Genomic DNA, 230,686 nt, shown 5'->3' with positions numbered 1-230,686 from the left:
ATTCCCATATGAACTGCCTGGCAGTGATTTTATTCAAAAGACAGTTTATCTTCCAGCAGAGCCTATTACGTATAATAGTGTGTCTGATACATCAACCGCTCTTAATTATAATGACTTTTTGAGCTTGCTTTTCAGTGACTCGGATTACGTGAGACAATATCATCAAGATAATCAGGAAGCCTCGTTTACTGATGGGAACCGAATGATGAGTCTGGAGGATAACGGTGATTATCTCACTTACGTCAACCCGGTCTATAGTGAAAACTCCAGTGATAATCAGCAGCATGTCGTCACTACCACTTTTGATTTTGTTAATTCACGTGGTGGCGGCTGGACGGATGACTATCGCCTCTATGATTGGGAACATAGAAGAAGCGGGGAACATGCAACATACCGTATGGTTGTAGCCGGATTGCCGGTATTTGAGTCCCGCGGCCGCGATCTGGCTTCCATAAATGTCAGCCGCTCGGGTGGACAAGTCTCGGAGTTTTCGCGACCTTTATTTAATCTAGATGAGAGTCCAATTGACACACAAGGAGCAGAAGAACTCGCTTCAGGGTCAGAGGTTCTCGCCTACGTGGAAAGACAGTTTGAAACCGATCGTATTGAGAATATCCAAGTAGGATATCAAATGGAAAAAACAGATAATCTCGTGATTCGTTTTGAGCCAAGTTGGTATGTGAAGTACGATGGTTCCTGGTATTCTGTAGAACCGAACAAGGAGGAGGAATAAGATGGATTGGAGTCGAACAAAGACCATTTTTATTGTCACCTTCCTCCTGCTCAACACTTTTCTCATCTACCAGTTGATTGAAAAAAGAAACGAAGGGGACATTAATGTTCGTGCTCAAGCTACGGTGAAAGAAAGATTAGCTGATATGAATATTACAGTCACAGAGGAACTTCCAGAGGATAAAAGTGAAATCAGTCATATTGTAGGCCAAACGATGGATATTTCAGAGGAAGTTATAAACAAAGCCGGAGAGGAACAAGTCACCGTCTTAAATAATCGTTTTATCGAAGTAACGTTAGAGGATCCTTATAAGATTACTGATCCTGAAAGAGACGTGGAGAACTTTTTAAGAGATCATGTTGTCCATGCGGAGGAGTACTCCTATACAAGCTGGAATCAGGATGAGGGACAGATGTTTTTCAATCAAACCTTTCAAGAACACATCGTTGTTACCTACGCTGAGAATCAGCTTGTACTGTTTTTTAATGAAGATCAGGAAATAGTAAGCTATATTCAAAGTTATTTAGAATTCAATGAAGAAGGAAAAGAGAAAGATATGCTTGCCCCTTACAAAGCGATTGAAGTGTTGTTAAATGAAGCCATTATATCATTTAATGATGAAATCTCTCAGATCGAACTAGGATATTATAGTTTGTTTAGCCCAGAAGGGGATGTACAAGTATTTGCACCGATGTACCAAATTCAAGTGAATGAGGAATCAAGTTATTTAGTTCACGCGATTGATGGTTCGATTCAGGAATCCATCGGGGATACGGATAATATTGAAGGAATACAGGAAGAGAACACAGCTGAAGAAATGACAGAAGAAACATCCAGTGAAGGATAGTATGGAGAGTGAAATCGGTTATGGCATTATCATTCAGTGTACTTGCGAGCGGAAGTACGGGGAATGCTTTTTACGTGGAGACAGATAAAAAAAGATTGTTAGTAGATGCAGGTCTCAGTGGAAAGAAAGTGGAATCTTTATTAAAGCAAATCTCCCGAAGTCCAAATGAATTGGATGGGATACTTGTCACCCACGAGCATAGCGATCATATAAAAGGTGTGGGGGTGCTTGCAAGAAAATACGGACTCCCCATTTTTGCAAATGAAAAAACATGGGCAGCCATGGAACCGAATCTCGGAACGATCGATAACGGTCAAAAGTTTATTTTTGAGCGTGGCACCGTCCAGTCCATGGCAGACCTTGATATTGAATCCTTTCGCGTCTCACATGATGCCGCAGATCCCATGTTTTTCGTTTTCCACCATGAAGGCAAGAAATTGTCTTTGGCTACAGATATGGGATATGTGAGCGAAGAAATTAAAGGAACGATCCGTAATTCAGATATGCTTATTTTTGAATCGAATCATGATATGAACATGCTGAGAATGGGACGCTATCCATGGAATGTAAAAAGAAGGATTTTAGGAGATTCTGGTCATGTGTCTAATGAAGATGCTGCTTACGCTCTTACTGAAATTGTAGGAGATCAAACTTCTCGTATTTATTTAGCTCACTTGAGCAAAGATAATAATATGAAAGACCTGGCCCGCATGACCGTCACGCAGATATTGGAACAAGAAGAATCAGGTGTCGGCTATCAATTCTCTTTACACGACACGGATCCTGAAGAAGCTACCACTCTCGTTACGCTTTAGAGTAGACAATTCGCTTATTTTGTTATATTTTCATCATACGAGGGATAGTGTAACAACTGTCCTTGGGGGTATATTACTTTAGGACTAAAGCTTCTTTCTGGTCGGTCTAAGAAGGTATTTCATACAGGTCTAACCATACTTATAAAATACCTACAGAAGAACAGGAAGGTGTCGGTGAATGGGCTATTATGATGACCATATGCAGGATGAAAAGACACGGGAAAGGAAAAATCGCCGCAGAGCGGGGCTGGCTGGTTTAATCGGAGCATTGATTGGAGCCATCCTTGTTGTACTAGCGATTCCTTTCTTAAATCAAGCTGGAATTTTTTCAAACGCCGCAGGGGAAGAAACTTCGCCAACAACGGAAGAGGAGACAACGGCGAATCAAGATTCCTCCATCATAGAGAATCAGCAGCAGACTGTGAATGTCTCGGTGAACTCGGACGTAACGGAAGCAGTGGACAAGGTTTCTAATGCGGTAGTGGGGGTCTTTAACTTACAACAGACTGAATTCTGGCAAGAAGAGGGACAAGCAGTTAATAGAGGAACAGGTTCTGGTGTTATTTATAAAGTCGAAGGAGACAGTGCTTTCGTCGTCACGAATCACCATGTGATTGAAGGCGCGAACCAAGTAGAAATAAGTCTCGCGAATGAGAAGAGAATTGAAGCAGAAATAGTAGGATCGGACGTGTTGACAGACTTGGCTGTCCTGCGTGTAAATGCGGAGCATGTGGAAACCGTGGCGGAATTTGGAAACTCAGACAAACTGAGAGTAGGAGAACCGGCAATCGCTATTGGCAACCCATTAGGGACCCATCTTTCCCATACGGTGACGCAAGGGATTATCAGTGCCACGGAACGCAGTATCCCTGTGGATTTAACCGGTGACGGCAACCCGGACTGGAATGCAGAAGTTATTCAAACAGACGCTGCCATTAACCCAGGTAATAGCGGGGGAGCTTTAATTAATATTAAAGGACAGCTCATCGGAATCAACTCCATGAAAATCGCTCAATCCGCGGTAGAAGGGATTGGGTTTGCGATACCGACGTCTGTAGCGCTGCCGGTTATTGAAGATTTAGAAGAACATGGACAGGTAGAACGCCCTCAAATGGGTGTAGGAATCCGTTCGCTAAGTGAAATTCCAAGCTATCATTGGCAGGAAACATTAAAGCTTCCACCAGAGGTAGAAAGTGGCGTATTCATTACAAATGTTGTCCAAGGAAGTCCCGCAGAACAGGCCGGATTGCAGCAATATGATGTGATTGTTGCGATGGACGGTGAAGAGATGACAGACGGCCACGATATAAGAAAGTATTTGTATACCAAAGCCGAAGTGGGAGATACAGTTGAAATTACCTTTTATCGTAACGGCGAACAACAAACGACAGAACTGAAATTAACGGCACAACAAGACTTTTAATAGAACGACCTCCGGGGACATTCTCCGGAGGTTTTTGTTGTTTATAGAATTTCTATTTGCCTATGGATAACTTTGTAAAAGGGGTTAGCTAGGTCTAGCACCAGGCGTCTTATTTCTTTATGGGGATAATTCGTTTGTTATGGTGCGGTGGAGCTTAAGTGTTAATAAAAAAGTTCAAATCAGAGGGATAACAAATATACTTATCCACAATATATTCACAGTTGTGTGTAAAAGTTCAAGGAAACCCTTAACAACAGGTGTGGATATGTGGAATAATTTTGTGTATAACTTATGAGGAGAGATAGGAATGAATATAACCATCATCGCTGTGGGTAAGTTAAAGGAGAAGTATTTAAAACAAGGGATAGATGAATATGCCAAAAGAATGAAGCCGCATGCAAAACTAACGATGATAGAAGTATCAGATGAGAAGATACCGGAAAATGCAGCTGAAAAAGAAAAACAGCAGGTGAAACAAAAAGAGGGAGAAAAAATCCTCGATAAAATACAAGATAATATGTACGTATTTGCATTAGACCCACACGGCCGCATGTTATCCTCAGAAAAAGCAGCGGAGACGATAGATAAATTAGCATTACACGGAAAAAGTAAAATAGCCTTTGTCATAGGAGGTTCTTTAGGGTTGGCCCCAGACGTGTTACGGAGAGCCGATTTCACATGGTCTTTTTCTGAGTTAACGTTTCCTCACCAACTGATTCGTCTGATGCTGATGGAACAAATATATCGCATGTTTCAAATTAATCAAGGCTCCGCTTATCATAAATAAGGGTTCTAAAACAAATGTTGGGGTGAATAGGATTAGATTCTTCCATTTCTTAAAAAAGGTTGATGGCGAACAGGTGAGACGCCTGCGGGAAAAGCAACAGCTGAAAATCCCGCAGGCAGCGATTTGCTGCCGAGGAAGTTGAAGCGTTGCCCGCGGCAAGCGAGCCTAAAGAGTCATCCAAGCCGTAGAAAAATGATTAATAACCCCAACAAATTTTACAGAACCTAAATAAGAATACTCTAGATCCGCCGGGGCTGGTCAAAAGCAAAGTTGACGCAGCTCCGTCTTATGAAGCGGAGAATGATTTTCTTGTATCGCATTTATTGTTGAAATTTATCAAGAGTTACAAAAAAGTCTCTGAGAAATTCATAAAACAATTTTTCAGTCGGCAGTAAATCGCGTTCCTTTGGAATGATCACTCCCACGGTACGTGTCACTTCTGGTTCAATAATTGGTACTTTTACTGTAGAACGAGGAACATTATCCACTAAAGTAATTTCCGGAATTAATGTAACTCCCAGACCTGCTGAGACTAGTCCTTTGATGGCGTCGATATCTTCTCCTTCGAATGAGACATTTGGCTCAAAACCGAGTTTTTGGCAGGATTCCACAATAATTTCTCTAAGTATAAAACCAGTTGGGAACAAAATAAATGAATCTTTTCGCAGCTGATTCAGACTGATCGCACGGTTTTCAGCCAACGGATGGTCAACAGGAAGAAGGGCGACGATATTTTCTGAAAAAAGAATGCTGCCCTCTACTTTGTTTTCTTCATGAGGAACTGGGCCTAATAAAGCCATATCAATCTCCCCTTTGACTACATCCGTAATAAGATTATGATACGAGCTTTGTTTGAGCTGAAATTTCACGTGAGGATTTTTTTCACGAAAAGCTGATACTACAGTAGGGAGCATAAACGCAGCAAGACTGCTCGGAAAACCGATATGTATCGTCCCTTGGTTAGGATCCGCATATTCCTTTACTTCACGAAGTGCGTTATCGATGACTCGCATCGCTTGCTCCATATGCTCTAAAAACGTTTTTCCAATCGGTGTTAATTTTACACTGCGTCCTTCGCGAATAAATAAGTCCACCCCTAACTCTGCTTCTAAATTAAAGATTTGTCTACTGACAGCTGATTGAGCAACATGCAAAGCCAGTGCAGCTTCCGTGACATGTTCTCGCTTTGCCACTTCAATAAAATACTGTATTTGTCTAAATTCCACTTTCCCTCACCTCATCTTGGTCCATCATAGGCATTTTTTCTGCAAAGTTTTTAAAAAAAATAAAAAGATAATGGGTATATTTTCTCGAATGATAGCGCTACCAATCACATATTGTCGACAAAATCAATTGTTTTTTCGCCCTTATCTCATTTTAGCATTAATCTTATCTATTTTTCATATTGTTTAGATCATTCCATTCATTATAAAATAAAATTACCGAAAACAGCGACGATATCAGGCACTTGCCTAATTTATTTATAAAAAGGGAGTATGATAATTAATATGGTAGCTTTAGCGAAGGAAAAACAAAAAGAGCTTGTAGAAGCTGAGAAATATGTCTCTGAAGTTTATGAAGCAATAAAAGAACGGAACCCGCATGAGGTAGAATTTATCCAAGCGGTAAAAGAGATCTTTGATTCCTTAGTCCCTGTCCTTGCCAAACATCCGAAATACATCGAACATAATATTTTAGAACGAATTGTAGATCCCGAGCGTTTTATCTCATTTCGAGTATCTTGGGTAGATGACCAAGGAAAAGTACAAGTGAACCGAGGGTATCGTGTCCAATTTAATAGTGCGATCGGACCTTATAAAGGCGGTTTACGTTTTCATCCATCGGTGACCCCAAGCATCATTAAATTTTTGGGTTTTGAGCAGATATTTAAAAATTCTTTAACCGGTCAATCGATTGGCGGAGCAAAAGGCGGGTCAGATTTTGATCCAAAAGGGAAATCAGACGGGGAAATTATGCGCTTTTCCCAAAGTTTCATGGCTGAACTTGGAAAATACATTGGACCGGACGTGGATGTCCCTGCAGGGGATATTGGAGTAGGAGCACGCGAGATTGGCTATATGTTTGGTCAATACAAAAAAATGAAAGGTGCTTATGAAGCCGGTGTATTGACTGGTAAAGGTGTAAGCTTTGGAGGCAGCTTAGCGCGTACAGAAGCTACCGGTTACGGTCTCGTCTATTTCGTTGATGAAATGTTAAAGCATAAAGGTTTGAGTTTTAAAGATCAAACGGTTGTTGTATCAGGATCTGGCAATGTCTCTATTTATGCTATTGAAAAAGCGCATGAATTAGGTGCGACTGTCGTGGCGTGCAGTGACTCAAATGGTTACATCTACGACAAAGAAGGTATTGATTTAGACACCGTAAAAAGATTAAAGGAAGAAAACAGCTTGCGAATTTCTGAATATGTGGAGGAGCATCCGCACGCTGAATACAAGGAAGGCTGTTCAGAAATTTGGTCTATTCCATGTGATATTGCGCTTCCTTGCGCGACACAAAATGAAATCGGTGAACCTTCCGCAAAACTGTTAGTAGCGAACGGTGTAAAAGCAGTAGGGGAAGGGGCCAACATGCCATCTACGTTGGAAGCTATTGACACGTTTCTTGAAAATGATGTCCTATTCGGACCGGCCAAAGCAGCAAACGCGGGAGGAGTAGCTGTGTCCTCTTTCGAAATGGCGCAGAATAGTTCCAGAGTGTCTTGGACCTTTGAAGAAGTAGACGCTAAGTTAAAAGAGACGATGGCTTCTATATTTACTAATAGTATTAAAGAAGCGGAGGAGCATGGCGTTCCGGGTAACTTAGTTATTGGTGCCAATATAGCCGGCTTCAAGAAAGTTGCAGACGCTATGATCGATCAAGGCGTTATTTAATTGGTAACAGTTTGATTACCTTATATAGTGAGGGCTGTCTAAGCGGTTCATCCCGTTTGAGGCAGCCCTTTTTCACGTGTATTTTGAATGAAAGTGTGAAATTGGATATGATGAGAGAAAGCGGGCATCAAAGAAAGGGTGAGTGACATGAAAGAATGGCAGGAAATGCTTGCGTTGGCGAAAGAGTGGGCACAAGAAGCAGGAGACTATTTGTTAGAAAGAGCAGAAGGTCCGATGGATATGGAAAGCAAGACATCTGCTATTGATTTAGTAACTGAGATGGATGTGTGGTCCGAAACATTTTTAAAAGACAAAATCAAATCTTTTTACCCTGACCATCATATCCGCACAGAAGAAAGTGAAGATGAAAAAGGACAATCCCCTTACGAATGGGTAATCGATCCTATTGATGGGACTGTTAATTATGCTCGCGGGTTGCCTTTTTACTGTATTTCCATCGGTATTCGTTATGAAGGAAATACAGTCATTGGGCTGGTCCATGCTCCTAAACTAAATGAAACCTATGAGGCCATTAAAGGGGAGGGTGCTTTCTTAAATGGAAAAGAAATCACTGTCTCTCAAACCGGTCAGTTACATAGCGCTGTAATAGGCACTGGTTTTCCTTATGATAAAGACAGGGATAAGGATAATAACTTAGAATATATAAATAAAATGATTCCTCAAGTTGGCGGTATTCGTAGAATGGGGAGCGCAGCATTGGACTTGTGCCAAGTAGCAGCTGGACGCATGGATGGTTACTGGGAATTAAAATTAAATGACTGGGATGTGGAAGCGGGCTTGTTAATCGTAAAGGAGGCTGGTGGTCAAGCGGTGGTACAACCAGAGAAAAAAGGTTTATTCATCCTCTCAGCTAACTCGCTGTTGTTTTCCACGCTTCAGAAAATTATTGATCGGTGATAAGTTAAATCAAAAGGTAATGTTCCACGTGAAACATTTTTATTTCCCCGTTCTATGTGTGTTTCATGTAGAAACAAGAGGGAATAAAAGGTAAAGATAGGGAAAAGGAGGAGGAAAAGTGGGAAATATATTAAAGAATGATTGGGAGCCGCGGTTAGAGAAAGAGTTTGAGAAAGAGTACTATTTACGTCTTCGTTCTTTTCTTAAAAAAGAATATAGTGAGTTTACTGTCTATCCAGAAATGCACGATATTTATAACGCCTTGCATTACACTACATATGAAAAGACGAAAGTTGTTATTATTGGACAGGATCCATATCATGGGCCAAACCAAGCACATGGTTTAAGTTTTTCTGTCAAACCACAAGTGAAAATTCCTCCTTCTTTGCAAAATATTTATAAGGAACTTAGGGATGATCTCGGTATCCCTATCCCTTCTCATGGCTGCTTGACGAGCTGGGCAGAACAAGGTGTGTTATTATTAAACGCTGTGTTGACAGTGAGAGCAGGCCAAGCAAACTCCCATAAAGGGAAAGGATGGGAACATTTCACTAATGAAGTCATTCGTCAAGTGAATGAAAAAGAAGAACCGGTCGTTTTCCTCCTCTGGGGGAGAAATGCGCAAGCTAAAGAAGAATTGGTCACGGCTTCTCACCACTTTATTATAAAGTCACCTCATCCAAGTCCATTTTCAGCGAACAAAGGTTTTTTCGGAAGTAAACCATTTTCACGTACCAATCAATTTTTACGAGAAGCAGGGCGGCCCGAAATCGATTGGACCATTCCAGAGAATGTTTAGAAAGGAGCAATTACATGGAAACCATATCATCCTCTGTGGTTACACTTACAAATGGAATAGAGATGCCTTGGATAGGCCTGGGAGTGTATCAAGCAGAAGAGGGAAAAGAAGTAGAAACTGCTGTAAAAACAGCTATCGATGCAGGGTACCGAAGCATTGATACCGCTACTTTGTATGGAAACGAAGAAGGGGTAGGAAAAGCGATCAAAGACAGCGGTGTATCAGAACGCGAGTTATTCATTACAACGAAAGTATGGAATGACGATCACGGGTTTGACAATACGTTAGCGGCTTTTGAAAAATCGCGCCGGAAACTAGGAGTCGAACAAATAGACCTTTATTTAATCCACTGGCCAGTACCAGGTTTGTATAAAGAAACATGGCGGGCACTAGAGGAGTTATATAAAGAAGGCAAAGTGAGAGCAATTGGTGTCAGTAATTTCATGCAGCATCATTTGGAGGATTTAATAAAAGATGCGGAAATAAACCCAATGGTCAATCAGGTGGAATTTCATCCTCGTCTCTATCAAAAGGACTTGCAGCAATACTGTCAGAATCACCATATCCAGTTGGAGGCTTGGCGCCCATTAGGGAAAGGAGATTTACTGAATCATGAAGTGGTAACTCGTATCGCCGATAAGCATGGAAAGACACCAGCTCAAGTGTTGATTCGTTGGTGCTATGAAAACAAAGTAGTTACCATTCCAAAATCGGTCACTCCAGAACGTATTCGTTCCAATGCGCGTATATTTGATTTTTCCTTGGATTCCGAGGATATGGAAGCGATCAGTAGTATAAATGAAAACAAGCGTTACGGCTATCACCCTGATGAGTTTCCATACTAGCGTATATGATTTTACAGTTTTGTGACATTTAATGGCAATTCGTTTAAAGGACATCTCCTCCGGGAATTTTTCAAACAGGTGGAGGTGTTAATATGGCATATATCATTATTGATGATATGCAAATCCCAGCTGCAAAATTTGATCATGAAGAGACAGCGAAAGAGGAAGCCTCGGAAAAAGAGTTAGTCGTTAAAGATAATGAAGGTCACTTCTGGGTAATAGATGAAGAAAGCTATCCAAAAGTGGAGGCATTTGGTTATTCGATTGTTAAAAAACCATAAGAATAGAAGGCAAGCTGGACCGGCACATCAAAGCTGGTCCAGTTTTTTTAAAGTTTATACGTTACGTGTTTATACGCGTGTGAGCTCGAGGTCATTTTACCAGCATTGCAACGGTAAGCAATGAGGCGAAAAGTGCTTAAAATAGAAGTGCACTCTTGCGGTTAGGCAACACGGTAAGCGGAAAGAAAGTCACTTCTCCGTCATAGTGGCAGCAGGATAAGCTGTGGTATAATGCAGAATAGGATCATGGAAGAGAGAGCAGGTGATGGTGATAAATATTCCAGCTCAGAAAATTATCGAGAAAATGGAAGAAGAGCTTCTTCATCTTTCCGAGTTGTCGGAAGGGGACCAAACGGAAGCTGTTCAAGCACATGCAAGAGTTCTCCGTGCTTACTGTGATTTGCTGTTAGATGAGGAAACTAGTAAGCCAACTAAAAACAAGACAGCTAAGCAGCCAAGAGTGGGCAGTGACATCCACCGACTTTCTAACAAAGAGATATCTTCTCCATCGATACCTCAACAAGACAAGGATATTCCTTCGACGGATGGAAATTTACTCGAATTTTAATAGACGGCAGGTGTAAAGAGATGTGGAAGCTATTTGTGATATTAGGCGCTGTGAATGCCGCAATGGTAGTTGGATTTGGCGCTTTCGGGGCACATGGACTAGAAGGAAAACTATCTGAGCGACTCATGGGTGTGTATGAAACGGCCGTCCAGTATCAAACGATGCACGCTTTAGGGTTATTAGCAGTTGGTTTGATAGCTGCCTATGCCGGGAGTTCTTCAACATTATCGTGGGCAGGGTGGTTGTTGTTCATCGGTATTCTTATTTTTTCGGGAAGTTTGTATACGATGGCTTTTACGGGAATTTCATGGCTTGGTGCCATTACGCCGATAGGAGGAGTTGCTTTTATTGTCGGTTGGATCATGTTGATTATTTCCGTAGCAAAAGCATAAGAAAAAAGCTGCTGGCACGTAGAATGTCCCAGCAGCTTTTTTGTTGTTTACGAAGTTATAAGAGCTATTCGCTTGTGGGTAACTTTTGTATAAGGGTTGGCTATGTCGAGCTCCAGGCGCCATCGGCTCGAGGTTTCTTCGGTCCGTCAATGGAAAGGGAAGAGCACCTTTCCATATGCCGGTCCTCTAGGACTTGTCTCATTAGTGGTTCTTCTGCTAGTTTAACGAACGTCCTCAGTTGACCTTCTGCTAAAAGAGCAAACGTCAGGTGGGGAACTTTTGCTAAGTACACGAACGTCAGCAGTTGATCTTCTGCTAAGAGCGCAAACGTCCTGTTTGCAACGCAGAAGTCAGTACGTCGTGTACTAGCTAACGCAAAAGTCAACGCAGAAGTCAGCACATCCTGTACAAATCAAGGCGCTTGCGCTTTTGATCCGTTATGTCCTCTCTAATCGACCGAGAGTAACGGCAAGAAGAAACCCAATTACAAGAGTGATAATGCTTAGGAGTAGGAGAGTGATGTTGGCTCCTATTCCCGGAAATATTACAAACAAAGATCCGATTAACAAACCAGTCATTACAGCATAAGTGCCTGTAGGATGTTTTCTTAGAAGATGATGCAATAGTTTACTCATCACAACAATTCCAATCACTACCCCGGCACCGACTGTAAGTAAGACAGAAAACTGTAAGGAGGAAATGGCATGGATCACGGTTTCATATACTCCGAGAAGAAGCAGAATGAAAGAGCCACTGACCCCTGGTAAAATCATTGCCGAGCTGGCAAGCCAAGCAGCAAAAAAGAGATAAATGTAGTCGGCGGCAGAGAGAGAGGTAATAATCGTACCTGCGTCCTCTTCGCGGAAAAGTCCAGAGAGAATAATGAGTACAGCTGCCACAATAAGAATGAGATAATGTAACGGCCGAAACGAGTGTTTGTAATCTGCTTCTCTTAAAAGAAAAGGAATCGTACCCAATATTAGACCGATAAAGAAAAAGAAAGTAGGTTGCGGGTAATCCATCAATAGCCATTCCAAAAGATTACTTAAGCTAAAAATAGCAATACCGATGCCGAGCCCAAGAGGGATAAAAAAACCAAGCTGTTCTTTCCATCTCTTACTAAAAAAATGATTGATGGCTGCAAGCAGACGATGATAAATTCCTAAAACTAAAGCAATGGTTCCGCCGCTGACCCCTGGAATAAGATCACTGGCTCCCATCGCCATACCACGAAAAATATTTTTCCATTCAAACATAACGATTCTCCTTCGACTGAAGTTACATGCGTTGTTCTGTTTCCATTTCTATATTATAGCGTATTAACGGTCCTCTTTTTTAGAAGAGGAAGAGGAAAATTTAAAACTTCAGCGAAAAAGGGACTTTTTTCCAATGTGCTCGTATTTTGGTCATAGAAGAAATAGAGAAAACCTACAGCAGACAATGTTTGCCATAGGTTCTCTCTCTTTTTTTTGTTTAGGAGATTAATCTGCTGTTAATCAACATCAGCTACTTTTACGAGTTGTTTGCCGATATTTTCACCGGAAAACAGGCCGTTAAATGCATCAGGAATGGAGGAAAATCCTTCCTTTATCGTCTCTTCAAACTTCAATTCTCCTGAGGAGACTTTCTCTGCGAGGATAGGGTAGGCTTCGCTAAATTTGTCTGCGAAGTCGCCAACGAGAAACCCTTGCATTTTTGCGCGTGATTTAATAAGAAACCATTGTACTCGCAAACCGATATCCTGTTCGTCTTCTTTTAAATTGTACGAGGAGATGGCACCACAAACAGGGATGCGCGCGAAAGTGTTTAACAGCGGCCAGACAGCGTCTCCAATATCCCCTCCGACATTTTCAAAATAGACATCGATACCATTGGGACAAGCCTGTTTTAGCTGTTGATCCAGCTGTCCTTTCTTATAATTTACCGCGGCATCATAACCGAGTTCTTCCGTAATATATGTCGCTTTTTCATCAGAGCCTACAATACCAATGACGCGAGCTCCGGCTTGTTTGGCTAGTTGTCCGGCAATTTGGCCGACCGCACCGGCTGCTCCTGAAACAACGACGGTTTCGTTTTCTTTTGGTTCACCAATATGCATCATTCCAAAGTAGGCTGTTAACCCTGGCATCCCTAATGCTCCTAAGGCAACGCTTGGACTCAGTCCATTCGTATCGACCTTGTGTACTGTGTTTGCTTTTACAACATGGTATTCTTGAAAGGGCAAGTTTCCTCGGACAATATCTCCTTTGGACAGTTGGTCACTTTTTGATTCGATAACTTGGGAGACAATGCCACCACTTAGCGGTTCACCAACTTGGAATGGTGCAACGTATGATTCAGCTGCAGACATTCTCCCGCGCATATAGGGATCAACCGAAACATATAAAGTCTTTAACAGAACTTCCTCTTCTGAAGGTTCTTCTATCTCTACTTCTCGAAATGCAAACGTGTCCTTATCCGGTATACCGTTAGGTCTTTCTTTTAAAATAAGTTGCTTTTGCGTCATTTGCCAAATCCCTCTCTTTCTATTGATCTCTCATGAGATTATACCCTTTGTCATCAAAAAATAAAAAAAAGCTGTTCCTGGTGAGCGGAAATCCCGCTCGTGGAACAGCTTTGTTGTTATTTAGAAGCGTCCTGTGCAAGTTCGGACACCCTATACTTTTCTTAAAGATCTAAGCTTTGACGACAGAAATGTCGTTGTTTTGAACGATAACCTTAATATCTTCAATGTTATCTTCTTCGAGCATTAAGTCGGCAATGCCGTCTTCAACTTTTTCTTCAATCACGCGACGGAGAGGACGGGCACCAAATGCTGGATCATATCCTAGTTCAGCGAGCATTTCTTTTGCTTCATCGGTGACTGTCACATTCATGTCTTGTTCTTTCGCTGCCTCTATAATATCGGCCAACATAATATCAACGATTTGAACAAGATCTTCTTTAGACAGTTCGTTGAATTGAACAATGCTGTCAAAACGGTTAAGGAATTCGGGACGGAAATAATCCGAAAGAGATTCTGTAATTTTTGGCTGTACGGCTTCGTCCTCTTTTCCAAAACCGACTGTGACTTTTTTGATGCTCGATCCTGCGTTTGACGTCATGATAATGACAGTATCCTTAAAGCTGACTGTTCTTCCTTGACTGTCTGTTAAGCGGCCGTCCTCCATAATTTGAAGGAACATGTGCTGAACGTCAGGGTGAGCCTTTTCAATCTCATCCAGCAAAATGATGCTGTACGGCTTGCGGCGGACTTTTTCTGTCAGCTGGCCTGCTTCTTCGTGACCGACATATCCAGGAGGGGAACCAATAAGCTTAGACACGGAGTGTTTTTCCATATATTCACTCATGTCGAGACGAATCATGGCTTCGCTATCTCCAAACATTTCTTGTGCTAGTGATTTGGATAGTTCTGTTTTCCCGACACCGGTCGGACCAACAAATAGGAATGATCCGATAGGGCGGTTGCCGCGACGCAGACCGGCCCGGTTTCTACGAATGGCTTTTGTGACTTGTTCGACCGCTTTCTCTTGTCCAATAACTCTTGCTTGGAGACGATCAGGCAAATCTTTCATTTTTTGTTGTTCATCTTTTTGAAGACGACGAACCGGAATCCCTGTTTTATTCTCAACGATCTGTTGAATGATCTCGATGTCAACGACTGGCTGCTGGGACGCACCCTCTTTTTCAGAATCCTCGAGCTGATCTTGCAGCCTAGCTTCTTCGTCCCGCAATGCTGCAGCTTGCTCGTAGTTTTCTTGTTGGGTGGCTTTTTCTTTCTCTAACGCGATTTGTTCAAGACGTTGTTGTATTTCATTTTCGTCACCATCGCTATAGGCTAAGTTGATTTTAGAGCCTGATTCATCCATGAGATCAATGGCTTTGTCCGGAAGATAACGATCTTGAATATAACGGTTGGACAATCGCACGCAAGCTTCTATTGCTTCGTCAGAGTAAGATACTTGGTGATATTTCTCATAATTGTCCTTTAGACCTTTCAAGATTGCCACTGTATCTTCCAGGCTTGGTTCATCAACCATTACGGGTTGGAAGCGACGCTCTAATGCTGCGTCTTTTTCTATTTTGCGGTATTCTGCGATAGTCGTAGCACCGATCACTTGAATTTCACCACGAGCTAGCGCCGGTTTCATAATATTGCCGGCGTCAGAAGAGCCTTCTGCTGAACCAGCACCTACAATCTGGTGAATCTCATCAATGAAGACAATGGTGTTTTTCCGCTCTTGCAGTTCTTGTAACAGCTGTTTCATCCGTTCTTCGAATTGCCCGCGTATGCCAGTGTTAGCTACGAGGGAAGACACATCTAACAAGTATATTTCTTTGTTTTTCAGTTTGTTCGGAACGTTTCCTTCAGAGATACGCAAAGCCAATCCTTCAGCAATGGCTGTTTTACCAACGCCTGGTTCACCAATTAGTACAGGATTATTTTTGTTACGACGGTTCAATGTCTCTATGACGCGTTCCACTTCTTTGTCACGTCCGATGACAGGGTCGATCAATCCCGCACGAGCGGCATCGGAAAGGTTTTTCCCTAGGTTATCAAGCAAACCGCCGCCTCTGCCGCCACTTTGCTGGGGTTGTCCTCCTTGCTGTTGCTCCATTCCGTTCATTTGCGGATTCATCATGTCTTTAAACATTTGATCAAACGAAGAAAAATCATGATTTCCTCCGAAACCGGAAGGCTGCTTCATTTCATTTCGAACTTGTTGGTAACATACGTGACACAAATTCATTTTTTGGCGATGGCCGTTAATGTTCATATTCAATTCAATGCGAGCCTGACGAATTTGACAGTTATCACATTTTCTCATCTCAAAGAGCCTCCTTTGTATACGTATTCGTAATGACAGGAAAGGTAGTTACACCTTTTCCTTGATATAAAGTGTTTATTAGCATCTGCGCTAGATTGTTAGTTTGACTTTGACTATATTTGACTTTGTGATTTTATTATACATTGACCTTTTTTGACTTTCAAGTATTTAGTAATAAAAAAATGAAAAATAGTGATAGAAAAAGCAGCGCTCTCATGGAACGCTGCCTTTGCAGAGGAAACTATAACCGTTATGAAGGGGAAATAAACGTAGGATTAACGAGGAGAGTATTGAGATAACGCGCCAGATCCGTCATCAAATGGGTAATCATACTGAATCGATTCGTCAAATTCAACGAAATCTAAGTAAACCATTAATAAGAGATACCAGCGGCCTTGTTCTTCATCGCGAAGAACGATGTGATCACGTCCTGCTTCATCGATAATTCCCGTGAATATCCGTGACTGCCAGTCAGGATTGTTCTCAAACGTCATATAGACACGTGCTCGCTTACCCCGATTCAGTCTTAAAATATTTTCTATATACGATTGTTCAATTGGAAGCATTCCATCACCGTTTTGTTGCTGTTGTTGTTGCTGTCTAGACATGTCGGCGGGATAATATCCACCAGTGTGTTGGACAGGATATCCGTACCATGGATAATAGTTATACATTGTTTTCCTCCTTTTATCTGGTCAGTGTGTGACTGCCAGTATGATAAAAGTAGCTTCTAATACACTTCCGGACAATCAGCGTAGGTAGGGGAGAAGAAACAGTGTGCTTTAAACCTTCCAACGTTTGTCTGGCCAAACCATTCTGCGGGACACGGACCTTCGGGACGATAAAACCAGAGGGAATTCTGGGCAGGATGAAAACGTTCTCCCTGTATTAATCGCCGTGCCAACCTGATTTCCTTGTCACGCGCACGCTGATAAAAATAACTTTTTTGGACCGCTTCGAATCCCCCTGGTGATTGAAAAACCATTTGAGGAATCGTTCGAATATCCACAAAATCAATACACGCCGCTCGGACTCGGTTAACCATGACATTACCTGCTAACAACATCCCTTGTGCTCCTTCACCTTCCGCTTCTGCTCTTAACAGCCGTGCAAGCATTTTAGTGTCTTTCTCCGTTGCAGGCACCACGGCCATGAATATCACCCTGTTTCTATAAGATCAATCATCACATTATGGAATATATGAGGGGAGAGAAAGGGTTATGATGAAAATGTAAGGAGAGAAAGTTGGTTCTTTGTCAAATGTGATGGTGTGATTTAACGTTTAACGCACTTTAAAGGATTTCATAACCGTAGGAGGACGCAAAGAAAAATACTCGCTTTCCGCGGACGAACGCCCGGGCCCCCTCGCAAAGACCGTTGCGGGGTCGCGGTCGCCCGTTTTTCCGCAGGAGTCTCGCATTTTTCTTTGCTTCATATAGTCTATCTATCATTACATTAGAGCTTTTCTCGTTATCATATTTTGTTTCAATCAACCATCTAGAGTTTAAAAAGCAATAAAAAAACAGCCAAGCAGCAGAGTATATGACTCCGATACTTGACTGTAGAGGATACGAGTTCTTTAAACGTGCATAAAGGATTCGATTTTCTCTGGTTTTAAAATGTTTCCGACATAGAATGCTCCGAACTCTCCGTAACGCGCAGACACTTCATCAAAGCGCATTTCGTAAACTAATTTCTTAAATTGAAGCGCTTCATGGGCAAAGAGAGTAACACCCCATTCCCAGTCATCGAGACCGGTAGAACCAGTAATGATTTGTTTGATTTTACCAGCGTATTTACGACCGGTCATGCCGTGAGCTCGCATTAACTCACGACGATCTTTCATCGGGAGGGAGTACCAGTTGTCGTCCCCTTCACGTTTTTTATCCATTGGATAAAAACAGATGTGATTCCACTTAGGCAAGATAGGATAAATTCTTGCTCTTATTTCAGGATTTTCTGTCGGGTCACTTCCGTCTTTTGGAGGTATATAGTTTCCAAGTTCGACGACAGATACATAAGAATAGGCCGGAATCGTGTAATCAGCAATTCTTAATTTATTAAAGGCATTTTCGATTTCATTCAAATCGTTTAATGTCGGACGTAATATCATCATTAAAAGATCCGCTTTTTGACCAACGACCGTATACAGGGCATGGCTGCCTTTTTCTTCATCTTCGACTTCTTGCCAAGCTTCCAACATATCCATGAATTCATGGATCATACTTTGTCTTTCTTCACTTGGCACTTGTTTCCAAGAAGTCCAATCTATGGTACGTAAATCATGCAGGCAAAACCAACCATCCAATGTTTGAGATGCTTCACTCACTATGTATCACTCCTCAAATGGCTTTGCGTTCACTATACCACATCTTCTAACAGAGAAGAAAGCAAGAGCCAAGGGTAGGAATATAGGATATCATTCTCACAAGAAACTTAAGATAGCGAGATGTCAAGGGCTTTGTTGTTGCGTTCCATCACGCGCTGATAATTGTAATCAAACCTTTTCCATTCTTCTTCCGTGAGAGAAGAAGTTTGCAAGATGGCTCCTTGGTCTTGACACGTAGTAAGAAGACGGTAAAGTACGTCTTGAATACGGATGTTTCTTCCGTAGATTTCTGAAAGGGAAGCCATTACATCAGGTTGAATACGAGGCCATTCATACTTCGCCTTTTCGCCACGGGAAGCGCGCTCATAAAACTCTCGTAACACAGCGGCACGTTCAGAGCCGCTTCCTGTGACAGCTAAATAGATCTGGACAGCTGCGCCCCCGCGGATACGCCGTTGGGAAATCCCGGCGAATTTTTTTCCATTTATACTCAGATCGTAACTGCCCGGACAGTAGGAGCCCTCTATTTCATAGGCTTCTATCAGCCCTGGTGAATCTGCAAATACAAGTCGGATCAATTCCCACATCAAATCATAGCCTTGATGAATCGAAAACGTCTTGTCTTCTTTAAAAATCAGTGATAAATTGAAAACGCCTTCATCTAGAATAACAGCAAGGCCGCCTGAGTTTCTCACGAGTACTTGATAACCCTCTTGTTCCAAGAAGGGAATGGCATCCTTGATATAAGGCAGTCGGCTGTCTTGAATGCCAAGCATGACTGTAGGCGCATGCACCCATGCCCGCATGACTGGTACGGACGAGAGGTTCCCCGTCGAGGTGCAGAAGGTGTCATCTAAAGCGAAGGATTGAAGCGGGTGAAATTGCAGGCCTGAACTGGAATGATCGACCCAGCGCCATTTCTTATTGTGAAACATTTGTGTGACGTTCATTTTCATTACTCCGTTCTCTCTCAATCTGTTCAAATTATAGCATGAAATTATAGAGTCTAAAATAAGGAGGTCGGTTCATGGGTTAGTTGCTATCTAAAAAGGGAAAGAAATGACTAAGCGATGTAGAAAGGAGCCTGGCAATGAAATGGAGAACTTAACGAAAAAAATACTGATTGCATTAGTACTCGGTGTTATCGTAGGTCTTATTTTAAATTTTGTTCCGAGTTCGTTGTTTCGTGTGTTAGATACTTATCTCCTTGGACCCGTTGGCCAAATATTTTTAAATCTAATTCAAATGCTCGTTGTTCCAATCGTTTTTATTTCCATTGCACTGGGAACAGCAAACTTAAAAGACCCGGCTCAGATGGGACGTATCGGTGGAAAGACGATTGTATTTTATATTGTCACTACGATGATAGCGCTAGTGATCGGACTTAGTCTCGCTTACTTCATACAGCCAGGACAAGAAGGGATATTCAATACAGAAGAAGCAGAATACCAGCCAGAAGAAGCTCCGCCGATTATGGATACGTTGTTGAATATTATTCCTGACAATCCAGTGAATGCACTGGCGGAAGCAGAAATGCTCCAAATAATTGCTGTGGCTTTGTTTTTTGGTATTGCTCTTGCCAAGCTCCATGAGAAGACAGAAGGCTTACAAAAGTTATTAGAGCAAGGCAACGAAGTCATGATGTTCCTTGTAAATGTTGTCATGTATACGGCTCCTTATGGTGCATTTGCATTGATTGCTTCCGCGGTGGGAGACGCCGGAATACAAGGGTTAGGGCAAATGTTGATGTATATGCTGACCATCATTAGTGGGCTGTTGCTGCATGCCGCTCTTACTTATAGTTTTGCCATCAAATTTATCGGGAAGGCCAGTCCTTATCATTTCTTCAAAAATTTCTTCCCAGCGATGACGGTAGGGTTTAGTACGTCAAGTTCGAGCGGTACCTTGCCTATCTCCATGAAAACCGCTCAAGAACGGCTCGGAATCAGTAAGCCGGTCAGCAGTTTTGTCCAGCCGCTTGGGGCTACGATCAATATGGACGGGACAGCGATTATGCAAGCGGTGGCTACCATGTTTATCGCGCAAGTTTACGGGGTAGATCTAGCTTTTTCCCAGCTGGTTATGGTCGTTCTTACGGCGACGCTCGCAAGTATCGGAACCGCCGGTGTTCCAGGTGTCGGCCTTATTATGCTTACCATGGTATTGCAGCAAGTGGGCTTACCAGTAGAAGGAATTGCTTTAATTTTGGGAGTCGACCGTATTTTGGATATGCTCCGTACGTCTCTCAATATTACAGGAGATGCCACGTGTGCTTTCATTATTGATCGTTCAGAAAGAAAAAAACAAAGAGAACAACAAGCGTAGGGAAAAGGGCTGTGTCAAAAAGTCATGCACCATGACTGTTGAACAGCCCTTTTTTGCTGAACCTACCCTAAGAAAACCTAATGGGACAATCGGAATTGCTCGCTACAATGTTTCAAATGATTGGCTGTTTCCTCTAAGGACGTTGCAATCGTTTGGTTGTTTTGGATGAGCGTCAATTGTTTCGAAGACAAGGCAGTCATTTGAGAAGTGCTCGCTAATGTTTCCTGCGACACGCTGAGAGACGAGGCTGCTGTTTCTTCTATTTTTGGAGTGAGCGCTTCTAAATGGGATAGAGATGTTTTCATTTTCTCTAACCTTATCATCGTCGCGTCCACATTATCGATCAAATGGTTGAAAGCACTCTTAGATGAATCGGCCGCATGAATGTGTTGTCCCAACGATTGAACAATATGATTAAATTCTGCAGATACATTCTCATTAATCGATTTCATTTTTTGAATAGGTGTTTGAATGCGATCAGTAGCTTTCGTCGTTTCCTCCGCTAACTTTTTTACCTCCTGTGCTACTACCGCAAAGCCGCTTCCGGCTTGGCCGGCGCGTGCGGCTTCGATGGACGCGTTGAGGGCCAGAAGTTTCGTTTGTTCGGAAATATTTTGGATCATTTCCACTACCCCTGTAATCTGCTCGGACTGATCTTTGGCATGTTGAATCGGAGTAGTTAATGAAGAAATAGAGGCGCTCAGCGCTTTCATTGAATTCATTAGTTTCTTTATTTCTTTTTCTCCGACTTGGGCTTGTTGATTCATATCCGTCGCGCCCTGATCTAGCTGAGTGACATGCTCCATCGTGTTCGAAATTTGGACTTTCATCTCGTGAAAAGATGACGAATTGTTCTCGGAACGAATCGCTGTTTGCTCGGCACCTTCGTTTACGACTTGGATGGCGTGAGAGAGTTCGTCCGTGTTCTCGTGAATCGTCGCAGAGGAAGTGGATAAATGGTTTGCAGAGCCAGCCAATTGATCCACGGTTTGCTGTACCTCCAGAAGTAAATTCCTCATGGAATGCATCATATGATTAAAGCTTTTCGTCAAGGAAACAATTTCTGGCGCTGTCGATTGATAAGACGCTTCCTCGCTCACGTTTCCTTCCTGTACTTGACCCATGATGTCTTTTAACTGGGCTAGCGGACGTATCAGGGATTGAATCGTAAGAATAATAATAATGGCTGCGATGATAATGCTCCCCGTCACGAATGTGAACAGGATGGACCGAAGCTCGTAGATCCCTCCCATGTAGCCCTCAGTAGGTACGGCTAGTATAATGGTTTCTCGCAAATCTTGAACGTAGTCAAAGACAAGATGGAGTTCTTTTCCGTCAACGACTTTGTAAACAGAACCACTCTCTTTGTCTAAGATGTCCTCTATTTCTTCTTTATGTAAAGGCAGTTCGGCAGATTGACTAACAGCAAAAGGGCGAATGGCTGCATCCTCATCAACACGGAAAAAATTGGCGTGAAGGCCATCGCTCGTTAGTTCTGCCGCTTGCGCACGCATGCCGTAATTTATTTGCTTTTCAAATTGTTCGAGGTCATTTACATAAGAAAGCTTTAAATATTCGGCTCTTTCTTTGCTAATTTGCACTTCTCTTTTTAAACGGTCCTCATTCGCTTGCAAGAGCATGTCTTCGGCGATGGAATAACTGAAGTAACCGATCGTTCCTGTGGATAGCACTACAACCGATAAAATAGAAAGCAGAAAACGAGCCCGCAAAGACAATCGATGCAACGGGTGTTTTTCTATTTTTTCCAATGATTTTGGCTTGTTCTTTCTTTTTTTAAGAATGGGGAACAGTCGAGAATACACTGTTTTTATCCAATTCATCACAAAACCCTCCAAATGTCATAGATCTTTTAGACTGTTTTATTATCTCGTTTGGATATTAAGAAGGTATAGGAACGATGTAAAAGTTTGGTTAATTTTGTTTCCACAAGGACTAATTGGTATTACAGGCTGCTGTCGGCGGGAACAAAAAAAACAGAACCACTTCCCTGTTTTGCATCGGGAGTGACATTGGTATAATGATACACAGTATGAAAGAGGGAGCGGATGGCTGCATGGTTACAGGGAATCGCAAGCTGGAGGAAGAAAAAGTCTTTAAAGATCCGGTTCATCGATATATTCACGTAAGAGATGAGTTAATTTGGGATTTAATTGGGACAAAAGAATTTCAGCGGTTGCGCCGGATACGCCAGCTTGGTACGACGTTCTTAACCTTTCATGGAGCCGAGCATACTCGTTTTAACCATTCTCTCGGTGTATACGAGATTATGAGACGTATTATCGACGTGTTTGAAGGGCGGCCTCATTGGTCAGATGATGAACGTTTACTCTGTCTGAGTGCAGCTTTGCTTCATGATATTGGACACGGGCCTTTTTCTCATTCGTTTGAAAAAGTCTTTGATACCGATCATGAGTGGTGGACGCGCAAAATTATTGTCAGTGACACAGAAGTGAATCACGTTCTTCGCCGGATGGGGGAGGACTTTCCTCAGAAAGTAGCGGATGTGATCGAGAAAACGTACCCTAATAAATTAGTAGTCAGTCTGATTTCGAGTCAAATTGACGCGGACCGGATGGATTACTTGCAGCGGGACGCATTTTACACAGGAGTCAGCTACGGCCACTTTGATATGGAGCGTATTTTACGTGTCATGCGTCCCACCGAAGAACAAGCAGTGATCAAATACACGGGTATGCACGCCGTGGAAGACTACATTATGAGTCGCTATCAAATGTATTGGCAAGTGTACTTTCATCCGGTGACTCGGAGTGCGGAAGTAATTTTAAGTAAAATATTACAGCGGGTGAAAATGCTTCGTCTCGAAGGGTATTCGTTCAAACAGTTTCCACATCATTTTGAAGGTTTTTTTGAGGATAACTTGCCCTTGTCTGAATACTTAAAGCTTGATGAGTCCGTAGTGATGTTTTATTTCCATTGCTGGACCGAAGAGGAAGATCCGATTTTACGGGACTTATGTACCCGCTTTATGAACCGTCGTTTATTTAAATATGTAGAGTTCGACCAAGACTTTGTTATGAATGATTGGATGAAACTTCAGGAGTTATTTTTGGAGGTAGGGATTCATCCAGACTATTATCTTGTGATTGACTCATCGTCCGATTTGCCGTATGACTTTTATCGGCCTGGAGAAGAAGAGGAGCGGATTCCGATTCACTTGCTCATGCCGGACCGGAAACTTAGAGAGTTATCGAGGGAATCCGATATTGTAGAAGCGATCTCAGGAAAAAAGCGAACCGATCACAAATTGTATTATCCAGCGGAATGGCTCGATACACCAGGACACGAAAGAGAAAAACAGCAAATTAAAGACATACTTCAAGCTCATCCAGGGAAAAGAGAACCAGGCCTTTAAACAGAAAAGTAAAGTAAAAGAACTCACTACATAGATCAGGTGAAAATGGGGAAGCCGGGTTGAAGGAGGCTACAATGGTGCTGCCGGAACATGCTAAAATTATTGCGTTGTTGAAAGATGCCGGAGAAATTGTTGGCAGGAAGAAACTGCAAAAAATTGTATACATCGGGAAAAAAATGAAGTTACCGTTACAGGAAAAATATACTTTCCACGTGTATGGTCCTTATTCTGAAGAATTGACGTTGCGTGTAGAAGAGCTGTGCAGCTTAGGCTTTGTGACTGAAACGAAGGAAAAGAAAGCGGGGTATTCTCAATACCGTTATAAAATCACAAAAAATGGGGAATCCTTTATAGAAAAATTTCCCTTGACCTGGCCTCGTGAACAAGCGAGCACCATCGTTCATCAGCTGAATGGACACAGCTCTAAATTTCTTGAACTTGTATCAACGATGCTTTACTTTGATGAACTGCCAAAACCAGAGGTAAAAGAGAAAGTGTTTACCCTTAAGAAAAGCCAGAATTACACGGAGCAAGATATCCAAGAGGCATGGGAGTTTATCGAATCTTTGAATCATCTCTCTTAAGGAAGTATGATAGAAAGAGAATCTTCAATCAAAGGGGCGAGATAGATGGATAAGGATGCAGCGAAAAAAAATGAAGAAATCAAGCGCAGTCGATTTAATATATTAAGTGGTGATTCCACCGACGGTCATGGTGGTTATGGTGTCGGCGCTTTAAGCTTAGATAACGTAACTCCCGTTATTGTAGATCCGGAAGGGGACGATGCTTTCATAGATATGGGAGCCTTGCATGCCCGCTCCGCCATTGAAAAACGGGTTCGTATATTAGAGAGTCGCGACGAACTGCCGGACAGCAGGAAGTACTGGATTGTATGGGTTACTGTTCAACAAAAAGAAGGGAAGCCTCATTACGGTGGGGTGGGAGCTTGTGAATTTCTCGTAGAAAGAGAAGACAAACGTATTAAAAATGGGTACAAGAGCATGCCAGAGCACGTGAACAATATGGATAAGTCTTTAAAAGGGCGGGTCGTCGTCGATCATATGGATGATCACTCGAAGAAAATACTCGCAGCTTTTCTAAAAGGGTTTAATGAAGACATGTGGAATCATTCAACGGAAGAATTGCACCAAGCACTGACTGTGAAATAACAAACGTTGTGTGAACGATTTTTGAACATTACTTCCACATATTGTTCTTTTCATAAAATATCAATAAACTATAATTACACACACATGCACTACACATAACTAGGACACCAAAACGTGCAAGAGAGCCGATCCAGCCTCTTGCGCGTTTTGGTTTTTTCGATAGGAAGGAAAGTATCAATGGTTAGCGGTCTGTGTTTAGCTGCGGCGTCCAGCTACTCGAGGTCGCTTCAACCCTCTCTGCGGCGGCACGGCCTCCTCAGGCCCACAGGTGAATGTTCTTTTGCTAAAAGCGCAAACGGTACTGTTTGCAACGCAAAAGTCAGCACATCCTGTGCAAGCCAGTTCGACGTTGTCACAGGAACTTCCGCAGGAGGCGGTGGCTTCTACGTTGCCCACATGATGTGGGCGATTTTAGTAGAAGTTCCTTTTTCATTAGTCGAACAACCTTCTCCAGCGCTAGTCGCCGATAAGCAGGCGCTTTCGCTTTTCTTTATTGTCTAGCTTCAGCGCCCAGCCACTCGGGAGGCCCACACGATGTGGGTCAGATCGGCGTTGTCTCAGGACGAGACGGCTTTAGCCGATCTTCCATCTGGTCCATTCAAAGAAAGCAAAAATCGGCTTTCTTTGCTGCCCCTCCAGAACCTGTCGCGGGCCCACAGGACGTGGGTCAGTTCGACGTTGTCACAGGAACTTCCGCAGGAGGCGGTGGCTTCTACGTTGCCCACACGATGTGGGCGATTTTAGTAGAAGTTCCTTTTTCTTTAGTCGAACATCCTTACTCGCCTTCGCTTTTCTTATTGTCTAGCTTCAGCGCCCAGACGCTCTGGGTTTCTTCGGTGCAGACAATGAAAGCAAAAATCGGCTTTCTTTGCTGGCCCTCCAGAACCTGTCGCGTCTGAGCAGGGCGCTTTCGCTTTTCTATATTGTCTAGCTGCGGCGTCCAGCCACTCGGGGTTTCTTCGGTCCATTCAAAGAAAGCAAAAATCGGCTTTCTTTGCTGGCCCTCCAGAACCTGTCGTGGCTGATCGGGACGCCTCCGCTTTTCTTTATTCCAGCCATTTTTTTAAACGGTCAAAAAATCTTTCTTCTTTTTTCTCTAGTTCTTCTTCTTTGTTATTTTCTTCCGCTTTTTCTTCATTCATTTTTCCCGAACAGGAGCGGCGAGGTTCTGTTCCTTTCTCAAAGGCGACGGTGCGGGCGGGGCCGCATTCTTCAGAAGCTAAGAATCCTGTCTCCGGATCTATCTCTACCTTTACAACCCCTTCAGGCGGAGGAAAAGCAAGTTTTAACTCTTCTGACAGACCTTCTCTCATAAAGTTAGCCCAGATTCGTTTTGAAATTTGTCCTTCCTGGGCATGGTTGAGTTCCCGGTTATCGTCGTATCCCACCCAAACCCCGGTGACAAGCTGCGGGGCAAATCCAGCCATCCAGCTGTCATATGTCGTTGATCCGCTTTTCCCAGCGAGAGGACGGTTGACTAAATGAGCGATCGAGTGACCAGTAGCGGAAGTATAACTATTCAGAGAGGTGTCAAACACGCGTTGCATCATGTTCGTCAGGACATATGTTTTTTTGGCATCAAATACTTGCTTTTTCTCTTGTTCCGTTTCTACTAAAACGTTTCCTTCCGCATCTGTTATTTTTTGAATAAATCGGGGCTCGACTTGATAGCCGCCGTTCGCGATTGCGCTGTAACCGGCAGTTAAATCAAGAATACGGACATTTTGCGTACCCAGTGCCAGGGAAGGGATCGGAGAAAAGTCAGAGGTGATACCTGCTCGCTCTGTTGTCTCCACCAATGCTTCTGGCCCAAGATATAAATGGGTTTTTACAGCAAAAATGTTATCAGACACTGCTAATGCTTCTTCCATGTTAATAAAGTCGTTGGCATACAATTCTGCGTAATTGCCAGGCGAGTAGATTTCTCCATTTTCCCCAGTTTCGAATTCGCTCGGCTCACTGCGAAAGGACGTAAGAGGGGTAAATCCATCCTCCAGCGCTGCATAATATAAAAAAGGTTTTAAAGCGGAACCAGGCGGGCGAGCTGCTTCGGTCGCACGGTTGAAGGTGCTCTCCTCGTAGTTTTTACCACCAACAAGGGCTCTTACTTCTCCGCTGTTAGGATCCATAGCGACTAGCGCTCCTTGCAATTCCGACTCCTTCGGTATTTCCTGCTTTACCCATCTCTCTGCTTTTTCTTGAAGCTCCGGGTCGAGTGTTGTGTAAATATGCAGACCGCCTTGTTCGATCACTGCGGGATCCAAGCCATATTTTTCATCAAGCTGGCGTTCGATAACGTCTTGAAAATAAGGACCGATCCGATCATCGGCCAGTTGACCAGGACGTTCTAGGAGAAGGGGAGCATTTTCCGCTTCCACCTTTTCATTTTCGGTGATCACTCCCGTTGTTTCCATCGCCTGTAAGATGAGACTCTGTCTTTCTTGCGCACGTTCCGGATAAGAAAAAGGAGAATAATAGGATGGCCCTTTTGGTACGCCCGCTAATAGAGACGCTTCTGATAAAGACAGGTCACTAGCAGGTTTATCAAAATACAGGCGCGATGCCGCCTCAATGCCGTATGCCCCGTGTCCAAAATAAATGGTGTTCAAATAGCCTTCTAGAATGTCTTCTTTATCGTAATGAGCTTCGAGACGAAGAGCGTAGAGCGCTTCTTCTACCTTTCTCGCCCACGTTTTCTCATGGGATAAGAATAAATTCCTGGCATACTGCTGAGTAATGGTACTAGCTCCTTGAGACTTTGTCCCTGTCCGAATGTTGGCTGCAAGTGCAGAAGCTATACGTGGGAAGTCAAAGCCTGTATGCTCAAAGAATTCACGATCTTCAATTGCTATCATGGCATTTATTAAATGAGGAGAGATTTCATCGAGCTCGCTCCAGTATCGTTTTTTTCCGTTCTGGTGTTCTCCAATAATAGAATGATCTGCCCCATAAAACACAGTCGTTTGGTTTACTTCAATAGGGGGTGCCGGTAGTACCTTCGCGCCTCCCATGACGAGAAGAGCACCGCTTGCGAGAAAAATGCCTAGCGTTAAAACCGCTCTGAAGAAAAGGCGCCATGTTCCAATTCGTTTCGGGTAAGGTTTCTTTTTTCGCAATGCCGTATTCATTTCCTTCCCCTCCTTTCCAACCGGGCAACGATGGCCGCCCGCAAGAACAAAACAATTTTTTATCCAGTTTTGGTATATTTCTAGCCTTTTAAACCAAAGGAATAAAAAAAAGCTGGCTTCAGCCAGCGGGAGGGGAAGATTTGATTTACTTTCTGCTCTCTACAAAAGGTTTAATTGCTTGAAAGTGGTCATGAGGATCAATGCTGTTCCCGGTAATAAGGACCACAGCCGGGCCGCGTGGCTTTACGAGTCTATCGATTAAGGCACTTACACCAACTGCGGCAGCGCCTTCCACGATCAGTCGATGTCGTTCATACAAAAAAGCCATCCCACGAGCGATCGACTCTTCGGATAAGCGAATTCTTTCGTCGACGTAACGAGTGGAGAGTGTCAATGTATACTGATTATCGAGACCAATGCCCCCTAAGAGACTGTCTGCATAGGTGGGGTGTTCAGGGACGTGAACCGGCTTTCCGGCTAAAATGCTCTCATCCATGGCAGCTCCTTTTTCTACGCATAACCCCGTAATGTGGATCGAGGGATCTGTTTCTTTCAAAGAAAGGCCTACTCCTGACAACAATCCTCCACCTGATAAACCCCCGAGTACGTATTCTACGTCTGGTAATTCCTCTACTATTTCCAGCCCCATCGTTCCTTGTCCGGCAATGATCAGAGGGTGATCAAATGGAGGGATGAGCGTTAATCCTTCTTCTCGTTGGAGCCGGGCGCATATTTCTGCCGCTTCATCCTGGGAATTGCCTTCAATATGCAGCTCGGCTCCACTTTCTTTCAATGCTTGAATTTTTGCCGCCGGGACTCGTTCTGACACACAAATGACCGCGCGAATACCCAAGTTGGCAGCGGCATACGCGACCGCAAACCCATGGTTCCCTGTGGAAAATGTCACGACACCGCGGTCTTGTTCTTCATTGCTGAGAGAATGAATCATATTGGTCGCTCCTCGTAGTTTGAAGGAGCCCGTCGCTTGCAGCTGTTCAAGCTTCAAATAAACAGGGACGCCAGCGAGGTCCGTGAGTGGCGCAGAGTAAAGAAGAGGAGTGGGCGGCAGAAAAGCCTGCACTCGTTTTTTAGCTTTCCAAACATCTTTCAATGTCATAGGAGCCTTCATGAAAATTTCCCCCTTTTCTTCTTAGAAAATAATATAAGTTCGTCTTGGAAGCTGAGGAGAGGCGTGGTGTGTCAGTGAGACCAAAGCACACATTCTTAGCGAACGTCCATGCGGGTGCCTTGCGCTTTTCTTTAAAAAGGTGTGGCAGATCACTACCTTCAGAATAAATTGAATAATAAACCACTGTCTACTTTCTAGATATGATTTTTTCTTCATAACATGTAAAAAAAGATGAATGCGACGGAGATTTTTTAAGAAGAAGAGATGAAAGCCTGTCCTGTTGTGTTGGTATGTTCGAGATCCAGTGGTCGAGGTCGCTTTCTCTTTCTCTCGGCGGCAAGCTTCCTCGGTGGGTCTCTAAAATCATATAAGTGTTGTTTTACTAAAAGCGCAATTATCTGATATGGAACTTTGCACTTTCTTAGAAAAGGCCGCCAGATGGCAAAGGGGGGAGCGTTCATGCGGTCCTTGAAAAAGTTTTCGAAAGCAGAATACGGGGAGCGGCTGCAAAAAGTAAAAAAGAAAATGGAGAAAAAAGGGCTCGATGCACTATTCATTAGTGACCCCGCTAATATGAATTATCTTACGGGGTATGATGGCTGGTCGTTTTATGTACCGCAAATGGTTCTCGTTTTTTTGGAGGACGAGGAACCATACTGGTTTGGCCGTGCTCAAGACGCAAACGGAGCTCGTGCCACCGCGTGGTTGTCGCCATCTCAGCTATTGTCCTATAGTGATGAATATGTCCATGCAAAGTCGAAACATCCAATGGAAGTGCTTGCTGCGTGGGTAAAAGAAAAGAAAAAAAATATCAAACGTGTTGGCGTCGAGATGGATGCCTACTATTTCTCGCCACGAGCGTTCGAGTGTTTACAAACAGGGTGCTTTTGGATAAACTTTGCCGATGCGCAGCACGTAGTGAATGAAATACGCATGATTAAATCCGATCAGGAAATCCTATATATGAAAAAGGCGGGGACCATCGCGGAAAGGGCAATGAAAGCAGGAGTCGATGTGGCAAAGGAAGGAGCTCGCGTTTGTGATATTGCCGCAGCTATTGCGCAAGCCCAAATTAGCGGTACTCCTGATGCCGGCGGGGATTATCCTTCCATTGTTCCTCTTATACCGGCAGGCTCTTTGACATTCGCTCCTCATGTCACGTGGACGGATGAGCGGCTCAAACAAGGAGATCCATTAATTATTGAATTGGCTGGTTGTTTTCATCGTTATCATGCCCCGCTTGCACGCACAGTAACCGTTGGGAAAATGGGAGACCGCTTTCTTTCTTTGGTACGTGCTGTAATGGAAGGAATAGAAGCGGTATTGGAACAAATCAAGCCTGGGATCACATGTGAAGAAGTAGAAGACACTTGGCAGCGAGTGATAAAAAAGCACGGGTTTACAAAAGATTCTCGGATTGGATACTCGATTGGATTGAATTACCCTCCGGATTGGGGAGAACACACCGCCTCATTGCGACCTGGCGATCAAACGATCCTCCAGCCTAATATGGCTTTTCATTTAATGCCCGGTGTGTGGCTGGATGATATTGGAGTAGAAATTAGTGAAAGTTTTGTTGTGACAGAGAATGGATGTGAAACCCTCAGTCAGTTTCCACGGCTTCTTTCCTCATAAGGCGGGGGAACAGGCTTTTCACTGGCTTAGATGGGAAGCGGAAAGAGATGATGGAAAAAGTCGGAAGTTGCCCAAAAGAGAAACATCTTTTTGAACAGTACTAGTTACATTCACACCGGGAAAAACCCGTCAGTAGTGAGTGATATCATTTTTCGTTTATCTCCGGCCTCTGTCTTATCATTCCAGGTGCCAAACCCCATTCCTTCTTGATGATGGGTGTGTTTGGTTTCCTTCCCAAAAAGTGAAAGGCAATTCACCTCCTCTTTTGCAGATACTATGCCTGTGAGAGGAGGATGCAAGGTGAAGACGAATGCATTTTTTGCAGAAGCAAAAGCAGCATTAGAAGAACGATTACGAGATATTCAACAATATACGGATGACAGGCTCGGTATGTCGGCGGAGTTTGCCCAGGAATCCATGAGCGAACTATCCAACTACGATAATCATCCTGCTGATAATGGCACGGAGCTTTATGAAAGAGAAAAAGACCTCGCATTAGAGCAGCATGCGGATCGGGAACAGGCACGTATAAAAAAAGCCCTGCAGGCTATTGCTGACGGGACATACGGGACATGTGAAAAATGCGGGAAGGATATTCCGCTTGAACGCTTGCGATCGGAGCCTGCTGCTCTTCAGTGTGTTCATCACGCGTACCAGGACAATGACCCAGATGATCGTCCTTCAGAGGAAGACCGTCTTATTCCCGGAAAAGGTGGGTTTACGGACGTTCCAGAAGATGATATTGAAAATGAGCGTTTTGATGCAGAAGAATCCTGGGAGTTAGCCGCAGCGTACGGCACCTCAGATACTCCGTCCGATACGTTTAATCCGTCAGAAGTGTATGAAGGGATGTTTGGCGATGGGGAAAGCGGCAGCGGAAAAGAAGAAGTATTTGAAGGATATACGATGCTTGACGATGAAGGCCGTCCCATTCATTTTGACCGAGATATTGATTACTCTGAGTATTTTTTACGAAGATAACAGGAAGGAAGATGCGGCGCCCGCTTTTAGGGCGCTTGTATTTTTTGGGATCTCTCCTAAAATGAAACCACCTCAATATCGGCGAGGTCCGCAAATTGTAAGTATACAACCCCTTGATCCGTGATAAGATGAAATTGTCTCTGCTCGTGATTAATGTAGTGACACGTTCCTGTGAAAGAAGAAAAAAATCCATCTTTCCAATACGTAAAGGAAAGTGTTGCGTTGTCACGCATAGCTTCTCCCAAGAGCCACTCCAATTCCTCCCAGCGTTGAGGATCAAGCTCCGGTTTTTTCTCTTTTGTTTGTTGTTCCTGGTAGTGGAGCCATTGTTCCCGGTGTTCGGGAAGGATCATACGAGATGACTCCCAACGGACATTCGAACCAGGTGTCAGTTTATTTCCTCTCATCACTATCCCCTCCTCTTCTCATTATACACGAACATAAGTTCTTATAAACCCTTCAATTTTTGCCAGTGTGGTTGAATGTACCAGAAAGCAGGAAAAGGATAGGTAGATGTTAAACTAAGAAATAAGGGAAAGGATGGTGACACAATGCGATGCCGATTATTTGTGTAGAGGGACCACCGGCTGTCGGGAAAACGACGGTTTCTCTAGAACTCGAAGATACATATAGTTGTTATACAATACCAGCGGTGAATCTAAAAACCCTACAGCTTCATGACATGGGTTTGATGGGGTGGCAGGAATTATGTGAGGAACAGATGGAACGCTGGGAACTCGCTGTGAGAAAATCGGCAGAGCATGCCGTCGTTGTACTCGACGGAGATATTTTCTGGCCATTGTTCCTATGCGGGTTTATAAACAGTCCCTACAAAACACAGATAAATGATATGTTTCAGCAAGCGTTTATGGAGAAAAAGCTTGGAATACCAGATCGCTATTTTTATTTGTATGCGAGCGAACAAACATTGCGAAGAAGAGCAGTAACGACTTTGTCTCCGAGCATTACATATACAACAGCACTCGAAGATTTATTTTATGAACATAGGGGGTTTTATCGTCGTTTTTCAAGGGCCTTTCCGGGGTCCGTTTATGAGATCCAAGCTGCTCACGAAAGAAAAGCAGCTCAACAAATAATGAAAAACATACCATCCTTCCCTTGGGACAGAGGAAATATAGAGAAATTTCAATGCATAAAACAACATAGCTTGAGAAACATTAGAGAGTCACTTGACTAGCGTCAAATTTTTAGTAAAATTACATTTAGTAATGATATTCATTATCAATTAAATACATAAAGACGGAGGGTAACAAATGAAAAAGCGTTCATGGTTGTTGCTAATTCTACTTGGAATCGTTGCAATAATTGGACTCTCTGCTTGCGGGAGTGCAAACGAAGGAGAAGAGAGTTCTGATGCTGGCCAAGAAGACACAGCGACAGAAGAAACAGAAGGTACGGAAGAATCTGAATCTGGTGAAGAAGCAGCTGGTAACAATCAAGAAGTAAACCTTTACACGAGCCGCCACTATGATACAGATGAAGCATTGTATGAGAAATTTACAGAAGAAACAGGTATCGAAGTGAATATCATCTCGGGAAGTGCGGATGAACTGATTGAACGCTTAGAGCGTGAAGGGGAAAATACAGAAGGGGATGTATTTATTACAGCGGATGCAGGACGCTTACACCGAGCGAAGGAAGCAGGAATTTTGCAGCAGGTTGAATCGGATGTCTTAAGTGAGAACATTCCGGAGAAGTATCGCGATAAGGATAACCAATGGTTTGGGTTAACGAAACGGGCTCGTATCCTTGTCTATGATCCGGAACGAGTGGACGAAGAAGAGCTTTCCACCTATGAAGACTTGGCGGCTGACAAATGGGAAGGACGTGTATTAGTACGCTCGTCTGATAATATTTATAACCAATCCCTTGTAGCATCCCTTATTTCTATTAATGGCACAGAAGAAACGAAGGCATGGGCTGATGGTCTCGTTGAAAACATGGGCCGTGATCCTCAAGGGGGGGACCGTGACCAAGCGAAAGGCATTGCAGCTGGTGAAGGGGACGTTGCTATCATGAACTCGTATTATCTCGGTCAAATGTTGAATTCTTCAGAAGAAGAGGAAGTAAAAGTAGCGGAGAGTCTCGAAGTATTCTTTCCGAATCAGGAAACGACGGGGACCCATGTGAACGTTAGTGGTGCAGGCGTAGTGAAAAATAGCACGAATCAAGAAGCGGCCGTCCAGTTTATTGAGTTCTTATCTAGCGAAGACGTACAAGCCGAATTTTCAGAAGCTAATTACGAATATCCCGTGAACCCGAACGTCGAGCCTTCTGAATTACTCCAGTCATGGGGAGATTTCGAAGAACAAGATATAAACTTAACTCGTTTAGGAGAAAACAACACCGAAGCCCTCATGCTCATGAACGAAGCCGGCTGGAAATAAGAAAAGCATAAGGCGCCCGCCTATCGGCGACAAGCGCTGGAGACCCGCTGAGGAGGCTTTGCCACCGCAGAGCGGGTTGAAGCGACCTCGAGCCGATGGCGCCTGAAGCTAAACAGAACTTGCACAGGATGTGCTGGCTTCTGCGTTGCAAACAGGACGTTTGCGGTGTTAGCAGAAGGACCATCAAAAAGCCCGCTAAGCCACGACAGGTTCTGGACCTTTCGCGCAGGGTCGCAATCGACCCGGAGTCGAAAGGGGAGAAACCCCCGAGCGACTAGGCGCTGAGCTAGACAGAACTTGCACAGGACGTTCGTGCACTTAGCAAAAGTTTCACCAAAAGAAAACAAAGTTTCAGAATTAGAAAAATGTAAGCTTGCTGTGATTGTCACGGTGAGCTTTTTTACGTTGGGTGGTTCCTCGAGGTTCTAGTGACAAAATCACATTTTTCTGTCATACTACATGTAGATGATAAACATTCTCACTTAACTAAAATGATTATAAATAAAGGACCTGGCATCATGAAAATGAAACGGAAATTGCCGACAACTGTATCAGGATGGGGAGCTTTAGCACTGTTCTTTGTAACGATTCTCTCATTACCAACTTTATTTCTCATCTTTCGTGTTTTCCAACCCCCCAGCGAGAATTGGGAACATATTCGGGAGTACATGTTGCAAAGCTATATTACGGATACACTGCTCTTAGCTTTATGGACGGGAGTATTTGCCGTTGCCATTGGCACGACATTGGCCTGGCTCGTTTCGGCTTATGACTTTCCATTGCGTGGCACGCTGAAATGGGCGCTCTTAATGCCGCTTGCAATTCCTCCTTATATCGGTGCCTACACTTATCACGGGATGTTAAATTACACAGGTGTTATCCAGGTAACCTTACGGGAACATTTTGATACAGCTGTATCTCAACGATATTTCGATATCATGAATATGCCAGGGGCTGTGTTTATTTTTACATTGTTCCTTTATCCATATGTGTACGCCATTACAAGAGCCTTTTTTGCAAGTCAGGCAACATCATTGGTCGAAAATGCAAGAGTACTCGGCAGCGGGCCAGTGCGTATTTTTTTACGCGTTGTTATCCCGATTGCCAGAGGGGCGATTGTGGCTGGTGCCACTCTCGTTGTTTTGGAAGTGTTAAATGACTATGGTGTTGTGAGTTACTTCGGTATCCAAACGTTTAGTACCGCTATCTTTCAAACATGGTTCGCTTTTGGGGATTTAGATGCGGCGATTAAACTAGCTGGTATATTAATGGGAATTGTGTTCATTTTGTTATTCCTTGAAAAGCTTCTCCGAGGCAGGAGGCAATTCAGTTACAGCAATACAAAGGTGTCTCCATTAAAACCGGTGCCATTAAAAGGCTGGCATAAATGGATGGCTGTTTTCTACACAGGGATCATTTTCACTCTCGGCTTTTTCCTGCCAGTCGCTCAGCTATTATACTGGTCCTTCTTAACGTATGAAGATATTTTTTCAAATACCTTCTTGGCGCTCATCCGTAATTCAGCTCTAGCAGCCGGCATATCCGCCGCGGGAGTTGTTATTATAGCGATTGTCATAGCAAATTTCGCCCGTATGTCAAAAGGATGGCTCCCCGCTTTAACTTCTCGTCTGACTGTGCTTGGCTACTCGATACCGGGAGCTGTTATTGCAGTCGGGGTTATCAGCTTTTTTATCTCTATGGATGAATGGCTGGGTGCCTTCTACAGTTCGGTGGGGGCATCCACGAATTTAGTATTAAGTACAAGTATCGTAATGTTACTGTTTGCTTACATTATCCGCTTTATGGCTGTAGGCTATAATTCGATTGAAGCTGGTTTTGATAAAATCGGCATGAAGTTTAACGAAGCTTCCCGAACACTTGGAATGGGGTGGACGGAAACGTTTCTGCGAGTTGATTTAAAAATGATCCGTCCTGCTATTTTCAGTGGCTTTATCCTCGTGTTTGTCGATATATTAAAAGAATTACCACTAACACTCATATTAAGACCGTTCAATTTTGAAACATTAGCTTCTATGGCTTATCGCTATGCAAGTGATGAACGTATTCAAGAAGCTGCCCCTGCTTCTATCTTCATTGTATTGGTTAGCGGAGTGGCGATGTTTATTTTCCATATTATAATAGAAAAGGAGCCAAACTAATGCACGTACAAATTTCCGATCTACAGTTTCATTATCCGTCGTCATCATCACCTACCATACGTGATTTTTCCTTGTACATGCAGGAAGGAGAAATTGTATCAATCCTTGGAGAAAGCGGAAGCGGGAAAAGTACGATCTTGCGCTTGATCGCTGGGTTGGAACGGCCAGAAAAAGGAAGCATAAGGGTTGGAAACCAAGTATATTGTGAGGATAATAGATCCTTTCTACCGGTGGAAAAACGTGGCATTGGTATGGTGTTCCAAGACTACGCGCTATTCCCGCATATGACGGTAGAACAGAATGTTATGTTTGGATTAAAACGCTGGAAAAGGACAGAACGTCTGCAACGGGTAGATGAGATGCTTGAGCTCATTCATATGGAAGAGTACCGCAAACGGTATCCTTATGAATTGAGCGGAGGCCAGCAACAGCGTGTTGCTTTAACTCGAGCTTTAGCCCCTAAGCCATCTCTTCTCCTCTTGGACGAACCATTTAGTAACCTTGATGCTCATTTACAGCAACGCATTCGAGACGAACTAAGAGATACGATTAAACATACGGGAACGACAACCATTTTTGTGACACATGATGAGGAAGATGCTCGCGTCCTGGCTGACCGGGTTGTGTTGGTTGAGAAGGGCGGCGTGAAACAAGTGGGGCGCCCGTGCGATTTGTTAAGAAAGTCTCTTCAAGATCGATATCAACAAACACCTATACAAGTGTAACATGGAAAAACATGACCGCAGAAAGGAGAGCCTACAAGCTCTTTTTCCCCTCTGCGGTCATTTTCGTCTCTCGTTGTTTTGTAAACGCCCCTTGTAACAAATAATAGAACCCGATTGCTGTTAGAATGACAAGCGCGGCACTAAAGGTATACATGAGGGAATACCCAACCGTAGAAACAACGACCCCTAACACGTATGAACCAGCTGCAATGCCCGTATCATACAACATGAAGTAAGTAGCGGTCGACTGGCCGTTTCGCTCTCTGGAAGACGATTGAACAGCGATTGATAACGTGCATGGCAAAATAGCCCCATATCCTACGCCAATCAAGCCTGCTGCCACTAAAAATAATAAAGGAGCATGGGCAACGCTTAATAGGGCCAAGCCTGACGCAAAGATGACAAGAGAAGGGATAATCACTATTTTCGGACCTCGCGTGTCGAACAATCTTCCCATAAACGGTCTCGATAAAAGCATTGTTACGGCAAAAATAAGAAAGAAATAACTCGACATGCTCTCCATATTAAGATTGGTGGCATAGGTCGAAATAAAGGAGAGAATGCCGGCATACGCAAATGCCACAAGACCACTCATCAAGGCAACCGGTGCTGCCTTCCATTCAATGTATTCTTCCACGGAAAATGATTGTTTTTTCTTTTTCGGGGTACGCACATTATCTTCTTTTACAGTAACTCCAAATAAACAAAGAATTCCTGCTGTCATCGCTATGCTTAAAATAATAAATAATGTTTCAAAGGATACAAATTGGATGAGAGATAAACCGAGAAACGGACCGGCGACGACGGCAACGTTCATGGCCATCGTAAAGTAACCAAGCCCTTCCCCTTGTTTTTTCTCAGGGATGACATGAGCCGCAATTACAGGAGTAGCGGTGGTCAAAACTCCGAAAAACAGACCATGAATAAAACGCAATATAATAAGAGAGGTAAAGCCGTCCGCCCAAATATATCCTGCCGTGGTGGCCGTGAATAATAGAACCGTAACGGTTAGCACATTTTTCTTGCCAAACTGCTCTACAAATTTGCCTGCCAGTGGTCGCACGATGATAGCGGACAGCAACATGGCTGTGCCGGCGAGACCGCCTTGGACTTCGGTTTTGCCTAAATCTTGCACCACGTATAAAGGCAAGGCAGTAAGTAATGTATAAAAAATAGTAAAGACGATAAATTGAATCAAAGAAATACCTATAAAATCTTTCGTCCATATTTTATTGCTCATCGTACTCATATTAAATGAATCACTCCTTTGATGTTCCTAATTTTTCCAATAGATGATAGAGCTTTTGCTGCTCTTCTTCGGACAAAGAAGTGACGAATTGCTGCTCGGTGTCATCAATAGTCTCTTTAATCCGTGGAAGCTTAGCGAGCGCTTCCTCTGTCAAAGCCACAAGGCGTTCCCGTTTGTCGCGGCCAGGTGTTCTCACAATCCACCCTTTTTCTTCCATGCGTGTTAAGGTACGTGTGATGGTTGGGGCTTCGACCTGCAAGTATTTCCAGAGTTCCGTTTGTGTAATGGAACCTTTTCGACTTAATGTATAAAGAATCGTCCACTGCGCATAGTACAAGTCATGCACCTGCAGTTTGTCATCTAATTCCTTTTTTAGCTGCCGAACTTTTTGGTTTAAGGCGTGAAACAGGTAACTTCTATCCATCGGGGTAGAACCTCCAAATTATTTACCTAGGTAAATAAATACAATGATCCTATCATACCAGGCATTTCGGCGACTGTAAACTTTCTGAAAGTTGAAAGGGCATACAAACAAGAAAAGCGGAAGGCGCCCGCCTATCGGCGACAAGCGCTGGAAACCCGTCGAGGAGGCTATGCCGCCGCAGAGCGGGTTGAAGCGACCACGAGCCGATGGCGCCTGTAGCTAGACAAAAAGAAAAGCACAAGTTTTGAAGGATGTTCGACTAAAGAAAAAGGAACTTCTACTAAGACCGCCCACATTAATAGTTGATCTTCTGCCAAGAGCGCAAACGCCTGATATAGACCTTTTGCTAAGTTCGCAAACGTACTGTTTGCAACACAAAAGTCAACGCCTCTTGCGTAAGCCAACGCAGAAGTCGGTACGTCGTGTACAAGTTAAGACAGAAGTCAGCACGTCCTGCGCAAGTCAAGGCTCCTTATACTTTTCTGAGTATTAGTGACATTCTAAGCAAAGTCAGAGAGAGCAATGTCATTAATAGATGGACTTAGTGACGTAGAGTAGAAAATTACAAGTTTTAAAGGAACTAATGGGTATGTTTAATGACGTTAGGTTGAGAAAATAATGAATCAACGTTACTAATCGACGTGATGGAAAGGGGATAGTGCCTTTGAGAAAGAAAAAAGTATTAGTTTGGTAAGTAATGAGGTTGGTTAGTGACATTTAACGGGAAATTACAAGTTTCAGGGGAACAAATAGCAATGGATAATGACATTGAACTGAGAAAACAATGAATTAACGTCACTAATTGACTAGACAGTTAGGAAATATAACGTTCATGGAGTGTTGTCTAGCATCAGGCGCCACCAGCTCGAGGTCGCTTCAACCGCACTGCGGCGGCAAAGCCTTCTCGGTGGCTTTCCAGCGCTTGTCGACGATAGGCGACGCTTTATGCTTTTCTTTATTACAAGCTTGATAATTCTTTAGGGGAGTGATGTAATGGAAGAAGAAAAAGAAAAGGAAGTAAGCTGGAGAAACTGGAGGGGACGGGTTCATCGATGCTCTAAGTCACAGTTTTGATGATAGCACTTCAATATTTCTTGGAAAGGGACGATACAACTGTGAGTAAGCCGGATTTAGAAGCCCGCTCGCCATGGGCGGCATTGACTGATATTACGGAAGTAGAAATAAAACCTGTAGAACATAAATCAATACATACATCGATAACCATTCCCGGGAGTAAGAGTGTCACGAATCGCGCGCTGATCATAGCAGGGCTTGCCGAAGGAACATCTGAATTATCAGGAATTTTAAGGAGCGATGATTCATACTGGTGCATTGATGCTCTTCGTCATCTTGGCATTGCAGTAGAAGTAGAGGGAGACACTGTCCGTATTGAAGGATGTGGAGGGGAGTGGCCGAAAAAAGAAACTGACCTGTATATAGGAGCTGCTGGTACGATTGCTCGCTTTCTACCTGGTGCTTTGGCGATTTCCCAACATGGAAACTTTCATATCAAAGCAAGTAAACGAATGAGCGAACGTCCTGTGCGACCGTTAATGGAGGCGCTTGAGACACTAGGTGCGAACATTGAGTATCTTCAAAAAGAAGGCTTTTATCCTTTGCGCGTCCATGCGAACGGATTAACAGGTGGAGAAGTGAGCATTTCAGGGAAGCTTTCCAGTCAGTTTATTAGTGGATTGCTGTTAGCCGGTACCTATGCGGAAAACGATCTGACCGTAACGATTCCAGATTATATTGTCCAGCATGCTTACGTAAAAATTACGCTTGACATGATGAAGGCGTTTGGGGTAGACGTCTCTTACAACGAGGACTTAACGGAAATGAAAGTCCCTGTCAAAGGCTACACCGGTCAAACGATGCCTCTTGAAGCTGATGCCTCGACGGCCAGTTACTTCATGGCACTCGCCGCAGTAACAGGGGGAACGGTTCGTATTAACAATCTACACATGGATACAAATCAGCCTGATATTTATATGACCGAGGTGTATGAGAAGATGGGCTGCCGTGTTACGAAAGGGGACGGATGGGTCGAAGTAGAAGGACCGGATCAACTGGTTGGTGGATTTGAAATCAGTATGAAAGAGATGTCGGATCAGACACTTACTCTTGCTGCGATTGCTCCGTTTGCTGATGCGCCCATTACGATGAACGAGGTAGAACATATCCGTCATCATGAGTCAGACCGTATTTCCGCTGTCTGTACAGAACTTCAGAAGCTGGGAATTGAAGTGGAAGAGTATCAGGACGGTTTGAAAGTTTACCCGGGCACACCGAAAGGAACGACGCTTCATTCGTATGATGATCATCGGGTAGCGATGGCCTTGTCTTTGATCGGAACGAAAGTAGCTGGTGTTGTTATTGAAGATCCGGGATGTGTTTCGAAAACATGTCCTACTTATTTTGAGTTATTGGAGAAAACAGGGGTAGATGTAACGTTTTCAACTTAGAAAGATAGGGGAGGTGGAGCACGATGAAGAAAGAGTGGGAAGAATATACGGCAGACAAGTGGATGGCGCCGGTGGAAAAAGCAGAACATGCAGCCGTAACGGCTCCACCCGTCCAACCCGATACCGTCGTTATAGGAATAACGGAGGCACAAGTACCTTGTCATGTAGTAAACGAACAAAAGCAAATAGTTGGTTTGTTAATGAAAGATAGTTTGCTTCAAGCGTATCGGGAATGGACAAAATCATTAGAGCATCATAGAGAAATTACGGATGTTATTTTAAATAGCGCGTACGAAGGAGTCGCTGTCGTCGACCGAGAAGGTATCATCGTTCAAATGAATAAAGCCTATCGTAACTTTCTAGGAATTCCAAGGGAAGAGCAAGTACTGGGGCGGCGAGTAGAAGATATCATCGAAAATACAAAGCTCCATCGGACGATTCAGACAGGGGTTCCTGAAAAGGGAGAAATACAAGTCATCCAAGGTCAAAAAATGGTTGTCCATCGTATTCCTATTTGGAAAGAGGGAGAAGTGACCGGTGCGATCGGCATGCTCATATTTGAAGGAGTAAGCGAGCTGTATCGCATTCTCGGAAAAGCAGGCAACATGGAAACCCCTCCTCCTTTTGAAGAAGAGAAAAAGGAAACCCGCACTTCTTTTTATTCCTTTGAGCAAATTCTAGGGTCCAGTGAAGCCTTGTTAGAGAGCAAAAGCAAAGCACGAAAAGCTGCCAGATCAAAAGCTACTATTTTGCTAACCGGGGAAAGCGGGACCGGTAAAGAATTATTTGCGCAAGCCATACATAAAATGAGCGGCCGTAAAGGAGAGTTTGTCCCCATCAATTGCTCTGCCATCCCGGAACATTTGCTGGAGTCGGAGCTATTTGGTTATGAAGAAGGTGCATTTACGGGGGCTAAACGGGGTGGCCACAAAGGAAAATTTGAAGCGGCCAATTATGGCACCATATTTTTAGATGAAATTAGTACGATGCCTTATTCGATGCAGGCAAAACTCTTGCGTATTTTAGAAGAACGGGCTGTTGTGAAAGTTGGGGGTCATGTGCCATTTCCTTTGAATGTACGGGTCATTGCTGCGACGAATGACAATCTGGAGGAATTAGTGGAGGAAGGAACGTTTCGGCAAGATCTCTACTACCGTCTGCATGTCATTCACGTACCAATTCCTCCGCTTCGAGACAGGCGCGAAGATATTCCCCGTCTCATTGGCTATTATCTGAAAAAGTTTTCAGAAGAAAACTACGTTTCTGTGAAGTCTATCGATCATCACGTGCTGGAATGCCTACAAGCATACGACTGGCCCGGGAATATCCGTGAATTAACAAATGTAGTGGAACAACTTGTTATATTATCTGAGGGCGATGAAATTACGCTGTCTGATGTGCCAACTCATGTGAAAAGCGGGTACCAAACAAACGGACAGCGGGAAGAAAAGCCTTTAAAGAGAAGTCAACACGAGCAGGAAAAGGAAATAATTGAAGAAGAACTGCGGAGACAGAAAGGTAACAAGAAAAAGACAGCAGAATCATTAGGAATCCACCGTACCACGCTATATAAAAAGATCAAAGAATACAACATTCCTTCCTGATTGTATATTTGAAACTACATGTACATGAAAATGTTTATAAAAAAATACATAAATTGTTCGAGCCCTGCTTTGAAATGCCTTTCTGACTGGACATTCTTTTTTGGCATACTGTTTGCATTATGAAAGAGAGAAACAAAGGAGGAGGGGTTATTGGATGGGTTCATCTTCTACAATGCTATTTCCCCGTGATGTGATATACGGGAAGGACAGTTTTCAAGAGACAGGGAAAAATGCTCGAAAATTCGGGACAAAGGCTCTTATTATTAGTGATCCAATCATGCAAAAGCTTGGATACTTGGAGTCCTGCGAGCGGTTATTAGAGGAAGAAGGAATCTCGTATGAAAAGTATATAGATATCGTTTCTGAGCCAACGGATACCTATGTGAAGGAAGCGTTGGAGTTGGCTGATGAGTTAGGTGCGGAACTAATCATTGCTCTTGGGGGAGGAAGCTGCATTGATACGGCTAAAGCCGTCGCAGTAATGGCACGCAACCGCGGAGAGATCAGTGATTACATGAATAACAAAACGGTAGCTGACCAAGATCCGCTTCCACTTATTGCGATCCCGACCACTGCCGGCACGGGCTCAGAAGCAACAGATGTTACGGTGATCACCAATACGAAAAATGATGTAAAAATGATGATTAAGCAGCCGGCTTTTATGCCTCAGACTGCGATTGTTGATCCCGTTCTCACGATGTCATCCCCAAAAGGGACCACTGCTGCAACAGGAGTGGATGCTTTGACTCATGCTGTAGAAGCGTATATCTCTAAAAAAGCACATCCTTTTTCTGACCAGCTCGCTTTATCCGCAGCAAAGCTTATCATGGAGAACTTAGAGAAAGCATACAAAAATGGAGACGACGAAGAAGCGAGAGAGAAGATGGCATTGGGTGCAATGCAGGCGGGAATGGCTTTTTCTAATGCATCGGTCTGTCTTGTACACGGCATGTCCCGTCCGGTTGGAGCACTTTTCCATGTACCGCATGGGATTTCGAATGCGATGCTGCTTCCGACGGTCCTAGAGTACAGTTATGAATCTTGTAAAAGTCGATTAGCTGATATGGCCCGTTTCATTTTTCCCGAGAAAAACGAGCTATCCACTGACGAGGCTTCTGCCTTTTTCGTCAACCAGGTAATCGAGTTGTGCAGAAATCTCGACATTCCGAACATGAAAGAGTGGGGCGTAGAGGAGTCTGCCTTTTATTCATCGCTTGAAAAAATGGCAGAAGACGCTTTAGACAGCGGTAGTCCCAATAATAACCCAATCGTTCCAAAAATAGAGGAAATGATCAAATTATATCGAAGAGCTTATGTGTATGAGTATCCTCAGGTAAAAGAAATTCACGATTAGAGAGGGGTAGTAGAATGGCGGAAGCAAGAAAATTAAAAAACTTTATTAACGGTCAATGGGTAGAATCTACGACATCAAATTATGAAGAGGTCCCGAATCCTGCAACAGGCGAAACCCTTGCTCACGTGCCGATTTCGACAAAAGAAGATGTAGATAAAGCCGCTCAAACGGCAAGAGAAGCGTTTAAAACATGGAGTAAAACGCCGGTACCAAAGCGTGCGAGAATCATGTTTAAATATCAACAGTTAATCATGGAGAATTACGAGGAACTGGCAGAAATCATTACCCGTGAAAACGGGAAGACCTATGACGATGCATATGGTGAAGTCTTGCGCGGTATGGAATGTGTCGAATTTGCGGCAGGAGCTCCAACGTTAATGATGGGAGACTCCCTGTCTACGATTGCGACAAACATTGAATCAAGCATGTACCGTTATCCGGTTGGTGTTGTCGGTGGTATTACACCGTTTAACTTCCCAATGATGGTACCATGCTGGATGTTCCCGCTCGCTATCGCATGCGGTAACACATTTGTCCTAAAGCCGTCAGAGCGTACACCTCTATTAGCGGAAAGGCTCGCAGAATTGATAACGGAAGCAGGCTTGCCTGATGGTGTGTTAAACGTTGTGAATGGCGCGCATGATGTCGTAAATGGTCTGTTAGAACACGAAGAAGTCAACGCGATTTCCTTCGTTGGTTCCCAGCCGGTCGCTGAGTATGTGTACAAGACAGCAGCGAATCATGGCAAGAGAGTACAGGCACTGGCGGGTGCGAAAAACCACTCAATTGTTCTTGGAGACTGTGATTTAGATAAAACGATTACTGGTATTATCGGTGGTGCTTTCGGTAGTGCCGGACAGCGTTGTATGGCAACGTCTGTTGTAGTTGTAACCGAAGATATTGCGGATGAAGTCATTCAACGCTTGAAAGAAGCAGCAGATAACTTAAAAATGGGTGATGGATTGGACAAAAGTGTTCACCTCGGACCAGTGATCCGCCAATCTCACTTAGAAAAAGTCCACAAAGCGATTGAAGAAGGCGAGAAATCAGGTGCAAAACTAGTAAGAGACGGTCGAAAAGACGCAGAAGAAATTAATCAGGGATATTTCCTTGGAGCTACTATCTTTGACGGAGTTACTCCTGAAATGAACTTATGGTGTGATGAAATTTTCGCACCTGTCCTTTCTATCGTTCGTGTGAAAGACTTAACAGAAGCGATCGAGCTGACAAACAAGTCCCAGTTTGGGAACGGTTCCGTTCTTTACACGTCCAGCGGCCATGCTGTTCGTGAGTTCCGAGAAAACATTGAAGTCGGTATGCTTGGTGTCAACGTTAACGTACCAGCACCGATGGCATTTTTCCCATTCTCTGGTTGGAAGGATTCCTTCTACGGAGATTTACATGCCAACGGAAAAGACGGTGTCGAATTCTATACGCGCCGTAAGATGATTACATCTCGTTGGTAAAAAGAATAATGAACGGTTTATTGAGCGGGGGAGAGGATCCCTCGCTTTTTTTGTAAGAGGATGGAAGTTACACCGGTATAAGAGAAAACCAAAGGGAAGGCAGCGTCCCGAAAGTTGCCCAGACGCAAGAGAAAGCCGATGGGCAGGGAACGCAAAGGGCTGGGAGTTGCCGAGCGAGGAAAAAGAAGAACAAAGCTGCCTTCCCCAAAAATAGGGATAGGCAGCAATGAGGTAAGATGTGTAAGCATATGCGACGTTTAATTAACATGTAAATGCTGAACGTCTACTTCAATTAATTTTTCAATGGAAGCAGAACCAAATTCATCTTCGACGTCTCCAGTGAATTCTAACTGAATCCAGCGGGCGTTTGGAGAAAGTTGAACCGTATAGTACCCGTGAGCGGTTTCTGCTTCACCCGGTCCTAACGTAGTTGTCATCATATCAGAGGAAGGGTCATTTATGTTTTCAAGCTGCACGGCTCCTTCTACCGTATCTCGCGAGTCGTCTAACACGACGATTTCAATAAAATCTTGATCAAGGGTCAGCGTAAGGTCGGAGGCGTCGTTCGGGTTTTGTACATAAGGCTGGAGATACATCACTTGCTTTTCAGGGTTTGTGTACTTGACACCGATTTCTACACGTTCTGTTAACTGCTGATAGCTGTGACTGAAGATGGGGGTAGACGTGAGAAAGATGGTTAAGCCGAGTCCAATGGCACAAAAAGCACCTAGCAACAGCCACTTCCACCATTTGATTATCAATATGGCCCACACTCACTTCCCTGTAAATTAATGTTAGACAACGATGTTGTATTTTATAGTATAAGGAAGTTTACCCGATAACTTAATAAGAAAAACCAAACCGTTAAAGAGATGTAATGCCATTGTTACATACGAAACGGAAAATTATTTTAATCGGGCAGTTTGTTATATTCCGGAGAAGTGGAGGGGGCTTTGGATTTCGTTGCGATAAGAAAGAGAGATGACAATACGAGCATCACACCGAGCAGCTGCCATCGGCTCAGATGGTCATTGAATACAAGAACTCCTGTTATAATCGCAACAACGGGTTCAATGGTTGTTAAAATAGAAGCTCGGCTCGATTCCATGTATTTCAGTCCGTTGGTATATAAAACATAGGCGAGGGCCGTCGGGATCAAAGCTAACCCGATAGCTGTCACCAAAGTATCTCCTCTCCATAACAAATCTGTCTTGTCCATTAACCCTCCCACCGGTACCATTAAGACACCTGCACAAATAAAAGAGTAAACGGTGATGGTAAGGGAGGAGTAGGCGGTGCTGATGTATTTCCCAAATATGCTGTAAAGGGCATAGAAAAAACCCGAGCCGATCCCGACCACGATGATCCCGAGCGATAGGTTCGTGTCGAAAGCAGGAAGCAGGCCAACGGTAAAAGCGCAGCCAATGATAGTGAATACAACAGCAAGTACTTTCCGTTTTGTCAGATATTCCTTGAACAACAAGCGCGAAAGAAGTGTGACGAATAATGGACCGGTGTACAACAAGGTAACGGCCAGCGATAAGGATGCTTCCTCCATGACTGTGAAATAACACCAATTAAACAACACGATGCTCACAATGCCTGTCCCTATAAAAAAAGGAAGATCTTTTATCTTGATCTTCAAATAGGAAGGCTGGAAGATACATAAAAAACAAACAAGCAAAAGGGCCGAAAAGATAACCCGTATTGCTACCGTTTCCCAAGGAGTAAATCCAATCGTATATAGATGATTCACAAATAACCCGATCAATCCCCATAGTGCTGCCCCGGTTATCGCACATAACAAAGCTTGCTGGCGGTTCATTATGTATCCCTCCCTTCCTACTCGAATAAAAAGATCAACGTTGACGAACAAGGAGCAAATTGGCACTTAGTGCTGCTATGTTTGTCATCATAATAATAACTCCCATCGGTACAGCAGTGGACTCACCGGCTATGCCTACTAGAGGAGCAGTGATGGAGCCGAGGACAAAAGGCAGTAATCCGAGTAACGCTGCAGCACTCCCGGCCCTATGCCCTTGTGTCGCCATCGCCAGTGAAAAGCTTGTCGTGTTGACGAACCCGACCGACGTGACAATGAGGAACAGAGGAACAATTAAGAAGATAACCGGTGCTTCGATGACAGTCATGACCATCAAAAATGTGCTGGCGGAGGAAGTCATGATGAGACCAAATAATAACAGTTTTCTCTCTGCCACAATACCGGCAAGCCTTCCCGTTGTCTGACTGCCTATAATGATCCCTAATCCATTAAAAGCAAGCAAAAATCCAAAAGCTTGTTCCGACAACCCATATATCCCTTGAAACACAAAGGGTGAACCTGATATGTAGGCAAAGACTCCTCCCATGATCAGTCCTTGGGCCAGTGAATAGCCTAAAAAGGGTTTATCCTTTATTAAATCACCGAACGTGAGAATGGTTTTCTTTATACCGGTTTGGGAACGATTTTCTTCGGTTAGTGTCTCTGGCAAGGCGACCAGTACAGTGATAAACATGATGATTCCAACGACGCTTAATAAGACAAAGATTCCTTCCCAGGTCGTATAGTTCAAGACAATACCTCCGGAAGCGGGAGCGAGTATAGGAGCAAGCCCATTCACAAGCATCAACAAAGCGAAAAATTTCGTCAATTCTTTCCCAGAGTATAAATCTCGAACGACGGCTCTTGAAATAACGATGCCTGCAGAGGCGGCAAACCCTTGTATGAAACGACCGAGAATTAATATCCAGATGGATGGTGCGAGAACACAAAGGAGAGAAGCTGCAAAATAAGTGAGAAGAGCGGCGAGCAGCGGTTTACGTCTTCCTTTCATATCACTGATCGGACCGATAACTAACTGGCCACTTGCTAATCCTAACAAACAAGCGGTTAAACTAAGCTGGACGAGAGAAGCATTTGTCTGTAAATCTTGAGCAATGGATGGGAAGCCAGGTAAGTACATATCTACTGTTAATGGACCGAACGCAGCAAGTGATCCAAGCAGGATAGCCATCCACAAACGTCGTCCCGTGCTTAATGTCTGATTCTGTTGTTCTTGTTCCATATATGCATCAAGCGACCTTTCTTAGTGTTTTCTCTAAATAAATATACCATCATTGGTGTGGCTCTATGATTCCCCTTTTTGTTATTACAGAGCCATCTGTACAGAAATATCATACCATGCCAATCTTTGTCTTACTACGCAAAAAGGTGATTCCTCTTCCTCCCCAAGAGAGGAGACACGAACAAGAAAAAAGAACCAGTGGCGTTGTGTTTCACTGGTTCTTGGAGTCAAAGTCAGCACGTCCTGTGCAAACCGGGGCGCTTCCGCTTTTCTTAAAATAAATCAGGATCTACCGTGACAGGTTTTAAGTTTTCAGAACCATCCATCCGAGAGAGAAATGCTGTTAACAGGTCGATCAATTGTTCAATGTCTGATAAGCTCGCTGTTTCAACGGGAGCATGCATGTACCGTAATGGAAGGGATACGAGAGACACGGGTACGCCTTTGCCTGTTTTTCGTAGTTGATCGGCATCGGTACCTGTACTTCTTGGTGTTAATTCATATTGGAGTGGAATATTTTTCGACTTGGCCGCTTCCTCGAGAAGGTCATTGGCTTTTCGGTTGATCGGTGCTCCTTTTGCTAGTACAGGCCCTCCGCCTAAGGTGATACTTGGATTTCCATCAGGATTAGCTCCTGGATAATCGGTGGCAAACGTAACGTCGATGGCAATAGCAAGGTCTGGCTTCAATCCCGCGCCTGCAAAATAGGCACCACCTAGATTTGTTTCTTCATTAACCGTGCTAACGGCGGATACACCTATATTCGTATTTGCTCTTCGCAATCGTTTCAGTGTTTCCGCCACAATGAACGCGCCTGTGCGGTTATCGAGGCCTCGACCGCTGATTCGCCCATTCAACAACGTTTCCGGATCACGTTTATACACCGCCGTATCACCGACAGCAATATATTTTTCGATTTCTTCTTTTTTCTTGGCACCGCAGTCAATAAACAAATCAGAGAAACTAAATTCGTCGTTCGCTCCGCCGTGGTGCTCGGCTTTCACTCCAATTACTCCTGTAATCGTTTCGTGTTTACCGAGGATTTCGACTTTCATCCCAAGGGCAGGCTTATGGCTGATCCCTCCGAGTTTCTCCACGTACACGTAACCGTTATCGTCAATCGACTTAACTAAAAAACCGATTTCATCACAATGGCCTGCTAAGACAACGTGAAAAGGAGCATTGGGACGGAGAGTGGCTATGGCATTCCCCGCGTAGTCTGTCTTTAATGTATCCGCAAAAGGCTGAACATAGCGAAGCCACTTTTTCTGTATGGCCGCTTCCATACCAGATGGTGACGGGGTACGTAATAAATCAAATAAAAATGCTTCCGATGATGGATTCATAGATATCGCCCTTTCGTTGAATAATGACTTCAATGAAAAAAACCTCTGTGTTGTGTAAACAAGAAGGTTCCTTCTAGATTTCTTTCCACATTTCCCTTGTTATTTCCTGTGTGAGACACAAACTCATTCGATTCCCTTCGACGTTTTTTCCACTTCTGAAAACCTTCTCTCGAAGTACATATAAAGGGGAGGAGGGTTCTACTTTCCATTATAGAATAAATGCTCGTTTGACTGCCAGAAGACGGGAAGAGAGATGTTTTGTATGTTTTGTTAGCGTTTCCGAGTTCTGATCGGATAGCTCGGAAGGTCTTTAACACTTGTCGCCGATGGGCGGGCGCCTTGAGATTTTCTTGTTGTCTAGCTTCAGCGCCTAGCTGCTCGGGGTTTCATCGTCTTCCCCTCCGGCCATCAGGATGGCCTATGGCGAAGACAGATGAACCTGTCGCAGCTAAGCAAGGCGCTTCCGCTTTTCGTTATGTCTAGCTGCGGCGTCCAGCCACTCGGGGTTTCTTCGGTGCAGTCAATGAAGAAGAACACCTTTCTTTGCTGCCCCTCCAGAACCTGTCGTGGGCCCACAGGACGTGGGTCAGTTCGACGTTGTCACAGGACGTGACGATCTTAGTCGAACATCCTTACACGCCTCCGCTTTTCTTGTTGTCTAGCTTCAGCGCCTAGCTGCTCGGGGTTTCATCGTCTTCCCCTCCGACCATCAGGATGGCCTATGGCGAAGACAGATGAACCTGTCGCAGCTAAGCAAGGCGCCTCCGCTTTTCTTAAAAAAATGAAAGGTTTTTTATCGGGGGCGGAGAAGGAATGAGGAAGATACAGTATGTTGTGCATCTAAGAGTTTTAGAAAACGCTTTTCACATTCCGGTAACGCAAGGTGAATGACAGCCATTGTAATTTCTTAGGAGAAAGGAGTGCATGCTCATGTTCATTTTTTCAGAGAAAGACATTCGGCAAGTGACCGATGTAAACGAGAAGGCATTAGAATTAATTGAAGACGGGTTTAAAAAATTAGCAAGAGAAGAAGTAACCATGCCGCCGATTTTACGTGTCGATATTCCTGAAAACAATGGGGAAGTAGATGTGAAGACAGCCTATGTAAAAGGAATGGATAAGTTCGCGCTTAAAATATCATCGGGGTTTTTTAATAATCCGGATAAAGGCTTGCCAAGCTTAAGTGGGATGATGCTTTTATTCAGCACAGAAACCGGTTTTACCGAAGCAGTATTACAAGATAACGGATATTTGACGGATGTACGCACAGCGGTAGCCGGAGCATTGGCAGCGAAATATTTAGCGAAGCCGAAGATGAAAACCGCGGGAATTATTGGGACGGGAACACAAGCCAGATACCAGCTTCGAGCCCTTCACCTGGTGCGAAGCTTTGAAGAGGTGCTCGTATACGGAAGGAAAGAAGAGAGAGTGCATCAATATATTAAAGATATGGAAGACACACTGGGAGTTAAGGTGCGGGCAGCTGAAAGTCCAGAAGAAGTAGTCCGTCACAGCGACACTGTGGTCACAACCACACCAGCTAAAGAACCTCTGATTCAAAAAGAATGGCTCCATCCCGGACTCCATATTACAGCCATGGGCTCTGACGCGGAGGATAAAAATGAAATTCACCCGTCCGTATTAGAAGAAGTGGATGTCCTCGCTTGCGACTCTGTATCCCAAGTTTTCCGATTAGGGGAACACCATCACGCTGCAGAAGCAGGGGTCCTGAAGGAATCAAGCAACACATTGGAATTGGGACACCTCGCGTTAGGAAATGAGAAAGGCAGAGAAAACGATGAGCAAGTCACGTTCTGTGATTTAACCGGGACGGGAGTGCAAGACACAGCCATTGCCGTGTATGCGTATGATAAATTAAGAGAAGCGGAGAAGGGAATACGCTTCCCTGAGTAGGAATGAGAAGGAAAGTAGTACCCCATCGGTTTGAACACGTCTTCCCTTTTCTATTGGTGATAAGCCTTACTAAAGCTTGTCACCGATAGTGGGGGCTTTGCGCTTTTTGTGCCCCATGAATGTCATTGGGGATGGAGCCCCTGCTTGTCAAGGGAGGGAACTCTGTATATACTCGCTAGGAGAACTTTTTTCTGAGGAATAGAGAGAGATGGGCGTACATAGAGTGTGATATCAGAGCCCTGTATTCATATAAGTCAGTACGTCGTCTACTAGCTAACGCAGAAGTAAGCACGCCCTGTAGAAGTCAGGCGTTTTGCGCGTTTCTTTCTTGCAAGCATCTCTCGGAATCGCTACACTTTTATTATTCAAGGAAAGATGGACGGCACCCGATACAGGTGAAAATGGCAGGAAAGCTATTTCCCCAATAAAGGAGAGTGACCGGCATTGACAGCTACACAGAAAACTCCGGTCGACGTGAAAATGACGACCGACATTCGCCAGCAAGGTGAGAAAGACCAAGTCCAACTGCAAGCGAGAGGCGAACTGTATAAGAAAAATAATACCACCTATGTAAAATTCACCGAGGATTTGGAGGATATAGGGAAAGTGTCTACGTTGTTGAAAGTCGGAGAACAGGAAATTACGGTGATCCGATCAGGAGCTGTAGAAATGCGACAGCTGTACCAATATGGTGAAAAAACAGAAGGCAGCTATGAGACGCCTTATGGTAAATTAAAGACAGAGGCAGACACCGATCAAGTGGCTGTTATGTGGTCAGACAGTGGACGGACGGGCCGCATTCAGTTTGGTTATGATTTAACATTGCAGGGAACGGTTGCAGGACGGTATGATGTAACTATTTCAATAGAGGAGGATCATGACGTTGAACATCGTTGAAGATAGAAAAGAAAAAATAAAGACGGAAATAGCCCGGGCGGTGGAAGCTGCCGGGCTTGCGGCCAAGGAAGACATTCCTGCGGTGATCTTGGAGACGCCAAAGGAGAAAGATCACGGGGATTTTGCCACAAACATTGCGATGCAGTTAGCGAGAGTAGCAAAAAAAGCCCCTCGTCTGATCGCAGATGATATTGTACAACATATGAAAACATCAGAAATATCCATTGAGAAAGTAGAAGTGGCTGGCCCTGGATTTATTAACTTATTTTTAGACAATGCCTACTTGCGTGAGTTGATACCTTCCGTGTTAGACGCAGGAGAAGCATATGGTCAAACGGATACAGGGCGGGGGAAGAAAGTTCAAGTCGAATTTGTCTCTGCCAATCCAACGGGGAATTTGCACCTCGGACATGCCCGTGGTGCAGCGGTTGGTGATTCTCTTTGTAACATCCTCGATAAGGCAGGGTATAACGTAACGAGAGAATATTATATTAACGATGCCGGAAATCAAATAAATAACCTAGCATACTCTGTAGAAGCACGTTACTTAGAAGCGCTTGGCAAAGAAGCAGAGATGCCGGAAGACGGCTACCACGGGGAAGACATCCGTCAATTTGGACAAGACTTGGCTTCTGAGTTCGGTGATCAGTTCGTGGAGATGCCGGATGATGAGCGCTTCGCTTTTTTCCGTGAATACGGATTGAAAAAAGAATTAGAGAAGTTAAAGCAGGACTTGGAGGATTTCCGAGTTGCTTTTGACGTGTGGTTTTCGGAAACATCGTTATATGAAGAAGGCAAAGTAGAAGATACGCTTCAACTTTTACAAGAAAAAGGGGTAGTATATGAAAAAGACGGTGCTATTTGGTTTACGTCGACCAATTATGGTGATGACAAAGATCGCGTCCTCGTGAAAAGCGACCGTTCTTACACATACTTAATGCCAGATATTGCTTATCATAAAAATAAATTTGAACGCGGCTTTGAAAAAGTGATTAACATTTGGGGAGCAGACCATCATGGGTACATACCACGGATGAGAGCTGCAGTCCAAGCCTTAGGTTATGAAAAAGAACAGTTGGAAACGCAGATCATCCAAATGGTGAATTTGTACGAGAATGGCGAACGTGTAAAAATGAGCAAACGGACAGGAAAGGCTGTCACATTACGTGACCTCATGGAAGAAGTAGGTATCGATGCTACTCGCTATTTCTTCGCGATGAGAAGTGCCGACACCCATCTTGATTTTGACTTAAGCTTGGCGAAATCACAGTCTAATGAAAACCCTGTGTATTACGTGCAGTACGCGCATGCCCGCTTGTGCAGTATTTTCCGTCAGGCAGAGGAAAAAGGATTTTCATTTGACCCGGATGCCGATCTGAGCTATGTCCAGACAGAAAAAGAATACGATCTCTTGAAAAAGATGGGAGAATTTCCCGAAGTATTGGAGTTAGCAGCAGAGAAATACGCCCCGCACCGCATTACGAATTATCTTCATGAGCTGGCGTCTACTTTCCATAGCTTTTATAACGCCGAACGTGTAGTGGACGAAGAAAGTGAAGCAAAAACGAAAGCACGGCTTGCCCTTGTAAAAGCAACACAAACGACATTGCAAAATGGGATGAAGCTTATCGGTGTATCCGCCCCTGAGAAAATGTAACAAAACAAGATATGGCATGACTAAGCTGGATGTTGAAGACACTGTTCTTCAAGTCCAGCTTTTTTGATGTTGTTTGTGACAGGGGCAGGTCAAAGCGTTCATCAATTATAAGTAGATTTTAAACTTAAGAAGCTTTTTCTATTTGATGCTTATTAAATTGTAAATTTCCTGTTAAATAAAGCCCAGTAAAGACAAAAAGAGTCGCAAGCACTTCAAATATCGTAATCACTTCCCCTAGTAACGTGAAAGATAAAGCATATCCTGCAATCGGTGTTAAAAACAACCAAATATTCGCTTTTACTGTGTCTTGTTTCAGCAAATAAAACCACAGAACCATAGCTAATATAGACACAACTAAGACAGACCACACAATATAAATAACAAGATTCAGATCAACGATTAGAGGTTTATCCCATTCTAAAACAATCGCTGGAATAATTAATATAATCCCTCCAAATAACACTTGCCACCCATTGATAACTATACTAGGTAATTGTAATTTAGCTTTTTGAAAATATACACTTCCAATAGCCATAGATACCATTCCAATCATTAGCAAGAAAATCCCGCTTACTGTAGAATGACTGTTTTCAAGCTGAGGGATTGTAGCAATGAGTAAACCAATTGCTGAAATAAGCATGCCGATCCACACTTTTTTTTGGACTATTTTCTTGGTGTAGAGTGAAGAAAGAAGCGCAACAAGTAGTGGATTAACAGCAACTGCTAGATTAAAAAAACCTGATGAAACAGTTTGTAATGCCAAAAAGCCGCAGCCAAGATACAAGGAAGTGTTAAATAACCCTAATAAAACCAAGGGCTTCCATTCGCCCTTTCGTGGGAGACGATATTCATCTTTTTTAAATAAATGAATGTATAGCAAGATTAATATTCCAGCAAAAAGAAATCGAATGATCCCCATTGTTAATGGAGCAGCAGACAATAGTCCGAATTTAACAGACACAGCTCCTGATGCAAATAAAATTGTAAATAGAATACCGATTAACATGTAATCATCCTCCCATGCAGGACAAAAAACATCATCGTAATTTGTCTTTTCATTGCAAGGGTAATGATATATTATATATAATTTAAATAAAAGTACGTACATTTTTGTATTATAGGAACATATTTTATATGTAGTATCATAAATGATTCCTAAAAAAGTTGTTCAAACAGGTTGTTTTTGGACTATTTTAAAAATGGAGGTCGACAATAAATGAAGGACTTTAAAAAAGAGTATTGCTCTGATACGACTGCATGTCCAGTCTCAATTACAACGAATGTCATAGGTGGTAAATGGAAAGGAATTATATTGTATAATTTAATGTCTGGACCAAAACGATATAATGAATTAGGGAGATTGCTGCCTCACACAACAAAGCGTATGTTGACTTTGCAACTTCGCGAGTTAGAACGAGATGGGATTGTACATAGGGAAGTTTATAGAGAAGTCCCTCCAAAAGTGGAGTATTCTCTGACAGCATTAGGAGAAACATTAAAGCCAATACTAAACTTCATGCGGGATTGGGGAGATAAATATGAAGATGTGATCTTCCAGAATAGAGAGGAATTGATAGAAACAGACGAGAAAACTGAACATCCACACGAATAAATTCGGTGGGTTCTAAGGTACTTGAGAAGCACTTCCCTTGAAGATGTGTTATCTTCTTACAGGACTAATGCTGTTCCCTTAGACTTTCATCAACGACGCATAGTCCGATAAGTGTCAGGTTCGTTTCTGTTTTTATTTCACTATCACTCATTCATTCCTCAAATAATAACTTCTTATCTCTTACATCGAGCCGCCTTTGACTGTCGATCTCGCACAGGTCATTCTTCACATTCATGATAAGAAACGCACTGTACAGATCACGTTGTATTTTCACGCCATCGAAGTCATCCCACCGTTTGCTCACTGTTTTCTTCACGTATTCCCCGCTAAACATCTCAACCAATTCTCCCAACCGTTGTCATATAACTCCCTCTGTCCACCTAATTACAGCACCATTCATTAGTTCTAATAAATAATTTAAAATCAAAAAGACTTGACGTCATTCATCCTCGTCAATGAGTGAAGAGGTTTTCTTGTGTCATCTTTCGTAAATAGAGAAGTAAGATCTTCATTGCATAAAGAAGACACAAGACAAGCATATTAATGACAAGGATGTGACATGGATGCAAGAAACGCTTTTATCCTTAGTTACAGGGGTTATCGTCGGTCTGTTATTTGCAGTTGTTCGTCTGCCGATACCGGCCCCGCCTGCTTTACCGGGGATTATGGGGATCATTGGAATATTTCTTGGTTATAAAATTTACGAGTGGATTCTTCCCTTTTTTCAAGGAGGGGGAAGCTGACGAACGTAAGAGGTGAGAGAGTGTGCCATTTATGACATCACAAGGTGCTACCATTCATTACCAGACATGGGGGTCGGGGTTTCCCATTATTTTTATCCATCCTCCTTCCATGGGAGCCGCTACATTTATGGAACAGAAGGAATTATCGGATGAATTCCAAGTGATCTGCATGGATGCGAGAGGCCATCGATTAAGCAGTAATGGAAAAGGGACGTTGACGATTCAAGAATGGGCCGTAGATATTTATCATTTAGTAGAAGAATTGAATCAGGAAAAGGTGATATTAGCCGGATATTCCAGTGGCGGCTCGGTCGCATTAGAATTTGCTTTACGCTGGCCGGAACGCACCGCTGGAATAATACTTACGGGAGGATTTCCCGAAGTTTGCAGTACATTGTTAAAAAAGGAGTTTGAGATTGGGATCTGGTTTGCAGAAAATAATCATACGACGTGGTTGGCGCATATTTTATCTTTTTCTAACTCCCGCCGACGAGAACATCGGAAAGCCATTGCACAGACGGTGAGTACCATCCGTCCCCGCCTGCTGCAATCGCTCTATGAGTCCGGGATGACATATAGCTGTACGAATCGGTTATCCGAGTTAAAAGTGCCATTGCTGCTTATCTATGGAACGAGAGATTGGTACGTTCATTATTATCAGTATCTTTTTTACAAATATGCCGTTCATGCCCCGAAAGAAGTGATATACGTGGATAGCGTCGGTCACCAAGTGCCAACATTAGAAGCGCACACTTATAATGCAGTGGTGAGACGATTCGCAAGAGACACCCTTTCCCACGTTAAAAATATGTAGAAACGTCCCTATTAACAGGGAAAGACGAAAGACGATGACGATCCCATCGTCTTTTTTGTCTTTTTAAATGCTGAGAGGGGCTCTTATGCTTTTCTTAAAAAGAGGAAAGCTGCCGCCCTCTCTGGCGACAGCTCCATAAACAAGACAGAACATAGGAATGAAAGTATTGTGTCGTTACATATATTTTACCATGAGGCTTTCTGAGAGGAAAGATCTTCATTTACAACACGGAACGGAGAGAAAGCGCACATACTTCTTTCAATTTTTCCACAGGGGACGGGTCTTTGATCTTGTCATAGGAGAGCAAAGTGGACTGTTTCATATCGATTTCCAGAGAATTTTTGATGCTGTGCACCAAGTCTTTATCGGTGAAGAGGACATTCATTTCCCGGTTCAAGTAAAAGCTCCTGCGGTCAAAGTTCACCGTGCCGGCCATGCCAAAGGAGTCATCGGAGACAAAGGCCTTCGTATGATAAAAACCGAGTTGAAAATGGTACACACGAGCGCCTGCTTTCACGAGCGGACGGATATAGTAAAAGGACGCTTCTTTCACAAAAGGGTGGTCTCTTTTCTCAGGCAAAATAATACAAATGTTCACACCGCGTGCTAAAGCAGACAAAAGTGCTTCGTATAAAGGAGGGGTAGGAATGAAGTAAGGACTGGCAATATAAATATAGTCTTTTGCGTTCTCAATCTTCTCTTTATAAAAGGCAGCCAATCCAAACCCGTCGGAGGAAACAAACTGAATCTCTTGGGACCCGTCACGGAGAGCAGGATAATACGTTTGTGAGGAGGAGATCGTTTTTTTTGTACGTTTCCAGTCTATGAGAAATTGTGTTTGTAGGTCCTGTACTCCCGCTCCATGAAAACGGCAATGATAATCCCGCCAATACCCCATCTGTGGATCTCTGCCTAGATACTCATCACCAATATTGAAGCCGCCCAAGTAGCCGGTTTTGCCGTCTATGACCGCAATTTTTCTATGATTACGCCGGTTTAAAGAATAAAAGAAAAAAGGGAACGAAGGGGATTGTGTGTACGCTACGCTCACCCCACTTGCTTGCAGCTGCTGTTTTCCTTTTTTATCCATGCCGGCACCGAAACGATCCACCATGACCTTTACTTCTACACCTTGTTCCGCTTTTTGACAAAGAATATGAATGAATTGCTCACCGATGTGGTCCGCACGAAAAATAAAAAACAAAACGTGTATATGGTGAGAAGCTTGTTTGACGTCTTGAAAAAAGGCATCAAAAAAATCTTTCCCGTCTTCTAAAAACGTGACGTTATCTTTACGAACGGGATAGAATACGGTGTTGTTCTCTTTTCGATGGGCTTTCTTCCCGTAGTAAAAGTCCAGACACACCCAAACGCCTGCCAATGCTGCCAAGATGACGAGGCAGATTAGGATCATCACACCAACCTCCATTTTCTCTATACCTATAGAGTGCCCAAACGTTTTCATTTTAGCGATAGTTGTTCTTGTTGACATCAAAAAGAGTGTGACTATACAAATGTTCGAGGGTCCATCGGGGGATTAATCTTTTGCTACTTGCGTGCAAGTGAGTGCTTTGCGCTTTTGTGTTGTCGAGCTACAGGCACCATCGGCTCGAGGTCGCTTCAACCCGCACTGCGGCGGCGGGTTTCCAGCGCTTGTCGCCGATGAACGGTGCTTTCGCTTTTCTATTGTCTAGCTTCAGCGCCTACTCGCTCGAGGTCACTTCAGGCCTTTGCAGAAGCCGAAAAGCGACTTCTGTCAAAGTCCTTCCAGTGCTTGTCGCTCGTGAGCAAGGCGCTTGCGCTTTTCTTATGAAAGGGGTGGTGACATTGAGTACTTTTCTTTGGGTGAACCGAATCGTTTTTCTTCTTGTAACGGTATATGCAGTATGGCTCTTCAGCAAAGCGGTGTATACACGGTACGTGTTTATTAAGTTAGGAAAAAAAGCAGAATGGAACCGGTCCGTAAAGGAACGTTGGGAGGCGGTACTCACCAATGTTCTGGGACAGAAAAAATTACTGAAGGATAAAAAAAGCGGCATCATTCATATATTGTTTTTTTATGGATTTCTTCTCGTACAATTCAGTGCCATTGACATGATTTGGAAAGGATTGCAGCCTGGTTCTCATTTACCGCTTGGATCGGTGTATCCTTACTTTACGCTTTTTCAAGAAATTGTCGTCTTGCTCATATTGCTAGCTGTTGCCGCAGCGTTTCACCGCCGGTATATCGAAAAACTGGGCCGTTTGAAAAGAGGATGGAAGGCCGGGCTTGTCCTTCTATTTATTGGCGGTTTAATGATTTCTAAGCTGGTGGCCAAAGGGATGGAAATGATATGGCTCGGAAAAGATCTTTCCTGGTTTGAACCGATAGCTTCTGGAATTGCAATAGTGGCAGCTCCTATAGAAGGATCTGCGGCTGCTGTGTTATTTTTCGTATTTTGGTGGCTGCATTTGCTCTTTTTACTCACGTTTTTAGTATATGTTCCTCAGTCTAAGCATGCCCATTTACTAGCAGGTCCGGCTAACGTGTGGCTTGGACGCACTCATCCTGTTGGAGAGCTAGCTTCCCTTGATTTTGAAGATGAAATGCAAGAAGAATTTGGGGTCGGAAAGGTAGAGAATTTCAATCAAAAGCAACTGTTGGATTTGTATGCCTGTGTCGAGTGTGGCAGATGCACCAGTATGTGTCCCGCCACTGGAACAGGAAAAATGCTCTCTCCGATGGATCTTTTAGTAAAAATGCGGGATCATTTAACCGAAAAAGGGGCCGCTCTCACCTCACGTTCTCCTTGGCTGCCAGCTTATGCCTTTTCACGCACTGCTGGAAATCAATACGCCTCTCAGTCTGTAGGGAAGGACCCGGAAGAGGGGTATCACACCCAGCTCATCGGAGACGTCATTACAGAAGAGGAAATTTGGGCTTGTACGACATGTCGGAACTGTGAGGACCAATGCCCGGTGATGAATGAACACGTCGACAAAATTATCGACTTGCGACGCTACCTCGTATTGACCGAAGGAAAAATGAACCCGGAAGTACAGCGAGTCATGACAAACATCGAGAGGCAAGGGAATCCATGGGGCATCCATCGGAACGAAAGAGAAAAATGGCGGGAAAGTCGAGAAGATATTCATGTTCCTACCTTGGCAGAGTGGGACAGGGAAGAACCGCCAGAGTATTTATTTTTCGTTGGTTCCATGGGCTCTTATGATAAAAGAAGTCAAAAAATAGCCCAATCCTTTGCAAGGCTGTTACAGGAAGCCGGAGTTTCCTTTGCAATTCTCGGGAATAAAGAAAAGAACTCAGGAGATACACCGAGGCGGATAGGAAACGAATTTTTATTCCAGGAACTTGCAGTCTCGAATATTACAGAATTCCAGAAGCACCCCATCCGAAAGATCGTCACCATCGATCCCCATGCCTACAACGCGATAAAAAAAGAATATCCAACATTCGGTCTTGAAGACGTGGATGTGTATCATCACACGGAAGTGTTAGCAGATCTGGTTCGTGAAGGATATTTGGTCCCCCATCGAGAAATAAAAGAAACAATCACCTATCACGATTCTTGTTACCTCGGTCGTTACAATGACATATATGATCCACCGCGCGAAATTTTACGACACATCCCTGGTCTCCGTGTGGTAGAAATGGAGCGAAACCGGGAAAACAGCATGTGTTGCGGAGCCGGCGGCGGATTGATGTGGATGGAAGAAGAAGTGGGTCAACGGGTGAATGTGGAGCGTACAGAACAGGCACTCGCTGTTCGTCCTTCGATGATTGGAAGTGGTTGTCCTTACTGTTTGACTATGTTAACGGATGGTACAAAATCTAAAGAGATGGAAGAAGAGATTGCAACAATGGACATTGCTGAGATACTCGAACGATCTGTTATTGGATAGTTATCAAACAAGGAGAGGTAGGATGTCCATGGGTAGAACCGTGATTCTCGATGGAGCTCGAACCCCTTTTGGAAAGTTTGGAGGCTCTCTGCGGTCATTATCTGCTGGAATGCTCGGTGGGGAAGCAATAAAAGGAGCGTTAAGAAAAACTGAGGTGGACGTGGATACTGTTGAAGAAGTCATCATGGGAAATGTTCTTCAGGGAGGACAGGGGCAGCTACCTTCGCGTCAAGCTGCCCGCCATGCGGATATCCCCTGGGAAGCAGAGACAGAGACGATAAATAAAGTATGTGCCTCCGGGATGAGGAGTTTGACCATGGCGGATCAAATCATCCGGTCTGGAGATAAGCGTGTCATTGTGGCAGGCGGTATGGAATCGATGAGCAATGCTCCTTATATTGTTCCAAAAGCCCGGTGGGGAGCGAAGATGGGACATACAGACCTGTCTGACATGATGATCGTGGACGGGTTAACGTGTTCTTTCCGAGGCGTTCATATGGGCATTTACGGCGGGAATGCTGCGAAAGAAATGAATATTTCCCGGGAAATGCAAGACGAGTGGGCTGTTAGGAGTCAGAAACGCGCAGGAAAAGCGAAGGAGGAAGGATACTGGGCGGAAGAAATTACACCAGTGCAAGTAACCCTTCCTAAAGGCGATACGCAAGTCGTTACCAATGATGAAACCATTCGTGAAAATACAACGATAGAGGCTCTGCAAACATTAAAGCCGGCTTTTTCCAAGGACGGAACGATTACAGCAGGAAATGCACCTGGCGTAAATGACGGAGCGTGTGCCATGGTGCTCATGGATGAAAAACAAGCAGGGAAACGTCCGTTAGCTGTCATTATTGGGCACACCGCGCTTGCGATGGAAGCAGAGGATTTTCCGAAAACACCTGGACTGGTCATTAATAAGCTCTTAAAAAAGACGGGGAAAACCGCAGCAGAGATTGACTTGTTTGAAATAAATGAAGCCTTTTCCGCTGTGGCATTAGCAAGTTCTCAACTGACCGGCATTGACATAGAAAAAATAAATGTTAACGGTGGAGCGGTAGCTTTGGGCCATCCGATCGGGGCAAGTGGGGCGAGAATCATTTTAACGCTTGCCTATGAATTAAGAAGGCGCGGAGGAGGTACGGGCATTGCCGCGATCTGCAGCGGCGGCGGCCAAGGGGACGCGGTAATGATTGAAGTATAACGATGGAAGGCGGGTGAGGGTCGGTGAATATACAAACTGTGGCCGTAATAGGAGCGGGCCAAATGGGAACAGGCATTACCCAAACGTTTGCTCAGTTTCATTATAATGTCTTGCTGTACGATAGTAAGAAGGAACAGCTTTCTAAAGGCGTGGAAGGAATACGAAAGCAAACCGAGAAGCTTGTCCAAAAAGGAAAGATGACGCAATTAGAACAAGAAAGCCTCATACAGCGCATCGTCCCTGTATCGACGATAAAAGAATGCCGGAACGCCAATCTGGTTGTAGAAGCAGCAGTAGAAAACATGGATATCAAAAAGGAAATTTTTCAAGAACTCGACCAATGCGTCTCTTCCCAAACGATTCTCGCGACGAACACTTCTTCCTTATCCATCACAGAGCTAGCAGCAGAGACAACACGTCCGGATCACGTGATCGGCATGCACTTTATGAATCCTGTCCCAGTGATGAAGCTGGTAGAAGTTATCCGAGGACTGGCTACATCAGAGGAGACATATCAAATTGTTAAAGAAACAGCGGAATCTCTCAGGAAAACAGCGGTTGAAGTGAAAGATTATCCTGGCTTTGTGTCCAATCGTGTCTTAATGCCATTGATTAATGAAGCAATATTCTCGGTATACGAAGGAGTAGCGGCACCGGAGGATGTAGATCATATTATGACGTTAGGAATGAATCACCCAATGGGTCCTCTGAAGCTGGCTGATTTCATCGGACTCGATACATGTCTATCGATTATGGAAACGTTACATGAAGGGTTCGGAGAGGATAAATACAGGCCGTGTCCTCTGTTGCGAAAATATGTCAATGCTGGATGGCTTGGCAAAAAATCAGGGCGCGGCTTCTATAGATATTCATCCTGAGTTGCAAGTCTTCTTAAAAGCTGTGCTGGGGAGGGAATTAAGATGGATTTCATGTTTTCAGAAGAGCAGAAAATGATAAGAAAAGCCGTGCGAGAGTTCGCCAAGGAGAAAGTGGCTCCCGAAGTGAAACGAATGGAAGAAGAGGATCGCTTTCCGAAAGAGCTTGTAAACGAACTGGCGCGGTTAGGATATATGGGTATTCCGATTCCAGCGGAGTATGGAGGAGCCGGAATGGATTTCCCTTCCCTGGTCATTGCAATTCATGAAATCTCGAAAGTGAGTCCAGCTCTCGGAGTCATTTTATCCGTGCATACATCGGTAGGAACGGCTCCTATTGTCTCGTTTGGGACCGAAGCGCAGAAGAAAAAATATGTTCCTAAGCTTGCATCGGGAGAATATGTAGGTGCTTTCGCTCTCACCGAAGCCGGGGCTGGAAGTGACGCGTCCGCGATGAGAACGACGGCGAAAAAAGCGGGTGACCGTTATCTTCTCAACGGTTCAAAAGTATTTATCACAAACGGGGGAGAAGCAGATACGTATATTCTATTTGCAAAAACAGAAAATGAACAAAAAGAGAAGAACATGACCGCTTTTATCGTAGAGAAAGAATTTCAGGGATTTTCGATTGGGAAAAAAGAAAAGAAATTAGGATTGAATGGCTCGAATACAACAGAACTCATATTAGAAGACTGTGAAGTACCGGATGAGAATCGTCTAGGAGAAGAAGGAGAAGGGTTTCATATCGCCATGTCTCATTTGAGAGCAGGACGGATTGGCATTGCCGCTCAGTCGGTAGGGATTGCCGAGGGAGCGTTAGCTGAAGCGGCAGCTTATTCGAAACAAAGGAAACAATTTGGAAAACCTATTTGTGAGCACCAAGGGATTTCTTTTAAATTGGCAGATATGGCCGTTAAGGTAGAAGCAGCCACATTATTAACCTATCAAGCCGCTTTGTTGCATCAGAATCACGTACCTTGTACGAAAGAAGCTTCGATGGCTAAACTATATGCATCTCGGACGGCTGTAGAAGTCGCTTCCGATGCAGTGCAAATATTCGGAGGGTACGGGTATATGAAAGATTATCCGGTAGAGCGTTATTTTCGAGATGCGAAAGTGTGTGAAATCTATGAGGGAACGAGTGAAATACAACGGATGGTTGTTGCAAAAAGGCTGCTAAAAGAGTATAAATAGAGACGGAAAAAACAGTTACACAGACGATCCGAAATTGCTGGCATAAATAACCTAAATATGTTTATAATGAAAAGTATAATTTTGGACTGCTTCGGCCCTTTACGAAGGGATGTGGATACAGTCACATCAAAAAAGCGATGTGCCTTGTATCCTTCGAACACATTGCAGGAAGGAAGTGGGAGCTGTGAGCATCACCGATTTTGATCAAGAACAGATTGAAGAAATGTCTGCGGTGGAGCTAGCATACGTTCTCTTAGAAGAAGAGAGCGAGCCTTATGACTATCAAAAGCTATTCGCACGGATTGCCGAATTGAAAGATATGACGCCGGAAGAAAAGAAAAACCGTATGACAAGGTTGTTCACTTCTTTGAATTTGGACGGACGTTTCGTTCACCTGGGAGAAAACCATTGGGGCTTGCGAGAAAGATTTCCGTTAGACCAATCCGATGAAGATTTGAGTATGACGGTACAAGCACCAAAACGACCAAAAGAAATGGACGACGATGAATTTGAAGAAGATGCGGTAGACGGCTTGGAAGATATAGAAGACGAGTTAGATGAATTATCGCATGAAGAAGATGCCGATGATCTGGAAAAGGGAGATAACTTAGAAGGCTTTGGAACGCCTGGCACCCCATTTGAACCAGAGGATGATTACTAATATCTGCTAATGTCGTTTGTACTTGACTTTTAAAATCAGGCTCGGTAAAATCATTTTTGGGCTTGAACCATAAATTTTTTCACATAGCAACGGTTCTCAATAGCAAGAATAATAAACAAAAGTGCGCCCCGCCCATGGGTGAGGTGTCACTTTTGTTTTTTTAATGAAAAAGTGGCTTGCAGCGAAGGCGGAAATGGTCACTTACATGCTTCCGCTTTTCGCCATGTCTAGCTGCAGCGCCAAGCCGCTCGAGATTTCTTCGCCTCCCCCTGCGGCCATGAGGATGGCCTGCGGAGGAGGCAGAAGAACTTGTCGCGGCTGCCCAAGGCGCTTTCGCTTTTCGCAATGTCTAGCTCTAGTGCCTAGCCACTCGGAGGCCCACACGATGTGGGTTAGGTCGGCGTTGTCTCAGGACGAGACGGTTTTAGCCGATCTTCCACTGGTCCTCCAGAACCTGTCGTGGCTGAGCAGGCACTATCGCTTTTCTATATAAAAAGGAGTAGATGAATGAATGGCTAGTAAATATATTTTCGTCACCGGTGGCGTTGTATCTTCATTAGGCAAAGGAATTACGGCTGCTTCTCTCGGACGTCTTTTGAAAAATCGTGGAATCAGTGTCACGATACAAAAGTTTGATCCGTACATTAACGTAGACCCAGGAACGATGAGTCCGTACCAGCACGGGGAAGTATTTGTGACGGATGACGGGGCAGAGACAGACCTTGACCTTGGACATTACGAGCGGTTTATTGATATTAATCTAAGCCGGAACAGTAACATTACGACGGGAAAAGTTTATTCATCTGTGATTCGGAAAGAACGCCGTGGTGATTATCTGGGAGGCACTGTCCAAGTCATCCCTCATGTTACGAATGAAATTAAAGAACGAGTGTATCAAGCTGGCAGAGAAACAGGGGCCGATGTTGTCATTACTGAAATCGGAGGAACCGTAGGGGATATTGAAAGTCTTCCTTTTCTCGAAGCCATTCGCCAGATAAAAAGTGATGTGGGCGTAGAAAATGTTATGTACATTCACTGCACACTCATTCCTTATTTAGCGGCGGCAGGAGAAATGAAATCCAAGCCGACTCAACATAGTGTCAAAGAACTGCGCAGTCTTGGCATTCAGCCGAATGTTATTGTGGTACGGACGGAACGCCCGGTGCCGCAAGACATGAAAGAGAAAATCGCTCTGTTCTGCGATATTAACAAAGATGCGGTCATTGAAGCTCGTGACGAGGAAACATTGTACCAAGTGCCTCTCTCCCTACAAGAACAAAAACTGGATCAGTATGTGTGTGACTATTTAAGTCTGAACGGTCATGAGGCAGATATGAAAGAATGGACCGCACTTGTTGATCGGGTGAAAAACCTTTCCGGCAAAGTTACCATTGCATTGGTCGGAAAATACGTGGCTTTGCCAGACGCTTATTTATCCGTCGCAGAATCATTGAAGCACGCAGGATATGCCTTTGATTCAGACGTTGCTATTCGTTGGGTGAACTCAGAAGAAGTAACTGAAGAAAATGTAAATGAGTTGCTAGCCGGAGCGGACGGTATCTTAGTTCCTGGCGGGTTCGGGGACCGCGGGGTGGAAGGCAAAATTAGCGCCATTAAGTATGCGCGTGAAAAGAAAGTACCTTACCTTGGTATCTGTCTTGGCATGCAGCTTGCTTCTGTTGAATTTGCACGGAACGTTGTTGGTTTGAGGGGAGCAGGATCAGCAGAACTTCATCCTGATGCGGAGGATGCTATTATTGACTTGCTGCCTGAACAAAAGGAAGTAGAAGACTTAGGGGGAACGCTTCGACTTGGGCTTTACCCTTGTAAACTTCAAGACGGTACGAAAGCACAAGCGGCTTATGATGATGAAGTGGTATATGAACGTCATCGTCATCGTTACGAATTCAACAACGAATACCGCAGCCGCTTAGAAGAAGCAGGTATGATCTTCAGTGGGACAAGTCCGGATGGACGTCTCGTAGAAATTATTGAAATTGAAGATCATCCTTATTTCGTCGCTTCTCAATTCCATCCTGAGTTTGTATCGCGGCCGACACGTCCACAGCCACTATTTCGGGAATTTATCAACGCTACGTTGCAACAATCCAATAAAAAGTAAGCGGCCTCGAGCCGATGGAGTCTGAGCTGGATCAATAGAAAAGCGCAAGACTCCTGCTTATCGGCGACAAGCGCTGGAGAAGGAAGTTCGACTAAGAACGTCACGTCCTGTGACAACGTCGAACTGACCCACATCGTGTGGGCCTGAGGAGGCTACGCCGCCGCAGAGCGGGTTGAAGCGATCTCGAGCCGATGGAGTCTGAGCTGGATCCACAAAAACGACAAAACTATAAAAAAGAAAAGCTGCCGTCTATGGAATACCCATAAACGGCAGCTTTTTTTCATGGTACGATGAGTAAGGAGAACTCCAGTATTCGCGCCCGGCCACTCGGAGGCTCATAGGTAGTTGCTCTTTACTAAACACGTCCTGAAAGCCAGAGTGCTCTTATAGTCCACCTTTAATCAAACTCCTCCATCATTTCTTTGATATACAGATAGAGTAGTTGACCTGTAAATAAACTACACAACGCGGTCGGTTCACCCATGCGACTACCATCCTCAGCAGGGATGATCCCATCACGTCCTGGTGTTTGGATCCATATATCTGTAAAATCCAGATCTGTTTCGATGTCTTCCTGCGAGAAGGGAGCCACAATGACAAGAGGGACTTCCTGCTTTTTCAGAAACTCGATCTGTTGCGACAGTTCTGCTGCTTCCTTCTTCCCGGCGAACAGGAGAACGCGGTCCGTGGAATCCGGGGAGGAAGAAGGTTGCCAGTACATCGTGTCTTTCGGGGCTTCTTGATGAGCAGCGAGAGACATGGCAATCCCCGTTAATTCCGGAGTAGCGCTTACATATAACTTTCCCGCTCCTGCTGGGGCTTGAGCTAACAGTCTCGCTCCATCTTCCAAAGGTTCTTCTAGAGCAACAATTTTTTGAAACATTCCTTGAAGCTGGGTTGCAAACATTTTCATGGCTGACACCTCGACTTTGTTCTGTAAATGGGATTGTTTCTACATTATAAGCGAAGTTGCCTTTGCAATAAAATGGCCCTAGAGGCTAACATCCTATCTCACTCATACAGGAAGGAGAATTTGGAAGGAATATGGAATAAATGTAATTGAAAAGAATATTAAATTTGTTATAGAGAGAGCGGGAGGAAGGGGGAATCTATGCACAAGATATTAATTGTTGATGACCAATATGGTATTAGAGCGTTGTTAAAAGAAGTGCTCGGAAAAGAAGGTTATGAAATATTCGAGGCCTCCACGGGAATGGAAGCTTTAGATATGCTGGAAAACATAGCGCCTGATATTATGCTCTTGGATATTAAAATACCCGGTATGGATGGCATTGAAATTTTAAAAGAATGGAAAAAACGAAAAATTGCTTGCCAGACAAGAGTAATTTTAATGACCGCTTATGGAGAATTAGATACGATCAAGGAAGCAAAACAATATGTACCTTCTTCCTACTTAACGAAACCATTTGATATTGATCTGGTAAGAGAAAAAGTGGAAAAAGAATTATCATTGAAATAAAAGAAAAGACATGTAACTTTTCTACAAGGGAAACAATGAAAAGTAAGCATATTATGCTATAATTATTGCAGGTAATTTTAGAAGAGATACTCTTATTTCTTCTCTACATAAAGGTTAGAATAGTCATAAGCCTGAAAGGTCCCTCTGATTTTATTCCAACAGTCGAGAGGCATTTCATGCTGTTTTGCCGCCACAACCCGTTTCCATTGTCTTGGGATGGACGTGTTTCTATATTATACATTCGGGAGGACGTTATGAAGTTTTTTATCGATACTGCGAATCTGGAACAGATACAGGAAGCTAATGATCTTGGCATACTTTCTGGAGTTACGACGAACCCTAGCTTAGTTGCGAAAGAAGGGGTCGATTTTAAAGATAGACTCCGTGAGATTACTAGCATTGTAAGAGAAGGTTCTGTCAGTGCGGAGGTTATTTCCACGGAAGCGGAAGGGATGATTACCGAAGGGCGTGATCTAGCAGCGATAGCTCCTAATATTACGGTGAAAGTTCCAATGACCCTTGAAGGCTTGAAAGCTGTAAAAACTTTTTCAGAGGAAAATATTAGAACAAATGTCACGCTTGTGTTTTCTTCTGTTCAAGCGCTTCTAGCGGCGCGTGCAGGAGCTACCTATGTGTCCCCATTTTTAGGACGTCTGGATGACATCGGGCATAACGGGCTGGATTTGATTAGCGAAATCTCAGAAATCTTTTTTGAACATGCGATTGAAACAGAAATCATTGCTGCCTCTGTGCGCCACCCGCTGCATGTAGCCGAAGCAGCCAAGCGTGGTGCTCACATTGCGACGATTCCAATGAAAGTGATTTCTCAGTTAGTCAAACATCCACTCACGGATCAAGGGATTGAAAAATTCTTGAGTGACTGGGAAAATCGATAAAAGGAAACGTGGCAGGGGTACGATCATCATTCAAGCGCCCGGTTGTCAAAGGGCGCTTGCGCTTTTCTATTGTCTAGCTACAGGTTCTTTTTAAAAAAATAAAACTCAGCCTCTTTTTAAATAATGCGAGGATGTCCATAATGGGAAGAAATGGGACAATCCCACAACGAGATAATGGAGGAAGTGAATCGCTCATGGATAAGTTGATGGTAGAAGGCGGACATCCGTTACAGGGAAAAATACATATCAGCGGAGCGAAAAACAGTGCGGTAGCTTTAATTCCTGCGGCCATTTTAGCAGATTCAGAAGTTTCGATTGACAACCTTCCGAAAATATCGGATGTCGAAACGCTAGCACACCTTCTGGAAGATATTGGTGCTTCCGTCGTTCATGAAGGTACGCATATGTCGATTAATCCTCGAAATATTATGCCGATGCCGCTGCCCAATGGGCGGGTGAAAAAATTACGGGCTTCTTACTATATGATGGGGGCGATGCTCGGGAAATTTAAAAAAGCCGCAATCGGTTTACCAGGTGGCTGCAACTTAGGACCGCGTCCGATTGATCAGCATATAAAAGGATTCGAAGCACTTGGCGCAAAGGTGACAAATGAGCAAGGTTCTATCTTTTTAAGAGCAGACAAGCTAACGGGAGCACGCATTTATCTGGACGTTGTCAGTGTGGGAGCGACCATTAATATCATGCTTGCTGCTGTTAAAGCAGAAGGCCGCACGATTATTGAAAATGCGGCAAAAGAACCGGAAATTATTGACGTTGCTACCATCTTAACGAGCATGGGTGCTAAAATTAAAGGTGTCGGTACAAATGTCATTCGTATTGACGGAGTGTCTGAGCTCAAAGGATGTACCCATTCTATTATTCCTGACCGCATCGAAGCCGGCACTTATATTATCGCGGCGGCTGCGATGGGACAGGAAGTCATTATTGATAATATTATTCCCGATCATTTAGAATCATTGACAGCCAAACTAAAAGAAATGGGTGTTCATATTGAGGCGGGGGATGATCAAATGTATATTCATTCCTCTCCCGGCCTCAAAAGCGCGGATATTAAAACATTAGTGTATCCAGGGTTTGCAACCGATCTTCAACAGCCGATTACCGTTTTACTCACCCAGGCGAAAGGAACAAGCATGGTTACGGATACGATCTACACCTCTCGTTTCAAACATATCGATGAGCTGTCTCGTATGGGAGCAGACGTAAAGGTGGAAGGTCGATCGGCGATTATTCACGGACCTACGCCGCTTGAAGGCGCGAGTGTAAAGGCCAGCGACCTCCGTGCCGGTGCCGCTCTCGTGATTGCCGGGTTAATGGCAAAAGGAGTGACCGAAATTACAGGCGTGGAGCATATCGACAGAGGGTACGAAGACTTAGAAGAAAAGCTAGTAGCGCTTGGGGCAAAGATTTGGCGCGAGCGACTTACCACGGATGAAGTCGAACAAGTAAAAAGTTCATAATCAGCAACACCCACGAGGAGGAGACAGGAAAATGGAAAGAAGTTTAACAATGGAATTGGTACGTGTCACAGAAGCGGCAGCGTTGTCTTCCGCACGCTGGATGGGACGGGGCAAAAAAGAAGAAGCGGATGATGCCGCGACTACAGCGATGCGTGACGTGTTTGATACGATCCCGATGGAAGGAACAGTCGTGATTGGTGAAGGAGAACGTGATGAAGCCCCGATGCTCTATATAGGGGAGAAATTAGGCAGCGGCAATGGACCACGTGTAGACGTTGCGGTGGACCCGTTAGAAGGAACAAACATTGTAGCAAATGGGATGAGTAATGCGTTAGCGGTTATCGCCATTGCGGATAAAGGCAACCTCCTTCATGCGCCGGATATGTATATGCAAAAGATTGCGGTAGGTCCGCAAGCGGCAGGGAAAATTGATATCAATGCTCCTGTGACAGACAACTTGAAAGCTGTTGCTCAAGCGAAAGGAAAAGATGTAGAAGACGTGGTCGTCACTCTTTTAAGAAGAGATCGTCACGCAGATCTTATTCGTGATATCCGTGCAGCCGGCGCTAGAATTAAGTTCATCCAAGACGGGGACGTTGCGGGTGTGATTAACACGGCTTTTGATGAAACAGGCGTAGATATGTATATTGGCATCGGCGGGGCGCCAGAAGGAGTTATTTCTGCGGTAGCCATGAAGTGTCTCGGCGGAGAACAGCAGGCAAAGCTTGCTCCTGAAAATGATGAGGAGTTACAGCGCTGCAAAAAAATGGGTGTAGAAGACGTATCCCAAGTTCTTTATATGGATGATCTTGTTTCTGGTGATGACGCTATTTTCGCAGCTTCCGGTGTAACCGACGGAGAATTGTTAAAAGGAGTTCATTACAAAGGCGAATCTGCCCATACCCAGTCCCTTGTTATGCGAGCAAAATCAGGTACGGTACGATTTGTGGACGGAAAGCATAACGTGAAGAAGAAGCCTAACTTTGTCATGGGATCTTAACAACGATAAGGAAAAAGCTGTGCTTTGGCGGCAGCTTTTTCCGATTTTAAGAACATCCCTTCTTTTATCATTTTCAAGACCCGGCGATTCTCTATGATTCGATCTTATTTGCTATTGCGATTATAAACAAACCGTGGTTAAATAAAGTATGGTTCTCTCTTATAACTTCTAAACGTTTCTTCGAAGCGGTGAATGTGTGCAGCCGTTTTAGAACGATACCATTCCTCTCCTTTTCCATATACAAGCAAATTCCCAATTAAAGTTAAAATTTATTAACGTGAGAGCGTTTCATATAGAAATCGGAAAAACAAGAAAAGTGGTGACCATATTGAGTGTTAATATTTCAGAATTAGAAAACAAAACGCTAAAGGAGCTATACAGCCTCGCGAAGGAATACAATGTCTCCTATTACAGCAAGTTAAACAAACGTGAATTAATTTTCGCTATCTTAAAAGGACAAGCGGAAAAAGATGGACTCATGTTTATGGAAGGCGTCTTGGAAATTATTCAAACTGAAGGATATGGTTTTTTACGACCCATCAATTATTTGCCAAGTTCAGAAGACATTTACATTTCTGCCTCCCAAATACGCCGGTTTGGCTTAAGAAACGGCGATAAAGTGTCCGGGAAAGTTCGCCCGCCAAAAGAGACAGAACGCTATCATGGTCTCTTAATGGTAGAAGCAGTTAACGGGGAAGATCCAGATACCTCGAAAGAAAGACCTCATTTTCCTGCGCTCACCCCACTTTACCCCGATCGTCGGATGCACCTAGAAAACAAACCAGGTCGAATCAGCTCCCGATTAATTGATTTGATTACACCTGTCGGGTTTGGACAGCGTGGTTTAATTGTGGCACCTCCAAAAGCAGGGAAGACATCGTTGTTAAAAGAAGTCGCAAACAGTATCACGGAAAATCATCCGGAAACAGAATTGATCGTACTTCTCGTGGATGAGCGACCGGAAGAAGTGACAGATATTGAACGTTCTGTCGACGGCGATATCGTGAGCTCCACATTTGACGAACTCCCTGAAAACCATGTAAAAGTAACAGAGCTTGTTTTAGAGCGGGCCATGCGTTTGGTGGAGCATAAAAAAGACGTAGTTATTTTAATGGATAGCATTACTCGTTTGGCACGTGCGTACAACCTTGTCATTCCACCAAGTGGACGGACGTTATCCGGGGGGATTGACCCTGCGGCCTTCCACCGTCCTAAACGTTTCTTCGGAGCGGCACGAAATATTGAAGAAGGCGGGAGTTTAACCATCCTTGCGACGGCCTTGGTAGATACGGGTTCCCGGATGGATGATGTCATTTATGAAGAATTTAAAGGAACAGGAAACATGGAGCTCCACCTTGACCGCCGTCTTGCCGAGCGCCGCGTCTTCCCTGCGATCGATATTCGTCGGTCCAGCACACGGAAAGAAGAACTGCTCGTTCCAAAAGAGCATCTGGATAATTTGTGGGCTATCCGTAAATCCATGAATGACACTCCTGAATTTGTGGATCACTTCATCCGTCGGATTAAACAAACGAAAACAAACGACGAATTTTTTGATGAAATGGCAAAAGACCGCGCCAAGCGTGCAGCAGCTCGTAAGTAAGAACAAGCAGGCGAGGACAGGACAAGCATTTTCTGTCATAGATGCTGATAGGAAGCCCCAAGACAGACGGGATAAAAAGGATGCAGATGCATATTGAAAAATCCTTCTGCCCTTGATATAATTTCAACATGTGTGAAAAGCAGAAGCCACTCGTACGACGAGTTGGATAATGTAAAAGACTCTGATCGCAAGTGCCCTTGGTACTTAAGGAATCAAGTCGGAAGGAGTGAAAACGATGAAACAAGAAATCCATCCGGATTATCGTAAAGTTGTATTTATGGATACAAGCACAGGTTTTAAATTCCTTAGTGGTTCTACACGTGCTTCTGAGGAAACTACGGAATGGGAAGACGGTAACACATACCCGCTTATCAAAGTTGAAATCAGCTCTGATTCTCATCCATTCTACACTGGTAAGCAGAAGCTTGCTGATGCTGGTGGCCGTGTTGACCGTTTCAAAAAGAAATACAACCTCAAGTAATGTGCTATATCGGCGACCGGGTCGTGGAGAGTTTTTCTCTGCGCCCGGTCGTTTTTTGTTGGGAGGGCGAGGAGGGAGAGCAGCTTCATGTGTAGGGTAACGCAAGAGTCAGGAAGTTGCCCGGACCCGGAGCAGGCTTATGTGAAAGGTCACGCGGGGAAGCGAAAGTTGCCCAGGGCGAGCGCAATCTCTTGTATGAGGAAACGCAAGAGTTCGAAAGTTGCCGAGGATAAGAGCAGTCAATCGGGAAAGGTAACGCAAAAGCTAGAAAGATGCCCAGAGCAAGGGCGGTCAATCACGGGAAGGCAGGCAACGGGATTCAAGTTGCCCGGAAGCAGGGCAGTATCCCGTTCCATGTCATACAAGGCGTAGGAAGTAACCCGGATCGAGAGCGGGCTCTTGTATAAGGTCACGCAAAGATTAGAAAGTTGCCCAGAGCAAGGTTCATCCCCCATGTGAGGGCAGGCAAGGAGGCGAAAGGTACCCGGTCGTGGGTTGTTTTTCCTCGTGGGGGAAGGCAAAAGGAAGAAAGGTACCCAGACGCAGAAGGTTTTTCTGATGAGGTCAGGCAAGGAAGCGAAAGATGCCCAGGAGCAGAGCAACCATACATTCCAAGTCACGCAAGTGTGGGGAAGTTGCCCCAAGCAAGAGCAGCCTATCGTGCCAGGTTACGCAAGAACTAGAAAGATGCCCGGAAGTAGAGTAGTTTCTGGATAGAGGTCATGCAAAGATCATAATGATGTCTAAGATTGGCGAGGTTTCGCGTTATCTGTTAGAAAAGCAAAACTCCATGTAGATTTCATCTCTGAAAGCATCATTTTTCATTCCTCGCGACATAGTGAACGCCTCTACCTTGGGAGAGCATGAAAAAATGTTTCTTTAGGCAGGTCCTGATCACTTTTTTAGAAACGGTGCCGCCCACCCAGTCGTGAATGTGAGGGGTGGTGATCTTTTTCTCTGGGAAAAGCCATTGAAATTCTTTTACGCTCTCAATGACACCTGTGCTTGCCTGAATACGATAGGAACAGGTAGGACAAACAAGGCGTTGGTGGTGCAATTGGAAGAAAGCAAAGCAGGAGGGACAGAGAATTCCTTTTTTTAACCGATTATAAGAGTATGCAGGAAGTTTATGGTAGGGAGATTCGTCCATATGGAGAGTCAGGAGCCGTTCTGCGAGTTGGTGATGCTTTTGGGTTAGTGGCTTGGCTTCTTTTTTCAATCGTTGAAAAAATCGAGGTAGTTGGCCGGGAAAGATAATGGAAACGTCTCGAGGAGCTTGCAGAAGTACAAATTCGGGATGAACAAAGACGAGATAAGCGGTAACAGAAAAAGAAAAGCGCTCTTTCTGAAGTAATGTTGCGAGGAGAGATTCACTTCGTTTCAATTGATGAAGAGGGTTACGGATTTCTAATCCACTTGTAGAAAACCAACATTCGTCTTCCACGTAAAAGTCCCCTTCATAATTTTTTACCTCAAAAAGCATCACTTCCTTCCCAGTTATTACGAGAGAATCGCATTGAATGATTTGCTGGTTTACCTCGAGGATCAGATCATTCAGTATAAGTGTGTCCGAGGGCAGCCGATACAGCCACTCGTCAAAATGTTTTTCTCCTTCAAATCCTTTCACCATACTCATAAAGTACTGTCGATCTTCTCGGGACAAGTCCATGCGAGCATGTAAGCTTGTCCAAGCACCGATCTCAGGTGATACATTCCGGTGTTTTGTAAACATAGGCCACTCCTATTATTAAAAATATTTAGACAACAATCATATTATATAAGGAATAGGTCAAATGATCAAGAAAAATGGTTAATTTTGAAAATCTAACACATAAAAAGACTGAATAGAAGGAGAAATGAGTCGATATAAATAATGAGAGTGCATATGCGGGGGCTATGCATTCAGTGAATACATAAGGGGGCTGCAGCTTAGAGAAGGAGAGAGTACATTATGAAGTGGAATAGTATCCGTACAAAAATTGTCAGTATTTCTATTGTCAGTATTTTGCTAATTAGCGCAATTAGTGGTTTTTTCCTTTATCAATCTGTGAAGAATACGACCGAACTAGCAATCTCGAATCATAGTGTCAGCACGGCGGAAAATGTCGCGTCTCAAATTGATCCTGATTTATATCGCACATTCTTACAACATCAAGAGGAAACACCGGTGTATTGGGAACTCCGTAATCAATTAAATGACATTCGTGAAAAAACGGGAGCACTTTACATCTACACGATGGGAGTGGAGCAGGTCGGTGAAGGTCTTCCTATTCTGGTTGACGGACAGCCCGAAGGTTCCGATGTGGTATCGGAAATAGGGGAGATTAGTAATACGGCATCTGAGGAAACCATTCAACCGGTTTTAAACCAAGAAGCGATGAGCACAGAAGTAATGGAGGATCCGGATTACGGTAATTATTTATCGGCTTTTGCACCTATTCAAGATACAAATGGGGAAGTCATTGGTGTGTTGGGAGTCGATATTGACGCAGGACAGATCGATGGAACTACTGAAGCGGTGACTTCTGAAGTGATGCCTATTTTCTTGATAAGTATGGGGGTTCTGTTAATCCTCATGGTCGTGCTGCTTTCTTTCTATATTATTCGGTCGCTCAAGCCGTTAGAGCATATTCGGGAGACTGCAGAGAAGCTTTCAGATGGAGATCTAGCGGCGGCGAATGAAAACATATCAAAACTGCCTGTGACGAGAAATGATGAAGTCGGTAAATTAAGCGCTTCCTTCTACGGCATGGTACAGCAATTGAAAGAAATGATCGAAAAAGTAGCTTCCACGTCAGAACACGTAGCAGCATCATCAGAGGAATTATTTGCCAGCGCCGAACAATCCTCTGCGACAAACCGGCAGATTGAAACAGCCATTCAAGAAGTAGCATCAGGCTCACGGCATCAGATGAAAGGTTCTGAGGAAAGCGTGGATGCGATGGAGGAGATGTCTACGGGAGTGCAGCACATTGCAGAATCGGCAACCGCTGTGTCAGAAATCGCAGTCAGTACGCTCGAAGAAGCACAGCATGGAGAAGAGGCTATCCGAAATGTTCACTCCCAAATGGAGTCCATCCATCGTACGACCGATGAATACACGCAAGTGGTTGGCCGTTTAGATGAACATTCTCAAGCGATTGTCAAAATTTTGGATGTGATTACCGATATTTCGGATCAAACGAATTTATTGGCATTAAATGCTGCAATTGAGGCTGCAAGAGCAGGGGAACATGGCAGAAGCTTTGCTGTCGTTTCCGATGAAATTCGTCAACTCGCAGATGAATCCAGGAAGTCGGTGGAACAGATCACGGGAATTGTCGCTAACATTCAAGAGGATATGAAAGAAGCTGTCCACTCGATGAAGAGCGGTCAGGAAGAAGTTCAGTCTGGAACAGTGGTGGTTCAAGACGCAGGAAGAGCGTTCCAGCAAATCCTGCAAGGTATCGAACGGGTCACAGAACGAATTCAAGAAGTGTCCGCGTTGTCGGAAGAAATGTCTGCTGGCTCCGAACAAGTAAAAACAACGATAGGAGAAATGACCAACATCGCGAAAGATGCCGCCACTCATTCCGAGAATGTAGTCGTGATCACAAAAGAACAGATCGCGGCTATGAAAGACATTACAGAGTCATCGGAAGGGTTAAGTACAGTCGCTCAAGAATTACAGGATATGATCCATCGATTTAAAATTTGAACTAGGGGCTGAATCAAAAGGTGTTAATCAGTTGAAAAACACCACGGGCACAAGTGCGACATCAGTTCAAGCTGTCCTGTGCGTCGAAGCAACAGAGGAACTTCTACTAAAATCGCACACGTCCTGTGGCAGTAAGATCCCGCAGTGAGCGGGTTATAATTGGTACTAAAAACGCTCAGAAATTTTTAATCTCTGAGCGTTTTTTTATCGCCTTATTAAACTAACACGCTATATACTATTAAAATAAGCTATTGAGTTAAAATAAATTCTTCTGATTTACCTTCTTCCCAATCAATTATTACTTCCAATTCATCATTTTCATTTGTAACTGCACACCCATTACAACCACTATTGGAGTGTTCTAAAAAAACCTTCTTCGTTGAAAGTTGCCCCTTTTACCTCTGTGCTGTGTATTTTATAATCTATGTTCTTTGGATAACTTAGTATCCAACATAACTGAAGGAGCCACTTTATTCGTGAATGACTTTTTTGTACCCCTGAAGTGATTCAAAAAGGGCTCCTTTTTTATACTCGTCTTTCAGGAGAAGAGAGATACGACCAGAGAAGGGAAGCTCCAATTCCTATACAAAACCCCATTTTTAACCCGAGCGTCAGGCAAGATAGTGTCGTGATCAAAACAATCGGGTGAGTCCCGATCGAACGCCAATGGATTAACCGATACGCTGCAAATATAATAATGACCGCGAGTGCCGGCAACGGTAAGTATGTCAATGGCATGGTGAAGTACACACTTAACAGTAAGACAAACAGAGCTGTTAACAAGGAGGCCATTCTCGTTCGGGCACGGGCATCGCGATTCACGGCCGACCTGGAAAACGCGCCGGCCACAGGGAATGCTTGCACAAGGCTCCCTGTCACGTTAGCCAGTCCCAACGCAAACAATTCTTGATTCGGGTCAAGCTTGGAAGGTTGATCCGATTGCAACTGTACGGCCATCGTGTAAGACTCTAAAAAACTAATCAACGCAATGAAAAAGGCAAGAGGTAGGATGTCCGGTACGTACGCAACAAGCAGATCAGGAATATCCCAAGCCGGCCAGCCCGACTGAATGGCACCGACTTTTTCAATACCTGCGTGTTCCAAATGAAAATAGAACACAACGAGCGAGCTGATGACGACAAGAAGAAGAGAGGGAGACGGAACCCTACTTCGCCTCAAAAAGACATACAAAACAATCAACAAGCAGCTAAACAAAAAGACAGGCTGTTGTAACGTGACCAGTTTCCTGCCGAAGTCGGCCAAAGCTTGCAGAAACGGTAACTCACTTTGGAAGGAAATCCCCGTTAACGTACTGACTTGATGCAGGATGATCGTAAGGGCCAGGGCGTTGATAAATCCCCTCATCACAGAGTGAGGAACGTACCGAAATAATGTCCCGAGCCGAACGACTGCGAAAAACACTTGCAACAAGCCTACGGACAACGTCAAGAAAGCGACGAGCGCAAGATAAAGAGGAGAACCTGGAAATGCCAAGGGGGTGAGCCCCGTATACACCATGACGGACACAACAGCCACCGGTCCAACTGATAATAATGGGGAACTTCCGACAAGGCTGTAGACCAACAAAGGAAAAATGGAGGCATACAACCCGTATACGGCAGGAACCCCCGCTATCATGGCATAAGCAATCGCTTGCGGGATAAGCAGCAAGGCGACCAAACATGCGGCGTAGGCATCGTTTTTCCATAATTGTAAAGTTGTCATGGTTCATATGTACGTTATTGAAACAGAGTTATGCCAAGTCATGGTGGTTCCTTACCTTACAGTTTTAACCCCGTCCGGCTCTTGAAGCGACGAAGTAAAATGTGACTCTCCACTCGCGTAATCCCATCTAATGCATACAGTTCTTCATTAATAAACTTCTCGAGTCTTGGAAAATCTTCTACTAGTACGTGCATGTGAAGGGTACTTGGCCCTGTCATTTGATAGCAGCTGGCAACGTGGGGATTTTGGCTGAGAGTTTCTGCGACTTCGACGAGGTGACTCGGTTCACAGTCCACTTCAAAAAAAGCAGAAACTCCTTTTCCTGCTAATTCGGAATTGATGACCACGCTAAATCGCTCAATGACGCCTTCTTTTACCATGGTCTGTACCCGGTCTCTTACCGCCACACGGGACATGTCTAATTCTTTTCCGATGTCGACGTAAGACATGCGCCCGTCTGTTGTCAACAAATCGAGAATGCGTCTGTCCGTTTGATCTATTTTCATAAATTTCACCTTCCTATGTTAAATGAAATAGTAAATATTTAAACGAAAAGAAATTAATTATGAAATAATATTATCACAAAGTTTCAGTTTTATGCTATATTATAACCAAAATGAAAGATAGGAGATTGGTGAAGAATGCAGTTAAAAATTTTTCTCGCGTTTTTCCGGGTAGGTCTTCTCGGCTATGGGGGCGGCCCGGCTTCGATTCCTCTCGTTCATAAAGAAGTGGTCGACCATTATCAATGGGTATCGGAAGAGGAGTTCGGGGATATTCTTGCACTGGGGAACACGCTGCCGGGGCCGATTGTGACGAAAATGGCTGGGTATATTGGTTACGCGAAAGGCGGCATTATCGGTGCTCTGAACGGAGTGCTTGCAGTCATGATGCCTACGATCATTCTAATGATTAGTTTATTTGCAGTGTTGTCAGCCTTTCAGGAAGAAGCCTGGGTCAACGGAATTACAAATGGTGTCCTGCCTGTCGTGACCGTGATGATGGGTGTGCTCACATGGGGGTTTATTAAGAAGTCAAAGCAGGATTTTGGCTGGAAGATAGTAGGGGTGGCGTTAGCAGCCGGTCTTCTACTCATCGAACTGTTTCATATTCATCCCGCTATCATTATCGCGGTGTTGCTGCTGATCGCCATATTTCAGAAAAGCGACACAGAGAAAAAAGAGAAGCTTCGAAAAGAAGGTGAAGCCAAGTGACGTACGTGCATTTATTCATTGCTTTTTTTCTTCCCGGAATATTAGGGTATGGCGGAGGTCCCGCGGCGATCCCGCTAGTTCAATATGAAGTCGTCGAACGGTACGGCTGGATGACGATGGGAGAGTTCAGTGAAGTGCTTGCGATTGGAAATGCCCTCCCTGGACCAATTGCGACAAAAATGGCCGGTTACATAGGGTATGAGGTAGGGGGTGTGTTAGGTGCCGGTGTTGCTGTCTTTGCAACGGTAGCTCCTTCTCTGATCTTGATGATTGTATTGGTTGGTATTTTATTCAAGTATCGTGACTCTCCAAAAATGAAACGAATGACAAAGTATGTGCGTCCCGTGATTGCGATTTTACTCGGTGTTATTGCGTTTCAATTTCTAAACAGTTCCCTTGAGGCATCCGGATGGGTCCAGACTGTCATCCTCATGATTGTCAGCTTTTTTATGTTAGAAAAATGGAGCATCCATCCAGCTCTTGTGATTGGCCTCTCCATCGTATATGGAGCCGTATTTCTCGGGTGATAGGAGTCAGTCTCTCCCTCTACTATTTTCCATATTCTTCTCATAAATATAGAGATGGGGCCTAACTATCATGATATGGAACGGAAAAACATGCTATAATGCTCTCGAGCCTCAGGATTTGAGGAGCTTCCATTATAGGAAAACGGGGGATATGGAATGGCAGATCATACATTAATTGAACGTACGAGGTTCGGGGATGACACTGCGTTTCAGGAATTGATCCACAAATACAATCGAGACATCCAACTTTTTTTATTACAAGCAGGCGTACCTGTCGAAACAACAGCCGCCGTGTTAAAAGAAACATTTTATCAGGCGAACCGTTCGGTTGCTTCTTTTGAAGGAACATCGGTGAGTGCCTGGTTATACCGACTGGCAAGAGATACAGCATTTGCATGGAAAGCAGGCAGCCCGAGTGATAAGGGAGAAACCGAAACAGACCCGGTAGTGAAGGAAAAAGCTACGAAAGCTTATGAACAGCTAAACATCTTACCTGAAAAATATCGCATTCCGTTTATATTGTCTCATTTTCACAAAAAAACGTATGAAGAAATCACGGAAATTCTAAGTACAGATGAAGAGACAGCAAAGAATGCAGTGGAGGAAGCATGGAGACAGCTGACATTGAGAATATCTGAGAGTCCTGATATTGATGTATCCGTAGAAGAATTTCTAAAAAGGACAGAAGAGAATTATCGGAAGCTCCCTTCCTTAATTTCGGGAGATACAATATGGTCTTATTTGAAGAAAAAGAAAAAACAGCGTAAAACAAAAATAAGCTGGCTGATCGGTATTGGCGGGACGCTCTCCGTCTTGTCTCTAGGAATATTTCTTCTTCTCAGTCAATCAGTACTTTTACCAGAGGAATCGGATCCGCAAGGCACAGCAACGTCTCCTGATCCAGAAGAAGACATGGATCAAGATCAAAGAAAAGAAGATTTCGCCCAAGACAAAGCCATTGCTGCCGAGCGTGACGAGCAAAAAGACATTTCTTTTCTTATCGAAGGAATGGAAGAAACTCAAACCTTTCAGCTGCTCACGGCCCCTCCTTTGTCTTTCTCCACCTATATTCCTGAGCATTTTACCGTAGAGTCCGGGGAGGAAGGAAAAACAGAGGTGTTCGCTGCTTTTACACCAGAGCAGGAACCGACATCAGAAGCGGTTTGGACGTTTCAAGAGTATGAAGGTACAACAGTAAGAGACGAGATTATAGAGGACATGAAGCAAAAGTACGGCGATCAAGGATATGAGTTATACGAGGAACGAAACGAGGAGAACTTGGAGTACGGCGCTTATGGGCTCTTTTTCCGCAGTGAGGATGGGGCCGGTTCATCTGTCGTTTTTATGGAGAATGAGGAAAACATGGTAACGTGGGAAACGAATCACCCTCCTGAAATGGCCGATGGATTAGCAGCGCGACAACAAGTGGCAGCCGATGAATGGGAATGGATAGAACAGTAAATAAACTTGGATGCAGGAAGGCAGAGGACGTCTGAAAAAGACCCGATGCCTTCTTTTTAATTGTTCAGCAAAGGAAGGAGGGACCCAGCACTTGTCGCTGATGGAGGAGCCTCGCTTTTTCAGGGGGCGCTGAAGTTGTCCTGTGTGGAATGGTGAAGTCAGCGGAGGAGTCGTCGAAAGATGCCTAAAAGAGAGGAAGGTAATCGAGGAGGTCATGCAAGGAGAAGAAAGTGAACCAAAAGGATGGAAAGACCAATAGAGAGGTCATGCAAGGATGGGAAAGATGCCCAAAAGGGAGATGGAGCAGCGGAAGAGGTAAGGGAGAGGATGGGAAGTTGCCCTAGAAAGGAGAGAGAAAATCGAGGAGGTCACGCAAGGATGGGAAAGATGCCCAAAAGGGAGATGGAGCAGTAGATGAGGTAAGGGAGAGGGTGGGAAGTCGCCCCAGAAAGGAGAGAGAGAATCGAGGAGGTCACGCAAGGAGAGGAAAGATGCCCAAAAAGGAAATGAAGCAGCGGATGAGGTAAAGAAGAAGATCAAAAGATGCCCAAAACGAAGAAGAGAAATAGAGCACACTGCCCTAACCATTGGCTTCTGTGTTAGGGCAGGGGACTGCGCATTATTTAGGGGCCCGGCGGATGGTTTGCTGCAGCGGGTCCCAGACACCATTGAACGGGGGAGCATAGGCTAAATCCAAATCTTCAAATTCACTCACCGTCATACGATGGAAGAGAGCCGTGGCAAGCACGTCAATCCGTTTGTCTGCTCCTTCCTCTCCGATGACCTGTCCGCCTATGACGATATCTGTGTCGGTTCGGTACGTAATCTTCATGGAAAGCTTTTTCTTTCCTTCAAAGTAACCGGCAATATGGGAGGTGCTGTGTGAGATCGTTTCTATTGGAAAATTCATAGCTTTTGCTTCGACTTCAGATAATCCTGTTTTGGCGAGAGTCAAACGGAAAAAGCGCAAAATGGAGGTGCCGACGATTCCTTGGAAGGCCTTAGGATTACCGACCATATTCAGACCGGCGGCTCTCCCTTGCTTATTGGCATGTGTACCAAGGGGGATATAATCGTCTTTTTCTTTAATACGGTGGTATTGGGTTGCACAATCTCCCGCTGCGTAAATGTTCTCTATGTTCGTTTCCATGTAGCGGTTCACTGTGATGGCGCCGTTTTTCTCACGGATGACCCCTGTCCCTTTTAAAAAATCAGTGTTGGGACGGATGCCGGTAGCGACGATGACCATGTCGGTCTCATAGCGGTTCTTATCGGTGACGACAGCCTGCACGTGGTCTTTTCCTTCAAGGGCTTCCACCGATTCTTCTAAACAAACTTCTACATCATGCGCAGCGGCTTCATCGTGAATGGCCTCCGTCATGTCTTCATCAAACATTTTGGCGAGACGGTTGTTTCGTTCAATCATGCGAACGTGACGACCGGCTTCGACAAAGTTTTCCGCAAGCTCCAGTCCGATATAGCCGCCACCGATAATCGTGATGTCTTTCACGTCACTCATATCATCCATAATCGCTTCAATGTCAGGGATTGTTTTTAACGTATGAACGCCCGGTAAATCCCGGCCTGGCCAATTAGGGACCATCGGCGAGCCGCCTGTAGCAACGAGCAGTTTGTCATATGGCAGTTCAAACGTCTCCTGGTTCTCTAGGTTAATCCCGATTACTTTTTTGGCCTCAGGGTCCACCGACGTGACTTCATGAGAAACGCGAGCGTCGATTCCATACTTGTTGCGGAAAGTATCGATGTCTCTTGCGATAAGGCTTTCAGTGTTTTCAACGGCGCCGCTAATGAGGTAAGGAAGGCCACACTGCGCATAGGAATAATACGTCCCTTTTTCCAATGTCGTGATATTTGCTTCTTGTCCACTTCTCACAATTTGCATAGCGGCACTCATTCCGGCCGCATCGCCACCTATAATGACATAGTTCATTTCCATTTCCCCTTTCGTAAACGTACACAGGACGTTCAAGTGCTTAGCAACAAGCGGTCTAGTAAAGGATCCACTTTCACACATTCAATCAACTGTGAACCTCCGAGCAGCTAGGCGATAAAGCGCACTCTGAAAGTTGCTCTTCTACACATACCTTTCCCATCTAAGTAAAATAATAACATGTGGTACTTTCGTGATACTCTCCCTTTTGACTCGGTTCCTGCAATGTACTATAATTGTATTGTTATGCAAAAATAAAGAGGTGAACGCTTGTGTTAGATCGATTACAAGCTGTGGAAGATCGTTACGAAGAGTTGAACGATTTGTTGAGTGACCCGGACGTGATTGGGGACTCTAAAAAACTGCGAGAATATTCGAAAGAACAATCCGATATAGCTGAAACCGTGCAAGCTTATCGTTCGTATAAAGAAACAACGAAGCAGTTGGATGATGCGAAATCCATGCTTGGTGATGAGCTAGATGAAGAAATGACGGACATGGTAAAAATGGAAATTGACGAACTCTCTGAGAAAAAAGAAGAGCTCGAGGAACGTCTTAGAATCCTCCTTCTCCCGAAAGATCCGAACGATGATAAAAATGTAATCGTTGAGATTCGAGGAGCGGCCGGCGGGGATGAAGCTGCTTTATTTGCCGGTGATTTGTTTAAGATGTATTCCCGTTTCGCAGAGAAAAACGGGTGGAAACCGGAAATCATTGAAGCGAGCCCAACTGAGCTTGGCGGATACAAAGAAATCATTTTTATGATTAATGGAGACGGCGCTTTTTCGAAAATGAAATACGAAAATGGAGCTCACCGTGTCCAGCGTGTACCTAGTACGGAGTCAGGAGGACGTATTCATACGTCCACGGCGACCGTAGCCGTTCTTCCTGAGGCCGAAGAAGTCGAGATCGACATTAATGAGAAAGATATCCGTGTGGATACGTTTGCATCGAGCGGACCAGGCGGGCAAAGCGTAAATACGACGATGTCAGCGGTACGTTTGACGCACGAACCAACGGGAATCGTCGTGTCGTGTCAGGACGAAAAATCACAGATCAAAAACAAAGAAAAAGCGATGAAAGTATTGCGTGCTCGTATTTATGATAAATTTCAACAGGAAGCACAAGCCGAGTACGCCGAGAATCGTAAGTCAGCGGTCGGCACAGGAGATCGGTCGGAACGTATTCGTACGTATAACTTCCCGCAAAGCCGCGTGACCGATCATCGCATTGGTCTGACGATCCAAAAGCTCGATCAAATTTTGCAAGGAGAGCTTGATGAAATTATTGATACTCTCATTGTAGAAGAGCAAGCACAAATGATGGAGAAGGCGGGCGAATAAATGAAGAAGCCGCAACGAGTGTATGAAGCCTTAGAGTGGGCTTCTTCTTTTTTGGAAAAAAACGGACGGGAGCCTAGGGCTGCAGACCTGTTGTTAAAACATCATCTTGGCCTGAGCTGGACCGATTTTTATATCGAACGACGCGAACCGTTGCCGGACAGGGTGTGGGAGCACTTTTACCGCCATGTTCTTCGTCACGCAGAAGGGGTACCGATCCAGCATTTATTAGGGTATGAAGAATTTTATGGCAGACGTTTTTCAGTGAGTGATAAAGTACTGATCCCGCGGCCCGAAACAGAGGAGCTGGTAGCAGGTGTACTCAATTGGCTGAAAGGCCGGGAGCATGCCACCGTGGCTGATATTGGCACGGGGAGTGGGATTATCGCCATTACACTCGCGCTGGAGCACCCTTCCTTACAAGTGACGGCGACAGATATTAGCAATGAGGCTCTGCAGATTGCCGAGAAAAATGCCGGTCAATTAGGAGCTTCGGTCTCGTTCTACCAAGGAGATTTACTAGAACCTTTGCGTCATCAAGCAAAGAAATGGGATGTCATTGTGTCGAATCCACCTTATATTCCTAAAACAGAGTGGCTCGCATTGGATCCGTTAGTCAAAGAACATGAGCCTGAACGCGCTTTGATAGGAGAGGATGAAGATGGACTTCTCTCGTATCGAGCGATGGCCCGTGATTTACCAACACTCTTAAAAGAGGACGGTTTGGCTGCCTTCGAAATCGGGGAAAAACAAGGGAACGATGTAAAAGAACTATTTCAATCAGCCCTCCCCGAAGCAAACATTTCCATTCGACGGGACTTGAACGGAAAAGAGCGAATGGTGTTTTGCGAAAATAAAAAGCAAGTCTAGTATGTTAGAAAAAAGCAGCACGTCCTGTAGAAGCCAGGGCGCCTTGTGCTTTTCTTATTGTCTAGCTCCGGCGCCATCGGCTCGAGGTCGCTTCAACCCGCGCTGCGGCGGCAAAGCCTCCTCGGCGGGTCTTCAGCGCTAGTCGCCGATAAGCGGGCGCGCTTCCGCTTTTCTTTTTTTGTCGAACGGTTTACCCGTTTAAATGGGAGCGGCATCGTCCACACTGATTGCTGAAAGGGCGGTGCCATTCCAAATGAAAAATGTAAAAGCACTTTTTTATATTTTATTTTTTATGACTCTCGTAATCTTGCATATCGAACAGCAGCAAGAAGCATCGGCATCGATTTCTCATCAGGATATGATCCCGGAGGACGCGATCAGGCTCCGGATTCTCGCACATGATGATTCTCCCGGGGAACAACTGTTAAAACGGGAGGTTCGGGACGCGGTTACCGAAGAAATCCGCGTGTTGGTGCAAGATCTTCAGTCGCGTGAAGAAGCGAGAGAGCGGATGAGAAAAAACATGGATCATATAGAAGAGGTTATACAGAATGTTCTGGAGGAAAACCTTTCGGACCATACATTTACTCTGCAGTTAAAAGAGGATGTAACATTTCCTACGAGAATGTACGGGCCTATCGTTTATCCAGCGGGCACGTATGAAGCGCTCGTCGTATCCATCGGAGAAGGGGAAGGGGAAAATTGGTGGTGTGTATTATTCCCACCTTTATGTTTCATACCAGCGGAAGAAGAGGAAACAGAGCCAGAGAAAACAGAAAACCAACAACATGTGGATAACTCGAAGGAAAATGTGGATGAAGAGGAAGTGTATTCCTTCTTCGTTGTGGAAAAGTGGAAAGATTGGTTTGGATCCAATAGTTAAATGAGCGAAATAAGCCTGATATAAGTAGAAATGAAGAAGATATCCACAGGTATGAAAAATGTTGTGGGTATCTTTTTTCACTGTTAAGAGAACGAATCGTTTGCTAAAGTAATAGAGGAGAGAACAAACGCTCTACCCTTGTCATGAAGCGAAAAGCCAGTTTATAAAGCGATTTGAGAATACGCAGAATGTTCTTATCTTAGAAAGGAAATTATGGGGAAATGGCAGGTGTAACGAATGGGTTATCAACAGACGAAGTTGTGGAGTGTGGATAATGTTGGTGGAGTATCCGCTTCAACCCCTGAGCTGAAAGAAGCGGGGCTGTGGATAAAAAACGGAGAAGTGATTGCGTTTCCGACAGAAACGGTCTACGGGCTAGGAGCTGATGCAACAAATGAACAAGCGGTTGAAAATATTTTCCTAGCAAAAGGGCGGCCAAGTGATAATCCGCTGATCGTTCATATTGGAGAAATGGAGCAATGGGAGCCGTTGACCGCTTCCATTCCTGAGATGGCGAAACAATTGGCAGAGGTGTTTTGGCCGGGACCGCTCACCCTCATTGTACCAAAATCAAATGCTGTGTCTGAGAAAGTGACAGCAGGGCTTTCCACGGTAGCCGTTCGCATGCCGGCTCACACTGTAGCTCGTGCTCTCATTCAAGCGGCGGGTATTCCAGTGGCCGCCCCTAGTGCGAATCGTTCAGGCAGGCCGAGTCCAACAAAAGCAGAACACGTGATAGAGGATCTTGAGCACCGCATCGCAGGAGTTGTGGATGGCGGGCCCTCTGGTTATGGATTGGAATCGACAGTGGTCGACTGTACGGGGGAGACATGTTGGATCCTTCGTCCAGGAGGAGTGACAAAAGAAGAAATAGCTCATGTCTTGGGAGAGAATAACGTAGAAATAGCCGCATCCGCTCATTCTTCGACGGACCAAACACCGAGATCGCCAGGAATGAAATACCGGCATTATGCCCCTGACGTCCCTCTCTATTTAGTTCCTGGCACCGTCGATGAAATGTTAAAAAAGATTCAGGAAGAACAAGCGCAGAAACGGGTTGTAGCGGTCTTGGCTGTAGAGGAACACCGCGAACCGCTCGGAGGATTGGCTGACATGTTTTTTTCACTTGGATCGCGAATGAATCTTTCTGAGGTAAGCGCCTCCTTATATGATCATCTGCGACAAGCAGATCTTTCAGGTGCCGATGTAATTTTATCAGAAACATTTCCGAAAGAAGGATTAGGACTTGCAATCATGAATCGTTTAGAAAAAGCTGCCACTCAATCTTGAATGATCCGTTCCGGACATGCATAGCATGTAAGAGCATGTCCGGAAGGGGTGGGGGAATGAGTGGTTGGCTTCTTTTGTTTTCCATGGCTGTCGCATTAAGTATGGATGCTTTTTCTATGTCTTTGGCGATTGCCATGCAAGACAATCGCAAGGTGAATAAATGGGTCACAGCGGGGACGGTCGGTATATTCCACATGCTGATGCCTTGCCTCGGTTTATACGGAGGCCGCTGGATTGCGTCTGAATTTGAACATATTGCCGTGATCACCGCAGGAGCATTACTCGGTATCATCGGCCTGCAAATGATACGGGCCGGGTTAAGGAATGAAGATAAGATGGAACAAGTAATTGTTCCTCGAGGAATAGGAATTTTTATATTTGCGCTTCTTGTCAGCTTGGATAGTTTTTCAATCGGGATATCGCTTGGTATTTTACAAGCTCCTCTGTATTCGGTGTTGCTCGCTTTTGGCGCCTTCAGTGCTTTTTTTACATGGAGTGGCCTATCCTTAGGGAAACAGCTGAGGCAATCATTGGGCCACTACGGGGAAATTATCGGCGGACTCATTCTTCTCGGGTTTGGTTTGAAGCTCATCCTATAGAGATGCACCTATGATAAAATAGAAGGAGAACGTATGGATAGGAATGTTAATGAGAAGAAAGGATGTGGCGGCTATCAAACATATATTATTTGTATGTACAGGAAATACGTGTCGAAGTCCACTTGCTGAAGCGCTGCTTCGATCAAAGGCCACAGACGGCGTAGAAGTAAAGTCAGCAGGAGTATACGCGATGCCGGATATGCCCGCATCCGATGGGACCATGGATGTCTTGAAGGAAAAAGGGATTGAATTGGATCACAAATCACAGCCAGTCACCAAAGAGTTAGTGGATTGGGCGGATCTCGTTTTAACGATGACAAAAAGTCACCATGAAACCACTGTTCAACTTTATCCCGAAGCTGCCGATAAAATATTTACAATCAAAGAATTCGCCGCTGACATAACAGGTCCGGAAGGGGATATTACCGACCCGATAGGCGGTTCAGCGGAGATGTACCGCAAAACAGCAGAAGAACTTGAGCCTCTCATTGACGCGGTACTAGAAAAAATAAAACATGTATGAGAGCGGGCAGGTGTATGTATGCGGAAACGACGGAAATATCGGTTTAGCATTCGGAAAAAATTAGTGGTAGGAATTAGTGCAGTAACGGTTGTGACATATGGAACGAGCGCTTTCTTCATTTTTGTTGTGGCGGATTGGCTTCCCGAGACATGGGGGATCTCACGAGATATGTTTCTCCTCCTTACTCTCTTATTAGGATGGCTATGGAGCGGGATTCTCGCATATGTGTCGGCGCCGCTGATTACGAAGCCATTAAAACGACTAGAAGCCTCCGCGCAGAAAGCAGCCGAAGGAGATATCCAAGAAGGGGTAGAAGTATCCTCTTCGGATGATGAAATAAGGGAACTGGGACTAGCTTACAATAAAATGCTCGAAAACCTCAGAACGATGGTCGATGACATTGATCATAACTTTAGAGAGACGAGTCAGAAAGTAGCAGAAATTACGGAGTCTACCGAGGAAGCTTCGAACCATGCCGACCATGTATCTTCGACAGTAACAGAGATTGCTTCCGGCGCTGAACAGTCCGCAGTCGCCATTCAAAGCACGGCGGAGGCGATCGAAGACGTTACCCGGATTGCATCAGAAGTCCAGATGAAAGCAAACCACTCCACTTCCTCCGTAACAGATATGGTCCATACACTCGATAAAAGCAAACACATTATCCAGTCTTTAGTGGATGGGATTCAAGAGATGGAGAAAAATAATCAAGAATCAGTCGCGGCTATTGAATCGCTAGACAAACAAGCTGAGCAAATCGGGGAGATTATCGCTCTAGTCGGGGACATTGCCGAACAAACGAATTTACTTGCGTTAAATGCTTCCATTGAAGCGGCTCGTGCAGGAAAACACGGAAAAGGATTTGAAGTCGTGGCAGAGGAAGTCAGGAAATTAGCGGATGAGAGTTCGAAAGCGGTAGGAGAAGTCCGTCACTTCATTCAACACATTCAATCCGGGGTTCGAAACGCTGTCGAAAAAATTGAAAGCCAAGCCGGCGCGGCCAGCAGAGAATCGAAAAAAGGAACAGAAACGACTGTCGCTTTAACAGACATGGAACAATCTGTCGAAACCGTAGCGAAGGCCGTTCATGATATATCGCTCCTCATTGACGAGCAAAGGGAAGCCGTTGAAAAAACATCTCAAGACTCGCAAGAAGTAGCCGCCATCGCGGAAGAAACCTCAGCTGGAGCGTTAGAAGTAACGTCAGCTACGAATAACCAATCCGACATTCTACGAGAATGCGCAGCCACTGCTCAAGCATTAACAAAGCAAGCGGAACGACTCAAAGTCACGATAGAGAAATTCACCTTATAAGGGCACTGGGTACTTGAGGATGATAGTGTACATAGAGTATTTTCCCTAATATGTCATGTCCTGCTCTTGTCTTAGAGGGAAGAGTATGGTTTATTAGGTAAATAATAAAGGAAACGTCTTGAAGAAAAGTTAAGAAAGGAGGATACCCTTATGAAATTGGCAATAGGCTCTGACCACGCAGGGTATCGTTTAAAAAAAGAAGTATTAACAGTATTAGAAGACATGGACATTGAAATAGAGGATGTCGGCTGTGACTGTGAAGATTCCGTAGACTATCCTGATTTTGCGCTTCCCGTATCAGAAAAAGTAGCCTCCGGGGAAGCAGACAAAGGAATTTTAATTTGTGGAACCGGCATCGGGATGTCTATCTCTGCCAACAAAGTGAAAGGAATTCGCTGTGCGCTTGTTCACGATGTCTTCAGTGCGAAAGCCACACGTGCTCATAATGACAGCAACATCCTCGCTATGGGGGAAAGAATTGTTGGACCTGGACTTGCTGCTGAGATCGTAAAAGCTTGGCTGGGTACGGAATACGAAGGCGGTCGTCATGCACGCCGCGTAGAGAAAATGATGAACATCGAACAGTAATGTTTCACGTGAAACATGAAACAAAAAACACAGGCCGGCTATGGCAAAGTTGTCGTAGCTGGCTTTTTTCATGAGCCTCATTGTCTAGTCTCCCGTACCCTTCTCCGTAAACGTATCATCGTCCCAATGAAACAACCAATGAAAGATAAGGCCGCCATCATTAAAGCTATATTTGCAAAGACTCTCCTCCGATACGGCATGGATAGCGCCTTCTCTACGTGTACGTTCCCGTGACGCCATTTTAATTCGGCGGGAGAAAAAACGGGTTACTACATAAAAAAGAGGGACGACAACGAGGGATAAAAGCTGATTTCCACTGCATGAAAAAAAGCATCCCTACAAAAACGAGAAGCTGAAACAAGTAGGAAATGGCAGAGGTGGCACCGGAAACGACTAAATGTTCGATCGAAGCAATAGCAGTAGAGAGTCTTGAGAGAATGTCTCCCAGTTTTCGCTTCTTGAAAAAATGCAGCGATAATCCTTGCAAATATTCAAACAGACTATGTCGTAAGGAAAGGACAAAGTTTTCCCCGACCCAGTTTGAAAGATACGTATCGCTAAAATAGAGAGCACCGCGGAGAAGGATCAGCCCAAAATAGGTAAGAATAATCCAGGTAAGCGGATTGGCATCTCTGGCTACGAGAACCTCACCGATAAACACTTGCAGACTGAACCATAGGCTGATGCTGTAACGAATTCGGGAGGGATTGTACGCAAATGATCGCATAAGAAAAGAGAAAAGGGATCTCTGAATCGTTCAATGAGAAAGAGAAAGATTCTTCGTAGGTGAAAGAAAAAGTTGTGAAGGAAAGCAGTTGTATGTATATGAATCTTTCTTCATCATTCTTTTTCTATCTTGTGTCAGATATGGTACATTAAGAAAGAGGTGATGAGGATGAAAGAACAAGTACGGGAATGGCGTTCTGCCTTACAATCTTGTTTGGAAACGATAACTTCCCAGGTTCACCTGGATGAAAATAAAATGTTTATAGCGGGAGTCAGCACAAGTGAAATAGTAGGAAAGCGAATCGGATCCGCAGGCTCAGAAGAAGCGGCGGAAGCACTGTATCAGATATTTGCCAAACTTCGTGATGAAACAGGGGTGCATCTTGCTTTTCAATGTTGTGAACATTTAAATCGGGCGCTTGTGTTGGAACGGAAAACCGCTCAAGCTTTTTGGTTAGATGAAGTGACTGCGATCCCGCATCGAAAAGCGGGTGGGGCGATGGCTTCTCATGCGTACCAGCAGTTCAACGATCCTGTCCTCGTAGAGCATGTGAAAGCAGATGCAGGAATTGATATAGGAGATACGATGATCGGAATGCATCTCAAGCACGTAGCCGTTCCGTTACGAGGCGATGTGAAAGAAATTGGAGAGGCTCATGTGACGATGGCAAAAACTCGTCCCAAATTAGTGGGGGGCATTCGGGCGCATTACCCGGAGAGTAAATAGGAGATCATGATAAGGGACCAGATCATAAACGGTTTCTTCATTTGGAGTCATTGATGAGATTATTCATTTTTTCTTAATGATTTTCTTATTTTTTTCATTAAAATACGGATTTTGCTTAAAAAATCATGTTACAATAGTCGTCGTAGGATAAATTTGCGGTAAACCACGAATAAAAAATATAAGCGATGGGAAGAAAGGGGCAAGCATTTCTTATGGATTCACTAAAAAAACAAGACCCTAGTGTCTTTGGAGCAATTCAAGATGAACTTCAACGCCAACGAGACAAAATCGAATTAATCGCCTCAGAAAACTTTGTCAGCCAGGCTGTCATGGAGGCACAAGGATCTGTCTTAACAAATAAATACGCGGAAGGTTATCCAGGACGCCGGTACTACGGAGGTTGTGAATACGTAGACGTCGTGGAAGATCTTGCTCGTGACCGGGCGAAAGAAATCTTCGGTGCCGATCATGTAAACGTGCAGCCTCACTCTGGAGCGCAGGCAAACATGGCGGTTTATTTTACAGCCTTGGAGCACGGTGACACGGTTCTCGGGATGAATCTTTCTCATGGTGGTCATTTGACGCACGGAAGCCCCGTTAACTTCAGCGGCGTTCAATATAATTTTGTGGAGTACGGGGTGACGAAAGAAGACCAAACGATTGATTATGATATCGTTCGGGAAGCGGCGAAAGAACACCAGCCGAAGATGATTGTAGCCGGCGCCAGCGCGTATCCACGCGAAATCAACTTTGAGAAATTCCGTGAAATCGCAGATGAAGTAGGAGCTTATTTAATGGTAGACATGGCTCATATCGCTGGTCTCGTAGCAACTGGAATTCATCCAAATCCAGTACCTCACGCTCATTTCGTGACTACAACCACCCACAAGACGCTTCGTGGTCCTCGTGGTGGTATGGTGCTATGTAAAGAAGAATTTGCGAAGAAAATCGATAAGTCTGTATTCCCTGGGCTGCAAGGCGGGCCGCTCATGCATGTGATTGCTGCAAAAGCGGTTGCTTTCGGAGAAGCACTTCAAGACGATTTCAAAACGTATACGCAAAACATCGTGAAGAACGCGAAAAAACTTGGTGAAACGTTGAAAAGGGAAGGAATCGATTTAGTTTCTGGTGGAACCGATAACCACTTGCTTCTACTTGACCTGCAGAGCTTGAACGTAACAGGGAAGGTAGCTGAAAAAGCATTGGACGAAGCGGGACTTACAACGAATAAAAATGCGATTCCTTTTGATCCGGAAAGCCCATTTGTCACGAGCGGAATCCGCATCGGAACCGCAGCCGTAACAAGCCGTGGTTTCGGAGAACAAGAAATGGAAGAAGTCGGATCTATTATGGCGCTTGTTCTGAAAAACCATGACAACGAAGAAAAGCTAAAAGAAGCAGCAGAACGTGTCGACGCTCTTACTGCGAAATTCCCGATGTATCCGGAATTGTAATGTCTCATAGAAGAACTGTTGAAGAAGAAAACTTCAGCAGTTCTTTTTATATGTGTGAGGTACTTTTGCTCTGCGGCATTAAACTGTCTCGACAGGTGTTTTTCGTCAGGATTCCAGTCTTAGAGCGAAGAAAAACACAATAATAAAATAATCTGAATCGTGGATCTTTTGCCCCCTGCTTGATGGATGACCTATTTTTCGATAGAATTCAAAAAGACAATCTTAACCCGTTTGCCAAGTCACCCTTGCGACATCTGGATAGCGGGGCAAAGGAGCCGATTTATTATATGGGGAATGTACACGTACTTGATCATCCATTAATTCAGCATAAACTTACCTTTATTCGGGATGTCAGCACAGGCACGAAAGAGTTCCGTGAGCTGGTTAATGAAGTGGCAACCTTGATGGCATTCGAGATTACTCGTCATCTGCCATTGCAGGAAGTAACCGTAGAAACACCAGTAGGACCGGCACAATCGCATACGTTAGCAGGAAAGAAACTTGGAATTGTTCCGATTTTACGTGCAGGCCTTGGCATGTCGGACGGTGTATTGAATCTAATTCCGGCTGCAAAAGTGGGTCACATTGGACTGTACAGGGACCCGGAAACCTTGCAACCAGTAGAGTATTATGCAAAGCTCCCGAGCGATATTGAAGAAAGAGAATTTATTGTTGTCGATCCGATGCTTGCGACAGGTGGTTCGGCAGTGGAAGCGATCCAAAGCTTGAAAAAGCGTGGGGCGAACCAAATTAAGTTAATGTGCCTCATTGCTGCACCAGAAGGAGTAGAGGCTGTACAAGAAGCCCATCCGGATATTGATATTTACCTCGCAGCGTTAGACGAAAAGCTAAACGAAAAAGGATACATTATTCCAGGTCTCGGGGACGCAGGAGACCGGTTATTTGGAACAAAATAAGAAGAAAAGCGCAAGGCGCCCGCCTATCGGCGACAAGCGCTGGAGACCCGCCGAGGAGGCTTGCCGCCACAGTGCGGGTTGAAGCGACCTCGAGCCGATGGCGCCTGAAGCTAGACAGTAAGAAAAGCGCAAGCGCCCTGGTTTGCACAGGATGTTTGTGATTTTAGCAAAAGATCATTCAACTGTGGGCCTCCGAGCGACTAGGAGCTGTAGCTAGACATCACTCCATGAATGTTATATTTTCTTATCTTTGAAGCAAAAGGCGGGATGACAGCATCTCGTCTTTTTTTGTCTGCCAGCTATTCTCAGTCATATTTTTTTCCTTTTGCTGCAAGCTAATGAAAATAGAACGAGAAGCATGTGGCAGGAGGAGAAAACATGGAGAAATGGAAAGGTGACAAGCATAAGCGTTTTTGGCTCATTCTCCTTTCGTTTATGATAAGCATACAGCTAGGGTGTACCGGTTTTGTGCAAGCCGCTGAAGAACCTTCCAGGGAAACAGCGATCATTACGCTGGACCCGGAAGCGGATGTACAAATGGTGCGAGAACGTCTTCAAGATAAATTTCCGGATATGGATATTGTGCGAACGTATGAGCATATCTTTCATGGTTTGGCTGTTCGAGTAAACGATCATTCACTTGGTGCTCTTTCCACTATAGAAGGAGTACAACGCGCAGATCGCTCGGTATCCTATCAATCGACGTTGAAAGACAGTGTACCATTCATCGGAGCAGAGTCGATTCGTCATAAGTTGGATGAAAATGGCGCCCATTTAACGGGAAAAGGAATAAAAATCGGAATTATTGATACAGGGATTGATTACAATCATCCTGATTTAGCGCGAAATTATAAAGGCGGCTATGATTTTGTAGACCGCGATGACGATCCGTTAGAAGGAACAATCATTCGCGGGGGACAAGGGACCTTTCATGGAACCCACGTTGCCGGTATTATTGCCGCCAACGGATCTGCTCGCGGAGTAGCCCCGGACGCGGATATATATATGTATCGGGCGCTAGGTCCGGCGGGGCAAGGATCAACGGAGCAAATTTTAGCATCCATTGAACGTGCCATTGAAGATGAAGTGGACGTGTTAAATTTATCGCTTGGGAGTCCTATAAATGGTCCAGACTGGCCGACGAGCAAAGCTCTCGATAAAGCAGTAGACGCTGGTATTGTCGCGGTTACGTCGAATGGTAACAGTGGTCCTTCGATGTGGAGCGTCGGATCCCCCGGAACGGCAGAGAAAGCGATATCAGTGGGGGCTTCTATTCCTCCGTTACGCATGCCGGTGTTAACACTGTTTGGCCAGCCGGAACTATCGGTAGGCATGAAACCGATACAAGGAACGGTTCCGTGGCAGTTCCAGAGAGATCTTCCTTTAGTAAATGGCGGACTTGGATTAGAAGAAGATCTAGAGATGGCAAATGGAAAAGCAGTGTTAATCGAACGCGGCGGCATTCCGTTAGTACGGAAAATTGTGAACGCCAGAAGAGCGGGAGCGGCAGCTGTATTAATTTATAACAATGTCGCTGGTGAATTTTCAGCCAGAGTGGAGGAGCCGCAGCCTATTCCTGCCGTAACCATTAATCGGGAACACGGGGAAACACTTCAACAAGCGATTGAGGAAAAGAAAGATCCGAGCACCTACGCCATTTTACGTACTATTTTAAAAGAAGAAACCGATCATATGGCGTTCTTCAGCTCGAGAGGACCGGTCACTCGTTCGTGGGAGATTAAGCCGGATATTGTAGCACCGGGAGTTGATATTGACAGTACAGTGCCCCATGGGTATTTAGCGTTAAACGGGACAAGTATGGCGGCTCCTCACATTGCCGGAGCGGCAGCACTTGTCAAGCAAGCCCGCCCGGAATGGGGACCGGAACAAATAAAAGCAGCTTTAATGAACACTGCGGTATCATTAACAGATAAAGATAACCACACGTACCCGCCATTTGTTCAAGGAGCTGGAAGGGTAGACTTGGAAAAAGCCCTTCGTACCGATACGTTGGTGTATCCGGGCGCCTTGTCCTTTGGTGTATGGCAGCTTCATCGCAAAGAAAAAGCACATCAGAAAGAAATCGTCATTGAAAATCATTCAGACGAAACAAAGACGTACCGAATTGAAAATGACAATGTCGATATGCTTGGCTTACAATGGAACATCCCTTCAAAAATACGAGTCGGACCGGGAGAGAAAAAAAAGGTAACGGTCGAGATGGAAGTAGAACCTGGAGCGGTCGATTATGACTCGTTATATGGTTCGCTGATAGTAAGCGGGGGAAACGAGGACATTCATCTTCCTTATTTGTTATTTATCAATGAGCCCGATTATCCGCGAATCGGAGCGTTTGATTTACAGCCGATGCTTCATGAAGAGTCGTCCGGGTATCAATATGAAATTTATATGCCTGGTGGAGCGGAAGAAGTGGAGATTGCTTTGTACGACCCGGATACGTATGCGTACCTTGGGGTATTAGATAAATCAACAAATGTAAAACCAGGGCTGTATGAAAAGAAAATCAGCAAAAAACATTTGCCTGTGCCGGAAGGACGGTACCGTGTCGTCGTCTATGCCCGGGCAGGGGATAAAGAAGACACCTTCGAAACCATCATTTCATTCGAGGATACTCGGTTAAATGAAAACGAACAATAAGGAGAGAGTGGACCAGCGGGGAACAAATACCTCGCTGGTTTTTTGGTGAAGCGTGTCTCGAAAGCAAATGCTTAAGGGGAGAAGCAGGGAAGGAGGGGAAAGGTGCCCAAGAAGAAGCGTGATTCAGGAGTGGGGTAAGGCAAAGAAGAGAAAGATGCCCAAAGAGGAGTGAGACTGAGGAGGGAGGTCAGGGAAGGGAGAGAAAGATGCCCAAAGAGGAGTGAGACTGAGGAGGGAGGTCAGGGAAGGGAGAGAAAGATGCCCAAAGAGGAGTGAGACTGAGGAGGGAGGTCAGGGAAGGGAGAGAAAGATGCCCAAAGAGGAGTGAGACTGAGGAGGGAGGTCAGGGAAGGGAGAGAAAGGTGCCCAAAGAGAAGTGGGGACGAGCATCGAGGTCAGGGAAGGGAGAGAAAGGTGCCCAAAAAGAAGCGGGGCAGAGCAGGGAGGTCAGGGAAGGGGAGTAAAGATGCCCAAAAAGAAGCTGGGCCGAGCAGAGAGGTCAGGGAAGGAGAGTAAAGATGCCCAAAGAGAAGCGAGGCTGAGCAGAGAGGTCAGGGAAGGGAGAGAAAGGTGCCCAAGAAGAGGCGTGAATCAGCAACAGGGTAAGGCAAAGAGGAGAAAGATGCCCAAAAAGAGGCGGGGCCGAGCAGAGAGGTCAGGGAAGGAGGAGAAAGGTGCCCAAAAAGGAGCGGAGACAAGGAGCGAGGTCAGGGAAGGGAGAGAAAGATGCCCAAAATGAAGAGGATCCATCTGCGAGGTCAGGCAACATCAACATCAATTTCTTCAAGCTGCATAGGGCTGACAGCCTGCTATGCATGACGTTTGTGCCTCGTCGCTCCTCCTTTTCAACGATAGCCGACCATCTGGTTAAAATCACAATACCAATCATCCAAGAAAGAATACATCTTATAGAATATAAAAATCCTATGAATAGGAACACCCAATCCAAAAGAAAATAAGACCGCTTTCATCATCTGTTGTCGTTCTGTGTCATAACAAATCATGATAAAAAAGAATTGTCACGTAATAGTCAAAATTTGAATCGTCTCAAACCCTTGCTACATCAGTGAATTTTTCTCTCTCGGCGGATTGACATAAGGGGACGTCTATTGTACGATTACAAAGGGTATGTGAGGGATTGTACATACTCATCACACCGATCAGTGTAAAACGGTGCCGAAGCATGTCAGCGGAAGGCTTACTAGAAGACATCAATAGATATTGTGTCCTCTGCGTGCTTCATCTAAAAATTGCGGATGGGGGCAAGCCGGCATGGCAAAGAAGCCGTTTCAGACGATGGCTTTAACCTCTGCCATTTTATCTTATCTGGTAGGCCCGCTTTTAATAGGCCTCTTCGGCGGAAAGTGGCTGGACGGCAAGGCAGGAACCGAACCTTTATTTTTGATTGTAGGTCTCTTAGCTGGACTTGGGGCCGGAGTGTACGGACTAGTCCGTCTGTTAAGAGAAGTAGGAGACGATCAGGAATGAAGACGTTCGGGGAAAACATCAAAGAGTACGTTCAGTTCACGTTGTTTGTTATGGCCTTATATGTGCTAGGCTTTGGATTCACCCCTTACGAGGATTGGTTTTTAAGCCTCGGGGTCGGATCGGTCATCGGTCTTTTTAACTTATGGAGTATGTACCGGGATGTGAAAAAGACTGGTGAAGCAGCAGAGCAGCAGAAGGCGGCTTTTACTTTTGGAATGGTGTCGCGGCTCGCGGCAGGAGCAGTGGCAGCGCTTCTATTTATCCGCTTTCCGGAAGTGTTTCGTATTGCGGGACTTGCAGGTGGAGTCATGACTCCTTACGTGATCATTTTATTCCACTCTTTAATGCAAATTAAACGTGGATAAAGAGAAAAGGCGAGTCCGGCAATAACAACTCTAACTAAGCAAAGGGGTGAATTTGTTATGGACCATCATTTGCCGATTGTTTATGACGTGTTTGGGATTCCCGGACTGCATGTGAACCTGTCCAATATTCTAATGCTGACGATTTCTGCAATCATTGTCTTTTGTATCGGTTTTTTCAGCGCCAGAAATCTGAAAATGAAACCCAGCGGCATGCAGAATGTGTTTGAATGGTTGATTGACTTTATCAAAAACACAATTACAAGCACGATGGATTGGAAGACAGGGGAACGATTTTTTGGCCTTGGGATCACGATCTTTCTATTAATTTTAATCTCTAACCTGATTGGTCTTCCGTTTATGATTGTTACGGCGGAAACCCACACGGTATGGTGGAAATCACCGACTGCCGATCCCGTTATTACGATGACGTTTGCGGTTATGGTCGTTGTTTTAACTCATTTTTATGGGATAAAGATGAAAGGGTTAAAAGAATATGGGAAAGACTATATCCGTCCGATGCCGTTTTTACTTCCTTTAAATATTATTGAGGAGTTTGCCAACACCTTAACGCTTGGAATGCGTTTGTTTGGTAACTTGTATGCGAAGGAAATCTTGCTGACACTTCTCGCTAGTGCCGGGGGTGCGAGCGTGCTCGGTTTCTTAGCGGCAGGTGTACCAATGATCGCGTGGCAGGCATTTGGTATGTTTATCGGGGTCATCCAGGCATTTATTTTCTTGATGCTCACTATGGTTTATATGTCTCATAAAGTCATGGACGAGCACTGATGAATTGAGGGAACACACGGACTGTGACCGAAAAGGGAACAGCCCCGTCCATAAATAAAAAACATTTTTTAAATTCATGAAGGAGGATTTTCATTATGGGAGCTTTAGCAGCTGCAATTGCAGTAGGACTCGCGGCACTTGGTGCAGGTATTGGTAACGCATTGATTGTAAAAGGTACGGTTGAAGGGGTATCTCGTCAGCCTGAATTGAGAAGTACTCTTCAAACTATCATGTTCATTGGTGTCGCTCTTGTTGAGGCACTTCCAATCATCGCGGTCGTTATTGCATTTATCGTAATGGGTCAATAGTAAGTTAGTAAGGTGTTCAAATGAGACAGGTGGGGCTGTCAGGCCAATTCGCCGTCTGTTTGAGCAGGTGATGAAGTGGCGGAGTCTGAAAAACCAAGCTTCGCCATTCCTTTTGTATGACTTCCGAAAGGAGTGAAGGACGTGCCAGAGACAATTACTTGGGGTGACACGATATTCTCGCTTGTGATGTTCCTTATCTTGCTACTCTTATTGCGTAAATTCGCATGGGGTCCAATGATGAACATGATGAAAGAGCGTGAAGAACACGTAGCCTCTGAAATTGAAACAGCTGAAAATAGCCGCAAAGAAGCGGAGAAATATTTAGAAGAACAGAAGAAAGAAGTAGAAAAAGCTCGTCAAGAAGCGCAATCTATCATTGAAACGGCGAAAAAGACAAGTGAAGTACAAGGGGAAGAAATCATTGCACAATCCCGTCGCGAAGCAGAGCGTGTGAAAGAAAGCGCCCTTGCGGAGATTTCTCGTGAGAAAGAACAAGCGGTTGCGGAATTGCGCGAACAAGTTGGTTCTCTTTCCGTGATGATTGCAACGAAGATCATCGAAAAAGAATTAGACGAAAAGCAGCAAGAACAACTGATCGAAGAGTATGTTAAAGAGGCAGGAGAGCGGCTATGAGCAGTATCGCAGCAGCTAACCGTTACGCCGTTGCACTCTTTGATTTAGCCAAAGAGCAAAATATTCTTGATGACATCAGTGCGGAGCTGAAAGTAGTAAAACAAGTGTTTCAAGAGAATGATACACTTCAAAAGCTTCTTCAGCATCCGAAAGTTTCTTCCGATCAAAAGCAACAGCTGATTGAAGAAAGCTTTACGGGTTTAAGTGTTCCGATGGGGAACTTGCTTAAGCTCCTTTTGAAAAAACAGCGCATGGATGCGATCACTTATATCGTTGATAAGTTCCAGGAGCTGTTGGAAGAAGAGCGCAAAGTCGCTAACGCGGTGGTCTACACAGTAAAGCCGCTTACTTCCGAAGAAGAAACCATGATTTCCACTACATTCTCTAAGAAATTAGGGAAAGATACATTGCATATTACCAATGAAATCGACCCGAGCATTATTGGCGGGATGAAGATACAAATTGGAGATACTATTTTCGATGGCAGTGTAAAAGGGCAGCTTAACCGTCTAGAACGCGAGCTTGTCCCCGGGAAACGATAGAAGATAGGGGTGAACGAAATGAGCAGCATCAAACCTGATGAGATTAGCTCTCTCATAAAACAGCAGATCGAAAATTTCCAGGCTGATGTCACAGCTAATGAAGTTGGTACTGTTATCCAAAACGGTGACGGTATCGCACGTGCTCATGGCCTCGAGAATGTCATGGCAGGGGAACTGCTTGAGTTCTCGAACGGGGTTATGGGAATGGCTCAAAACCTGGAAGAAAATAACGTAGGTATTGTTATTCTTGGTCCATACGACGACATCCGTGAAGGTGACGAAGTAAAACGTACAGGCCGCATCATGGAAGTTCCAGTAGGTGAAGAACTTCTTGGCCGCGTTGTGAACCCGCTTGGTCAGACAATCGATGGAAAAGGGCCGCTTGAAACAACAAAAACTCGTCCAATCGAAAGTCCAGCACCAGGTGTAATGGATCGTAAATCAGTACATGAACCACTTCAGACTGGTATTAAAGCGATTGACTCCATGATTCCAATCGGACGCGGACAGCGTGAGTTGATCATCGGTGACCGTCAGATCGGTAAGACATCAATCGCGATTGATACTATTTTGAACCAAAAAGACGAAGACATCATTTGTATTTACGTGGCGATCGGTCAGAAAGAATCTACCGTAGCCGGACTTGTGGAAACACTCCGTCAAGAAGGAGCACTCGATTATACAATCGTAGTAAACGCAGGTGCATCTGACCCTGCTCCACTACTTTATCTTGCTCCATACGCAGGTGTTTCGATGGGTGAAGAATTCATGTACAACGGCAAGCACGTGCTTGTAGTCTATGACGACTTAACAAAGCAAGCTGCCGCTTATCGTGAACTTTCCCTCTTGCTCCGCCGTCCGCCAGGCCGTGAAGCATTCCCGGGTGACGTGTTCTACTTGCACTCCCGCCTCTTGGAACGCTCTGCGAAACTGAGTGACGAATTAGGAGCAGGTTCCCTGACAGCTCTTCCTTTTATCGAAACACAAGCAGGGGACGTAGGGGCCTACATTCCGACGAACGTTATCTCGATTACAGACGGACAAATCTTCTTGCAGGCGGATCTTTTCCACTCCGGGGTAAGGCCAGCGGTAAACCCTGGTATCTCCGTATCCCGTGTTGGTGGTTCCGCACAGATCAAAGCGATGAAGAAAGTTTCCGGTACGTTGCGTCTTGACCTTGCATCGTTCCGTGAACTCGAAGCATTTGCCCAGTTTGGATCGGATCTTGATAAATCAACCCAGGCAAAATTAAGCCGTGGTGAACGTACTGTTGAAGTACTCAAGCAAGGACTTCACCAGCCGCTCGCTGTTGAAAAGCAAGTAGCAATCATCTATGCGTTGACGAAAGGATTCCTTGACGATATCCCTGTGGAAGATATACAGCGTTTTGAGTCAGAGCTCTTTGCTTACCTCGACTCCAACCATAAGGATCTCTTAAACGGTATCCGTGAAACTGGTCAGCTGCCAGAAGCAGAAGACTTTAACAGCGCAATCGAAAGCTTCAAGAAAACATTCAACCCTTCTAAATAATACGTGTTAAATAAGGAGCTGTCCCAAGAAAGTCATATAATCTAAAGTATGAAGAATTATAGGCCTAGAGGAGTTGAAAAGCACGTAGACTCCTGCGGGAAAAGCAACAGCTGAAGATCCCGCAGTGAGCGGGCTTTGCTCACGAGGAAGCTGAAGCGTTGCCCGCGGAAAGCGAAGTGCATTTCAACCACACTTGCTGTATTTAGAAGGTGCTATTATGATTTATGGGACAGCCCTAACCTTCGCACCGAACGGAAAAGGTGGTGAAACAGATGGCTTCATTACGTGAGATTAAAACACGGATTACCTCGACAAAAAAGACGAAGCAGATTACGAAAGCGATGGAAATGGTGTCGGCTTCTAAATTGAACCGAGCCCAAAGCAATGCGCAATCGTATGAACCTTACACAGAGAAAATCCGTGACGTCGTTGCAAGTATTGCTTCTAGTAATACAGATGCATCGCACCCAATGCTTGAAGAACGTCCCGTGAAAAAAACAGCATATGTCATGATTTTTTCCGACAGTGGTCTGGCCGGCGGGTATAATGCCAACTTGCTGCGTGACTTTATGAATCAAGTAGAAGAGCGCCATAATTCCACCGATGAATACGGAGTACTCGTTTTAGGACGAATCGGACGTGATCTCCTCAAAAAGCGAAATATCCCGATCTTAGGCGAAATTACAGGCTTACCGGATCAGCCGTCTTTTACTGACATAAAAGAAGTAACACGCCAGGCCGTTGATTTGTTCGCAGAGGAAGAAGTGGACCGGCTGTATATTTGGTATAACCACTTTGTCAGCCCGATCCAACAGGACGTTACGGAAACACAACTTCTTCCGCTTACCGAACTAGCGGAGGAGAACAATGTAAAACAGTCCTATGAATACGAGCCGTCTGCGGAAGCAATTTTAGAACAGTTGCTTCCTCAATATGCAGAGAGCTTGATTTATGGTGCGTTGTTAGATGCGAAAGCTAGTGAATTTGCTGCACGTATGACAGCAATGAGTGCCGCAACGGACAATGCCGATGGACTGATCGATGATTTGACACTTTCATACAACCGTGCAAGACAAGCTGCTATCACCCAAGAAATCAGTGAGATTGTTGGTGGCGCAGCAGCGTTAGAATAAATGAGTTTTTGTGATGATTGAATGAGGAGGGAAAAGCATGAGCAATGGACGCATTACACAGGTTATGGGTCCTGTCGTGGACGTCGCATTCCCAGATGGACAGCTGCCAGAACTGAACAACGCGCTTACCGTTTCTCAAAAAGCGAAAAAGGAAGGGGAAGCCGATGTTGAGGTAACCCTTGAAGTAGCACTCCACTTAGGAAACGATACAGTTCGTACGGTTGCCATGGGTTCTACAGACGGACTTGTCCGCGGAACGGAAGCGGTAGACGCGGGAAAGGCGATTTCTGTACCTGTAGGTGAAGCGACACTAGGAAGAGTATTTAACGTACTCGGAGAAACCATTGACTTAGATGAAAAGATTGGACCGGAAGTGCAGCGTGACCCGATTCACCGGGAGCCGCCTGCCTTTGAAGAACTTTCTACACAAACAGAAATTTTGGAAACCGGTATTAAAGTAGTTGACTTGCTTGCTCCATACGTAAAAGGTGGTAAGATCGGCCTGTTTGGAGGTGCGGGTGTTGGTAAGACGGTATTGATTCAGGAGCTTATCAACAACATCGCTCAAGAGCACGGTGGTATTTCTGTATTCGCCGGTGTTGGAGAGCGTACCCGTGAAGGGAACGACCTTTATTTTGAAATGACTGATTCCGGAGTTATTAACAAAACAGCGATGGTATTCGGTCAGATGAACGAGCCGCCTGGTGCCCGTATGCGTGTTGCCTTGACTGGCTTGACCATTGCGGAACACTTCCGTGATGTAGGTGGACAGGACGTGCTTCTCTTTATCGATAACATTTATCGTTTTACCCAAGCAGGTTCTGAGGTATCCGCATTGCTCGGACGTATGCCGTCTGCGGTTGGTTACCAGCCAACATTGGCAACAGAAATGGGTCAGCTTCAAGAGCGTATCACTTCTACAAAAACAGGTTCCGTTACATCGATCCAAGCGATTTATGTACCTGCCGACGACTATACCGACCCGGCACCGGCTACAACATTCGCCCACTTAGATGCAACAACGAACTTGGAGCGTAAACTATCCGAGATGGGTATTTACCCAGCGGTGGATCCTCTCGCGTCCACGTCACGAGCTCTTTCTCCAGAAATTGTAGGAGAAGAACACTACAACGTAGCACGCCGCGTTCAGGAAACATTGCAGAAGTACAATGAGCTTCAGGATATCATTGCGATCCTCGGTATGGACGAGCTTTCAGAAGATGACAAGCTTGTTGTACACCGTGCACGCCGTATCCAGTTCTTCCTGTCTCAGAACTTCCACGTGGCAGAACAGTTTACGGGACAAAAAGGTTCCTATGTTGCGATCAAAGACACCATCCGTGGATTCCAAGAGATCTTGGAAGGTAAACATGACGATATACCAGAGGATGCATTCCGCCTGGTAGGTCCGATTGAAGACGTGCTAGAAAATGCAAAACAAATGTCCTAAGACGGAATGCTGTTAAGGAGGATGTATCATGCCGACAATGAATGTCAATGTAGTCACTCCTGATGGCACCGTGTTTGATGGGGACGTCGACATGGTCAGTGTCCGTGCTCAGAGCGGGGAGCTTGGGATTCTCCCAGGTCACATTCCGCTCGTGGCACCACTTTCGGTAGAATCGGTTCGCTTGAAGAAAGGATCTGCTACAGATATTCTTGCTGTTAGCGGAGGTTTCGTAGAGGTTCGTCCTGACCGAGTAACCATTCTTGCCGAAGCGGCGGAAAAACCGGAAGATATCGACGTAGAACGCGCGCAGGAAGCAAAACGGCGTGCCGAAGAAAGACTCCAGCGTGCCAAACAGGATGATATAGATTTTAAACGGGCCCAGCTTGCCTTACGACGAGCGAATACGCGATTGAAGGTCGCTAAGAATTAAGCGGGTTTGCGATAAATAAGAGCTATTCTGAGGAGAGAGTCCTTAGGATAGCTCTTTTTTGGTGAGAAGCGCAGCGAAGAAGTCATGGGACGCTAATAGGGTGGAGCGGTGAGATGGCCTCGGCTTACAGTCCCCCAGTACCGCTGGCGAATGTACCAAGGGACACGACAGGAGAAGGCAAGGATTGGGATGGTGTCCGTAGCAGGAGAGAATAGCAGTTGAGGGTAACGCAAAGATTGGGAAGTTGTCCGAATGGAAGCAGAAAGCTCAAGAGAGGTAACGCAAGAGCGAGAAAGGAGCCCTGAGGGAAAGACTTGACTGTTGAGAGGGAAGGCAAAGGATCGGGATGGTGCCCGTAGCATTCGAGAAAGGCATTCGAGGGTAACGCAACGAACCGGAAGTTGCCCTAATAGAAGCAGAAAGCTCAAGAGAGGTAACGCAAGAGCGAGAAAGGTGCCCTGAGGGAAAGACCTGACTGTTAAGAGGGAAGGCAAGGATCGGGATGGTGCCCGTAGCATTCGAGAAAGGCATTCGAGGGTAACGCAATCATTGGAAACATGCCCTCCTTTACTCACGAGAAGCAAGGAAGTCACGCAAAGATGGACAGCATGACCAAAATCTCATCGGACTTAACTAAGATAGCATATGGAGCAATATAAGAGATCGAGCCAGCATATCTCTCAAACCCGCTCAACACCCAGTAATTTCCACTTCACTTACGACACACCCATTCAATAAAAATACGTTAAGTTTTTCACAATTTCACACCCAAAACATGAAAATTTTAGTATAAAATAAGAAGAAGGGTGTTTTCGCACAACGAAGGAAGCAAATATTTGTTACAATAATATCAATAGACCGTAAGATAGGCCTATTGTCTCTTTTAGACAAAGACAAAATACCCTAAGATATGTTCGTAATGTGCAGAATGTGGGGTAATCTAAGGAGATTGAAAGATGCACCCTGATGGACAGGAAGCTTTAATACATATCATCGTGAATCTCTTTTTTTTGGTTATTGTATGGTGGTGCCTTCAAGCATTTCGGTTTGATGTGTTTTTACGAAGGCCAGATGGTCCCAAAGCGAAACTTTTTATTATCCTCGTGACGATTGCCATCACTCACCTCGTCAGCTCTTTTTTTATGGATTATTTAAAAGTATCGCTGATGCTTCGCTATTTATTTTCATAGCCGCAACACTCTCGGAAAAATCCCCTTTTCTTCCATGTATGACTTTACGTTCTCCGGTGAAAATGAATAATAAGAAGAAACCGGGATCAAGGGCTATAGGTTTAACATGGGGACGAGGCGGGAACATATTTCTAGCAACCTCCGAGAGACGGCAGAGACGTAGCGTTTGGTTTCTTTTGACGAGGAACACGCACACAAAGGGAATACGTGCCGTTGGAAAAAAGAGCACCATGATTGCCGAACACCATCGAACGAAGACGATAAGACACAGATTGGGCGCCCTTTCCCTACTAGACCGGGAACGCCTATTTATACGAATGAATATGTATATAGTAATTGACACGACCCTGTCTGCCGGAAACACTGCCGGCGAGTCAGGAAGATGATCTTTTGCATGTAGCTTAATTGGAAATATAGGATCACTATTGGACGCGGAGGGGAATACGTTGGATAAAATATTAGTAAAAGGAGGGAAGCGGTTGAAGGGCAGTGTAAAAGTAGAAGGTGCAAAAAATGCTGTCCTTCCTGTCATAGCCGCTTCTCTTCTTGCTGAAGAAGGTACGAGTAAGATATATGATGTTCCATCTTTAGCTGATGTCTTTACAATGAAAAATGTGTTGACTCATATGAATGCAGATGTAAGTTATGAAGACGGGGTATTTACTGCCGATTCTCGGGGATCGTTACGAACAGAGGCTCCGTTTGAGTATGTTCGAAAAATGAGAGCTTCCTTTCTTGTTATGGGTCCGTTGCTTGCTAGAAAAGGGCGCGCCCATATTGCGCTCCCAGGCGGATGTGCGATCGGCTCTCGACCGATCGACCAACACTTAAAAGGGTTTGAAGCCATGGGCGCGCAAGTGGAGATTGGAAATGGCTATATTGAGGCAAGAGTGAAAGAGCGTCTGCAAGGAGCTCGCATCTATCTTGATTTTCCAAGTGTTGGAGCGACCGAGAATATTATGATGGCGGCTACGTTAGCGGAAGGCACCACAGTTCTCGAGAACGTAGCTGAAGAGCCGGAAATCGTAGACCTTGCCAACTATTTAAATGCCATGGGTGCGAAAGTACGCGGTGCAGGTACAGGAACGATTCGCATTGAAGGAGTAGAGAAAATGCACGGAGCGGTCCATAGTATTATACCGGACCGTATTGAGGCAGGCTCTTTCATGGTAGCCGCGGCGATGACGGGTGGAGACGTATTTGTAGAAGGTGCCTTGCATGAGCACCTGCGCCCCCTTGTAGCAAAAATGAGAGAAATGGGCGTTGTAATTGAAGAGCAGGATAACGGCATGAAAGTAATCGGGCCTGATATCTTGCGTCCGGTCGATATTAAAACGATGCCTCATCCTGGTTTCCCGACAGATATGCAAGCACAGTTCATGGCCCTTCTCACGCAGGCGAAAGGAACTTCTATTATTACCGAGACCGTCTTTGAAAATCGTTTCATGCACGTGGAAGAATTTAGACGGATGAATGCTGATGTTAAAATTGAAGGCCGAACTGCTATCGTGACTGGTCCGGTTCGCCTCCAAGGGACGGAGGTCTCAGCTTCCGACTTGCGTGCAGGAGCCGCCCTTATTATTGCGGGTCTTGTGGCAGAAGGAGAAACGACAGTGACCGAACTTCGCCATCTCGATCGCGGGTATGTTGATTTCCATAAGAAACTTCAATCCCTTGGCGCTCGGGTAGAGCGTATCAGTGTACCCGACACTGAACAAAACGAACAGTCTTCCGCAGATGTAGCGGTACTTCGGACTGCAAATAATTAAGAATTATAAGCCAGACAGCGCATGCCGTTGTCTGGTTTTTTCGTAACATAGAAAAGGACTACTTCCTCGTTTTCCGTAAAGTGAAGTCATACCTGCCTTTTTTCTCTCATATCTTAGAAGGTACATGTGATAGAGAGGGGGGAGGCAGCAGTCATATGAAAAAGCGTTATCTCTTTCTAATGATTATCGGCATCGCTTTATTTTTTTTCATACCGATCGGGTTAGTATTGCTGCCAGCTGGAGAGGAAACGGACAAGGCATCGGAAGAGACTCAGACAGACAGCGGAAACATCGTGGAAGAGACAGACACGTCACCTGCGGAAGAGGAGGAGCGTGTGAGTGTTCCGGTGTTTCGCAGCAAACATGAAGCGGTAGAAGAAGTCAGCTTAGAAGATTACGTGGCGGGCGTCGTAGCCTCGGAAATGCCGGCAGAATTCGAGATGGAGGCATTAAAAGCACAGGCGCTGACCGCGAGAACTTATATAGCCAAGCAATTGCATGCAGCTACAGATATAAATTTGCCAGATGGAGCGGTCGTCACCGATACGGCCATGCACCAAGTGTATCAAAGTGAAGAGGAACTGAAGGAAAAGTGGGGAAGCGACTACGAGCGGAAAATGGATAAAATAAGAAAAGCCGTGCGGGAAACAAAAGGCCAAGTGTTAACGTACCAAGATGAACCGATCACTGCCGCCTTTTTTTCAACGAGCAATGGCTATACAGAGAATGCTGAAGACTATTGGCAGAACCCTGTCCCTTACTTACAGAGCGTAGAAAGTCCTTGGGATAAACAATCGCCCCGTTACGAAAACGTGCAACGCGTTCCGGTCACAGAAGTTGAAAGGATTCTTGGTGTGTCTCTTCCGTCTCAGGAAGCAGGCACCATTACCGAGCGGACAGAAGGCGGACGGGTGGCTGCTTTTCAAATCGGCGGGAAAACGTTTCATGGACGAGAAATTCGTGAAAAACTCCAGCTTGATTCGAGTGATTTTCAAGTAGAGCGCCAAGGGGAAGAGCTTCACTTTCGTACGAAAGGATGGGGGCACGGTGTGGGCATGAGTCAGTACGGAGCGGAAGGAATGGCGAAAGAAGGAAAAAGCTATGAAGACATTTTAAGTCATTATTATAAAGGGGTAACCATCTCTTCTTTCCCGCGCCTGTAGAGCAACATGCCCCTCTCACAAAATTTTTGGAAGAAAAGGTATAAAATTCCTCACATCTGATCACAATGGGTGCTGAGGTGATAACAATGAAAGATGAAGAAAAACAGCACAGTGCCAAACGGAGCATTACAAAGAAGAGCTGGTTTTGGCCTGCGGCTTATTTAAGTGCAGCAGCCGTCATTTTGGGGACTTATTTTATGATTCAAAGTCCTGCGGGGACGGACCAGGCAGAAGAAGGAACGCCATCCCAAGACGAAGAGTGGAACAGTTCCTCCGATGACTGGGAAGCAAATGAAGACGCTATGCCAACTGCGTCCGGTGACGAAACCGTGGAAATGCCTGTCGTAGATGAAGAGAGCGTAGATATCATTGGATATTATTACGATCATGACGCAGCAGCCGAGGAACAACAAGATGCTCTCGTTTATTACAATAATATGTATTACCAAAACAAAGGAATCGACATTGCAGGCAAAGACGGCGAAACGTTTGAAGTGGCAGCGGCTGTCACAGGAGAAGTGATTCGGGCTGAGAAAGACTCCATCCTTGGTTATGTCGTAGAAGTAAAGCATGAGGACAATATCGTAACTTCTTACAGCAGCTTGGAAGATCTGCGCGTAGAAGAGGGAGACACGATCACGCAAGGTTCGATCCTTGGCATGGCAGGAAGAAACCAGTACAACAGCGACGCTGGCATCCATGCTCACTTTGAAATCCGCAAAGATGGCGAGCCGATGGATCCGACAGATGCCTTTCATCAAAAGCTAAAAGAGCTAGAGAAGAAGGAAGAGGACGAGAAACAGGAAGAAGAGAAGCAAGCGAATGAAGAAGAAGACTCCAACCAGGACAACGCTGATGAAGAAGACCAAGAAGAAGAGCAACCACTAGAAGATCCACTTGCAGATAATGAAGAGGATGAAGAAACAAGCGAAGACGACGATACAGAAACAGAAGAATAAAAACGATCATGGATGTCCCCACTGATCGCACATTCTATCCATCTCGCTGAGTATATACCGCTACCCCCACCGCTATTTTGTTTTAGACGAGATGATGAAATAAATCAATGTTCCCCACTGTTCAGGATCATCCTGGACAGTTTTTTTCTGTTGCGGCGCGGACGGGAGCCCGAACGGAGACAGGTAACACATAATGGTGCCTCCATGCGGAAGGGGGGAAGTGAATCAGAAGCCTTTTGGATCGATCAAGGAGGTCATCCAAGCAATCGGAATCTGGGTGGAGCAGAGAAGTCAGGCCAACGAGGGAAAGATGCCCATGTTGGAGTCGAAAATCAGGTTGAGGTCATGCAACCGCGAGGAAGATACCCTAACGAAGAGGCAATCTCTCCGGAAGGTCACGCAAGCAACGGGAAGGTGCCCAAAAGCACTGTCAATATCTTGTGAGGTCATGCAACCGCGAGGAAGATGCCCTAACGAAGAGGCAATCTTCCAGGAAGGTCACGCAAACGTCGGGAAGATGCCCTAACACAAAGACGATCCCCCAGGAAGGGCACGCAAGCAAGGGGAAGGTGCCCAAAATCAATGACAAAATCACGTGAGGTCATGCAACCGCGAGGAAGATACCCTAACGAAGAGGCAATCCCTCCGGAAGGTAACGCAAGCAAGGGGAAGGTGCCCAAAAGCACTGACAATATCTTGTGAGGTCATGCAACCGCCGGGAAGATACCCTAACGAAGAGGCAATCCCTCCGGAAGGTAACGCAAGCAAGGGGAAGGTGCCCAAAAGCACTGTCAATATCTTGTGAGGTCATGCAACCGTCGAGAAGATGCCCTAACGAAGAGGCAATCCCTCAGGAAGGGCACGCAAGTAACTAGAAGTATTTCAAAAAGAGCCAGGCAGCGGCGAGCGAGTTAGGCAAACGAGGGAAAGGCCTCGAAAGGTCCTCGAATGAGAAGAGTTCTTCCACCACTCCAAGATCGTTGTATTTGTATATGATTTTCAGAATGCGTATCTATTGACCTCCAGTTAAATATTTGAAATAATGTGTGATATAACAAATATTGAAATATTGTAACAATTGAATAACAGAATGGCACACAAGAGTGGCTGTTATACATACGAGGAGGATAAAAAAATGGTACTGTTAATCATCTTTTGGGTGGTTGTGTTAGCGTGTATCGTAGCTGCTGTGAAAAAGAAAAGGGCGTTATTCCTGACTCTTCCAATCGCTCTCATGGGCGTCTATGTATTTGTCGAAATTGCAAGGCTACCGATGCCGATTTGGGACGCAATACAGCTCATTTTGAATTTGAGATAGTCCGCTTAAAAGGAAAGGAGGGAACCACGTGAACCGTTGCAAACAATGTCATCATACGAACCTTCTCATGGTGTCTTCTCTTCGCTATGTTTTTTTTATGTCTGTTTTTCCTGTCGTGATAGCGATGGCCATCGGATTGTTAGCGGAAAAGATATTTTTTCTCTTTATCCCTGCCATTATACTGACAAATATAGTTCTTGCGAAGAAAAAAGCGCCGATCATTCTATGTAAAGATTGTCGCCATGTGGAAACACCACAAACGAGGCCAGCAAAAGAAACCGTTTAACGAGAATTGAAAGCGATTTCAATTCTTGAAAGGGGGTGATAAGACAGAAAGAGGAAAGGTCGCGTCCGTCTTGTCTTGTTCTGAAATACCTCGGGAGGTGAATGTCATGAAAAAAGTAGAAAAGGCAAAAGCAGATGCTTATTTTCGTGCCAGAACACGAATGATTGTTATCTTTTTAATCATAGGCTTTCTCGTGTCGTTCGGAGTCGTTGCATTCGCAGAGTTTTTCTCGCAATTTAAGTTTCTCGGCGTGGAGCTTCATTATTATATGGGATCCCAAGGGGCTGTTCTCATATTTATTTTATGTTTAATTCTCAATGCCGTTCTCAGTGACCGAATTGATCGTAAATTTGGAATTGATGACAAAATTAGTGTGAACATTAGTAACAGTAAAAATATCGAGCAGTAACGATCGCACAGCGGTAGATAGGAGGAGTACGAATCATGGATGCACAAATGTTTATGTCACTCGGTCTCATTGTCGCAACATTCGCTTTGTATATTGGTATTTCTATATTCAACCGTGCAAAAGCTACCTCAGATTTTTACGTTGCTGCCCGCGGTGTCCCGCCGTTTTGGAACGGAATGGCCATCGGCGGGGACTGGATGAGTGCCGCTTCTTATATCGGAATGGCGGGGACCGTTATGGTCATGGGTTACGACGGGCTTGCTTACATTATGGGCTGGACAGGGGGTTATTTGTTACTCACCTTCTTGCTGGCACCTCAGCTTCGGAAATACGGCCGTTATACGGTACCAGAATTTATCGGGGACCGTTATGTGAATAACACAGCTCGTCTGATCGCAGCAATAGCGACTCTTATCATCAGTTTTACTTATATTATCGGACAATTGTCTGGTTCGGGAGTTGTTATTGGAAGAATTTTAAACATACCTGCCATGTATGGCACGATGATAGGGGTCGTTGTTATTGCTATTTATGCGACACTTGGTGGCATGAAAAGTGTAACGTGGACCCAGGTCGCTCAGTATATTATTTTAATTATCGCTTATATTATCCCGATCGTCTTTATGTCTTTGCAAGTGACCGGAAACCCGATTCCGTGGGTCACGTATGGATCTGTAGTAGATGAAATTGGAGCCATTGACCGCGAACTTGGATTGACAGAATATTTTGCCCCATTTCAAGAAAGTGATAAAAGTCAGTTTATTGCACTTATGTTTACATTAATGGTAGGAGCGGCGTCCTTGCCTCACGTTATCGTACGCTTTTTCACGGTGTCTACGATGAAAGCTGCGCGCTGGAGCGGGGCCTGGGCTTTGTTGTTTATTGGTCTCCTTTATTTCTCCGCTCCTGCTTATGCTGCTTTTTCTCGCTTTATTCTCATGACAAGAGTAGCAGGGCAGCCGATTGATCAATTACCGGCTTGGACAGAAAACTGGCTTAATATTGGTTTACTGGAAATCGCCGATCAAGATGGCGATGGCGTGTTAGACTGGACAGAAATTAATGCGAATCCCGATATGGTGGTAATGGCAACACCAGAAATTGCAGACTTAGGTATTTTTGTTATCGGCTTAATGGCTGCCGGAGCAATGGCTGCTGCTCTTTCTACAGCCGGGGGACTTCTCGTAACGATTTCGTCCTCATTCGCACACGACATTTACTACCGTTTAATTAACCCGGAAGCTTCTGACCAGAAACGCCTGAAAGCCGGACGAATCGTCATGATTTTAGCGACAATCGTTGCTGGTGTCGTGGCATTGGATCCACCGGGAGTCATTACTCAAATTGTAGCTTGGGCGTTTGCATTAGCCGGAGGAACATTCTTCCCGGTCCTCGTATTGGGAGTATGGTGGAGACGGATGAACTCAGCCGGTGCCATTGCTGGTATGCTGGTCGGACTCGGCAGTACACTCGGCTATATTTTCCTCTCATTAAGCGGAGTGACCGTATTTGGCATAGTCGATACCGGAGCTGGTTTATTCGGTGTGCCACTTAACTTTCTCGCATGTATTGTCGTCTCTCTTATGACAGCACCACCTGCACAGCATATTCAAGACGAAGTAACAGATTTACGCTATCCGGAGCAGATGACTTACAAAGATGGAGAGGTATGGATCAACGATGGAAGCGGAAATTAAAAAATATGAACAGGCGATTCAAAATCATCCCATTTTCAGCGGCGTCTCAGCCGCTGAATTTGGTGCTTTAATGGAACAATGCCGCTTAAAGAATTACAAACAATCACAGAACGTATGGTATGCAGGCAGTCCGCGAAATGGATTGCTTTTAATGTTAGAAGGAGTGACCGAAGTATATGTCGCAATTAATGGCCAATCTAGCAGCCACGAAGTATTAGAAGTTCTCGAGGCGGGGGATGTTGTTGGCTTTTCGAGCTTAGCCGATTTTCTCGGAGAGCCGGCACCTTTTGACCATCCTTACACCGTGGAAGTCCAAGCTGTGGAAGAATCGGTGTGTCTGCATATTCCTTACTCCGTCATGGAAGCGCGCTGGCATCAAGAAGAAGTGAGAGATTACATGCTTCGCCAAGTGTCTGTGCGGCTTCGTGACATCTATGCTTCTCTCGCTGAACAAGTTCATCTCGCCCACCAATGGGGAGAAAGTGATCCATTTATTCAACGGGTGCAGGATGTGATGAATACTCCTGTTGTCACGGTATCCGAAAATACGCCGGTTCGTGAAGTCGCGGCGAAAATGGTCGACCATCATGCCAGCTCGGTCGTCGTAGAAGATACGGACCAAAACATCGTGGGTATCATAACCGAAAAAGATCTCGTTCAGCGCGTCTTGTCATCAGGAACGGGAAGCGATGTTACTGCTTCGGCAGTGATGACGTCCCATCCTTATCTCATTCAGACGCAAAGCTATTATTACGAAGCGATGTCTCGATTCTTATTAAACGGAGTGAAACACCTCCCCGTCGTCACACCGGAAAATGAAAACCGCGTTGTCGGGATGGTGACGTTATCTGATTTGCTTCGAAAAAGGAACCGTGGCCGCTTTGAAATTCTCCAACAGATAGAAACAACCACCGGCGACACACTTCCAGAAATGAAACATGCCATTTATGACGTATTAGCCCACTTGATTTCAGACCGCATCCCAACTCTCCATTTACTGGAAATTATAACGAAGCTCTATGATCGTCTCGTTCGTCGCTGTGTGGAAATGGCAGAAACAGAAGTCGTAACAAAACATGGACCTCCGCCCGTACGCTACGCTTTCTTCTTAATGGGAAGCGGAGGACGCGCCGAACAATTCATGCTCACAGATCAAGACCATTTTCTCGTGTTTGAAGATCCAGAAAGCGACGAAGATAGAGAGAAAGCAGAGTCGTACTTCCGGGCACTCGGTCATGAAATTGTGTATTGGCTCGAACGCGCCGGTTATAAACGATGCGATGGCAATATGATGGCGAGCGAAGGCGCATGGCGCGGATCGACGAGTCAATGGGGAGATCGCCTGCGGACGTGGGGACTAAGAGCCACCAATCAAAACATTTTACTCGGCCACAATTTTCTCGCATTCCGTTTTCTCTATGGCGATCAGTCGGTACGAGACACTTTCGTAGAAACGGTGCATACCCAATTGGAGAGCTCCACCATTTTCTTGTACCGAGCGGCAGAGCAAGAAAAAAACGCACCCATTCCTATGTTAGATCACCCCGTACGGGCGATTTTTCGGTTAAAAAAAGAAGGCATCGATATAAAAAAACACGCCTTGTTTCCGTTCCATCACTCGCTTCAAATCTTAGCGGCAAAGCACGGAATCTTTGGAGGAACTCCGTTAGAAAAAATTGATTCTTTGCAAGAGATATCCGTTATCGACGAAGCATTTGCCGATGACTTACGGTTCGCCTATGAAGTGGCCTTGAAAATTCGGGTCGAACAGTCTTGGAGCCGGTACGAAAGAGGAGAAGGGAGCACCAGTGAAATCAAATTCTCTCAAATCAAGTCCCGCGATAAAGAAGAACTCATGCAAGCGATGAAAATCTTTCGTACTTTGCAATCGCAAGCAGTCAGTGCCTTTGGACTTCGAACGTGATGTTTTTTGTCTGGAGACGCGGTCAGGGAGCGATGGAAAAGATGCCCGGAAAGGAAAGGAGACTCGGATGAAGTCACGCAAACGTCGGGAAGGTGCCCTGAGTCCGGAAGAGCGAGAGGTATGGTAAGGCAACGGATTGTAACCAGCCCTTAGAGAGAAGAAGCAGCCACAGGAGGTAACGCAGGCGCGTGAAAGATGCCGAAGAAGAGGAACGTATCGCTCAGGAGGTCACGGACCAGGTGAGAAGTTGACCAAAGAGGCTGCGAAGAATCGTAGGAAGTCACGCAAACGTCGGGAAGGTGCCCTGAGTCCGGAAGAGCGAGAGGTATGGTAAGGCAACGGATTGTAACCTGCCCTTAGAGAGAAGAAGCAGCCACAGGAGGTAACCAGGCGCGTGAAAGATGCCGAAGAAGAGGAACGTATCGCTCAGGAGGTCACGGACCGGTTGAGAAGTTGACCAAAGAGGATGCGAGGAATCATAGGAGGTAACGCAAGAGTCGGGAAGTAACCCTGAGTCTGAAAGAGAGAGAAAAATGGTAAGGCAACGGAGTGTAGCTTGCCCTCAGATAGAAGAAATGGATCAGTAGGTAATGCAGCCGCGTGAAAGGTGACGAAAGAGAGGAATGTATCGCTCAGGAGGACACGGAACGAGAGAGAAGGTTCCCAAACAGGATCCGAGGAATCGTAGGAGGTAACGCAGCCATCCAAAACCTTCCCATAATGAGACTGGATCGCCAGTAAAGTCACGCAAGCAAAAAGGGAGGGCACCCCACCTAAAGCGACAATGCTTCCAAACTGAGAGAACCGCCATTACTTTTATTGTGAATCTGATGAAAAGGGAGTGCATCAGGTGACGGGGATGTATTCGCTTTTCTCAAGAAAAGGAGTTAACAATCCATGATGTTTTGGAAAAAAAGAGTACTCCCATACCAGTTGAATATTCATCCACCACTGAACACCCCTTTACGGGAAATAAGTTTCACGGTGTTTGACACAGAAACGACGGGATTTGCAGTTGGTCGAAAGGATCGGTTAATCGAAATTGGCGCCGTACAGGTAGAAGAGTTAACATTGACGGATAAAACATTTCGAACATACGTGAATCCGGAGAGAAATATTCCCCGGGAAATAACAGAGCTTACGGGAATTCATGCGGAAGATGTCGAACGCGCTCCGACTGCCCTCGAAGCGATTAAAGATTTCTTTCGATTTGTCGAAAAGCAAAAGAGTACAGTGTGGGCCGGGCATTATGTCGCATTTGATTTGCTCGTGTTGAAAAAAGAGCTCCAGCGGTACAAGTATGCATTCGATGTCCCAAGCCAAATCGATACGTTAGATATGATTGGTTATTTGAACCCTACGTGGGATATGAAGGATTTGAGTTATTATGCGCGTGAATTTGGAGCAAATATGTTCGAACGCCACAGTGCTTTAGGGGATGCTCGCACGACAGCTTCTCTTCTCATCGAACTGATTCACATTCTAGAGCACCGTGGGAAACGCACCCTCGGCGACCTTCTCGATATTCTTCGAAAAGAAAATGGAATGAAAACGATGATGTAGCCTTCTTTTCGAGAAGGTTATTCCATTTGCTCTACCAGCGGGTTTTCTCTGTTCTGTAGAAAAGCTACTTGTCACGTTTCGTGATACAGAATACAAGCTCATCCCTTGTCCTACTTGACTTTTTGGTATATATTCCGCTCCCTCTTAATAAACTGTACCAATCACCTAGAATAGAGTAGGGGGCGAGTGGTGTGCACGACTACATCAAAGAACGAACCATCAAGATGGGGAGGTATATAGTGGAAACTCGCAAAACCGTCCGAACGATTGCCAGGGAATTCGGTGTTTCAAAAAGCACCGTTCATAAAGACCTCACCGAGCGGCTGCCGGATATTAATCCGAAGCTGGCTCGTGAAGTAAAAGAAATTTTAGAGTACCATAAATCAATTCGCCACCTTCGAGGGGGAGAAGCGACGAAGACAAAGTATCAGCGTGAGAAACCAAGTGTGGAAACCGAACCAACGATGTAAGAAATATATTTCGAATATTCGAATTAGGAAAACAAGATCACATACACAGAAGGCTGTTTCAGAAGAGCAGAAGAGGTTCTTTTGAGACAGCCTTCTGTGGGGAGAAAGCCGCGTTCCTGTGTAAAAGCCTTGTCATTTATTCCTGCCGTTCATAACATTTGCTATTTCGTGACAAGATAAGAAAGTCGTGCAAGTTTCGCCAAAATACGCCTAAGAGTGATTCCGCTTTTTCTTGAAATATGATAAAATGACTAATTAGGAGAATAGCGGAAATTTCTGTATAGAGCGATTTTCTTAGGAAATAGTATAAAAGTTATTAATGACGCAGCCGAAATTGATGAGAGAGAAGTTACATACACGTTCACCATATATCGGAAGCAGGAATGAATATTTTGAGGGGGAGTGCCGGCATGTTTGGCAGAGATATTGGCATTGATCTAGGTACAGCGAACGTGCTCATACATATTAAGGGACAAGGAATTGTATTAGATGAACCTTCCGTCGTCGCTATTGATAAAATGAGCAAACAAGTATTAGCAGTAGGAGAAGAAGCATTTCAAATGGTAGGACGAACGCCGGGAAACATTGTGGCGATCCGCCCGATGAAAGATGGAGTCATTGCTGATTTTGACCATACGGAAGCGATGCTTAGCCATTTTTTAGCAAAAGTGAACGCAAAGAGCATGATGTCAAAGCCGCGCATCCTCATTTGCTGTCCGACGAATATTACTTCCGTAGAACAGAAAGCAATCATTGAAGCGGCCGAGAAAAGCGGAAGTAAGAATGTATTCATCGAAGAAGAGCCGAAAGTCGCAGCTATTGGAGCCGGCATGGACATCTTTCAGCCTAGCGGAAACATGGTCGTCGACATTGGTGGAGGAACAACGGACGTTGCTGTGTTATCGATGGGATCGATCGTGACGGCGAGCTCCATTAAGACAGCCGGTGACCAATTTGACCTCGACATTTTAAATTATATCAAGAAAAAATATAAGCTTCTTGTCGGTGTTCGGACGTCAGAAACGGTGAAAGTGGAAGTGGCGACGGTCGCACCGAACGATGAAGCAAGAGAACTCGAGATCCGGGGACGGGACATGGTTAGCGGACTACCGCGGACGATTACGATTACGTCCACGGAAATATATGATGCCTTGATCGAGTCGGTCAATCACATTGTCCAAGCTGCGAAAAATGTGCTCGAACGCACACCACCTGAATTGTCAGCTGACATTATCGACCGCGGTGTCATTTTAACCGGAGGAGGCGCGCTCCTTCGCGGGATGGATCAGCTTCTTGCAGAAGAACTAAAAGTTCCTGTCATGATTGCCGAAGATCCGATGCATTGTGTGGCGAACGGGACAGGAATCTTGTTAGAAAACTTGGATAAAATGGCCAATCGTAAAATCAAAGTGTAACCAGTAATAAGAAAAGCACATGCGCCTTGACAGAAGTAGTTTTTCGGCTTCTGTAAAGACCTGAAGTGATCTCGAGCGAGTAGGCGCTGCAGCTAGACAGATAGGAAAGCGCAAGGCGCCTGGAGCTGGACAGATCGCCTTTGTTATCCATAGGCGAATCGTTTTTATCATTTCCTACACAACGAGAAAACCCCGGAGGACGGGGAGGGGAGAGTACCATATGTTACGAGGTTTTTATGGCGCGGCATCCGGAATGATTACGCAGCAGCGCCGTACTGAAATGTTAACCGATAATATCTCCAATTTACGGACACCGGGCTATAAAGAAGATCATGGGTCGATCCGGACCTTTCCTGAAATGCTTCTTCAAGCGAGAGGCGGTTCGTCTTTTGGGGGAAGTACACCGATTGGGTCCCTTGCCACAGGGGTTTATATGCAAGAGCGGACACCGAACGTTTCACAAGGCGACCTTATGGAGACCGGGAATGCAACCGACGCCGCTCTTCTTCAAGGAGCACTGCCTGAGAATGCGGCGTTATTTTTCACAGTGACCAATGAAGAAGGAGAGGTCCGGTATACCCGGAACGGGAACTGGGCCGTAGATGGTGCTGGTTTCTTAACGACAGGGGAAGGCTATTATGTCCTTGGTGCGGACGGAGAGCCACTCGATGTTGAGAATGAAAACTTCCGTCTCTTAGAAGATGGGACGGTTATGCACGAAAATGGGGAAGTTATCGGACAGGTCGGCATTGCTTATGCGGAAAACGCGAATGATATGGTCAAAGAAGGAAACAGTCTTCTTCGCTCTGAAGCCGGGGAGCTTCCTGCTGCTGATGCTGATTTCCAGCTGCAGCAAGGGTTTCTGGAACGTTCCAATGTGGATGCGAACCGTACGATGACCGAATTGATGAGTGCGTACCGGTTATTCGAGTCCAATCAGCGTATCATGCAAGCCTATGATCAAAATATGCAGCGTGCTGTGAATGACGTAGGTCGACTGGGATAAGAGAAAATTTAAGAATGAAGGAGGGGATGTTTCATGCATTCCTCCATGTTGTCTGCTGCCAACACGATGGGACAGCTGCAACAACAAATAGATGGGATTTCCAATAATCTATCGAACAGTCAAACGACCGGCTACAAACGGAGAGAGTCGACGTTTTCAAGCTTGCTTCACCAAGAAGTGAACAATCAGCCGATTCCGGAAAATAATGTCGGCCGTCTTACACCACCGGGACTCCGTGTAGGAACAGGAGCCGGTATTTCCCAGACGGCACTTCGGCTCGAACAAGGATCTCTTCAAGAGACAGGACGCGAACTGGACTTTGCGCTGCTGGGAAAGAATCTCTTTTTCCAGATAGAAAACAGTGCGGAGAATGAAGTACATTATTCACGAAACGGTTCTTTTTATTTGAGTGAAAACCCGGAACAGCCCGGCACGTGGACACTTGTTAATCAGGACGGGCATTATTTGCTTGATGCGAACGGGGAGCGAATGGACGTGCCGGCCGGGGCCCGGAATTTCAACCTTCAAGACGACGGAACGATAATTGCTAGTTTAAATGGGGCAGAAGTGGAAATAGGTACAATAGAACTAGCTCATGTGTCGAAGCCTCAATTGTTAGAGGCGGCTGGCAATCATTTTCGCTTGCCGGACGTCGAGGCGTTAGGATTCGATGAGGCGGATGTATTGGAATTGGTGATGGGAGAGGAACATACGATAAAGCAACATGCATTAGAACAATCCAACGTAGACATGGGTAAGGAACTCACGGAGCTGCTCAACACACAGCGTCATTATTCCTTTAATGCTCGCGCTCTCTCTCAGGGAGACCAGATGTTGGGGCTTGTGAATAGCATCCGGAGTTAATTTCAGCTAAACGGGGATAAGATTATGACATATAAGGAAGACACGGCGAATAGGCCCGCCAGTCAAAACGAAGAAAACCAAATAGAAGAAACTCGAACCCAACGAAGGAAACAAAAGGCCGAAGAGAAGAAAGAAGCCTCTGCCGGGAAGAGTGGAAAAAAGTGGGCTCGTCTCTGGGCTCGCATTCGGGCTATGTTTTCTCGTTCCAAAACAAGTGTCCGCATGGTGCCGATTTGGGCTCGTCTTCTTATTGTACTGGCCCTTTTGATTATCAGTATTACCGCCGGCCTGCTCGTCGGGTACAGCCTCGTAGGAGAAGGAGATTCGCTAGGCGTCCTGAGCCTCGAGAGGTGGAGAGAGCTGTATCATTTTATTCAAGGAGAATAATCTCGGGATAGCTGGATAGAAAGGAGATTATGATGTTATCAATCGACGAAATAAAAGACATTATTCCGCATCGGTACCCGTTCCTTCTTATTGACCGTATCACGGAACTAGAAGAAGGAAAGCGGGCCGTTGCTTTAAAAAACGTATCAGCCAACGAAGAATTTTTTAATGGACATTTTCCTGATTACCCTGTCATGCCCGGAGTTCTTATCGTAGAGGCATTAGCGCAGACAGGGGCGGCTGCTATCCTGAAACAAGAAGAAAATCACGGAAAGATTGCGTTGTTTGCAGGAATTGAGAAATGCCGCTTTAAATCACAAGTGAAACCTGGAGATCAGCTGACCTTAGAAGTAGAAATTCTTAAGCTGAGAGGAAGCATCGGTAAAGGAAAAGGGACCGCGAAAGTAGGCGAAACGGTCGTTGCTGAAACGGAACTCCTTTTCGCGTTACAGGACCCGGAATAAAGCGATACCTATCCAAGGAGGACACTTGACATGAAAACAATCTATCTCGCGATTGCGGCATTGATCGCCATCACGCTTGTTGGCTCCATGCTCGGCTCCTCCCACAGCGGCGCCGTTCATATTATTGCTCCCGTCGTAGGAAGCATCATTACAAGTTTTTTGTTCGTGTTATTTCTGAAATGGGAAGACCGCATGACGGAAGCCGATTAAATAGAAAGCCCCTGTTTTCACCATTCATTGGTGGGAAGCAGGGGTTTTTGCATGGTCAGCGGTTCCGGAAAGTTGGAGGCAGAGGTGGAATGGCATCCCAGGGAGCGCGGATTGGCAGGGGAATGTCGTTACTCCTAGTCGATCGTGCCGTTGCGAAAGAAAAAGTTAGGATCAAGGTCCATAATGGATAAGATTAATGCCCTAGGATGGTTGATAAAATGAAGAGGGTTATGAACCGGGGATCAGCAGTTGTCTTAACCATCTTATTACCTACATGTCCCATAGGAATAAATCACCTGTTTATGTAAATTTTGGAAAATTATAGTTTCAATTCGAAAATTCAAAGGTATGGGATATTGTAACACGGTTCTATAGGTAGAAAAGAAGGTTAGAACAGGGGAGGGATTCAATGAAAATGGAAAAATATCTATTTGCTATTTTTATTTTCTTTTTCATACCGGTTCCTGGTGTCTTAGCACATTCTCCCTCTTTTTCTGACGTGACGGGAGACTTTTGGGCAAAAGAGGAAATAAAGTTGTTAGCAGAAGAGGGCATTATTTCGGGTTACGAGGATGGTACATTCCGACCCAATCACCCGGTAAAGCGCAGCCAGGCAGCATCCATGATTGTGGAAGCATTGGACTTGGAGACGGCTAATAAGGAAGCAGACTTTTCAGACATTGATGAAAGTTTCCATGCCTATGATGTAGCCGCAACCGTCCAGCAAGAGGGCATTATCACAGGACGGAATGGAAGATTTATGCCAAATCATACGCTCACAAGGGGGCAAATGGCTGCCGTGCTAAATCGCTCGTTTGAGTTTTCGAAGGCGCATGCAGACTTTGCCGATGTGGATGAAGATTATGTTTTCTATCAAGACATTTCTAACATAGCAGAAGCAGGAGTAACAACGGGATATTCGGAAGATCATACGTTTCGACCGAATAATGACACCACGCGTGCTCAATTTTCTGTTTTTCTCGCCCGTGCGATGGACGATTCTGGGGAATTCCTTAGCACTTCCAACAATTCATCTGCAGCTCAATTAGCCCAAGAAAGCGTTGGGGAAAACACAGAAGATTTCATTACCTCGGAATTCGTGCAATTCGCATATAGAGAAGCAGAGAATATATCATTACCGAGATCTGCGAGCGATCAATGGTTACTCGGAAAAAGCATTGAACAAAAGAATGTACAGCCTGGAGATGTTGTTTTTTTTCAAGGCACGTACTTAATGTCAGGTATATATATCGATAATGGGGAATTTGTCATTGTTACTAGTGATGGAATTTCTAAAAGAAATATGGAGACAAGTGACTATTGGTCCAACGCGTATGTTGGCGCTAAGAGGTACACAGAAGAAAACCTTCATCCCGGTTCATCGGAAAATGACCTTGTTGAACAGGCAAGAGCTCTTATTGGGAGCCCTTATAATGAAGACGGTGAGGATCCGGAGAGCGGGTTCAGTACGGGGAGCCTTGTTCATTATGTGTATGAAGAAGTCACGGGAAGCTGGCTTTCCAAAAGACCCGCCGGCCTCTATGATGCAGGAGAAAAAATAAGCCAGGAGGAACTGCGCCCCGGGGATCTCGTATTTTTTGAAGGCAGCAGCGGGTTGATTTCCGGAATGTATACAGGGGATCGCCAGTTTGTGATCGCTTCCTCTTCCGGAGTAAAGGAGAGGCATCTAGATTATCACACCTATTATGCAGATCGCTATGCAGGTGCTGTACGTTATACAGATGAAATACTAGAGAAATCTAATCCAGACACTTATGCGGACCATGAAAATCCAATCATACGGGAAGCCATAAAGTATATGGGAACCCCGTATTTAATGACGGGCAGCACACGGGATGCGTTTGATTGTTCCTTTTTAATTCAATCTGCATTCAGAGATGCGGCTGATGTCTATCTCCCACGGATCAGTTATAAACAATGGGAAGTAGGAGAAACCATTCTCGATGCCGGAACAGACATCAACTCCATTGAGCTCGATGATCATATCAGACCCGGCGATGTTCTCTATTTTTCGGGAACCTGGCAGGAAGGAATTTCGCATACAGCTATATACCTTGGAGAGGATCACGTGATTCATGCGACAGGAGAAGAGGGAGAAACAACCATTTCATATATGAATGAATATTGGAAAGAGCATTTCACCGGAGTAAAACGCTTTGATGACCTCTCTGTTTCATTCGAAAATGAAGCAGTATTTGAGGCTTATCAGCTCCTGGGAACAGAGTATCAGTTGGGTGGTGACTCACCAGAAGAAGGCTTTGACACGGGGGGACTCGTTCAGTATGTGTACAAAGAAGGTTTGAATATCGATTTACCGCGTTATGGTAGACAACAATGGGAGGAAGGCAATGAAATACCAAGGGATGAAATAGAAGCGGGGGATCTAATGTTCTTTGAAGGGTCAAGTATCATTCCTGCCGTTTATATTGGTAACAACCAAATCATTGTTGCTACCCAGGCTTCGGGTGTTGCTGTGGTTGATCTTACTACAAGCTCCTACTGGCCGCCAAGGTATATAGGAAGCAGGACGTACGATAGGCCGTCTGAGGAAAGGAGAAGTCGGGAAGCACACTTGGCAGAGGATAGAGAAGGAGAGACATTTAAAGGAACGTCCAGTGAATTTATTCAGCAGCTTTATGAAGAAGGATCTCAGATATCACTGCCGTCTACCATGGAAGAACTTCGTCAAAGCGGCGAGGATATTCATATTGAAGAACTGGAGAGAGGAGACCTGATGATATTTGGTGAAGCAACAGATGATAACACACCACATCTGGCGGCTATTTATCTGGGAGAAGGAAGATTCGCTACGGTGTTGGATCGTAAAATTGTCATTACGGACATGAATACAGATCAATACTGGATTCAGCGTTTATTAGAGGGACGACAAATAACAAAATAACCGTTCTAAAGGGGCTTCTGTCATGATCGGCAGAAGCCCCTTTTTTCATGATAGGAAGAAAACATACCCTGTTGGCATTTTCGAGAGTCACTTTCAGATTCCAACAGCTCAAGGTTCCTGCATTCCCGTTTTTGCCCTTATTCCTGAAAGGGAGAGTCTTACTTTGTTGAGAGGAGAAGAAAGACAAATGTAAACAAGTCATTAATTTTTGCTCTTTCCGTCATCGCTGTCTAAAACATTTTGGTAGTTTATGGGAAGAAAAGGAGGACCATTTAGACCTAAAAAATCTAAAAAAGTATGTCAAATATTAAAAACATATTAAAAATATTTAATTGATCAACTTTACTATGGATACTCTGTGTTTTTAGCTTATTGATACGTCTCCAAGAGCAAATAGGCGAGAGCAATGGAAGGATAAGAGGAGATGGAACCGTTTCATAGATGTAACTAATATGTAATACCTGGTAGGAAAAAGAAGCCAATTTTGTCATATTTTATGACAAACTTATTTTGGAAGAAAGTCTGATTACAGTTTTTTCATTAATTGGTTACGATTCATTTGGGCGGTGCTCTTGAAATAAAACACGGAGTAGGAGGAGAGTGTAGTGCTGATGAGCAAAGTGGATGGGATTGTTATGATTCAAGCAATTGGGGTGACAGCCGTATGATTATCATGATTTCATTGTGTCTCCTCGTGGTATTGGCGCTTGGAGCGGTTGAGAAAAAAAGGCATTTGGAAAATGTCCATTCGATTCCAATTCGCGTAAATATTAATGGCATCCGAGGAAAGTCAACCGTCACTCGTCTTACAACTGGGGTATTAAAAGAAGCCAATAAAAAAACGGTAGGTAAAACAACAGGTACCTCTGCCAGAATGATGTATTGGTTTCAAGACGAGGAAAAGCCCATTAAACGCCGGCCAGAGGGACCCAATATTCGCGAACAAAAAGAGGTGGTAAAAGAAGCGGCCGACCTTGGTGCGGAAGCACTGGTCAGTGAGTGTATGGCTGTAAACCCTGATTATCAAGTAATTTTTCAAAAAGAGATGCTGCAAGCCAATATAGGTGTGATAGTCAATGTTCTTGAGGATCATATGGATGTCATGGGCCCTACCCTTGACGAAGTAGCAGAAGCTTTCACGGCTACCATACCTTATAACGGTCATGTAATTGTATCGGAGAGTCCTTATGTGGATTACTACAGGGAGGTCGCTGATAAACGAAACACACAAGTCATAGTTGCAGACGAATCAAAAATCTCAGAGGAATTTTTAAGGAAGTTTGAATATATGGTATTTCCGCAAAACGCGGCCTTGACCCTGGCAGTCGCAGAAGCACTTGGGATCGATGAAGAGACAGCAAAACAAGGCATGTTACATGCACCTCCAGATCCAGGGGCTATGAGAATCAGTCATTTCGGTGATCCTGACCAACCATCCTACTTTGTAAATGGATTCGCAGCAAATGATGCTTCCTCAACCTTGAATATTTGGGAACGTATCAAAAAGCTCGATTATCCGACTGGGAATGCAGTTGTCATTATGAATTGTCGAGAAGACCGTGTCGATCGAACAGAACAATTTGCTGTCGATGTCTTGCCGTTCATTGAAATGAAAGCTCTCGTGTTAATAGGTGAAACAACGAGTCCCATCGTAGATGAATATGAGAAAGGCAGCATCCAGGCAGAAAAACTGTTGAATCTAGAAGGTTATGAAACAGAGGAAATTTTTAATAGCTTGCGACCATACTTGGTAAATACGGTAGTATACGGAGTTGGCAACATTCACGGAGCTGGTGAGCCACTCATCGAACGGTTTGAGGAAGAGAAAGAGAAATATCTTGAACATGTCAGCTAGGTAGGGGGAGTCACGTTTGTTTGGAGCAGACTTGTATATTTCACTTGTCATTGGGGTTGTTTTAAGTTTAATTTACGCAGAGAAAACAGGCGTTTTACCTGCGGGTCTCATCGTGCCAGGCTACCTGGCATTGGTATTTGATCAATTTGTATTATTAGGGATCGTCTTTCTAATCAGCTTCATTACTTATTTTCTTGTTGTTCATGTCATAGGGAAAGTAACGATCTTATATGGGCGAAGAAAATTTGCGGCAATGTTAACAACGGGTATGGTTTTGAAGATTGTATTTGATTATTTTTATCCTATTCTTCCTTTTGAAATACATGAATTACGGGGGATAGGAGTGATTGTTCCTGGATTGATTGCAAACACCATTCAGAAGCAGGGAGTGGTCCCTACGGTAGGAAGCACGCTGCTTCTCAGTGGAATTTCCTTTGTAATTATGTCGATCTATACTTTGTTTTAGGGTGAAGCGAATGGCAAAAAAACTAACGTTTCAAGAAAGAGTATTAAAGTTTATTAAAAAACATAAAAAAGTCACTACCAAACATACCATTCTTGCCACTGTGTTGATACTTACATTCGTGTTGGCGGTCCCTATCTTTGATTCACAAGAAAGTGTGTCAGCTGATGAAGAGGAGGACTCTATCTTCACGGCTGCGATGGTTGGGGATATGATGTTTGGAAGGTTTGTCAAAGAAGCAACAGATCGTCACGGGTATGATTATCTCTTTCGACATGTGGAGCCCTTATTGGAGCAATCGGATTATGTTTCTGGAAATTTTGCCAACCCGGTTGTCCTAGAGGAAGGTTATCAACCTGCGGAGAAAGATGTGGTTTTTAAAACGGAAGAAGAAGCAGTGAAGGCATTGGAAAGAAATCACTTTACCCACGTGAACCTGGCGAATAATCACGTGGTGGACTATGGGCAAGAAGGGGTCGCGGATACGGTAGCTACGCTTGAGTCACATAACGTTGGTTTTTCTGGTGCCGGAATGTCTCTCGAAGAGGCAAAAGACATTCACTATGAAGAGGTCAACGGTCTAACAGTCGCAACGTTGGGATTTACGGATGTTTTTACAGAAGGGGATGAAGCAGCAGAGGGAAAAGGAGGCGTCCTGCCTGCGGATCCTAGTATATATATCCCTTTGGTGAAAGAAGCCGATGAACATGCAGATCTCGTTATGGTTCGCATCCATTGGGGACAAGCCTATGACAGCAACATTCATCCGCGCCAAGAAGAAATGGCAAAAGCTATGGCTGACGCGGGGGCTGATGTGATCGCAGGTCATAGTCCGCATGTTTTGTTATCGACCGATGTGTATAAGGATACGCTCATCATGTACAGCTTGGGGAACTTTATCTTTGACCAAGGATGGTCACAAACAAGAGACACGGCAGTTGCTGAATATAGACTTTCTGAAGATGGACAAGCACAGCTCGTCTTTCATCCCTTTCGAATTTATGAAGGACAACCAAGGACGCTTGATGGCCCATTATCTATTCTCCGAGAAAAACAGATATTTAAACGACTGACAAAAAACACATCACCACACACTCAATGGTATGAAGAAGATGGAAAATTGAAATTCCAAGTGGATCACTCCCATGTAGTAAAAGGAGATACACCGAATGATCAAGCATCTTACGAGGACTAACATGCTAACGGTTATTTTAATCATCGCAGCATTGATTGTTATATTTATTGTTTTCCATATGTTCACAAAAGACAAAAGTGTAAGTGATGATTACGGGGTTAGCGCGGCTCATCCATTAGCTGTAGAAGTGGGAATGAACGTGTTGGAAGAGGGAGGAAATGCCGTTGATGCGGCGGTAGCCGTTTCATATGCTCTGTCTGTTGTTGAGCCAGCTGGATCAGGTTTGGGAGGGGGAGGTGCGATGGTGATTGCATCTCCCCATAAAGAGCCTGTCGCTTACGATTATCGAGAAGTGATGCCGTCTACAGGTGAACTACCAGAAGATAACATTGGAGTCCCTGGCTTTGTTAAGGGGATGGAAGAAGTACATAGCGACTTTGGCCAAATGGATAGAGAAGCCTTGATCCAACCTGCGATTGAATTGGCGAAAAACGGAATTTCAGCGGATCAAGTGTTAACCGAGCGTCTGGAATCAGAGGAAAGCAAATTAGCGGTAGAAGAGCTGTCCCCCTTTTTTCCTAAGGGAGAGGTCATCCAGCCCGGAGAAAAGGTGATTCAAAAAGAACTAGTCGACACGTTAAAAATCATTCAAGAAGAAGGAGCTTCTGCCTTTTATGAAGGTGAATTAGGAAAAAGCATTGTAGATGCCGTCGAAGGGTTGAGCATGGAAGATTTTAATAACTATTCTGTCCAAAAGCATGATGCTGTCCACGGGGAGTTGGGTGGTTATAATGTGTACTCCGCGCCACCGCCATTAGGAGGATTGACCCTTATAGAAATGCTGCAAACAGCAGAAGCCATGGATATAGAAAAAGCTAGAGAAACTCCGGCTGACTTTATCCATGTATTAAGTGAAATCGCTACGGTCAGCTATCAGGATCGACTGCGCTATATTGCCGATATGAACTTCACCAATGTTCCGATCCAGCAGCTGAGTAGTAAAGAATACGCGCAAGAGAAAGGTTCAGCTATATTATTTAATCAGTTATCGAAAGTCAATATGAAAAACGATGACTCTGAAGCGGGGGAAGACGATCACAGCGATACGACTCATTTTGTTATTTACGACTCTGATGGAATGATGGTGTCTGTAACAAACTCTTTAAGCCATTTTTTTGGGTCAGGTCAATATGTGAGAGGAATGTTTTTGAACAACCAATTAAAAAACTTCAGCAAGAATCCATCATCTCCAAATGTAGCAGAAGCGGGGAAGCGACCTCGCAGTTTTATGGCACCCACTATTTTAACAAAAGACGAGAAACCCGCACTAGGCATCGGCTCCCCGGGAGGAAAACGTATCCCTATGGTAATGGCGCAAGTGATCCTGCGCCACCTTGTCTTTGGAGAAAGCATGCAAACAGCTATTAATCAACCAAGATTCTACATCGAAGAGGGGGAAATCGATATAGAAGAAGATTTTTCGGATGACATCAAAGAGGAACTAACGAGCCGAGGATATGATTGGAACAGTCGTGAGGCAGGATCATTTTTTGGAGGAATTCAGAGTTTGTACGTCGATCATAAGAATAATCGATTAACAGGTGGAGCAGATTTACGCCGAAATGGAACGTGGAATGCAAAAAGTAGAAGAGAAAGGGAGTGACGTGGCATGAAAATAGTAAAAGGTCTTTTGCCATTTGTTTATTTAGGGGGGATCATTCTCTTAATGGATGTTCTGAAGCATGAAGAAACGTTAAGTGTAGTGGAGCGAGCAATGATTGAGGAACAGCTGCAGCAGCAAGAGGAAGAAGTCTCAGCGGATGAATCGGTCCTAACCACGGCTAAATAAAAGACGATTGGACGGATACATACACACAAGGAATGGAGGTGAGAAGCTATTTGGTAAGAAAAATAGCAGTGATAGGTATCATATTGAATAGTGTTATCCTCTCCGGGATAGCGTACCCACAACTTGTATTAAGTGAAGAAGACAGCACTTCGGAATCCGTTGATACATATGACAATTACGGAGTGAGTGCTTCTCATCCTGCTGCCGTGGAAGTTGGTATGGAAGTGCTTGAAGAAGGAGGCAATGCGGTAGACGCCGCCATTGCTGTTTCTTATGCTTTGGGTGTCGTGGAGCCATATGGATCAGGGATTGGCGGCGGCGGGGAAATGTTGCTGTTACCGCCTGGTGAAAACGAGCCGATCGTCTATGATTATCGAGCAGCCGCTCCTTTCGATGAAAATGGAGAGGACAAGGTTTCAGGTATCCCGAGTCTCGTCAAAGGATTGGATGTCATCCATCAAGATTATGGGCTAACCCCATTCGAGGATCTGATATCCCCCGCGATTTCCCTAGCAGAAGAGGGATTCAACGTTGATTACTTGTTATGGGAGCGCCTGACTGCCGCTTCGGATCGCCTGCCTGTAAAAGAGCTTCCCCACCTCTTTCCGGAAGGCGAGGCGATTGAACCGGGGGAAACATTAAAGCAGACCGAACTTGCAGAAACACTGACAAACATCCAAGAAAACGGTCCCGACGAAATGTACGAAGGGGAAATAAGCAAGAAGGTGACAGAAGCCGTCCCATACATGGATCAAGAGGAGTTTGAACGGTATGAAGTCAAGCAGACAGAGCCTGTGGAAGGAAAGCTCAAACAAGGAACCATGTATTCTGCAAATCCTCCTCTTTCGGGAATATCAGTGATTCAGTCCTTACTGCTTGCGGAGAAATTGGATATCGCGAAAACAAAAGAAGACGAAGATCAGTTTATTCATGTCATGACAGAGATCTCAAAAGTTACAAAAGAGGAACGATTAACAAAAATCGGTGATCCTTCCTATACGGATGTGGATGCGGAAAAACTAACAGATGAGGAGTACGTGGAAGAATTAGCGGAACAAATATCCACCACTTCCCCTTCAGAGGAATCGGTTAACGACGAGGAACATGTAGATGATCAACAGACAGACACCACTCATTTTGTCATCGTCGATCCAGATGGAATGGTAGTTTCTGCCACGAATACGCTAAGTAATTTTTTTGGTTCAGGGGAGTACACAGCTGGTTTTTTTATAAATAATTCTATAGAATATTTCAGTCGTTACGCTGACTCACCAAATAAGTATGAACCAGGTAAAAGGTCAAGAAGTTTAACTGCTCCGAGTATTTTTATCAATGAAGATAGAGTGTTAGGGATAGGGACACCCGGAGGAAACCGAATACCGCCTGTCATGGCTCAAGTATTGGCGAGACATTTCTATTTTGGTGACCCACTTGATGAGGCGGTGGATGCCAAACGTTTCTATGGACAAGGCGATACGTTGTATGTGGAGGATGGTTTCGAGGAAGAGCTGTTGGCAGATGTCATCAGGAAAGGATATCAATTTGAAATAAGGAAGGTACCTGTCTATTTCGGAGGCATTCAAGCCCTTGAGTTAGATAGAGAGGAAGGTGCGATCAACGGATTTGCCGATGTCCGGCGAAGCGGGAGTTGGGACGCGAAAGATAAAGACAAATGGAAGGATTATGCAAATGTGGCGGTTGGTGTTTTCTTTCTATTAGGTGTTGTGTTTCCGTTGCTTCATCTCATTCATTCATCCCCATGGTTTCAAAACAAAACGGGACATGCCCGTCAAAGAAGACTGGAAGATGAAAAAGGCATTAGTATTTTAGTTCCTTGCTACAATGAACAAGGAATTATAGGAACTTCATTGGAAAATATGACCTCCTTGCCGTATTCCAAGTTTGAGGTGATTTACATTAACGATGGTTCGACAGATAAAACGTTTTCCCTTTTGAATCAAACATTAGATTTAAAGCGAAGTTCGACGAAAGCACCACTGAAGAAAATATCTCATCGAAGAGTGAAAAACGTCTATCAATCGAATATTTTTCCTCATATATATGTCGTTGATAAAGTAAACGGAGGCAAAGCTGACGCCTTAAACGCAGGGATAGAATATGCGAAAGAGAACATAGTGATAACGTTAGACGCAGACACTGTTTTAACGGAAAATGCATTGCCCCAAGTCAATGAAACATTTGAAGATGACAATGTGGTGGCTGCTGGTGGCATGGTCCATATACTGCAAACAAAAACCTCGAACCCCTTGAAGCGATTGTCTTTATTTCATACGAACATGTTAGTGCGTCTCCAAATGCTTGATTTCATGAAAGCCTTCTATATTACAAAGGCATCTCTCGCACGTTTTGATGCTTTAGCGATTATATCAGGAGCGTTTGGTATTTTTAGAAAGCAGGCTCTTCTAGAAGTAGGAGGTTACCGGTCGACGATCGGGGAAGACATCGATATAACATTGCGGATGCATCAGTATATAGCAAGCCAGACGAAAAAGAAAGTTGTCCATTTAAAGGAAGCTATTTCTTATACCGAGCTGCCAGAGAACACAAGAGATTTTTTTAAGCAGCGAATACGTTGGCAAAAAGCCTATATGGATTGCGTGCTCCATTTTCGCTCCTTTTTTGCAAAAACGTTGTTTACCAAAGCAGTCTCTTTTTTCTATATTGTAGAATCATTTCTTATTGGGATCGTTTCCGCTTTTGTGATGTCTCTATTTTTCATAGGGAACGCGTTGCTTTATCCACCTGATTCTTATATAACGTATACCTTGTTTTATTTGTCTTACCTGTTTTTGTTCGGAGTATTTTATGACTTAGCTGCTCTTGGAATGAACCGATATTACGGATTTAAGTTCCAGAGGAAAGACCTGCCTGCTTTATTGGTAACCATTTTGATTGATGTGTTTGTCTATCGATTTGTCTTGATTTACGTAGTGATACATGGCACAATCGCATACTTCTTTAACAAAGACTGGAATAAGGTGTCCCGAACAGGACGCGATTATCAATCCGACTCGAAGCCTGCCGCTTAAGAATGGCGTGTTACAGGTGAGGTTTAGGGTGTCCCGAGCGGAGACGAGCAACGAAACATAAGTGCCAGGAGGTGACAGAGGAGTGGGAACGGAAAGGAAAAAGAAGATAGTCCTTGCCATTATAACAACAATGGGAGTGCTGGTAATAGGGGCAGGAGGCTATATATGGCAATTAGCAACATCAACCATAGCCAATATTCAAGAAAATATTGACCGAAAGAATTCGGAAATGCGTCTCGAAACGATTAGCTTTGAGGAGAAGGATCCTATTTCCGTGTTACTCATGGGCGTAGATGATCCTATCAGTCGACAAGATTTCGGTAGAAGTGACACCTTGCTGTTACTTACGATTAACCCCCATGATGAATCTGTAAACATGGTTAGTATACCTCGTGATACACATACATCATTAAGAGGGGAGAGGACGAAAGGTAAGATCAGTCATGCTCACGCGTTAGGAGGCAGCCAAACGGCGATACGTACGGTAGAACATTTCCTTGATGTTCCTGTTGATTATTATGTAAAGGCGAATATGGATAGTTTTGTCGATATGGTCGATGTCTTGGGTGGAATAGAAGTAGAGAATGAGTTTGAGTTTACGTTTCATGGTATGAACTATCCAGAAGGTAAGCTTTCTTTAAATGGGGAAGAAGCATTGGGTTACGCTCGGATGAGACATGAGGATCCCCGTGGCGACTTTGGCCGTCAGCTGCGACAGCGGGAAGTGATCGAAGCTGTTATTCAAAAGGGTTCCAACATTTCTACGATAACTAAATTTAACGGTATAGCTGATGTGATAGAAGGGAACCTCAAAACGAATCTATCAATCGAAGAGATGTGGAACATTCAATCCAAATACAAAAACGCTATTCATCATATAAAATCGCATGAAATCAAAGGAGAAGGAAAGAAAGTAGACGGGAAGTACCTGTATGACCCGGACGACGAACAATTGGAGAAATTGTCTCAAACACTTAAAGACCACCTCGAGTTAGAGGAGTAAATAGTTGGGCATGGAGAGGATCGGACGTTACCTGTATGTTGATCATTCTACTCACATACTGACGACTCTCAGGTTTGATTATATGGACGAGCGAGTGGGAGAGCGCATCGGCTGAAACCAAAGAACCGACCAAGCGTCTCCCGCGAAGATAAGGCGAATTTCCCTTGGTGGAAATTTGGCTTTATAAGTTTATGAAAGAATGTCCGAGGAGCAGAAAGACAGGTGTGACCTCTCCTGTTTATTACCATTACAGTGTTAGGAATCGAAGAGAAAGGAGAAGAAAAAATGAAAAGCGAGAAACCGAGAAATTGGGAAGAAACGGTTTGTTATTTCGAACGTACGAAGCCGGAAGAATACCTCCTGAGTTTATCAGACGGCACTCCCCCTCTCCCTTCCAAGGAGCTACTAGCAATTGAGCGTGCGCGCAAAGAGTATCGTCTTCCCGATAGTGTCATAACGGTATTGCTAGACTTTCTCCTAAAAACCAATGACTTTCACTTTAATACTCATTTGTTTTATGAAGTCGCGCTACTGTGGAGCAGGAAAAATATCGACAATGTTCGTTCAGCTATGTCAGAAGCACGGGATGAGTTTAAAGCGAGGAGACAATGGGATTTTGGGGAAAAGAAAAGACATTACAGCCAGCTGGAAGAGGAAATACAAGATTTCAAAACCTACCTTTGTTTTAAAGAAAATGCCTCTCGTGATGAAAAGCAAGAATTTGAGCAATTTAAAAAGTACATGCGGTCGTCAGTAAATGAAAAGCTAGATTACAGGCGCCAAGATCTATGAAGGCATGGCCCAGACTTTGATCGTGGCCCCCCTTACGGAAAAGCTATCATTTAAGTGTATGTGCGAATCAATGATAGGATCTTACACATGGATGGGAGGGGGATGGGTAATCATCACCTCTCCCATCTTTATGAGGAAGACTCTCATTAACGGGAGCAAGCCGGAAGAACATCTAAACAAAACAACCCTCCATCGGTCAATGAGGTGAGATGCGTCTGTGACTAATTTTCAAATATGTATATGAAATACTTCTTTTAGAAAGAGAAATGATTTATCATAGAAGTATAGACATAAAGTCATAGGTTCACTTTAAAGACAGCGGTGCTTTGCGGCGGATCACGCCATGGAGAGGTTCACCTCCAGCACCCATTCTAGTGGCCCACATCTTCAAGCAGGACGACATAGGTACGATTATCACCACAAGGACGGAGGAGAGAAATATGGAAACACAAGAGAATGAAAGGGCAATGCGATTGCAATCCATGCTTCAAGACGCATTACAACCAATGGTAGAAAAAATAGACACCTTGGAAAAAGAAGTGATGGCTTTGCGAGAAGGTCAACAACAATTGAAGGACATAGCCGAAAAGAAAGCTAATGACTAATCGTTGAAAAAACCGAACGATGTAGAATTCCCCAACTAATCCAAGGCGGGGAATTTTTTATATTTTTATACCTTGCATGTTCCCCGCGACGGCGGTCTTCGCAACCGTCCGTTCTTCCTTTCCCACATCTCCTACACAATCTCTTCACCTTTTTTACATTCTCTTAGTGATTCTTAACTTCCTTATTATGGTAGGTTAATAGTTTTTCTTTATGATGAAAGATGAACAGATAAAGAAAACTAGCGAACTGGAGTGGTGGAAATGGACCAGAACCGTCGAAAGTTTTTAACGTATGTGGGTACCGGGGTTACAGCGATGACTGTAGCTTCAACAGGGCTTGGCATGTTGTCTCCTCAAAAAGTGGGAGCTGAGGGCAGCGTACAAGCTAACAGTCATTTGTTCGGCAGAGAGAAAAAAGTAGCGAGCCTTCAATTTACTCCTATTCAACCGACGATGAAAGATGACGTCGTGTTACCGAACGGATTTACGTATGACGTGATTGCGGCCTACGGAGACGTGATTAATAAAAAAGGAGAAACGTTTGGTTTCAACAATGACTTCACGATGTATTTGCCGATTAACGGGTCGAACCGTCACGGACTGTTATGGGTGAATCATGAATATAGCAGTGATGTGTTTGTCACGGGCCCAAAGCAGAACGGTAAGTATACGAAAAAGCAAATCGAAAAACTGTTAGAAGTCCAAGGCGGCTCTGTTATTGAAATCGAGAGAGACAACAATGGCGTATGGAAAATGAACACGGACTCCGACTATGCGCGCCGCATTACCGGGTTGACCCCGTTTGAATTAAGAGGTCCAGCGGCAGGAACAGAGGCGGTGAACGGAGCGAAAACTGCCCAAGGGACGTTTGCGAATTGTTCCGGCGGGATGACGATGTGGGATACAGTTCTATCGTGTGAAGAAAACTATGAAAGCACAGCAGCAGACGCGGGCTTGGATGATACGCATTACGGCTGGGTCGTCGAAATCGATCCGTTTGATCCATCCTTTACGCTGCGGAAACATACAGCATTAGGACGCTTCAATCATGAAAACGCGGCAGTAGGCACAACCAAAGATGGTCGTCTCGTCGTGTACATGGGAGACGACAAAAAAGACGCAGGAGTCTATAAATACATAAGTAAAAACAAATATGTCGAGTCTCGCGGCAAAGGGAACTCGCAGCTGTTGGAAGACGGAACACTTTATGTGGCCGATATGTCAAAAGGACGTTGGCTCGCACTCACGATCGACGCGGTCCGGGAAGCGGCAGATGGAAACGAAGAGCTTCTCGAAAAGTTTCAAACCCAGGCGGATGTGCTCGTCAACACTCATGAAGCGGCAATGCTCATTGGCGGAACACCGACCGATCGTCCCGAAGACGTAGAGATCAGTCCGTTTGACCGCTCCATCTTCATTGCACACACAAACAATGATCTGCATGGCAACATTCACGGTCACATTACCCGCTTTATTGAGAAAAATGATGACTTAGGATCTATGGAATTTGATTTTGAAATCTTTGCGGCGGGCGGCTCGCAAAGTGGATTCAGCGCGCCGGACAATCTTTCATTTGACAGTGACAGCAACCTGTGGACCGTGACAGACATCTCGTCCGGCTCCCAAAACAAGCATGTCTTCGAACCATTTGGAAATAACGGCATGTTCGTCATTCCAACGATGGGAGACCACGCGGGAGAAGCTTATCAATTTGCCTCCGCTCCGGTTGCATCAGAAATGACAGGACCATGGTTTACACCGGACGAAACGACTCTTTTCTTAGCGGTGCAGCATCCGGGTGAAACGACCGAAGACGCGAATAATCCGACAAGCATGTGGCCGCACCGTTCTGGTGATAACATGCCACGCCCGGCAGTCATCGGAATTCGCGGGTTTAAATACTAGGAGGTGAGCGACCAATGCCAATGAATATAGGAATCCCAGGGTTAATACTCATCCTTGTGATCGCATTAATTATATTTGGACCATCCAAGCTCCCAGAAATCGGACGGGCATTCGGAACGACATTGAAAGAATTCAAGAATTCCACGAGAGAGCTTACGAATGATGACCCTGTAAAAGAAGAGGAAGAGAAGAAGGAAACGAAAAACCCAAGCGAGGCTGGTTAATCAAATAGGAAGAGAGAAGGTGTAAGTCCAACGCTTACATCTTCTCTTATTGAAAGGGGAGTCAAGCGTGGAGGAAAGTACGTTTAATATGGTGGAAGAATTGAGTGAGCTGCGAAAGCGAATCCTCATCACGGTCGGTATATTTCTATTATTTTTTATCGGAGCGTTTGTATTTGTTCGCGACATTTACGAGTGGCTCGTCAAAGACTTGCCGGTTCCATTAGCAGTTCTTGGCCCCAGCGAGATCCTCTGGGTGTATGTCATGTTAGCGAGTGTGGCAGCGATTACAGCGGTGATTCCGGTCGCAGCTTATCAAGTCTGGCGTTTTGTCAGTCCGGCGTTGACCGAAAAAGAGCGAAAAGTATCGATTACGTATATTCCCGCATTGTTTCTCTTATTTATCGGCGGCATTTCCTTTGGGTATTTCGTTCTCTTTCCGATCGTGCTCCAATTTCTCATGTCGTTATCCGATGATCTTTTTACTACTTTTTTTACGACTGAAAAATATTTCAGGTTTTTGATGCAGATGACCTTGCCATTCGGTTTCTTATTTGAACTGCCTCTCGTGATAATGTTTCTGACGAGTCTCGGTATTTTAAATCCGGAACGACTTCGGAAATCGAGAAAATATGCGTACTTCGGGTTGGTGGTTGTTTCTGTATTGATCACCCCGCCGGATTTCTTATCCGATGTGTTAGTTATCATTCCATTATTTTTCTTATTTGAATGCAGCTTATTATTATCCAACGTCATCTATAAAAGGAAACAAGCAGCCGAAGCGAAACGAAGCGGTCCAGAGGGGATGAGTGCCTAACCCAGTGTGAATCGTAAGTCATAGGTGGTTCTGGCCTATGGCTTTTTTTCTATTCGGTATATTCAAAACACTGTGTAAAAAAATTACTCAAAAGTTGTGGTATAATAGACCTAGGGATTCCATGGATCGACAAAGCGTAGGTGTTTCGATTCATTTTTTAGAAAAGTAGCACAGTTGCCGCAAGCTTTGTGATCCAGAAAGAAAGGGGGAGGGAGAAGGGAATTATCCTCCACAAGGGAGGAATACTACGATGAGAATCCCTACAGACGGTCGGTTGAAACATCTGCTTGGATACACGCGCTCTCACAGACACCAGAGAGATATCCCGTGTGGACAGGCACCATGAATAACTCCCTTTTATAACCATGCGAGGGAGGAGGAGGGAAAGAACATGGGTGAGACATATGGATTGTTATCCTTGCTACCAATTGCCGTTGTTGTGATTACTGCGATTATTACAAAGAAGGTCATTGAACCTTTAATTCTAGGGACGGTAGTAGGCGCGATATTACTGTATGGGTTTTCATTTTTTCCAAATTGGGTAGGGGATTTGCTTGCGACGATGAGTGACCCCGATGTCGTTTGGACGATGGTTATTCCTGCGTTGTTTGGTATCTTGATTGCGATGTTCGGACAATCAAACGCCGGTACCGCCTTCCGGGAACTCGCCATTAAATATGTAAAAAATAAGCAAAATAGCTTATTAGCGACCTATATTTTCGGAATTATTATTTTCATGGATGAATATATGAATGCGTTGCTCATTGGTGGGACGATGAGAAACTTGACTGATAAATTTAAAGTTCCAAGAGAAGTGTTAGCTTACGTGACCAACTCGACAGGAACTCCTGTCTCTGTACTGCTGCCGTTTTCCAGCTGGGCTGTCTTCTTAATGGGGCTCTACGGATCCAGTGAACTTCTAGATGGAGATGGGTTTACGACGTACCTTTCAACAATACCTTTTATGGTTTATCCGATGATCACATTAATCATCGTGTTATTGTTTATATTTAGAAAAGTTCCAATGACAAAATATGTGAAAGAAGCGGTGGCTCGCGCAGAAAAAGGAAATTTATTCCCAGAAGGCAGTGGGCCAGACACGGAAGGTTTTGAAGACGAACTGGAAGAGAATAGTGGGAATACGAAAAAACCGCGCTTGATCAACTTCGTGTTGCCGATCATTGTTTTAGTCGCAGGGACGATTATGTTTGATATGGATTTAATCATTGGCGTGATCCTTGCGATTGTCACTTGTTTTATTTTGTATCGTTTGAACGGAACGATGACGTATTCCGAGTTATTTGATACGAGTGTAAAAGGGATTCAGGATATGGTGGAATTAATCGTGTTAATCATCGCGATCTTCCTGTTAGTAAGAGTCAACGAAAACCTAGGGACGATTGAGTATGTGATTACCTCTGTCGAACCGCTGATTACCCCATTGCTGCTACCTGGGATTACGCTCCTTGTCGTCGCCTTTTTAGGATTCACGACCGGGAACTACTGGGGAACGATGGGAATCGTATTACCGATTATCCTTCCGCTGACGCAAATGAGTGATGTTAACACGTCTCTCGTGCTAGGAGCAATGGTATCGGGAGGAGTATTCGGCAGTCACGTCTGCTTCTTCGGGGATGCGGTGACGTTAACGAGCGCTTCCACGCAAGTCAGCAATATGTCGCAGATTAGAGTATCGTTCCCATACGCATTGGCTGGGCTAATTCTATCTTTCTTTATCTTTCTCGGCCTTGGCCTGATCGTGTAAAGGGAACAGTCGGATCAACCGAACGTTTGCGGTCTACGCGAACGTTCTTTCTCTACGATGATCTGGGTTACGACGAAAACGGATGAAAATAGAAAGAAAGTCGGGAGGAATCACAGATGGACGAGCATCATACATGGAGTCTCTTACAGCTTTCTGACATGATTCGTAACAAAAAAGTCTCCCCCGTTGAAGTGACAAGAAACCTTCTTCAGAAAATAGAAAGAGAAAACGAGACGACGAATACGTTTATTACGGTTATGAAAGACAAGGCATTGCAGCAAGCAGAAGAAGCGGAAAAAGAAATCGAACGTGGTACGTACAAAGGGCCGCTGCACGGGATTCCCCTTGCTGTGAAAGATAATATTGCGGTCCAAGGCGTGCGGTGTACGAATGGCTCCGCGGTGGACGAGCAACATATCAGCCAACAGAACGCAGCGATCATCGATCATCTGGAGGAAGAAGGCGCTATTCTCATTGGGAAAACGAACTTGGATGAATACGCCAATCATGTAACAGGAAAAAACAAACAGTATGGTACCATTCAACATCCGCTGAATCCAGCACATAGTGTAGGCGGCTCGAGCGGAGGAAGTGCGGCAGCCGTGGCTTCCCATATGGCTTACGGAGCGATTGGCACGGATACGTCAGGCTCCGTACGTATACCGGCAGCGTGCTGCGGCATTGTCGGACTAAAACCGACCTATGATTTGCTGCCAGTGTCGGGTGTGACACCACTCTCATGGTCCTTGGATCATGTCGGAATTCTCTCGAAAGACTGCCAAGACCTATCCGTATTGTTTCATACCATCGTGCCAGGAGCCCATCAAACTACCGCTCGTTTGCCAAAACCGGTGGATATGAAGCAAGTTACAATTGGGATTCCAGACAACTATTTCTTTGAAAAAATGGAGGATACCGTAAAAGGGAAAGTGAAAGAAGTCATTGATCTGTGTGTGCAGCATGGCGCAACATACAAAGAAGTGACGATTCCCCACGTGGAAGAAATGATGGATGTGCAAGAAACAGTAATAGGTGCAGAAGCCGCTTATTTTCATAAAAAGACGGTCGCCGAACACAAAGACCGGTATGAAAAAGAAAATTATATGTATTTTACCTATGGCCAGACCATTACCCCGGAGGAATACAAAGCCGCTTTAACATGGCGAGAGAGAATAAAGAGAGCGAGTCGCGACGTGTTCGAGGAAGTTGATATTCTCCTGACGCCCACGCTTCCTATCACAGCTCCCAAGCTTACAGCCAACGCAGTGAGATGGGGAGAAGAGGTAGAGGATATGTTACTCACCTTGTCTCGGTTTACCGGGCCGTTTAATGTAAGCGGCCTGCCTGCGTTGAGTGTCCCGATCGGGCATAACGAGGAGCAATTGCCCATCGGTCTCCAATTGGTAGGAGACCTCTACCAGGAAGAGAAGCTGATAGACGTGGGGCATTGGATCATGGAACAGGTATGGTGAGAAAAGGAAGTGTTTAAGAGAGGGTCATGGAGCAAGAATTCCGTGAATGTACCAAAATTTCTGCTCTATGAACGGTTCATAAGACAAGGAACCGCTGGATGTCAAAGATAATGTGTTCCATGAAGGGTGGAACAGGATATCATGAAGCTGGAAAAGATAGAAATCCGAAGAAAAAATGTCTCATGAGAGGGTCATGGAACAAGAATTCTGTGGATGTACCAAAATTTCTGCTCTATGAGAGGTTCAAAAGACAAGGAACTGCTAGTTTTCGAGAAAGATGTGTCTCATGGATGGCGAAATAGGGCATCATGAAGCAGGGAAAGACAGAAATCCGAAGAAAAAGTGTCTCATGAGAAGGTCATGGAACAAGTATTCCGCGGATGTACCAAAATTTCTGCTCTATGAACGGTTCATGAGACAAAGAAAGGAAGGATTTCACAAATAACTTGTCTCATGGAGGACGGAACAGGGTGTCATGAAGCAATTTTTTCATAGGAACAAAGAAAACGTGTCGCATGAAATCGCCATGGAGCCCCTATTTCACGTATCCCTCATGATTCTTGTTCCATGAAAGAGCTTCCGTCCGGTTGACCGTGGCGGCCATCAACCACCGGCGAGACAGAAAACAAGAAAAGGGTGTCCCATGGCCGGTATAGGCCCTTGGGAACACCCTTTCTTCTGTAAAAGTTACGCTACGTCGTCTTCGTCTACTTCTACTTCTTCAAAGTCTTCAAGATTCTCAAGTTGTTGTTCTTGCCATTCGAGAACCTCTTCAAATGGAATGATGTCTTCTTCATTTTCTGGTACGCCGTATTCGAGTTGGATATCTTCATTGAAGTTACCTAATTCCATATCATACTCGATACCGAAAGAGAAGCTGCCTGTTTCGTCTGCGTAGCTGATTGCGATGTTACCTGTATCAAATACGATCAAGTTATCGCTATTGATCGCTTGATAGATTTCGAAGTCATCGAGGCTCAAGTTGCTGAGAAACTCGTCAAAGTCAGCGTCTGCCGCTTCGTTTAATGTTTCTGCTTGCTCCGCGGAGATGCCAAATTGAGAGAATAGTTGTGGATTCTCTAAGATAGACTCGAGTTCTGGCCATACGTCTTCTTCAAATGAATCAGCGAAGTCGACCAATGCTTCTTCAGTCAATTCGAATTTCACGATCTGCTCATACTCGGTTCCTTCAGGAATAGCGTTATGCTCATCGAGAAGAGTGAACGCATCTGTTCCGAACGTGTCAATGAATAGTTCATAGATCTCTTGTGTCATCTCGTATTGCTTGTCGATATTGAACATAAACTGACTGAACTCTTCACCAAGAAGTTCCTCATAGTCCATTTCAATGTACTTGCCATCCCATTCAGCAGGATAACCGAGGAACGCAGCGTCCGATACATATTCATAGCTTTTGCCATCTGCCATAACGGCCGCAGATGTGATTGTTTCATCAAAACCTGGGATGGTTTGGTCAATGACCGTCTCCGTCACAAGGGGATCCATTTGGAAAGCGCCACGCATATTCATTTGCATCGTCATGGCCTCTTCCATGGCTGCTTTTTCTTCTTCTGTTAATTCATCCGGAAGATCCATTCCCATCGTCATGTCCATGTCGCCTTCAAACGTGTAGCTGTCCAAGTTGAGTTGAGCGTCCATGGTGTCTTTGAGAAGCTGGGCCACTTCGTTATCTTCTTGCACGCTGTCACCTTCATCATTAATTGCGTTGGACAAGAATGTAGCAAACTGAGCCCGTGTGGTCGGCTTGTTTGGGCGGAACGTTCCATCTTCCTCATACCCGCTTGCAATGTCATTGGCGGAGATAGCTTGAATGAAATCATGCGCCCAGTAGTCGTCAGGAATATCAGCGAAGTCTTCACCGTTCTCCTCCCCATCGAGTTCAAAAGCTACGGTCAATATTTTAGCCATTTGCGCACGTGTCAACGGCTTGTTTGGCATGAACTTTCCGTCTTTTCCTTCGATGATTCCTTCATCAGCAATGACCGCCGCTGCTTCGTATACGTGGTCATTTTTGTCCACATCCGAAAATCCAGGGTCCGGACGGTCGCTTGTATCCAAATCCAACGCTTCTGTCAACATCGTCGCCGCTTGGGATCGTTTGACAGGGGCGTTCGGTCGGAAGGTGTTGTTGTCATACCCGCTTACAATTCCTTCCTCCGTTAAGTAATCAATCGCATCTTTTGCCCAGAAATCATCCTTTATGTCTTTGTAGGATGATTCTGCTCCTGCTACAGCTGGAAATACGAGCGATGTCGCTAACGTAGCAGAAAGAGCCATACTGGCAAACTTTTTCATAGAAAAATAACCACCCTTCTGGTATATGTAGGCACGTGTCCCAACAATTAGTATACAGCTGTTTTTCAATGCTTACTAGCTAAATCAAAAATATTCCTACAAAAGTCTGAAAATAGATAAAAGACGACAAAAAATGATAGGAAACTCCTCCTTTTCATAGAAAAGCATAGTGATTCCCTGTGAAATACGGTAAAATAATGGTACAAAATAACAATTCACAAGATAGGAACAAGGAATGAGTGCACCAGTGCGCCAAACTCGTCCACGCAGAGGGTGTCATTCGAAGGAGGAACATTCCCATGGCTCAAGACGCTGCGATCTGGAATATGAAAAAAGAAGAATTTTTGCATGAATTTATAAAAGATCCACAAAACATTAGCAAACTATTTGACTATATGAATGACGGTTTAATGATAACCGATGAAGAACAGAACATTATTTTTATTAATCCGGCTTACGAAACTATAACCGGCTATTCGTTGGAAGAATTAAGAGGGGAGAACCCTAAATATATCTCATCCGGAAAGACACGCCGTTCCGTTTACGATGACATGTGGGAGTCGATTGAAAAGGAAGGGACGTGGACGGGAGAGCTCTTAAACGTCAGAAAAAATGGAGAAGAGTTCTGGTCTTACATCACGATTACTCATCTTCGTCATCGGGACAGCAAACGAACGTATTATATCGGGGTGATCCGGGATATTACGGAGCGAAAAAATCATGAGCATCTCATTTCTCACATGGCTTATTATGATTCGTTAACCGATATGCCGAACCGGGTGTATTTTCGCGACAGAGCCACGGAAGCCCTTCTGCAGGCGAGAAAAGAACATGCCAAATTAGCGTTTCTCTTTCTCGACCTCGATCGCTTCAAAAAAATCAATGACTCCCTCGGCCATTATGCCGGCGACCAGCTGTTGAGAGAAGTAGCCCAGCGTCTCCAGAAAGCCATTGGAGATCACGGGTTTGTGAGTCGGTTTGGCGGGGATGAATTTACGATATTAATAGACAGTCCTTATATGAAAGACTCACTCGAAGAAGTGCTGGATCGGATTTATCAGTTTCTTAACCGGCCAATTATTATCAAAAACCAAGAAGTCTATATTACGACTTCGATTGGAATCAGCCTGTTTCCAGAACACGGAAATGACGTAGACACGTTACTACGAAATGCGGACTATGCGCTGTATCAAACAAAAGATGAAGGCCGCAACAATCATTACATTTTTGAAAGCGACGATACCGATTATTCATTGGACAAGCTCATCTTTGAAAGTGACATGAGACGAATGATTGTCTTCGATCAATTAGAAGCTTATTACCAGCTGCAGATCGATGTGCAAACAGAGAAAGTGTATGGAACCGAAGCGCTCATTCGCTGGAACCACCCGGAAAAAGGGTTGTTGACGCCGAATGTCTTTCTTCCGATTGCGGAGGAAACAGGATTCATTAAAGAAATTGATGAATGGGTGCTGCGCAATGCTTGTCAGCAAACGCAAGAGTGGCGAGAAAATGGATATCCGGATTTGACGATTTCAGTCAATGTCTCCCGTCCTTTTTTCGAAAGCGTTCGTTTTGTCGATAAAGTATTAGCCATTCTGGAAGAAACAAAGCTCCCGCCGCAGCAACTCAGTCTCGAAATCAGCGAAAACACGAAAATCACAGAATTGACAGCGGCTGCTCGCCAACTGCTCCCTTTGCGGGACATCGGCATCAAGATTTCCCTTGATGACTTCGGGACAGGCTATTCCTCCATCGGTCAGCTTAAACGATTTCCCATCGATCATTTAAAAATCGATAAATCGTTTGTCCAAGAAAGCAATGGAAACGACACCGACGCCGAGCTCGTGAAATTTATCATAAACATGGCCAAGTCCCTGAACTTTAACATCGTCTGTGAAGGAATTGAAACAGAGGAACAGTTGAAGTTGATCCGGGAAGAAGGCTGCCACTACGCACAAGGGTACTTTTACGGAAAACCAGTTACGGCCAACGAATGCGAAGAACTCCTTGCGAAATGGAGATAATGCTGGGCACAGCGAATCATCGAAAAAAGCTTCCTGCAACGAGCGGGAAGCTTTTTCGCCGAACGGATGTTACGCCATTCCAGAGCCACCAGGTAACTCTCATGAAGCGAGAACCTCGAAGATTATCGCTAAACTTGGTCTCATGAACGAGTCATGAAGCAAGAGTTGCAAGAAAACCTGCAAACCCTTGCTTCATGATCGGTCGCGGGGAGGCGCGGACGGTATTCGTATTAGGAGAAATACCCGTATTCCCGTACGCGATAAATGGCTTCCTTCCAGCACGCAGGATGGAGAAACCCTTCAATGGTAGTCAACTTAGGAAAATGGGCATTGAGTATGACAAGCAAATCCATAATAAAAGGCGTCGAAATCTTGCCGTGTTGATTCATCACTCCTAATAAAATCAGAGGATTTTGTTGGTTAATATAAGAAGACAGATCTTTGTACAACAGTACCGCATCGGTCGTAAACGCGCGACGCACATTAATATGAATATGATGAGGAGTAATCCGCTTGTCCAACGTAGCCGGATAATGACCACTTATAATGCAAGAATCATCAAAATTCTCTAAGTACGATTTCATTTTTTCATACAGAGGATTCCATTCCTCCTGGCTCACCGACAAAGGGTGAAGATAAACCTCCAACGACTCTAGATCGAGAGGGGACGCAACATGCTTCATAGGAACCTCCTAAGATCAACAGAGGGGTATTTTATAAAATATAACATCGTTTTGATAGAAAAACCACTCTTGTTCGAATTTTTAAACACTCAAAGACAGGGCGTTCGGTGTACAAGCGAAAACCCAACACCTTTTCAGTTGGAAAGTGTTGGGTTTTAAAATAGAAGGGGGAAAACCTATCCCACGTTTCCTTTCGGGATGTCTAGCAGGAGGTTGGTGCCCGAGTGAATCACGTATCCGTTTTTCGCAGTATACGACACACAGACAACGTGATACTTTTGGGCACGTTTCTCTACTAGAGAAAGTTTCCCACATGGATAGGGAAGTATAACGTTTATGGAATACTGTCCAGCTTCAGGCGCCTTACGCTTTTCTATTGTCTAGCTTCAGACATCTTGTGCTTTTCTTAATAATAGCGTCTGGTTCCGATGTATCGTTCCTCCCAATAGCTGGATGTCAGGTTACTTACTGTGACACCCGTCGACGTACCGGCATGGATAAATTGATTATTCCCGAGATAAATACCAGCGTGCGATGGGCCGGATGTGTATGTTTCAAAAAAGACAATGTCGCCGACACGAGGGTTGCTTACGGAAGTACCAGCGTCGTAAATGCCGGCTACCGTACGCGGCAGCTCTACCCCGTTGTCTCGAAACACATATTGAAGAAAACCACTGCAATCAAAGCCGGAAGAAGACGTTCCGCCCCACACATAAGGAGTGCCGACATGTTCAGCAGCGTCCGCCACCAAATTGGTCACATCTACTTTACTTCCAGAGGGAGGTGTTTGCTTTTTTTGCTGGGACTCGGACGCAACATTTCCATGGAGCGCTTGTTGAATGGCACGGTGTGTGACCGGTCCGGCGATCCCATCTGCCGTTAATCCATGCGCTTGCTGGAAAGATCGTACGGCTTGTTCGGTTACTTCTCCGTACACTCCGGTTGCTTCCATTTTCATATACCCGAGCTGGCGAAGTTCATTTTGCAAACGCTCCACTTCGGTGCCGCGAGACTGGTAGCGAAGCACAGAGGAAGAGGAGCTATTCGTTTCTACCGATTGGTTCGTGACCGTTGATGACTGTTTCGGGTTGTGGCGGAGTTTATTCAGTGTCTTCGGGCCAGCCATTCCGTCTACCGTTAAGCTGTTTTTCCGCTGGAATTTCCGTACCGCTTCTTCTGTAATCGGGCCAAATACTCCGGTGACATTGCTTTTATAATAGCCAAGATCTTTTAACTGCTGCTGCAGCTGGGAGATCTCGTTCCCCTTGTCGCCAATCGAGAGCACTTTGAATGTCGTTCCTTGGCTGAGGGATTGGACGGAAGAGACAGACTTGTCTGCAGAAGACGCTCCTTGTAAGGCAGCGAGTGTCTGTGGCCCGGCAATGCCATCCACGGCGAGCTGCTCGTTTTTCTGGAATTTGCGAACGGCCGCGGCGGTTTGGCGCCCGTAATGGCTGTCGAGACCGCCCTTATAGTACCCGAGAGACTGTAGCCTGCGCTGCAATGTTTTTACTTTCGCATGTTTGTCTCCCATCCGAAAAACGCTCGACGTACCAAGCGAATCGTTGTTGGACGAAGACGCCGTCGCTACAGCCTGCCCGTTATCACGAGAAGAGCGATCGGTTAATAATACGCTGAATGTTTGCGGCCCGGCAATGCCATCGGCCGCTAAGTTATGTTGTCGTTGAAAGGAAAGAACAGCTTCTTTCGTGCGGTCCCCGTAATACCCGGTTGATGTATGATATGTAAAATGTCCTGCTTCCCGCAACAAATCTTGTAGCTTTTTGACATCGTCCTTGCTGTCGCCCGGCCGTAGTGTATCATCTCCGAGTGCGGCATCCGCCATCACAGGAGCTGCCAGTACGGCTCCGGTCACAGCCGTCGATGTCACCACGATTTTTTGCATACGTGACGTGTTCTCCAGCAACCCGATCCCCCCATTTTTAGTAAGATTAATAAGTAAAACATTCTTGGTAAGTAGTGTAGCTATAGGCGCCATCGGCTTGCGTACTGAGTTTTTAAATATAGCCCACGAGGGTGAGCTTTTTTCAGTAGAATGCTCTTATAGTAGGCACATGTTTTATTATAAGTCGAAAACAAAATTTTCGCTATCTTATATTGGAAAAAGAGTAAGAAATATACACAACAATGGTAGTTGGATAGACTTCGAATAATTATTCGGCGAAGAAAGGCGGACTTCCTGCTAACTCTGATAAAAATATCGAAAAAAGAAGGCGCCGCGGGGATGCGTGATTGGAGAGGTGACCCAAATGTCGAGAAGGCTCAGGAAGAGGGAAGGCAACGACCGCGGAAGCGTGACCAGAGTGAAGCAGAAGGATGGCGGAGGGAAGGCAAAGGAAATTTGCGTTCCCGGGGAAAAAGCAGAAGAGCGGAGAGGTTAGGCAACCGCTTGGAAGATGCCCAAAACAGGAGAGAGCTCAAGAAAGAGGGAAGGCAAAGGAAATTTGCGTGCCCGTGGAAAGAGCAAAAGATCAGGGAGGGGTAGGCAGGAGTCGGAAAGATGCCCGAATCACGAGGAACCTCAAGAAAGAGGGAAGGCAAAGCAAATTTGCGTACCCGTGGAAAAAGCAGAAGAGCGGAGAGGTTAGGCAAGAGTCGGAAAGGTGCCCAAACCAAGAGAGAGCTCAAGAGAGAGAAAAGGCAAGGGAAATTTGCCTGCCCGGGGAAAAACCAAAAGAGCGGGGAGGTCAGGCAAGAGCAGGGAAGATGCCCAAACCAAGAGAGAGCTCAGGGAGGAGGGAAGGCAAGGGAAATTTGCCTGCCTGGGGAAAAACCAAAAGAGCGGGGAGGTCAGGCAAGAGCTGGGAAGGTGGCCGAATCACGAGAGAGCTCAGGGAGGAGGGAAGGCAAGGAAAGTTTGCGTGCCCGGGGGAAGAGCAAAAGAGCGGGGAGGTCAGGCAAGAGTTGGAAAGATGCCCAAACCAGGAGAAAGCTCAAGAGAGAGGGAAGGCAGAGCAAATTTGCCTGCCCGGGGAAAAAGCAAAAGCGCATGGAGGTCAGGCAAGAGTCGGAAAGGTGCCCGAATCACGATAGAGCTCAGGGATGAGGGAAGGCAAAGCAAATTTGCCTGCCCGTGGAAAAAGCAGAAGAGCGGAGAGGTTAGGCAAGAGTCGGAAAGATGCCCGAATCACGATAGAGCTCAGGAAAGAGGGAAGGCAAGGGAAATTTGCCTGCCCGGGGAAAGACCAAAAGCGCATGGAGGGCAGGCACCCATCGGAAAGGTGCCCAAATCCCAAGAGTACTCTAAATGAGGGAACGCACCATCCCATACCGTACCCGGAGAACGTGCAAATGCACACTCAAGTCACGCAACACAAACGTCGAGACAAAACAAGAGCCAGTCGAACGGGGGACTCCCGTCCAATCTGGCTCTGTTGCATTTATTCATCTTCGTCAATCAGGTGCTCTCCCAATTCATAAAAGATACTTGCGAATTGAGCACGGGTGAGTGGTTCGTTCGGGCGATACGTACCATCGTCATAGCCGCCGACAATTCCTTCTTCGGCAAGATAGGCAATGGCGCGGTATCCCGTCGTGCTTTCCTCGACATCTATGAAGCGGTCGGTAGCGGAAACGGAAGAGACGTCCAGTTCAAACACGCTTCCTAAAATCGCCGCCATTTGTCCGCGTGTGACATTGTTGTTCGGGCGGAAGGTGCCGTCGGAAAAACCGCTGATATAGTCTGCTTCCACGGCATGATGGATATAGCCGGAAGAGAAGTAATCGGAGTCGACGTCAGGGAATTCTGTATCAACGGGTTCTGCTTGCCATTCGAGCATGCGTCCGATCATTGCGAGCGCTTGACCGCGGCGGACGGATTCGCTTGGACGGAAGGTACCGTCGGACCCTTGAATAATGCCGCGTGAGCTAAGTTCTTGGATCGGTTCTGCTGCCCAGTAATCCCCATCGACGTCTTCAAATGTAGGGGCGTCGTCTAGCTCATCCGGCCAGCTAAAACTGGAATCCTCTTCATCGGAATCTCTGTCAGCGTCTTCTTCCTCTTGGCCGTCCTCTGAACCAGCATCTCCGTTATCGGTGTCTTCCGCTTCTTGGTCAGGAGCTTCCTCACCTGTATCTGGTTCTTCTTCCCCTTCTGTGTCCTCGTTGCCTGAATCGTCGTCGGCAGACTCGTCATCCTCGGTTTCTTCTTCGACAACGACTTCAACAGGGGGGCTTTTTTCGGATTCATTGCCGTCCGCATCGATCGCGGTCACTTTATATTCGTACGTGCCTGGATCGACATTTTCGTCTTCAAAAAGAGTCGTGTGCTCTACTTCTTGATGCAAAACACCGTCCCGGTAAATGCGGTGAGCGGTCACATCGTCCTGATCGGGAGCGTTCCAAAATACATGCACAGCGGCAGAGTCGTTTTCATAAACCACCCGGGCATCGACTCCTGCCGGAATGTGAGTGCTCTCATCCGGTGTTTCAATAGGATCCTCATCAATCGGGTTATCTTCAATCTCTTCTTCCACCGGATCTTCTGTGGATTCCTCGTCACGGTCTAATGGGTGGTCATTGTCTTCATTCGGCTCGAGTTCTTCACTGAGATCTGGTAGTTGAACAAGCCCATAACCGTAAGAAGGATCGCGTCCCGGTTCGCCGAGATCGATCGCTTCATCTTGTAGGAGAGAGCGTAATTCTTGAGCAGTCGCCTCTGGATACGCTTCTTTCAATAAAGCAAACGCTCCGGCCACGAAAGGAGCAGCCATGGAGGTGCCGCTTAACGCCCCGTACGTGGAATCTTTGTACGTGCTCACGACATTCACGCCAGGAGCAACAATTTCAATCGCTTCACCTGTTGCCGAAAAGTACGCTCGCTCATTTCTCGTATCGACCGCACCTACGGCAACGGTAGAGTCATAACGGGCTGGATATTCCACCCGACCATCTGGCAATGTTCCTTCGCCGCGGTTCCCAGCCGCAGCTGCAATAATGATTCCGTCTTCGTACGCTTCATCAAGCATCGATTGCATCGTCGTCGAGTCGGTTAACGTGCCGAAACTCATGCTAATCACGTCTACGTCTTGGTCAATCGCCCAGTCAATCCCACTAAGAACTTGAGAAAGAGGAGCCCTGCCGACCGCGTCGAGAACTTTCACAGCATACAAGTTTACATCCGGTGCGACACCGACAAGTCCGGCACTCGGCTGATTCGCCGCAATAATACCGGCAGCATGGGTCCCGTGACCGTTATCATCATCATAAGAAGTCACTCCCGGTACGGCAGAAAAACCGTCCGTTACATTCAATGAGGGGTGGGAGGATTCAATGCCGGTATCAACAACCGCGACATCAATGCCTTCTCCCGTTACTCCTGTGTCCCAGGCATCCGGGATATCCAAGTGTTCGAGTCCCCAATTTTCAAGCGGGGGAGTGGCGCTTACTTCCACCGTTTGGTTTAATTCCACATACTCGACGTCTTCCTGGGAGGACAGCCAAGCTGCTTCCGAAGACGTCATTTCCACTTCCGCGGCGTCAATTCGATCCCAAATATCTCCTGTTTCTCCGCCGCTGTTTTCAATTACATTCACATCGATCTCATCCTCGAAGCCAACTAAGTATGTATGGTCTTCCACTGTGGCGTCACTCGCAAGACCGGCTCCAGGATAAGAAAAAACAACCGCACATCCAAAAAGCACGTGTAACACTTTCTTTTGAAACATCCAACAACCTCTCTTTCTATTCCATAGTTTAAAGCTATCATAGATTCATAGTTTCTACTACACATAGAAAAATGAAAGGCACGTGCAGGTATATATTTCATTTATAAATTTTAGTTGAAAAATACGAAGACTCCTGCGGGAAAAGCAACAGCTGAAGATCCCGCAGTGAGCGGGTTTTGCTCATGAGGAAGCTGAAGCGTTGCCCGCGGAAAGCGGAGTGTTTTTCAACTGAGTAACACCTTTCGATACAGATCCATAGCGAACGATTCAACCTAGAAGAAGGATATTTTGGTCTGTTAAAAAACAAAAGGATAGAGAAATATTACCACTGTATTACAAAATCAAAACATAAGAAAAAAATGGATAAGATAGGTTTAACCTTGCAAAAAAGGAGGTATGAATAAAACACAAAGACAAAACACACTCCTTCTCTAAATGATTATTGGTGCCTTTTTTGGCAGTGCCTGCTTTGTCGGTAAGAAACAAGGCAAAAAACATTCGCGTGGACATCCCCCTTCCACGAGCGAATGAGAAACAAAGCATACGGCTTACAATAGATGCGGGCGCCGTGTGCTGTCAGTGTACCCGCCGCTGGAGTCCCAGCAGAAAGGAAAGTGCACCCTGACCTGGCGTCCTCCGAGTATGAATGGACGGTATCAACGAGGAGCGTCAGGAAAAGCCCCACCCCCCGCCTTTCTGTATAGAAGGACACAAAAAAAGACCCGCCGTGATGGCGAGTCGTCATGTGTGGTTGTTTATTAGCGATTTAACGCCTTGTCCAAAAATACCGCGAAGTGGGCACGTGTTGTTTCACGACCAGGTTCAAATTCTCCGTCCTCGTTCCCGGTTGTGATGCCAGTGCCTGCCAATGCGTCAATGTGTTTCGCGTAACGATGATCCGAACCAACATCGACGAAGTCACCGTCGTATGTCGTACCTTCGAGGTCAAACACGCGATAGAACACAACCGCCATTTGCTGGCGAGTCATTGGGTCATTCGGCATGAAGTTGCCATCTTGATCCCCGCGAATATATCCTGCTTCACTAACTGCTTTAATCGCAGTTGCATGAGTGTGATCTGTACTTACATCGTTAAAGTCTGTATCTTTTCCGTCACGTGGTAAATCCAACGCTCTCATTAAGTACGTAGCCGCTTGTGCTCTCGTAATGCTTTCAGAAGGCTTGAATGTGCTGTTGCGGTAGCCGCTGATGATGCCTTCGTCCGCAAGCTTAGAGATACTGTTGTACGCCCAGAAATCTTCCTTCACGTCATGGAACTCTCCGTCCGGAAGTGGTTCGAGCTGTTGAGACTTAACCTCTTCTTTCACTTCTTCCTTAATCACTCTCTTCGCTCCAACGTAACGTGGAGACCAATAAGAGTTGCTTAAGCTCGTGATTGTTACTCCAGTGGATGTTCCCGCATGGATGAACTTGTTGCCTCCTATGTAAATCCCGTTATGCTGAATGCCAGAACCGTGGGAGAAAAAGACGATATCTCCTTTTTGTAAGTTGGATCTGGAAACGGATTTCCCGACTTTGTATTGCTGAGCCGCTGTTCTAGGTAAGTTCTCCCCGTTTTTCTTAAAGGCATATCCGACAAATCCGGAGCAGTCAAATCCGCTCGGCGTCGTGCCTCCCCATCTGTACGGTGTTCCTAAATGCTTCCGTGCCTCTGCGATGATTGAATCGGCTTTCGATGATGCATCCGCGCCCCCTGGCTGAAATGCGAAAGCCGCCAGCAGCATGATAACACTCAGTGCCGCTGCAAAACTTTTCTTGACCAACGTTGGCCACCCCTTCCCCCATATTCTTTGATGTGAAAAAAAATGTCTTTATTATAAAAGCCGCGTCGTTTTTTTAACGTGTAGTAGGATGTCTAGCTTCATGCGCCTTCGCTCGGAGCGTGACGCTTCTATGATTTGTGTAGTAGTTTCGTAGTAGTTAGTAGTGTATTGTCTTCGGTGTCTTACAAACTATTTCATAGTCTAGCATGTAAAAAGAGCTATGTGGATTACAGTTATGTAACAAGATAAAGACAAAATGAGACATAAACTGGCTTTTTATGGGGGAATAACCATGGAAATATGAAACCTTGCGATTCGATCAAACGGGAATATCTTTGAAATTACGGCATTTTTTCACAAGGTTCACCCTTGTAATTCTTTTGTAACATAAAACAATCTAGTAACAGAATTGTCACAGGTCGAAAGTGTGCTTTGCCATTTAACAGTGGGACCTGTAAAATAGCACTGAGTTACTCTACATTAATAGAATAAACAGGAGACATACATATGAAGATAAAGAAGAAAGTAGTGTCCGCTGCGGTCATCGGAGCGGGAATGTTGGTAATGACAGCGTGCGGAGAACAGAAGCTGCCGGAAGAAGTATATAAAGAAGCGATGGGGAATATGGAAGAACTCGAGAGTGTCTACTTTACCGAGTCGCGCTCGTTGTCTGCGGCAGAGGAAGGAGTAGGCACTTTCACACGGGGGGCAGTCACTTACAGCGATCCCCTTGAAGCTTATTTAGAAAGCGATATGAACTTAATTGATTTAACCGAGCCATTGGAACTCGACTTCCGGATACACGGTGATATCGTAGAAGCTCGTGAAAATGAACAATGGAGAAATTACGGAACGACCCGGGACGAATTGAACACGACGTTACGCCCGCAAGAAGACCTGCAATTTTTCCTCGACTTTGAAGAGGAGTTTTTAATGAAGGAAGAGGAAGAATATTACGAAGTGTCCTTTAAAGGAGTGGACGAGCGCCACCGCGTATTAGCAGAGCAGAAATTACAAGAGCTTGGTGTCACAGAATCACTCGGCGGCCTCGATGACGCGACACGAGAATCGATCCAGCTCAACCGAATTGACATGGTCGCGTACATTGATAAAGAAACGATGTATGTCACCGGATATGATACCCGGTTCACTTTTTCGGTAGAACTCGCCGGAGAACGACAATCCTTTAATGAGATATCGAACGTACGCTACGACGAATTTAATAACGTCGAAGGAAACCTGGAAACCTACATGGAAGAGAAAATAAAAGAAATCCAACAAGAGAAAATGGAAGAGCAGGAGGAAAATGGAGAAGATGAAGACGAACAGGAAGCAGAGGAATAAATTGGTTACAACCCAGCCACCCCTTGGTAAATAAGGGACAGGCTGGGTTTTTATTTTGCAAAAATGTATCATTTTCATTACAACATAGTAAAAGCCTTACAAATTCAATAAAAATATGTTTCAATTGTAGACGGAAGGGAAATGAAGGAAATCAGTGGAGAAGTTATGAAATTAAACCACTAACATTATAATCTTACTAACTTTGTAAAAAGGCTGTAAAAATTACTAGTATTTTATCGTATAATATTGTAGAATGCTTGTAAAAGTCTACTTTCGTCAAAACTACCTAATCATCACAATTATTCTACTATTCATTCAAGCCCGCTATCATTTTAATTGACAGCCTACAAGACCGTTAGTATAATGTTTTTTGCCTTTCTTAGAAAAAACAGGAAAAAGCTAATGGTTAAAAACGCCTGTCTTTTTTCGATGACTTTCCGATGACCCGATTTACGATCGTTGAGGAATGAGAGGATTCACGCGTTTTTTAACATTAGGAAAATGCATTTCTATGAAACTAGGAATGCGACATAAAAAAGGAGGAAATTTATTTATGGCTTACCAACCAAAGTCTTACCGCAAGTTTCTTGCGACTTCCTTGTCCGCAGCGGTTGTTGCTTCTGCTGGCGTAGCAGCAGTACAAACGCAAGAAGCGCAAGGTGCTGAGCAATTCAGCGACGTAAATGACGCTTACTGGGCATCTGAGTACATTGAGCGTCTTGCTTCCCAAGGAATCATCAACGGATACCCAGATGGTACATACCGCCCAGGTAACGAAATCGTTCGTGGTCAAGTAGCAGAGCTCTTGGTGCGTGCATTCGATCTTCCATTGGACACTGACGCAGAGGCTCCATTCGAAGACTTGAATGACGACAGCTACTACACTCCATACGCAGCAGCAGTGAAAGAAGCTGGCCTTATCCAAGGTCGCGAAGACAACACTGTATTCGCTGGAAGCAGAGACCTTACTCGTGCACAAATGGCTACAATCCTTGTACGCGCGTTTGATCTTGAACCCCTTGAAGGAGTAGAAGCTGACGTAGCTGACCTTGAAGATGCTCACGAAAGTCACCGTGACAACATCGAAATCCTTGCTCAGCACAACATCACTTCCACTGCTGACGGTATGTTCCGTCCGAAAGAAACAGTAACTCGTGCACAGTTCGCGGCATTCCTTGATCGTGCAATGAGCATTGAAGAGCCTACTGACATCGCGGAAGTAAACGCACTTACTGACGATGGTCACGTACTTGAAGTACAATTCACTACTCCATACAGAGGAGAAATTGACCGCTCCCAAGTACGCGTATTTGAAACTTCAAGCGGTGAGCGTAAAGGTGTAGAGCGCGTAGAACTTTCCAGTGATGGATTGACTGCAGAAGTACACCTTTTTGATAACACAAGTGAAAACGCTGAAGACGAAGTTCCACGTCTCGTAGAGCACACCATTCAAATTGGTGATCTCGAGCATAACTTCACACGCCCTGACTTCATTCAGCATCGTGTAGTAGAAATCGACATCGCTGACAGTGAATTCACTATCCTGACAGACGATGGAAACACAGAAACGATCACAGTTCCAGAAGAATTTGAAGACTTTAATTACCAGCGTTTGCTTGGTGAAGAAGTAAGCGTATGGTTCGATGAAAACAATGATCTTATCGATTACAGCATCGAAGATCCAACAGCTGATTACGATGCAATCGAAATCACAGAAGATGATGAAATCGAACTTCTTACTACTGGGGAAGATCTCGACATTTCTGATGATCAGTTTGATAACGTAGACGAAGATGAGTTCCGCTTCTATGTAGATGGAGAAGAGGAAAACATTGAGAATTACGTTGACCGTAAATTTAACTTTGCAAAAGTCGGCTATGATGATTCCGGTGACGTTGCTTACATCAGTGCTTATAACCTTTCCAACTTCCTCGTAGTAGACCGTGTGGAAGACAACGAAGTTATCGGTTACGAGGGTGAAGGAACTGGCGGAGCATTTGATGCGAAAGATGCAACAATCGTCAAAGACGGAGAAGTCATCGATCTAGACGACCTTGAAGAAGGAGACGTACTATTCTTCAACGCTGATGCGAACGGAGATGACGGTTTCGCAGAAGTTTACAACAATGAAGTACAAGGTGAAATCGACACAGTATATAGCGATTCCATCAGAGTAGACGGAGAAGTATATGACTTCAATTACGATTCCGCAGACATCGAGGACTTCCAAGTAGATTATGAAGGTGGAGCTGTTTACCTCAACGATGAAGGAGAAACAGAATACATCGATAGCGATGCAGCAGAAGAGCTTCAAGCTGCAGGTGAAGTTGTTCTTCACTTAGACCGCGCTGGAAACCTCGTTTATATTGACGGTGACCTTGCGGACGTTGAAAGCAACACGAAGCCATCCGTTCTCACGGCAGATGTGAAATTTGATTCTAACTTTGGTAATGACTTGGCTCAAATTGAAGCTGTGACTTCTGACGATGAAGAGAGATTATTTGAAATTCAACTAACTAATCTGGACACTATCACTGTGAACGGTGTTGACTATGATATCGATGACGCAGACGATCGTGATGCAGATGAGTGGGATCCAACAGTTGACGGAGACAACATTGTGCTTGTTTCTGGAGACGGGGAAGAAGTAACAATTGAAGCAGAGTACCTTGCAGAAGGTCAACTCGTTCAACTTCACCTCGATGATGACGGGGATCTTGAGGAACTCGAATTCTTCACTGCAAACAACACAGATGAAGGTACCGACGTTCTTGCAGATAACGAAGTTCTTGAGCCAGGAGACACTTACTTCCATGCTGTATCTGGCGCGAAAAGAATTAACAATAACACAGTAGTATTTGATGCTACCGACGGATTCGACGCTGATGACATCACAGTTACTACTTGGGATAACTACAGCGGATCTGACATCGATGACGCAACAGTTATTTACGATGAAGACGATGAAGCTATCGCTATTGTAATCAATGAAACTACAACTTCTGATGTTGTATACGAAGAAGCTGTAATCACACAAGTACTTCGTAACACAGATGAGGAAGTAGTAGAAGTTACTGCTTACGTAAATGGCGAAGAAGAAACGTATGAAGTAAACGATGTAAACGTAGACCTAGCAAAAGGTGACGTAGCTGTCCTTGAATTTGATGACAACAACGACAATCTTGTTGAAGATATTCAAGTTGCTGGTGACAGCCAATACGACAGCCGCATTATCACTGGTGACGTCGACGAAGTAAACGTTGGTACTCGCGAAGTTACTATTGATGGAACAGTGTACACACTCGTTTCTGACGGTGCCGTAGTGGACGTATCTGATTCTAGCGACATCTCTGAGGAAGCACTACGTGATCTTCGCGGTGAAGAAGACGTAACAGTTGTTCTTGACGAAACGTCTGGACGCTTTGCTAAATTCTTCGTTATCGGAGCTGACGTAGATGGCAGTGACGATGATGATGAAGGAGACGTAACTGCTCCAACAGTAACACTTGAAGATGCAACAGCAACTGCAGGTGACACAGGGGTAGACGTTACTTACTCTGTGGCAGACGTTGAAGAAACAGCAGACGTAGACTTCGAGATCACTGACGAAGAAGGAAATGCAGTAGGTTCCGTAGCTACTGAAACAGTTGAAGAAGATGTTACTGACGCAACTGCTACAATTACAGTAGAAGACGGTATCGCTGAAGGAGACTACACAATAACTGCTTCTGTAGGTGATGAAGAAGTTACAGCTAACCTTACAGTTTCAGGAGATGATCCAGTGACATCGCTTAATGATTACAACGAAGAAGCATACCAAGTTTTCGAAAGTGATATTACTGGAGACTGGGTTGTAGCAGTTCTTCGTTCAGAACTTCCTGAAGAACTAGCTGATGCAGAGAACTTTGAGCTTGTACTAGATGGAACTACTTACTCATTCACAGTAAGCCCATTGAATGAGGAGCGTTTTATTATAGATACAGAAGTTTCAGCGAGCTACTCTGAGGACGATATTCTAAACGCAGAATTTAACGCTTCTTAATTTAGACTGATTAACTATCATAACAGGGATAAGGAATAACCCCTTATCCCTACACCAATTACACCTATTTGAATAGAGGGGGCAACAACAGTATGAACAAAAAGCCGTTTAACGTGATGTCGAAAGTGGCTCTTGCAGGGATTATTGGTGCAGCTGGTATCACACCCGCAGCAGTAGCTTCTGCTCAAGAAGCCCAAGTAAGTGTTGATGATGTCGTCATCACTAAAGATGGACAAAATATTCAATTTGACCTTCAAGAGTACAATGCAATCCAGCTTGATCAACCTGAATACCTAGAAAATGCAACAGCTTCTTTTGTAGTATCATCTACTGGTAACAAGTACTCACTTCAAGAATATAATGCAGCTAAAGCAGAATTAGGAGAAGAATCTTCCTCTGCAGAAGCGATTCAACTCTTAGAAAACTCAGAAGTGGAACCAACACAGGTGAACACTGTAGAAGGTAGCATTGAAGACGGTGAGATCATAGTAGGCTCTGATTTGAATGTAGAATCAGTAAGTGCGATTAACAAAACAACAGTTGATGTAACATTCAGTGAAGCAGTTGAATCTGTATCTGCAGAAAACTTCACAATTGATGGTGCATCTGTAAACTCGGCTACTCTTAATGAAGACAAGACTGTAGCAACTTTAGACGTATCCGGTTTAGACTACGAAACGGAATACAATGTTACGATTAGTGATATTCTTGTAAACGGTGAAACTGTTGAAACTGTAACAGATTCCTTTACTACCCCAGCAGTTGCTGATATTTGGGATTTAGAGATCAGTGTTAATAAAGAATCCTTGGTTGCTAATGGAGCAGATAACGCTCGTGTTACTTTCCAACTAGTTAACCAAAACACTGGGGAAGTAGATGAAAATGCAGATGATGTAGTGCTTGATCTCAATACAACTCGCGGTTCTCTTGCACAAGACCGTGTAACGATTCAAGATGGTCAAGCTACTGTTCAATTGACTTCTGAATTTTATAATACAGAAGTAGAAGCTAAAATCGATGCTCAAATCATTGAAGCATCTGGGGACTATGAGGATCTTATTGGTGAAGTAGTGGGAAGCACTACTGTTCCATTTATACCTTTTGAGGCAGACCCTGAAATAGATATCAAAGCTGAAGGTGGCGAGTCTAATCAGGCTGACCGCTTCACTCTGTACTTTGACAATGAAGTCGCACTCAATAACTTAGTGGAAACAAACCCAGACGGTGAGTTACTCTATCAAAGATTAGATGAAGGTGGAGGAGTTGCGGAAAGCAACCTTACTGCTGACGAAGTAGAAGGTCTAGATGCGGAAGACGTTCGTCATCAACTTATCGATGATGCAATCACCATTACTCAAGGCGAGAAAGATTTCACAGTAAAAGGTCTTAAACCAGTATCCGGAAATACACAAGCTATGGAAGTAATTCTGGAAAAAACTGACGGCAATGATGTTCTAACTGACAATGCCTCAGTTAATGTTGATATAAATACAAGAAACGCTGCTGGAGAAGTAACAAGCTCTGACACTTCATTCACTGTTACGGATGCCCGTGCTCCAGAAGCAACAGGTGTAAATGCTGAAGGAATGAACACCCTTAAAGTTCAATTCTCTGAGGCTATTGATAATGCTAGCTTCCAAATCGATGGTCAATTTGGAGAAGTAGGCGAACACTTCACGGTTGACTTCGGTGATTTCCACCCTGCTACATTAATTGATAACCGTGATCTAGCAACACTTGTGTTACAAGACGGCTACGATGAAGATGGCGATGGTGATGATGCAAGACCAGGATTCTTCACACCAGGTGAACATTCTCTGCAAGTTTCTTCTACGGAAGACTTTGCTGCAAGAACGGATAACAACAACGTAGGTACCACCCAAAACTTTAACTTCACCATCAACGCTGATGATTCAAAACCTAACGCGGTAGTGAATGTTGAATCACCAGAACAATTCCGTGTAAGTTTCGATAAGCAGGTGAGCGGTTTTGAACTTGAAGATATGGAACTACAAGTATATGATAATGATGCTGGAGAATATGTAAATGTATTAGATTCGGAGAAGTTCCCTGGACTGACAAGTAATGACCTAAGTGCTTTACTTGCAATTGATCCTGTTAACAACTCAGAGCAGGTAGTTGAGTTATTAATTGACTGGACAGTATTGTATGACACGGCCGAGAATAATACAAACTATTATAACGATGATTTCCGTATTGTAATTAATGAAGATAGTGTAACAAATGTAGTTAATGGTGAAACAAATGAGGAGATTGTTCTTGATCTCAATTACCCAGGTTCTCCGTTAAATACACCTGACACAACAAGCGCAACGATCGAGTCAATCGAACGTGTAGATGATGAGAATAACTTCCATGTAACAATGAGTGAACCAGTCAAACTTGCTGGAGAGGATGCTGAAGATACTCCTAACCAAGATCAAGGCGGAACAAATGAGGGCGCATCTGTCCCAACAACATCTGTACAATTCATCGGACAAGATGAAGATGGAAACACTGTTACTATTGATGGAGAGGTAAATGGTTACGCTGATGAAGATGGTGCTGATAAAGTACTCTCTGTCTCTTGGGATGAGGAAGCTGAAAGAACACCTCAGTCAATTGTTAACGCTGGTGGTAGCGAAGATTGGACTTTAGTTGTTCGTTCTCTATCTGATGATGTAGGTAATACTGTTGCATCTGCAACACAAGACTTCACAATTGAAGCTGTAGAAGAAGCATCTCCATTCTATATTGGAGAAACGGCTGGTGAAGATGAAGGTGAAGTGACAGGTGCGATAAATGGAGAAGGTGAAGATACTGTAACTATTACATTTAGTGAAGGTGTCCAAACTTCTGGTGACAATGATGCTACTGACCCTGGACAATATACTCTCAATGGGGCTAACCTTCCAACTGGTACTAGCATCTCAGTTGATGACCGTGACGGCAATAGTGATAATGGAAATGAAACTGTTATAATTACTCTACCGGATGGAACATTACAAGAGTCTTCTAATGTTATCACTGTTAATCAAGACTTAGAGTCTTATGACGGTTCCGTATTAGAAGGAGAATATGAAGTAGACTTTGTTGTTGAAGATGCAGTGGAAGATGACGAACCTGAAGAACCAGTAGAAGTAGTAGAGTTGGGTGCAGACTCTCTAGGGACAGCAGGAGATCAACAAATCACTGGGCTAGAAGCTAATACAACTTATGACGTTTCTGTAGATGGTGAGCCTGCAGTAGAAATGACTACTGATGCAGCCGGTAACCTTACAGGACTAACAAACGGATCAACTTATGTTGTGACAGAAGTAGCACCAACAGAAGTAGAGTTAGGTGCAGACTCTCTAGGGACAGCAGGAGATCAACAAATTACTGGGCTAGAAGCTAATACAACTTATAACGTTTCTGTAGATGGTGAGCCTGCAGTAGAAATGACTACTGATGCAGCCGGTAACCTTACAGGACTAACTTTTTTTTTGTGGATCAACTTACGTTGTAACTTCTATTTAAAAAATTAATCGAAACGTTCCTTCATAAGCTAGTCATCTAGCGAAAGAAGGGGAATCATAGACCTCATGTGTTTCCACATCCATCCATGTGTTACACATGGGGTCTTTTTCTAACTAATAGATTCTGAATATTAGGTGAAATTCCTAATCATGATAACAGCCAATTATCATGAGTCTACTCCTCCTGCGTCCAGTGACGAGCTGACTCTCGGGAGGGGCGAAGTCAGGTGAAGTCGTACTTGCCAAAGCAAGGTGGGGCTCCTTAAAAGATGGCTAGGCAGACGAACCCATGTAGGCAGGATGAGGTGGTGCATGCTAAGAGTAAATGCTAGCAGGTTAGGATGTATCCGTATGGGTGTAATACCATACCGGCGATTGGCACAATTCAGGCTGTTAAACCAGTCGTTCTCATACCTGGATAGTGGGAGCCTACGGTCATCAAAACAAGGGACAGACCTAGCGGAACGTATGAAGCTTTGTAAGATGAGGTGAGTTGGCACCAGAGACGCTTACAAAGTGGCAGCGGGTTCATAGTAGTGATGAACGTTAGCCGTTTGTATTGCCGCAGTAATGAGGCAAGAGGATAAAACTAGCCGAGCGAAGGAACCCGGTCAGTGCTTTTTCTCTTACAATTGGCTTTCTCTATAACTTCTTATGCGCTTTCTTCTCGGTGGGAGTGGAAGGCGCATTTTTTTCTTCTTTTTGCTAGTAGAGTATGCTTTTTTATTAGGTAAAATCCATTCATCACGTAACTTTGTAGCACAACTGCTATTTTATACAATGCTACGCTTTGGAACAATGAAGAGATAGAACGAACTTTTGTTAGTAGTAAGGTACGGGAACAGCATTAATGAGCGTATAGGAACACCATCCTAATTCCTACAAGCCTAAGATATTGAATAACAAAGCTACTACGTTCGACAGGTGTAAAGTGTATTTAGAATAAATAATAAAGTTAGCGACTTGGAGAAGATATTTAAGAGAACAATGCTGACAGATCGCCGTATGCGGTGAAAGCCGCCCGTATGGTGGAGGCTCGCTGAAGGCTTGAATATATAAAGAAGGCACGAGGCGAGAATAGTGTTGAATCAGATGAAGTTTACACGTTTTCAAAAGATGAAGATACCCAATTACCAGAGTTCGCCGATTCCATAGAAGGAACATTTGAAATTAACAACTCTTCTCGAACACTTAGTTATCGGGTTGACCTTCGGGGATTATCCAATCAGTTGGTTTTTAATCATGGAGAGCTGAGGGAAAATAGACTGGAATATTTTTGGGGTGTGAGAATAATAACTGCAGAAAAAGACTATGAATTAGCTACAATAAATATTAAGGCTCCTAACTCATCAACTGTTACAGGGTCTATTGAAGACTATACTCAAACGGATATGTGGGAAGAGCAAGAAAATGAATATTTCAGTAACATTTATGAAGGACATTTAGCAGTCAATTATGGGGATAGTTCACTAAAAATAACGGCTCCTATTCCAGATGGTCTTCAAAGTTCCGATATTGAAAAAGTTAGAGCAACAACGCATTATTCTAATGGTGAATCTAATTATAGCTATGACTTGGACATGGTTAAGCAATAGTTTCTATTTATTATAGCAATACCCTGTGCGTTTTCTCTTCAGGAAATTTATTAGGTTCACCAATATACAAAAAAGGGAAGCAAGAAAAGAGAAGAATGCTAACAGACCGCCGTATGCGCTGAAAACAGCTCGTATGGTGGAGGCTCGTTCGAAAACCTGAATAGATATAGAAGGTATAAGGCGAGAATAGTGATGTAGTGAATGAATTTTTTACAGCATATGACTTTGGAATGATAACAGAGGAAGTCCAAGCAATAGCGGAAGCTTCTGGTTTTACTGAAGTTAATGAGGATTCCACCTATAATATTGATTTTGAGAATTCATCTGGAGACAAATTTATGACCTTCTTAGTACCTGATAGTAGCATGCAAGGAAAGGGTCTCATACAGACTGAATAAAAAAGAAGAGGGGAAAGAAGTTACGTATTATCTGGAAGAGTATAGAGCGAAATTTGAATCATTAAATGGTCTAGGGGAAGCAATAGTAGAAGTAGAAGATTCTATCTTGTATGCTAATGAAGAATACGAGGGAATTGTATTTGTGGAAGAAGATGAAGAAGAAATCCAAGTTCAATTTGTAATAGTAAACGGAAGTTTCTTTAGAATCGCAGCTTGAAGAAGAGAATAATTCTTTTCAACTTTTGAATAACAAATGATATATTGGGCTTATTTTTAAGTTGAACGAGGATGTAGGAAGGAACGTGAGGAGGAGACAGAGCTTTTGTTCCTTCTCAAATTCCTTTATTATTTCTTTAGTTAATAAACATATTGTCACCCTCTGAATGATCCAAACAAAAGCTCTGTACCAAAACAATTGGTCACAGAGCTTTGTCATTGCTGTGAAGAGCAAGATTGAAAATCCTTATATAAAGACTCTTCTCATGGTTTACTATCGAAACGTTTCTTCATAAGCTAGTCATTATGCTTCACTGACCTCTTGATGTGCCTACACCCATCCATGCTATATCACTCAAGAGTCAGCTTTTTTGTTATCCTCCACAGCTACCTCCCATCTTACAAGTGCCTCTTCTTCTTTTCCTTAGGAGATTGATGGTACCATTGGATACGTTTTCCTGAGGGGATGTTTCCTAACCATGCCAAATAAAAGTCGGATCCTGACAATAGAGAATCCGGCTTTTTTATGTGGAAATAGTATGAGGAGGGGAGTGTTCTCCCTAGAAGAGCTTGCAATTCCTACAGGGCTTCTCCTCCCCAAGATGACTACCAATGAGGAAAGAGAGACTATCAAAATATCAGCCGAATCTGTCTCATGAGATTCGGCTGTTCTCTCTTTTGTTATTGGTAGAAATAATTGTACTTCCATCTTATTTAGAGAGGGAAAGAGGGTCCGCGTGCTCTTTCAAGCTTTGAAATAGATTTTCCCACCGGTTGTCTTGTTGCCACAAGTGTTCGGGGTGGAACTGTAATCCAACCATCCAAGGGTGTTGGGTTCCTTCGATTGCTTCAATCACGGTATGGTTCCATGCCACGGGCTTTAGATTCTCTCCTACGGTAGAGATGTGCTGCCGGTGGAAGGAATTGACCGTATTTTTCTGAAATGGTAAGACTTCCGCCAATTTGCTGTCCGGGCTTATTTCTATGTCATGTAAGCAATTATTTGGCGGACTTCCTTCCTTATTATAATGAACAGGAAGGAACTGATCTGATAGGGAGGAAAGTGATCCGCCATAGTATTCGTTGATCATCTGTGCGCCGCGGCATATTCCTAGTATCGGAATAGAGAGTGGGATGGCCTGACGGAGAACTTCCATTTCAAACTGATAGCGTTCTGTGCCCGTATTTTGCAAGGTTAAGGAGGGAGCGGGCTTCTTTGCTACATATCCGCCTCCTGTCAGGACGAGTCCGTTTACACCGGAGAGGTACTCCTGTAATTTTTCTTTGTCTTTCGTCGCTGGTATAAGAACAGGGTTCATCCCAAAATGTAGCAGCGTATCGAGGTATGTCCTTTCTACATACTGTAATGGATGATTCGGATAAATGTCATGTTCCTCTCCATTATCTATGTGGGTTGTTACTCCAATCCATATCGTCACATGATCGCTTCCTTTGAATTTTTGTTTGTTTCTGTCGGTACCTCTGTATTGTTTACGCTTTCATTTTTCTCTAAGCTTAATGAATGATTACGAGTCACGTAAATGTGCGCGATCCCAATGAGAGTGGCAACCGTTGCTAACCGTATACCCCAGCTCATGGCGTTCCCCGCGATGACTGCTAAGCTTTCTCCTGTGCTCCCACCAATCACTAAGGATAGAGCAAAAGTGAGACTCACGACTAACCCGAGAAGCAGGGTAACCAATGCAATCATACCATATCCTTTTAATAACAAATCCGCTATTTTTGTTTTCATCTGCATCACCTCTTTTTGAGATTATAATCCGAATACAGGCAAGAGACCGGTTAGTAAGATCATCGTTAGCACGATATGAACGGCGACCCAGATGACAGCTAATTTCGCCGTATCTTTAAATGTGGACTTTGCGATCCCCATCGCCACAAACAAACCAAGTGCTAACGGTGGAGTCATCCCTTCAAGCGCACCAGTCATAGCCGGTAGTAGTAAGGCAAAGAGAATAGGGTCACCACCTAACGCGGCAAAGACAGATATCATCGCTCCTCCCAAAATGGCGATTTGAGCAGAGCCTGGAAGGACCATGCCTAAAAACATGAAGAAAAGAGGCAGAATGATAATTAATAATGGCAAACTCATTCCTAATGATACAAACCACTCTCTTACAATTTGATCCATTTGGAGCCCAACGAATATTTGCGAGGTTGCATACGCCATGTAAATCGTAACCCCGATTGGTACGACGTTCGTCAGGGATTGTTGAAACATTGAGACTACTTTCTTTAATTCGATTTTTTGAGAAGGAAAGGCTTTTCTGCCAATGAACAGGGCATAGGCTCCAGCCAAACCAGGTGTGAACATCAATACAGAAGAGGAATAAGCTTCAGCTCCTGCTTCTCCAATTCGTTGCGTAAAAAAGTCGGATAGCTGAGCATCAGAATACAAAGGAACGAAAATGAGTAGAGGTAATATCAAGGCGGGCCAACCATATTTGATACTACTCTTCAACGTTGGAAGCTCAGCGACTGGGATGGATTCTACCTTGTAAAAACGACAGAGCAGCCACAGCGTGATCCAGCGTTGTAGGAAAAACCAGAGCCCAATGCCATAAGATGCTACGATCCACGTACTCAGGTTAATACTTCCGGGTTGAATTTCATTTAAAATTCCAAAAGTCAGAATAACAATACCAGAAGGGGGGAGGATGTTTCCTAACATACTCGCTGACATTTCTGTACTTGCGGCAAGGGCAGAAGGATATTTTCCACGCTTCATCATCGGAATCGTAAATACGCCAGTTGCTGCTACGTTTCCTGGGCCTGTCCCGGATAAAGAAGCCATAAACGTACTGCCAAGCAAGGAGACGTAACCTGCTCCCCCTTTAAACCTCCCTACAATCGATAGCATTAAATTGACAATTTTTTGGACGACCTTCGTTGCATCAAAGAGGATGGCGACCACCATAAAAGCAAATATCGCGTAAAACAGACTGCTCGTTGAAGGATATAATAGGGATTCCCACATTAAATGGTAAGAGCCGGATAAAATGACAACAAAAAAGAAAGACAACGTCATGACTTCATACATCGGTCGTTTAAAGCCGACAAACATGACCGCAACAAAGACAATCAAAGCAATTAACAACCAAATAGGACTTGGTATTCCTAACATTTTTGCACCTCCAACTAGTTTGTATGTAACCATCTACCACTGGTTATATCAAATTGTGTTTTGTATTATACCAGAAGTGTTTTAATTTATAAATAAAAAATTACAGAAAATTTCTCTAGTTTGGATAGAAAGGAGGATTAAATAATTGGGAAGCGAATGAATTGCTGGTATAATAGGTAATATGAATAATGAGGAAGGTGGCACTTACAATGCTAGACCGCAATAATACCATTCCTTTATATGAACAATTAAAAGATCAAATCGTAAAGGATATTAAAGAGGGAAAGTACGAAGCAAATCAACAAATACCTTCTGAAAGGGTCTTAGGGGAAGTGTATGGGGTGAGTCGAATCACCGTCAGGCAGGCTATTTCGTTAGCAGAGAAAGAAGGTATCCTTCACCGAGTACACGGGGTAGGAACGTTTGTATCGGATTCAAAGATAGAACAAGAGCTATCACAGTTGAATAATTTCCATTCCACCTTGATGAAGCAGGGACTCATTGCCTCCACGAAATTACTAAAAGAAGAAACGATATCGAGCGACTTCCTCATGTCCCGCCTACTGGATATCGATGTGATGGAGAGTGTGTACAACGTCCAGATACTCGGGCTCGGTGATGAAAGTCCGATCGTTTATTACAATAGTTATTTCACAAAAGAGATCAGTCCTTTTATCAAAAGCGAAGTGGATAAAGCGTTATCGACAGGCAGCCCCTTCTCCACCTTAGACTTATACACGGAACAAGCTCCGATTCGGCCGACTCATATTGAACAGTCATTTGAAGCAAGGATTGCAGAGGGAGAGATCGCCGACTTGCTGGATCTGGACATAGGGAAACCGATCTTTTCCGTCACTTCTATCGTTTATGCCGACAAAAAACCACTGGAATATAAAGAGACACATTACCGAGGAGATAAATATAAGTTTTACCTGACAAGGAAGATGTAACTGGTGAAAGAGTCGTCCCACACCCTCCCCCAAACATAACTCCGTATCACGATCACAGTGGTACGGAGTTACATATTTGTATGGTGGTTTGATGCGCCCTACCCACATAATATTCTCAAAATTTCATGTTTCGAATTGACAATCCTTTCTAGAGGTAGTAAACTTTTAATCACTGGTCATAACCTGTTATACCTTGAGGAGGAGATTGATTTGAGTAAAAAGAAAGAGTTGAATATTGTATCACCAAATGGACATTTGGGATTCGCTCCAACAAAAGAAGAGAGCTTTTACTTGGCGAAAGAAACGAAACCTGACTATTATTGCTGCGACTCGGGAAGCGATGACATCGGACCTTCTGCCTTAGGAGAGGACCGGTCCGTAAGTATGTACAGATGGCAAAAGCATGACTTGGAATTAATGTTGTTAGCCGCTCGCGAGCAGAATGTACCGATGATTATTGGATCTTCCGGGGACACTGGTGCTAATAGCCGTGTTGATATGTACGTAGACATTATTAAAGATTTGGCCAAAGAACATAACCTTCCATCTTTTAAACTAGCGTACTTCTATTCGGAAGTAGACAAAGAAGACATCGTGAATAAAATGGATGACGGAATTGTCATCGAAGGTCTGGATGATAGATCCACTGCCACGAAGGAAATGGTGGCTGATTCGGAGAGAATTGTAGGGGTAGCGGGGATCCACCCATTTATCCAAGCGTTGGAAGCAGGTGCGGATGTTATCATCGGAGGTCGTTCCAGTGATTGTGCGGTATTTGCGGCCCCTGCAATCTATGAAGGCTTTCCTGAAAATCATGCATATTACCTGGGTAAGGTACTCGAGTGCGCATCGTTTTGTGCGGAGCCATACGGAGCAAAAGAAAGCGTGATCGGAACGATTACTCATGAGGATGTAAAAGTAAAAGCGATGCATCCGAATCAGCGGTGCACGATAGCGTCGGTGGCAGGACACGCGATGTATGAAAGATCGAATCCGTTCTATGAATATTTTGCGGGTGGCATGCTGGACATGACGGATTGCCACTACGAACAATACAATGAGAAGACTACACGTATTACCGGGGCAAAATATATACCGGTAGAAGGCGATATCAAAGTGAAATTAGAAGGATCCGGAAAAGTGGGAGAAAAATATATCGGTATTGCTGGTGTTCGCGATCCTTATACGATAAAGAATATTGACAAGGTGGTTGCTTTTGCTGAAGAGCAAACAGCAAAGGAATTTAAGGATGAGTACTATCATTTGAATTTAAAAGTGTACGGGAAAAACGGTGTGATGGGGGATCTAGAACCTGTCCAAGAAATAAAGTCACATGAGCTTTGCATTATTGTGGAAGGAGTGGCTGATTCCAAAGAAGTAGCAGAAGCATTAACGCTCTTTGCGACACGACAAATCTTTTATGCGAGACTACCGGAAGTGAAAGGGACAGCAGGAACAGCGGCGTATGTTATTGATGACGTCATTTACGCAGGCCCAACGTTCTCCTGGACACTGAATCATACCATTCCGGTGAAGGATCCATTGGAACTATTTGATGTTCATATGACGGACGTGAATGCGGAACTAATCAAATCGTAATCGGAGGAGATAAAAGATGACGACACTGAATGATGTAGCAAAAACCATTCGCAGTAAAAATGCAGGAACCGATCGAATCACGTTTGATATCATTTTTCAAAATAAAACGGATTATGAAGAAGTGAAGAGTTCAGGAAGTATTACAAAAAGCACGTTGGCTGAGCTATATGGTATATCAGAAGGGGAAATTACCGATTTTGTAGAGTATGCCCCTGCCAATGCTATTAAATTTACGATCAGACGCCCGCGTCCGAGTGGGGATCCGGGAGATGGCGACATCTTTGGATCCCAACAATATGCCCCGTTGTTAGGTGTGGAAATAAAATAAGTGAATTTCAACATACAAAATCACCCGTTCTATGGTCGCACGATTCATGGAACGGGTCTTTTTTTATTCTTGGTAAAAATTCGTATCTATAAGGAAAGCGTAGAAAGATCCATCCCTTGGTGCAGAAAGGTATGGAGGGTTTTCTTTTTATGGGAGTGTGTCCTATTCTAGAAGCTGCAAAATGCCTTGTGGTAATTGATTGGCTTGGGCTAACATGGCTGTGCCCGATTGGTTGAGGATGTTCTGCTTCGTGAACTCTGTCATCATTTGCGCCATATCGGCGTCGCGTATTTGGGATTCAGAGGCGGTGACATTCATCCTTGTATTCGTTAGATTGTTATGTATGTGCTCAAGCGCATTCTGATAGGCCCCAAATTTTGCGCGTTCCGATGATACTCTTTCAATGGCTTTGTCGATGGCTGCGAGAGCTGTGTTCCGATCTTCTGCTTCGATCACAGAAAGGTCTTCGATTTCTACATTTTTTATCCTCGCATCAAAAAATTCAATTGTCCTTGTGTCGTGATCAATTTTTATCTTTAAATGAACTGTCACAATTATTAAATAGAGAGGCTAACGGCTTAAGGAAGAACCACATTAAAAAATTGGTAGAACTGAATAAACTTCAACTTCGCTATCCAAGTACCCCAAGTCATAAGAACCAAGCTTATAAAACCGTATATCAGCCTGAGAAATAGTGAGGTTCCATAATATGTGGACATGCATTCCTGTCTATATTATTGGGGAAAGTGAAGACAAAGGTTGTTTCATAAATACTCTTTCTTTTTGGTGCTTGATGCGAGCTGTGTAACTTGGCATAATAGATCGATAATTAGGGGTACTTAAATGTCGGGAGTTGAAGTTACGAAGAGCTTGCTAAGAAACTATTGAGAAGGTATAAAAATTGAGAAAGCCCGAATAACGGTAAAAACAGCTCCCCTCCGGTAATAGCGCTTATTACAGGAAGTAAAGAGAAAATGCCCAGTAATAGTAAGGATATCCCCGGTAATAAAAGAGAAAATGCCCGGTAGTAACAGGGGGTATCCTAGGTAATAAGGGGGAATAGCAAGAACATCTCCAGTAATTAAAGAGAAAATGCCCGGTAATAGTAGGTATCCTAGGATATGATGAAAAGATGATGGGGCTGTAGTCATTTGTGACTAACAAATGGAACTTTACTTGTAGATGGCTCAGAAGTCCAGTTTGTCGCAGGTGGAGATGATGAAGATGATACTATCACAGTTTCTCTCTTGAAAATGGAGATAGCTTCTCTACAACAGTCACAAAAACGACTTTGAACCTACTGTTATCGAGTTTATGATTGAAGATGTTTATAAATGGGAAGAATTAAACTGTAAAGTATTTGATGACGAAAAGGTCGAATGGAAACAGTTTGTCTGGAATATGCGACAAGGGAATGATTCCCCACTTCAACCTAAAGATTGGATTTATGGACCTGTTGCTGATGGTGGTTTACTATCAGAGAATTATTGGGATATTAAAGCATATAATAATAAGAATCAGTTGGCGGTATTAACGAGTGAGGCTGCTCAATATTTGCAACTTTTGGAGGTGATACAATGTTAAACACAAATAATAAAACGGAATTACGTAATGAAATTAACTTAATGATTGATCATATTTCAAATGAGCTAGTAAGCGAGTTTGGTAAAAGCAAAGAGGACGCAATGAAATTGATTAAGGATTCTAAGGTAGAGAATTCTTTAATGAAGGATAAACTGGGATTTCATGAATCTCCTTATCAGTGGGCAATTAGCATATTAACTGACCATAATGATTACGAAGCTTTAGAAAAACATTTTTACCATTAAGGAAAGGAATGACAACAAGAAAAGTTGTTTTTCCTTTCTTTTTTGTGGCTCTAGAATAAATGTTGGGGTGGGAGTAATTTCTGATAATTTATGAGGTATAAAAAAACACGCAATTTCCTAGTTTTGTTAGACTAAGTTTAGACCAATAAACCAGCACAAAAAGGAGATGCGTGTCATTGAATTCTAACATATTCGTGTTCCTCTTCACTTGATCATCATTTCTAGATGGATACTCTTTCTATTAATATCGGTATTCTGTAGCACTCTTTTACCGGGTAGAGCTTTCTTTGGTATTTTAAAATGAGGATAAAATGAAAGTAGGAATTTGTACATTGTTGTCGAATATGTCTAATTAATTACTTACCGTTCTGATGGAGTGAATGTATGGAGCACAAGCTTTTGTATCATATTACTGATTATAAGAACCTTCCTTCGATTTTTGAAAAAGGAGTGTTAGTAGCTCATTCTCAAGTTACCTTCAAAAAGATATCTTATTCAGATATTGCCTATGGGCATATCCAAGACAGACGTTCATCAACAAGGGTACAGGCCTCGCCTTATGGAATGCTCCATGATTATGTTCCTTTTTACTTTGCCCCGAAATCTCCCATGCTGTATGCTATAAAAAATGGATGAGTGGAGAACTATCACGGCAAGCAGAGTGATATCGTATATTTAGTGACAAACACGAAACTCATGGAAGAGCATAATAAAGAATTTGTTTTTACGGATGGCCATGCCATTATGGCCTTGTCGGAGTTTTATAAGGACTTAGAGGACTTAGCCCGTGTTGATTGGAGTGTAATGGAAAGCAAATATTGGTTCGATGACGCTGATCACCCAGATCGAAAACGTCGCAGACAAGCAGAGTTTTTAGTACACCAGCAAGTCGAATTGTCTTTGTTTCTAGGCATAGGTGTTTATAATCAACGCATGAAAGAAACTGTTAATAAAATACTAAAAGAATATCATATAGAGATGAACGTATTAATAAGACCTCAGTTTTATTATTAGGAGGTGACACGAATGATTGAGTTCAAAAAGGGTAACTTGCTAGAGGACTCTTCCGCAGCTCTTGTGAATACGGTGAATACGGTCGGTGTTATGGGGAAAGGGGTTGCTTTACAGTTTAAGCAAGCTTATCCTAGCGTATTTCAGGAGTATAAAAAGGCATGTGACAAAGGTGAAGTACAGGTTGGTCACATGCATGTTGTTCCTACGAATTCTTTCGTTGGACCTAAGTATATTATCAATTTTCCTACCAAGCGGCATTGGAAAGAAAAATCCAAAATGGTTTATATAACAGAGGGACTAAAAGATCTCAAAGACGTCGTTGAAACATTAGAGATTCCATCCATTGCTCTTCCGCCATTAGGTTGTGGAAATGGAGGGCTGAATTGGGAAGATGTAAAACCGCTCATCGAGGAGACATTTGCGGATACCCCTGTGAAAGTGCATGTGTATGAACCTGCTGGCAGCCCAAAACCTGAAAAAATGAAAATAGGAACCACAACACCAAACATGACAGAGGCGAGGGCATTGTTGTTAGCTTCCCTTCATCAATACATGGAGCCTGGGTATCGGCTTACTCTTTTAGAAATCCAGAAAATTGCTTACTTCTTACAAGAAGCTGGCGAACCATTGAAGCTTAACTTTGTGAAAAATAAATATGGTCCGTATGCTGAGAACTTAAACTTTGTTTTGCAGAGACTAGAAGGTCATTTTATTCGGGGTTACGGCGATCGAAATAGAGATTCTGATATTTATCTTATTCATTCAGCTGGATCAAAAGCGCGGGAATACCTTAATAATAAAGAAGAAAACCTTAAGCGGCTGGAGAAGGTCAGTGATATTATTAAAGGATTTGAAAATCCATATGGGATGGAACTGTTGGCGACTGTCCATTGGATCCAAAAAAATATACAACCATCCACGGACGAAGAATTAGTTACCGAGGTACAGAATTGGAACGATCGAAAGAAAAAATTATTCCCTCCTAAGCATATTATGAAGGCATCCAACCATCTTCAGAACGTGTTATATCAACACAGTTAGCGTCAACAACACATGACTGACTGGAGGAGATTGCCATGAAAGATGAGACATTACGTCCAGCCTTTCAAAATTGGGAAGTACTAAGTGGTACGGAGCAAGAGGTCATTGCCTATGAAGCCCGTCTCAAACGGGTTCTTGATGAAGAAGCAGCCGTTCGTGAAGCAGAAATCCGTGAACAAGAGGCACGTCAAAAGGCACGTCAAGAGGCTCGTCAAGAAGAAAGAGAAGATATCGCTCGTCGTCTTCTTGCTAAAGAAATGGATGTTGGAACGGTTGCTGACATAACGAAGCTTCATGAAGAACGAGTCATCGAAATTCAGAAGGAAATGAATTAATATCTCCAGAGATATGAGATCGCTCCAGACAAACTAAAGAAGATCACTGTCCGTCGCATGAATCTCCTTATCAGTGCATACTAGCATAGTAACTGACCATAATGATTACGAAGCTTTAGAAAAACATTTTTACCATGAAGGAAAGGAATGACAACAAGAAAAGTTGTTTTTCCTTTCTTTTTTGTTTATCTCTGCTAATTATTTTGGTTCATCTGCAGGTGATTTTGTTTTACGTTCTAGAACGTAATGATGACTATCGCCGTGGTAGACGAAAAAGCGTACAAAATAGAGTGCAGGAAATACTAATGGGATAAGGGCAGCAAGAAAAGCTTTATACAAACGGTGAAAAATCTCTAACAATTTTCCTTCTCTCTTCCGAAGATTTCACTTCTTGGTGATTCTCTCTCTGCCCGTTTTAGCAATTTTATGGTAAGCTAAAAGAAGGAATGTATAGGAAGTACTTACATATTTTTCTCTACATAAATGAATGGGGGAAGGGTTTATGAAAAAGAGTGTAGCGGCTGCTGGTTTGGCCGTTTTATTAGCATCATCCGGAGTGACGTCTGCTGCGTTGGCAGATGGGAATGAAGAGGTTCTCGAAGAACAAGAGCAGGAGGAACAGGCACAGCAGGATGAGGAGAATCAGGACGGAGAAGAAGAAGTAGTGCCGGAAGAAGAGCCGCTTGAATCTTTGACGCTCGAATTGGCGATTGAGTTTGCGTTAAATGAAAATACGTCTCTTTTGCTTCTGGAAGATCGTTTAGCTCATTTGAAGAGCCAACTTGGTGGTTCTGAAAATGATTATGAGGATATATTGGATGACATTGAAGATTTAGAGGATGAGATGGATGACTTAAGGGACGTCCAAAAGGAAACAGGACAGCGTACGTTCCAATCCCGCCTTCAACTTCAGAATCAAATCGAAGCATTGGAAGATCAGCTGGAGCCATTGGAAGATTCCTTCCGACAAATGAATTCCAATATCGCAAGCATGGAATACGATAAAGAACGTGCCGCAGAAGGCATTAAGCTGTCTACGACTTCCACGTACATGCAGTTGCTCTCCACGCGGGACCAAATTGACTTTCTGAAAGATTCTTTAGAAACTGAACGAAAGCGCGTAAAGAATGTAGAGACTCGTTTTGATATTGGAGTTGCGTCTTGGGAGGAGTTAGATCAAGCACAGCGTGAAGTGACGCGCTTGCAGTCGCAAATCGACCAGCTGGAGACACAACTCGAAGGGAACTTGTCTGTGTTTGCATTAAATATCGGAGTCGTCTATGATCCTGAGATTACATTGGAAGCGCCGGATACAGACTCTTTGCCAAAGATAACTCAAGAAACGCCGACGGAGGAACTGATCGAGAACTCTTACGGCATGAAGCAAGCGAAAGAAGCCTTGGCGCTCGCGAAAGCAGACCGGGATGACATCTATGAAGACGAGGATGCGAACTCTCATGATCGAGAGCAAGCGGATCTCAATGTTCAGGTAGAAGAACGTAACATTGCTCAGCTGCGCGAGGACATGAGACGAACCATTCAAGATACATTCAATCAAGCGACGACACAGTATCAAGTCGTTCAAGAGGCAAAGCGGGAAGTGAGTTTGGCTGAATACGATTACGACCGCTTGAAGATCCAAGTCGATATCGGTGTGCTGCCTCGGGCCGAATATGAGTTAGCCGCAGCTCAAATCGACCAAGCACGTCACGACTATGACACGGAGAAACAAAACTACTACTTGATCGTCCAACAAATCGAATCTATTCGAAACGGACTGATCCAACAGTCTCAATAATGAAACAAGATATAACGGAAGTCCTGCAGGGAACCCACCTGCAGGATTTTTTCTTTTCTATCAATAAGACTGTTCCTAGTAAGTGAAGCGTTGCCTGAGGTTAAGTAGACCCAGTGCAAGCAAGCACAGCGTAGTTTGAACGGATGTCGTCTTGGTACCTAAATGAGAACGTACACTTGGGAGGTGGGGAAACATATCTTTCAAACTATTGCTCATGTCTCAGTAGATAATTTAATTAGATAGGAAATAAAACTTATATATTTGAATAACCTTAGGATGACGATGAGGCGAGACGCCTACAGGAAAAGCAAGAGCTGAAGATCCACCGACGGCGGTTTTCCGTCGGTTAGCTGAAGCCTTGCCTGAGGCAAGCGAGCCTTACGAGTCATCCTGCTATCGATAGATGTGACAAGAAACCTTTGAATATCACATATTTTGTGACAAATAGGAAAAAAGTATTGACCTTATCAAGATATATATTATACTTGCAAATGGTTAAGTAAATTAATAGTTTTCTTTTGTGAACTGTTCAATGATAACTTTTCTGAAGAGCGGTTTTGCTTTAGCGCAGGCTACATAGTGGCAAACGTCAGGTATGGATCTTTTGCTAAGTTCGCAAACGTCCTGTGCAAGCCAAGGCGCTTCAGCTTTTCGATATGTCTAGCTTCAGGCGCTATCGGCTCGAGGTCGCTTCAACTCGCACTGCGGCGGCAAAGCCTCCTTGGCGAGTTTCCAGCACTTGTCGCCGATGACCGAGCGCCTTACGCTTTTCCATAGAGAGGTGGAACGATGATTGGATAAAAAAGAATTATTGCGGGCTGTCGATGAATCTTTGTTCGATTTGTCCCTTTGTGTCGAAGAGGAGTTTGGGGCTCATTTTCATGAGATTCCGGACAGGTACCGGTTTGTGCTGTTGATGGTGTCACGGTATTCTACGTTGTATGTGAGAGACGTGGCGGAATTGCTTCATGCGTCGCGCAGTTCGGTGAGTCAGCTTTTGTCAAAAATGGAGGCGGAGGAGTACATCGTCCGCGAGTTGGATCCGAACGAGAGGCGGCAGACGTTTGTCAAATTAGGACGAGCGGGGAAAGCGGCTCTCGAAGCGATGCGTGAGACGCGGAACCGTATTTCAGCCAAATATTTGCGCCAGTTGTCTCATGAGGATTTAGAAGATTTTTACCGGATTGCCAACAACTTAAAAACCATCGTCAAAGAAGAACAAGAAGCGTACACGAGTCACACGTGTGAACGTGAGATTGAATACAACAATTAGTAACGGTGATACATAGAGGAGGGCTAACGAACGTGGGGTTACATATGAGCAAGATATGGAAAGGCGTGCTCGGTGCTGCTTTCTTGTCGACAGCGGTCGCTTGTCAATCGGCAGAGGTAGATACAGCCGCCGAGGAGGAAGCAGTTCCGGTCGAGACGGCCGTCGCGGTGTCTGGATCCATGGAAGGGGATCACACCATTAGTGCGACGACAGAAGCGATGTCCGAAGTGTCGTTAACACCAGAACTAAATGCAAAAATAGAAGAAATACGTGTCAAAAAAGGGGACTATGTCGAAGAAGGACAGGTTCTTGCGGTGTTGGATGACACCGATTTACGACATGCGCTCGAGCAAGAGAGAGCGGCCTATGAACGGGCAAAAAGCTCGGTTTCTATTTCTGAATCAGGGAAAAAAGGGGCCGAAGCGAATGCGGACCAATCGAAAGTAGCACTCGAGAATGCGGATTATGCGATTCAACAGGCGAAAGAACAATACGATCAAGCGAGAATCAATTTACAAGAAGCGAAGGAAAATGAAGGGTCTGGCGTGTCCGCGGCAGAACGATCTGTAGAGACGGCGAAGCGCACCGTGGAGTCGGCGAAACAGTCTCTCGAGACCGCGAAACGGAACTTGGCGAACGCGGAGAGAGACCGCGATCGGAGCCAGGAAATGTTAAATGCGGGCCTCATTTCCGAGCAGGAGATGGAGCAAGCGGAAGCAGCGGTGGATGATGCGCGCGACCGTGTCACGGAAGCAGAAACAGCTGTTACTGATGCAGAAAGCAATGTCTCTGAAGCAGAGGACAACCTTGAACAAGCGCGTCAAACGTATGACATTGATTTGTTGCAGTCCCAAGTCACCCAAGCAAAAGCAGCCTGGGAAGAAGCACAAGCAGCGAAGAAAGAGCTGAGAACGCGAATTGACGCTTCGAATGCGACGGTAGAAGAAGCGGAAGGCGGCATTCAGGACGCGAATGCGGCGCTCGAACAAGCCCGTATTGCCGTGGAACAAGCGGAAGAGAACTTGGATGATGCAGTTGTACGGGCACCAAGCTCAGGGAAAGTGTTGGAAATCAACAGTGAGCCTGGTGAATTGTACGCCCAGCAAGAACCAATGCTTCTTCTCGGAGAAATGAATGTGCTAAAGGCTGCAGCCTCCGTTACACCGCAGCAGTTAATGCTGTTTACAGAAGGCCAGTCCATTAACGTTCACTTCCCATCGTTAGAAAGAGACGTTCCGGGGACGGTCGATTATATTGCGTCGACCGCGGATGATAATGGCATGTTTACGGTGGAAGTACAGATTCCGAATACAGGAGATGAACTGCAAGCCGGGATTTACAGTGAGCTGTTAATTGAAGAAACACTCATTGATAACGGAATTATTATTCCGACGGAAGCGATTATAGACATTGAAGGACAGCCATCTGTGTTTGTCGTGGAAGAAAATAAGGCGGTGCTCGTCCCAGTCGAAGTGCTTCGAGAAGAGTCTGATGTGTCAGCGGTGGACGCGGAACTGTCGCCGGACAGCAAAGTCGTGACGCGGGGACAATTTTTCCTAACAGATGGGGCGCTTGTTGAAGACGTCACTGAGGTGGAAGAAGAAGCACCAGCAGAGGAAGAAGACGCTGCCGAAGAATCAGAAGAGACAGCGGAAGAAGAGACCCCGTCTGAAGACGAAGAGGCAGAAGGCGGGGGTGAGTAATTTTGAATTTGTCCCGTTGGTCTGTCAAGCGACCGGTCGGTGTCGTGATGGTCGTGGCGATGATTCTTGTACTCTCGCTCACGGCATTACGTAACCTGGCCGTCGATCTTTACCCGGACATGGAGCTGCCGCTTGCCGTCGTGGCAACGAATTACACCGGCACGGCTCCTGAAGATATTGAAGAAACGGTCACACAACCTATTGAAGACTCTTTAGCATCGATTGAAAATGTTGATAACATTCAATCCCAGTCGACATCCGGCTCCTCGCTGGTTATTATCCAGTTTAACTTCGGGACTGACTTGGACCAAGCGATGTTAAATATACGAGAAGCGGTGGATGGGGCCTCCGGTGCGTTACCGGATGGAGCGGATGACCCGTCCGTCCTTCGTTTTGACCCGAACCAGCAAGCGATGATGTGGCTGGGGTTTTCGGAGAACCTTTCTGATGACGAAGCGAAACGGATAGCCGAAGAGCGCATCCAGCCGAAGCTCGAACAAGGAGATGGCGTCGCTTCTGCGAATGTGGAAGGGGTGCAGACGAGAAAAATTGAAATTCAATTGAAGCCGTCTGAATTGAACCGATATACGATTACGGCGAACGATGTGATTAATGCACTCCAGTCAGAAAACGCGTCTGCTTCTGCAGGGGATGTGGAAAGCGGGGGCCGTGATCTTCAGCTGCGGGTAGACGGCGATTTTCAAACCGTAGAAGACATTGCGAACACAATTATCCCGATTGGTGAGGGAGAAAATGTCACCGTAAGCGATGTCGGGGATGTCGTTGATACGGTCGAAGAAGAATCGAGTTTAACGTACGTCAACAATGAGCCTGCGTACATGTTTTCGATCATGAAGCAGTCCGATGCGAATACGGTGGACGTGTCCCATGCGGTAGAGGACTTGATCGTCGATTTAAATGAAGAACTCGGCGAAGGAGCATCCCTCCATGTTGTGTTTGACTCTGCCGATTTCATTGAGGAGTCCATCAGCAGTGTGACCGACAACTTGTTGTACGGTGCTTTGTTTGCGGTCATCGTATTGCTTCTCTTTTTACGAAGCATTCGAGCGACATTGGTCATCGGTATTTCTATTCCGATTGCGGTGGTATCCACGTTTGCGCTCATGTATTTCACCGGAGAGACGCTTAACATTTTAACGATGGGTGGTCTCGCCCTCGGTGTCGGGATGATGGTCGACAGTTCGATCGTTATTTTGGAAAACATTTATAAACATATAGAAGCGGGGAAATCGCGCATCGAAGCGGCCATTGACGGAGCAAAAGAAATGGGCGGTGCGGTCACAGCCTCCACGATGACGACACTCGTTGTGTTCCTTCCTCTCGTGTTTGTGGAAGGCATTGCCTCGGAGCTCTTTGCGCCGCTCGCGTTAACGGTCAGTTTTGCGTTAATTGCATCACTCGCCGCGGCGTTAACGATTGTACCGATGCTTTCTTCTCGTTTCATTAAAGAGAATATGGTCATCAAAGAGCAAGAGAAACAAAGCCGCTTCACCCGTTTAGGGGAGTGGGTGAACAACCGCTACCGCGGGATGCTGCGCTGGTCCTTGAACCACCGCAAGACCGTTCTCTTCTTAACAGGGGGACTCATCGTCGCATCTCTTGCGTTAGTGCCTCTCATCGGGGCGGTGCTATTGCCGGAATCCGATGAAGGAGAAATTATGATCACCGTCGAGACGCCAACCGCTTCGACGCTCGAGGAAACACAGACAGCAGTGAACCGGGTATGGTCGCTCTTAGAACCATACGAAGAATCGATTGCAACGACGTATTCAACCGTCGGAGGAGGCTCTGCCATGATGGGTGGCGGCGGAGGCGGGAACACCGGATCCGTCAATGTGTCACTTGTCCCATCCTCGGAACGGTCGATCGAAACGACAGAAATGATTAGTGAGCTTTCCGAACAAGCGAAACGAATTTCTGGTGCGGAAGTGACTGTCGCAAGCATGACATCCGGGGCGATGGGAAGCACTTCTCCCATTTCTGTCAGCATCAAAGGGGAAGAAACAGAAGTTCTCGATATGTTAGCCGAAGAAGTGGCTTTCTCGATGGAACAAATCGAAGGAACATCCAATATCGAGACAACGTCCGGAGAAGGAAGCCCGCAAATCGAAGTAGATGTGGACCGTCAGCAAGCAGCCCAGTACGGATTAACGTACCAAGATGTCATGGGACAAATTATTACGGCGTTTAACGGCCAAGTCGCGACCGAATACCGCGAACAAGGGCAAGAAATTGACGTCGAGGTAATTTTCCCAGATCACTCCCGCGAGCAATTGTCCGACCTCCGCGGTTTGACGCTGGTGACACCAACAGGGACGAGTGTGCCGCTGTCTTCCATCGCGACACTTGAGGAAACGACCGGACCAACAGAAATTAACCGGCAAGATCAACAGCGGCAAGTGAACATCACGAGTGACATTGAAGGCCGGACGTTATCCGAAGTCGCAACAGATATACAAGCAGAAGTCAGCCGAATGAACATGCCGGACGGCTACACCATTAGCTACGGCGGGGAATCCGAAGATATGCAGGAAGCCTTTGGGGATTTATCCTTAGCGCTGCTCGCTTCTATCTTTCTCGTCTATGCGGTCATGGCGATCCAGTTTGAATCGTTCGTGCAGCCATTTGTCATCATGTTCTCAATGCCAGCCACATTAATCGGTGTCCTCGTCGGACTGTTCATCACAGGAACACCGCTCAGTATCACCGCGTTTATAGGGATCATAATGCTCGCCGGGGTCGTCGTCAACAACGCGATCGTCATGGTCGACTACATTAACCAACGGAGAGAAGCAGGCGGAGACCGTGACGAAGCGATCTTAGAAGCGGGACCTGCGAGACTGCGTCCGATCCTAATGACCGTGCTCACCACGGTGCTTGCGATGACACCGGTCGCCCTCGGAATAGGCGAAGGAGCAGAAGCCCAGGCACCGATGGGGATTGTCGTGATATTTGGACTCTTGTTCTCGACCTTGTTTACGTTAATTTTGATCCCGGTCGCTTATGCTTCCACAGATAATGTGGTGCAATGGCTGAAACGAAAGCTCAGCGGCATCCGTTTCCGCCGCAAGCGTCCGGTCGATGACTCGATCGATCAATAGGTTTGTTTTCGAAAAAATGCTATACGAGCCCCGCGTTCGTAAGGTAAAATAATCTCAGGATGAGAGAAAAGGAGTGGGAGAGAATGCATGTAATTCGTAAAAGTCTTATGCTCAGCATGCTAGCTGCTTTGTTAATAGCCCTCGCCGCGTGTTCTTCCGGAGAAGAGAACACCGAGAATAACGAGGATGCTGAAAACACACAAGAAGAACAAGAAGAACCAAAAGAACCAGCAGCTGAACTAGAAAGCGATGCTGACTTGCAGGAACAGCTGCAAGCCGAAGAAGAAGTAGAAGACGCGATGGTGCAAGTCGTGGACGATCAAGGCGAACAATCCGTCAACATCGACATCACCATTGGCGCCGACCAAGAATGGAACGAAGAATGGCTGACCAAATATCAAGAAATGATCCGCGAGAAATACCCAGATCAGCCCGTTGATCTGATCGTGGCCCAAGACGGATCTCTTATTACCCAAGAGACGCTTGAATAAGGAAAGGAAGAACCTGCAGCAGGGTGCTCGAGCCCACCGCTGCAGGTTCTTTTTTTATAGGTGGGGCAAGATCGGCTTGGAAAGGTGCCCAAAAGGAGAGGGTGTTGTGCAGGAGGTCATGCTCCGCTTCGAAAGTTGACCAAAATCACGAAGGTGCCGTCTGGGAGGGTAGGATACGCTACGAAAGATGCCCAAAATTACGGAGGGGCGTCTGAGAGGTCAGGGTGAGCGTCGCAGCCTTCCCAAGTGCGGGTATGGTCAGGTGTTGAGGTTACGCAAGGATCGGAACGTTGCCCGGAAAACGGGAAAAAGAAAATGCAGGTCACGATCGACCTGGTAGAGTTCCCACCCCGGGGTCACGCCAAGGGTTAAGGTCATGCAATGATTGGAAAGATGCCCAAAATCCGGAGGCGTCGTCCAGGAGGGAACAATTCGTCATGAAAGGTGCCCATAATTATGATGGAAGCAGGGAGGAGGTCAAGATAAGTGTTGATCTTCTGAATTGTGAGTACTGAGCCTGCTTTGAGTGAGCAAACTCTGTTCCGTGAGAGAGAAGTTCTTAGGAGACTGGTTCTAATACGTGTGTACTCCTATAATGAAAGTAATAGTATTTTAAAGGAACTCGCTAGAGGGGAGGGAGAAGGAAATGAGCAAGCTACTTGTGGCCTGCCTCGGGATCACCGCAGGTTTTTTGTTAGACAGTCTTCAAGTTCCGGCAGGGTGGTTGTTGGGGGCATTGATTTTTGGAATCGTTTCCAGTTTGGTTCGTCCAGGACTTGGATTTGAGGGGAAGCCGTTCACCTTGGCCTTGGCGTTGGTCGGAACCAACATTGGCATATTAATGACGGCTCAAAATTTCATAGAGATGAAAACATATATGGTGCCGCTCGCGTTCTCGATCTTGCTAACTTTTGCGTTTAGCTTTCTGTTAGCTTGGCTATTTTATCGTGGAGGGGCCGGGGTGATAGATAAACGCACGGCATTTTTCTGCTGTATTCCCGGGGGAGCGTCGGAAGTGATTGCGGTAAGCGGGGACTACGGAGCGAATCAGCAAATTGTCGGAGCCTTCCATTCGTTTCGGATTACTTTTTTCGTTCTTCTTATTCCAATTCTCGCTGGGCTCGGTTCTTCTTCCTCCGCTTCGGCACCGCAAGACATAGAGACGAGCACCTCGTTTACGATGGAGTTATTTTTTCTCCTGCTTGTCTCGATTTCTGTGGCGATTTTCTTGAATGCTCTCGTGAAAATTCCTGCAGGCACTCTGTTGTATGCTATTATATTGGGTTTTATTGGAAGTGAATATGTGTTGCATCTCTCCGATATTCCGGGGTTTGTCGGCGGGATCGGTCAAGCATTAATTGGTGTCATGGTTGGTGTGAAATTTAACCGTGATACGTTTTATAAGCTCAAACGGCTCGGCCTGATCAGTGTAGGCATCATGCTTCTGTATTTCTTTTTCAGTGTTGGGCTTGCGCTCTTTTTTCACATGCTCACGGGGCTTTCTTACGCGGTCAGTCTTCTGAGTGTAGTACCGGCAGGAGCTTCCGAAATGGCAGTCACTTCTTTCGCCTTGAACTTGAACCCTTCGGTGGTGGCCAGCCTGCAGATTGTTCGCGTGGTCGTTCTCTTTTTATCCCTGCCTGTCTTGATCAAACTGAGCGAGAAACTCGGGATGGTATAACAAAGAATCGGACAGAAAAGACCGGGGACAAACGCAAATATCGAATACCAGAAAGGAGGGAGCAAGTGGATACAATCATACAACTGTTCCATCCAAGCCATCCTTTCTTTTATGTGATCATTGCGTGGTCTTTGATTTGGAAAGGGATTGCTCTATGGCACGCCGCTCGACATCAGCAGCTCATCTGGTTTATTGTTCTTTTTATCGTGAATACAGTAAGCATTCTAGAAATCATCTATCTTCTTTTTATGAAACCAAAAACGAAGGGCGCCCGCTGATATCAGGGTGCCCCGATTGGTGAGAAGGAGGTGGTCTTCCTATCAACTGTTAGACTCGCAGTAAACCACGGAACCCTCTCGCACTATAGTACGAATCCGCTCCATTATGATAAACGAAAACGTGGCCGTAGCGATAATCACAAAAAAGGGAACCGCCGCGTTCTCTAATGTCGGCAGGCGTCTGTATCCAACTGGATGTTTTCTTATCGAAGGGTCCCAACGACTGCAACTCGCGATAGGTTTCCTCGGTTAAGAGCTCAATCCCCATTTCAGTCGCCATATCTACGGCACTCGTTTCTGGTTTATTTTTTTTCCGTGCTTCTAAGGCGTCGCGGTCATAGCACACTTTTCGACGACCTTTAGGGCTTTCCGCGGAACAATCACAAAAGACAAATGCATCGGTCTCCTCCTCATAAGCCACCACATCCGGTTCGCCTTCTGTTCTTTCCATCTCACGGAGGGACCATAGTTTTTCTGGATTTGCTTCTAACTTTGCTTGAACGTTCGCCCATTCCAGTCCTTCATGGCGGCGCATATGTTTCTCAAAACGCTCCTTCAGCACGGTCAGTAATTCTTCATTCTCTTCTGTAGACAACGTCTGATTCTCTGTCATGTCCGTCTCCTCCTTCTTGTTTTACAAGTGTCGGCCTTCTTTCAATGTTTCCGTATCGTTTAAGAGATATCCTTCTATTTTTGGTAAAGAATGGAGAGATACGGTCAGGTGTAAAGAGCGGAAAGATGCCCAAAAGAGAGCGGCGTCGTTCAGGAGGTCACGATTCGTGAGGAAAGGTGCCCAAAACCAAGTTGGGAGGATGGAGGGGGTCAAGGTAAGAGTTGCAGCCTTCCCAGGCGCCAGCCCGAGCAGGTGCATTGGTTACGCAGGGATCAGAAAGGTGCCCAGACAAATGAAAGGTCAAAAATACGGTCATGCAAGAGCTGGAATAGTGCCCTAAACGTAGGCACGCCAAGGTTTACGGTCATGCAAAGAGCGGAAAGATGCCCAAAAGAGAGCGGCGTCGTTCAGGAGGTCACGATTCGTGAGGAAAGGTGCCCAAAACCAAGTTGGGAAGATGGGAGAGGTCAAGATAAGAGTTGCAGCCTTCCCAAACGGGAGACCGAGCAGGTGCATTGGTTACGCAAGAGGCGGAAAGGTGACTGGAAAAATGAAAGGTCAAAAATACGGTCATGCAAGAGCTGGAATAGTGCCCTAAACGTAGGCACGCCAAGGGTTACGGTCATGCAAAGAGCGAAAAGGTTCGCTGAAGTAAATAGTTTTTAAGTGAAAGACTGGACTTCCAGCTCTCTCTTAACTTCAGCTGGAACGTAGAGACTTGTTTGTCCAGCAAGGGCCTCATTTAAAACCATTTTCCAAAAGCGAATAGCAGACATCTTCCTTTTATCGACTGATTCTTGGGTACTTGTTGCTGTCTTGTATCTGAAAACATTAGTATCTAGTACATATTTTGTTTTATCTTGGAACAGTTTCATCTCATTTACCCTCTTCATCATCCTCATTTAAAATGTCGAGCATCATTTCAGCTGTTTGGACGTCATTGTTACGTGCTGCCATTTTTTCTCTTATAAAATCATACCAACGGGGGTCTGTCTCAAACTGGTGTGTCGGTATTTTCCAATGACCAGCGCCAGTGACTGGTTGATGAGCTATGATTTTCTCTTCTTGGCAATATCTTCGCACCATTTGTGGGGATACACCTAAAAATTCTGCAACATCTGAAACTGGAAGAAACTCGGGGACATCGATCTTTTCACTTTCGTAAAGGGCATGAATGAGCTCTACTCTCTCTGATTCGTTGAGTTCCTTATACGCTTTTACTTTGCGTTTATTGATTTCTTCAGCCAGGTACGTCAATGTCATGTACTCTTTCACCTTCTCACTAGAAGTATGAGGTGAATTTCTATCTATATTTTCAAGGAGATTGTTAATGTCCGTTGCCATTTTTTTATTCACTCTCCTTTCCCCTCCTATTATGAAAAAGCGAAATAAACGAAAGAAACGAAACCATTTTTGTATCATTATATACACCAAAGGGCCGAAAAATACTTTCGTACGAATACGAACAATAAAAAAGAGAGCAGGTGACCAACCTTGATTGGTTTCTGCTCTCTTGTCCGTATTATTCTAACGTCATTGCACGTTTCAAGAACAGTGCAAACTGTGAACGCGTGACGTCTTCTCCAGGGCGGAACGGATCCTGGTTCGACAGGCCGCTCTGGTAAATCTGGTTAATAGCGTCGTAGTTCCAGAAGTCGGCTGGAACATCGTCAAAGTTATGATTTCCGGAAGGTGCAGGAAGTGTTTCTTCAAAAGCGGCAGTGAGAACGGAAGCCATTTGTGCTCTCGTCATGTATTCATTCGGACGAATATTGCCGTTGCTTCCGGTCATGAGACCATGATATTCCATCGCTTTCATGGAGTTGTAGCCGAGATCATCGCTTTCCATGTCTGTTGCTTTCATTGTGTACTCATCAGGAGTGGATAGTTGAAGCGCATCCGCCAGCATGGCTGCTGCATGTCGTCTTAAGATCGGTTCGTACGGTCGAAACGTTCCATCCGGATACCCACTGATGATGCCGCGGACTTCCAAAAAGCCGACTGCTTCAGTGACTTCTTGTTTTCGGACGTCATAAAACGGAGTGACTTCCCCTTCTCTCACATACGAACTGGCCATGTAGCCGTGAATGTCCGCATAGTGAAACGGATAGAATCCGAAATGGTTGTCGCGGCTGTTATCATGTTCTAGTTCGCCTTCCACCGTCAGCGGCATATATAAAGGCACGTCCCCGACTTGTCGGGAGGAGAGCGACGGTTCGAGTCTGAAATTAATGGTAGAACCTGGTTCTTCGGCGTAACTGTATACCTTTGTGCCTGTTTCAAACATTTGCGTCGAAGGAGTTTTGGTTTCTGTTGTCACGTGTAAGTCGTCTTCGGAAAATCTCATTCGATTTTCTCCTTCTCGGTATTCCGCGTCAAACTCGGGAAGGTCCACAGATGGCAGTAAGTTGCGTGACGTCATCGTGCCGTACAAGTCCTCTTGGTATGTATCGTCACTCACATTCGGATCGTTTCTGCGGTCGAGTCCATTGTACGCGAGAACAGCAAAATACCAATTTTCCAAAATATGACGGTCACCATTATTGACTTGAGGAATTAAGTTTTCGGTCCATTCCCATTTCTCATTTAACAGCTCCGCGCCTATTTGGATGTTATACGCGGTGTCATTTTTCAGTCGTTCCCGATCCACTTCTCTGTTCTCGAAGTCATCTTCGTTCAATGTCACTTGCATGATGCCGATGCCACCATCTTCGTTTTCATTCATCACCGGCTCTCCGTCTTCTGTGAACTGCCTCATTTGAGCTTCCTCATAAGCAATCGCTTTTAAAATTTCCGGTGGGATGTCGTACTCTAAAGCGGTTTCGGTGAGAAGATCTTTCTTTTCTTTATAGCTCAGTTCCTCCGCATCGGGTGTTCCTGTGTCGTCATCCGCTGCGAATGCTTGACCATTTCCTACAATCATTCCAAGCAGGAAACCAGTGGTCACCAGCCATTTTTTCATTCGATAACGCTCCTTTCTATTTTAAATCTCCTATTCTATGATTCTATGTTCAGTATAAAGAAGTTTTCCAGTTCTTCCAAGATGGAAAAAGATGCCAACCGCTTGAAATGTTATTCATGTTTAGTCTTTCATGCCGTTGGAACAGGAAAAGCTCGGTTCAAGGTCAATAAGAAGGTGGGATAGTGACGTTGAAATGAAGAAAATGAAAGCGAAGGGTAACAACCAAGGGAAAAACATGCGAATGGTGCCCTAGGACGAGAAAATATGAAGAGGAAAGTTCATAACGCCGTGGTTAGCTAACGTTGAAAGGGAAAAAGCTCGGTTCAAGGTCAATAAGAAGGTGGGATAGTGACGTTGAAATGAGGAAAAAGAAAGCGAAGGTAAACAACCAAAGGAAATACATACGAGTGATGCCCTAGGGTGAGGAGGAATGAAGAGGAAGGTTCATAACGCCGTGGTTAGCTGCCGTTGAAAGGGAAAAAGCTCGGTTCAAGGTCAATAAGAAGGTGGGTTAGTGACGTTGAAATGAGGAAAATGAAAGCGAAGGTAATCAACCAAGGGAAATACATGCGAATGCTACCCTAGGAAGAGAAAAATCGAAGAGGCAGGTCAATAACGCCGTGGTTAGCTGCCGTTGAAAGGGAAAAAGCTCGGTTCAAGGTCAATAAGAAGGTGGGATAGTGACGTTGAAATGGAGAAAAAGAAAGCGAAGGTAAACAACCAAAGGAAATAGAAGCGAATGCTGCCCTAGGGTGAGGAGGAATGAAGAGGAAGGTTCATAACGCCGTGGTTAGCTGCCGTTGAAACGAAAAAAACTCGGTTCAAGGTCAATAAGAAGGTGGGATAGTGACGTTGAAATGAGGAAAATGAAAGCGAAGGTAAACAACCAAGAGAAAAACATGCGAATGCTGCCCTAGGACGAGAAAAATCGAAGAGGTAGGTCCATAACGCAGCTCATACATGCCTTACAAACGAAAAAAGCTCGGTTCAACGTCACTAAGGAGCAAGGATAATGACGTGGAAACAGAGAAAAAGAGAGGGAAGGTCAAGAACCAAGGGACAAGCTTCAGCAGCACGCCGTGTGTTCTATTCATTCATCTCTTTATCCGTCCACTTGTGATGGGGGTACATGAACGATAAGGCGATGGCACCAATGGCACTTGGGAGCAGAATAAAAGCAAAAAATCGAAGCGTAAACAATCCATCTACTTCAAAATGACCGTGTAGAGGACTGAACATTTGAGTGGCGGTCATGATCGCAAGGTGGAAACCAATCGGTGTCCACACATTTCCGGACACTGCCCTTACATACCCTAAAATAAACGCAAAGCCGGGAAGGAATTGGATTTGCTCGACGGAATACATCGCCCCGATCAAGTAGGCAAACAATGAAAATAAAAGCATTTGTAGGAGAACCGTAATCCAATGGGGAAACACACTAAGCAACGAGCGATAGATATATCCTCTGAAAATCAATTCTTCGGGTAACGCTTCTATCAAAAACACAGTCACACATAAAACCAACACACTCATCAGTAAAACATTCCAGTCCGAATGTCGTGTGATGTCTACCCATCCGAGTGTGAGACATATCACTAAACCGATAGATGCTGGGATCGTCCACAGCAAAAAGCCCAGAAGAAAGGAAAAGAAATTGGTGCGTAGTGATCTTTGCCCCAATTGTTTCCATGATAAATGATCCATTCTTCGGACGGCCTCTATAAGAGCAAGCGTTAGAACCGTAGTAATAAGGCCAGCGAAGAAATGGGTGGTACGACTATACTCCGCCCCTAAATTACTAAAGTAGGGTATGAGTTTCCAAATGAGGGCCCCTGCCAGAAGGACAACTATTATTTTTCCCCATATCTTTTTCATCATGATCATCCGATCCTACTCTTATTATGAATTCTTATATATTATATTCACACTATACCAGGATGAGGATACTAAATGAAGGTCAGTCTTTCTTCTTTCCGTTGTCAGTAACATTTGGTTTAAAAAGGTGGGAAATAATATCATATTTCATCTATAGAATAGGGGTATTCTGGGAAGCCTGTAGGGAGAGGTGGTTTGAATGGATAAGCAGAATTTAAAACTAACATCTGCGGAGATCGGAACTTTGTGGGCACAGTATATCAACGGAACGGCAACGGATACCGTAAATAAGTATATGGTGTCGATCATTGAAGATGAAAAAATAAAAGCCCTTTTCGAAGAGGCGTTACAGATTTTCAACAGACAAAAAAATCAAATCGCTGCCTTTATCGAGAATGAGGGATTCCCGGTCCCTATCGGTTTCTCTGAACAAGACCTTCGTCCAGGGACGAACCGATTGTTTTCGGACATATTTTGTTTGCATTATTTACACATAATGACATTACACGGTCTCTTGGGGCACACGGCGTCGCTGAGTGCTTCCGTAAGAAAGGATCTCCGTGAATTTTTTGATACATGCGATAACGATGGGAAATGGATGTATCACCAAACCATTGAATTATTATTAGAAAAAGGACACTTCCAACGAGATCCCTATTTTTATCCCGAAGCGACTCCTGAATTTGTGTCCGGACAGAAATTTTTAGATGGTTTTTTTGGGGATCAACGACCACTCGCTGCAACGGAAATCGTCTCTCTTTCCTTTAATATTAAGAAAAAAGTGATGGAAAAAACGCTCACTCTCGCCTTTAGTCAAGTGACAACCTCCAAGGAAGTAAGGAAGTTTTTACAAACATCTCAAAAGGTGTCAGACGACCAAATTAAAACACTAGGTAACATTCTCCACCAAGACAATTTACCGGTGCCCATGTCTTGGGAGACGGAGGTCACCACGTCTCAAGAGGCACCTTTTTCAGACAAGCTTATGCTTTATCATATCGGTTTTTTGTTACAAACGTCTCAGGCTTATCACGGCTCAGGCCTTGGTGTCGCCATGAGAACCGACCTTGTTTTGACGTACGAGAAAATCATATTAAAAAATTTAACATTAACCAAAGATTGGTTCGATCTCATGACCAAATACAAGTGGCTCGAGCAACCGCCTCTTGCGCCTGACCGGAAAAAAATGGCCAAAGACAAATAATTATTCGCTTGGTTCTTCTTTTCCATGTTCATGTTTATCATCGGATCAAACGTGTTTTCCCTTGCCTATCGGCGCCGGTTGACGTGTGGATAGGCGGGTTTTTCCCCTATGATGAAAAATCGTCAGGAAAAACAAAATTATTTTATTTAATTTCCGTCCAAATGTCTTGCGTTTGTATTATACTTATCATGACAGACAACCGGCATATCAGACATCCAGCACATCTTCTGTTTTCTGAATAATTTAACAATTAGAGGGAGAGGAGGTAATTCTTAAAGCGGGAGAAACCAATTTAAGGAAAGGGCTGGAAAAGGGGACATGAAAAATAGTATTCCACTAATAGGAATGCTTCTCTTTGCCTTCTGCTTCATGATCTCGATAACTAGTGATGAGAGAAGTGTTGCGGCACAGCAACAGTACACGGATGTCACGCCTGGCAATGCACATTACGAAAGTGTTCAATATTTGAATGAGTTGGGAGTCTATGAACATAAATCAGGAAACACGTTTGCACCCAATCATGCGATCACTCGAAGCGAAGTAGTGAACATATTACATGCCTTGTATGGAAATAGTTTGGAAAAGAAACGGGTGTATAAAACGGAAACGTTGGCGGATGTTTCCCCGGCGGACCCTCACTATTATTCTACGGTTTGGGCCTATGAGGTAGGCATCATTGATGGGAATGACGGAAATTTCAATGGGAACAATCATTTAAAACGAGCTCAACTGGCGAAAATTTTAGTTCAGACGTTTGACTTGAGCGGGGAGGACGATCATCCGTTTCCAGACGTGAAAGACGATCATTGGGCCTTCGACTATGTCAGCATTTTATACAGCAATGGGGTAACGACGGGACATAAAGGTTCGTTTCTGCCTGAGAAAGAGGTGACGAACGGACAGTTTGCGAGTTTTGTTTCCCGAACGATGGGTGTGACTGAAGTAGAGAGGGAAGAAGGAATTGCGGAAGAAAAAGATGTGATGGAAGCAGCAGTCCGCTTCGTGAAGGGAGACGTATGGGTAGAAAAAGGAGAACGAGCCTTTCCAGCCGAAGAAGGGATGGTCATTTTTCCAGGTGACCGCATTCGCACGGAAAACGAAAGTTCGGCGAATGTGCTATTTGGTAATGGCTCGAAGTTGACCCTTGGACATGACACCGAAGCTCTTCTTTCTACCATAAAGGGAGAAGAAAATAACATACAAGTGGACCTTGTCGAAGGACAACTATGGAACAGTGTAGACACAGTGGAAACAGAAGGTTCCTATGTTATCGACACACCCTCCTCCACAATGGAGGCAAAAGGTACGCTTTTCTTAGTCGCGGCCGATCCAGTCACCGGTAGGACGACATTGACCGTCTTAGATGGGATAGTTTCTGCGAGAGATAATCGGGGAGACAGAGAGGACGAGAGCAATGAAGAACGTCTTATCGGCATGAATGAAAGACTAAGAGGAGAAGAGCCATGGGAGAGGGAGCCATTTGACCCGGAACAATTCATCAATGACACACATTCAGACATTCTTGCTGAAGCCATAAGAGATGTCCAGCAAGCGGCAGAAGAGGACCGGCGACGCGCCGAGGAACAACAAAACCGCTATCAACAAGATCGAAACAGAGGTGATCTTCTCGATGCGCTCGTGCAAACAGAACGGTCCGATGCCCTCCATCAAATACAGCAAAACGTTGTCGCCAAGAACCGCGAGAAAAACCGAGAACGAGAATTAGATGATTTGCTGAAAGAGAGACGTTATGAACTCATTCAAGAAATGGAAAGGAAAGCTCGCCAGTCACGGGAGGAGCTAAATAAACGAAAAGAAGAGATGATCGAACAAGCGAAGAGAGATGGCATTGAAGAGGAAGATATAGATGCAGCCGTCGATAGGATTCCGGACATTCCAGACGCTAGTGAAAGAAAACCTAATCGGCCAGGCGGCAGCAGAGGCAGCGGTGGCGGATCTAGCGGAGGAGGGGGAAGTTCGGGAGGAAGTGATCCCGACCCTGAACCCCCGGAGTCTCCACATATTACAGGCAGCACGGATGGAAATCACTTCTATATTCAAGTGGAAGGGATGGTGTCCGAAGCTGTACTGACTCTTTATGATGCCAGTGATGATTCGAAAATAGAAAACGCAGTTTTAGAAGGGAACCGCTTTATCATCCCTATTGATAAAAAGAGCTATTATGTGACTCAGACGGTGGACGGGACAGAAAGTGAATCCTCGAATATCGTGGTGGCCGAAAAGGAAGTAAAGCCACCTGAGGCCCCTATCATATCAGGGAGTGCAGATGGGGATTACTTCTACATTACTGTAGAGAGAATGGAAGATGGAGCTGAGTTGAAAATATATGATGCGAAGGCGGAGGCCGAATTAGTAGCCGATTTTGATGGACAAGCCTATAAGGTGAAGGCCGATGGTACCAGTTATTACGTCACGCAGACGGTGGATGGCGAAGAAAGTATAGCCTCGAACATCGTGGTGGCGGAAAAGGAGCCCGATCCAATAGAATCACCGGACAAGCCTGTGATTACAGGTTCCGTAGTAGGAGACCAGTTTGTTATTTCGATTGAAGGATATGACGCCACAGCTGAGCTCCACTTGCATGATGCTAGTGATGATTCCACTTTAGACGCAACTGAATACATTATGCTATTTCCATACGAATTTATGCCCTAGGACGAGAAAAAACGAAGAGGAAGGTTCATAACGCCGTGGTTAGCTGCCGTTGAAATGGAAAAAGATCGGTTCAAGGTCAATAAGAAGGTGGGATAGTGACGTTGAAATGAGGAATATGAGAGCGAAGGTAAACAACCAAGAGAAATAGAAGCGAATAGTGCCCTAGGAGGAGAAAAAACGAAGAGGAAGGTCAATAACGCCGTGCTATGCTGACGCTGAAACAGGAACTGATCGTTTCAAGGTCGTTATGAGAAGGGGATAGTGACGTTGAAATGAGGAATATGAAAGCGAAGGTAAACAATCAAGGAAGATACATGCGAATGATGCCCTAGGAGGAGAAAAATCGAAGAGGCAGGTCAATAATGCTGTGGTTAGCTGCCGTTGAGATGAAAAAAGATCGGTTCAAGGTCAATAAGAAGGTGGGATAGTGACTTTGAAATGAAGAAAATGAGAGCGAAGGTAAACAATCAAGGAAGATACATGCGAATGATGCCCCAGGGCGAGAAAAATCGAAGAGGCAGGTCAATAACGCAGCGCTTTGACGCCATTGAAACGGGAAATACTTCGTTCCATGTCACTAACCACAGACGTCTAGTATTGGGGTTACTTATGTCCGTCGAACACAAAAATAGAAAATTTTTCTTTTTTTCACATTTCTTGTTATTTAAGTACTGCCCCGGGGTATAGGTACTTCGTAGCTACTTATTTGTCATGGAACATTTTATACTTAAAGGGAGGTTTTGACTGAAATATGGGAGGACGATCGATGAAAAAGTTTGGTGTTGGATTGTTAGCTGCGGCTTTCGTCTGGAGTGTGCCGACTGCAGGTCTTGCGGCGCCGGGGGATTCTCTTGACAGAAAGACCGTCAATGTGGAATTTGACGATACGGGAAATGATTATTGGGCGAGTGAATCGATTGAGCGGATGCGCGTGAAAGAGATTTTTAACGGCTATGATGATGGCACGTTCCGCCCGAGTAACAATGTAACTCGGATGCAGACGATTGTCACGGCTGTGCGCTTACTTGGCTTAGAAGACGAGGCGCAATCGATGGATGCGAATGGGCACATTCCTTTCAGGGATGCTGATGAATATTTCGGGAAGGAACGGAACGAATGGGCGAAAGGGTATGTGGCAGTAGCCTTGGAACAAGGGTTGTTTGATACCAATGAAGAGACGCTCGATCCGAACGACCCGGCGAAACGTATCTGGGTAGCAAGCACTCTCGTTCGTGCGCTTGGCCTGGAGGATGAGGCATTGGACGCCATGACCGAGACTCCTGATTTCACAGATCGAGAAGAGATTCCAGCGGGAGCGATTGGGTATGCGAACGTGGCAGACGAGTATGATATCATCACGGGAACAAAAGAGAATGAGTTTCAGCCAAACGAGTCGATCACGCGGGCTCAAATGGCAACCGTTCTTGACCGTTCTTACGATGATGTGTTGGACGAGCAAGGAGGAACAGCTTTCCAAGGAACGCTTGTGAGCCACGATGAGAATGCACATACGATGACGATTGAGACGGAAGGAACGCAAGAAACCTATACGTATGATAACGACTTATTCGTATTCTATGAAAATGCGTACATCGAGCCATCTGAGCTTGAGGACGGGGATCGTTTGACGGTACAGCTGTTGAACGGAACGATTGTCGATGCTGCTCTTTTGACTGACGAAGCGGCAGCGGTAGCGTCCAATGTACATGCCGCAAAAGTAGAAGTTGAATATGACGACGATGAAGAGTTCGAACTGAAATTCAGCATGAAAAAAGGAAAAATTGAGGCAAAAATTGAAGAAGAAACAGACCGCGGTGAACGTGAAGTAACAAGAAGCGAAGCAGCAGAAGAAGTACAAGCCTACCTCGACAGCTGGCAGCTTGATTCTTCCATGAGTACGCAAGAAGTCGTGGAGGCAGTGATCCGCTCTCTCGACCGCCAAGACGGCATGGAAGAAATCGAAGTGAAAGTTCAGTTTTCTAATGGCGTGAAAGTGGCACATGAAGAAGAATTTTCGGATGAAGAAAACGAGAGAGAACCAACGACAGCGGTAGAAGACTTCGAATTAGAAGCGAAATGGCTGAACGGAAATGAAGAAAAATGGGAATATGAAACTGACGACGGCGACATCGAAGCAGAAGTGGAAAGAGAAAGAAACGGCGAAGAAACGGAATGGGAAGATGAGCGAGCTGTTGCATTCATCGAAGAACGACTTCAAGAACTGCAATTATCCTCTGACCAAAGCGCTGAAGAAATCAAAGAACAAGTCCTTGCTGGTGAGGGCTGGAATGAAGATGATCTAGCTGCTTTAAAAATTGAAGTGACCTTCCAAAATGGCATCGAAAAAGAATGGGAATGGTCCGGTACTCCTTATCATAGAGACGAAGATGATGACAGAGACGATGGCAGATATGATGACGATGATGACGACGATGACGACGATGACGACGATGACGACGATGATGATGACGACGATGACGATGATGATGACGAAGACGACGAAGATGACGACGATTAATTCATAGAGAAGAAAGGCCTGTGGAGATCACCCGCAGGTCTTTTCTACGACATTAATAATTAAAATATTTATAATTATTATACAATTTATGACATGTTTGTAGTATAATCAAGGCAACGATGAGGAAAGGAGAGAGACGATGGATCACGAAGAGGAGAAGACACATCAATCGAAAGAAGAAATATCGGCGGCGACCTCAACCGAATCTTCGCGAACTTCTACGGCAGGCGGCTTGGATGAAAATGTGGCGGGGCTTCTATGTTATCTAGTCGGTTTTATCACGGGCATCATATTTATTTTAATAGAAAAAGAGAATCGATTTGTTCGCTTTCATGCCTTGCAGTCCATTTTTACATTCGGAATCTTGTTTGTTGCAAGTACGGTGCTGACGGCAGTGCCAATCATCGGTTGGCTGCTTAGTATCCTACTCGCGCCTTTATCTGTCATTGTATGGGTCATTCTGATGGTAAAAGCGTACCAAGGCAGATGGTTTAAATTGCCTGTCGTTGGAGACATGGCCGAAAAACAATTAAACAAATAACGTCATTTCCTGTCTGGTGGCAGGTTCTTTTTTTCAGTGATAGAAAGAAAAAAACCCCTTTCCTTATGTTAGGAAATGGGGGAGAGGTACTGTTTCTATTTATCGTTGGTTTGTTTCTCTTTTAATTCCTCGTACGCTGTCAAGAAGTTTTGATAGCTTTCGGTGTCTCTCAATTCCTTGTCATTTCGAAAAAATTTATCAAACAATAGCTCTTTCGCTTCGTCGATATCGGTTTGTCGGGAAGCTTGGATTAGGTTGAAATAAGAAAGAAAAAATTCTTTCCCTAGGATCCCCGCATTTTTTATTTTCACAGGGTCTCCTCCTTTCTCCTAAAAAGGATCGTTCCTCTCACTGTACCACGTTAGAGACGATCGTTTCCACCCGGAAGACTACATGCAGTCACTCCGCTTTTCTTTCCTTTATCTCATAGGAAGCAGCTTGATAGCCGTCTTCATATCCTTCTTGATACTTCGCTTCTAACATGTCCTCAAACAATTGTAGTTCTTTTTGTGTTAAGTCTTTGATAAAATTTGTTTCGTCTTTCATGGCTCGTTCCTTTCGTCCCTCTCTATGAAAATTTTTTTCTATAGGACTTTACCCTATGTTCTCATTTTCAATCCTATATTTTAGCGAACTTTTTCCATTTAAGCGAATGATTTACTAGGACGCTTTTCCTATGTTGTCGGGAAGGAGAGGACAGGCACATGCTGGTGAGTATCCGGGGTCGCGTCTCGCTCGAAAAGAAAGATAAGCAGGAGTTTCCGAATGAAAAACAGCACCCGCTCCCAAAGAGGCGGATGCTGTTATTATCATTAGATTCATGGAGAACTGTCCAGCTTCAGCGCCCAGCCACTCGGGGGCCCACACGATGTGGGTCAGGTCGGCGTTGTCTCAGGACGAGACGGTTTTAGCCGATCTTCCAACTCGGTTCAGACAATGAAAGGGAAGGCACCTTTCCTTGCTGTCCCTCCAGAACCTGTCGTGGCTGACCAGGGCACTTACGCTTTTCTTCATTGGTTCACTTCTTCTTCTTGTTCTTCTGTGGGTTTCGGGTTGGACCGCTCATTGGGCTCTTTAATGACTGAAGGCTCTTCCTGAACCCCTCTCGTACGCCCTGTGAGAGATGGTCTGTTTTTCACGGTTTCTTTTGCTTTGTTTGTCATGTTCATGACGTTCGATGTGGTAGCGGCAGAACGTTCTCTCACTTTGTTGGTCATGACCGTCGCTTGTTCTTTCGTCTGGCCTGCTTTTTCATTCATTTGCTGACGCAGTTCTTTTCCGCTTTTCGGTGCGAGTAAGAAACCAGTTACTACGCCAAGGGCTGTTCCTACGAGCATGCCGCTCACCATCGATTTTCCTGATGACTCTCCTGTCTTAGAGCTTCCGGATGAGGCAAATTTTGCGATCTTGCTCACTTTACCGGAAGGCGGAGCTTCTCTAATTTCTCCTGTGCGTTCTAACTTGTCTTTTACTTCCTCGATAATGTCATGAACGGTCCGTCCTTTTGCTTCGACGAGAGGAGTGTTCATGCGCATGTCAGTTAAGTCCTCTATCCCTCTCACAACGACACAATCATAATCAGGTGCATCGGTTTTATTAAGAAGCATTTCCGCTTCAAATCCTATGCGGCTCAGTTCATCTCGTACATCCGTAAACGGTTGTTCAATCGCAATTCGTGCCATACTATCCCTCCTGTTTTACAATACTCATCCCCGCTCGATGTTGGAGCTAAACATGCACATCGGTTGAAAATGATGGAATATGTTGTAAAGAACCGTACGCGCGCGGGGGAGGCAGGCGTAGAAATTTGGAGTGGAAGTGATGGCTTCGTGTCCTATATACATGGAAAACTTTAGATTGGTAGAAGAGAGTGGGGATGATTCCGATCATACCTTTGAAGGGTTGGGACAGGGAAGATTTTCACAGAGTCTCAAACTGGAAGATACGTTATCAGCAGCCATAGGGTTGGCAGTTTTTTTCGGAGCAGGAGGGAGCACTTCGGATTCCCTCCCACTGGGTACAAGTGAAAATCAAGGTGAACGGGACTGCAGAGGAAAAAGCTAGGAAGGCGGCGAGAGACGATCAAACGGGTCATCAAAAAAGAGCCAATCCACCGTGACGTCAAATGTTTTTGCAATCATTCGTTGTCTTTTTGGAGTAAAATCTTTTTTTCCTGCTTCGACTTGAGCAATCATGCTTTGGCTAACTCCAATGATACGGGCCAGTTCTGCTTGCGTAAGATCGTGGTCGTCGCGCAATCCGATTAAACGAATATTTGGTTTCTTCATTGCTTTCTCCTCTACCAATGTTTTTTTAACAAATCCGTGATCTGTTGCTACTTGTTCGATGGCAGCTCTTGTTTCAATGGTGTCCGCTTTTCCTTGTCCCGTTCTTTTTCCGTGCAGGACGTTATCTTTTACTTCGGGATATTCTGTATGGGTGTCTGGATGGCAGGTACCAGGGGAAAGCTCCCTATGCAAAACAGGGAGCTTCATTCAATAGAAGTTTTTTTCTTTGGTTTGCATGGTTTCTATGAGTTTGGTGATATGGGCATCGTCTTGGGCGGCGATGGCTAAGGCGAGGCTGGCTATCGATTCCTGCAGTCCTTTTATAATAGGTTCTAATCGGATTAACAGGTAGGACGCTACGACGATCGGAAAGCCAACATTTGAAATAAGCGCCATCCACTCCTCCATGGAACATTCCCTCCTCTTTTCCTGTTGTCCCGCTAGCACACGCAGGGTTCTATTTTTAGTTTTTAGAGGAACCAGACAGCCAGGGGGTCCTGGCTGTCGTTAGCTCCTTTAAGGTATCGCAATGTCTTCGATGTCGCGGGAAACGATACGGGCTCCGACTTTGGTGTGAATCGTGTGAGCCGTGCCTGACAAGACGTTGTGGGTGAGAATGTCATCCATTACCGTCGATATTTCCTCAGCTGTCACGTCTTCGCGCGGGTTGGGCACCCGAACGGTGACGGTGCGGTTTTCATCATTTTGGAAACGCATTTCTAAATTTCGTGTAGACATCTTTTGTGCTCCTTTCTCATATTTCTAGATTTGTACGTTAGGCGATGAAGCTTGTCTCAGCGAGTGATAATTCGATGACGGGAAATTCACTAAGGGATGCTAGTGCCACGCCGACTGCATGGAGAGCATCGGCATTGGCGTCTGTCTTTGTTTCATAGCCGCTGCGTTGAGTGATGGTTCTGCCGTCTTCATCTTCTCCAATATTGTAGACGAGACTTAACCGAGAGCGAATGAGTTGTTTCTCTGCCATGACCGTTTCTTCCTTTCTGTTTTTTAGTTTGTGAAGTTCTGTCGCGTTTTCTCCGAGACCACCTGGGCCGGTGAGTGGTCCAGAAGCAAACGTTCGAGTAACTTCTTTACCGGCTAATTTTATAATAGGACTATTCAACCAAATAATCAATAATATTTAGTATTTTATAACTATTGGTAATATTTATTTTCTGGTTCGATCATCACGAGAGGACGAAAGCTTGAATTCACGCTCGATGATGTCTGTTTCGTCCAGCTCTCTTTCTTCTTCCACTCCTGGTAACTCCTCACCCATTATTTCTGCTGCCACATTCGCTGGAGAAGGTTTGCGTTTGAATGCGTCCATGGTGACTTGTACGACCTCATCGGGACGAAATTTCCGCAGCGCAAGGAAATTATCGTTGTTAAGTTCAATGTCTTCGAGAATGACGCGAACCGATTGGTGCCATTCTTTTTTCACTGTTTTATTGACGATTTCAATTTTTTTAATGCTTGCTTGAAACATCGATTCTCCCATGTGTCTCATCCTTTCCTTGTTTCAAAAAGTTATCGTTCTGTAATGTGAATACTTGTAGCAGAACCGAGATGACGTTCGACTTGGTGTAAAATATTGGCTGTTTCTCTGTAAGCACCGGTTTGCACTCCGTTCACGATGACACGATAGGTTTTTTGGTTTGTGGAAGGGGATGCTTTGTCATACAGATGCTTCAACCCGTCCGCATGTCCCGTGGCCATCGCTTCTAGAACGCTCTCCTTTCTCAGTTGATCTCTGTCACCGGTGTGATCGATAAACAAATTTTCGGTTAGTAATGCCGGCATGGTTGTCTCGCGAAGCACCGCAAAGTTTGCTCGTTTTTTCCCGCGATCGTTTCTCCCCAGTTGGGATACAACGTGGGCATGAAGTGTATCTTGGTAACTCCGCGTAGGTTTCGGAGAAGAGGGGTGTATGAATGATTCAAAGCCGCTTCCTCCGCCAGCATTGATGTGAATCGATAAAAAATAATCAGCGTGCCATTCATTGGCCAGTTGAGCGCGCTTGTGGAGGGAAACGAACGTATCTGTCTCTCGTGTCAAACGAATACGAATTCCTTTTTCTCGTGCCAGACGTTCACGAATCAGGTGAGCGATACGAAGCGTGACATCTTTTTCTTGAAGGCCGGCGGATACGGCACCTGGATCTTTTCCCCCATGCCCTGGATCAATCATCACTTTCATAAGGTCATCTCCTTTTTTGTTTTTATTGGTCGCGCGCGGTAGTCGCCGCCTCGTATACTTAACGTTTGGGTGCGATACATGATACGCGAAAAACTCCGCTCCCCCACTTTCGCTTTGAGAGTGACGCCTTTTAGATTCGTCGTGAAAATCGTATGTTTGCCAAGCCGGCTGTCCACGACTTCAAAAATTTTTTGAATGGCCCAGCTTCCGCGCTGATCGGTGCCAAACTCAGCACCAATGTCATCGAGAACGAGGCAGTCCACACGCTCAATCATCGATAAAATATCCGCCTCGGTATGTTCACTTTTTTTGTGAAAAGTGGATTTTAATTTCGTCAACAACATCGGAACCGAGATAAAGAGACCGGTATACCCTTTCTCCATAATGGCTTTTAGCGTGGAAGTGGCGAGGTGTGATTTGCCGACACCGGGCTGACCGTAGTACAACAAATTGCCAGGGGCCTCTAAAGAAAAGGTCTCGGCAAACTGAATGGACTGTTGTTTGATTTCGTTCTGAGACGCATCCACAGGCTCGAAGGAATCATACGAACAGGACCGCAAGTCACGGTTGATTAAACTGTTTTGGTCAAACAAGTGAAGAGTTTTTCTCTTTTTGCCTTCTGCCTCATGGCGCACGGCTTGCCTGCCCAGCTCGATATCCTCACAACGGCAGCCTGTAATCATGTTTCTCACTTGGCCTTTGTTCGGGCCAAAAGGCAGCGTGACGCTATGTTCCGCTACGTTTTCACCGCATCCGTTACATGTGAAACGACGCAGTAAGTTATTCTGCGAAAAAATCTCCTGCAAGTCGTCTGCTAATAGTGTTTTGACGTTGATCATGGTTGATCCCTCCTTGTATTCGTTTACGATCTCCGGCTTTGGCTTCGAGTACCGTTCGATACCCATTTTTTCGCCAGTTTTCTAAAATCGTGGTGACGTAACGCCAATGTTTTCGGCCTCGTTGGATGGCAATATCCATCGCATGAGCCAACATCGCCTGAGGATCGGAGAACCCGTCGTGATGTTGCCAAAGCTCGATTTCTTTTGCGACATATGACGACACCTTGCCAAACCCAAGCTCCTCGTAAAGGTCCAGCGGAGTGGGGGTTGTTTTTATGGCAAAGGGTTTGACAGCAAGCGTTGTACTTTTTGCGCGTTTCGAGCTTTTCGTGCGTTTTGTGCTTGTAGGGCTTTTAGTGCTCTTAGGGCTTTTCGTGATGTTAGCGATTTTAGAGCTCTTATTGCCTTTCGTGCTTTTAGAGCTCTTATTGCTTTTAGGTCTTAAGTGATTACTAGTATGAGTAATAGCGGCAGACGTGTTGACTGAAGTACCGGCTGAAGCAGTGACTGAAGCAGGGGCTGTAGTACCGACTGAAGCAGGAGCTGAAGTACCGACTGAAGTAGTATCTGAAGCAGCGGTGGAAGCGATCTCGGCAGGAATAACAGACGCGCCGTGATCGGTGTTGGCTTTCGAGAGTGGAACCAAGCGGTAGGTGGCCAACTCATGATCATACTCAAGCAGCCCTCGGTTGATCAACTCTTTTCTGGCTGTAAAAAAAGTGCGCTCACTAAAGCCAGCGCGCCCACAAGCAATCGCCACAAATGTCTCAAACGAATCTGGACATCCGGCTTTATCGTGGGTGTACGCGAGCGTGAACCATAGAGAAGTGGCAGAACTAGTCAACGGATTTCTTTCCTGAAAATCATAAAAGGCATATATTTCTTGACGACTCAGCATAACAAACAGCCTCCTGTTTTCATGTTTGAATGATGTTGGAAATAAAACAGATGTGAAAAAGAGGGGCGGGGGACATGGGGTGATTCGGGGAAAAATTTCTCTGTTACGTTTTCACTCCTTTCTCGTTCACTGAATGTTCAATCAAATTAAAAACTAGCATACATGGAACCGGGCCGCCGCACAAGAGGGGAATGGGATATTATAACTATCAGTAATAATTTGGGAAAATTAGGAAGGAGAGTGGGGTGTTTTTTGAAATTAATTGGTAATATTCAATTCGTTGGCAGGCGCTTGGGAAGGAGATAAAAGTTGCCCTTCTGGATGTAGAGTTCACCCGGGAGGTCAGGGAAGCATCCGAAAGGTTCCCATACGATGAGTGGTGAAGTGGTTAAGGTCATGCATCGTGAGTTAGCCTGCCCGGACAAGGGTTCAGAAACCGATGGGGGTCACGGATCCAGCGGAAAGCTGCCCTCGGAGAAGGGGCGAGCACAGGCGAGGTGACGGAAAGAATCGAATTGTTCCTAAAAAGCTGGAAGACTCGTAGGGAGGGAACGCAAAAGGGAAGAAGTTGCCCTCCGAGAAGAGTCCAGCACAGGCAAGGTCACGGAACGAGCGGGGAATAACGTATGACTGCTATGATTTTACCCCATGGGCTTTTCATTCTCTTCTGCTGGAAAATCATGCTACACTGAGGAGAGACACATCCAAGGAGGGGGTTGCTCATGACGGATTCCATTCCTAAGGTGAGACTAAACGATGGTGTAACCGTACCCGTTATCGGACTAGGCACCTACAGCTTGAATGGCAATGCAGGAGCGGTGGCGATTGAAAATGCGATACACATGGGATATCGGCTGATCGATACCGCGTACAATTATGAAAATGAAGGGGCTGTAGGAAAAGCAGTGCGGCGCACATCGATTCCGCGGGAGGAACTGCGCATCACATCAAAGCTTCCGGGCCGTTATCATTCCTATGACCAAGCGGTTGTAGCGATTCAAGAATCATTGTACCGCGCGAATTTAGACTATTTCGACCTTTATTTGATTCATTGGCCGAATCCGAAGCAGGATCAGTATGTCGAAGCGTGGCAAGCGCTCATTGATGCGCAAAAATGGGGGTTGATTCGCTCGATCGGTGTGTCGAATTTTCTTCCTGATCATATCGAACTCTTGAAAAAAGAAACGGGTGTAACGCCGAGCATCAACCAAATTGAATTGCACCCTTATTTCAATCAAGAAGAACAGAGAAAGTGGCACGAAGCCAATGACATTCAAACGGAATCTTGGAGTCCGCTCGTACGCGCAGGAGACGTATTCGAACAACAATCGATACAAGCGGTCGCGAGCGAGCATCACAAAACAGCCTCACAAGTGATCTTACGCTGGCATTATCAGTTGGGAAGTATTCCGATTCCACGGTCCGCCTCCCCGCAACGACAACTAGAGAATCTTTCCATTTTCGATTTTTCCCTCAGTGACGAAGAAATGGACATCATCAGCGCTTTGCATCGACCGGATGGCAGAAATAACGATCAGGACCCAGCTGTCTATGAGGAATTTTAATCGAATAGACAAGGGCGTGACCAGGACGTGTAGTAGTTTTGGCTGCCTTTCTTTTCACAGATGCAATCACTCCAATCGTTTTTCATAAAGTACGAGCCGCGTCTATTACGTTTCCTACAGGAAGATTACGGCAAATTGAAGTAATAATTTCATTTCCATTAAAATACCTTTTTCTCTGTTACTGGAATGCTAGAATATTTAAGAGGGAATCCCATGAAAATAGTCTTAAATCTAGCAAAATATGTTTATCACAAAATCAGAGCAGGTAATGCAGAAATACGTCGTTGATTTCCCCACACCACATCAAAAAAGAGAAAACGAAACAAGCAAAAATGAAGGAGGAACTACTATTGGCTTATCAACCAAAATCATATCGTAAATTTTTAGCAGGATCCGTTTCTGCTGCCATGGTGGCAACAACGTTTGGTGCTGTTGCTCCCGTCAATACGCAGACAACAGAGGCTGCGGAATCATTCTCGGATGTGCCTGATGAATACTGGGCGTCTGGATCGATTCAACGTTTAGCGGATGAAGGAATCATTCATGGGTACTCCGACGGTACATACCGTCCAAGTAACACGATTGTACGTGGACAAGTAGCTGCCATGTTAGTTGCAGCGTTTGACCTTCCTACCGATGACAATGCGGAACCCCCATTTGAGGATCTCAATCCAGAAAGTTATTTCACTCCTTATGCGGCAGCTGTGAAAGAAGCAGGTCTCATTCGCGGCCGTGAAGACAACACTATTTTCGCAGCAGGCATGGACTTGCCTCGTCAGCAAATGGCAACCATCCTCGTGCGTGCGTTTGACCTAGAGCCGATTGAAGGGGCGGAGGCGGACGTCACCGACTTGGATGAAGCACATGAGAGTCACCGGGAGAACATTAAAATTCTCGCACAGCACAACATTACGAACACAGCGGATGGCCAGTTCCGTCCAAGTGAAACCGTAACTCGTGCTCAATTTGCTGTATTCCTTGACCGTGCTATGGAGCTGAAAGAAGAAGAGGATGATCAAACTGCGAATCTTCAAACCGCTACAGCAGTAGATAACACAACCGTGGAAGTAGCATTCAGCCGAGCCATTGATGAAGTAAACGCAGAACACTTCACATTCGATCCTGAGCTCGACGTCGAGGACGCAGAAATCATCGCACCGGAAGATTCCAGCGCGAACCAAAACGCGGAAGGTACAGTTGTACGTTTAACGACAGAAGAGCAAGATGCAGATGAAACGTATCAACTAACGTACGGCGACGAATCGGTAGAAGTGACAGCACCAGAATCTGCATTCACCGTAGCTGGCATCGACCCAGTGAACACAACAAGCTTTGACATCGAATTGGAAGAAGAATTAGCGGACGACCTCGATGAAGAAGATGTTGCAGAACTTCTCGACATCACGCTCCGCTCCGATGACGACGAAACAGACATCGATGCTACGGATATCACTATTAACGAGGACAGAGACACGATCACGGTAGAACACGCCGATAACGATCTCGAAGGCACGTCCGGCATCCTTGATGTGAACGGCTATGAATACGAATTCGATTATGAAACTATTGAAGTTGAATCTGTAGAAGCTACGACAGAAACAATCCGCCAGGCCGAAGATCAAGAACTCGGATTTACTGTGAACGGCTTCCGTAACGTATCAGTCGAAGCATTAGAAGAAGCCGGGTATGACGTAGAATTCTTGTTTAACGAATCTGGTGGAGTCTTTGATGACGCGAAAGACACAGGAGTTATTGATGCAAGCAATCTTCTTAGAGACGAAGACGATGAGGATTCAGTAATCGAAGAATTCCGTTATGCGGTACAAATTACAGATGAAGACGGCAATGAAGTCACTTCTGACGAGCAGACGGTCAACGTTCATGGCGAAACAGAAGCTGCAGAAGTTACAGATGTAGCATTTTTCACTGGGGACGACCAATGGGAAAATGACTATGTAACAAATGCGAATGAAGGAGCGAAGATTCAAGCTGTCGCGGGAACCAACGCATTTGGTGAAGATCTAGATGAAGACACGTTGAATGGATTAACGGTAGAGTCTGTCACTTCGAGCGATCTGTCTGTCGCTTATTATGATACAGAGGATGGACTTCAAGTAGTCGGTGAAGGCACTACCACCTTTACTGTCACGTTTGACGGTGTAGAAGAACCAGTAGAATTTGAAGTGGAAGTAGTAGAAGATCAAGAAATTGATGCAATTGCTGAAGCAGATACCACTCGAAATTATACGACAAACGCTGTAACGGATACATTTACTGTAATCGACCAGTATGGGGAGCCATATGGCGAAGGAGAGGAAATCTCTTACACGCTCACCAATGAGAACGGGGAGGATGTAACTCCGGATGATAATACAGCAGAGATTAATTCAGAAGGAAAAGTAGAGGTTAGTTTTCCATCTGAAGTGGAGCCTGGTGAATATACCCTCGAGTTTTCTCAAGGGGATAATGAGTTAGGCTCTGTAACTCTCGAGTTTTTAGAGTTGAACGCTGATGAAGTAGATGAGTTTACTCTCTCTTCCACTCCAGAAACTGTTGATTTAGCTGATGCTTTGTCAGACGGTGAGATTGTTTACACCCATGATGACCTTGAATTCTCTATTACAGCCGGAGGTGAATATGAGGGCGCCACTCTCAATCAAACAGACTTGGAGGAAGCGCTCAATAGCATAGACGGTGATCTTCAGCTCCGTACTAGTGATGAGTCTGTAGCTAGTTTAGCAGAAGATGAAGAGCAAGACGTCGCTACAGAACTAGAGGTTTCAGAAGTATTGGATGGTCTTGAAGCTTACGGAAGATCAGAAGGTACTGCTACGCTCTACTTGGAAGAAGTCGAAGGTGACTTTGTTACAACGCTTGCGCAAGTAGAGGTAGAAGTAGAAAGCACGATTCCGGAGATTAACGATATTACGTTAGCAGATGACGTCGACTCATTAGAACTGTCTGCATACGAAGATGCTAACGGAAATAAACGCTGGAATATTGAAAGCTTAAGTGATCTTGTCTCAGATGATGTTGAATTAGAAAGTAATATGATTGAAGAAGTTATCTACTCCGAAAATGATGAGAAAGCCCTTATCCGAGTAACTGATGTTTACGGCGGCCAATCTTTCGAGGTGGATGCAGTTGTAAACGAGGAATAATCAATCATGTAGCGAAAGAACCTGTCTAAACGGCAGGTTCTTTTTCATGGTGAAGGGATCGTGAGACCAATTTTGAGCGAAATAATATTTTTTCCTCCATGGGGACGGCAGGAGAGAAGAAATCGAAGGATCTATTAAAAAATTGTTTCATGATCGTTGGAATTTCCCTTTTGCCTCACTTAGTTACGTTGACAATGGAATGTAATCATTTAAGGTCATTAAGAGTGATCAATAGTGACGTTGAAATTGAAAAATGCAAAGCGAAGGTCAACATACGAAGCGGAGAAGCAGAGTTAGTGCCCTAAGCACAAAGAGAAAGCAAGACAAGGTTAGTAAGCGCATTGAATGCTGCCCTTGAAAGTGGAATGGATAAGTTTAAGGTCATTAAGGGGGATCAAGAGTGACGTTGAAAGTGAAAATTCAAAGCGAAGGTCAACATACGAAGCGGAGAAGCAGAGTTAGTGCCCTAAGCACAAAGAGAAAGCAAGACAAGGTTAGTAATCGCATTGAATGCTGCCCTTGAAAGTGGAATGGATAAGTTTAAGGTCATTAAGGGAGATCAATAGTGACGTTGGAAGTGAAAAATGCAAAGCGAAGGTCAACAAACGAAGCGGGGAAGCAGGGTGAGTGCCCTAAGCTCAAGGAAAAAGCAAGGTAAGGTTAGTAATCGCAGTGGATGTTGTTCGTTTTCTATGTCATGAACCATGCTTGGGATCCCAGTTCATTGCCTTGTCGGTCCCTGTTCGAATCAATATAAAGCAGGTACTTTTTTATGCAACGTTTCATATTCCCTCTTGTCGCTACATATGTTTACAAAGGGAATGGGGAGTGGGGTGCCTCCCTTTTCCGCAATAAAGGAGGGGTGCAATGGACGAGAAACACAACGAGGAGAAGCCTCCGGTTGCAACAGACCAAGCGGGGGATGCCAAACCGACAGAGACACGTGAAACGGCTGCCTCCAGTGGCTTGGATGAGAATGTGGCAGGCTTGTTATGTTATTTGGGTGGTGTCATGACAGGTATCATTTTCATTCTTATCGAAAAAGAAAATCGGTTTGTTCGCTTTCATGCCTTGCAGTCTATTTTTACCTTTGGCATTTTGTTTGTCGTGTATATCGTGCTGACGGCTCTGCCTGTGATCGGATGGATGATTGGTCTGATTCTCGCTCCGCTTTCTGTCATTGTCTGGATCGTTCTTATGATCAAAGCCTACCAAGGCAGACAGTGGAAGCTTCCGGTCGTCGGTGATATGGCGGACAAACAACTGGATAAAATGAGTACATGAATCTGTCTGGATTGGCAGATTCTTTTTCATTTTACAAAATTAATGTAGAATGCCTTCCGTTTTTTTACATAAAAAAAGAAAGCTTCTTTTACATAGAAACTTTCTCGGATGTTTTTATGATATCGAGCACACGGTTGTTAATGTCTTCCATAGTCGTCCCCAAGGAAATGGCCATTTCTTTAAATAATATTTTTTGAATTGAGTACAGGAGACGGTGGTCTCGGTCGTGAACTTTTTTGTCTGCTCGTTTTAATTCGAGTTCATTTCTCATCAGTGTGTTGACGACTTTGGCGATTTCCAACCGGTTGGCAGAGTCGACGATGTTGGAATATCGTTGTACTCGTTGGTGCGGATTATCAATCCACTTCACACCCGGCTCCTTAAACGATTCTAATAGGTCGTGAGCCTCGTCTTCCTCAATTAAGGCAAGCATCGTGACCTTCTCGTTATCTACCGGAATGCTGATCGATAGTTGATTGATAGCTTCCATCGGGTGTAAGACATAATAGGTTTCGGTCGTTTCTAAAAATGTCTTTTCGCAAATGTCCGAGATTCTACAGATGCCGTGAGAGGAGTAAACAACCAGGTCCCCAATATTAAACATGGACATCGCTCCTTATTCTTGGTTTTCCTACCAAGTTTCTATGTCTATTATACCTCATATTTTCTGTTTTGTAAACTAAGTTGACGTTAGGGTCACTTTCAGCTTAAGAGATTTTACCAGAAATAGGTTAAAAGTTTTACCTATAGACCATGTAAATACATAAGCCTAGATCTGTTATACTAGTGTTCGTATATAAGGGGGGGATGGGGTTGTATGAGAAAGAGGATGTTGTACCTAGTTGCTGTAATCTTGTTAGCAGGCTGCGGCGCCAATGACACTGCCGATGCAGAAGGCGGGGAGAAGGTACAAGAAACGGAAGGCGTAGAAAGTGGGGGAACGCCAGCAGCAGATACGGAAAAGGAAGAGTCCAATGATAGTGAACTGACAGAAATCAGGGAGAGTTATGAGGATGAAACTTATAAGGTGACACTGAAAGCGATCACCGACGTGAATGAAACGACGGCGGTGGGCCCGATGGAAGTGACGATAGAGGACGTGAAAGTGCTGACGATAGAACCATCTCAGGAAGCTCATGAAGAGTATTATTATCAGTATTCTTCAGAGGAAGAGTTTGACTATCCTCACATCCAAGCCACTTCTGAAAATACGTCGGAAGATATGGTGAACTTTAACCCTGTGTCTACTGTGGAATGAGCGATGGCCAGCAGCTGGAATTTCCGGAGGACGAGATGAATTGGCCATATGAACAGCTTCACGGAGATTACTACGGTGGTGTGATCAAAGAAGGACACATGGCGTTTGTGCTCTCGAAGCCGGTCGATGACTCACTGGAAGGGATCAAGCTTATCATGAGCCAAGGTTTTGATGAATAGATGAACGAGTTAGGGGAGAAAACAGAGATTCAGATTGAGTTCGAATAGAAAAAATACATAGGGGACTTCTTTCTACTGTCGACATGTTACACATCAGTTGATCAGGGTAGAAGATGATTATTTTGAAGAAAAAGGGGCGTTTCGATTGTTTGATTTCATTATGGTGTTGTTTTTGTTATCCATCATTGGTTTTTTGCTTGGGTTGGTGAAACCAGGTATTGTGCGAATGGAGTCACGGGGGAGAGTGCTGAAAGTTGGCGGGCTTACGGTTATTGGCTTGTTTATTGTAGCGATGATTGCAGCGCCTGCCGTGCCAGAAGAAGAGCAAGCGGCCGAAGAGGAGAAGCAAGCAGAAGAAGCCGCAGCAGAAGTGGATGAGGAGAAAGAGAAACAAAAAGAAGCGGAACAAGAGGCGAAAGAAGAAAAAGAGGCGGCGGAAGCACAGGCGAAAAAGGAAGAGGAAGAGCGTAAAGCGAAAGAAGAGGAAGAACGGAAGAAAGCGGAAGAGGAAAAGAAACGGAAAGAAGAGGAAGCCGCAAAAAAAGCAGCGGAGGAAAAAGCGAAAAAAGAACAAGAACGAAAAGAAGCCGAGGCCAATCAACCGAGAAACCTGGCCAGTCAAGCGGCAGCAAAGCACTTTGGCGAAGAGATGATTGATGAGATCACATACAATAAAGACAATCAGTTTTTGCTTATCCGCGCACAGGGAAGCGACAATCTGACGACAAACATGATTAGAACAGGGATGTGGATCGACACCGCGAGTGTCCTGGAAGACTTAGATGGCGTCGAAGGCATTGATACAATTACCTTTAATATCCAATTTCCAATGGTCGATCAATACGGAGCCGAATCACTCGATATAGTCATGAAGTTATCGTTTGATAAGGAAACCCGTGACAGAATCAATTGGAACAATTTCTTGCACGATAACATTCCGAACATTTCTCAGGACTATTGGGAGCATCCCGCTTTTCGAAACTAAAGGCAGGAAACACAAGGCAGCGCAGGCCGACGGACGGTCTGCACTGCTTTTTTAGTTAGTATAACATCGTTCGGTACAGCGCCCAGGCACCATCAGCCTTGGGAGAAGTGTGGGGGACGGAGGGGGAACAAGGAAGGAGTTACGTGAAAGGAAGTCATCACTCGGGTGGTAGCGTGCTCTCAGAGGAGGGAAGTCGAGAAAGGAGGTCATCATCCGAGCCGATGCGTGCCCTCGGAGGAAGAGTCGCGAGCAAGGAAGTCACCATTCGAACCGTTGCGTGCCCACAGAGGAAGAATCGCCACTAAGGAGGTCACCATCCGAACCGTTGCGTGCCCACAGGGGAGGAGTCGCGAGCACGGAGGTCACCATCCGAACCGTTGCGTGCCCACAGGGGAGGAGTCGCGAGCAAGGAGGTCATCATCCGAACCGTTGCGTGCCCACAGGGGAGGAGTCGCAAGCAAGGAGGTCATCATCCGAACCGTTGCGTGCCCACAGGGGAGGAGTCGCGAGCACGGAGGTCACCATCCAAGTCCCAGCGTGCCTTCCCGAGAGTACCACCTCTAGTTTGGTCACGATTCCCGCCGCGGAAACAGCCCGCGCCATGATCCATAGCCCCCATCCCCACGGCGGATTACCTACCCTCTCCGATCCTGTGCGCGGCCGCTTCCCCCGATTGCAGCGGCTCTCATTCTCGCGACAGGCGGGCGTCTTGTACGACGACATCCTCGTTCACTCGTTGTTCCCTGATAACTACCGCTTCCCCGGGTCCATAAGGGCAAACAGGATGCCTAGCGCCAAATAAATACCGCTCGTAAGGTTTCGATTCATTTTTCCACTGATGAGTCCGTGCTTCGTGAGCCAGTTCCCCGCTGTGCCTGCCAGTAAGGCATAGATGCTGTCGGTCACGATACCGAGGAGGATCAGCATCATTCCGAGAAAGAGGGTCTGCTCCCAGATCCCGCCTTGGGACGCATCGACAAATTGAGGAACGAAGGCGAGAAAGAATAAGGCGGTTTTCGGGTTCAACGCAGCAACGATCGCCCCTTGGGTAAAAATACGCGATAGCCGCTCGCGAGGTGCTGTAACGGCGGTAGCTGCTTCCTCTTTGCTGAAGAAGCGACTGATTCCTAAATAGACCAAATAAGCAGCGCCAACATATTTTACAAGGTGGAATGCAATCTCCGAAGACGCAAGGATAGCAGTCAATCCGAGTGCAGCAGCTACTGCTAAAAGAGCACTTCCAAAGGCATTCCCCAAGACAGAAGCCATCCCGGCTTGGCGGCCTTGGTCGACACTTCGGGCAATAACGTATAATACAGAAGGACCCGGAATGGTCAGAAGAGTCAACGCAGCGATGATAAATAATCCAAAGCTTTGCAAGTCGAGCATTTTTTCTCTCCTTTCTTACGGTGAAACGACTATTCCTTTTCTACTACTATACACGTAAACATCCAGCCTGTAAGGGAAGGATTGTGGGATAGGTGACAGCTAGGAATGAGTGAAAAGTTTCTATGAAAATCATACGCACCTATGGTTAAATATAAGAGATGCCAATAATTAAGACGAGCTAGGAGGAGGCTTTCTTTGGAAAGTATTACAGCACTTTGGACATGGTTCAAGTATTTGGTATTAGGGTTAGTGCAAGGGATCACAGAGCCCATCCCTATTTCTTCAAGTGGACACCTTATCATTTTTCGCGAACTTTTCGGTATTGAAGCGAGAGGGCTGTCTTTTGAAATCTTTGTGAACTTCGCTTCTCTTCTGGCTGTTCTCCTTATATACCGGAAAGACATATATCGTCTTATGGTCAATAGCTTTCGTTTTCTTACGACGAGGGAAGAAGCTGGAAAAAGTGACTTTCAATTCATTGTGTATCTTATTATAGCCACGATCCCTGTGGGAGTGATAGGTGTCTTTTTCGGAGATGTCATTGGAGAGGCCTTGAGCAGTACGAAGACTGTTGGTGTTACGCTATTGATCACGGCCGTTGCTATTTGGATCATCCGGAACAAGAGAGGACAGAAACATGATGGAGCATTAACAACGAAAGACGCCGTGATTGTCGGGCTTGCTCAAGCAGTGGCTGTGACCCCGGGAATCAGCCGGTCCGGTGCTTCGATCGTTGGAGCGATGCTTGTTGGGATGAATCAGGAAACCGCTCTTCGGTTTGCGTTTCTATTATACATACCCGTTAGTCTGGGAACGGGGGTGCTGGAGATACCTGTCATCCTCCAGGATCCAGGTTTTCGTGAATTGATGACCCCTTATATCATCGCATTTATCGCCAGCTTCATTGCCACCTACTTTGCATTGAAATGGTTAATGAATATTATGGAAAAAGGCAACCTCAAGTACTTTTCGTATTATTGTGTGATCGTTGGGATTCTTGTTCTTTTGTTTTTATAACATGAAAAAGAAAGGCCTCGTATCTCTTTCCTAAGAAATACGGGGCTTCTCTATGTAATAAATCATCATGTCGCCTCATTTTTCCCTTTGTTCGGGCTCTCCTAGTAACGCTCGCTTTGCCTTTGGTCTGCTGTCTTTATCCCCCAATACATACAGCGTATCTCCTTTTTCAATGACAGAAGAGCCGGTGGGGGTGATTAATTTCTTGTTCCTCGTAATTCCTATAATCAACGTATCATCCGGTAACGTTAAATCCAGTAACGAGGTATGGATGGCAGGGGACCTTTTTGGAATGGTTATCTTCATAATCTCAGAGTCTGTGTTTCCGAGATTGATCAATTCGATGCTCGCACGGCTGTCGTCTTCTTCCTCTGTCAGTCCTAACTTTTCGGCAAGCCACGATAGCGTACTGCCTTGAACTAACGCAGAGATTAAAACAACGAAAAAGACCGTGTTAAAGATCAAGTTATGACTTTCTACCCCTTCCACAATGGGATACGTAGCTAAAACAATGGGTACTGCGCCTTTCAAGCCCGCCCAGGAAATAAATAGTTTTTCGTTAAGGTTGTATTTCATAAATATCATGCAGAGAAACACAGCAATAGGACGTGCGATAAACATTAAGATGATGGCGATTAAAATACCTTCCCAGACAATACTTGGCAATTGCTGAGGGAACACAAGCAGTCCAAGCAAGGTAAACATAATAATTTGCATCATCCAGGCGAACCCTTCATTAAACCGTAAGATGGCAAATCGGTGAGTGAGATCATTATTTCCCACAAATACGGCCATGACATACACAGAGAGTAAGCCGCTTCCGCCCAAATAATCCGTCACCGCATAGGTGAAAATCGCTGCGCCTAAGGCAAGAATAGGATACAAGCTGGACGTGTCCATTTTAATATGATTGATCACGTAAACAGAGATTTTTCCTAAAAGCAGTCCCAGGATGAGCCCAAGCCCCATCTGTTGAAAAAAGCTGCCGATGGCATTCCAGACGGACATTTCCGGCATTTGAATCATCGCGATGAATGTCACCGTCAAAAAGACAGCCATGGGATCATTCGAACCAGACTCCGCTTCCAATGTAGCGGTCAATCGTTTGTTGAAATTCTTATTTCCTAACACGGAGAAGACCGCCGCTGCATCTGTGGAACCGATAATCGCGCCTAACAGTAACCCCTCGAGCCAGGAGAAATCGAGAATATAGACGGCAGCCGCGCCCGTCACGAAGGTTGTAATTAACACGCCGATTGTGGCGAGAATCCCTGCAGGGCCAAGGATAGGGCGCATCTTCTCCCATTTCGTTTGCGTTCCTCCGTCGAATAGGATAATAATTAACGCTAAGGTACCAATGAATTGCGCAAGTTGCACGTCCTCAAAGTAGATAAATTGGTTAAGGACCATGCCACCAAGGAGGAAAAGGATCAGAGCGGGAAGCCCTAAACGTGAAGAAAATTTTGTAGCCAACACACCAGTAATTAACATAACAGAAAGTAAGAACAATAAAGCACCGATGAGTTCCATGTGAACAATCCTTCCCTAACATGTCGTTGCGTCGTTTTCACTCGTATGTTCCACTTTTTAAAAAGTATTATTTTTATATGACAGGTGACGTGAAGCGTGGTTCGCGTGATATGTAGTCTATCGTATAATACCATTAATAAATGTATCATTAAGAGGCTGAATCGAGCAATGGATAGACGCTGAAAGCAAATCACTTTCATCAATAAAAGAAGGGGAGGGGACAAGAGTGGGGAACAAACGGTTAGCAATCCTGACAACTTTCTATTTACTCTCTGTTTTATTTCCGTGGGACGACCCTTTGCCTTTCTCCATGTTGGACGATGATTCTTCTTATCAAAATGCTTTCCGTGGAGAGAACAATGATGTCCTGTTGCCCCAGCCACTTGAGCACGTACATAAAATAGATAGCTTTCCGATCGAGCAGCCCCTGCCTGAAGACATCCCTGTTCCCTGGACATGTGGAATCGCAATAAGTCTGTTGCGAAAGAAAATTTTTCTTATGCCTCGTAAATACCAATCCACCTTTTTTGATGTACCTGCCTCAATTCCACATGTACATGAAAAAAAGGAGGATATCGATGAATTCGAAACATTCGAATCACAGCCCTGTTAAAGAGGCGGGGAAGGGATGTATACTAGGGATTGTTTTAATGATAGTTGGTTTCAGCATTGCTCATTTCGTGTTAGGTATGGAGTTTTTCCCACGATAATGTTCGCACACCGTCCGATCTCCGGGCGGTGTTTTTTTTGTAAAAGATATAACGATGGGGTGCTGGGACAAAAAGCTTCAGGAAACACTAGTTCGAGAGCGCCTCTCTCTACTGATCGGCCGGTCCTCGACGGTATTCCAATGCTTGTCACCGATAGGCGGTCGCCGTACGCGTTTCTTCTGTTTGTTACATTTTAACCTTCCATCTAAACAAACGAAGTCCTTTTACCGATATAAAAAAAGTGTGGTATGACAACATGAAGGAGGACAGACAGATGGGAGATGCCGATGTCGTATACAGAGTGCTTCAAATTGGGGCGGCCGTGCTCGTTATTTTATCATTTATTACGTTACGGAAAGGCAGAGAGATCGCACGACGCTACAAGCGGTACGGAAAGCCGATGCAGCAGAAAGAAGCGAAACTGCCTCATCGTTTTACAGAGGAAAGTGTGATGCAAGCGGCGAGAAAATACGCGCGCAAACGAGGGCATGTCCTTGCGTTTGACACGGATATTTTGCTGGAACACCCTTACTTGCTTTCGAATATCGCAAAAGTATCAAAAATCAATATGCTGATCAGTCAGCAAGTTCGCTATGAGCTCGATAAATGGAAAGACAGTGACTCCGAGCTAAACCAAAAAGCACGCGTCGTGTTAAAACAAATTGCAAATTTACATAAAGAAGGCCGCGTTGAGCTAGTTCGCTTTGATAAAGCGTACACCGCTCAAGTGGGATTACGTCCGGAAGTGAAAGATGACATTATTATTAGTTCTTATATGGAAAAAGCAGAACACGGGATGGGCGTGGTGTTCGTCTCGAACGATAACAATGCGCGGACGACCGCACGCACGACCGACTTAATTGCACTTGAACTTGACTGGAACAGCAACAAACGAGGAGCATCCAGTCCAGTCGTTCGGCCGGGGTATACGTATAAGCTCATTAGCGTCATTTGTTTTTCTCTCGTGGTCGGTTTTATATCCGGCGCGGTATATCTTGACACCGACGTGCGGGCAGGCGCCTCATCCGGGAGTAAAGAAGACGCTGGTTTTTCGGAAGACAAACCGACCTATGTCGATGGTGAATTTAATTATCTGGTCCGCGATCAATACAACCAAGTCTATGAAGGAAAAAAAGCAGGTGACTGGGGAGGCGTGGCATTGATCGATAGGCATACGTACTCTACTGGAGGAATGAGTCTCGTGTTTGCCGGCTGGAGCGACAATATCAAAGATAAACACAATCAACTGATGTACCGGATGGTTCTCGCAAATGGCGTTGAGAAAGAACAAGACAGAGGATCGTATGACGAATACCGGCCAGACTCAGGCATTTCCATGGCAAGCATCGATACGAACATCACGTTTGAAGGCGTGAATTACTCGGAACGTGCGATGTTTTATTTAACCGCTGATGAAATCGAACAGCTCGAGGGCGCGACGATACAGATTGTGCACAAAGTAAAAGGAGACATCATCACAGAAATGCCGCTCGACGTCCGAGTGATCGAGCCGGCAGAAGAGACGGAGGCATCCGAATGACTGTTGTAAACTGGATCGTTCTAACGTTGTACATCCTTATCCCGAGCGCTATTTGTTTTGGAGTGATCATTGGGATATGGAAACTGATCACATTTTTCGTGTGGAAATTTCAGCAGTTTATGAAACGTAACGACGGCCTCGACTATGTCGAACGCCAAGATCAAGGCCGGCGTCCGCGGCAAAACAAATCACGACCCCGTAGCTTGAAAGAGGAATTCGAGGATGGCATTCCGATCGGGGCTAAGACCACCCATTTTACCGGGAATGTCGACCCGAAAACCGGGAAAGTGGTCAACGGCAAGTACAGCGAGCAAGAAGTGTCCATGACGCCGGAGGAAATTAGAAAGCTCTCGGAAAAGCTAAGAAGACAGAGTCGATAACAGGAGAATCCGATCGGTGGACCTGCGCCCTTGGAGAAGTCTCGCGCATAGAGGTTTCCCTGCGTTTTGATCCACCCGGATTTGGATCAATTCTTCTAGTTATGGTTGATGGGAACTGTCCCGGAAGTTGCTGGTAGTATTTTACCCACGTGATGATAGTGCTTCGTTACGGTTCAGCTATACCTGAAGTTCCTTTGTGGGTTTCCCCTCCATCCATACTTTGGAGAAGGTCGTTTGATCAGTGATGGATGATCTTCGTACCGTCTCATGGACTTCCTCTTCTATAGCAGACTTATCCGTCCTATCTAAGCTCAAGAGTGTGCTGTCGATCCCTTCAGATATCAACATCTAGTAAGGGATCTATTTCTAAAAACGTACACATTCGCCCTCCCCCGATATCTATAAACGGGTAACGAGGTGTGGTATAATACAGGCGTATATGTATAACTACACTCACATTTGAAAGAGGTTAAGCTTAGCTTATGACACTTCTGATATTGTACCTGTTCTTAGCATTAGGTATATCATTTCTTTGTTCTGTCCTAGAAGCTGTTTTACTTTCCACCACTCCTTCGTTTATCAACGTAAAAGCGAAAAGTGGAAATAAACGTGCCACTCTTTTAAGGAATCTCAAGAAAGACGTAGATCGTCCCCTCTCCGCCATTTTAACGCTTAATACGATAGCCCATACGGTTGGCGCCGCAGGAGTCGGTGCACAGGCAACGAAAGTATTTGGTGAAGCGTATTTTGGTGTAATTTCGGCGGTACTTACCATTCTTATCCTTGTCTTTTCAGAAATCATTCCAAAGACGCTAGGTGCCAATTACTGGAAAAAACTAGCACTAGCAGCTGCTCAAATCATTCAGTACCTGGTATATATCACCTATCCTTTTGTCATCATTTCTGAACTTATTACAAAAGTGATTTCAAGCTCCGATGCTCAAGCAACGACAACAAGCAGAGAGGAATTATCTGTGTTGGCAAATGTAGGGACTGAAGAGGGTGTTTTCGAGGAAAGTGAGAATAAAATCATTCAAGGTACGATGAAACTAAAGACCGGTAAGATTAGTGAGGCGATGACCCATCGTACCGATATTGTTGCCCTTCCTACGGACGCCACGCTTCATGAGGTGATCACCGTAGTCACCGATGAAAAATTTTCAAGACTGCCGGTCTACGAGGAAACTATCGATAATATTGTCGGAATCCTACATGCCAAAGATCTCATTCAGTATTTAAGTGGTGTGGAAAATAAAGATAATTTTAATGTGATGGATTTCTGCAGAACGCCATATGTGGCTCCTTCGTTCAAAACAATGGCTGAGGTATTTAAGGATTTTCAGCAAAACAACATTCATATTGGAATCGTTATTGATGAATTAGGAGGAACCGATGGAATTATTACTCTCGAAGACTTACTTGAGGAAATTGTAGGGGAGATTTTCGATGAGTATGATGAAGTGGTTAATGAGATTGTAAAGCTTGATACGAACACATTCTATGTGAACGGAAGTATCGATCTTGATGAGGTAGTAGACTATTTCAATATCGATCTCCCGATTGAAGAATATGAAACGTTAAGTGGGTTTATGATCAGTCAAATTGGACGTATTCCTGATTTCGGGGATAACGACTCCATTAAGTATGCAGGATGGACATTTAAGATTGAGGAAGTCGATGGGCGAATGATTTCAAAGGTGAAAGTATATAAAAATGAGGCTGAGACAGAGGCTTCGACATCGCTGGGTCAATAAGTGACGGACTTGCCTAAAAATGTGGATGACCAGCGAACCTAAGCGTTACTGCTGTCAGACTCTTTCTGTAGATACGGTGAAATAAGAAAGAGACGTCGATGGAAGAAATTGCGGAAAGCTGATCTACGGCATAAGAAAGCCGTGTGATCAGCTTTTTTTGTTTGGTCTTAGAAGAAGGGGGCGCGGCTATGTGAAGAAAAGTACCCTCACAGGGTGGGATCAACGCTGAGCGGTAAAGCTGGGAGGAGAAAGGTGCCCTCTGGGGTAGGATCACTGCTGAGCCTGTCACGGAAGCAAGGGAAAGCTGCCCGTATTGCGATGGATTGAAGGATGGAGGTAAGGCAAGAGGTCCGAAGTTGCCCAACTGGAAGGGGAGAATAGCTGGGAGGTAACGCAGAAGGAAGAAAGGTTACCACGCGGATAAGAGCAAGTGCTGGTAGGTCACGGAAGCAGGGGAAAGTTGCCCCTAACCGGATGGGGAGAAGCACGGAGGTAAGGCAAGGATTCCGAAGTTGCCCGAACGGAATGGATGGATAGCTGGGAGGTAACGCAGAGGGAAGAAAGGTTACCACGCGGGTAAGAGCAAGTGCTGGTAGGTCACGGAAGCAGGGGAAAGTTGCCCATAATCGGATGGGGTGAAGTACGGAGGTAAGGCAAGAGGTCCGAAGTTGCCCGAACGGAAGGAGTAAGCAGCTCGGAGGTAACGCTGTGAGCTGAAAGGTTCCCTCATAAGGTGGGACCAACACTAACAGGTAAAGCAGAAGCATGAATAGTGACCACGTTAGTAAAAAACAATACGAAGACGTCACGCTAGCACATGAATGATGACCAAAAAATAGTTAGCTATGGAAGGAAGTCACGCTAACGCTGGCAAGGTTCCCGAAAAAGTACACAACATAGAAAAAGGGTGCGCATACGACAGAGATAACCGTAAAAGTGTTGTGATATCAGCATTCTCGCCTTTAATGATTATCGGTCTTGGTCCACAAAGATTCAATGACCTCACTAAATGATCTCAGGACATCCTTGTCCTCATTTTTCTTCAAGTATAGGAGAGACGTTTTAAATGTTATTTTCTGGTTGGTCAGTGGAATAGGGATAAGCTCTCCATTTTGGAGTTCTTTTTTTATTAAGTTGCTCGAAAGCAAGCCGTAGCCTGTCCCTTTTAATACGGCCCGTTTAATGGCTTCTTCACTGCCAATTTCTATCACTTTTCCCGGTGAAAAGTTAGCTTGTTCGAAATACCGTTGAATCGCTGATTGAAAATTGACTCCCACCTTATATCTGATAAAAGGAAGTGTAGTTAAGAGATGCTCCAATTGATCCGGATCGAATACATGCTTGGCGATGACCAGCAACAGTTCCTCTTCATCAAGGGTAATATTCGTTATCCCATTTTTTGAGACTTCCCCAGCAATAATCCCTACATCATACGTATTGTTTTCAATCCCCTTTACTACTTCGTCACTGTTACATGAAATTAAATTAATGTGGACGTCGGGGAAGGATGTGAGAAATTCTGATACAATAGTTGGGAAATAATAGGTGCAGTAATATTCGGGGGCAGCTACCTTCAGGTAACCATGCGGCTTTTCCAGTCCTTGAAGGGCAGACTCCATCTCATCTATCGTCGCAAAAATGTCATCGGTGTATTTTTTTAATAGTTTTCCAGCAGGGGTCAGGTGGTTTTTTCTACCAACTCGAAAGATCAATAATTGATTTAATTCCTTTTCGAGCGATTGAATTTGTGCCGTCACGGTCGGCTGGGTGAAATTCAGTTGTTCCGCTGCCTTCGTAAAATTCAGGCACTCTGCTACGACTTGAAATGTTTTTAAGTTTCTCAATTCCATTCCTAACACCCCCATTTTCCCTCTCTTTCTTATTTTAGCATATTTCCGTACATGCCCATGGAACGTATTGAAATATTCTATGGATACGATCACTAATAACAATTTCTCATGGAAGCGTTGTCATGGTACTTTTACATACAGAGAAGACAAGGACTGCTCGTGAAGAGCGTTTTTTCAAAAAATTATTTTATCAAAAAAAGAAAGAGGCGACGATAATGGTGAAGTATAAACAAGATCCGACTTTTTCCCAACCGCGTTTTAGCGGAATTAGTACATTTATGAGACTGCCTCACGTGCAAACGTTAGAGGATGTGGACGTGGCGGTGGTTGGTGTTCCTTTTGATACGGGACAGACCTTCCGTACCGGGGCGAGACTTGGACCACAATCGATTCGTAATTTCTCCTCGCTCGTTCGTTGTTCGTCTAATTATCATAAAATCAATATATTTGATTACGTTTCCGCAGTTGACTACGGCGACGTCCCAGTTGTTCCAGGATTTATCCAAGATACGTATAAAAATATGGTGGATGTCCTTGCTCCGATGTATGAGAAAGGAATCGTTCCGATTGTGATGGGCGGCGATCATTCCGTTGCATTAGGGGAGCTTCGCGCAGCAGCGAAACATTATGGTCCCGTGTCCTTGCTTCTTTTTGATTCTCATACAGATACGGTGGACAGTTATTTCGGCCAAAAGTTCACACACGGCACTCCATTTAGACGTGCGGTAGATGAAGGACTCATTGATCCGCATAAATCGATGTTAGTTGGTATGAGAGGACCGCTCAACAATATCGATGAGTACGACGAAGCAAGAGACATGGGATTTGACGTGATTACGACGGATGAATTGTTGGATATGGGGGTTCCTGCTCTTATTTCTAAGATTAAAGAGACATTGAAAGAGGAACGTGTCTTCCTTTCGTTTGACGTCGATTTCATTGATCCTGCTTTTGCACCGGGTACCGGGACTCCGGAAGTGAATGGGGTGTACCCGAGAGAAGCATTTCAAATTCTGCGCCAATTAAGCGATCTTGAATTGATTGGACTTGATGTGGTGGAAGTGCTCCCGGCCTATGATCAAGGAGAGATTACATCAGCATTAGCCGCAAATATTATGTTTGAAATGATGTGTTTAGTCGCCTTAAACAAAAAAGCCAAACAGTCATGAAGAAGGATACCCGGCGAGCGAATAGAAGAGCTGCGCTTGCCGGGTTTTTTGTAAAATGACACTCTGACGATGAAAGGCAGATGATCTCGTTGATCTTGTGTACTACCGAAGACGTGGAAAGTTATCGAAGTGAGATAAAGAAAGAAACCGCGGATGCAGAAGTCTTCTTAGGAAAAATCAACTCCTTAACAGAGGAAGAGAAAGAGAAAATAGAAATTATTATTTCATACGGAAATTATGACGATCGATTGCTAGAAAAAGATGTAAAGTCACTTCCGAACTTACGCTGGATACAAATCATAAGTTCAGGGGTCGACCAATTGCCTCTCGAGTATTTAAAAAGAAGTAACATTCTTGTCACGACGGTGAAAGGGATTCACCGTATACCGATAAGTGAATATGTGATGGCGATGATTCTTTATTTCTCGAAAAAAATTCCAGAGTTTTATGAAAGAAAGCAACAGAAGCATTGGGATGCGTCCATTATGCTCCATGAGTTGCATGGCAAGACGATCGGGATATGGGGAACCGGTCATATCGGCCGGGAAGTCGCAGCGAAATCGAAAGCATTCGGCATGAAAACAGTAGGTGTGAACAGAAGTGGGAATCAAGTGGAACACTTTGACGACATTTATACGATCGAACAGTTGCAAGAGGTAGTAGGAACGTTTGACTATATTTGCTCTGTTTTGCCTTCCAACCCTGGGACGAGGGGGATCGTTACGAGTCACTTGATAGAGAAAATGAAAGATGACGTTGTTTTTGTCAATGTGGGCCGCGGAGACTTGATCGTGGAAGAAGATTTCATAGAAGCGCTAAAAAGGAAAAAAATAAGCGGAGCTGCCTTGGATGTTTTCCACCGGGAACCATTAGAGGAGAATCATCCATTTTGGGAACTTGACAATGTCGTTATCACGCCGCATGCTTCCGCTCACTCCGAGATGTACGCGCGTCGTGCGCTTCAAATTTTCTACCAAAATTTCAAATTATTCAAGCAGCAGTCCTACACAGAGATGATAAATAGGGTGTAGAGGAAAAGGGTGTTGTCGCATATCCTTGCTGCCCCTCTGGGAGAATGCAATCCGTCACACGAAGAGACCAAAAAGGATTTGTGCCTGTTTCTATTATCCATTGAAAACGCTTACGAATGGCGGATCGGCTAGAGGTATGGGTGTCCTTTATAACATGATTTTATTTAAGGAAAAGAGGGAGTTAGATGGAAAATAATGCTTTGGATAATGTGCAGGAAGAGTCAAAGACACCTCAAAAGCTTAATTATGCGAAGTTTTTTATGTTATCAGCCCTTGGTATATTTCTATTTATTGTACCGGTCCCGTACCAAGGAGCTTTTACGATACCGATTGGGATTGTAGCTGATTGGGTGGCTGTGCTCACGGCACCTTTCTTATTACAGTTCGTAGTGGTCTACATTACGTTTTCATCGGCTGTCACTGTTATCCATAAAATGTTTCCCATAAAATATATTTATCGAAACAGCTTTTTAAGTAATATTTTTGATGTTACCCCGTTTTGGCTGATAGCCAGAATCTTAGGAGCCGTTTTTGCATTATGTGCCTATTTTCAAATAGGGCCTGCGTTTATATGGGACCCTAATACGGGTGGTCTGATGCTTCATGATCTCTTGACTGTGTTAACGTATTGGTTTTTCCTGTGCCTTATCGCGCTTCCGATTCTCATCAATTTTGGAGCGATGGAATTCGTTGGAATTCTCATCCGAAAGTTTATGAAGCCTTTGTTTACACTGCCGGGAAGGTCCTCTTTAGATGCGATGGCATCATTCGTTGGAAACGGACCTGTCGGTGTAATAATTACTAGTAAACAGTACGATGAAGGGTACTACACGGGGAGAGAATCGGCCGTTATCGCCACTTGCTTCTCCATCGTGTCGATTGCCTTTGCTTTAATTGTGGCGCAGGTTACCGGGATCGATCATTTATTTGTCCCATTCTATTTTACGATTATCATTGCATCCTTTGTGGCGGCCGTTATTTGTCCGAGAATACCTCCTCTGTCCAGGATAAAAGATGAGTACAATCCACAAGTAGGAAAACAAATAAAAGAAGACATTCCAGGAGATGTATCCCGCCTGCAATGGGCATTACGGGTAGGTGCAGAGAAAGCGACGAATGCGAGAAATTACGGACAAATGTTGAAGGATACGCTAAAAGATGTATTTGAGTTATATATGAACATCATGCCTGTCGTGATGGCTATCGGAACGGTAGCTCTCGTGGTGGCGGAGTATACCTCTATCATGTACTATATCTCTTATCCATTTTATTACCTGTTGCAATGGATGCAAGTTCCAGATGCAGAAGGGTTAGCACCCGTAATGATTGCTGGATTTTTCGATCAATTTCTCCCTGCGATCATAGGGTCTGGGTTAGATAGTGAGATGGCTCGGTTTATCGCTGCCTGTATTTCTGTGACGCCTCTCATTTATTTATCAGAAACAGCTATCATTATTTTGAAATCAAAAATCCCTCTGAATCTAGTAGATCTCATCGTTATCTACTTTGAAAGAATTATTATTACTTTGCCGATTATCGTGATAATGGCCCATCTTATTTATTAAGCAGCTTCCTTTTTTAAACACCGAAAAGTTAGAAATATCTAGCTTTTGGGTGTTTTTTATTTACTCCTATTTTTTTCGTAGAAACTGCAATCCGAAGTAACAGCAATGTCAGCAAAGTTTGGACAGCAGCAATGGAAGGAAGAGGAAGTTTCGCAGAGATTCGAAGTTGCTTGCCTAAACGGAGAGAGAGGACAGCTTGGAGGTAACGCTGCGAGCTGAAAGGTTCCCTCGTAGGTGGGATTACTGCTGAGCGGTCACGGAAGCAAGGGAAAGTTGCCCGTATTGCGAGGGAATGATAGATGGGGGGAACGCAAGAGGACCGAAGTTGCCCGAACGGAAGGAGTAAGCAGCTCGGAGGTAACGCTGTGAGCTGAAAGGTTCCCTCATAAGGTGGGACCAACACTAACAGGTAAA

201 protein-coding genes and 1 pseudogene (1 of these 202 cut by a window edge) are annotated in these 230,686 nt (G+C 44.8%); 145 read left to right on the top strand and 57 right to left on the bottom strand.

Features of this window, described 5'->3' with window-relative positions; translation table 11 throughout:
• The 5 genes from BM095_RS07450 to rlmH all read left to right on the top strand — a co-directional run.
• Positions 1-733, top strand: partial view of a YycH family regulatory protein gene (locus tag BM095_RS07450; protein WP_091659600.1) — the 3' portion only. It extends 587 nt beyond the left edge of the window; 733 of the gene's 1,320 nt are visible here — the last part of the coding sequence; its start codon lies beyond the left edge, outside the window; its stop codon occupies positions 731-733.
• Position 734: 1 nt separating this feature from the next.
• Positions 735-1,580, top strand: coding sequence for a two-component system regulatory protein YycI (locus tag BM095_RS07445; protein ID WP_091659598.1), 846 nt, complete (start codon positions 735-737; stop codon positions 1,578-1,580).
• Between the two features lie 20 nt (positions 1,581-1,600).
• The gene (locus BM095_RS07440; RefSeq protein ID WP_091659595.1) at positions 1,601-2,395 is read left to right on the top strand and encodes an MBL fold metallo-hydrolase; all 795 of its coding nucleotides are present in this window, start codon (positions 1,601-1,603) and stop codon (positions 2,393-2,395) included.
• 178 nt (positions 2,396-2,573) lie between these two features.
• Positions 2,574-3,818, top strand: a complete 1,245-nt coding sequence (locus BM095_RS07435) for a S1C family serine protease (protein ID WP_091659593.1) — start codon at positions 2,574-2,576, stop codon at positions 3,816-3,818.
• 307 nt (positions 3,819-4,125) lie between these two features.
• Positions 4,126-4,605 carry a 23S rRNA (pseudouridine(1915)-N(3))-methyltransferase RlmH gene (gene rlmH, locus BM095_RS07430; RefSeq protein WP_091659590.1) on the top strand — a complete coding sequence of 160 codons (480 nt, stop codon included), beginning with the start codon at positions 4,126-4,128 and terminating at the stop codon, positions 4,603-4,605.
• A 320-nt stretch (positions 4,606-4,925) separates the two neighbouring features.
• Here the strand turns inward: rlmH and BM095_RS07425 are convergent, their stop codons facing one another.
• Positions 4,926-5,831, bottom strand: coding sequence for a LysR family transcriptional regulator (locus BM095_RS07425; RefSeq protein WP_091659587.1), 906 nt, complete (start codon positions 5,829-5,831; stop codon positions 4,926-4,928).
• 270 nt (positions 5,832-6,101) lie between these two features.
• On the opposite strand from BM095_RS07425, the gene gdhA reads away from it, so the two are divergent.
• From gdhA to BM095_RS07390, 7 genes are all read left to right on the top strand, one after another.
• Positions 6,102-7,496: an NADP-specific glutamate dehydrogenase gene (gene gdhA, locus BM095_RS07420; RefSeq protein WP_091659584.1), complete on the top strand. Its 1,395-nt coding sequence runs from the start codon at positions 6,102-6,104 to the stop codon at positions 7,494-7,496.
• Between the two features lie 147 nt (positions 7,497-7,643).
• Positions 7,644-8,414 (top strand): inositol monophosphatase family protein, encoded by a 771-nt coding sequence (locus tag BM095_RS07415; protein ID WP_091659581.1) that lies wholly within the window; start codon positions 7,644-7,646, stop codon positions 8,412-8,414.
• Positions 8,415-8,532: 118 nt separating this feature from the next.
• Entirely contained in the window at positions 8,533-9,213 is a 681-nt protein-coding gene (locus BM095_RS07410) for a uracil-DNA glycosylase (RefSeq protein WP_091659578.1), read from the top strand.
• 14 nt (positions 9,214-9,227) lie between these two features.
• A complete protein-coding gene (locus BM095_RS07405; RefSeq protein WP_091659576.1) occupies positions 9,228-10,058 on the top strand; it encodes an aldo/keto reductase in 831 nt (276 codons plus the stop codon).
• A 92-nt stretch (positions 10,059-10,150) separates the two neighbouring features.
• Positions 10,151-10,339 (top strand): hypothetical protein, encoded by a 189-nt coding sequence (locus BM095_RS07400; RefSeq protein WP_091659573.1) that lies wholly within the window; start codon positions 10,151-10,153, stop codon positions 10,337-10,339.
• Between the two features lie 265 nt (positions 10,340-10,604).
• Positions 10,605-10,907, top strand: coding sequence for a DUF5327 family protein (locus BM095_RS07395; protein ID WP_091659571.1), 303 nt, complete (start codon positions 10,605-10,607; stop codon positions 10,905-10,907).
• 20 nt (positions 10,908-10,927) lie between these two features.
• Entirely contained in the window at positions 10,928-11,299 is a 372-nt protein-coding gene (locus BM095_RS07390; protein ID WP_091659568.1) for a DUF423 domain-containing protein, read from the top strand.
• Positions 11,300-11,736: 437 nt separating this feature from the next.
• Here BM095_RS07390 and BM095_RS07380 read toward each other — a convergent pair whose 3' ends face one another.
• The 7 genes from BM095_RS07380 to BM095_RS07350 all read right to left on the bottom strand — a co-directional run bounded on the left by BM095_RS07380 (position 11,737) and on the right by BM095_RS07350 (position 19,407).
• Positions 11,737-12,555: a DUF368 domain-containing protein gene (locus BM095_RS07380; protein WP_091659563.1), complete on the bottom strand. Its 819-nt coding sequence runs from the start codon at positions 12,553-12,555 to the stop codon at positions 11,737-11,739.
• 236 nt (positions 12,556-12,791) lie between these two features.
• Positions 12,792-13,805: an NADP-dependent oxidoreductase gene (locus BM095_RS07375; RefSeq protein ID WP_091659560.1), complete on the bottom strand. Its 1,014-nt coding sequence runs from the start codon at positions 13,803-13,805 to the stop codon at positions 12,792-12,794.
• A gap of 169 nt (positions 13,806-13,974) precedes the next feature.
• Positions 13,975-16,128 carry an ATP-dependent Clp protease ATP-binding subunit gene (locus BM095_RS07370; RefSeq protein ID WP_091659557.1) on the bottom strand — a complete coding sequence of 718 codons (2,154 nt, stop codon included), beginning with the start codon at positions 16,126-16,128 and terminating at the stop codon, positions 13,975-13,977.
• 275 nt (positions 16,129-16,403) lie between these two features.
• On the bottom strand, positions 16,404-16,802 hold the full coding sequence (gene gerQ / locus BM095_RS07365) for a spore coat protein GerQ (protein ID WP_091659555.1): 399 nt from the start codon (positions 16,800-16,802) through the stop codon (positions 16,404-16,406).
• A 56-nt stretch (positions 16,803-16,858) separates the two neighbouring features.
• On the bottom strand, positions 16,859-17,281 hold the full coding sequence (locus BM095_RS07360; protein WP_091659553.1) for a cell wall hydrolase: 423 nt from the start codon (positions 17,279-17,281) through the stop codon (positions 16,859-16,861).
• Positions 17,282-17,707: 426 nt separating this feature from the next.
• Positions 17,708-18,457, bottom strand: a complete 750-nt coding sequence (gene hemQ, locus BM095_RS07355) for a hydrogen peroxide-dependent heme synthase (protein ID WP_091659550.1) — start codon at positions 18,455-18,457, stop codon at positions 17,708-17,710.
• A 107-nt stretch (positions 18,458-18,564) separates the two neighbouring features.
• Entirely contained in the window at positions 18,565-19,407 is an 843-nt protein-coding gene (locus tag BM095_RS07350) for a lipoate--protein ligase family protein (protein WP_091659548.1), read from the bottom strand.
• Between the two features lie 145 nt (positions 19,408-19,552).
• Here BM095_RS07350 and BM095_RS07345 point away from each other — a divergent pair, with 145 nt between their 5' ends.
• On the top strand, positions 19,553-20,782 hold the full coding sequence (locus tag BM095_RS07345) for a dicarboxylate/amino acid:cation symporter (RefSeq protein WP_091659545.1): 1,230 nt from the start codon (positions 19,553-19,555) through the stop codon (positions 20,780-20,782).
• Positions 20,783-20,859: 77 nt separating this feature from the next.
• On the opposite strand, the gene BM095_RS07340 is transcribed toward BM095_RS07345, so the two are convergent.
• The gene (locus BM095_RS07340; protein WP_091659543.1) at positions 20,860-22,623 is read right to left on the bottom strand and encodes a methyl-accepting chemotaxis protein; all 1,764 of its coding nucleotides are present in this window, start codon (positions 22,621-22,623) and stop codon (positions 20,860-20,862) included.
• Positions 22,624-22,856: 233 nt separating this feature from the next.
• Between BM095_RS07340 and BM095_RS07335 the strand changes: the two genes are divergently transcribed.
• The 4 genes from BM095_RS07335 (at position 22,857) to BM095_RS07315 (ending at position 26,244) form a co-directional block, all read left to right on the top strand.
• Positions 22,857-24,176, top strand: a complete 1,320-nt coding sequence (locus BM095_RS07335; protein ID WP_091659869.1) for an HD domain-containing protein — start codon at positions 22,857-22,859, stop codon at positions 24,174-24,176.
• 77 nt (positions 24,177-24,253) lie between these two features.
• Positions 24,254-24,760: a YwgA family protein gene (locus BM095_RS07330; RefSeq protein ID WP_091659866.1), complete on the top strand. Its 507-nt coding sequence runs from the start codon at positions 24,254-24,256 to the stop codon at positions 24,758-24,760.
• A 45-nt stretch (positions 24,761-24,805) separates the two neighbouring features.
• Positions 24,806-25,345, top strand: a complete 540-nt coding sequence (locus BM095_RS07325) for a YwhD family protein (protein ID WP_091659540.1) — start codon at positions 24,806-24,808, stop codon at positions 25,343-25,345.
• Between the two features lie 536 nt (positions 25,346-25,881).
• A complete protein-coding gene (locus tag BM095_RS07315) occupies positions 25,882-26,244 on the top strand; it encodes a hypothetical protein (RefSeq protein WP_091659535.1) in 363 nt (120 codons plus the stop codon).
• Positions 26,245-26,391: 147 nt separating this feature from the next.
• Here the strand turns inward: BM095_RS07315 and BM095_RS07310 are convergent, their stop codons facing one another.
• Together BM095_RS07310 and eutB are read right to left on the bottom strand one after the other, a co-directional pair.
• The gene (locus BM095_RS07310; RefSeq protein ID WP_091659532.1) at positions 26,392-28,473 is read right to left on the bottom strand and encodes a transglycosylase domain-containing protein; all 2,082 of its coding nucleotides are present in this window, start codon (positions 28,471-28,473) and stop codon (positions 26,392-26,394) included.
• 145 nt (positions 28,474-28,618) lie between these two features.
• A complete protein-coding gene (gene eutB / locus BM095_RS07305) occupies positions 28,619-29,602 on the bottom strand; it encodes a hydroxyectoine utilization dehydratase EutB (protein ID WP_091659529.1) in 984 nt (327 codons plus the stop codon).
• Positions 29,603-30,061: 459 nt separating this feature from the next.
• Between eutB and BM095_RS07300 the strand changes: the two genes are divergently transcribed.
• Entirely contained in the window at positions 30,062-31,237 is a 1,176-nt protein-coding gene (locus tag BM095_RS07300) for a M24 family metallopeptidase (protein WP_091659527.1), read from the top strand.
• Positions 31,238-31,537: 300 nt separating this feature from the next.
• Positions 31,538-32,218, top strand: coding sequence for a TraR/DksA C4-type zinc finger protein (locus BM095_RS07295; protein WP_177194746.1), 681 nt, complete (start codon positions 31,538-31,540; stop codon positions 32,216-32,218).
• Between the two features lie 56 nt (positions 32,219-32,274).
• Here the strand turns inward: BM095_RS07295 and BM095_RS07290 are convergent, their stop codons facing one another.
• A complete protein-coding gene (locus tag BM095_RS07290; protein WP_091659522.1) occupies positions 32,275-32,625 on the bottom strand; it encodes a YolD-like family protein in 351 nt (116 codons plus the stop codon).
• A gap of 149 nt (positions 32,626-32,774) precedes the next feature.
• Here BM095_RS07290 and BM095_RS07285 point away from each other — a divergent pair, with 149 nt between their 5' ends.
• The 4 genes from BM095_RS07285 (at position 32,775) to BM095_RS07270 (ending at position 37,510) form a co-directional block, all read left to right on the top strand.
• Positions 32,775-33,416: a DEAD/DEAH box helicase family protein gene (locus BM095_RS07285; RefSeq protein WP_091659519.1), complete on the top strand. Its 642-nt coding sequence runs from the start codon at positions 32,775-32,777 to the stop codon at positions 33,414-33,416.
• A gap of 76 nt (positions 33,417-33,492) precedes the next feature.
• Positions 33,493-34,626, top strand: a complete 1,134-nt coding sequence (locus BM095_RS07280; protein WP_091659517.1) for a Fe(3+) ABC transporter substrate-binding protein — start codon at positions 33,493-33,495, stop codon at positions 34,624-34,626.
• 524 nt (positions 34,627-35,150) lie between these two features.
• Positions 35,151-36,785: an ABC transporter permease gene (locus tag BM095_RS07275; RefSeq protein ID WP_091659864.1), complete on the top strand. Its 1,635-nt coding sequence runs from the start codon at positions 35,151-35,153 to the stop codon at positions 36,783-36,785.
• Positions 36,785-37,510, top strand: a complete 726-nt coding sequence (locus BM095_RS07270; RefSeq protein ID WP_091659514.1) for an ABC transporter ATP-binding protein — start codon at positions 36,785-36,787, stop codon at positions 37,508-37,510. Before BM095_RS07275 ends, BM095_RS07270 begins: the two co-directional genes overlap by 1 nt.
• A gap of 31 nt (positions 37,511-37,541) precedes the next feature.
• Here BM095_RS07270 and BM095_RS07265 read toward each other — a convergent pair whose 3' ends face one another.
• Together BM095_RS07265 and BM095_RS07260 are read right to left on the bottom strand one after the other, a co-directional pair.
• On the bottom strand, positions 37,542-38,759 hold the full coding sequence (locus tag BM095_RS07265; RefSeq protein WP_091659511.1) for an MFS transporter: 1,218 nt from the start codon (positions 38,757-38,759) through the stop codon (positions 37,542-37,544).
• Positions 38,760-38,769: 10 nt separating this feature from the next.
• Positions 38,770-39,183, bottom strand: coding sequence for a MarR family winged helix-turn-helix transcriptional regulator (locus BM095_RS07260; RefSeq protein ID WP_091659508.1), 414 nt, complete (start codon positions 39,181-39,183; stop codon positions 38,770-38,772).
• 1,115 nt (positions 39,184-40,298) lie between these two features.
• Between BM095_RS07260 and aroA the strand changes: the two genes are divergently transcribed.
• The 4 genes from aroA to BM095_RS07240 all read left to right on the top strand — a co-directional run bounded on the left by aroA (position 40,299) and on the right by BM095_RS07240 (position 46,072).
• Positions 40,299-41,648, top strand: coding sequence for a 3-phosphoshikimate 1-carboxyvinyltransferase (gene aroA / locus BM095_RS07255; RefSeq protein WP_245757835.1), 1,350 nt, complete (start codon positions 40,299-40,301; stop codon positions 41,646-41,648).
• Positions 41,649-41,671: 23 nt separating this feature from the next.
• Positions 41,672-43,252, top strand: a complete 1,581-nt coding sequence (locus BM095_RS07250) for a sigma-54 interaction domain-containing protein (protein WP_091659502.1) — start codon at positions 41,672-41,674, stop codon at positions 43,250-43,252.
• Between the two features lie 154 nt (positions 43,253-43,406).
• Positions 43,407-44,606 (top strand): iron-containing alcohol dehydrogenase, encoded by a 1,200-nt coding sequence (locus BM095_RS07245; protein ID WP_091659499.1) that lies wholly within the window; start codon positions 43,407-43,409, stop codon positions 44,604-44,606.
• A 14-nt stretch (positions 44,607-44,620) separates the two neighbouring features.
• Positions 44,621-46,072: a CoA-acylating methylmalonate-semialdehyde dehydrogenase gene (locus BM095_RS07240; RefSeq protein ID WP_091659496.1), complete on the top strand. Its 1,452-nt coding sequence runs from the start codon at positions 44,621-44,623 to the stop codon at positions 46,070-46,072.
• 257 nt (positions 46,073-46,329) lie between these two features.
• On the opposite strand, the gene BM095_RS07235 is transcribed toward BM095_RS07240, so the two are convergent.
• The 4 genes from BM095_RS07235 to BM095_RS07215 all read right to left on the bottom strand — a co-directional run bounded on the left by BM095_RS07235 (position 46,330) and on the right by BM095_RS07215 (position 50,483).
• Positions 46,330-46,833: a hypothetical protein gene (locus tag BM095_RS07235; RefSeq protein ID WP_143083196.1), complete on the bottom strand. Its 504-nt coding sequence runs from the start codon at positions 46,831-46,833 to the stop codon at positions 46,330-46,332.
• A 149-nt stretch (positions 46,834-46,982) separates the two neighbouring features.
• Positions 46,983-47,897, bottom strand: coding sequence for an EamA family transporter (locus BM095_RS07230; protein ID WP_091659490.1), 915 nt, complete (start codon positions 47,895-47,897; stop codon positions 46,983-46,985).
• A gap of 34 nt (positions 47,898-47,931) precedes the next feature.
• Positions 47,932-49,137, bottom strand: coding sequence for a multidrug effflux MFS transporter (locus BM095_RS07225; protein WP_091659486.1), 1,206 nt, complete (start codon positions 49,135-49,137; stop codon positions 47,932-47,934).
• A gap of 272 nt (positions 49,138-49,409) precedes the next feature.
• Positions 49,410-50,483, bottom strand: a complete 1,074-nt coding sequence (locus tag BM095_RS07215) for a M20/M25/M40 family metallo-hydrolase (protein WP_091659480.1) — start codon at positions 50,481-50,483, stop codon at positions 49,410-49,412.
• Positions 50,484-51,413: 930 nt separating this feature from the next.
• Between BM095_RS07215 and BM095_RS07210 the strand changes: the two genes are divergently transcribed.
• The 3 genes from BM095_RS07210 to argS all read left to right on the top strand — a co-directional run bounded on the left by BM095_RS07210 (position 51,414) and on the right by argS (position 54,951).
• Entirely contained in the window at positions 51,414-52,397 is a 984-nt protein-coding gene (locus BM095_RS07210) for a cyclodeaminase (RefSeq protein ID WP_091659862.1), read from the top strand.
• Positions 52,398-52,841: 444 nt separating this feature from the next.
• A complete protein-coding gene (locus BM095_RS07205) occupies positions 52,842-53,294 on the top strand; it encodes a DUF1934 domain-containing protein (RefSeq protein WP_091659478.1) in 453 nt (150 codons plus the stop codon).
• Positions 53,281-54,951, top strand: a complete 1,671-nt coding sequence (argS, locus tag BM095_RS07200; RefSeq protein WP_091659475.1) for an arginine--tRNA ligase — start codon at positions 53,281-53,283, stop codon at positions 54,949-54,951. The genes BM095_RS07205 and argS overlap by 14 nt, the downstream gene beginning before the upstream one ends.
• 124 nt (positions 54,952-55,075) lie before the next feature.
• Here argS and BM095_RS07195 read toward each other — a convergent pair whose 3' ends face one another.
• A complete protein-coding gene (locus BM095_RS07195) occupies positions 55,076-55,957 on the bottom strand; it encodes a DMT family transporter (protein WP_177194745.1) in 882 nt (293 codons plus the stop codon).
• Positions 55,958-56,167: 210 nt separating this feature from the next.
• Here BM095_RS07195 and BM095_RS07190 point away from each other — a divergent pair, with 210 nt between their 5' ends.
• Positions 56,168-56,563: a winged helix-turn-helix transcriptional regulator gene (locus tag BM095_RS07190; protein WP_091659470.1), complete on the top strand. Its 396-nt coding sequence runs from the start codon at positions 56,168-56,170 to the stop codon at positions 56,561-56,563.
• Between the two features lie 151 nt (positions 56,564-56,714).
• On the opposite strand, the gene BM095_RS07185 is transcribed toward BM095_RS07190, so the two are convergent.
• Entirely contained in the window at positions 56,715-56,897 is a 183-nt protein-coding gene (locus BM095_RS07185; RefSeq protein ID WP_091659468.1) for a hypothetical protein, read from the bottom strand.
• 229 nt (positions 56,898-57,126) lie between these two features.
• Here BM095_RS07185 and BM095_RS07180 point away from each other — a divergent pair, with 229 nt between their 5' ends.
• Complete coding sequence (locus tag BM095_RS07180; RefSeq protein ID WP_091659465.1) at positions 57,127-57,306, top strand: XapX domain-containing protein; 180 nt, start codon at positions 57,127-57,129, stop codon at positions 57,304-57,306.
• 31 nt (positions 57,307-57,337) lie between these two features.
• Complete coding sequence (locus BM095_RS07175; RefSeq protein ID WP_245757847.1) at positions 57,338-58,120, top strand: alpha/beta fold hydrolase; 783 nt, start codon at positions 57,338-57,340, stop codon at positions 58,118-58,120.
• Positions 58,121-58,340: 220 nt separating this feature from the next.
• On the opposite strand, the gene cls is transcribed toward BM095_RS07175, so the two are convergent.
• Positions 58,341-59,534 carry a cardiolipin synthase gene (gene cls / locus BM095_RS07170; protein WP_177194744.1) on the bottom strand — a complete coding sequence of 398 codons (1,194 nt, stop codon included), beginning with the start codon at positions 59,532-59,534 and terminating at the stop codon, positions 58,341-58,343.
• Between the two features lie 413 nt (positions 59,535-59,947).
• Here cls and BM095_RS07165 point away from each other — a divergent pair, with 413 nt between their 5' ends.
• The 6 genes from BM095_RS07165 to BM095_RS07140 all read left to right on the top strand — a co-directional run bounded on the left by BM095_RS07165 (position 59,948) and on the right by BM095_RS07140 (position 68,073).
• A complete protein-coding gene (locus BM095_RS07165; protein WP_091659457.1) occupies positions 59,948-62,023 on the top strand; it encodes a (Fe-S)-binding protein in 2,076 nt (691 codons plus the stop codon).
• A gap of 28 nt (positions 62,024-62,051) precedes the next feature.
• The gene (locus tag BM095_RS07160; protein ID WP_091659859.1) at positions 62,052-63,221 is read left to right on the top strand and encodes an acetyl-CoA C-acetyltransferase; all 1,170 of its coding nucleotides are present in this window, start codon (positions 62,052-62,054) and stop codon (positions 63,219-63,221) included.
• Positions 63,222-63,244: 23 nt separating this feature from the next.
• The gene (locus BM095_RS07155; RefSeq protein ID WP_091659454.1) at positions 63,245-64,099 is read left to right on the top strand and encodes a 3-hydroxybutyryl-CoA dehydrogenase; all 855 of its coding nucleotides are present in this window, start codon (positions 63,245-63,247) and stop codon (positions 64,097-64,099) included.
• Between the two features lie 42 nt (positions 64,100-64,141).
• A complete protein-coding gene (locus tag BM095_RS07150) occupies positions 64,142-65,290 on the top strand; it encodes an acyl-CoA dehydrogenase (RefSeq protein ID WP_091659451.1) in 1,149 nt (382 codons plus the stop codon).
• 184 nt (positions 65,291-65,474) lie between these two features.
• Entirely contained in the window at positions 65,475-65,951 is a 477-nt protein-coding gene (gene rpoE / locus BM095_RS07145; protein ID WP_177194743.1) for a DNA-directed RNA polymerase subunit delta, read from the top strand.
• A gap of 511 nt (positions 65,952-66,462) precedes the next feature.
• Positions 66,463-68,073 carry a CTP synthase gene (locus BM095_RS07140; protein ID WP_091659446.1) on the top strand — a complete coding sequence of 537 codons (1,611 nt, stop codon included), beginning with the start codon at positions 66,463-66,465 and terminating at the stop codon, positions 68,071-68,073.
• 397 nt (positions 68,074-68,470) lie between these two features.
• On the opposite strand, the gene BM095_RS07135 is transcribed toward BM095_RS07140, so the two are convergent.
• A complete protein-coding gene (locus BM095_RS07135; protein ID WP_091659443.1) occupies positions 68,471-68,986 on the bottom strand; it encodes a DUF2529 family protein in 516 nt (171 codons plus the stop codon).
• A gap of 198 nt (positions 68,987-69,184) precedes the next feature.
• On the opposite strand from BM095_RS07135, the gene BM095_RS07130 reads away from it, so the two are divergent.
• The 7 genes from BM095_RS07130 to BM095_RS16545 all read left to right on the top strand — a co-directional run bounded on the left by BM095_RS07130 (position 69,185) and on the right by BM095_RS16545 (position 75,731).
• Positions 69,185-69,553 (top strand): response regulator, encoded by a 369-nt coding sequence (locus tag BM095_RS07130; protein ID WP_091659440.1) that lies wholly within the window; start codon positions 69,185-69,187, stop codon positions 69,551-69,553.
• Positions 69,554-69,807: 254 nt separating this feature from the next.
• A complete protein-coding gene (gene fsa, locus BM095_RS07125; RefSeq protein WP_091659437.1) occupies positions 69,808-70,449 on the top strand; it encodes a fructose-6-phosphate aldolase in 642 nt (213 codons plus the stop codon).
• Positions 70,450-70,643: 194 nt separating this feature from the next.
• Complete coding sequence (locus BM095_RS07120) at positions 70,644-71,930, top strand: UDP-N-acetylglucosamine 1-carboxyvinyltransferase (protein WP_091659856.1); 1,287 nt, start codon at positions 70,644-70,646, stop codon at positions 71,928-71,930.
• 31 nt (positions 71,931-71,961) lie between these two features.
• Entirely contained in the window at positions 71,962-72,930 is a 969-nt protein-coding gene (glpX, locus tag BM095_RS07115; protein ID WP_091659434.1) for a class II fructose-bisphosphatase, read from the top strand.
• A gap of 328 nt (positions 72,931-73,258) precedes the next feature.
• Positions 73,259-74,533, top strand: coding sequence for a transcription termination factor Rho (gene rho / locus BM095_RS07110; protein ID WP_091659431.1), 1,275 nt, complete (start codon positions 73,259-73,261; stop codon positions 74,531-74,533).
• Between the two features lie 235 nt (positions 74,534-74,768).
• Positions 74,769-75,014, top strand: a complete 246-nt coding sequence (locus BM095_RS07105; RefSeq protein ID WP_091659429.1) for a type B 50S ribosomal protein L31 — start codon at positions 74,769-74,771, stop codon at positions 75,012-75,014.
• 558 nt (positions 75,015-75,572) lie between these two features.
• Complete coding sequence (locus tag BM095_RS16545) at positions 75,573-75,731, top strand: hypothetical protein (RefSeq protein ID WP_177194742.1); 159 nt, start codon at positions 75,573-75,575, stop codon at positions 75,729-75,731.
• Between the two features lie 97 nt (positions 75,732-75,828).
• Here BM095_RS16545 and BM095_RS07090 read toward each other — a convergent pair whose 3' ends face one another.
• Positions 75,829-76,746: a nuclease-related domain-containing protein gene (locus tag BM095_RS07090; protein ID WP_091659421.1), complete on the bottom strand. Its 918-nt coding sequence runs from the start codon at positions 76,744-76,746 to the stop codon at positions 75,829-75,831.
• A gap of 219 nt (positions 76,747-76,965) precedes the next feature.
• Here BM095_RS07090 and BM095_RS07085 point away from each other — a divergent pair, with 219 nt between their 5' ends.
• Complete coding sequence (locus BM095_RS07085; protein WP_091659419.1) at positions 76,966-78,711, top strand: methyl-accepting chemotaxis protein; 1,746 nt, start codon at positions 76,966-76,968, stop codon at positions 78,709-78,711.
• 525 nt (positions 78,712-79,236) lie between these two features.
• Here the strand turns inward: BM095_RS07085 and BM095_RS07080 are convergent.
• Both BM095_RS07080 and BM095_RS07075 read right to left on the bottom strand, forming a co-directional pair.
• Positions 79,237-80,436 carry a SulP family inorganic anion transporter gene (locus tag BM095_RS07080; RefSeq protein ID WP_091659416.1) on the bottom strand — a complete coding sequence of 400 codons (1,200 nt, stop codon included), beginning with the start codon at positions 80,434-80,436 and terminating at the stop codon, positions 79,237-79,239.
• 56 nt (positions 80,437-80,492) lie between these two features.
• Positions 80,493-80,942 carry an Lrp/AsnC family transcriptional regulator gene (locus BM095_RS07075; RefSeq protein ID WP_091659414.1) on the bottom strand — a complete coding sequence of 150 codons (450 nt, stop codon included), beginning with the start codon at positions 80,940-80,942 and terminating at the stop codon, positions 80,493-80,495.
• A gap of 135 nt (positions 80,943-81,077) precedes the next feature.
• Between BM095_RS07075 and BM095_RS07070 the strand changes: the two genes are divergently transcribed.
• The 3 genes from BM095_RS07070 (at position 81,078) to BM095_RS07060 (ending at position 83,638) form a co-directional block, all read left to right on the top strand.
• Entirely contained in the window at positions 81,078-81,650 is a 573-nt protein-coding gene (locus BM095_RS07070; RefSeq protein ID WP_091659411.1) for a chromate transporter, read from the top strand.
• Positions 81,647-82,177, top strand: a complete 531-nt coding sequence (locus tag BM095_RS07065) for a chromate transporter (protein WP_091659409.1) — start codon at positions 81,647-81,649, stop codon at positions 82,175-82,177. The genes BM095_RS07070 and BM095_RS07065 overlap by 4 nt, the downstream gene beginning before the upstream one ends.
• A gap of 156 nt (positions 82,178-82,333) precedes the next feature.
• Positions 82,334-83,638: an RNA polymerase sigma factor gene (locus tag BM095_RS07060; protein WP_091659406.1), complete on the top strand. Its 1,305-nt coding sequence runs from the start codon at positions 82,334-82,336 to the stop codon at positions 83,636-83,638.
• Between the two features lie 619 nt (positions 83,639-84,257).
• Here the strand turns inward: BM095_RS07060 and BM095_RS07055 are convergent.
• Complete coding sequence (locus BM095_RS07055) at positions 84,258-85,589, bottom strand: FAD-dependent oxidoreductase (protein ID WP_091659404.1); 1,332 nt, start codon at positions 85,587-85,589, stop codon at positions 84,258-84,260.
• 272 nt (positions 85,590-85,861) lie between these two features.
• Here BM095_RS07055 and prfA point away from each other — a divergent pair, with 272 nt between their 5' ends.
• The 8 genes from prfA to rpiB all read left to right on the top strand — a co-directional run bounded on the left by prfA (position 85,862) and on the right by rpiB (position 92,996).
• Positions 85,862-86,932, top strand: coding sequence for a peptide chain release factor 1 (gene prfA, locus BM095_RS07050; protein ID WP_091659401.1), 1,071 nt, complete (start codon positions 85,862-85,864; stop codon positions 86,930-86,932).
• A complete protein-coding gene (gene prmC, locus BM095_RS07045; RefSeq protein ID WP_091659398.1) occupies positions 86,933-87,799 on the top strand; it encodes a peptide chain release factor N(5)-glutamine methyltransferase in 867 nt (288 codons plus the stop codon).
• Positions 87,800-88,052: 253 nt separating this feature from the next.
• On the top strand, positions 88,053-88,682 hold the full coding sequence (gene spoIIR / locus BM095_RS07040; protein WP_177194741.1) for a stage II sporulation protein R: 630 nt from the start codon (positions 88,053-88,055) through the stop codon (positions 88,680-88,682).
• A 237-nt stretch (positions 88,683-88,919) separates the two neighbouring features.
• Entirely contained in the window at positions 88,920-89,972 is a 1,053-nt protein-coding gene (locus tag BM095_RS07035; RefSeq protein WP_091659393.1) for an L-threonylcarbamoyladenylate synthase, read from the top strand.
• 56 nt (positions 89,973-90,028) lie between these two features.
• Positions 90,029-90,571, top strand: a complete 543-nt coding sequence (locus BM095_RS07030) for a manganese efflux pump MntP (protein WP_177194740.1) — start codon at positions 90,029-90,031, stop codon at positions 90,569-90,571.
• Positions 90,572-90,614: 43 nt separating this feature from the next.
• A complete protein-coding gene (locus tag BM095_RS07025; RefSeq protein ID WP_245757834.1) occupies positions 90,615-91,094 on the top strand; it encodes a low molecular weight protein arginine phosphatase in 480 nt (159 codons plus the stop codon).
• An 18-nt stretch (positions 91,095-91,112) separates the two neighbouring features.
• Entirely contained in the window at positions 91,113-92,408 is a 1,296-nt protein-coding gene (locus tag BM095_RS07020) for a methyl-accepting chemotaxis protein (RefSeq protein ID WP_091659388.1), read from the top strand.
• Between the two features lie 150 nt (positions 92,409-92,558).
• A complete protein-coding gene (gene rpiB, locus BM095_RS07015) occupies positions 92,559-92,996 on the top strand; it encodes a ribose 5-phosphate isomerase B (RefSeq protein WP_091659385.1) in 438 nt (145 codons plus the stop codon).
• Between the two features lie 241 nt (positions 92,997-93,237).
• Here rpiB and BM095_RS07010 read toward each other — a convergent pair whose 3' ends face one another.
• A complete protein-coding gene (locus BM095_RS07010; RefSeq protein WP_177194739.1) occupies positions 93,238-93,657 on the bottom strand; it encodes an ABC transporter transmembrane domain-containing protein in 420 nt (139 codons plus the stop codon).
• A 234-nt stretch (positions 93,658-93,891) separates the two neighbouring features.
• Here BM095_RS07010 and BM095_RS07005 point away from each other — a divergent pair, with 234 nt between their 5' ends.
• From BM095_RS07005 to BM095_RS06770, 47 genes are all read left to right on the top strand, one after another.
• Positions 93,892-94,449 (top strand): TIGR01440 family protein, encoded by a 558-nt coding sequence (locus BM095_RS07005; protein ID WP_091659381.1) that lies wholly within the window; start codon positions 93,892-93,894, stop codon positions 94,447-94,449.
• Between the two features lie 212 nt (positions 94,450-94,661).
• Entirely contained in the window at positions 94,662-95,903 is a 1,242-nt protein-coding gene (locus tag BM095_RS07000) for a serine hydroxymethyltransferase (protein ID WP_091659378.1), read from the top strand.
• Between the two features lie 287 nt (positions 95,904-96,190).
• Entirely contained in the window at positions 96,191-96,820 is a 630-nt protein-coding gene (gene upp / locus BM095_RS06995; RefSeq protein ID WP_091659376.1) for a uracil phosphoribosyltransferase, read from the top strand.
• A 378-nt stretch (positions 96,821-97,198) separates the two neighbouring features.
• Complete coding sequence (locus BM095_RS06990; RefSeq protein ID WP_091659373.1) at positions 97,199-99,478, top strand: S8 family serine peptidase; 2,280 nt, start codon at positions 97,199-97,201, stop codon at positions 99,476-99,478.
• A 466-nt stretch (positions 99,479-99,944) separates the two neighbouring features.
• A complete protein-coding gene (locus tag BM095_RS06980) occupies positions 99,945-100,217 on the top strand; it encodes a hypothetical protein (RefSeq protein WP_091659367.1) in 273 nt (90 codons plus the stop codon).
• A gap of 533 nt (positions 100,218-100,750) precedes the next feature.
• Entirely contained in the window at positions 100,751-100,966 is a 216-nt protein-coding gene (locus BM095_RS06975) for an AtpZ/AtpI family protein (RefSeq protein ID WP_091659364.1), read from the top strand.
• Positions 100,963-101,331 (top strand): ATP synthase subunit I, encoded by a 369-nt coding sequence (locus BM095_RS06970; RefSeq protein WP_091659361.1) that lies wholly within the window; start codon positions 100,963-100,965, stop codon positions 101,329-101,331. Before BM095_RS06975 ends, BM095_RS06970 begins: the two co-directional genes overlap by 4 nt.
• Before the next feature lie 57 nt (positions 101,332-101,388).
• The gene (gene atpB, locus BM095_RS06965; protein WP_091659359.1) at positions 101,389-102,117 is read left to right on the top strand and encodes a F0F1 ATP synthase subunit A; all 729 of its coding nucleotides are present in this window, start codon (positions 101,389-101,391) and stop codon (positions 102,115-102,117) included.
• 95 nt (positions 102,118-102,212) lie between these two features.
• Positions 102,213-102,425 (top strand): F0F1 ATP synthase subunit C, encoded by a 213-nt coding sequence (atpE, locus tag BM095_RS06960; RefSeq protein ID WP_091659356.1) that lies wholly within the window; start codon positions 102,213-102,215, stop codon positions 102,423-102,425.
• A gap of 186 nt (positions 102,426-102,611) precedes the next feature.
• Positions 102,612-103,058, top strand: a complete 447-nt coding sequence (atpF, locus tag BM095_RS06955; protein WP_091659851.1) for a F0F1 ATP synthase subunit B — start codon at positions 102,612-102,614, stop codon at positions 103,056-103,058.
• Entirely contained in the window at positions 103,055-103,600 is a 546-nt protein-coding gene (locus tag BM095_RS06950; protein ID WP_091659353.1) for a F0F1 ATP synthase subunit delta, read from the top strand. Before atpF ends, BM095_RS06950 begins: the two co-directional genes overlap by 4 nt.
• Positions 103,601-103,618: 18 nt before the next feature.
• Entirely contained in the window at positions 103,619-105,130 is a 1,512-nt protein-coding gene (atpA, locus tag BM095_RS06945; protein ID WP_091659351.1) for a F0F1 ATP synthase subunit alpha, read from the top strand.
• Positions 105,131-105,402: 272 nt separating this feature from the next.
• The gene (gene atpG / locus BM095_RS06940) at positions 105,403-106,263 is read left to right on the top strand and encodes an ATP synthase F1 subunit gamma (RefSeq protein ID WP_091659348.1); all 861 of its coding nucleotides are present in this window, start codon (positions 105,403-105,405) and stop codon (positions 106,261-106,263) included.
• Between the two features lie 37 nt (positions 106,264-106,300).
• The gene (atpD, locus tag BM095_RS06935) at positions 106,301-107,713 is read left to right on the top strand and encodes a F0F1 ATP synthase subunit beta (protein WP_091659346.1); all 1,413 of its coding nucleotides are present in this window, start codon (positions 106,301-106,303) and stop codon (positions 107,711-107,713) included.
• A 28-nt stretch (positions 107,714-107,741) separates the two neighbouring features.
• Positions 107,742-108,143, top strand: a complete 402-nt coding sequence (locus tag BM095_RS06930; protein WP_091659343.1) for a F0F1 ATP synthase subunit epsilon — start codon at positions 107,742-107,744, stop codon at positions 108,141-108,143.
• A 956-nt stretch (positions 108,144-109,099) separates the two neighbouring features.
• The gene (locus BM095_RS06925; protein ID WP_091659341.1) at positions 109,100-109,333 is read left to right on the top strand and encodes a DUF1146 family protein; all 234 of its coding nucleotides are present in this window, start codon (positions 109,100-109,102) and stop codon (positions 109,331-109,333) included.
• A gap of 446 nt (positions 109,334-109,779) precedes the next feature.
• Positions 109,780-111,102: a UDP-N-acetylglucosamine 1-carboxyvinyltransferase gene (gene murA, locus BM095_RS06920; protein WP_091659338.1), complete on the top strand. Its 1,323-nt coding sequence runs from the start codon at positions 109,780-109,782 to the stop codon at positions 111,100-111,102.
• Positions 111,103-111,257: 155 nt separating this feature from the next.
• Positions 111,258-112,265: a stage II sporulation protein D gene (gene spoIID, locus BM095_RS06915; protein ID WP_091659335.1), complete on the top strand. Its 1,008-nt coding sequence runs from the start codon at positions 111,258-111,260 to the stop codon at positions 112,263-112,265.
• Between the two features lie 86 nt (positions 112,266-112,351).
• A complete protein-coding gene (locus BM095_RS06910) occupies positions 112,352-113,224 on the top strand; it encodes a M23 family metallopeptidase (protein ID WP_091659332.1) in 873 nt (290 codons plus the stop codon).
• Positions 113,225-114,359: 1,135 nt separating this feature from the next.
• Entirely contained in the window at positions 114,360-114,542 is a 183-nt protein-coding gene (locus BM095_RS06900; protein WP_091659326.1) for a hypothetical protein, read from the top strand.
• A 28-nt stretch (positions 114,543-114,570) separates the two neighbouring features.
• Positions 114,571-114,828, top strand: a complete 258-nt coding sequence (locus BM095_RS06895; protein WP_091659323.1) for a hypothetical protein — start codon at positions 114,571-114,573, stop codon at positions 114,826-114,828.
• Positions 114,829-114,934: 106 nt separating this feature from the next.
• Positions 114,935-115,237 carry a DUF4212 domain-containing protein gene (locus tag BM095_RS06890; RefSeq protein WP_091659320.1) on the top strand — a complete coding sequence of 101 codons (303 nt, stop codon included), beginning with the start codon at positions 114,935-114,937 and terminating at the stop codon, positions 115,235-115,237.
• Positions 115,238-115,272: 35 nt separating this feature from the next.
• Positions 115,273-116,934 (top strand): sodium:solute symporter family protein, encoded by a 1,662-nt coding sequence (locus tag BM095_RS06885; RefSeq protein ID WP_091659317.1) that lies wholly within the window; start codon positions 115,273-115,275, stop codon positions 116,932-116,934.
• Positions 116,897-118,858, top strand: a complete 1,962-nt coding sequence (locus tag BM095_RS06880; RefSeq protein WP_245757833.1) for a DUF294 nucleotidyltransferase-like domain-containing protein — start codon at positions 116,897-116,899, stop codon at positions 118,856-118,858. Before BM095_RS06885 ends, BM095_RS06880 begins: the two co-directional genes overlap by 38 nt.
• A gap of 900 nt (positions 118,859-119,758) precedes the next feature.
• Complete coding sequence (locus tag BM095_RS06875) at positions 119,759-120,421, top strand: 3'-5' exonuclease (protein ID WP_407639145.1); 663 nt, start codon at positions 119,759-119,761, stop codon at positions 120,419-120,421.
• Positions 120,422-120,612: 191 nt separating this feature from the next.
• Positions 120,613-120,891, top strand: coding sequence for a sporulation transcriptional regulator SpoIIID (spoIIID, locus tag BM095_RS06870; RefSeq protein WP_091659309.1), 279 nt, complete (start codon positions 120,613-120,615; stop codon positions 120,889-120,891).
• A 410-nt stretch (positions 120,892-121,301) separates the two neighbouring features.
• The gene (mreB, locus tag BM095_RS06865; protein ID WP_091659307.1) at positions 121,302-122,306 is read left to right on the top strand and encodes a rod shape-determining protein; all 1,005 of its coding nucleotides are present in this window, start codon (positions 121,302-121,304) and stop codon (positions 122,304-122,306) included.
• Between the two features lie 220 nt (positions 122,307-122,526).
• Positions 122,527-123,312 carry a flagellar hook-basal body protein gene (locus tag BM095_RS06860; RefSeq protein ID WP_091659303.1) on the top strand — a complete coding sequence of 262 codons (786 nt, stop codon included), beginning with the start codon at positions 122,527-122,529 and terminating at the stop codon, positions 123,310-123,312.
• Between the two features lie 33 nt (positions 123,313-123,345).
• Complete coding sequence (locus tag BM095_RS06855) at positions 123,346-124,176, top strand: flagellar hook-basal body protein (RefSeq protein WP_091659301.1); 831 nt, start codon at positions 123,346-123,348, stop codon at positions 124,174-124,176.
• A 24-nt stretch (positions 124,177-124,200) separates the two neighbouring features.
• A complete protein-coding gene (locus BM095_RS06850) occupies positions 124,201-124,563 on the top strand; it encodes a DNA-directed RNA polymerase subunit beta (RefSeq protein ID WP_091659299.1) in 363 nt (120 codons plus the stop codon).
• 32 nt (positions 124,564-124,595) lie between these two features.
• Entirely contained in the window at positions 124,596-125,027 is a 432-nt protein-coding gene (gene fabZ, locus BM095_RS06845; RefSeq protein WP_091659296.1) for a 3-hydroxyacyl-ACP dehydratase FabZ, read from the top strand.
• 30 nt (positions 125,028-125,057) lie between these two features.
• Complete coding sequence (locus BM095_RS06840) at positions 125,058-125,237, top strand: hypothetical protein (protein WP_091659293.1); 180 nt, start codon at positions 125,058-125,060, stop codon at positions 125,235-125,237.
• A 409-nt stretch (positions 125,238-125,646) separates the two neighbouring features.
• Positions 125,647-128,160, top strand: a complete 2,514-nt coding sequence (locus BM095_RS06835; protein ID WP_091659291.1) for an NlpC/P60 family protein — start codon at positions 125,647-125,649, stop codon at positions 128,158-128,160.
• A 664-nt stretch (positions 128,161-128,824) separates the two neighbouring features.
• Positions 128,825-130,015 carry a poly-gamma-glutamate synthase PgsB gene (pgsB, locus tag BM095_RS06830; protein WP_091659848.1) on the top strand — a complete coding sequence of 397 codons (1,191 nt, stop codon included), beginning with the start codon at positions 128,825-128,827 and terminating at the stop codon, positions 130,013-130,015.
• A gap of 16 nt (positions 130,016-130,031) precedes the next feature.
• Positions 130,032-130,481 (top strand): poly-gamma-glutamate biosynthesis protein PgsC, encoded by a 450-nt coding sequence (gene pgsC, locus BM095_RS06825; protein ID WP_091659288.1) that lies wholly within the window; start codon positions 130,032-130,034, stop codon positions 130,479-130,481.
• A gap of 10 nt (positions 130,482-130,491) precedes the next feature.
• Positions 130,492-131,673, top strand: coding sequence for a CapA family protein (locus tag BM095_RS06820; protein WP_091659286.1), 1,182 nt, complete (start codon positions 130,492-130,494; stop codon positions 131,671-131,673).
• Positions 131,648-133,276 (top strand): gamma-glutamyltransferase, encoded by a 1,629-nt coding sequence (ggt, locus tag BM095_RS06815; RefSeq protein WP_091659283.1) that lies wholly within the window; start codon positions 131,648-131,650, stop codon positions 133,274-133,276. Before BM095_RS06820 ends, ggt begins: the two co-directional genes overlap by 26 nt.
• 6 nt (positions 133,277-133,282) lie before the next feature.
• Positions 133,283-133,462: a hypothetical protein gene (locus tag BM095_RS06810; RefSeq protein WP_091659280.1), complete on the top strand. Its 180-nt coding sequence runs from the start codon at positions 133,283-133,285 to the stop codon at positions 133,460-133,462.
• 50 nt (positions 133,463-133,512) lie between these two features.
• The gene (locus tag BM095_RS06805) at positions 133,513-136,512 is read left to right on the top strand and encodes a gamma-glutamyltransferase (protein WP_177194738.1); all 3,000 of its coding nucleotides are present in this window, start codon (positions 133,513-133,515) and stop codon (positions 136,510-136,512) included.
• A gap of 130 nt (positions 136,513-136,642) precedes the next feature.
• The gene (locus BM095_RS06800; RefSeq protein WP_091659845.1) at positions 136,643-137,515 is read left to right on the top strand and encodes an LCP family glycopolymer transferase; all 873 of its coding nucleotides are present in this window, start codon (positions 136,643-136,645) and stop codon (positions 137,513-137,515) included.
• A gap of 285 nt (positions 137,516-137,800) precedes the next feature.
• Positions 137,801-138,307, top strand: a complete 507-nt coding sequence (locus BM095_RS06795) for a hypothetical protein (RefSeq protein ID WP_091659275.1) — start codon at positions 137,801-137,803, stop codon at positions 138,305-138,307.
• A gap of 440 nt (positions 138,308-138,747) precedes the next feature.
• Positions 138,748-138,912, top strand: a complete 165-nt coding sequence (locus tag BM095_RS16540; protein ID WP_177194737.1) for a hypothetical protein — start codon at positions 138,748-138,750, stop codon at positions 138,910-138,912.
• A gap of 261 nt (positions 138,913-139,173) precedes the next feature.
• Complete coding sequence (locus tag BM095_RS06790) at positions 139,174-140,817, top strand: PhoX family protein (RefSeq protein WP_091659273.1); 1,644 nt, start codon at positions 139,174-139,176, stop codon at positions 140,815-140,817.
• A 14-nt stretch (positions 140,818-140,831) separates the two neighbouring features.
• Positions 140,832-141,041: a twin-arginine translocase TatA/TatE family subunit gene (locus BM095_RS06785; protein WP_091659271.1), complete on the top strand. Its 210-nt coding sequence runs from the start codon at positions 140,832-140,834 to the stop codon at positions 141,039-141,041.
• A 67-nt stretch (positions 141,042-141,108) separates the two neighbouring features.
• Positions 141,109-141,855: a twin-arginine translocase subunit TatC gene (gene tatC / locus BM095_RS06780; RefSeq protein ID WP_177194736.1), complete on the top strand. Its 747-nt coding sequence runs from the start codon at positions 141,109-141,111 to the stop codon at positions 141,853-141,855.
• 391 nt (positions 141,856-142,246) lie between these two features.
• Positions 142,247-143,620 carry a Na+/H+ antiporter NhaC family protein gene (locus BM095_RS06775; protein WP_091659269.1) on the top strand — a complete coding sequence of 458 codons (1,374 nt, stop codon included), beginning with the start codon at positions 142,247-142,249 and terminating at the stop codon, positions 143,618-143,620.
• A gap of 116 nt (positions 143,621-143,736) precedes the next feature.
• Positions 143,737-145,092, top strand: a complete 1,356-nt coding sequence (locus BM095_RS06770; RefSeq protein WP_091659266.1) for an amidase — start codon at positions 143,737-143,739, stop codon at positions 145,090-145,092.
• A gap of 687 nt (positions 145,093-145,779) precedes the next feature.
• Here BM095_RS06770 and BM095_RS06760 read toward each other — a convergent pair.
• Positions 145,780-147,408: an S-layer homology domain-containing protein gene (locus tag BM095_RS06760; protein ID WP_091659261.1), complete on the bottom strand. Its 1,629-nt coding sequence runs from the start codon at positions 147,406-147,408 to the stop codon at positions 145,780-145,782.
• A gap of 299 nt (positions 147,409-147,707) precedes the next feature.
• Here BM095_RS06760 and BM095_RS06755 point away from each other — a divergent pair, with 299 nt between their 5' ends.
• Entirely contained in the window at positions 147,708-149,435 is a 1,728-nt protein-coding gene (locus BM095_RS06755; RefSeq protein ID WP_091659258.1) for a putative bifunctional diguanylate cyclase/phosphodiesterase, read from the top strand.
• 230 nt (positions 149,436-149,665) lie between these two features.
• Here BM095_RS06755 and BM095_RS06750 read toward each other — a convergent pair whose 3' ends face one another.
• Both BM095_RS06750 and BM095_RS06745 read right to left on the bottom strand, forming a co-directional pair.
• Positions 149,666-150,118, bottom strand: coding sequence for a hypothetical protein (locus BM095_RS06750; protein WP_091659254.1), 453 nt, complete (start codon positions 150,116-150,118; stop codon positions 149,666-149,668).
• Positions 150,119-150,524: 406 nt separating this feature from the next.
• Entirely contained in the window at positions 150,525-152,024 is a 1,500-nt protein-coding gene (locus BM095_RS06745) for a peptidoglycan-binding protein (RefSeq protein WP_177194735.1), read from the bottom strand.
• 431 nt (positions 152,025-152,455) lie between these two features.
• On the opposite strand from BM095_RS06745, the gene BM095_RS06740 reads away from it, so the two are divergent.
• Positions 152,456-153,172 (top strand): hypothetical protein, encoded by a 717-nt coding sequence (locus BM095_RS06740; RefSeq protein ID WP_091659248.1) that lies wholly within the window; start codon positions 152,456-152,458, stop codon positions 153,170-153,172.
• 347 nt (positions 153,173-153,519) lie between these two features.
• Here the strand turns inward: BM095_RS06740 and BM095_RS06735 are convergent, their stop codons facing one another.
• Positions 153,520-155,805, bottom strand: coding sequence for a S8 family peptidase (locus BM095_RS06735; RefSeq protein ID WP_091659246.1), 2,286 nt, complete (start codon positions 155,803-155,805; stop codon positions 153,520-153,522).
• Positions 155,806-156,563: 758 nt separating this feature from the next.
• Complete coding sequence (locus BM095_RS06730) at positions 156,564-157,589, bottom strand: C40 family peptidase (protein WP_091659243.1); 1,026 nt, start codon at positions 157,587-157,589, stop codon at positions 156,564-156,566.
• A 507-nt stretch (positions 157,590-158,096) separates the two neighbouring features.
• Here BM095_RS06730 and BM095_RS06725 point away from each other — a divergent pair.
• From BM095_RS06725 to BM095_RS06705, 5 genes are all read left to right on the top strand, one after another.
• Entirely contained in the window at positions 158,097-158,933 is an 837-nt protein-coding gene (locus tag BM095_RS06725) for a DUF6612 family protein (protein WP_091659241.1), read from the top strand.
• Between the two features lie 553 nt (positions 158,934-159,486).
• A complete protein-coding gene (locus BM095_RS06720; RefSeq protein ID WP_177194734.1) occupies positions 159,487-162,975 on the top strand; it encodes an S-layer homology domain-containing protein in 3,489 nt (1,162 codons plus the stop codon).
• A gap of 92 nt (positions 162,976-163,067) precedes the next feature.
• Complete coding sequence (locus tag BM095_RS06715; protein ID WP_091659235.1) at positions 163,068-166,502, top strand: hypothetical protein; 3,435 nt, start codon at positions 163,068-163,070, stop codon at positions 166,500-166,502.
• Between the two features lie 1,220 nt (positions 166,503-167,722).
• The gene (locus BM095_RS06710; RefSeq protein WP_091659232.1) at positions 167,723-168,088 is read left to right on the top strand and encodes a hypothetical protein; all 366 of its coding nucleotides are present in this window, start codon (positions 167,723-167,725) and stop codon (positions 168,086-168,088) included.
• 197 nt (positions 168,089-168,285) lie between these two features.
• Positions 168,286-168,486, top strand: a complete 201-nt coding sequence (locus tag BM095_RS06705; RefSeq protein WP_091659229.1) for a hypothetical protein — start codon at positions 168,286-168,288, stop codon at positions 168,484-168,486.
• 926 nt (positions 168,487-169,412) lie between these two features.
• Here the strand turns inward: BM095_RS06705 and BM095_RS06695 are convergent.
• Genes BM095_RS06695 through BM095_RS06685 form a run of 3 tightly spaced genes read right to left on the bottom strand, consistent with a single transcriptional unit; the run spans position 169,413 to position 171,847 of the window.
• Positions 169,413-170,141 (bottom strand): gamma-glutamyl-gamma-aminobutyrate hydrolase family protein, encoded by a 729-nt coding sequence (locus tag BM095_RS06695; RefSeq protein ID WP_091659224.1) that lies wholly within the window; start codon positions 170,139-170,141, stop codon positions 169,413-169,415.
• The gene (locus BM095_RS06690) at positions 170,138-170,455 is read right to left on the bottom strand and encodes a hypothetical protein (RefSeq protein WP_091659221.1); all 318 of its coding nucleotides are present in this window, start codon (positions 170,453-170,455) and stop codon (positions 170,138-170,140) included. The genes BM095_RS06695 and BM095_RS06690 overlap by 4 nt, the downstream gene beginning before the upstream one ends.
• Positions 170,456-170,476: 21 nt before the next feature.
• Positions 170,477-171,847, bottom strand: a complete 1,371-nt coding sequence (locus BM095_RS06685; protein ID WP_091659219.1) for a TRAP transporter large permease subunit — start codon at positions 171,845-171,847, stop codon at positions 170,477-170,479.
• Between the two features lie 209 nt (positions 171,848-172,056).
• On the opposite strand from BM095_RS06685, the gene BM095_RS06680 reads away from it, so the two are divergent.
• From BM095_RS06680 to BM095_RS06670, 3 genes are all read left to right on the top strand, one after another.
• Positions 172,057-172,797, top strand: coding sequence for a GntR family transcriptional regulator (locus BM095_RS06680; protein WP_177194733.1), 741 nt, complete (start codon positions 172,057-172,059; stop codon positions 172,795-172,797).
• Positions 172,798-173,007: 210 nt separating this feature from the next.
• Positions 173,008-174,396, top strand: a complete 1,389-nt coding sequence (locus BM095_RS06675) for an acyclic terpene utilization AtuA family protein (protein WP_218151615.1) — start codon at positions 173,008-173,010, stop codon at positions 174,394-174,396.
• 16 nt (positions 174,397-174,412) lie between these two features.
• Positions 174,413-174,724, top strand: coding sequence for a DUF4387 domain-containing protein (locus BM095_RS06670; RefSeq protein WP_091659212.1), 312 nt, complete (start codon positions 174,413-174,415; stop codon positions 174,722-174,724).
• Between the two features lie 162 nt (positions 174,725-174,886).
• Here BM095_RS06670 and BM095_RS16760 read toward each other — a convergent pair whose 3' ends face one another.
• The gene (locus BM095_RS16760) at positions 174,887-175,180 is read right to left on the bottom strand and encodes a flagellin (protein ID WP_281243873.1); all 294 of its coding nucleotides are present in this window, start codon (positions 175,178-175,180) and stop codon (positions 174,887-174,889) included.
• 858 nt (positions 175,181-176,038) lie between these two features.
• On the opposite strand from BM095_RS16760, the gene BM095_RS06660 reads away from it, so the two are divergent.
• The 12 genes and pseudogenes from BM095_RS06660 (at position 176,039) to BM095_RS06600 (ending at position 189,289) form a co-directional block, all read left to right on the top strand.
• Complete coding sequence (locus tag BM095_RS06660) at positions 176,039-176,308, top strand: hypothetical protein (protein ID WP_091659206.1); 270 nt, start codon at positions 176,039-176,041, stop codon at positions 176,306-176,308.
• On the top strand, positions 176,302-176,553 hold the full coding sequence (locus BM095_RS06655; RefSeq protein WP_091659203.1) for a hypothetical protein: 252 nt from the start codon (positions 176,302-176,304) through the stop codon (positions 176,551-176,553). The genes BM095_RS06660 and BM095_RS06655 overlap by 7 nt, the downstream gene beginning before the upstream one ends.
• Before the next feature lie 384 nt (positions 176,554-176,937).
• Positions 176,938-177,567: pseudogene (gene darT, locus BM095_RS06650) on the top strand (type II toxin-antitoxin system toxin DNA ADP-ribosyl transferase DarT).
• A 12-nt stretch (positions 177,568-177,579) separates the two neighbouring features.
• The gene (gene darG, locus BM095_RS06645) at positions 177,580-178,608 is read left to right on the top strand and encodes a type II toxin-antitoxin system antitoxin DNA ADP-ribosyl glycohydrolase DarG (RefSeq protein WP_091659201.1); all 1,029 of its coding nucleotides are present in this window, start codon (positions 177,580-177,582) and stop codon (positions 178,606-178,608) included.
• Positions 178,609-178,643: 35 nt separating this feature from the next.
• Positions 178,644-178,943, top strand: a complete 300-nt coding sequence (locus tag BM095_RS06640; RefSeq protein WP_091659198.1) for an RpnC/YadD family protein — start codon at positions 178,644-178,646, stop codon at positions 178,941-178,943.
• A 502-nt stretch (positions 178,944-179,445) separates the two neighbouring features.
• Positions 179,446-180,741: a TolC family protein gene (locus BM095_RS06635; protein ID WP_177194732.1), complete on the top strand. Its 1,296-nt coding sequence runs from the start codon at positions 179,446-179,448 to the stop codon at positions 180,739-180,741.
• Positions 180,742-181,534: 793 nt separating this feature from the next.
• A complete protein-coding gene (locus BM095_RS06630) occupies positions 181,535-182,014 on the top strand; it encodes a MarR family winged helix-turn-helix transcriptional regulator (RefSeq protein ID WP_091659194.1) in 480 nt (159 codons plus the stop codon).
• A 32-nt stretch (positions 182,015-182,046) separates the two neighbouring features.
• Complete coding sequence (locus tag BM095_RS06625; protein WP_091659191.1) at positions 182,047-183,717, top strand: efflux RND transporter periplasmic adaptor subunit; 1,671 nt, start codon at positions 182,047-182,049, stop codon at positions 183,715-183,717.
• A gap of 2 nt (positions 183,718-183,719) precedes the next feature.
• On the top strand, positions 183,720-186,839 hold the full coding sequence (locus BM095_RS06620; protein WP_281243872.1) for an efflux RND transporter permease subunit: 3,120 nt from the start codon (positions 183,720-183,722) through the stop codon (positions 186,837-186,839).
• An 83-nt stretch (positions 186,840-186,922) separates the two neighbouring features.
• Positions 186,923-187,330, top strand: a complete 408-nt coding sequence (locus BM095_RS06615) for a hypothetical protein (RefSeq protein WP_091659189.1) — start codon at positions 186,923-186,925, stop codon at positions 187,328-187,330.
• 646 nt (positions 187,331-187,976) lie between these two features.
• On the top strand, positions 187,977-189,011 hold the full coding sequence (locus BM095_RS06605) for an AbrB family transcriptional regulator (RefSeq protein WP_091659182.1): 1,035 nt from the start codon (positions 187,977-187,979) through the stop codon (positions 189,009-189,011).
• Between the two features lie 65 nt (positions 189,012-189,076).
• Positions 189,077-189,289, top strand: coding sequence for a DUF5652 family protein (locus BM095_RS06600; protein WP_091659179.1), 213 nt, complete (start codon positions 189,077-189,079; stop codon positions 189,287-189,289).
• Positions 189,290-189,338: 49 nt separating this feature from the next.
• On the opposite strand, the gene BM095_RS06595 is transcribed toward BM095_RS06600, so the two are convergent.
• The 5 genes from BM095_RS06595 to BM095_RS06575 form a co-directional block, all read right to left on the bottom strand.
• The gene (locus tag BM095_RS06595) at positions 189,339-189,902 is read right to left on the bottom strand and encodes a DUF4256 domain-containing protein (protein ID WP_091659176.1); all 564 of its coding nucleotides are present in this window, start codon (positions 189,900-189,902) and stop codon (positions 189,339-189,341) included.
• Positions 189,903-190,564: 662 nt separating this feature from the next.
• Positions 190,565-190,777, bottom strand: coding sequence for a PIN domain-containing protein (locus tag BM095_RS06590; RefSeq protein WP_091659174.1), 213 nt, complete (start codon positions 190,775-190,777; stop codon positions 190,565-190,567).
• 1 nt (position 190,778) lies between these two features.
• Positions 190,779-191,258, bottom strand: coding sequence for a helix-turn-helix domain-containing protein (locus tag BM095_RS06585; RefSeq protein ID WP_177194731.1), 480 nt, complete (start codon positions 191,256-191,258; stop codon positions 190,779-190,781).
• Between the two features lie 166 nt (positions 191,259-191,424).
• Entirely contained in the window at positions 191,425-192,864 is a 1,440-nt protein-coding gene (locus tag BM095_RS06580) for an S-layer homology domain-containing protein (protein ID WP_091659169.1), read from the bottom strand.
• Positions 192,865-193,950: 1,086 nt separating this feature from the next.
• Positions 193,951-194,742, bottom strand: coding sequence for a CPBP family intramembrane glutamic endopeptidase (locus BM095_RS06575; RefSeq protein WP_177194730.1), 792 nt, complete (start codon positions 194,740-194,742; stop codon positions 193,951-193,953).
• Positions 194,743-194,938: 196 nt separating this feature from the next.
• On the opposite strand from BM095_RS06575, the gene BM095_RS06570 reads away from it, so the two are divergent.
• The 4 genes from BM095_RS06570 (at position 194,939) to BM095_RS06555 (ending at position 201,678) form a co-directional block, all read left to right on the top strand.
• A complete protein-coding gene (locus BM095_RS06570) occupies positions 194,939-195,943 on the top strand; it encodes a DUF3231 family protein (protein ID WP_091659163.1) in 1,005 nt (334 codons plus the stop codon).
• Between the two features lie 318 nt (positions 195,944-196,261).
• Positions 196,262-198,619 (top strand): S-layer homology domain-containing protein, encoded by a 2,358-nt coding sequence (locus BM095_RS06565; RefSeq protein ID WP_091659161.1) that lies wholly within the window; start codon positions 196,262-196,264, stop codon positions 198,617-198,619.
• 766 nt (positions 198,620-199,385) lie between these two features.
• A complete protein-coding gene (locus BM095_RS16535) occupies positions 199,386-201,137 on the top strand; it encodes a YusW family protein (RefSeq protein WP_177194729.1) in 1,752 nt (583 codons plus the stop codon).
• A gap of 139 nt (positions 201,138-201,276) precedes the next feature.
• Positions 201,277-201,678 (top strand): DUF4870 domain-containing protein, encoded by a 402-nt coding sequence (locus BM095_RS06555; RefSeq protein WP_143083194.1) that lies wholly within the window; start codon positions 201,277-201,279, stop codon positions 201,676-201,678.
• A gap of 95 nt (positions 201,679-201,773) precedes the next feature.
• Here BM095_RS06555 and BM095_RS06550 read toward each other — a convergent pair whose 3' ends face one another.
• From BM095_RS06550 to BM095_RS06495, 11 genes are all read right to left on the bottom strand, one after another.
• On the bottom strand, positions 201,774-201,989 hold the full coding sequence (locus tag BM095_RS06550; protein ID WP_091659158.1) for a hypothetical protein: 216 nt from the start codon (positions 201,987-201,989) through the stop codon (positions 201,774-201,776).
• Between the two features lie 88 nt (positions 201,990-202,077).
• Positions 202,078-202,224, bottom strand: coding sequence for a hypothetical protein (locus BM095_RS16530; RefSeq protein WP_177194728.1), 147 nt, complete (start codon positions 202,222-202,224; stop codon positions 202,078-202,080).
• A 464-nt stretch (positions 202,225-202,688) separates the two neighbouring features.
• Positions 202,689-203,360, bottom strand: a complete 672-nt coding sequence (locus BM095_RS16355; RefSeq protein ID WP_143083193.1) for a YkuS family protein — start codon at positions 203,358-203,360, stop codon at positions 202,689-202,691.
• A 378-nt stretch (positions 203,361-203,738) separates the two neighbouring features.
• Positions 203,739-204,158, bottom strand: coding sequence for a helix-turn-helix transcriptional regulator (locus BM095_RS06530; protein WP_177194727.1), 420 nt, complete (start codon positions 204,156-204,158; stop codon positions 203,739-203,741).
• 15 nt (positions 204,159-204,173) lie between these two features.
• A complete protein-coding gene (locus tag BM095_RS06525) occupies positions 204,174-204,374 on the bottom strand; it encodes a YvrJ family protein (protein WP_091659148.1) in 201 nt (66 codons plus the stop codon).
• Between the two features lie 108 nt (positions 204,375-204,482).
• The gene (locus BM095_RS06520; protein ID WP_091659145.1) at positions 204,483-204,704 is read right to left on the bottom strand and encodes a DUF2922 domain-containing protein; all 222 of its coding nucleotides are present in this window, start codon (positions 204,702-204,704) and stop codon (positions 204,483-204,485) included.
• 37 nt (positions 204,705-204,741) lie between these two features.
• The gene (locus BM095_RS06515) at positions 204,742-205,092 is read right to left on the bottom strand and encodes a DUF1659 domain-containing protein (protein WP_143083192.1); all 351 of its coding nucleotides are present in this window, start codon (positions 205,090-205,092) and stop codon (positions 204,742-204,744) included.
• A gap of 45 nt (positions 205,093-205,137) precedes the next feature.
• Positions 205,138-205,470: a hypothetical protein gene (locus BM095_RS06510; protein ID WP_091659140.1), complete on the bottom strand. Its 333-nt coding sequence runs from the start codon at positions 205,468-205,470 to the stop codon at positions 205,138-205,140.
• 29 nt (positions 205,471-205,499) lie between these two features.
• Entirely contained in the window at positions 205,500-206,168 is a 669-nt protein-coding gene (locus tag BM095_RS06505; RefSeq protein WP_091659136.1) for an N-acetylmuramoyl-L-alanine amidase family protein, read from the bottom strand.
• Positions 206,165-207,007, bottom strand: coding sequence for an ATP-binding protein (locus BM095_RS06500; protein WP_177194726.1), 843 nt, complete (start codon positions 207,005-207,007; stop codon positions 206,165-206,167). The genes BM095_RS06505 and BM095_RS06500 overlap by 4 nt, the downstream gene beginning before the upstream one ends.
• A complete protein-coding gene (locus BM095_RS06495) occupies positions 206,949-207,905 on the bottom strand; it encodes a DnaD domain protein (protein ID WP_091659829.1) in 957 nt (318 codons plus the stop codon). The genes BM095_RS06500 and BM095_RS06495 overlap by 59 nt, the downstream gene beginning before the upstream one ends.
• 722 nt (positions 207,906-208,627) lie before the next feature.
• Here BM095_RS06495 and BM095_RS06490 point away from each other — a divergent pair.
• The 3 genes from BM095_RS06490 to BM095_RS06480 all read left to right on the top strand — a co-directional run bounded on the left by BM095_RS06490 (position 208,628) and on the right by BM095_RS06480 (position 213,915).
• Entirely contained in the window at positions 208,628-209,470 is an 843-nt protein-coding gene (locus BM095_RS06490) for an aldo/keto reductase (protein ID WP_091659130.1), read from the top strand.
• 350 nt (positions 209,471-209,820) lie between these two features.
• Positions 209,821-212,631, top strand: a complete 2,811-nt coding sequence (locus BM095_RS06485) for an S-layer homology domain-containing protein (RefSeq protein ID WP_177194725.1) — start codon at positions 209,821-209,823, stop codon at positions 212,629-212,631.
• Between the two features lie 867 nt (positions 212,632-213,498).
• On the top strand, positions 213,499-213,915 hold the full coding sequence (locus BM095_RS06480) for a DUF4870 domain-containing protein (RefSeq protein ID WP_143083190.1): 417 nt from the start codon (positions 213,499-213,501) through the stop codon (positions 213,913-213,915).
• 88 nt (positions 213,916-214,003) lie between these two features.
• Here the strand turns inward: BM095_RS06480 and BM095_RS06475 are convergent, their stop codons facing one another.
• Positions 214,004-214,519, bottom strand: coding sequence for a CarD family transcriptional regulator (locus BM095_RS06475; RefSeq protein ID WP_091659125.1), 516 nt, complete (start codon positions 214,517-214,519; stop codon positions 214,004-214,006).
• 213 nt (positions 214,520-214,732) lie between these two features.
• Here BM095_RS06475 and BM095_RS06470 point away from each other — a divergent pair, with 213 nt between their 5' ends.
• The 3 genes from BM095_RS06470 to BM095_RS16520 all read left to right on the top strand — a co-directional run bounded on the left by BM095_RS06470 (position 214,733) and on the right by BM095_RS16520 (position 216,337).
• A complete protein-coding gene (locus BM095_RS06470; RefSeq protein WP_091659122.1) occupies positions 214,733-215,173 on the top strand; it encodes a hypothetical protein in 441 nt (146 codons plus the stop codon).
• 35 nt (positions 215,174-215,208) lie between these two features.
• A complete protein-coding gene (locus BM095_RS16525) occupies positions 215,209-215,352 on the top strand; it encodes a hypothetical protein (protein ID WP_177194724.1) in 144 nt (47 codons plus the stop codon).
• A 145-nt stretch (positions 215,353-215,497) separates the two neighbouring features.
• Positions 215,498-216,337: a hypothetical protein gene (locus BM095_RS16520; RefSeq protein ID WP_218151614.1), complete on the top strand. Its 840-nt coding sequence runs from the start codon at positions 215,498-215,500 to the stop codon at positions 216,335-216,337.
• Between the two features lie 469 nt (positions 216,338-216,806).
• Here BM095_RS16520 and BM095_RS16515 read toward each other — a convergent pair whose 3' ends face one another.
• The gene (locus tag BM095_RS16515) at positions 216,807-216,947 is read right to left on the bottom strand and encodes a hypothetical protein (protein ID WP_177194723.1); all 141 of its coding nucleotides are present in this window, start codon (positions 216,945-216,947) and stop codon (positions 216,807-216,809) included.
• Positions 216,948-217,087: 140 nt separating this feature from the next.
• On the bottom strand, positions 217,088-217,726 hold the full coding sequence (locus tag BM095_RS06450) for a LysE family translocator (RefSeq protein WP_091659112.1): 639 nt from the start codon (positions 217,724-217,726) through the stop codon (positions 217,088-217,090).
• Between the two features lie 204 nt (positions 217,727-217,930).
• On the opposite strand from BM095_RS06450, the gene BM095_RS06445 reads away from it, so the two are divergent.
• Positions 217,931-218,743: an undecaprenyl-diphosphate phosphatase gene (locus BM095_RS06445; protein WP_245757846.1), complete on the top strand. Its 813-nt coding sequence runs from the start codon at positions 217,931-217,933 to the stop codon at positions 218,741-218,743.
• Positions 218,744-218,818: 75 nt separating this feature from the next.
• Here BM095_RS06445 and BM095_RS06440 read toward each other — a convergent pair whose 3' ends face one another.
• On the bottom strand, positions 218,819-220,273 hold the full coding sequence (locus BM095_RS06440; RefSeq protein WP_091659107.1) for a potassium/proton antiporter: 1,455 nt from the start codon (positions 220,271-220,273) through the stop codon (positions 218,819-218,821).
• Between the two features lie 226 nt (positions 220,274-220,499).
• On the opposite strand from BM095_RS06440, the gene BM095_RS06435 reads away from it, so the two are divergent.
• The 4 genes from BM095_RS06435 (at position 220,500) to BM095_RS06420 (ending at position 224,657) form a co-directional block, all read left to right on the top strand.
• Positions 220,500-220,886 (top strand): hypothetical protein, encoded by a 387-nt coding sequence (locus BM095_RS06435; protein ID WP_091659104.1) that lies wholly within the window; start codon positions 220,500-220,502, stop codon positions 220,884-220,886.
• Between the two features lie 371 nt (positions 220,887-221,257).
• A complete protein-coding gene (locus BM095_RS06430; protein ID WP_177194722.1) occupies positions 221,258-222,523 on the top strand; it encodes a PIN domain-containing protein in 1,266 nt (421 codons plus the stop codon).
• The gene (locus BM095_RS06425; protein WP_091659098.1) at positions 222,520-222,903 is read left to right on the top strand and encodes a hypothetical protein; all 384 of its coding nucleotides are present in this window, start codon (positions 222,520-222,522) and stop codon (positions 222,901-222,903) included. The genes BM095_RS06430 and BM095_RS06425 overlap by 4 nt, the downstream gene beginning before the upstream one ends.
• A 482-nt stretch (positions 222,904-223,385) precedes the next feature.
• Positions 223,386-224,657 (top strand): hemolysin family protein, encoded by a 1,272-nt coding sequence (locus BM095_RS06420; RefSeq protein WP_091659096.1) that lies wholly within the window; start codon positions 223,386-223,388, stop codon positions 224,655-224,657.
• 962 nt (positions 224,658-225,619) lie between these two features.
• Here the strand turns inward: BM095_RS06420 and BM095_RS06415 are convergent.
• Positions 225,620-226,507: a LysR family transcriptional regulator gene (locus tag BM095_RS06415; RefSeq protein ID WP_091659824.1), complete on the bottom strand. Its 888-nt coding sequence runs from the start codon at positions 226,505-226,507 to the stop codon at positions 225,620-225,622.
• Between the two features lie 215 nt (positions 226,508-226,722).
• On the opposite strand from BM095_RS06415, the gene speB reads away from it, so the two are divergent.
• The 3 genes from speB (at position 226,723) to BM095_RS06400 (ending at position 230,272) form a co-directional block, all read left to right on the top strand.
• The gene (gene speB, locus BM095_RS06410; RefSeq protein ID WP_091659821.1) at positions 226,723-227,676 is read left to right on the top strand and encodes an agmatinase; all 954 of its coding nucleotides are present in this window, start codon (positions 226,723-226,725) and stop codon (positions 227,674-227,676) included.
• Positions 227,677-227,756: 80 nt separating this feature from the next.
• Complete coding sequence (locus BM095_RS06405) at positions 227,757-228,707, top strand: D-2-hydroxyacid dehydrogenase (RefSeq protein ID WP_091659093.1); 951 nt, start codon at positions 227,757-227,759, stop codon at positions 228,705-228,707.
• Between the two features lie 185 nt (positions 228,708-228,892).
• The gene (locus tag BM095_RS06400; RefSeq protein WP_091659090.1) at positions 228,893-230,272 is read left to right on the top strand and encodes a YjiH family protein; all 1,380 of its coding nucleotides are present in this window, start codon (positions 228,893-228,895) and stop codon (positions 230,270-230,272) included.
• The last annotated feature ends 414 nt before the right edge of the window (positions 230,273-230,686 follow it).

The sequence above is a fragment of the Alteribacillus iranensis genome (assembly GCF_900113025.1).
In the GTDB taxonomy this organism is placed as follows: Bacteria; Bacillota; Bacilli; order Bacillales; family Marinococcaceae; genus Alteribacillus_A; species Alteribacillus_A iranensis.
This window is presented reverse-complemented; position numbering and strand designations above follow the sequence as displayed.

What these genes read in the sequence shown, in the direction of transcription:
- BM095_RS07445 (WP_091659598.1), top strand. Translation starts at nt 735, where the DNA reads ATGGATTGGAGTCGAACAAAGACCATTTTTATTGTCACCTTCCTCCTG.
- BM095_RS07440 (WP_091659595.1), top strand. Translation starts at nt 1,601, where the DNA reads ATGGCATTATCATTCAGTGTACTTGCGAGCGGAAGTACGGGGAATGCT.
- BM095_RS07435 (WP_091659593.1), top strand. Translation starts at nt 2,574, where the DNA reads ATGGGCTATTATGATGACCATATGCAGGATGAAAAGACACGGGAAAGG.
- rlmH (WP_091659590.1), top strand. Translation starts at nt 4,126, where the DNA reads ATGAATATAACCATCATCGCTGTGGGTAAGTTAAAGGAGAAGTATTTA.
- gdhA (WP_091659584.1), top strand. Translation starts at nt 6,102, where the DNA reads ATGATAATTAATATGGTAGCTTTAGCGAAGGAAAAACAAAAAGAGCTT.
- BM095_RS07415 (WP_091659581.1), top strand. Translation starts at nt 7,644, where the DNA reads ATGAAAGAATGGCAGGAAATGCTTGCGTTGGCGAAAGAGTGGGCACAA.
- BM095_RS07405 (WP_091659576.1), top strand. Translation starts at nt 9,228, where the DNA reads ATGGAAACCATATCATCCTCTGTGGTTACACTTACAAATGGAATAGAG.
- BM095_RS07400 (WP_091659573.1), top strand. Translation starts at nt 10,151, where the DNA reads ATGGCATATATCATTATTGATGATATGCAAATCCCAGCTGCAAAATTT.
- BM095_RS07395 (WP_091659571.1), top strand. Translation starts at nt 10,605, where the DNA reads ATGGTGATAAATATTCCAGCTCAGAAAATTATCGAGAAAATGGAAGAA.
- BM095_RS07390 (WP_091659568.1), top strand. Translation starts at nt 10,928, where the DNA reads ATGTGGAAGCTATTTGTGATATTAGGCGCTGTGAATGCCGCAATGGTA.
- BM095_RS07380 (WP_091659563.1), bottom strand. Translation starts at nt 12,555, where the DNA reads ATGTTTGAATGGAAAAATATTTTTCGTGGTATGGCGATGGGAGCCAGT.
- BM095_RS07375 (WP_091659560.1), bottom strand. Translation starts at nt 13,805, where the DNA reads ATGACGCAAAAGCAACTTATTTTAAAAGAAAGACCTAACGGTATACCG.
- BM095_RS07370 (WP_091659557.1), bottom strand. Translation starts at nt 16,128, where the DNA reads ATGAGAAAATGTGATAACTGTCAAATTCGTCAGGCTCGCATTGAATTG.
- gerQ (WP_091659555.1), bottom strand. Translation starts at nt 16,802, where the DNA reads ATGTATAACTATTATCCATGGTACGGATATCCTGTCCAACACACTGGT.
- BM095_RS07360 (WP_091659553.1), bottom strand. Translation starts at nt 17,281, where the DNA reads ATGGCCGTGGTGCCTGCAACGGAGAAAGACACTAAAATGCTTGCACGG.
- BM095_RS07350 (WP_091659548.1), bottom strand. Translation starts at nt 19,407, where the DNA reads ATGAACGTCACACAAATGTTTCACAATAAGAAATGGCGCTGGGTCGAT.
- BM095_RS07345 (WP_091659545.1), top strand. Translation starts at nt 19,553, where the DNA reads ATGGAGAACTTAACGAAAAAAATACTGATTGCATTAGTACTCGGTGTT.
- BM095_RS07340 (WP_091659543.1), bottom strand. Translation starts at nt 22,623, where the DNA reads ATGAATTGGATAAAAACAGTGTATTCTCGACTGTTCCCCATTCTTAAA.
- BM095_RS07335 (WP_091659869.1), top strand. Translation starts at nt 22,857, where the DNA reads ATGGTTACAGGGAATCGCAAGCTGGAGGAAGAAAAAGTCTTTAAAGAT.
- BM095_RS07325 (WP_091659540.1), top strand. Translation starts at nt 24,806, where the DNA reads ATGGATAAGGATGCAGCGAAAAAAAATGAAGAAATCAAGCGCAGTCGA.
- BM095_RS07310 (WP_091659532.1), bottom strand. Translation starts at nt 28,473, where the DNA reads ATGAATACGGCATTGCGAAAAAAGAAACCTTACCCGAAACGAATTGGA.
- eutB (WP_091659529.1), bottom strand. Translation starts at nt 29,602, where the DNA reads ATGAAGGCTCCTATGACATTGAAAGATGTTTGGAAAGCTAAAAAACGA.
- BM095_RS07300 (WP_091659527.1), top strand. Translation starts at nt 30,062, where the DNA reads ATGCGGTCCTTGAAAAAGTTTTCGAAAGCAGAATACGGGGAGCGGCTG.
- BM095_RS07290 (WP_091659522.1), bottom strand. Translation starts at nt 32,625, where the DNA reads ATGAGAGGAAATAAACTGACACCTGGTTCGAATGTCCGTTGGGAGTCA.
- BM095_RS07285 (WP_091659519.1), top strand. Translation starts at nt 32,775, where the DNA reads ATGCCGATTATTTGTGTAGAGGGACCACCGGCTGTCGGGAAAACGACG.
- BM095_RS07280 (WP_091659517.1), top strand. Translation starts at nt 33,493, where the DNA reads ATGAAAAAGCGTTCATGGTTGTTGCTAATTCTACTTGGAATCGTTGCA.
- BM095_RS07275 (WP_091659864.1), top strand. Translation starts at nt 35,151, where the DNA reads ATGAAACGGAAATTGCCGACAACTGTATCAGGATGGGGAGCTTTAGCA.
- BM095_RS07270 (WP_091659514.1), top strand. Translation starts at nt 36,785, where the DNA reads ATGCACGTACAAATTTCCGATCTACAGTTTCATTATCCGTCGTCATCA.
- BM095_RS07265 (WP_091659511.1), bottom strand. Translation starts at nt 38,759, where the DNA reads ATGAGTACGATGAGCAATAAAATATGGACGAAAGATTTTATAGGTATT.
- BM095_RS07260 (WP_091659508.1), bottom strand. Translation starts at nt 39,183, where the DNA reads ATGGATAGAAGTTACCTGTTTCACGCCTTAAACCAAAAAGTTCGGCAG.
- BM095_RS07250 (WP_091659502.1), top strand. Translation starts at nt 41,672, where the DNA reads ATGAAGAAAGAGTGGGAAGAATATACGGCAGACAAGTGGATGGCGCCG.
- BM095_RS07245 (WP_091659499.1), top strand. Translation starts at nt 43,407, where the DNA reads ATGGGTTCATCTTCTACAATGCTATTTCCCCGTGATGTGATATACGGG.
- BM095_RS07240 (WP_091659496.1), top strand. Translation starts at nt 44,621, where the DNA reads ATGGCGGAAGCAAGAAAATTAAAAAACTTTATTAACGGTCAATGGGTA.
- BM095_RS07230 (WP_091659490.1), bottom strand. Translation starts at nt 47,897, where the DNA reads ATGAACCGCCAGCAAGCTTTGTTATGTGCGATAACCGGGGCAGCACTA.
- BM095_RS07225 (WP_091659486.1), bottom strand. Translation starts at nt 49,137, where the DNA reads ATGGAACAAGAACAACAGAATCAGACATTAAGCACGGGACGACGTTTG.
- BM095_RS07215 (WP_091659480.1), bottom strand. Translation starts at nt 50,483, where the DNA reads ATGAATCCATCATCGGAAGCATTTTTATTTGATTTATTACGTACCCCG.
- BM095_RS07210 (WP_091659862.1), top strand. Translation starts at nt 51,414, where the DNA reads ATGTTCATTTTTTCAGAGAAAGACATTCGGCAAGTGACCGATGTAAAC.
- BM095_RS07195 (WP_177194745.1), bottom strand. Translation starts at nt 55,957, where the DNA reads ATGTTAATCGGTATTCTATTTACAATTTTATTTGCATCAGGAGCTGTG.
- BM095_RS07190 (WP_091659470.1), top strand. Translation starts at nt 56,168, where the DNA reads ATGAAGGACTTTAAAAAAGAGTATTGCTCTGATACGACTGCATGTCCA.
- BM095_RS07185 (WP_091659468.1), bottom strand. Translation starts at nt 56,897, where the DNA reads ATGTTTAGCGGGGAATACGTGAAGAAAACAGTGAGCAAACGGTGGGAT.
- BM095_RS07180 (WP_091659465.1), top strand. Translation starts at nt 57,127, where the DNA reads ATGCAAGAAACGCTTTTATCCTTAGTTACAGGGGTTATCGTCGGTCTG.
- BM095_RS07175 (WP_245757847.1), top strand. Translation starts at nt 57,338, where the DNA reads ATGACATCACAAGGTGCTACCATTCATTACCAGACATGGGGGTCGGGG.
- cls (WP_177194744.1), bottom strand. Translation starts at nt 59,534, where the DNA reads ATGATCCTAATCTGCCTCGTCATCTTGGCAGCATTGGCAGGCGTTTGG.
- BM095_RS07160 (WP_091659859.1), top strand. Translation starts at nt 62,052, where the DNA reads ATGGGTAGAACCGTGATTCTCGATGGAGCTCGAACCCCTTTTGGAAAG.
- BM095_RS07150 (WP_091659451.1), top strand. Translation starts at nt 64,142, where the DNA reads ATGGATTTCATGTTTTCAGAAGAGCAGAAAATGATAAGAAAAGCCGTG.
- BM095_RS07140 (WP_091659446.1), top strand. Translation starts at nt 66,463, where the DNA reads ATGGCTAGTAAATATATTTTCGTCACCGGTGGCGTTGTATCTTCATTA.
- BM095_RS07135 (WP_091659443.1), bottom strand. Translation starts at nt 68,986, where the DNA reads ATGAAAATGTTTGCAACCCAGCTTCAAGGAATGTTTCAAAAAATTGTT.
- BM095_RS07130 (WP_091659440.1), top strand. Translation starts at nt 69,185, where the DNA reads ATGCACAAGATATTAATTGTTGATGACCAATATGGTATTAGAGCGTTG.
- fsa (WP_091659437.1), top strand. Translation starts at nt 69,808, where the DNA reads ATGAAGTTTTTTATCGATACTGCGAATCTGGAACAGATACAGGAAGCT.
- BM095_RS07120 (WP_091659856.1), top strand. Translation starts at nt 70,644, where the DNA reads ATGGATAAGTTGATGGTAGAAGGCGGACATCCGTTACAGGGAAAAATA.
- glpX (WP_091659434.1), top strand. Translation starts at nt 71,962, where the DNA reads ATGGAAAGAAGTTTAACAATGGAATTGGTACGTGTCACAGAAGCGGCA.
- BM095_RS07105 (WP_091659429.1), top strand. Translation starts at nt 74,769, where the DNA reads ATGAAACAAGAAATCCATCCGGATTATCGTAAAGTTGTATTTATGGAT.
- BM095_RS16545 (WP_177194742.1), top strand. Translation starts at nt 75,573, where the DNA reads ATGAGGTCAGGCAAGGAAGCGAAAGATGCCCAGGAGCAGAGCAACCAT.
- BM095_RS07090 (WP_091659421.1), bottom strand. Translation starts at nt 76,746, where the DNA reads ATGTTTACAAAACACCGGAATGTATCACCTGAGATCGGTGCTTGGACA.
- BM095_RS07085 (WP_091659419.1), top strand. Translation starts at nt 76,966, where the DNA reads ATGAAGTGGAATAGTATCCGTACAAAAATTGTCAGTATTTCTATTGTC.
- BM095_RS07080 (WP_091659416.1), bottom strand. Translation starts at nt 80,436, where the DNA reads ATGACAACTTTACAATTATGGAAAAACGATGCCTACGCCGCATGTTTG.
- BM095_RS07075 (WP_091659414.1), bottom strand. Translation starts at nt 80,942, where the DNA reads ATGAAAATAGATCAAACGGACAGACGCATTCTCGATTTGTTGACAACA.
- BM095_RS07070 (WP_091659411.1), top strand. Translation starts at nt 81,078, where the DNA reads ATGCAGTTAAAAATTTTTCTCGCGTTTTTCCGGGTAGGTCTTCTCGGC.
- BM095_RS07060 (WP_091659406.1), top strand. Translation starts at nt 82,334, where the DNA reads ATGGCAGATCATACATTAATTGAACGTACGAGGTTCGGGGATGACACT.
- BM095_RS07055 (WP_091659404.1), bottom strand. Translation starts at nt 85,589, where the DNA reads ATGAACTATGTCATTATAGGTGGCGATGCGGCCGGAATGAGTGCCGCT.
- prmC (WP_091659398.1), top strand. Translation starts at nt 86,933, where the DNA reads ATGAAGAAGCCGCAACGAGTGTATGAAGCCTTAGAGTGGGCTTCTTCT.
- spoIIR (WP_177194741.1), top strand. Translation starts at nt 88,053, where the DNA reads ATGAAAAATGTAAAAGCACTTTTTTATATTTTATTTTTTATGACTCTC.
- BM095_RS07035 (WP_091659393.1), top strand. Translation starts at nt 88,920, where the DNA reads ATGGGTTATCAACAGACGAAGTTGTGGAGTGTGGATAATGTTGGTGGA.
- BM095_RS07030 (WP_177194740.1), top strand. Translation starts at nt 90,029, where the DNA reads ATGAGTGGTTGGCTTCTTTTGTTTTCCATGGCTGTCGCATTAAGTATG.
- BM095_RS07025 (WP_245757834.1), top strand. Translation starts at nt 90,615, where the DNA reads ATGTTAATGAGAAGAAAGGATGTGGCGGCTATCAAACATATATTATTT.
- BM095_RS07020 (WP_091659388.1), top strand. Translation starts at nt 91,113, where the DNA reads ATGCGGAAACGACGGAAATATCGGTTTAGCATTCGGAAAAAATTAGTG.
- rpiB (WP_091659385.1), top strand. Translation starts at nt 92,559, where the DNA reads ATGAAATTGGCAATAGGCTCTGACCACGCAGGGTATCGTTTAAAAAAA.
- BM095_RS07005 (WP_091659381.1), top strand. Translation starts at nt 93,892, where the DNA reads ATGAAAGAACAAGTACGGGAATGGCGTTCTGCCTTACAATCTTGTTTG.
- BM095_RS07000 (WP_091659378.1), top strand. Translation starts at nt 94,662, where the DNA reads ATGGATTCACTAAAAAAACAAGACCCTAGTGTCTTTGGAGCAATTCAA.
- upp (WP_091659376.1), top strand. Translation starts at nt 96,191, where the DNA reads ATGGGGAATGTACACGTACTTGATCATCCATTAATTCAGCATAAACTT.
- BM095_RS06990 (WP_091659373.1), top strand. Translation starts at nt 97,199, where the DNA reads ATGGAGAAATGGAAAGGTGACAAGCATAAGCGTTTTTGGCTCATTCTC.
- BM095_RS06980 (WP_091659367.1), top strand. Translation starts at nt 99,945, where the DNA reads ATGCCCAAAAAGAAGCTGGGCCGAGCAGAGAGGTCAGGGAAGGAGAGT.
- BM095_RS06975 (WP_091659364.1), top strand. Translation starts at nt 100,751, where the DNA reads ATGGCAAAGAAGCCGTTTCAGACGATGGCTTTAACCTCTGCCATTTTA.
- BM095_RS06970 (WP_091659361.1), top strand. Translation starts at nt 100,963, where the DNA reads ATGAAGACGTTCGGGGAAAACATCAAAGAGTACGTTCAGTTCACGTTG.
- atpB (WP_091659359.1), top strand. Translation starts at nt 101,389, where the DNA reads ATGGACCATCATTTGCCGATTGTTTATGACGTGTTTGGGATTCCCGGA.
- atpE (WP_091659356.1), top strand. Translation starts at nt 102,213, where the DNA reads ATGGGAGCTTTAGCAGCTGCAATTGCAGTAGGACTCGCGGCACTTGGT.
- atpF (WP_091659851.1), top strand. Translation starts at nt 102,612, where the DNA reads ATGTTCCTTATCTTGCTACTCTTATTGCGTAAATTCGCATGGGGTCCA.
- BM095_RS06950 (WP_091659353.1), top strand. Translation starts at nt 103,055, where the DNA reads ATGAGCAGTATCGCAGCAGCTAACCGTTACGCCGTTGCACTCTTTGAT.
- atpA (WP_091659351.1), top strand. Translation starts at nt 103,619, where the DNA reads ATGAGCAGCATCAAACCTGATGAGATTAGCTCTCTCATAAAACAGCAG.
- atpG (WP_091659348.1), top strand. Translation starts at nt 105,403, where the DNA reads ATGGCTTCATTACGTGAGATTAAAACACGGATTACCTCGACAAAAAAG.
- atpD (WP_091659346.1), top strand. Translation starts at nt 106,301, where the DNA reads ATGAGCAATGGACGCATTACACAGGTTATGGGTCCTGTCGTGGACGTC.
- BM095_RS06930 (WP_091659343.1), top strand. Translation starts at nt 107,742, where the DNA reads ATGCCGACAATGAATGTCAATGTAGTCACTCCTGATGGCACCGTGTTT.
- BM095_RS06925 (WP_091659341.1), top strand. Translation starts at nt 109,100, where the DNA reads ATGCACCCTGATGGACAGGAAGCTTTAATACATATCATCGTGAATCTC.
- spoIID (WP_091659335.1), top strand. Translation starts at nt 111,258, where the DNA reads ATGAAAAAGCGTTATCTCTTTCTAATGATTATCGGCATCGCTTTATTT.
- BM095_RS06910 (WP_091659332.1), top strand. Translation starts at nt 112,352, where the DNA reads ATGAAAGATGAAGAAAAACAGCACAGTGCCAAACGGAGCATTACAAAG.
- BM095_RS06900 (WP_091659326.1), top strand. Translation starts at nt 114,360, where the DNA reads ATGGTACTGTTAATCATCTTTTGGGTGGTTGTGTTAGCGTGTATCGTA.
- BM095_RS06890 (WP_091659320.1), top strand. Translation starts at nt 114,935, where the DNA reads ATGAAAAAAGTAGAAAAGGCAAAAGCAGATGCTTATTTTCGTGCCAGA.
- BM095_RS06885 (WP_091659317.1), top strand. Translation starts at nt 115,273, where the DNA reads ATGGATGCACAAATGTTTATGTCACTCGGTCTCATTGTCGCAACATTC.
- BM095_RS06880 (WP_245757833.1), top strand. Translation starts at nt 116,897, where the DNA reads ATGGAGAGGTATGGATCAACGATGGAAGCGGAAATTAAAAAATATGAA.
- BM095_RS06875 (WP_407639145.1), top strand. Translation starts at nt 119,759, where the DNA reads ATGTTTTGGAAAAAAAGAGTACTCCCATACCAGTTGAATATTCATCCA.
- mreB (WP_091659307.1), top strand. Translation starts at nt 121,302, where the DNA reads ATGTTTGGCAGAGATATTGGCATTGATCTAGGTACAGCGAACGTGCTC.
- BM095_RS06860 (WP_091659303.1), top strand. Translation starts at nt 122,527, where the DNA reads ATGTTACGAGGTTTTTATGGCGCGGCATCCGGAATGATTACGCAGCAG.
- BM095_RS06855 (WP_091659301.1), top strand. Translation starts at nt 123,346, where the DNA reads ATGCATTCCTCCATGTTGTCTGCTGCCAACACGATGGGACAGCTGCAA.
- BM095_RS06850 (WP_091659299.1), top strand. Translation starts at nt 124,201, where the DNA reads ATGACATATAAGGAAGACACGGCGAATAGGCCCGCCAGTCAAAACGAA.
- fabZ (WP_091659296.1), top strand. Translation starts at nt 124,596, where the DNA reads ATGTTATCAATCGACGAAATAAAAGACATTATTCCGCATCGGTACCCG.
- BM095_RS06840 (WP_091659293.1), top strand. Translation starts at nt 125,058, where the DNA reads ATGAAAACAATCTATCTCGCGATTGCGGCATTGATCGCCATCACGCTT.
- BM095_RS06835 (WP_091659291.1), top strand. Translation starts at nt 125,647, where the DNA reads ATGAAAATGGAAAAATATCTATTTGCTATTTTTATTTTCTTTTTCATA.
- pgsB (WP_091659848.1), top strand. Translation starts at nt 128,825, where the DNA reads ATGATTATCATGATTTCATTGTGTCTCCTCGTGGTATTGGCGCTTGGA.
- BM095_RS06820 (WP_091659286.1), top strand. Translation starts at nt 130,492, where the DNA reads ATGGCAAAAAAACTAACGTTTCAAGAAAGAGTATTAAAGTTTATTAAA.
- ggt (WP_091659283.1), top strand. Translation starts at nt 131,648, where the DNA reads ATGATCAAGCATCTTACGAGGACTAACATGCTAACGGTTATTTTAATC.
- BM095_RS06810 (WP_091659280.1), top strand. Translation starts at nt 133,283, where the DNA reads ATGAAAATAGTAAAAGGTCTTTTGCCATTTGTTTATTTAGGGGGGATC.
- BM095_RS06800 (WP_091659845.1), top strand. Translation starts at nt 136,643, where the DNA reads ATGGGAGTGCTGGTAATAGGGGCAGGAGGCTATATATGGCAATTAGCA.
- BM095_RS06795 (WP_091659275.1), top strand. Translation starts at nt 137,801, where the DNA reads ATGAAAAGCGAGAAACCGAGAAATTGGGAAGAAACGGTTTGTTATTTC.
- BM095_RS16540 (WP_177194737.1), top strand. Translation starts at nt 138,748, where the DNA reads ATGGAAACACAAGAGAATGAAAGGGCAATGCGATTGCAATCCATGCTT.
- BM095_RS06790 (WP_091659273.1), top strand. Translation starts at nt 139,174, where the DNA reads ATGGACCAGAACCGTCGAAAGTTTTTAACGTATGTGGGTACCGGGGTT.
- BM095_RS06785 (WP_091659271.1), top strand. Translation starts at nt 140,832, where the DNA reads ATGCCAATGAATATAGGAATCCCAGGGTTAATACTCATCCTTGTGATC.
- BM095_RS06775 (WP_091659269.1), top strand. Translation starts at nt 142,247, where the DNA reads ATGGGTGAGACATATGGATTGTTATCCTTGCTACCAATTGCCGTTGTT.
- BM095_RS06770 (WP_091659266.1), top strand. Translation starts at nt 143,737, where the DNA reads ATGGACGAGCATCATACATGGAGTCTCTTACAGCTTTCTGACATGATT.
- BM095_RS06760 (WP_091659261.1), bottom strand. Translation starts at nt 147,408, where the DNA reads ATGAAAAAGTTTGCCAGTATGGCTCTTTCTGCTACGTTAGCGACATCG.
- BM095_RS06755 (WP_091659258.1), top strand. Translation starts at nt 147,708, where the DNA reads ATGGCTCAAGACGCTGCGATCTGGAATATGAAAAAAGAAGAATTTTTG.
- BM095_RS06750 (WP_091659254.1), bottom strand. Translation starts at nt 150,118, where the DNA reads ATGAAGCATGTTGCGTCCCCTCTCGATCTAGAGTCGTTGGAGGTTTAT.
- BM095_RS06745 (WP_177194735.1), bottom strand. Translation starts at nt 152,024, where the DNA reads ATGCAAAAAATCGTGGTGACATCGACGGCTGTGACCGGAGCCGTACTG.
- BM095_RS06740 (WP_091659248.1), top strand. Translation starts at nt 152,456, where the DNA reads ATGGCGGAGGGAAGGCAAAGGAAATTTGCGTTCCCGGGGAAAAAGCAG.
- BM095_RS06735 (WP_091659246.1), bottom strand. Translation starts at nt 155,805, where the DNA reads ATGTTTCAAAAGAAAGTGTTACACGTGCTTTTTGGATGTGCGGTTGTT.
- BM095_RS06725 (WP_091659241.1), top strand. Translation starts at nt 158,097, where the DNA reads ATGAAGATAAAGAAGAAAGTAGTGTCCGCTGCGGTCATCGGAGCGGGA.
- BM095_RS06720 (WP_177194734.1), top strand. Translation starts at nt 159,487, where the DNA reads ATGGCTTACCAACCAAAGTCTTACCGCAAGTTTCTTGCGACTTCCTTG.
- BM095_RS06715 (WP_091659235.1), top strand. Translation starts at nt 163,068, where the DNA reads ATGAACAAAAAGCCGTTTAACGTGATGTCGAAAGTGGCTCTTGCAGGG.
- BM095_RS06690 (WP_091659221.1), bottom strand. Translation starts at nt 170,455, where the DNA reads ATGAAAACAAAAATAGCGGATTTGTTATTAAAAGGATATGGTATGATT.
- BM095_RS06685 (WP_091659219.1), bottom strand. Translation starts at nt 171,847, where the DNA reads ATGTTAGGAATACCAAGTCCTATTTGGTTGTTAATTGCTTTGATTGTC.
- BM095_RS06680 (WP_177194733.1), top strand. Translation starts at nt 172,057, where the DNA reads ATGCTAGACCGCAATAATACCATTCCTTTATATGAACAATTAAAAGAT.
- BM095_RS06670 (WP_091659212.1), top strand. Translation starts at nt 174,413, where the DNA reads ATGACGACACTGAATGATGTAGCAAAAACCATTCGCAGTAAAAATGCA.
- BM095_RS06660 (WP_091659206.1), top strand. Translation starts at nt 176,039, where the DNA reads ATGATTGAAGATGTTTATAAATGGGAAGAATTAAACTGTAAAGTATTT.
- BM095_RS06655 (WP_091659203.1), top strand. Translation starts at nt 176,302, where the DNA reads ATGTTAAACACAAATAATAAAACGGAATTACGTAATGAAATTAACTTA.
- darG (WP_091659201.1), top strand. Translation starts at nt 177,580, where the DNA reads ATGATTGAGTTCAAAAAGGGTAACTTGCTAGAGGACTCTTCCGCAGCT.
- BM095_RS06640 (WP_091659198.1), top strand. Translation starts at nt 178,644, where the DNA reads ATGAAAGATGAGACATTACGTCCAGCCTTTCAAAATTGGGAAGTACTA.
- BM095_RS06635 (WP_177194732.1), top strand. Translation starts at nt 179,446, where the DNA reads ATGAAAAAGAGTGTAGCGGCTGCTGGTTTGGCCGTTTTATTAGCATCA.
- BM095_RS06615 (WP_091659189.1), top strand. Translation starts at nt 186,923, where the DNA reads ATGCATGTAATTCGTAAAAGTCTTATGCTCAGCATGCTAGCTGCTTTG.
- BM095_RS06605 (WP_091659182.1), top strand. Translation starts at nt 187,977, where the DNA reads ATGAGCAAGCTACTTGTGGCCTGCCTCGGGATCACCGCAGGTTTTTTG.
- BM095_RS06595 (WP_091659176.1), bottom strand. Translation starts at nt 189,902, where the DNA reads ATGACAGAGAATCAGACGTTGTCTACAGAAGAGAATGAAGAATTACTG.
- BM095_RS06590 (WP_091659174.1), bottom strand. Translation starts at nt 190,777, where the DNA reads ATGAAACTGTTCCAAGATAAAACAAAATATGTACTAGATACTAATGTT.
- BM095_RS06580 (WP_091659169.1), bottom strand. Translation starts at nt 192,864, where the DNA reads ATGAAAAAATGGCTGGTGACCACTGGTTTCCTGCTTGGAATGATTGTA.
- BM095_RS06575 (WP_177194730.1), bottom strand. Translation starts at nt 194,742, where the DNA reads ATGATGAAAAAGATATGGGGAAAAATAATAGTTGTCCTTCTGGCAGGG.
- BM095_RS06570 (WP_091659163.1), top strand. Translation starts at nt 194,939, where the DNA reads ATGGATAAGCAGAATTTAAAACTAACATCTGCGGAGATCGGAACTTTG.
- BM095_RS06565 (WP_091659161.1), top strand. Translation starts at nt 196,262, where the DNA reads ATGAAAAATAGTATTCCACTAATAGGAATGCTTCTCTTTGCCTTCTGC.
- BM095_RS16535 (WP_177194729.1), top strand. Translation starts at nt 199,386, where the DNA reads ATGAAAAAGTTTGGTGTTGGATTGTTAGCTGCGGCTTTCGTCTGGAGT.
- BM095_RS06555 (WP_143083194.1), top strand. Translation starts at nt 201,277, where the DNA reads ATGGATCACGAAGAGGAGAAGACACATCAATCGAAAGAAGAAATATCG.
- BM095_RS16530 (WP_177194728.1), bottom strand. Translation starts at nt 202,224, where the DNA reads ATGAAAGACGAAACAAATTTTATCAAAGACTTAACACAAAAAGAACTA.
- BM095_RS16355 (WP_143083193.1), bottom strand. Translation starts at nt 203,360, where the DNA reads ATGGCACGAATTGCGATTGAACAACCGTTTACGGATGTACGAGATGAA.
- BM095_RS06525 (WP_091659148.1), bottom strand. Translation starts at nt 204,374, where the DNA reads ATGGAGGAGTGGATGGCGCTTATTTCAAATGTTGGCTTTCCGATCGTC.
- BM095_RS06520 (WP_091659145.1), bottom strand. Translation starts at nt 204,704, where the DNA reads ATGTCTACACGAAATTTAGAAATGCGTTTCCAAAATGATGAAAACCGC.
- BM095_RS06510 (WP_091659140.1), bottom strand. Translation starts at nt 205,470, where the DNA reads ATGGGAGAATCGATGTTTCAAGCAAGCATTAAAAAAATTGAAATCGTC.
- BM095_RS06505 (WP_091659136.1), bottom strand. Translation starts at nt 206,168, where the DNA reads ATGAAAGTGATGATTGATCCAGGGCATGGGGGAAAAGATCCAGGTGCC.
- BM095_RS06500 (WP_177194726.1), bottom strand. Translation starts at nt 207,007, where the DNA reads ATGATCAACGTCAAAACACTATTAGCAGACGACTTGCAGGAGATTTTT.
- BM095_RS06495 (WP_091659829.1), bottom strand. Translation starts at nt 207,905, where the DNA reads ATGCTGAGTCGTCAAGAAATATATGCCTTTTATGATTTTCAGGAAAGA.
- BM095_RS06490 (WP_091659130.1), top strand. Translation starts at nt 208,628, where the DNA reads ATGACGGATTCCATTCCTAAGGTGAGACTAAACGATGGTGTAACCGTA.
- BM095_RS06480 (WP_143083190.1), top strand. Translation starts at nt 213,499, where the DNA reads ATGGACGAGAAACACAACGAGGAGAAGCCTCCGGTTGCAACAGACCAA.
- BM095_RS06475 (WP_091659125.1), bottom strand. Translation starts at nt 214,519, where the DNA reads ATGTTTAATATTGGGGACCTGGTTGTTTACTCCTCTCACGGCATCTGT.
- BM095_RS06470 (WP_091659122.1), top strand. Translation starts at nt 214,733, where the DNA reads ATGAGAAAGAGGATGTTGTACCTAGTTGCTGTAATCTTGTTAGCAGGC.
- BM095_RS16525 (WP_177194724.1), top strand. Translation starts at nt 215,209, where the DNA reads ATGAATTGGCCATATGAACAGCTTCACGGAGATTACTACGGTGGTGTG.
- BM095_RS16515 (WP_177194723.1), bottom strand. Translation starts at nt 216,947, where the DNA reads ATGGATCATGGCGCGGGCTGTTTCCGCGGCGGGAATCGTGACCAAACT.
- BM095_RS06450 (WP_091659112.1), bottom strand. Translation starts at nt 217,726, where the DNA reads ATGCTCGACTTGCAAAGCTTTGGATTATTTATCATCGCTGCGTTGACT.
- BM095_RS06440 (WP_091659107.1), bottom strand. Translation starts at nt 220,273, where the DNA reads ATGGAACTCATCGGTGCTTTATTGTTCTTACTTTCTGTTATGTTAATT.
- BM095_RS06430 (WP_177194722.1), top strand. Translation starts at nt 221,258, where the DNA reads ATGGGAGATGCCGATGTCGTATACAGAGTGCTTCAAATTGGGGCGGCC.
- BM095_RS06425 (WP_091659098.1), top strand. Translation starts at nt 222,520, where the DNA reads ATGACTGTTGTAAACTGGATCGTTCTAACGTTGTACATCCTTATCCCG.
- BM095_RS06420 (WP_091659096.1), top strand. Translation starts at nt 223,386, where the DNA reads ATGACACTTCTGATATTGTACCTGTTCTTAGCATTAGGTATATCATTT.
- BM095_RS06415 (WP_091659824.1), bottom strand. Translation starts at nt 226,507, where the DNA reads ATGGAATTGAGAAACTTAAAAACATTTCAAGTCGTAGCAGAGTGCCTG.
- speB (WP_091659821.1), top strand. Translation starts at nt 226,723, where the DNA reads ATGGTGAAGTATAAACAAGATCCGACTTTTTCCCAACCGCGTTTTAGC.
- BM095_RS06405 (WP_091659093.1), top strand. Translation starts at nt 227,757, where the DNA reads ATGATCTCGTTGATCTTGTGTACTACCGAAGACGTGGAAAGTTATCGA.
- BM095_RS06400 (WP_091659090.1), top strand. Translation starts at nt 228,893, where the DNA reads ATGGAAAATAATGCTTTGGATAATGTGCAGGAAGAGTCAAAGACACCT.